This is a genomic window from Sorangium sp. So ce281, assembly GCF_051527395.1.
Lineage (GTDB): Bacteria > Myxococcota_A > Polyangia > Polyangiales > Polyangiaceae > Sorangium > Sorangium cellulosum_B.
In genome coordinates this window covers 3876542-4107227 of sequence record NZ_CP150322.1, presented here as the reverse complement: position 1 = coordinate 4107227, position 230686 = coordinate 3876542, and the positions used below count along the sequence as shown (strand labels likewise).

General features: G+C 72.0%; 150 protein-coding genes and 2 pseudogenes (2 of these 152 cut by a window edge). 63 read left to right on the top strand and 89 right to left on the bottom strand.

All coding sequences use genetic code 11. The annotated features are described in order from the left end of the window. Positions 1–1242, top strand: partial view of a cytochrome P450 gene (locus WMF27_RS15565; RefSeq protein WP_437768096.1) — the 3' portion only. Its footprint begins 93 nt before the window's first position; 1242 of the gene's 1335 nt are visible here — the last part of the coding sequence; its start codon lies off the left edge, out of view; it ends in the stop codon at positions 1240–1242. A gap of 250 nt (positions 1243–1492) precedes the next feature. Continuing rightward, on the top strand, positions 1493–3514 hold the full coding sequence (locus tag WMF27_RS15560) for an alpha-amylase family glycosyl hydrolase (protein WP_437768097.1): 2022 nt from the start codon (positions 1493–1495) through the stop codon (positions 3512–3514). A gap of 874 nt (positions 3515–4388) precedes the next feature. Here WMF27_RS15560 and WMF27_RS15555 read toward each other — a convergent pair. Together WMF27_RS15555 and WMF27_RS15550 are read right to left on the bottom strand one after the other, a co-directional pair. Then, on the bottom strand, positions 4389–12092 hold the full coding sequence (locus WMF27_RS15555; protein WP_437768098.1) for an amino acid adenylation domain-containing protein: 7704 nt from the start codon (positions 12090–12092) through the stop codon (positions 4389–4391). Positions 12093–12177: 85 nt separating this feature from the next. Next, the gene (locus WMF27_RS15550) at positions 12178–12999 is read right to left on the bottom strand and encodes a phytanoyl-CoA dioxygenase family protein (RefSeq protein WP_437944235.1); all 822 of its coding nucleotides are present in this window, start codon (positions 12997–12999) and stop codon (positions 12178–12180) included. A 440-nt stretch (positions 13000–13439) separates the two neighbouring features. On the opposite strand from WMF27_RS15550, the pseudogene WMF27_RS15545 reads away from it, so the two are divergent. Further along, positions 13440–14177, top strand: a pseudogene (locus WMF27_RS15545) (lanthionine synthetase LanC family protein); the annotation flags it as partial. Then, entirely contained in the window at positions 14060–15325 is a 1266-nt protein-coding gene (locus WMF27_RS15540; RefSeq protein ID WP_437944531.1) for a transposase, read from the top strand. The pseudogene WMF27_RS15545 and the gene WMF27_RS15540, both read left to right, overlap by 118 nt. A 1-nt stretch (position 15326) precedes the next feature. Here the strand turns inward: WMF27_RS15540 and WMF27_RS15535 are convergent, their stop codons facing one another. Continuing rightward, positions 15327–16106: an NAD(P)-binding domain-containing protein gene (locus tag WMF27_RS15535; protein WP_437944234.1), complete on the bottom strand. Its 780-nt coding sequence runs from the start codon at positions 16104–16106 to the stop codon at positions 15327–15329. Between WMF27_RS15535 and WMF27_RS15530 the strand changes: the two genes are divergently transcribed. Next, positions 16095–16856 (top strand): hybrid sensor histidine kinase/response regulator, encoded by a 762-nt coding sequence (locus tag WMF27_RS15530; protein ID WP_437944233.1) that lies wholly within the window; start codon positions 16095–16097, stop codon positions 16854–16856. The two genes, WMF27_RS15535 and WMF27_RS15530, sit on opposite strands and share 12 nt — an antisense overlap. A gap of 631 nt (positions 16857–17487) precedes the next feature. Here WMF27_RS15530 and WMF27_RS15525 read toward each other — a convergent pair. The 12 genes from WMF27_RS15525 to WMF27_RS15470 form a co-directional block, all read right to left on the bottom strand. Next, on the bottom strand, positions 17488–18333 hold the full coding sequence (locus WMF27_RS15525) for a carbohydrate ABC transporter permease (RefSeq protein ID WP_437944232.1): 846 nt from the start codon (positions 18331–18333) through the stop codon (positions 17488–17490). Continuing rightward, on the bottom strand, positions 18326–19216 hold the full coding sequence (locus WMF27_RS15520) for a carbohydrate ABC transporter permease (protein ID WP_437944231.1): 891 nt from the start codon (positions 19214–19216) through the stop codon (positions 18326–18328). The genes WMF27_RS15525 and WMF27_RS15520 overlap by 8 nt, the downstream gene beginning before the upstream one ends. Next, complete coding sequence (locus WMF27_RS15515; protein ID WP_437944230.1) at positions 19213–20535, bottom strand: ABC transporter substrate-binding protein; 1323 nt, start codon at positions 20533–20535, stop codon at positions 19213–19215. The genes WMF27_RS15520 and WMF27_RS15515 overlap by 4 nt, the downstream gene beginning before the upstream one ends. A gap of 1 nt (position 20536) precedes the next feature. Further along, positions 20537–21613, bottom strand: a complete 1077-nt coding sequence (locus tag WMF27_RS15510; RefSeq protein ID WP_437944229.1) for an ABC transporter ATP-binding protein — start codon at positions 21611–21613, stop codon at positions 20537–20539. Between the two features lie 219 nt (positions 21614–21832). After that, entirely contained in the window at positions 21833–24016 is a 2184-nt protein-coding gene (locus WMF27_RS15505; RefSeq protein WP_437944228.1) for a family 1 glycosylhydrolase, read from the bottom strand. 2 nt (positions 24017–24018) lie between these two features. Continuing rightward, positions 24019–25143, bottom strand: a complete 1125-nt coding sequence (gene glf, locus WMF27_RS15500) for a UDP-galactopyranose mutase (protein WP_437944227.1) — start codon at positions 25141–25143, stop codon at positions 24019–24021. Further along, a complete protein-coding gene (locus tag WMF27_RS15495) occupies positions 25136–26284 on the bottom strand; it encodes a glycosyltransferase family 1 protein (protein WP_437944226.1) in 1149 nt (382 codons plus the stop codon). Before WMF27_RS15495 ends, glf begins: the two co-directional genes overlap by 8 nt. 285 nt (positions 26285–26569) lie before the next feature. Beyond that, positions 26570–28480: a glycoside hydrolase family 2 protein gene (locus WMF27_RS15490; protein ID WP_437944225.1), complete on the bottom strand. Its 1911-nt coding sequence runs from the start codon at positions 28478–28480 to the stop codon at positions 26570–26572. Between the two features lie 254 nt (positions 28481–28734). After that, positions 28735–28920 carry a hypothetical protein gene (locus WMF27_RS15485; protein ID WP_437944224.1) on the bottom strand — a complete coding sequence of 62 codons (186 nt, stop codon included), beginning with the start codon at positions 28918–28920 and terminating at the stop codon, positions 28735–28737. Between the two features lie 593 nt (positions 28921–29513). Next, entirely contained in the window at positions 29514–29924 is a 411-nt protein-coding gene (locus WMF27_RS15480; protein ID WP_437944223.1) for a VOC family protein, read from the bottom strand. 95 nt (positions 29925–30019) lie between these two features. Then, positions 30020–31888: a c-type cytochrome gene (locus tag WMF27_RS15475; RefSeq protein WP_437944222.1), complete on the bottom strand. Its 1869-nt coding sequence runs from the start codon at positions 31886–31888 to the stop codon at positions 30020–30022. Between the two features lie 326 nt (positions 31889–32214). Beyond that, on the bottom strand, positions 32215–33387 hold the full coding sequence (locus WMF27_RS15470; protein WP_437944221.1) for a ferritin-like domain-containing protein: 1173 nt from the start codon (positions 33385–33387) through the stop codon (positions 32215–32217). Positions 33388–33699: 312 nt separating this feature from the next. On the opposite strand from WMF27_RS15470, the gene WMF27_RS15465 reads away from it, so the two are divergent. Then, positions 33700–35505: a hypothetical protein gene (locus WMF27_RS15465; RefSeq protein ID WP_437944220.1), complete on the top strand. Its 1806-nt coding sequence runs from the start codon at positions 33700–33702 to the stop codon at positions 35503–35505. Further along, complete coding sequence (locus WMF27_RS15460; RefSeq protein ID WP_437944219.1) at positions 35502–37730, top strand: hypothetical protein; 2229 nt, start codon at positions 35502–35504, stop codon at positions 37728–37730. The genes WMF27_RS15465 and WMF27_RS15460 overlap by 4 nt, the downstream gene beginning before the upstream one ends. 57 nt (positions 37731–37787) lie before the next feature. On the opposite strand, the gene WMF27_RS15455 is transcribed toward WMF27_RS15460, so the two are convergent. Together WMF27_RS15455 and WMF27_RS15450 are read right to left on the bottom strand one after the other, a co-directional pair. Continuing rightward, positions 37788–38363, bottom strand: coding sequence for a c-type cytochrome (locus WMF27_RS15455; RefSeq protein ID WP_437944218.1), 576 nt, complete (start codon positions 38361–38363; stop codon positions 37788–37790). An 89-nt stretch (positions 38364–38452) separates the two neighbouring features. Further along, entirely contained in the window at positions 38453–39412 is a 960-nt protein-coding gene (locus WMF27_RS15450; RefSeq protein ID WP_437944217.1) for a TauD/TfdA dioxygenase family protein, read from the bottom strand. A 712-nt stretch (positions 39413–40124) separates the two neighbouring features. On the opposite strand from WMF27_RS15450, the gene WMF27_RS15445 reads away from it, so the two are divergent. Next, positions 40125–41306 carry a hypothetical protein gene (locus WMF27_RS15445; RefSeq protein ID WP_437944216.1) on the top strand — a complete coding sequence of 394 codons (1182 nt, stop codon included), beginning with the start codon at positions 40125–40127 and terminating at the stop codon, positions 41304–41306. Positions 41307–41712: 406 nt separating this feature from the next. On the opposite strand, the gene WMF27_RS15440 is transcribed toward WMF27_RS15445, so the two are convergent. The 7 genes from WMF27_RS15440 to WMF27_RS15410 form a co-directional block, all read right to left on the bottom strand. Continuing rightward, positions 41713–43296, bottom strand: coding sequence for a hypothetical protein (locus WMF27_RS15440; protein WP_437944215.1), 1584 nt, complete (start codon positions 43294–43296; stop codon positions 41713–41715). 269 nt (positions 43297–43565) lie between these two features. After that, on the bottom strand, positions 43566–45614 hold the full coding sequence (locus WMF27_RS15435) for a rhamnogalacturonan lyase (RefSeq protein ID WP_437944214.1): 2049 nt from the start codon (positions 45612–45614) through the stop codon (positions 43566–43568). A 428-nt stretch (positions 45615–46042) separates the two neighbouring features. Continuing rightward, the gene (locus WMF27_RS15430) at positions 46043–47689 is read right to left on the bottom strand and encodes a mechanosensitive ion channel family protein (protein WP_437768119.1); all 1647 of its coding nucleotides are present in this window, start codon (positions 47687–47689) and stop codon (positions 46043–46045) included. 185 nt (positions 47690–47874) lie between these two features. After that, positions 47875–49176, bottom strand: coding sequence for a 3-phosphoshikimate 1-carboxyvinyltransferase (aroA, locus tag WMF27_RS15425; protein WP_437768120.1), 1302 nt, complete (start codon positions 49174–49176; stop codon positions 47875–47877). Between the two features lie 285 nt (positions 49177–49461). Beyond that, positions 49462–50376 (bottom strand): isoaspartyl peptidase/L-asparaginase, encoded by a 915-nt coding sequence (locus tag WMF27_RS15420; protein WP_437944213.1) that lies wholly within the window; start codon positions 50374–50376, stop codon positions 49462–49464. Positions 50377–50429: 53 nt separating this feature from the next. After that, a complete protein-coding gene (locus WMF27_RS15415; protein ID WP_437768122.1) occupies positions 50430–50990 on the bottom strand; it encodes a hypothetical protein in 561 nt (186 codons plus the stop codon). A gap of 1016 nt (positions 50991–52006) precedes the next feature. Continuing rightward, positions 52007–52507, bottom strand: coding sequence for a hypothetical protein (locus tag WMF27_RS15410; protein WP_437768123.1), 501 nt, complete (start codon positions 52505–52507; stop codon positions 52007–52009). Positions 52508–52887: 380 nt separating this feature from the next. Between WMF27_RS15410 and WMF27_RS15405 the strand changes: the two genes are divergently transcribed. The 3 genes from WMF27_RS15405 to WMF27_RS15395 all read left to right on the top strand — a co-directional run bounded on the left by WMF27_RS15405 (position 52888) and on the right by WMF27_RS15395 (position 58516). Then, entirely contained in the window at positions 52888–54708 is a 1821-nt protein-coding gene (locus tag WMF27_RS15405) for a hypothetical protein (protein ID WP_437768124.1), read from the top strand. Between the two features lie 55 nt (positions 54709–54763). Beyond that, positions 54764–56176 (top strand): pyridoxal phosphate-dependent aminotransferase, encoded by a 1413-nt coding sequence (locus tag WMF27_RS15400; protein WP_437769847.1) that lies wholly within the window; start codon positions 54764–54766, stop codon positions 56174–56176. A gap of 90 nt (positions 56177–56266) precedes the next feature. Further along, complete coding sequence (locus tag WMF27_RS15395; RefSeq protein WP_437768125.1) at positions 56267–58516, top strand: protein kinase domain-containing protein; 2250 nt, start codon at positions 56267–56269, stop codon at positions 58514–58516. Between the two features lie 58 nt (positions 58517–58574). Here WMF27_RS15395 and WMF27_RS15390 read toward each other — a convergent pair whose 3' ends face one another. Further along, positions 58575–59006, bottom strand: a complete 432-nt coding sequence (locus WMF27_RS15390) for a response regulator (RefSeq protein WP_437768126.1) — start codon at positions 59004–59006, stop codon at positions 58575–58577. A 343-nt stretch (positions 59007–59349) separates the two neighbouring features. Between WMF27_RS15390 and WMF27_RS15385 the strand changes: the two genes are divergently transcribed. The 3 genes from WMF27_RS15385 to WMF27_RS15375 all read left to right on the top strand — a co-directional run bounded on the left by WMF27_RS15385 (position 59350) and on the right by WMF27_RS15375 (position 62323). Further along, entirely contained in the window at positions 59350–59856 is a 507-nt protein-coding gene (locus tag WMF27_RS15385; protein WP_437768127.1) for a DUF2505 domain-containing protein, read from the top strand. A 225-nt stretch (positions 59857–60081) separates the two neighbouring features. Then, complete coding sequence (locus WMF27_RS15380; protein ID WP_437768128.1) at positions 60082–61446, top strand: NAD(P)/FAD-dependent oxidoreductase; 1365 nt, start codon at positions 60082–60084, stop codon at positions 61444–61446. Positions 61447–61537: 91 nt separating this feature from the next. Continuing rightward, positions 61538–62323 carry a hypothetical protein gene (locus WMF27_RS15375; protein ID WP_437768129.1) on the top strand — a complete coding sequence of 262 codons (786 nt, stop codon included), beginning with the start codon at positions 61538–61540 and terminating at the stop codon, positions 62321–62323. Positions 62324–62347: 24 nt separating this feature from the next. On the opposite strand, the gene WMF27_RS15370 is transcribed toward WMF27_RS15375, so the two are convergent. The 3 genes from WMF27_RS15370 to WMF27_RS15360 all read right to left on the bottom strand — a co-directional run bounded on the left by WMF27_RS15370 (position 62348) and on the right by WMF27_RS15360 (position 66830). After that, a complete protein-coding gene (locus WMF27_RS15370) occupies positions 62348–63838 on the bottom strand; it encodes a tetratricopeptide repeat protein (RefSeq protein ID WP_437768130.1) in 1491 nt (496 codons plus the stop codon). Positions 63839–63924: 86 nt separating this feature from the next. Then, positions 63925–66129, bottom strand: coding sequence for a protein kinase domain-containing protein (locus tag WMF27_RS15365; protein ID WP_437768131.1), 2205 nt, complete (start codon positions 66127–66129; stop codon positions 63925–63927). 44 nt (positions 66130–66173) lie between these two features. Then, positions 66174–66830, bottom strand: coding sequence for a hypothetical protein (locus tag WMF27_RS15360; protein ID WP_437768132.1), 657 nt, complete (start codon positions 66828–66830; stop codon positions 66174–66176). A 148-nt stretch (positions 66831–66978) separates the two neighbouring features. On the opposite strand from WMF27_RS15360, the gene WMF27_RS15355 reads away from it, so the two are divergent. Further along, positions 66979–68169 (top strand): lipin/Ned1/Smp2 family protein, encoded by a 1191-nt coding sequence (locus tag WMF27_RS15355; protein ID WP_437768133.1) that lies wholly within the window; start codon positions 66979–66981, stop codon positions 68167–68169. A gap of 25 nt (positions 68170–68194) precedes the next feature. Here the strand turns inward: WMF27_RS15355 and WMF27_RS15350 are convergent, their stop codons facing one another. Next, complete coding sequence (locus WMF27_RS15350; protein WP_437768134.1) at positions 68195–69013, bottom strand: lysophospholipid acyltransferase family protein; 819 nt, start codon at positions 69011–69013, stop codon at positions 68195–68197. Between the two features lie 112 nt (positions 69014–69125). After that, a complete protein-coding gene (locus WMF27_RS15345) occupies positions 69126–69974 on the bottom strand; it encodes a hypothetical protein (protein WP_437768135.1) in 849 nt (282 codons plus the stop codon). A 390-nt stretch (positions 69975–70364) separates the two neighbouring features. Here WMF27_RS15345 and WMF27_RS15340 point away from each other — a divergent pair, with 390 nt between their 5' ends. Beyond that, positions 70365–70802 carry an acyl-CoA thioesterase gene (locus tag WMF27_RS15340; protein ID WP_437768136.1) on the top strand — a complete coding sequence of 146 codons (438 nt, stop codon included), beginning with the start codon at positions 70365–70367 and terminating at the stop codon, positions 70800–70802. A 38-nt stretch (positions 70803–70840) separates the two neighbouring features. Here the strand turns inward: WMF27_RS15340 and WMF27_RS15335 are convergent, their stop codons facing one another. The 9 genes from WMF27_RS15335 to WMF27_RS15295 form a co-directional block, all read right to left on the bottom strand. Then, positions 70841–72400, bottom strand: coding sequence for an AMP-binding protein (locus WMF27_RS15335; protein WP_437768137.1), 1560 nt, complete (start codon positions 72398–72400; stop codon positions 70841–70843). Then, entirely contained in the window at positions 72388–73461 is a 1074-nt protein-coding gene (locus WMF27_RS15330; protein ID WP_437768138.1) for a mandelate racemase/muconate lactonizing enzyme family protein, read from the bottom strand. The genes WMF27_RS15335 and WMF27_RS15330 overlap by 13 nt, the downstream gene beginning before the upstream one ends. A gap of 5 nt (positions 73462–73466) precedes the next feature. Continuing rightward, positions 73467–74420 (bottom strand): 1,4-dihydroxy-2-naphthoate polyprenyltransferase, encoded by a 954-nt coding sequence (locus WMF27_RS15325; protein WP_437768139.1) that lies wholly within the window; start codon positions 74418–74420, stop codon positions 73467–73469. 186 nt (positions 74421–74606) lie between these two features. Then, complete coding sequence (menD, locus tag WMF27_RS15320; protein ID WP_437768140.1) at positions 74607–76451, bottom strand: 2-succinyl-5-enolpyruvyl-6-hydroxy-3-cyclohexene-1-carboxylic-acid synthase; 1845 nt, start codon at positions 76449–76451, stop codon at positions 74607–74609. Positions 76452–76484: 33 nt separating this feature from the next. Continuing rightward, positions 76485–77216 carry a bifunctional demethylmenaquinone methyltransferase/2-methoxy-6-polyprenyl-1,4-benzoquinol methylase UbiE gene (ubiE, locus tag WMF27_RS15315; RefSeq protein ID WP_437768141.1) on the bottom strand — a complete coding sequence of 244 codons (732 nt, stop codon included), beginning with the start codon at positions 77214–77216 and terminating at the stop codon, positions 76485–76487. Next, on the bottom strand, positions 77213–78487 hold the full coding sequence (locus tag WMF27_RS15310) for a hydroxymethylglutaryl-CoA reductase, degradative (protein WP_437768142.1): 1275 nt from the start codon (positions 78485–78487) through the stop codon (positions 77213–77215). The genes ubiE and WMF27_RS15310 overlap by 4 nt, the downstream gene beginning before the upstream one ends. An 80-nt stretch (positions 78488–78567) precedes the next feature. After that, positions 78568–79644 (bottom strand): polyprenyl synthetase family protein, encoded by a 1077-nt coding sequence (locus WMF27_RS15305; protein WP_437768143.1) that lies wholly within the window; start codon positions 79642–79644, stop codon positions 78568–78570. A gap of 91 nt (positions 79645–79735) precedes the next feature. Then, positions 79736–80293, bottom strand: coding sequence for a GbsR/MarR family transcriptional regulator (locus WMF27_RS15300; protein WP_012235639.1), 558 nt, complete (start codon positions 80291–80293; stop codon positions 79736–79738). A gap of 210 nt (positions 80294–80503) precedes the next feature. After that, positions 80504–82252, bottom strand: coding sequence for a phosphoenolpyruvate carboxykinase (GTP) (locus WMF27_RS15295; RefSeq protein ID WP_437768144.1), 1749 nt, complete (start codon positions 82250–82252; stop codon positions 80504–80506). Positions 82253–82418: 166 nt separating this feature from the next. Here WMF27_RS15295 and WMF27_RS15290 point away from each other — a divergent pair, with 166 nt between their 5' ends. Then, positions 82419–83276, top strand: a complete 858-nt coding sequence (locus tag WMF27_RS15290; protein WP_437768145.1) for a metallophosphoesterase — start codon at positions 82419–82421, stop codon at positions 83274–83276. A gap of 28 nt (positions 83277–83304) precedes the next feature. Here WMF27_RS15290 and WMF27_RS15285 read toward each other — a convergent pair whose 3' ends face one another. Then, positions 83305–84492 (bottom strand): aminotransferase class V-fold PLP-dependent enzyme, encoded by a 1188-nt coding sequence (locus tag WMF27_RS15285; RefSeq protein WP_437768146.1) that lies wholly within the window; start codon positions 84490–84492, stop codon positions 83305–83307. A gap of 78 nt (positions 84493–84570) precedes the next feature. Then, a complete protein-coding gene (locus tag WMF27_RS15280) occupies positions 84571–84759 on the bottom strand; it encodes a hypothetical protein (RefSeq protein WP_437768147.1) in 189 nt (62 codons plus the stop codon). Between the two features lie 232 nt (positions 84760–84991). Here WMF27_RS15280 and WMF27_RS15275 point away from each other — a divergent pair, with 232 nt between their 5' ends. Beyond that, the gene (locus WMF27_RS15275; RefSeq protein WP_437768148.1) at positions 84992–88537 is read left to right on the top strand and encodes a protein kinase domain-containing protein; all 3546 of its coding nucleotides are present in this window, start codon (positions 84992–84994) and stop codon (positions 88535–88537) included. Positions 88538–88755: 218 nt separating this feature from the next. After that, entirely contained in the window at positions 88756–89439 is a 684-nt protein-coding gene (gene mutH / locus WMF27_RS15270) for a DNA mismatch repair endonuclease MutH (RefSeq protein ID WP_437768149.1), read from the top strand. A gap of 39 nt (positions 89440–89478) precedes the next feature. Here the strand turns inward: mutH and WMF27_RS15265 are convergent, their stop codons facing one another. Both WMF27_RS15265 and WMF27_RS15260 read right to left on the bottom strand, forming a co-directional pair. Then, positions 89479–91203, bottom strand: coding sequence for a serine/threonine protein kinase (locus WMF27_RS15265; RefSeq protein WP_437768150.1), 1725 nt, complete (start codon positions 91201–91203; stop codon positions 89479–89481). Between the two features lie 284 nt (positions 91204–91487). Continuing rightward, positions 91488–93605: a hypothetical protein gene (locus tag WMF27_RS15260; RefSeq protein WP_437768151.1), complete on the bottom strand. Its 2118-nt coding sequence runs from the start codon at positions 93603–93605 to the stop codon at positions 91488–91490. Positions 93606–94648: 1043 nt separating this feature from the next. Here WMF27_RS15260 and WMF27_RS15255 point away from each other — a divergent pair. The 3 genes from WMF27_RS15255 to WMF27_RS15245 are packed head-to-tail and all read left to right on the top strand — an operon-like array spanning position 94649 to position 98000. Beyond that, positions 94649–95980, top strand: coding sequence for an HD domain-containing protein (locus WMF27_RS15255; protein ID WP_437768152.1), 1332 nt, complete (start codon positions 94649–94651; stop codon positions 95978–95980). Continuing rightward, positions 95980–96702 (top strand): hypothetical protein, encoded by a 723-nt coding sequence (locus WMF27_RS15250; protein ID WP_437768153.1) that lies wholly within the window; start codon positions 95980–95982, stop codon positions 96700–96702. The genes WMF27_RS15255 and WMF27_RS15250 overlap by 1 nt, the downstream gene beginning before the upstream one ends. Then, on the top strand, positions 96699–98000 hold the full coding sequence (locus tag WMF27_RS15245; RefSeq protein ID WP_437768154.1) for a DUF4147 domain-containing protein: 1302 nt from the start codon (positions 96699–96701) through the stop codon (positions 97998–98000). The genes WMF27_RS15250 and WMF27_RS15245 overlap by 4 nt, the downstream gene beginning before the upstream one ends. 121 nt (positions 98001–98121) lie before the next feature. Here WMF27_RS15245 and WMF27_RS15240 read toward each other — a convergent pair whose 3' ends face one another. The 4 genes from WMF27_RS15240 to WMF27_RS15225 form a co-directional block, all read right to left on the bottom strand. Beyond that, positions 98122–99126, bottom strand: a complete 1005-nt coding sequence (locus tag WMF27_RS15240; RefSeq protein ID WP_437768155.1) for a hypothetical protein — start codon at positions 99124–99126, stop codon at positions 98122–98124. Between the two features lie 190 nt (positions 99127–99316). Next, the gene (locus WMF27_RS15235; RefSeq protein WP_020735583.1) at positions 99317–99898 is read right to left on the bottom strand and encodes an ExbD/TolR family protein; all 582 of its coding nucleotides are present in this window, start codon (positions 99896–99898) and stop codon (positions 99317–99319) included. Between the two features lie 15 nt (positions 99899–99913). Then, on the bottom strand, positions 99914–100483 hold the full coding sequence (locus WMF27_RS15230) for an ExbD/TolR family protein (RefSeq protein WP_437300011.1): 570 nt from the start codon (positions 100481–100483) through the stop codon (positions 99914–99916). Positions 100484–100709: 226 nt separating this feature from the next. Further along, entirely contained in the window at positions 100710–101330 is a 621-nt protein-coding gene (locus tag WMF27_RS15225) for a MotA/TolQ/ExbB proton channel family protein (protein ID WP_231864858.1), read from the bottom strand. 996 nt (positions 101331–102326) lie between these two features. On the opposite strand from WMF27_RS15225, the gene WMF27_RS15220 reads away from it, so the two are divergent. Genes WMF27_RS15220 through WMF27_RS15210 form a run of 3 tightly spaced genes read left to right on the top strand, consistent with a single transcriptional unit; the run spans position 102327 to position 104176 of the window. Beyond that, the gene (locus tag WMF27_RS15220) at positions 102327–103004 is read left to right on the top strand and encodes a MotA/TolQ/ExbB proton channel family protein (RefSeq protein WP_012235624.1); all 678 of its coding nucleotides are present in this window, start codon (positions 102327–102329) and stop codon (positions 103002–103004) included. 3 nt (positions 103005–103007) lie between these two features. After that, positions 103008–103571, top strand: a complete 564-nt coding sequence (locus WMF27_RS15215) for an ExbD/TolR family protein (RefSeq protein ID WP_437768156.1) — start codon at positions 103008–103010, stop codon at positions 103569–103571. Then, positions 103568–104176 (top strand): ExbD/TolR family protein, encoded by a 609-nt coding sequence (locus WMF27_RS15210; RefSeq protein ID WP_437768157.1) that lies wholly within the window; start codon positions 103568–103570, stop codon positions 104174–104176. Before WMF27_RS15215 ends, WMF27_RS15210 begins: the two co-directional genes overlap by 4 nt. A gap of 162 nt (positions 104177–104338) precedes the next feature. On the opposite strand, the gene WMF27_RS15205 is transcribed toward WMF27_RS15210, so the two are convergent. From WMF27_RS15205 to WMF27_RS15195, 3 genes are all read right to left on the bottom strand, one after another. Then, positions 104339–107668, bottom strand: a complete 3330-nt coding sequence (locus WMF27_RS15205) for an SNF2-related protein (protein WP_437768158.1) — start codon at positions 107666–107668, stop codon at positions 104339–104341. A 95-nt stretch (positions 107669–107763) separates the two neighbouring features. Further along, positions 107764–109980 (bottom strand): sodium-translocating pyrophosphatase, encoded by a 2217-nt coding sequence (locus WMF27_RS15200; protein WP_437768159.1) that lies wholly within the window; start codon positions 109978–109980, stop codon positions 107764–107766. Between the two features lie 173 nt (positions 109981–110153). Further along, a complete protein-coding gene (locus WMF27_RS15195; RefSeq protein WP_437944212.1) occupies positions 110154–111719 on the bottom strand; it encodes a TolC family protein in 1566 nt (521 codons plus the stop codon). 437 nt (positions 111720–112156) lie between these two features. Here WMF27_RS15195 and WMF27_RS15190 point away from each other — a divergent pair, with 437 nt between their 5' ends. From WMF27_RS15190 to WMF27_RS15170, 5 genes are all read left to right on the top strand, one after another. After that, positions 112157–113977: a c-type cytochrome gene (locus tag WMF27_RS15190; protein WP_437768161.1), complete on the top strand. Its 1821-nt coding sequence runs from the start codon at positions 112157–112159 to the stop codon at positions 113975–113977. A gap of 98 nt (positions 113978–114075) precedes the next feature. Next, the gene (locus tag WMF27_RS15185) at positions 114076–116319 is read left to right on the top strand and encodes a hypothetical protein (RefSeq protein WP_437768162.1); all 2244 of its coding nucleotides are present in this window, start codon (positions 114076–114078) and stop codon (positions 116317–116319) included. Positions 116320–116419: 100 nt separating this feature from the next. Beyond that, on the top strand, positions 116420–118033 hold the full coding sequence (locus WMF27_RS15180; protein WP_437768163.1) for an aldehyde dehydrogenase family protein: 1614 nt from the start codon (positions 116420–116422) through the stop codon (positions 118031–118033). Between the two features lie 24 nt (positions 118034–118057). Further along, the gene (gene surE, locus WMF27_RS15175) at positions 118058–118834 is read left to right on the top strand and encodes a 5'/3'-nucleotidase SurE (protein WP_437768164.1); all 777 of its coding nucleotides are present in this window, start codon (positions 118058–118060) and stop codon (positions 118832–118834) included. A gap of 41 nt (positions 118835–118875) precedes the next feature. Then, positions 118876–119478: an adenine phosphoribosyltransferase gene (locus WMF27_RS15170; RefSeq protein ID WP_437768165.1), complete on the top strand. Its 603-nt coding sequence runs from the start codon at positions 118876–118878 to the stop codon at positions 119476–119478. 4 nt (positions 119479–119482) lie between these two features. Here WMF27_RS15170 and WMF27_RS15165 read toward each other — a convergent pair whose 3' ends face one another. Then, a complete protein-coding gene (locus tag WMF27_RS15165; protein WP_437768166.1) occupies positions 119483–120697 on the bottom strand; it encodes a hypothetical protein in 1215 nt (404 codons plus the stop codon). A gap of 129 nt (positions 120698–120826) precedes the next feature. Here WMF27_RS15165 and WMF27_RS15160 point away from each other — a divergent pair, with 129 nt between their 5' ends. Together WMF27_RS15160 and WMF27_RS15155 are read left to right on the top strand one after the other, a co-directional pair. Then, entirely contained in the window at positions 120827–122077 is a 1251-nt protein-coding gene (locus tag WMF27_RS15160; RefSeq protein WP_437768167.1) for an esterase/lipase family protein, read from the top strand. Next, positions 122074–122835 carry a uracil-DNA glycosylase gene (locus tag WMF27_RS15155; RefSeq protein ID WP_437768168.1) on the top strand — a complete coding sequence of 254 codons (762 nt, stop codon included), beginning with the start codon at positions 122074–122076 and terminating at the stop codon, positions 122833–122835. Before WMF27_RS15160 ends, WMF27_RS15155 begins: the two co-directional genes overlap by 4 nt. Here the strand turns inward: WMF27_RS15155 and grxD are convergent. Then, positions 122832–123146: a Grx4 family monothiol glutaredoxin gene (grxD, locus tag WMF27_RS15150; RefSeq protein WP_437536647.1), complete on the bottom strand. Its 315-nt coding sequence runs from the start codon at positions 123144–123146 to the stop codon at positions 122832–122834. The genes WMF27_RS15155 and grxD overlap by 4 nt on opposite strands. 671 nt (positions 123147–123817) lie before the next feature. On the opposite strand from grxD, the gene WMF27_RS15145 reads away from it, so the two are divergent. Both WMF27_RS15145 and WMF27_RS15140 read left to right on the top strand, forming a co-directional pair. Then, complete coding sequence (locus WMF27_RS15145; protein ID WP_437768169.1) at positions 123818–124501, top strand: hypothetical protein; 684 nt, start codon at positions 123818–123820, stop codon at positions 124499–124501. A 280-nt stretch (positions 124502–124781) separates the two neighbouring features. Next, positions 124782–126356: a hypothetical protein gene (locus WMF27_RS15140; protein ID WP_437768170.1), complete on the top strand. Its 1575-nt coding sequence runs from the start codon at positions 124782–124784 to the stop codon at positions 126354–126356. A gap of 4 nt (positions 126357–126360) precedes the next feature. Here WMF27_RS15140 and WMF27_RS15135 read toward each other — a convergent pair whose 3' ends face one another. From WMF27_RS15135 to WMF27_RS15115, 5 genes are all read right to left on the bottom strand, one after another. After that, positions 126361–129462: a hypothetical protein gene (locus WMF27_RS15135; protein WP_437768171.1), complete on the bottom strand. Its 3102-nt coding sequence runs from the start codon at positions 129460–129462 to the stop codon at positions 126361–126363. 209 nt (positions 129463–129671) lie between these two features. Beyond that, on the bottom strand, positions 129672–131015 hold the full coding sequence (locus WMF27_RS15130) for a zinc-ribbon domain-containing protein (RefSeq protein ID WP_437768172.1): 1344 nt from the start codon (positions 131013–131015) through the stop codon (positions 129672–129674). A 392-nt stretch (positions 131016–131407) separates the two neighbouring features. After that, the gene (locus tag WMF27_RS15125; protein ID WP_437768173.1) at positions 131408–133141 is read right to left on the bottom strand and encodes a sigma-54-dependent transcriptional regulator; all 1734 of its coding nucleotides are present in this window, start codon (positions 133139–133141) and stop codon (positions 131408–131410) included. Between the two features lie 299 nt (positions 133142–133440). Next, positions 133441–135078 (bottom strand): GMC family oxidoreductase N-terminal domain-containing protein, encoded by a 1638-nt coding sequence (locus WMF27_RS15120; protein WP_437768174.1) that lies wholly within the window; start codon positions 135076–135078, stop codon positions 133441–133443. Further along, entirely contained in the window at positions 135075–135662 is a 588-nt protein-coding gene (locus WMF27_RS15115) for a gluconate 2-dehydrogenase subunit 3 family protein (protein WP_437768175.1), read from the bottom strand. The genes WMF27_RS15120 and WMF27_RS15115 overlap by 4 nt, the downstream gene beginning before the upstream one ends. A gap of 179 nt (positions 135663–135841) precedes the next feature. On the opposite strand from WMF27_RS15115, the gene WMF27_RS15110 reads away from it, so the two are divergent. Continuing rightward, the gene (locus WMF27_RS15110; RefSeq protein WP_437768176.1) at positions 135842–137494 is read left to right on the top strand and encodes a hypothetical protein; all 1653 of its coding nucleotides are present in this window, start codon (positions 135842–135844) and stop codon (positions 137492–137494) included. 82 nt (positions 137495–137576) lie between these two features. On the opposite strand, the gene WMF27_RS15105 is transcribed toward WMF27_RS15110, so the two are convergent. The 4 genes from WMF27_RS15105 to WMF27_RS15090 all read right to left on the bottom strand — a co-directional run bounded on the left by WMF27_RS15105 (position 137577) and on the right by WMF27_RS15090 (position 141249). Beyond that, positions 137577–139670: an ATP-dependent DNA helicase gene (locus WMF27_RS15105; RefSeq protein WP_437768177.1), complete on the bottom strand. Its 2094-nt coding sequence runs from the start codon at positions 139668–139670 to the stop codon at positions 137577–137579. 10 nt (positions 139671–139680) lie between these two features. Next, positions 139681–140106, bottom strand: coding sequence for a hypothetical protein (locus tag WMF27_RS15100; RefSeq protein ID WP_437768178.1), 426 nt, complete (start codon positions 140104–140106; stop codon positions 139681–139683). Between the two features lie 127 nt (positions 140107–140233). Then, a complete protein-coding gene (locus tag WMF27_RS15095) occupies positions 140234–140617 on the bottom strand; it encodes a PilZ domain-containing protein (RefSeq protein ID WP_437768179.1) in 384 nt (127 codons plus the stop codon). A 122-nt stretch (positions 140618–140739) separates the two neighbouring features. Next, complete coding sequence (locus WMF27_RS15090) at positions 140740–141249, bottom strand: hypothetical protein (protein ID WP_437768180.1); 510 nt, start codon at positions 141247–141249, stop codon at positions 140740–140742. 129 nt (positions 141250–141378) lie between these two features. Here WMF27_RS15090 and WMF27_RS15085 point away from each other — a divergent pair, with 129 nt between their 5' ends. The 5 genes from WMF27_RS15085 (at position 141379) to WMF27_RS15065 (ending at position 149222) form a co-directional block, all read left to right on the top strand. Next, positions 141379–143130, top strand: coding sequence for a peptidylprolyl isomerase (locus WMF27_RS15085; RefSeq protein WP_437768181.1), 1752 nt, complete (start codon positions 141379–141381; stop codon positions 143128–143130). After that, on the top strand, positions 143127–144422 hold the full coding sequence (locus WMF27_RS15080; protein ID WP_437768182.1) for a M16 family metallopeptidase: 1296 nt from the start codon (positions 143127–143129) through the stop codon (positions 144420–144422). Before WMF27_RS15085 ends, WMF27_RS15080 begins: the two co-directional genes overlap by 4 nt. Positions 144423–144687: 265 nt before the next feature. After that, complete coding sequence (locus WMF27_RS15075) at positions 144688–145800, top strand: ArsR/SmtB family transcription factor (RefSeq protein WP_437768183.1); 1113 nt, start codon at positions 144688–144690, stop codon at positions 145798–145800. After that, positions 145790–147106 (top strand): adenosylhomocysteinase, encoded by a 1317-nt coding sequence (gene ahcY, locus WMF27_RS15070; RefSeq protein WP_437768184.1) that lies wholly within the window; start codon positions 145790–145792, stop codon positions 147104–147106. Before WMF27_RS15075 ends, ahcY begins: the two co-directional genes overlap by 11 nt. 46 nt (positions 147107–147152) lie before the next feature. After that, positions 147153–149222 (top strand): bifunctional aldolase/short-chain dehydrogenase, encoded by a 2070-nt coding sequence (locus WMF27_RS15065; protein ID WP_437768185.1) that lies wholly within the window; start codon positions 147153–147155, stop codon positions 149220–149222. Between the two features lie 10 nt (positions 149223–149232). Here WMF27_RS15065 and WMF27_RS15060 read toward each other — a convergent pair whose 3' ends face one another. Together WMF27_RS15060 and WMF27_RS15055 are read right to left on the bottom strand one after the other, a co-directional pair. After that, the gene (locus WMF27_RS15060; protein WP_437768186.1) at positions 149233–150750 is read right to left on the bottom strand and encodes an MATE family efflux transporter; all 1518 of its coding nucleotides are present in this window, start codon (positions 150748–150750) and stop codon (positions 149233–149235) included. A gap of 65 nt (positions 150751–150815) precedes the next feature. Further along, positions 150816–153653 carry a protein kinase domain-containing protein gene (locus WMF27_RS15055; protein ID WP_437768187.1) on the bottom strand — a complete coding sequence of 946 codons (2838 nt, stop codon included), beginning with the start codon at positions 153651–153653 and terminating at the stop codon, positions 150816–150818. A 290-nt stretch (positions 153654–153943) separates the two neighbouring features. On the opposite strand from WMF27_RS15055, the gene WMF27_RS15050 reads away from it, so the two are divergent. Both WMF27_RS15050 and WMF27_RS15045 read left to right on the top strand, forming a co-directional pair. Beyond that, a complete protein-coding gene (locus WMF27_RS15050; protein ID WP_437768188.1) occupies positions 153944–154438 on the top strand; it encodes a hypothetical protein in 495 nt (164 codons plus the stop codon). Between the two features lie 411 nt (positions 154439–154849). Further along, entirely contained in the window at positions 154850–156877 is a 2028-nt protein-coding gene (locus tag WMF27_RS15045; protein ID WP_437768189.1) for a DsbA family protein, read from the top strand. Between the two features lie 221 nt (positions 156878–157098). Here WMF27_RS15045 and WMF27_RS15040 read toward each other — a convergent pair whose 3' ends face one another. Together WMF27_RS15040 and WMF27_RS15035 are read right to left on the bottom strand one after the other, a co-directional pair. After that, positions 157099–161148, bottom strand: coding sequence for a HEAT repeat domain-containing protein (locus WMF27_RS15040; RefSeq protein ID WP_437768190.1), 4050 nt, complete (start codon positions 161146–161148; stop codon positions 157099–157101). Between the two features lie 126 nt (positions 161149–161274). Continuing rightward, positions 161275–162096 (bottom strand): sensor histidine kinase, encoded by an 822-nt coding sequence (locus WMF27_RS15035; protein WP_437768191.1) that lies wholly within the window; start codon positions 162094–162096, stop codon positions 161275–161277. Between the two features lie 374 nt (positions 162097–162470). Here WMF27_RS15035 and WMF27_RS15030 point away from each other — a divergent pair, with 374 nt between their 5' ends. The 3 genes from WMF27_RS15030 (at position 162471) to WMF27_RS15020 (ending at position 164793) form a co-directional block, all read left to right on the top strand. Continuing rightward, complete coding sequence (locus WMF27_RS15030) at positions 162471–162935, top strand: response regulator (RefSeq protein WP_437768192.1); 465 nt, start codon at positions 162471–162473, stop codon at positions 162933–162935. Positions 162936–163163: 228 nt separating this feature from the next. Next, positions 163164–163592 carry a response regulator gene (locus WMF27_RS15025; RefSeq protein ID WP_437768193.1) on the top strand — a complete coding sequence of 143 codons (429 nt, stop codon included), beginning with the start codon at positions 163164–163166 and terminating at the stop codon, positions 163590–163592. A 208-nt stretch (positions 163593–163800) separates the two neighbouring features. Continuing rightward, on the top strand, positions 163801–164793 hold the full coding sequence (locus WMF27_RS15020) for a sensor histidine kinase (RefSeq protein WP_437768194.1): 993 nt from the start codon (positions 163801–163803) through the stop codon (positions 164791–164793). A gap of 94 nt (positions 164794–164887) precedes the next feature. Here WMF27_RS15020 and dapE read toward each other — a convergent pair whose 3' ends face one another. The 4 genes from dapE to ndk are packed head-to-tail and all read right to left on the bottom strand — an operon-like array spanning position 164888 to position 168308. Beyond that, complete coding sequence (gene dapE / locus WMF27_RS15015) at positions 164888–165991, bottom strand: succinyl-diaminopimelate desuccinylase (protein ID WP_437768195.1); 1104 nt, start codon at positions 165989–165991, stop codon at positions 164888–164890. Next, positions 165988–166863, bottom strand: a complete 876-nt coding sequence (locus WMF27_RS15010; protein ID WP_437768196.1) for a 2,3,4,5-tetrahydropyridine-2,6-dicarboxylate N-succinyltransferase — start codon at positions 166861–166863, stop codon at positions 165988–165990. The genes dapE and WMF27_RS15010 overlap by 4 nt, the downstream gene beginning before the upstream one ends. A 42-nt stretch (positions 166864–166905) precedes the next feature. Then, a complete protein-coding gene (locus WMF27_RS15005) occupies positions 166906–167874 on the bottom strand; it encodes a hypothetical protein (protein ID WP_437768197.1) in 969 nt (322 codons plus the stop codon). After that, positions 167874–168308, bottom strand: coding sequence for a nucleoside-diphosphate kinase (gene ndk, locus WMF27_RS15000; protein ID WP_012235580.1), 435 nt, complete (start codon positions 168306–168308; stop codon positions 167874–167876). The genes WMF27_RS15005 and ndk overlap by 1 nt, the downstream gene beginning before the upstream one ends. A gap of 325 nt (positions 168309–168633) precedes the next feature. Between ndk and WMF27_RS14995 the strand changes: the two genes are divergently transcribed. From WMF27_RS14995 to phoU, 7 genes and pseudogenes are all read left to right on the top strand, one after another. Continuing rightward, positions 168634–169329 carry a response regulator gene (locus tag WMF27_RS14995; RefSeq protein WP_437768198.1) on the top strand — a complete coding sequence of 232 codons (696 nt, stop codon included), beginning with the start codon at positions 168634–168636 and terminating at the stop codon, positions 169327–169329. A gap of 184 nt (positions 169330–169513) precedes the next feature. Beyond that, positions 169514–169639: pseudogene (locus WMF27_RS14990) on the top strand (ATP-binding protein); the annotation flags it as partial. Between the two features lie 96 nt (positions 169640–169735). Beyond that, a complete protein-coding gene (gene pstS, locus WMF27_RS14985; RefSeq protein WP_437768199.1) occupies positions 169736–170845 on the top strand; it encodes a phosphate ABC transporter substrate-binding protein PstS in 1110 nt (369 codons plus the stop codon). Between the two features lie 80 nt (positions 170846–170925). After that, positions 170926–171909, top strand: coding sequence for a phosphate ABC transporter permease subunit PstC (gene pstC, locus WMF27_RS14980; RefSeq protein WP_437768200.1), 984 nt, complete (start codon positions 170926–170928; stop codon positions 171907–171909). Further along, positions 171906–172817: a phosphate ABC transporter permease PstA gene (gene pstA, locus WMF27_RS14975; protein WP_437768201.1), complete on the top strand. Its 912-nt coding sequence runs from the start codon at positions 171906–171908 to the stop codon at positions 172815–172817. The genes pstC and pstA overlap by 4 nt, the downstream gene beginning before the upstream one ends. Positions 172818–172826: 9 nt before the next feature. After that, positions 172827–173690, top strand: coding sequence for a phosphate ABC transporter ATP-binding protein PstB (gene pstB, locus WMF27_RS14970; protein ID WP_437768202.1), 864 nt, complete (start codon positions 172827–172829; stop codon positions 173688–173690). A 20-nt stretch (positions 173691–173710) separates the two neighbouring features. Beyond that, the gene (gene phoU / locus WMF27_RS14965) at positions 173711–174436 is read left to right on the top strand and encodes a phosphate signaling complex protein PhoU (protein WP_437768203.1); all 726 of its coding nucleotides are present in this window, start codon (positions 173711–173713) and stop codon (positions 174434–174436) included. 29 nt (positions 174437–174465) lie between these two features. On the opposite strand, the gene WMF27_RS14960 is transcribed toward phoU, so the two are convergent. From WMF27_RS14960 to WMF27_RS14945, 4 genes are all read right to left on the bottom strand, one after another. After that, a complete protein-coding gene (locus WMF27_RS14960) occupies positions 174466–174984 on the bottom strand; it encodes a molybdenum cofactor biosynthesis protein MoaE (RefSeq protein WP_437768204.1) in 519 nt (172 codons plus the stop codon). Next, positions 174981–175496, bottom strand: a complete 516-nt coding sequence (moaC, locus tag WMF27_RS14955; RefSeq protein ID WP_437768205.1) for a cyclic pyranopterin monophosphate synthase MoaC — start codon at positions 175494–175496, stop codon at positions 174981–174983. The genes WMF27_RS14960 and moaC overlap by 4 nt, the downstream gene beginning before the upstream one ends. 78 nt (positions 175497–175574) lie before the next feature. Then, positions 175575–176696: a GTP 3',8-cyclase MoaA gene (gene moaA / locus WMF27_RS14950; RefSeq protein WP_437768206.1), complete on the bottom strand. Its 1122-nt coding sequence runs from the start codon at positions 176694–176696 to the stop codon at positions 175575–175577. Positions 176697–176721: 25 nt separating this feature from the next. Continuing rightward, a complete protein-coding gene (locus WMF27_RS14945; RefSeq protein ID WP_044964953.1) occupies positions 176722–176973 on the bottom strand; it encodes a MoaD/ThiS family protein in 252 nt (83 codons plus the stop codon). A 168-nt stretch (positions 176974–177141) separates the two neighbouring features. Between WMF27_RS14945 and WMF27_RS14940 the strand changes: the two genes are divergently transcribed. Then, positions 177142–180687, top strand: a complete 3546-nt coding sequence (locus tag WMF27_RS14940; protein WP_437768207.1) for a protein kinase domain-containing protein — start codon at positions 177142–177144, stop codon at positions 180685–180687. 168 nt (positions 180688–180855) lie between these two features. Here WMF27_RS14940 and WMF27_RS14935 read toward each other — a convergent pair whose 3' ends face one another. Then, complete coding sequence (locus tag WMF27_RS14935) at positions 180856–181548, bottom strand: hypothetical protein (protein ID WP_437768208.1); 693 nt, start codon at positions 181546–181548, stop codon at positions 180856–180858. Positions 181549–181721: 173 nt separating this feature from the next. Here WMF27_RS14935 and WMF27_RS14930 point away from each other — a divergent pair, with 173 nt between their 5' ends. Continuing rightward, entirely contained in the window at positions 181722–181916 is a 195-nt protein-coding gene (locus WMF27_RS14930; protein ID WP_437768209.1) for a hypothetical protein, read from the top strand. A gap of 11 nt (positions 181917–181927) precedes the next feature. Here WMF27_RS14930 and WMF27_RS14925 read toward each other — a convergent pair whose 3' ends face one another. Next, positions 181928–185533, bottom strand: a complete 3606-nt coding sequence (locus tag WMF27_RS14925; protein WP_437768210.1) for a protein kinase domain-containing protein — start codon at positions 185531–185533, stop codon at positions 181928–181930. A gap of 182 nt (positions 185534–185715) precedes the next feature. Between WMF27_RS14925 and WMF27_RS14920 the strand changes: the two genes are divergently transcribed. Then, the gene (locus WMF27_RS14920) at positions 185716–185847 is read left to right on the top strand and encodes a hypothetical protein (RefSeq protein ID WP_437768211.1); all 132 of its coding nucleotides are present in this window, start codon (positions 185716–185718) and stop codon (positions 185845–185847) included. Then, a complete protein-coding gene (locus WMF27_RS14915) occupies positions 185844–186560 on the top strand; it encodes a hypothetical protein (RefSeq protein WP_437768212.1) in 717 nt (238 codons plus the stop codon). Before WMF27_RS14920 ends, WMF27_RS14915 begins: the two co-directional genes overlap by 4 nt. 46 nt (positions 186561–186606) lie before the next feature. Here the strand turns inward: WMF27_RS14915 and WMF27_RS14910 are convergent, their stop codons facing one another. From WMF27_RS14910 to WMF27_RS14900, 3 genes are all read right to left on the bottom strand, one after another. Then, the gene (locus WMF27_RS14910; protein ID WP_437768213.1) at positions 186607–188508 is read right to left on the bottom strand and encodes a L,D-transpeptidase; all 1902 of its coding nucleotides are present in this window, start codon (positions 188506–188508) and stop codon (positions 186607–186609) included. Positions 188509–188572: 64 nt separating this feature from the next. Further along, positions 188573–189937, bottom strand: a complete 1365-nt coding sequence (locus WMF27_RS14905; RefSeq protein WP_437768214.1) for a DUF1552 domain-containing protein — start codon at positions 189935–189937, stop codon at positions 188573–188575. Continuing rightward, entirely contained in the window at positions 189934–191640 is a 1707-nt protein-coding gene (locus WMF27_RS14900) for a DUF1592 domain-containing protein (RefSeq protein ID WP_437768215.1), read from the bottom strand. Before WMF27_RS14900 ends, WMF27_RS14905 begins: the two co-directional genes overlap by 4 nt. Before the next feature lie 343 nt (positions 191641–191983). Between WMF27_RS14900 and WMF27_RS14895 the strand changes: the two genes are divergently transcribed. The 3 genes from WMF27_RS14895 (at position 191984) to WMF27_RS14885 (ending at position 196530) form a co-directional block, all read left to right on the top strand. After that, on the top strand, positions 191984–193342 hold the full coding sequence (locus WMF27_RS14895) for a hypothetical protein (RefSeq protein ID WP_437768216.1): 1359 nt from the start codon (positions 191984–191986) through the stop codon (positions 193340–193342). An 18-nt stretch (positions 193343–193360) separates the two neighbouring features. Next, positions 193361–193978 (top strand): hypothetical protein, encoded by a 618-nt coding sequence (locus tag WMF27_RS14890; protein WP_437768217.1) that lies wholly within the window; start codon positions 193361–193363, stop codon positions 193976–193978. A 107-nt stretch (positions 193979–194085) separates the two neighbouring features. Next, complete coding sequence (locus tag WMF27_RS14885) at positions 194086–196530, top strand: hypothetical protein (protein WP_437768218.1); 2445 nt, start codon at positions 194086–194088, stop codon at positions 196528–196530. Position 196531: 1 nt separating this feature from the next. Here WMF27_RS14885 and WMF27_RS14880 read toward each other — a convergent pair whose 3' ends face one another. Beyond that, on the bottom strand, positions 196532–198094 hold the full coding sequence (locus WMF27_RS14880; RefSeq protein WP_437768219.1) for a tetratricopeptide repeat protein: 1563 nt from the start codon (positions 198092–198094) through the stop codon (positions 196532–196534). A 342-nt stretch (positions 198095–198436) separates the two neighbouring features. On the opposite strand from WMF27_RS14880, the gene WMF27_RS14875 reads away from it, so the two are divergent. Genes WMF27_RS14875 through WMF27_RS14865 form a run of 3 tightly spaced genes read left to right on the top strand, consistent with a single transcriptional unit; the run spans position 198437 to position 201818 of the window. After that, on the top strand, positions 198437–199573 hold the full coding sequence (locus WMF27_RS14875; RefSeq protein WP_437768220.1) for a hypothetical protein: 1137 nt from the start codon (positions 198437–198439) through the stop codon (positions 199571–199573). Next, positions 199570–200547, top strand: a complete 978-nt coding sequence (locus WMF27_RS14870) for an RHS repeat-associated core domain-containing protein (RefSeq protein WP_437768221.1) — start codon at positions 199570–199572, stop codon at positions 200545–200547. Before WMF27_RS14875 ends, WMF27_RS14870 begins: the two co-directional genes overlap by 4 nt. After that, positions 200508–201818: a hypothetical protein gene (locus WMF27_RS14865; protein WP_437768222.1), complete on the top strand. Its 1311-nt coding sequence runs from the start codon at positions 200508–200510 to the stop codon at positions 201816–201818. The genes WMF27_RS14870 and WMF27_RS14865 overlap by 40 nt, the downstream gene beginning before the upstream one ends. Before the next feature lie 203 nt (positions 201819–202021). Here WMF27_RS14865 and WMF27_RS14860 read toward each other — a convergent pair whose 3' ends face one another. From WMF27_RS14860 to WMF27_RS14850, 3 genes are all read right to left on the bottom strand, one after another. Further along, complete coding sequence (locus WMF27_RS14860) at positions 202022–203596, bottom strand: hypothetical protein (RefSeq protein ID WP_437768223.1); 1575 nt, start codon at positions 203594–203596, stop codon at positions 202022–202024. Between the two features lie 199 nt (positions 203597–203795). Next, positions 203796–204704: a hypothetical protein gene (locus WMF27_RS14855; protein WP_437768224.1), complete on the bottom strand. Its 909-nt coding sequence runs from the start codon at positions 204702–204704 to the stop codon at positions 203796–203798. Beyond that, a complete protein-coding gene (locus tag WMF27_RS14850; RefSeq protein ID WP_437768225.1) occupies positions 204701–206236 on the bottom strand; it encodes a hypothetical protein in 1536 nt (511 codons plus the stop codon). Before WMF27_RS14850 ends, WMF27_RS14855 begins: the two co-directional genes overlap by 4 nt. 365 nt (positions 206237–206601) lie before the next feature. Here WMF27_RS14850 and WMF27_RS14845 point away from each other — a divergent pair, with 365 nt between their 5' ends. Continuing rightward, positions 206602–210492 carry a serine/threonine-protein kinase gene (locus WMF27_RS14845; protein WP_437768226.1) on the top strand — a complete coding sequence of 1297 codons (3891 nt, stop codon included), beginning with the start codon at positions 206602–206604 and terminating at the stop codon, positions 210490–210492. A 71-nt stretch (positions 210493–210563) separates the two neighbouring features. On the opposite strand, the gene WMF27_RS14840 is transcribed toward WMF27_RS14845, so the two are convergent. From WMF27_RS14840 to WMF27_RS14810, 7 genes are all read right to left on the bottom strand, one after another. Continuing rightward, entirely contained in the window at positions 210564–212114 is a 1551-nt protein-coding gene (locus WMF27_RS14840; RefSeq protein ID WP_437768227.1) for a protein kinase domain-containing protein, read from the bottom strand. A 267-nt stretch (positions 212115–212381) separates the two neighbouring features. Next, a complete protein-coding gene (locus WMF27_RS14835) occupies positions 212382–223925 on the bottom strand; it encodes a tetratricopeptide repeat protein (protein ID WP_437768228.1) in 11544 nt (3847 codons plus the stop codon). Positions 223926–224001: 76 nt separating this feature from the next. Next, positions 224002–224910 (bottom strand): tetratricopeptide repeat protein, encoded by a 909-nt coding sequence (locus tag WMF27_RS14830; protein WP_437768229.1) that lies wholly within the window; start codon positions 224908–224910, stop codon positions 224002–224004. A 465-nt stretch (positions 224911–225375) separates the two neighbouring features. Then, positions 225376–227421, bottom strand: a complete 2046-nt coding sequence (locus WMF27_RS14825; RefSeq protein WP_437768230.1) for an AgmX/PglI C-terminal domain-containing protein — start codon at positions 227419–227421, stop codon at positions 225376–225378. A 90-nt stretch (positions 227422–227511) separates the two neighbouring features. After that, positions 227512–227751 (bottom strand): hypothetical protein, encoded by a 240-nt coding sequence (locus tag WMF27_RS14820; RefSeq protein WP_157906686.1) that lies wholly within the window; start codon positions 227749–227751, stop codon positions 227512–227514. A 386-nt stretch (positions 227752–228137) separates the two neighbouring features. Then, complete coding sequence (locus WMF27_RS14815) at positions 228138–229619, bottom strand: tetratricopeptide repeat protein (protein WP_437768231.1); 1482 nt, start codon at positions 229617–229619, stop codon at positions 228138–228140. An 11-nt stretch (positions 229620–229630) separates the two neighbouring features. Beyond that, on the bottom strand, positions 229631–230686 hold the end of the coding sequence (locus WMF27_RS14810; RefSeq protein WP_437768232.1) for a tetratricopeptide repeat protein. 2796 nt of this gene lie beyond the right edge of the window; 1056 of the gene's 3852 nt are visible here — the last part of the coding sequence; its start codon lies beyond the right edge, outside the window — the gene reads right to left on this strand; the stop codon is at positions 229631–229633.

The following is a 230686-nucleotide window of genomic DNA, read 5'->3' as shown; positions in this document are numbered from 1 at the left end:
ACCTACGGCGATGTCTTCAACGTCCCCGTGGTCAGCGGCGACGTCGTGATCGCCGGAGGCCCCAGGACGGTGCAGGACGTGTTGACGGCGCCGCCCGAGACCTTCCTTCCCTTCGCCACCAAGGCGATCGCGCCGCTCGTGGGGGAGCACTCGCTGCTCATGCTCTCGGACGAGCGCCACAGGCGCGAGCGGAAGCTGCTGACGCCGCCGTTCCACGGCGATCGCATGCGCGCCTACGCGGCGGCGATGGCGGACACCGCCGCGCGCCGGCTCACCGAGGCGGCGCGCGCGCCCCGCGCCATCGCCCAGGAGCTCACGCAGGCGATCTCGCTCGACGTCATCATCCGCGCCGTCTTCGGCGTGGAGGAGCCGTCTCGAACGAGCGCGTTCGCTCGGGCCGTCGTCGCCATGACCGACGCGCTGACCCCGGCGCTGACCTTCCTGCCGCCCTTGCAGCGGGAGCTCGGCGGCGTCGGCCCCTACGCGCGCTTCCGCCGGCGCGTCGGCGACCTGGAGGCCCTGTTCCGCGGGCAGATCGAGCGGGCGCGCTCGGCGCCGGGCGACGACATCCTGAGCCTCCTGGTCTCGGCCCGTTACGACGACGGATCGCGCATGAGTGATCAGGCCATCTTCGATGAGCTCCGGACGCTGCTGTTCGCCGGGCACGAGACCACGGCGCTCGCCCTCGCGTGGGCCCTCGATCACGTGCACCGCCACCCCGGCGTCCTCGCGCGCCTCCGCGACGAGATCGACGCCCTCGGCCCGGAGCCCGACCCCGAGCGCCTCGCTGCCCTGCCCTACCTGGACGCCGTGTGCAAGGAGGCGCTGCGCGTCTATCCGATCGTCACCGAGTCCCCGCGCCTCCTGGCGCAGCCGTTCCGCCTCGGCGAGCACGAGCTCCCGCCGGGAACAGGGGTGGCGCCCTGCATCCTCCTCGTGCACCACCACCCGGAGCTCTACCCCGAGCCGTCCCGGTTCAGGCCGGAGCGCTTCCTGGAGCGAAAGTTCTCCCCGTTCGAGTACCTGCCGTTCGGCGGCGGACACCGCCGCTGCATCGGCGCGGCCTTCGCGATGTTCGAGATGAAGATCGTGCTCGGCGTGGCGCTGTCGGCATGGGAGTTCCGCCTGCTCGACGAGCGCCCGCCCCGCCCCGTGCGCCGCAATCTGACGCTGAGCCCGTCAGGCGGCGTCCCGCTCGTCATGCGCGCCCGGGGCCGCAGCCGCCTTTACGCCGCCGCCTGATCCTGGCGCGAGGAGGCGCCGGGGAAGCCCCAGCACGGGAATGCGCCGCCGTGGAGGCCACGACACGGCGGACATGGAGGAGAGCGAGAAGATCACGATATAAACCTCCGTGCTCTCAGCGCTTCGGCGATCGTCAGGGGTGGATGTGGAATAGAGGGGCTTCCCCGCTTGCCGCATCGCCCCCATGCTGAGACGCCTCCTCCGCTCGACCGCCGCCTCCTCTCCCTGCGCATCTCCATCTGGACCGGTCGTGCCGATCGGCGCGGCCACGGGCGCCCACCGGCAGCGCGCCCTGGGCCCATCGCGTCACGCGCGGCCGCTCACCCGGCTCGGATGGGCTGCCGCGCTGCTCCTGGCGGCGCCCTCGTGCGAATCGGTCACCCCCTCGGGTTCGCCGCGCCCCTCCGCAGCGGCGCAAGCCCGGCTGGAGCTGCACGCCGGCGACGCCGACGTCTGGGCCTTCAGCGCGCGCGTCCAGGGCGCCCTCGCCGGGGCGGGCACGCTGGAGGGCTGCGCGATCCGGGTGGGCGGCGACGTGTTCCCCGCTGCGATCGAGCAGCAGCGGTTCTTCGCCGACGTCCCGCTGCTCGAGGGCGAGAACGAGATCGTCGCGCGCTGCCGGGAGGCGAGCGCGGGCGACCTGGAGTCTCCGCCCGTCACCTACCGCGTCCGGCTGGAGGACACGCCGCGCGCCCGCGCCCGCGCGGCGCTGGCCGGCGGCAAGCTCGTCCTCGACGCGACGAGCAGCGAGCCCAGCGAGCGCTCCCGCGCCGAGATCGTCGCCTTCGACTGGCTCCGCGTGCGCGGCGGCGCGGCGCCGGAGCCGCTCGGACAGGGCGCTCGCCTCGAGCTGCCGGCGCCCGACGCCGGCGATCAGGCGCTGGTCGAGCTCAGGGTGCGCGACGCGCGCGGCCGAGGCGACGCCGCGCGCGTCGCGCCGCCGCTCGAGGCCGCCTCCGGCAGGGCCGCACCGGCGTGGCTCGACGACGCCGTCCTCTACGGCGTCGTGCCGCCGTTCTTCGGCGACCCGCCGCTCCGGAGCGTCCGCGCCGCCCTCCCCGCGATCGAGCGGCTCGGCGTCACGGCGATCTGGCTATCTCCCCTCTTCGCCGCGCCCGCGGGCGACTTCGGGTATGCCGTCACCGACTACTTCAGCGTGCGCGCCGACTACGGGACGGAGCAAGATCTCCGCGAGCTCGTGGACGACGCGCACCGGCGCGGCCTGCGCGTGCTGCTCGATCTCGTGCCGAACCACACCTCGGCCGAGCACCCGTATTTCCGGGAAGCCGAGCGGCGCATGCGCCGCGCCCACACCTTCGGCTTCTACGATCGCGACGACGGCGGCGAGCCGACGCATTACTTCGACTGGGAGCACCTGCCGAACCTGAACTACGACAGCGCCGAGGTGGCGCGCTGGATGCTCGAGGCGTCGCTGCACTGGGTGCGCCGGTTCGACATCGATGGCTATCGCGTCGACGCCGCGTGGGGCATCAAGCAGCGGCGGGGCGCGCTCTGGTCCCCCTGGGCCGCCGAGCTCCGGCGCGTGAGCCCGCACGTCGCGCTGATCGCCGAGGCCTCGGCGCGCGATCCGTACTACCTGCAGAACGGGTTCGACGCGGCGTATGACTGGACCGAGGAGCTCGGACACTGGGCCTGGAAGGACGTGTTCGGCGCGCCGCGGGGCATCGCGGCCCGGCTCGGCGCGGCGCTCGCCGCCACCGCGGCGCGCGCCGAGCGCCCCGAGCGCACGCTCAGGTTCCTCAACAACAACGACACCGGCGCGCGCTTCGTCACCCGCCACGGGCCGGGGCTGACGCGCGTCGCCGCGGCGGCGCTGCTGACCCTGCCGGGGATCCCGTGCGTCTACACGTTCGACGAGCTCGGCGCCGAGTACGAGCCGTACGGCGGCCTCGCCCCTGTCTCACGGCCCCCGCGCGGCCAGCTGGCGCAGCATTACGAGCGGCTGATCCGGCTCCGGCGCAGCGTCGCGGCGCTCCGGTCGCCGGGGCACCACACGGTGCACGCCGGGGGGCCGGACGACGAGGTCTTCGCCTATGTCAGGCACGGCGACGACGCGTCCCGCTTCGCGCTCGTGGTCCTGAACTTCAGCGAGCGCTCGGTGAGGAAGCGGCTCACCGTCCCGGAGCCGTTCGCCGCCCACGCGCGAGGCGGCCTGCGCGACGCGCTGAGCGGCGCCGGCGCGCACCTCCGGGCCGGCGCCCTCGCGCTGGACCTCGCGCCCTGGGACGTCCGCGTCCTCGTGCCGCGGTAGGACGAGCCGTGGGCAGCAAGGGATACGACGGCCTCGCCATCGCCCTCGTCACCGCTGATCCGTAGCCGTAGCGGCCAAGCGCTCCTCGCGCCCTCCCGCGCCGGTCCACAAAAAAACAGAGCGCCCATTCGACGGCGGGGGGGAAGCCGTCACGGGCGCTCTGACGTGCTCACTTAGCAGGACACGGGCCAGGGCTTCTCCGTAATCATTTCAAGGATTTACCCGTCAGGAAGTCCCTGAAACGTTCGATCCTGAGATGGTCGCTTGCAGACCTGACGGATGCACTCGCGCCGCGGCCCCAGGGCCGTGGGGAGATCCGCGGCGTGCGGTGCGACGGCGATGACCAGCTCTGCCTCGACGGCCAGCGCCTCGTCCCCGTGGGACAGGGGCCGGGAACCATCGAGTACCGGGCGTTCCCAGATGCGTTTGTCAAGGCAGTCGGGCACTACCCTCCAGAGGGCGGCGCCGGGGACGATGCCGACGGTAGCGTCGGCGGCTCGTTGGCATCCTGACCGAGCGCGACCTGCTCGACGTGTCAGCGCGTCCCCTTGAGACATCTCTGCGGGAAGAGTAACGGTCGAGCGAGCGCCGCTTCAGGCTCTGTCTGACGAGCTGCTGCGCGGAGCTGGCGCTCGAGGGAGGCGCAGGGCTGCACGAGCAACGCCGACTGCGAGCGCGGCTTCGAGCGGATGAAGCGCCTCGAGGCCGGCCAGCGATGATCTCGCCGGGATCTGGGCAAGAGGGCTCGAAGATCGCCGCCATGTTGATGCTGTCGCGATTTCTGCCTTCGGGAAGCGAGACATCCAGGCTTGACGACGTCCACGGACCGCCGTCACGACTGCCTCGTCGAGAGCTCAGTCAGCGCGTCGGAGCCTCAAGCCGGACGGCCCGCCGTCGAGGCCGCGGCCTCGAGGCTCGGCGCGAGCAGCTGGGCGACGGCGCGCGCATGGGGCTCGGCGAACATCGTCATGTGATCGCCGGGCACCCAGCGGATATCGACGCCGGCGCAGGCGTGCTTGCCCCAGCCCCAGGCCGGGTCGTCCGCCGCGCGCGCGAAGAGGCCAAGGTCCACGAGAGGGTCGAAGCGGCTCGGCTCGGAGGCTCGCAGGAGCACGATGCGATCCACCGTCACGTGGGCTGGATCGTAGCGGCCGTACGCGAGATCGCTCGCCTTCATGACCTCCGCGATGCCGCGCGCGCGATCGGGTCCCGCGTCCGTGGGCAGGACGCCAGCAGCCCCGAGCCGGCGCGCCAAGAGCTCGAGCTGCGCCTCCGGGCTCCTCGCCCGGAGCTCCTCGTCGAGCGAGCGCAGCGCCTCCGAGGACATCGGCTCGAAGAGAGCGAGGATGGCCGTGAGCCAGCGGGCATGGTCCCACCGGAAGCCGATCCAGTCGCTCTCGGCAACGGGCGCCGGGACATCGAGGATCGCGAGCAGGGCGACCTGCTCGCCTTCGCGCTCGAGCTGCCGGGCCATCTCGAAGGCGATGGCGCCGCCGACGGAGTGGCCACCGAGAGCATAGGGGCCATGAGGCCTGAACGCGCGGATCGCGGCGAGGTGATGAGCGGCGAGCGCCTCGATGGTGGCGAGCGGCTGCGACTGCCCGTCAATGCCGGGGTACTGGAGGCCGTAGAAGGGCTGATCCGCGCCGAGGTGCCGCGCGAGCGCGTGGAAGTAGACGACGTTGCCGCCGGAGCCGGCGACGCAGAAGAAGGGCGGGCGCCCGCCGTTCGGCTGGATGGGGACGAGGGGCGTCCAGGGGCGCGCACGCGCGGGCGCGCGCAGGGCGCTCGCGACGCGCTCGACCGTCGAGCCTCCGAACAGGGCGGCGAGCGGGAAGGCCTGCCCGAACTCCTGCTCGATGCGCGCCGTCAGCAGCGTGGCAAGGAGCGAGTGGCCCCCGAGGTCGAAGAAATCGTCGGTCGCACCGACGGGATTGACGCGGAGGACCTCGGACCAGATGCGCGCGAGGCGGAGCTCGACCTCATCGCGAGGAGCGACCCATGCACGGCCGGTCGGGGCCGCGAGCCCCTCGGGCTCCGGGAGCGCGCGCCGATCGGCCTTCCCGCTCGGCGTCAGCGGAAGCGAGCTCAAAGGGACGATCACCGCAGGGACCATGTAATCAGGGACGGTGGCCCTCATGAACTCGCGCAGATCACCGACATCGCAGCCGTCCCGCGGGACGACGTAACCGACCAGCCGCTTGCCGCCGGTCGCGTCGTCTCTGGCGGCGACGGCCGCAGCCTCGACGCCAGGATGGCGGGCCAGGACGGCCTCGACCTCGTCGAGCTCGACACGAAAGCCGCGGATCTTGACCTGCGCGTCCGTGCGGCCGAGAAACGCGATGTTGCCGTCGGGGAGATACCGCGCAAGGTCGCCGGTGCGGTAGAGGCGAGCGTCGGGAGCGGCGGAGAAGCGATCGACGAGGAACCGCTCCGCCGTGAGCTCTGGCCGGTCGAGATAGCCGCGCGCGAGGGCGGCGCCGCCCACGTAGAGCTCGCCGGGGACGCCGATCGGGACGGGGTGCCCCGCAGGGTCGAGGAGGTAGATCTGGGTGTTGTCGATCGGTCGGCCGATCGACGGCAACTCCGGCCATGCGCTGGCCGGGCCAGAGAGCGTGAGCGCGGTCACGACGTGCGTCTCCGAGGGACCATACTGGTTCTGCAGCACGCAATGGGGGAGCTTCTCGAAGAAGCGGCGCACCGCGGGCGTGATCCGGAGCTGCTCGCCCGCGACATAGAGCTCGCGCAGGCTCTCCGGGGTCGGGGCGCCGTGGTCGACGGCCACCGCCATCTGCTGCAAGGCCACGAAGGGGAGGAATATGCGGGCAACGCGGTGATCCGCGATGACCCCGAGCAGCGCGAGCGGATCTCGGCGCGCCGGCTCCGAGATGAGGACCAGGGTGCCGCCCGTCCAGAAGGTGGCGAACAGCTCGAGGAAGGAAGCGTCGAAGCTGATCGGCGCAAACTGCAGGGTGCGGTCGCCCGAACCGAGCGCGGTCTGGCGGAGCTGCCAGGCGAGGAGGTTGACGAGGGGCCCCTGCGGCATCGCGACGCCCTTGGGAGTCCCCGTGGAGCCCGAGGTGTAGAGGACATAGGCAAGCTGATCCGGTGAGGCCTCGTCGTCCAGGTCGTGATCGGGCTCGGCCGAGAGGAGGTCCTGGGCGGCGTCCATGCACAGCGCCTCGGCGCCGTGGTCCGGCAACAGGTGGAGAAGCCCCGCGCGGGTGACGAGCACGCGGACGCCGGCGTCGGCGCACATGAAGCGCAGTCGCTCCGCAGGATAGCTGAGATCGAGCGGGACATAGGCCGCGCCGGCCTTGAGGATCCCGAGCACGCCGACGATCAGCTCCGGCGTCCGGTCCAGGAGCAGGGCGACGCCGGTATCGCGGCGGACCCCGAGCCGGTGCAGGCGACGCGCGAGCTGGTTGGCGCGGCGGTTCAAGGCGTCATAGGTGAGCTCCTCCGCTCCGAAGACGACGGCGGCGGCGTCCGGGGTCCGGCGCACCTGCGCCTCGAAGGGCGCCACGATGGAGCAGGAGGGGCGCTCGATCGCCGTCGCGTTCCAGTCGTCGAGGAGCTGCCGGCGCTCCCCGGGGGTGAGCATGGGCAGCTCGGATATCCGCCTCGCGGGGTCCTCGGCCATCGCGGCGAGCAGCACCTCCAGGTGGCCGGCCATCCGCCGCACGGTCTCTGCCGCGAGCAGATCGCTGCGGTACTCGATCCGACCGAGGATCCCCTCCGCGCGCTCGTCGATCTCGATCATGAGGTCGAACTTCGCGGTGCCTGTGTGGACGCCGAGGCGGTCGAGCGTCCACCCGAGCGGGCCTGCCGCGAGCGGCGGCTGGGAGATGAACGCCACCTGGAAGAGGGGATTCCGGCCGGCGTGGCGCCGGGGATGGAGCGCCGCGACGAGGGCCTCGAACGGGAGCGCTTGATGCTGGAGGGCCTCGAGGCTGAGGCCGCGGACCCGCCGCAGGAGCTCGCCGATCGTGGGATCGCCGGAGAGGTCGGCGCGGAGGACGAGGGTGTTGTCGCAATAGCCCATCACGCGCTCGAGCTCCGGCCGGCCGCGCTGCGCGATGACCGTGCCGAGCGCGAGATCGCGCTGGCCGGTGTAGCGATGGAGGAGAACGTAGATGGCGGCGGTCACGGTCATGAAGAGCGTGACCCCCTCCCTGCGACCGAGGCGCCTCAGGGCCTCGGTGAGGTCGCTCGAGAGCGCCATGCACGCGCGCTCTCCGCTGCAGCGCGGGGCGCTCGGGCGGGGCCGGTCGAGCGGGAGCTCGAGCTCGGGCAAGCCGCGGAGCCGCTCGATCCACCACGGGAGCTCGACCTTCGCGGCCCGCTCGGCCTCGGCCCGCTGGTAGGCGACGAAGTCCGCGTACTGGGCCGGGAGCTGCGGCCACGGCGGCGCCGTCGCGCCGCGGGAGAGGGCGTCATAGGCCACCTCGAGCTCCGCGAGCAGGACGCGGTACAGGGAGATGCCATCGACGATGAGATGGTGAAGGACGAGGTGGAGCTCCTGTTCGTCGTCGGCGAGGCGCACGAAGGTCGCTCTGAGGAGGGGAGGTGCCCCGAGGTCAAAGGAGAGCCGGGCTTGCTCTTCGGCGAGGCGCTGCGCCGCAGGCGCACGGTCCGCCGGAGGGACCGCCCGCAGGTCGACGACGCGCAAAGAAAAGGAAGGGGTGCGAACGAGCCGCACCGGCCGACCCTCCCTCTCGACGAACGCCGTGCGCAGGATCTCGTGACGGCGGATGAGCTCGACCAAGCACCGCTCGAGGACGCCTTCATCGACGGGGCCGCGCATGCGGATCGCGCAAGGCTCGTTGTAGAGCGGCTCTCCGGCGTGGAGGCGGTGCAGGAACCAGATCTGCTCCTGGCCGGGGGAGAGCGGGAGCTCGTGCTGCGGCGCCGCGAGAGCGGTGGCGTCGTCCGCCGGGCGCGCCGCGAGCTGGCTGCCGGCGTCTTCCTCCCGGAGGGCGTGCTTTGCGTCGACGTGCTCGGCGAGCTCGGCGATGCTCGGCGCGCTGAAGAGCGCATCCACCGAGAGCTCGACGCCGAGCGCGCTCCTGATCCGCGCGGCGGCCTGGATCGCGAGCAGCGAGTTGCCGCCGAGATCGAGGAAGTTGTCGTGAACGCCGACCTCCGCGCCGAGGATCTCCTTCCAGATGGCGGCCAGGGCGCGCTCGGTGGCGGTGCGCGGGAGATCCGCCGGATCGATGCCAGTGTCCCCTGCGGGCGCGAGCTCCGCGGGCAGCGACGCCCGCGAGAGCAACGCCTGGCGATCGAGCTTGCGGCTCACCGTGCGAGGGAGGCAGTCCATCGCGTGGAAGGCCGAAGGGATCATGTAGGCGGGCAGCCGCGACGCGAGGAAGCCGCGCAGCTCCTGCGGAAGGTTCGACGAGGGCGTCCGGGGTACGACGAAGGCGACGAGGCGGCGCGAGCCGTCGGCGTGCTCCGGGGCGACCACCGCGGCGTCGCCCACGAGCGGGTTCTCGGCCAGGATGGCCTCGATCTCCTCCGGCTCGACGCGGAAGCCGCGGATCTTGACCTGATGGTCGGCGCGTCCGACGAACTCGAGGTGTCCATCGGCGCGCCAGCGCACGAGGTCTCCTGTCCGGTAGAGGCGAGCGTGCGCTGCTGGATCGAAGGGGCTCGTGATGAAGCGCTCCGCCGTGAGCTCTGGCCGGCCGTGATAGCCGCGCGCGAGGCCGGCCCCGCCGAGGTAGAGCTCCCCTGCGACCCCTCCGGGAACGGGCTCGCCCGCCGGGCCGAGCACGTGCGCCTCGACGTGCGGCATCGGGCGCCCGATCGGGACCTCGGCGCCGAGCTCGTCGACGGCGGAGAGGTCGCAGGTGATCGCGACGACCGTGGCCTCGGTGGGCCCGTAGGTGTTCACGAGGCGCGGGGACGGCCCGCAATGCGCCTTCCACGCGAGGACCCGCGCGAGCGACGCGCGCTCGCCGCCGATGATCACGAGGCGGACGCAGGGCGGCAGCTTCAGGCCGGACGCGGTGAGCTCGGCCGTGAGCTGGTGCCAGTAGCCGGTCGGCAGATCGAGGACGGTCAACCCGAGCTCCGCGCAAGCCGCGACGAGCGCGGGCGCCGAGCCGATCATCGCCTCGCTGCGCAGCACGAGCGTGCCGCCGGAGGTCAGGCTGGTGTAGATCTCCTCGACGGCAGCGTCGAAGCTGATCGCGGCGAACTGGAGGACGCGATCGCCCGGGCCGATGCCGTACTCGACGCATGCCGAGCGCGTGAAGCGCGACAGCGCGGCATGCTCCACGACGACGCCCTTCGGTTGGCCGGTGGATCCCGACGTGTAGATGACGTACGCGGCCTGGCCGAGGCCCGTGGCGGCGGCCGGCGCGGCGGTGGGACGAGCCTCGATGGCGGTGCGGTCGGCGTCGAGGCACACGACGTGCGCCGCTTGCGACGCCAGCCGGCAGGCGAGCGCTTCCGACGTGAGGACCGTCACCACGCTCGCGTCCTTGAGGATGTAGGCGCGACGAGGCTCCGGCTCGGCGGGGTCGATGGGGACGTACGCACCTCCCGCCTTCAGCACGGCCAGCATCGCGACGATCTGCTCGATCGAGCGCTCCAGGCAGATGCCGACGAGCGCCTCGCGGCCGACGCCGAGCGCGGCCAGGTGGTGCGCGAGCTGGTTGCTGCGGGCGTCGAGCTCGGCGTAGGTGATGGAACGGGCGCCGGAGACGACCGCGATCGCGCTCGGAGCTCTCTCCGCCGCTCGCGCGAACAGGTCGTGGACGCAGGCCGCGTCGTCGGAGGCGCCACGGGGGTGGGCAGCGCCGTTCTCGCCGGTGCGCGCCGGGCGCGCGCCGCCTGGCCAGAGATCCCCTGCGGGCGCGGCGAGCGTGGTCCGTGGCGCCTCCGCGCGACGCGCGCGCGAAGGCGGCGTCCAGTAGGCAAGATCCTCCTCGAACCTGCGGCGCAGGTAGGGATCGAGCGCGTCGCAGGTGCCCGGCAGCCCCTGCTCGACGTCGCCGACCGCGGCGGCGTAGCGGGAGATGCGGAGCGCGAGCGCGTCGCGGCTCACGAGGGCGGCCTCCTCCCGGGCTCCATCGCACGCCGCCGCGAGCGCCGCGTCGAAGCGTCCCCCGAGCCACGCGGCGGCCGGGCGCAGGGCCGACGCATCTCCGCGGCTGCTCTCGACCGCGGCGAGGAGGAGCGCGTCGGTCGTGGCATCCCCGAGGAGCGCGCTGCCCCAGTAGAGGGCGGTCGACCGGTCGTCGAAGGGCGTCGCGGCATTCCCCGCGCGGGCCCGCACCCGTGCGGCTGCTTCCTCGAGGCGGCGGGCGATCGCTGGCGACGCGCACGTCTCGGCGAGGAAGCGGTACAGGCTCCGGTCCGCGTGCAGCGCGCCCGAGCCGAGCACCATGTTCAAGGCCTCGGTCGGGCCCTCGAAGATGCGCCATGGGCGCGCGTCGCGGTACATCTGCGGCACGAGGTTGCTCTCCTCGTAGCCGCGCGCCCCGAGGAACTGGACGAGCTGATCGACGGCCCAGCCTAGGGACTCGGCGCCGGCGTTCTTGCAGGCCATGTACGCCTCGGCGGGGACGCTCCGGCCCGCGTCGCGCAGCTCGGCGATCCGCGTGGCCAGCGCCTCCACCGACGTGATCCGGGCTGCGAGCTCGCTCAGGCGGGCGAGCGTCACGGGGTTGTCGAGGAGGTTGCCTGTCAGGATCTGCCGCCGCTCCGCGTAGCGGAGCATGAGCTGCGCGCAGCGCTTCATCCCGCCGACCGCCATCCCGCCCAAATAGAAGCGGATGAGCATCATCGTGTCCCGGGCTCCCTCCATTCCGCCGCCCGGCGCGCCGAGCATGTCGGCCGTGGTCACGCGGACGCCGTCGAGCACCACCGTGTTCTTGGTGAACCCGCGCAGCCCCAGGGTGAGCGCCTCTGGCCCAATATGGAGCCCGTCCGCGCCCTGGCGGACGATGAAGCCCGTCAGCCCACGAGAGCGGCCGCGCTCGTCGAAGAGCTGGGCATAGACGTGGATGACGCTGGCGGCGGAGCCGGCGCCGACCCAGAGCTTGCTGCCGTGGAGGCGCCACGCGCCCCTACCTTCCGGGACCGCCCTGGTCTCGATGGCGCGGAGGTTGGAGCCCGCCCTGGGCTCGGTCATCGCCACCGCGGCGAAGACTCGGCCGCACGCGACGAGCGGGAGGAACTCGCCGCGCACGGCCTCGGTCGCGTGGTGGCCGATGGTGTGCGCGCCGAGGATGCTGTCCAGAACGACGATCGCGAGCGTGAGATCGATCGCCGAGAGCTGCTCGAGGACGCGGAGGGCGTCGCCGCAGCGGAGGCCGAGCCCGCCATAGCACTCGGGCACCTGCATGCCGAGCAAGCCGCGGTTGCCGAAGTCTAGGATCACGTGCGGCGGGATGCAGCGCCGCTCGTCGATAAGGCGGGAGTTGATCCGCCGCTCGGCGTAATCGCGCACCCACCGGATCAGCTCATCCGCGCGCCGCCGGCTGGTCTCCGGAGAGGCAGCCCAGGGCTCGGGCTGTACGATGTTCGAGTGCTGCTCGACGTGATGGAAGGTGTCGGTGTGCATGTGCAAACTCCCTGCGAAGGCGCGGCGCCTCGTGCGCCGGTCGGAAATGTCTCCTGGTCAGCCGATCCGCTCGTGGGGGAAGTGATCACTCCATGAGGATGCTCTCGGGGCCGGCGATGACCGGGGTGTAGTCACGGCTCGCGAGGAACTCCGGCCGCGGCGTCGCGACCGGGTGAGCTCGATTGAGAACGCTGTTGTACGTGACCAGGATGAGGCACCGGTCGATCGGCGTGATGTTGTTGCTCGACCCATGTACGAGGTTCGGGTGGAACAGAAGCACGGAGCCGGCGGATCCCACCGCGGTCCGTACAGGGTAGCGAGCCGCGAGGTAGCGCACCTGCTCGCGGCTCAGCACGTACTTGAGGTCTGCGGTCAGGTTGTGGATCCACGCCGGTTCGCCCGCGTAGGCCCCGCCTTGGCTCGCGGACTGGCGCACCTCGATGACGCCCTCGCGGTGCGAGCCGGAGAGGAACATGAGCGGGCCGTTCGACTCCGTGTTGTCGTCGACCATGACAGCGACGTTGACCAGCCGGGGCTCGGGCAAGCCGTCCTCTTCACGCCAGAAGATGAAGTCCTGGTGCCAGGGCCAGAGCTCGCCGGCGAACGCCGCCTTGAGGTTGATCTTGAACTGATAGACGAACACCTCATCCGCCAGGATCTGGCGGCACGGCTCGACGAGACGAGGGTGGCGGACCAGCCTGGCGAAGCTCTCGAACGTCTTGTGCTGGCCGTGAACACCGCGCACGGTCTGCCCGTCCCGCTCGAGGACGCGGCGCGGCGATTCCTCGGCGAGCGCGACGCGGGCATCGGCCCGGATGCGCCCGAGCTCGGCGTCGGACAGCACATTCGGGATGATCACGAACCCGTCTCGATTGTAGGCGTCCAGCTGAGTCTTCGTGAGCTTCATGAGGATCTCCTCCAGTGGTCATGGCCGTCATCAAAGCGACGGCGAGCCGCAGATACAGCGTCGTGGAACAATGCGACGCAGCGGTGAGCGCTTGTGCGGTCATCCCCTGGCGCACGGCGATGCTGCTGTACCCGGTAGACAATGCACTTTGCAGGCCAATCGCGTATTCTCGCTCACAGAGCGCCGGCCGTGTCCGGCGCCCGTCGGTTGTCCCGGAGGTGGAGGGCACGGCGGAGCGCGGAAGGCGCCGGGCGCGGAGCGCAGGTCCGCGGAAAGGTTCCGCTTTAGCGCGCCACGCGGCCGGCGAGGGCGCCGCGCCCATGGGGCGCCGTCTCCGTGACATGTCACGGGATCTATCGCGCTGCCGCCGTGACATGTCACGAGGCCTGTCACGCTGCCGCCGTGACATGTCATGAGGCCTGTCACGCTGCCGCCGTGACATGTCATGGGGCCTGTCACGCTGCCGCCGTGACATGTCATGGGCGCCGAGCCTGGGCCGGCGTCCATCTCGAGGCGCACCCTGGGAACCAGGCTTGTCGCGCCGACGCTCGCCCGTGAGCGCCGCGGCACCACCACCAAGCGACCTCCGCATTGCTCGAAGGCGATGTTGCCTCGCAGGAGGTTGCGACCGCGGGTATCCGATCGAGACCGGGATCTACGCCGCTGGCGAGCTCCTCGACGGCCCGTTCTTCGCCGAGCCGCGCTGCCGGGGCCTCAAGGCCCGGCTGAGCATGTTCAGCGACAGCCATCGAGAGGCGCAGGTGCGGATCATCCGGGATACGATGAGGACCTTGAAGAGGTCCGGCCGCGCCGACGCGCAGCCCCGGGAGCTCGACGCCGGCTGCGCGCTCGATCGAGCGGTGGTGCGCGCCGTCGCCGAGCAGCTCCTGGCCCGGCTCGCCGACGGAGCGATCCTCGGCCGGGAGGACTGCACGTGGATCGGCGTCAGCATTCAGGGAGTCCGGGAGGACACGTTCGACTACAAGCCGATGGGCACGGGGCTCTACGACGGCCTCGCCGGGATGGCGACCGTGTTCGCCCACGCAGCCGCCGTGTTCGACTGCGAGCGGTACCTGGATCTCGCGCATCGCTGCGCTGTCCCGGTGATCACGCACGTGCGGGACTCGCGATCGAGATCGCTCCCCGAGAGCGCCGGTGCCTTCAGCGGGCTCGGAGGCCTCGCTCGACGAGGAGCGCTTCCGGATCCGATGCGAGGAGCCCCTGGGCCGCGGAGGTCTCCGGCTTCAACGTGCACGCTGGCGTCACCGTGCGCGCGGGCGACCGCGAGGGGTTCGAGAAGTTGTGCCGCTACGGCGCGCGCCCGCCGTTCAGCCTGGAGCGCCTCGCTCTGCTGCCCGACGGCCGCATCGCCTATCGGCTTCGGAGGCCACGGCGCAACGGCGCCACACACCTCGTGCTCGAGCCCATCGCGTTCATGGCCAGGCTGGCTGCGGTCATCCCTCCACCGCGCTACCCGTTGCTGCGCCTGTCCGGCGTGCTCGCGCCGCACGCGTCGTGGCGCGCCGCAGTGGTGTCGCGTGTGCCAGCGGCGAGCGCGACGAGGTCATCGCCGAAACCTCCGAAGAGCAAGCCGACGATGCCGGGGTCCGGCGCTGCGGTAGCCGTGAGCGTGGAGCGCGACGGCGCGCCGCTCGCGCCCCCCTCGGAGGCGAGCGCCCCGGACGCGCAGAGCGGTCCGCGCACTCGCCTCGGCACCGGCGTCACCAAGCCAGTCGGTGCGCGCATCGACTGGGCGAGGCTGCTCCGTCGGGTGTACCGCGAGGACGTGTTGGCCTGCCCGTGTGGCGGGCGGCGGAGGCGTGCATCGACTGGACGAGCCTGCTCCGTAGGGTGTACCTTGAGGACGTGTTGGCCTGCCCGTGTGGCGGGCGGCGGAGGCTCGTGGCCGACATCTCCGAGCGCGAGGTCATCGTCGCCAGCCTCAAGCATCTCGGGCTCCCGAGCGAGGCGCCTCCCATCGCGCGTGCGCGGAGCCCGAACTGCGAAGCGGCGTGAGCGCCGCAGGCGAAGCCCCCTTTCGCCCGCAACGCCGGCGTCCACGCCGACGTGCGCCGCGGCGCTGCCCGCGCACAGGTTCGCGGCAAACGCGCTCGGTCGCGCAGCGCCGCCGACCCGAGGCGCCCCGACAACCGGCCACTGGGCGGTAGAAGGGGCCTTCGACGTCCTAGCCTCTCGGAGGCCATCTACAGCCCGGCGACCAGGTGAACGCGTCGAGCCGCTCAGAATCGACCGGCTGGCCGCAAAACCATGCAGCACACCTCGCGCGCACGCAAGTGTTGCGTTCAGACGCCACGCACCGAGCTGAGTCACCGCGCACAGCGGCTCGCGAGGCGCTCGCTCGAGAGCGATCGGCGAAGGTCTTTCCGTCCGAAAAATCTACGGTAAGCGTTCAGTGCCCGGACTGTCTGACCCTGAACGCCATACCGGAACATGCTCGCTCCCGCAGGCTGTGGAGTGAAGGCGGCCCCTTCCATGCATGGATAAATCGTTGATATAATGTTATCCGAGCTGAGGTCGACGAGCACTTTGCCGGCCAGCGCGCCGGTGGAACCACCGAGGATGTCGTACATCGCCGGGTAGTCGGTGAGGCTGAGGATGATCAGCTCGCTGGCCACAAGGGCGTCGGCCGGCGTGCGTGCCAGCGTGGCTCCCGCAGTGACGAGCTCATCGGCCCGGCTCGGCGTGCGGTTCCATACCGTCACGGCCTCGGAGCCGACCATCGCCGCGCCGTGCAGGAAGCCGGCGAACATCGCGTACATGCCGGCGAGCATCGCCAAGTCGTGGAGCGAGGCCATGCCGGCGTCGGATCCAAAGTAGGTGCTCTCACCCCACAGGTCGAGCAGCGCCCGGTGTGCGTCGAACGCGGTCTGCGAGCCGCTGTAGAGGATCGCGGAACCCGGGCCGCCAATCATCTCGGGGACGGCCATGATCCCGCCGTCGAGGTAGTCGATGCCATGGGACGCCGACCACGCCGCCAGCTCACGAGCCTGGTTCGGCGTGCTGGTTGTGAGGTTCACGAGGGTGCGCCCGCGCAGGCTCCCTGCGGTCGGGCCGAGCACCTCGTGGACCGAGGCGTGGTCGATCATGCCAAGCCATCATTCGCCGCCAAGTTCACGCCGCCGGGCGGACGGATCGGCATCGAGGTGAGCCGCTCGGAGACCGGAGAGGCCGTCATCCGGATGACGGACACCGGGGTGGGCATCGAGGAAACGATGCAACCGCGCGTGTTCGAGGCGTTCGTGCAGGAGACATCCGATCTCGCGCGCTCCCAGGGCGGGCTGGGCGTTGGCCTCTGGCTGGCGAAGCAGCTTGTCAAGCTGCACAGCGGGCGAATCGACGTCGAGAGCGCGGGGCGGGGCCGGGGGGCCGCGTTCACCGTGACGCTGCCGGCGCTCCCCAGAAGCGCGCGCGAGACGCAGCCGGTTGGCCTGCGCGAGCCGACCGCCGGGAGCCCACTGCGGATCCTCGTCGTCGAGGACAACCTGGACACGGCGGAGCGCCTCAAGATGCTCCTCGAGCTTCATGGCCACGAGGTGTGGATGGAGCACGATGGGCTCGCCGCGATCCATGCGTTCGGCCGCCTCTGCCCCGACATCGCCCTCATCGATCTCGGGCTGCCGCTCCTCGACGGGTTCGAGGTGGCGAGAAGGGCGCGCCGGGAGCAGGGGACGGCGGGCTGCCTGCTCGTGGCGCTCTCCGGCTACGGCCGCGACGAGGACAAGGCCGAGGCGCGGCGCGCCGGCTTCGATCTTCACTTGAGCAAGCCGGCCGACACAGAGGCCATCGCCGAGCTGCTCGCCAAGCGCTGCGCAGCGCGCGGTGGGGGCGCAACGTAAAGAACCGAGAGCTGTCGCGGGGAGCGACCAGGGTGTGAGGGCGCTGCGATCTGCTCGCCGCCGAGCGACGCGTGAGCGCGACGGCGATCCAGACCGCGGGCAGCAAGCGATACGATGGCCACGCCATCGCCCTCGTCACCGCGGATCCGTAGCCGCAGCGGCCCAGCGGGCGCTCCTCGCGCCCTCCCGCGCCAGCCCACAAAAAACAGAGCGCCCATTCGACGGCGGGGGGGAAGCCGTCACGGGCGCTCTGCCGTGGTTACCTAGCAGGACACGGGCCAGGGCCCATCCGTACTTGTTTCAAGGACTTGCCCGTAAGGGAGCCCCTGAAGTTTTCGATCCTGAGATGGTCGCTTGCATACCTGGCGGATGCGCTCGCGCCGCGACCCCAGGGTCGTGCGGCGGCGGTCCAGCGCGATCACCGCTCGTCGTCGTCGCCCGGATCTACGTCTTCCGACGCCTCGGCCTCCGTCTGGCCCTCGTCTGCCGCGCCCTCGCCTTCCACGCCGGCCTCGCCTTCCTCGCCTTCCCCCTCGCGAGCAGCGGGCCGGGCGGCTGGCGGGGAATGCGCAGGACGGGGAGCGTGCCAGAGCTCACCGAAGGGGGTCGGCTTTCCGGGCGAGGTCGTGGGTCAGCGCTTGAGCCCGGTCCGCGCGAGCCCTTCCACGAAGTACCGCTGCGCGAACAGGAAGAGCACCACGAGCGGCAACATCGCGAGGGAGGCGCCCGCCATGAGCACGGCCGGCTCGCCGCCGTAGGCGTTCTGGGTGCCGGCGATCATCTGCTGGATGTTCATCTTCTGCGGAGAGGTGATGTAGACGAGCGGCCCGAAGTAGTCGTTCCAGGCGGCCTTGAGCCCGAGGACCGCGAGCGTCGCGACCGCCGGCCCGGCGAGGGGGAAGACCACCCGCGTGAACGTCTGGAAAGGGTTCGCGCCGTCCAGCGTCGCGGCCTCGATGAGCTCGTCCGGAATGCTCGCGAAGTACTGCCGCATCAGGAAGATCGCGACCGCGCTGCCCGTCGCGCCCGGCACGATGAGCGGATAGTAGGTGTCGATCCAGCCGATCCGGGCGAAGCCCACGAACTGCGGGATCAACGTGACCACGCCGGGCAGCATCATCGTCGACAGGAGCGCGGCGAAGATCGCGTCACGCCCCGGAAAACGGAGCTTCGCGAAGGCGTATCCGGCGAACGAGGCCGTGAGGAGGCCGCCGAGGGTGGAGGGGACGGCGATGAGGAGCGTGTTCCAGGTGCCGCGGAGGATGTCGATCTCGGCGAAGGCTTGCCGGTAGTTGGCGAGCGTCGGGCGGGCCGGGATCCAGCGGATCGGGACCGCGTAGATCTCGTCCGCCGGCTTCACGCTGGTGCTGATCATGAACGCGAAGGGCGCGAGCACGAAGACGGCCACCAGCGCGAGGACCGCATAGGAGAGGAGCCGGAGCGCGCGGCGCTCTCGGGACCTCCGGCTGCTACTCATCGTGCACCCAGCGCCGGGCGAGGCGGAACTGGAGCACGGTCACGATCATCACGAGCGCGCCGAGCACCCAGGCCATCGCCGACGCATAACCCATCTGGAAGTACTGAAAGCCGGTGAGGTAGAGATAGAGCATGAACGTCGCCGAGCGGAACTCCGGGCCGCCGCGCGTCATCACGTAGACCTGATCGAAGCTCTGCAGCCCGCCGATGACGCTGGTGACGGCGATGAAGAACGTCATCGGACTGATGGCCGGCAGGGTCACGTGCCGGAAGCGCTGCCAGGCGTTCGCCCCGTCGAGCTCCGCGGCCTCGAGGAGCGACCGCGGCACGCCCTGGAGCGCGGCCAGGAAGAGGACCATGTTGTAGCCGAGCCCGCTCCAGATCCCCATCACGACGAGCGCGGGCTTGACCAGGTGCGGGCTCGAGAGCCACGCGGGCGGGTCGGCGACGCCGAGGGCGCGGAGGTACGTGTTGATGAGCCCGTAATCCGCGTTGTAGATCCACTTCCAGAGCAGCGCCGCGGCCACGATCGAGCACACCGAGGGGATGAAATAGACGGTGCGGAAGAACCCCTCGAGCCTGAGCTTCTGGTTCAACAGGAGCGCGAGCAAGAGGGAGATGGTGATGCCGACCGGGATGCCGAGGAGGTAAAAGGCCGTGTTGGCGAGCGTCCGCCAGGCGAAGAAATCCCTGGCGAAGAGGCGAGCGTAGTTATCGAGGCCGACCCAGCGCGGCGGCGTGAGCACCTCGAAGCGGGTGAAGCTCAGATAGAGCGACGCCAGCATCGGGCCGAGCGCGAACACGACGAAGCCGAGCACGGGAACCGCCACGAACGCACAACCCCAGCGCGCCTCGGCGCGGGCGCGCGGTATCTGCTTCTTCAACGCGCTGCCTCCGGTCCGGGGTTGTTCTCCCGCATGGTTTGCTCGACGACCGGCGCGAGGGCCGGGAGCAGCTCGCGCGCGGGCCGCTCGCCGCGCCAGACCTCGGGGATGAAGCTCGAAAAGACCTCGTGCCAGAAGGCGTTGGGCAGCTCGGTCTCGGGGCTCGGACGGCTCGTCTCGGCGGCGCGCAGGAAGACCTCGGCGTGGGCCGGCCGCTGCCCGGGCTGGAGGAAGGCGGCGGTCGCGGCGACCGATCGCTGATTGGGCACCTGGAGCCCGGATCGGGCCAGCTCGCCTTGTCCCTCAGGGCCGGCCAGGTACTCGATCAACGTGAACGCCTCGGCGATGCGCCGGCTCGCGGCGCTGACGGCGAGCCCCACGGAGCCCGACCAGCTCACCGAGGTCAAGCCCGGCTCCGGGACCGGCACGGGCGCGACATCCCAGTCGAAGCGCATCCGGCGATAGCGCGGGACCATCCAGCGACCATCGATGTGCATGGCGACGAGCCCGGCCTCGAAGAGCTCGCTCTGCCCGGCGCCGCCGCCGCGGGCGAGGTTGGGCGCCACGTGATGGCGGAGAGCCAGATCCGCGCACCACTGCACCGCGTCCATCGACACGTCGGAGTCCATGAGCCACCGGCGCCGCTCGGCGTCCACGATCTCGCCGCCCGCGGACCACACCGCGGCTTCATAGGGATATCCGGTGATCCCCCAGTGCTGGACATACCCTTCGCGGTACGTGAGCGCGCGAAAGGCAGCGATGGCCTGGTCCCAGGTCATCGGCACCTCGGGATCCGGCGCGGGGACGCCGCGCCGGTGGAGCTCGTCCTTGTTGTAGTAGAGCACCGTGGGGCCAATGTCCTTCGGCAGCGCGTAGAGGCTGCCCTCGTGGAGGACGCGGCCATTCCAGCGATAGCGGTCCAGGGCAGTCGGCCAGATGTCGGCGAGGTCGAGGGTCCGGCTCTCCTGCACGAGACCGTCGATGTCGCGCAGGGCGCCCTGACTGACCATCTCGCCGAACGCGCCGTCGGGCACGTAGAAGACATCGGGCGCGCGCTTCGCCACGATCATCAACCGGAGCTTGTTGAGGTAGTCGTGGCCGACGCCGGGCACCTGCGTGTACTCGACGTGGATCTCCGGGTGGATCCGCTCGAAGGCGGCGAGCGCCGACCGCATGATGGCCCGCTCCTCCGGCATCCCCCAGCCGACGAAGGTGATGGTGGTGCGCGCGACGTGCGCGGGGGGCTCGGCCTTCGGGGCGCACCCGGCGGTCGGGATGGACGCGCACCAAACGGCGAGCCAGAGCGCGCGACGGGCCATCTCAGACCCGCTCCTCCGTGCGCGGATCGAACAGGTGGACGTGCTCCGGCGCGGCGGCCAGCGCCACGCGCGCGCCGACGGCCGGCGTCGTGCCGCGATCCAGCCAGCGGCATACGATCGCGGCGTCGCCGACGCGCAGGTGGACGTACGACTCGAACCCCATCGCTTCGACGACCTCGACATCGCCCTCCACGCCGAGCGAGGCGCCCGCGGGCGCGGGGCCGAGGTGCTCGGGCCGGACGCCGGCGATCACCCGGCCCTCGCGGTGCTCCGGCGTCCTCGGCAGCGCGAGCCGCACGCTCGGCGCCGAGAGCACCGAGGTCGGGCCGTCGAGGCGGAGCTCGGCGGGGATCAGGTTCATCGGGGGGGCGCCGATGAACGTCGCGACGAAGACGCTCGCCGGCCGGTCATAGAGCTGCTGCGGGCTGTCGTGCTGGAGGAGCGCGCCCCCGCGGAGGACGGCGATCCGCTCCCCGAGGGTGAGCGCCTCCGTCTGATCGTGGGTCACGTACACGAGCGTCGTCCCGAGGCGACGGTGCAGGCGGCGGAGCTCGGCGCGCATCGAGCTGCGCAGCGCGGCGTCGAGGTTCGAGAGCGGCTCGTCCATGAGCAGCACGCCCGGCTCGCGCACGATGGCGCGCCCGATGGCGACGCGCTGCTGCTGGCCGCCCGAGAGAGCCCGCGGCTTGCGATCGAGGAGGTGATCGATCGCCAGCGCGCGCGCCGTGGCCTCCACGCGGCGCTTCACCTCGTCGCGCGGCACGCGGCGGAGCGCGAGCGAGAACGCCATGTTCTCGAAGCACGTCATGTGCGGGTAGAGCGCGTAGCTCTGGAAGACCATGGCGACGTCGCGCTGCTTCGGAGGCACGTCGTTGACCACGCGGCCGCCGATGGAGAGCGTCCCGCCGTCGACGTCCTCGAGGCCCGCGATCATCCGGAGCGTGGTCGACTTGCCGCACCCGGAAGGCCCGACGAGCACGAGGAGCTCGCCGTCCTCGATGCGCAGCGACAGGTCCTCCACGATGGGCGCGCTCCCCTGGTAGCGCTTGTACACATGCTCGAACGCGATCGCGGCCACGCTTCCGCCTCCTCGGCGCCGCTGCTCGTGAACCCCGGCGTGGGCGAGATCAAGCTGCCGGGCGAGCGCCGCCTCCGCGTCGCCGGGCGAGCGCCCAGCCGAACGCCGGGCCGGTGCTCTCGGCCAGAGCCGCGACGTCGTCACCGCGCGCGACGAGCTTTTCGGTGATCACGCTGCCAATGTAGCCGGCTCCGCGGGTGACCAGGATGCGCGTCAGCGCTAGCTTTGTGGCCGGGGGTCACGCTCCGCGACGTAGCGCGCGAGCGCGTCGTCGAGCGATGGCAACAGGAGCCCGCGGCCGCTCCCGAGCGCGCTGTACCGCGGGCGCGGCGCGGCCAGGCCGAGCGCGTGGCTCGGGCAGCGCACGAGCCGCGTCGCGGGGACGCGCGCGAGCGCCGCGCTGCGCGAGGCGAGCTCCGCCCAGCTCGTGGCGTCCCGGTTGGCGAGGTGCCAGATGCCGCGCTCGCCGTCGATCAACAGATCGAGGGTCGCGTGCACGAGATCCGGGACGTAGGTCGGCGAGACGATCACGTCGTCGGCCGCGTGGAAGCTCCGGCCCTCGCCGAGGGCGCGCAGCGCGGCGCCGACGAAGTCCGCTTCGTCCCAGGGACAGAAGAACGCGGCGGTGCGCACCACGAGCGCCTCCGGGAGGATCGCCAGGACGTTCCACTCCGCCGTCGCCTTGCTGCGGCCGTAGACGTTGAGCGGCCGCGCGGGATCGGTCTCCACGTACGGCGAGCGCTGCGCGCCGTCGAAGACCAGATCGGCCGAGAAGGTGACGAGCCGCGCGTCACGCCGGCGACACGCGCTCGCGAGCACGGCGGGCCCCAGCGCGTTCTCGCGCTCGCAGCGGTGCGGCTCGCGCTCGGCCTCGTCGACACGCACGAACCCCGCCGTGTTGACGACGGCCCACGGGGCGAACCGATCGAAGGCGCGCTCGACCGACGCGGGATCGGCGATGTCCATCTCGTCGCGCCCGATCGAGCGATGGGGCAGGCCGCGCAGCGCGCACAGGCGCGCGAACGCGCGGCCGAGCGTCCCCTTCGCGCCGGTGATCAGGATGGGCGGGCCGGCGGCGGCGGCCTCGGGCGCGGGCGCGACGGCCGCGACCGGACCGTACGTCAGCCGCTCCGGGCGCCGCCACCAGCCCGGCGAGGCGAGCACGGGATGATCGAAGCGATCGCCGCGCGCGAGCGCGGAGACCAGCCGCGCGAGCGCGGTCGACCGCGGCTCGGGGCCGCGCACATCGAACACGCCCGGCTCGTAGTGCCCGCGCTCCGCGGTGACGAGGCAGCTCCAGTCGAAGCAGCCGAGCAGCGACCACGCGGTGACCGCGCGCACGTCCGCGCCCGCCGCGCGCGCCGCCTCTGCGGCGCGGAACGCCTCGACCAGCCAGCGAAGCTGCTCCTCGCGCGGCCCGCCGAGGTGCACCTCGCTGATCACCACGGGCCGGCGGTAGCGATCCCAGACCTCCTGGAGCCGCGCGCGGTGCCCGTCGATGCCCCCGGCGACCGCGCGCACGGCCTCGACATCGGCATACGCGTGCTCGCCATTTCCGCCGTGCGACCAGGCGGGGTAAGAGCTCAGCCGCTCGTCGAGGAATCGCTCGCTCGTGATGTAGTAGTTGATGCCGAGGACGTCCGGCGGACATGGCTCCTCGACGAACCACGCGAGCTCGGCAGGCGAGGCGCCCCACCTGAGGAGCAGCGGAGACAGCGGGTGATCGCCGTCCACGCGCCCCGTGAGCAGATCGAAGCTGAGCCAGCGCCGGTGATTCTCGTGCTCGGCCTGATAGGCGAGCAGCGGCGTGCTCGTCGTCTTGCCGACGTCCTCCGTCTGGATCAGGCGCGCCCGGGGGATCACCTCCCGGATGGCGCGCATGGCGAGCGCGATCGCGCGGCACTCGACGAGCAGCGCGCGCACGAACGTGCGCGGATCGCGGCCGTGCGGGTACCAATGCCCGTAGAGGCCCGAGAAGCGGGCCGTCGTGAGCGGCTCGTTCACCGGCGTCCAGTCGGTGACCCACGGATAGCGCTCGGCCGCCGCGCGGGCGAAGCGGGCGAGCCCCTCCGGGAAGCCCGGATCGACGAGGCTCGTGTAACGCGGGCCGCTGCCGTGGTGGACGAGCCCGATGATGGGCCGCACGTCGAGCGCCCGAAGCCGCTCGAGCCGCGCGTCGGCCCAGCCGAAGTCCAGGCGCTCCGGCCGATCGGGCGCCGTCCGCTCCCAGAGCACGGGCATGCGCAGCGCCTGGATCCCGAGCGCGGCGAAGAGATCGAGATCATCGAGGCGGCGCGCGTGCCCGCTCCGCTCGAGCTGGTGGTGAACCACGTCGCCGACGCGGTTGACCGTGCACTCCACGCCGCCCCAGATCTCGAGGAGCGCCCTCGCCTCTCCCGCCATGGTCAAGCCGCCTTGGCCGCGGCGAGCTGTCGGTTCGGCACGCCGGCCAGCTTGGCATAGAGGGTGAGCGCCTGCGCCACCACCTGGTCCATGTTGTAGTAGCGATAGGTCCCGAGCCGCCCGGCGAAGTGGACGCCGGGCGTCTCCTTGGCGAGCTCCTCGTACCTGCGGTAGAGGGCCGCGTTCTCCGGCCGCGGCACGGGGTAATACGGATCGCCCTCGCCCTTCGGGATCTCGAAGACGATGGTCGTCTTCGGGTGCGCCTGGCCCGTGAGGTACTTGAACTCGGTGACCCGGGTATAGGGGTTCTCGTTCGGATAGTTGATGACCGGCGCGTCCTGGTATCTCTCTTGATCCTTGGTCTCGAAGTGGAACTCGAGGGATCGATACGGCAGCTTTCCGAAGCGATGGTCGAAGAAGGCGTCGACGGGGCCGGTGAAGATCACCTCGCGATGGGGGATCTCGCTCTGCATCTCGCGAAACGAGGCGTTGAGCAGGATCTTGATGTTCGGGTGATCGACCATCCGCTCGAACATGCGCGTGAAGCCGCGGAGCGGCATGGCCTGGTAGGTATCGGTGAAGTACCGATCGTCGCGATTGCTCCGCACCGGCACCCGCGCGGTCACGGCGGCGTCGAGCTCGGACGGGTCGAGTCCCCACTGCTTCCGGGTGTAGTGCTTGAAGAACTTCTCGTAGAGCTCGACGCCGACCTTGCTGACGATCACGTCCTCGCTGGTACGGATCTGCTCGCGTCGCACGGCCCGGGATGCGAGGAACGCCTCCACCTCGGGCGCGCTCAGGCGCAGGCCGTAGAGCTGGTTGATGGTGTCGAGGTTGATGGGGATGGGGACGAGCTGCCCGTCCACCCAGGCGCGCACGCGGTGCTGGTACGGGCGCCACTCGGTGAACTGCGAGAGGTACTCGAAGACCTCCCGCGAGTTGGTGTGGAAGACGTGGGGGCCGTACCTGTGCACCAGGACGCCGGCGGCGTCGTGGTGATCGTAGGCGTTGCCGCCGATGTGGGGGCGGACATCGCAGAGCACCACCCTCTTGCCCGAGCCGCGCGCGAGCCGCTCGGCGAGCACGCAGCCGGCGAAGCCGGCGCCGACGATGAGATAGTCAAACATCGGCGCCCTGCCGCGCCGCCGGGCGCCGGCCCCCCCTCAGCACGCCGTCGAGGAGCCGCTCGATCTTCGACCATGTCGCGTCCCACGATCCCTGCGCGAGCAGCGCGTCGGCCCGCGAGAGCCGCGCGGCGTGGTCCTCGGCGAGGTATGCCTCGACGGCGGCCACGAAATCGCCCGCGGTGTCCGCGATGCGCGCGAGGCCGAGCTCGCCGTAGGGCCGGACGACATCGCGGATCGACGTGGAGACGACGGGCTTGCCGCCCGCGAGGTACTCCGGCGTCTTGGTGGGGCTGATGAAGCGCGTGGCCTCGTTGCGCGCGAACGGGAGGAGCGCCACGTCCCAGCCCGCGAGGTACGCGGGCAGCTCCTCGTAGGTCTTCTTGCCGAGATAGTGAATGTTGGGCGCGCGCGGCAGGCTCGCCGGATCGATCTTCACGACCGGACCGACGAGGACGAGGTGCCACCCAGGCCGAGCGGCGGCCACGCCGGCGATGAGATCGAGATCCATGCGCTCGTCGATGACGCCGAAGTAACCGAGCCGCGGGCCCGGGATCGTGGCCTGATCGGCGGGCGGCGCGAGCGGCCGGCGCGCCGCCGAGAAGTGGGCGATGTCGACGCTGCTCGGGAGCAGGTGCACGTTCGCGTGCAGCGTCCTCTTGGACTCGTAGAGGCTGCGCCCTCCCGTGAAGACAACGTCGGCGCGGCGGAGCAGCTCGGCCTCGTGATGCTTGAGCGCGGGCGGCGCGCCGGCGAACGCGGAGAGCTCGTCCATGCAGTCGTACACGACCGCGCTGGCCGCGAGGTGCCGCGAGAACAGGAGCGCCATCGGCGTGTAGTACCAGAGCACGTGATCGTCGATGCCGAAGCGATCGAGCATGTGGTCGACGAGATCGCGCTGCAGCGCGTGGATCCGCGCGTCGTCGAGGCCTGGCGGCAGGTGCGGCGTGACGACGCGCACGCCGTGGCGATCGACGGGCGCGGCCGCGATCCGCGGCGGCCCGTCGCTCCACACCGGCTCCTCGAAGAAGAACACGCGTCGCGTGCGCGCGCAGCGCGAGAGGAGGTGCTGCGGGCGCTGGAAGACGAAGCTCCAGCGCAGGTGCGAGAAGCAGACGACGTCCGGCCGCCGTTTCGGGCTCATGCTTGTCCTCCTCGATAGCGGCCGCGGCGCGGCTGATGTGCACGAGCGTGCCGCCCGGGAGGGGCAATACAAGGAGCGTACCTGACAGGAAGTACGTGTCACGAACAGCAGAGCTCGCGAGCGAGTGCTCACGCCATCGGGATGAGCACCCTCGGGGTGAACCCGGATCGAGCGTCGTACGCCCGCGCAACGCGCTCGGCCACGGCGCGACGGATCCGCGCTTCGCGAGGATCACCACCGCGCCGCCGAAGCCTCCGTCCGGTGTGGCGAGGCTCCGTTTGAACATCACTCCTGTCCGGCGATCACCCCATTCGCGAGGATGCCTTCTTGGCGCGGGCCGGCGCGCTCCACGAGCTCCATCGGGTCGGGGTGCACCCGCCCGGCGGCCCGGCCGCGCGTGGCGGCGGCGATGGCGTCGATCGGGAATTTCGGCGTCCGATCGGCGTAGAGCAGCCCGTTGGCCTCCTGGTAGGTATCGGTGAGCTGCGTGTAGCAGAAGCCGGCGAGCAGCGGTGTCGCGCGCACCACGGCGAGGAGGCGCTCGTACGCCCGCTCCAGCGCCGCCGGGCTGTCGGCGGAGGTGTATCCCCACGTGCCGGGACGGCGGAGCGCGATACCGCCCATCTCCGAGAGCACGATCGGGTGCTCCAGCTTGCGCGACTGGCCGTCGAGCACGAGCACGCGGCCGCCCGGGCGCTCGCGCCGGAAGAGCCGCGGGCGAGACTCGCCGCCGTCGTAGCGCTGGGCGATCCGGGCCGGATCTGGATCGTAGTCATGAATACCGATGATGTCGGTGGCCACGGCCTCCCAGCCGTCGTTGCCGATCACCGGGCGCGTCGGGTCGAGCGTCTTGGTGAGGTGATAGAGCGCCTTGACCGCGTGCCGCTCGCGCGCGCTGTCCGGCAGGTTGGGCACGCCCCAGGACTCGTTGAAGGGCACCCAGGCGATGACGCACGGATGGCTGAAATCACGGCTGATCGCCTCCGTCCACTCGCGCGTCAGGCGCTCGATCGAGAGGGGCGTGAAGCGGTAAGCGCTCGGCATCTCCTCCCACACGAGCAAGCCCAGCCGATCGGCCCAGTAGAGATAGCGCGGATCCTCGATCTTCTGGTGCTTGCGTGCGCCGTTGAACCCCATGGCGCGCGTGAGCTCGATGTCGCGCCGGAGCGCGTCGTCGTCGGGCGCGGTCATCCCGGTCTCGGGCCAGTAGCCCTGATCGAGCACCATGCGGAGCACGATGGGCCGCCCGTTGAGCAGCACGCGGTCGCCCTGCACCGCGATGGACCGGAGCGCGGTGTAGCTGTGCACGCGATCGATCGTCTCGCCGTCGCGGGTGACGAGCTCGATCTCGGCGTCGATGAGCGTGGGTGACTCCGGGCTCCAGAGCAGCTGGTTGCGCGAGTCGTCGATGCCCGGATCGGAGAGCGCGATCCGGCGGTGGACCTCGCCGAGCACGACGGCGTAGCTGTCCTCGGCGAGCAGCGCGCCGTTCGCGGTGAGGCGCAGGCGCAGCCGCAGTCCGTCCCGGCGCTCGCCGTCGATCCGGGCGTAGAAATCGAGCTCCCATCGGTCGAGGCTCGACTGCCAGCGGAGCGCCGCGATCGAGCTCGCGGGCACGCGCTCCATCCACACCGTCTGCCAGATGCCGGTCGTGCGCGGGTACCAGATGGAGTGCGGTTCGAGCTGCCAATCCTGCTTGCCGCGCGGCTTGGCGAGGTCGAGCGGGTCGTCCTCTGCGCGCACGACGATCTCGACGGCGCGCGCCGAGCCGACGAGGTCGGTGATGTCGACGCTGAAGGGGGTGTAGCCGCCGGCGTGATGCGCCGCGCGGCTCCCCGCGATCCAGACGGTCGCGTCGTAGTCGACGGCTCCGAAGTGCAGCATCAGCCGCTCTCCACCGCGGAGCTCCGGCACCGCGACGGTGCGCCGGTACCAGACGGCGCGGAAGAGGCCGCGCGCGCATACGCTGCTCCGCGCGGTCTCCGGCGCGAAGGGGACCTCGATGAAGCCCTCCCAGCCGACGTCGGCCGGCCCGCGGAAGCGCGCCTCGGGATCGAGCGCGAAGCTCCACGTACCGTTGAGTGATTCCCACCCGGCGCGCCGGAGCTGCGGTCGCGGGTAGCCATGCGCGCGCCCGCCGGCGAGGGAGAGGTCTGCTCCGGGGGACGGCTCGGCGGCGACGGACGGGTAGCTCATCCTTCGAGGTGCTTCCTTTGCTGTAGGCGGGGCAAACCTTACAGCGCCTCAGGCGTCACGCCATGGTGCCAGCGCGGGTTTTGATCCGCGCGGTGGCGCAGATTTCATCGACGCACGAACACCGGACAATAACCGTCTGTCCATGAATCCGGGAATTCCGGCGCTCCGAGCAGGCCCAGCGGCAAGCGGGCAAGTAGCCTCGATCGGTGGGCTGGATCTGACAGGAAAGCCCCTCGCCGCGAGCTGGTCGAGCCTCACTCGGCGTAGACGGCCACCGTCGCGGTGCACGAGGCGTTGCCGACGCAGCCGGCGCGGAAGGTGTAGTAATCCGAGAGCGCCGCGACGTGCGTCGTCTTCGGCATCTCGGAGCAGCCGATCGTCTCGGCGGAGTCCACCGCGACCTGCACGCCGTTGCGATCGAAGAGGCGGATATACGACATCCCCGAGCGGCTCGCCCCGTAGAGCACCGCCGCGCAGGTGCCGAAGGAGATCGTCTCTCGAGGTTGAAATTGGCCGTGTTCACGGTGGCGTTGTTGGTCGCGCTCCGGCTGAAGGAGAAGACCGATATCGCCTCCTCCGCCTCGCCCACGACCTCGCTCTGCTCCTCTTCGCTGAGCGCCTCGGCCGCGCAACCGGCAGAGAGCGTCATCGTCAGGACCGAAAGGACTCGCTCAAACTAGCCGGTGTTCATGGTCTTCCTTCGCTGCCTTTCTCTGGGGTCGCCGCAGGCGCGTGAGCGGATCTCGCGGGCGCGCGTGCGGGGGCTCGGTCCATTCCTGCGCGGGCGGAGCCCGCGGTCGCGCCAGGCGACACCACCTCGAGAGGTGTCGCGTGGCCTGCGCGGTAGCTCGATCGGATTCAGCGTGCCGCCGAGCACAGCCGTAGCAAAGCCCTTGCCGGGCACGCGGAGAGCCCGTGCACCCCATTTTTGCGCGGCGCTCGACCCATCCTGGGGGGACGCGAGGCGCGCGCTGGCGCTCGGCCCCGCCAGGAGTGGAGGCTCTTCCCTCCACCTCGGCGCCGGGCGGCGCGCTCAGCCGGGCATGGCGATCTCGTCGTAGCCGCGGCCGCTGAACTGAAGAAGGCAGACGCCGTGGCCGAAGGGATCGGCCAGGCGGAGCATGCGCCCCCACGCCGCCACCTCGATCTCGGCTTCGGGGACCGCGCCTGCCTCCTGCGCGCGGCGCGCGGCGGCCTCGAGATCGTCGACCACGAAGTCGAGGTGGACCGGCGTCCAGTGACGCCGGTAGTCGCGCGGGGACGCACCGGCGGCTGGCTCGCTGCCGGCCGGCTTCACCAGGAGGTAGATGGGGGCCGCCGCGCCGAGCAGCTCGACCGCGGAGGCCCCCAAGCGCCGCCCGACGCGCAGGCCGAACGCGCGCGTGTAGAACGCGATGGCAGGATCGAGCGCCGGAACATCGATGTTGACGAGCAGGTCGGACATGCGATGCAGTCTAGCTGCAGGGCACGTCGCCCCCAAGCCAGGGCGCTTCGCTGCTGCTCGAGGGGGGCGCTCGGCGTGAACCGGGAGCGCTCGGGTCAGAGCGTCTCGAGGTACGCGACGAGATCGTCGATCTGGGCCGGCGTGAGCGCCGAGGTGACGCCATGCCGGTCCCCGCCGCCGCACGGGCCAAAGCGGTCGTGGAGCGTCGCGGCGCAGCCGTCGTGCATGTACGGAGCGCGCGCCGCGAGCCCGCGCAGCGAGGGCACCTGGAAGGGCTTGCCCGTGCCCACGTCGACGGTCTCGTTGTTCGTGAGCGTCTCGCCGGAATGGCACGTCGCGCACGCCAGGGTCGGGTCGTTGAAGAGCGCCTCGCCGCGCGCGACGGCGTCCTCGTCCGCCGGCTTCGACCGGGGCAGGGCATTGATCGCGTCGAGCCACGCCGCGAAGGCGTCGCTGTACTCGAGGCTCGGATCCGGACGACCCAGCCGCTTCTCGAAGACTTCCGTCATGAAGGCGCTGAAGTCCGCCAGGTTGCCGTCCCAGTTCAGCGGCGCCGTCGCGAGGACGCCGCCTGCGACGGATTGCGTACGGCGCGGTCCGATGGGATTGAAGTTCCACACGCGTCCATCCTCCTGCCCCTCCGGGTGGCAGGACGCGCAGGCGAGGGACAAGTCTCCAGCGACGCCGCCGTGGAAGAACTTGTGGGCATCGTCGCGCCGGCTCTCACCGGGAAGCTCGAGCGCGCCGAGCCTCTTGCCGCTGAGGGCCGCGAGGCGTACGAAGCGCGGCGGCTCCCGTATCTGCACGATCAGGTTCTTCTCTCCGTCGTAGCCGACCGCAATGGGCTGGCCCACGCCCTCGACAGTGAGGATGCGCTGGTCAGGGGCGAGCGAGCAGGTGTCGAGCGCGTCGTGCTGCTCCAGCGTCTTCAGCGGCGTCTCGACGATCTCGTGGTCGCCCGCCTGTACGATCGCCGCGCTGAGCCCATCCGGCGATACCGCGATATCAACCGGGAGCCGCCCCATTCCGATGCCACCGACGCCAGGTGTGGGCCGCGCAGGGTTCGACGAATGGGCCTCGCTGGGCTGCGGGCGCATGAGGGCCACCGCCGCATGGATCCAGCGCCGGTGGCAATCGTTCGTGACGTAGCCGCCGTGTACCGTGTTGCTGACGGGCGTGACGACGCCGCGCTGGTGCACCATGGCCACGCCGCCCCCGGGCAGCGGGACCGTCCTCCACGCCACCGCCGGCTCGAACTCGCGCTCGACGCCGCTGAACGTGCTCTGGATGTACGCCGGCGGCTTGAACCGCTCGGCCACGGTCCCGTCCTTCGCGACCACCAGGAGCTCGGCGGACCGGAAGCGGCTCACGAGGAGCGAGTCCCCCTCGACGACCACGTCGCGCAGGTCGCGGTCGAGGCGGAGCTCGCGGACCGGCGGGGCAGCGATGTCCGAGGAGAGCGTCACGAGCTCGCCGCCCGCGCACGCCACGTGGAGCAGGTCTGTCGCGGCGTCATAGGCAATCCCGCGGGGCGCGGGGCAAACGGGCCTGCGGTGCATCTCCCCGGTCGCGAGATCGATCGTGACCACCGCGCCCCCGCGGCGGAGTGCCACATGAACGGAGCCAGCCGGCCCCTCGGCCACGCGCCCGGGCTCGTCGTCCTTCTCCAGAGGGAGGATGGTGTCCACCTCGAAGGCGACGAGGTCGACGATGGAGATCCTGTCGCGGTCCGGATCCGCAGCAATGGCGCGCGCCTTGTCGGCGGTCACGAGGAGCGTCCCGCCGCTGATCGGGGGAGGCGGCACCGCGGAGAACTCCGGGCCCATATCTGGCTTCTGGGGCCCCGTGGACGGTGCGTTCTCATCCCAGGGGAGTTCGTTATAGCCGTCGAGCACCCTGCACCCGGCGATAGCCGCAATTATGGCGACGAGCGTGGTGAGCCCCGCTCCGGATAGATTTTTCATTGCGCCTCCTGCGACCGGCGCGGCTGTGCAAGAAGGCTGCCGGGTTCGTGGGTCGAGCCTCTGACGACAACACCTCTCCTCGAAATGAGCGAGATCGCTGCGGGCGTGCCGAGTTCAGGGGGCGCATCCATGCAGCAGGATCCGCAGTCGCCGCCCAGGGCACAGCCTTCCGGCTGCCGGAATCCTGCCGTAAGACGCAAAATGTATACACCGAAAAGGCCGGGGGTTGCCGCCGTTCCACACGCGGCGTTCGGGCTGGCACCTCGTCCTTCATGGCACATAGGGAGCGTATCGCGTGGACAAGGCCACCGGAAGGGCCCCTCCCCTCAAGCCATCATCGCGCTCTGGGCCGCTCCGTCCGGGCGCCCTGCCAGGAGCAACCTCGACGCCGGCCGCACGATCTCCTCGATCGCGCGCGCGGCCGCCTCGCCGCGCGCCGCGGCGCCGAACCGCCCGTGCGCCGCGAGCTGCGCGCCTCCCGCGCTGTCGCCTCCCCCGAGCTCCGCGCGCCCGAGCCCCGCGAACACCTCTTCCACCGCCGCGCGCACCCGCTCGCCGCCCGCGCGGATCGCCCACGCTACCGTGCCCCACGCGAGCTCCGCGTGCCGCGCCTCGTCTGCCGCGATGATCGCGAGCGCGCTCCGCACCGCCGGGTCCTCCGCGGCGCCGAGCTCCTCGGCCGCGACCACCGCCGCGATGGTCTCGCCGATGCAGCCCTCCTTCGCGGCGCGCGCCGCGATCGACGCGAGGTCTGCCTCCACGTCCACCCGCCCGTCGAAGGGAAACGCGCCCGGCGCGATCGCCTCGCCCGCATAGGCGCTCGCGAGGGCGAAGCAGAGGCGCGCGTGGCGGGCCTCGTCGAGCGCCGCGCGGTGCGCCTCCTCCACGAGATCGGCCGGCGCGCCCGCGGCGAGCAGCTCGAGCGCGAAGCGGCCGAACGAGGCCACGGACGCGTGCTCGAAGAGCGCGTCGCGCGTCCACGCCGCGGCCAGCGCCGCCCGCAGATCCGCGCTGAGTTGATCGATCCGCGGCGCGGCGGCCTCCGCCGCGCCCCACCCGGCGCTGCCGCGGGCGCGGACGAAGGGAGCTGTCCGCGCCGCCTCCTCGACGAGGTACGGGCGCCCCTCGCACATCGGGAGGAAGTACGTCTGATAGCAGCACTGGCCGTCCTGCAAGGCTCCATCGCTCTTGACGCTGTGCGATCCGAAGGCGGACTGATTGAGGATCTCCTGCGCCTCCGGCCGCGAAGGGCACGCGACAGGCTCGCCCCCGCCGGCACCTCCGCCGCCCCCGGCTCCCCCTTCGCCGCCGGCACCTCCGAGGCCGCTCGCATCGTCCTGCGGCCACGCGAAACAGGCCACCTTGGACACGGGTTCGGGATCCTCGGGACAGCTGCTCCAGGTGTTGGTGCAGCCGGCGGCGCCGCCCGCGACGGGGAGCGCGAGCAGGGCGAAGAGGCGATGGGCCAGTGTGCGGCGAAAGGCATGTGCGGAATTCATCAGGCACCTCGTGGATGAAGGGCAGGTCCGGACGCGCTTGGACGGACTTGTACGCGCCTGCACGGCGCATGCCTCCCCGAATTCAGGCCGACTTCGAGCTCCCGCGCCGGCAGAGTATGGTCGGGCAGTCATGGGGGTGGCGGGCCCGAAGGCGGGGCCCCTCCTGAAGCAGGCCCCTCCACTCCTGTTCATGCAGCGTCGCCAGACTGGCGGGGAGAGCCGCGGACTCCCGGGCAACCTGGCCAGCTCCCTTCGCCCACGCGACGCTCACGCAGCTTTACGCCCTCTCGCGGATAGGGCACGTCCCTTTCCATGGAGGAGCCTCGAACCCCGACCGACGCGCAGCCCCCCGCCCCCGAGGCCGAACCGCCGGAGTCGCTCGAGGCGCTCGTGCCGAAGCGCAGGCTCTGGCCGGTCTTCGCGGTGCTCGGCCTCGTGATCGCGGCGGCGGGCCTCCTCGCCTTCCGCTCGATGACGGCGACCGATCCGCTGCGCATCCTCGTGGCGATCGATCTCGACGGGACCTGGTGGGAGGGGTCGCAGCCCGCGGCGAGGCTGGCCGACGAGCTCGGCGAGCACCTCGCGGAGCTCGGGTTCGATCCCGTGAAGGGCGGCGACCCGAAGGTGATGAAGGCGCTCGAGAGCGCCAAGGACCCGAAGGAGGCCGCGAAGGCGCTCGGCGCCGGCTTCATCATCGAGGCGCGCCTCGCGCCCGAGATCGTGGAGCACCCCGTCAAGGAGGGTTACTTCGAGCTCCGGGTCGACGCGCCGGTGACGCTCACGTTCCTCGACAAGGGCACGTCGACCGAGCGACGGATCGGCGGCTACTCCGGGGCGACGAAGAAGGACCGCGCGATGGCGCTGCTCGCGAACTCCATGGCCTCCCAGGCGCTCGACGCGGTGATCGCGCAGCTCATGGACCACCCCTCGGTGCGCGAGATCACGGAGGGATCGGACATCAAGCTGCTGGAGCGGCTGGCGTCGGCGCGCAGGTTCGTGAAGGACCGCGCCGCGAACCTCGACCGGGCCGCCGGCGCGTACGCCGCCCGCGCGAAGGAGATCGAGGCCGAGGAGCAGGGGCGCGTGACCTTCCTGTCGCCCCAGGCGGCGGAGGACCTGCTCGTGGGCACGGCCGAGGGCGGCTATTTCGTCAAGACGGCCGATGTCTCGGTGTTCCACTCGGTGAGGTCCAAGGACCTCGCCCGCAGCGAAGCGCTGGAGACGATCGAGTGGCGGCCGCTCGATCGGCCGGCCGTCCCCACGACGGATCCCGGCGCGGTCACGCCGATGTGGAGGGGTTATCACGTGTACTCGTATCCGTCGTCGCAGGGCGACGGCGACCGGGTCGCGCTGGTGGAGGACTTCTTCGGCTGGGCGAAGACGATCACGGTCGTCGACCGATCCGGGCAGAGCAAGCGCGTGCGCGTCGATCCGGAGCACCGCTTCGTCGACCCGAAGCTCGCCCCCGGCGGCAGGTTCGTGGCGGTCTACGATCGCCCGGAGGCGGACGCGCAAGCCGATCTGATGGTGCTCGACACCGACGGCGGCAAGGAGGTGTTCGGCCTCCACACCGAGAATGAGTCGCTCGGCGGGTTCGCGTGGCTCGACGAGACGAGGCTCGCGTTCGTCTACGTGCCCGACGCGTCGGAGGGCGACGCGCCGCACCTCGCGGTGGTCGACGTGGGCAAGCAGCCGCTGTCGATCGAGCGCCCGTTCCGCGCGAAGCCCGGGGAGGACCTGCGCAACCCGGCGGCATCGAGCGACGGGACGAAGATCGTGTGCGTCGTCGACGGCGACGAGCCGGGGATCGCGGTCATCGACACGGCGACGTGGCGCCGGAAGGTGTACGCGGCCCCGGACGGGGCTTCGTGGCCCGCGTTCTCGCCCGACGCCGCGCGCGTCGCGTTCGAGACGCGGGGCGCGGGCGGTACGGACATCGCGGTGCTGGCGCTCTCCACGGGCGAGATCAAGAAGCTGACGGTGGGCTCCGCGACGGAGCGGGTGCCGCGGTTCTCCGCCGATGGGAAGCGCGTGCTGTTCGAGGTGCGGTACCGCGACCCGGTGTTCCCGCAGAAGCGGTCGATCTCGCGCATCGCGAGCGCGGCGGTCGAGCCGTGAGCGCGCCCCTCCTCCCTCCACAGCACGGCGCCGGTGCCCCGCAGAACGCCGGCGCCCCGCCGCCGGACGCCGCCGCTCCTCCCGGCGAGGAGAGCGCCGCGACCGCGATGTTCTACCGCATGTCGGCCGAGCGCCTCCGCGCGCGCTGCCTGTGGAGCGGCCTCGCGCTCGCGCTGTCGGCGCTGGTGCCGTACGAGGTCGCCTACGGCCACGGGATCTTCGTGTGGAGCGTGCTCCCCGAGCTCGCGCCCGCCGCCCAGGTCGCCGCGCTCGCGCCCGCGCTCGCCGGCCTGTGGCTGCTCTTCCTCGGCGCGCGCACCGAGCGGCGCGCGGGCCTGCTCGTCGAGCGGCCGACGTCGCGCGCCATCGCCGTGCTCGCCGCGTTCGTGGCCGTGAACGTCGCCATGTGGATCGGCCGCCGGAGCTCGGCGTGGGACATGCTGCCGCTGCCGGACAGCCTGGTGACGCGGCCGGCCCCGTTCCTCGCGGTCTTCGCGTTCACCGCGGCGGGCGTGGTGCTGCGCTTCCACGCGCGGACGCGCAGGGGCGGAAGCGGGCTGCTCATCGCGTCGCTCGCCGCGGCGCTCGTCTTCTACTTCTGGCCGTCCCGCGGCGAGATCCCCGCGCAGACGATCGCGCGCGCGGCCGTGCTCGTCGCGACGCTGCCCGACGTCCGCTTCCAGCTCGGCTACGGCATGGTCCTGCTCTTCGTGCTCGGCCCGCTCGCGATCGCCCTGCTGGGCCTCGCGTACGCGCGCAGCGTGCCCCGGCGCGAGCACCCGGGCCTCGCCATCGCGGCCGTGTGGGCCATGCCCGGCCTCATGCTGCTCTTCGTGTACCGCGCCTTCCTCTCGGGCGGCTGGGGCGTCGAGGCGGGCACCGTCGCCTTCTTCGCGCTCCTGCTCGCCGCGGTCGTGGCGACGCTCGCCGCCGCGATCGAGGTGCTCGCGCTCGGCGTCATGGTGCCCGAAGCCGAGCTGGAGCCAGGCATCGGGGCCAGCGCGGGCGGCGCCCGGCCGATCGTGGCGGCAGGCGCGGCCGCGGCCTCGGTCGCCGCGCTGCTGGGCGCCCTGCTCGTGCTCGGCCGCCCCGCGCCGAAGGGCGTCGACTGGAGGCTCGGCGCGCCCACGACCGAATGGGACAGGGTGTACGGCGAGCTCTTGCCGAGCTGGGAGCGCGCGCGCATCGCCCGCGACGCGCACGCGCGCAGCGGACGCGCGCAGGGCACGGGCGCGGAGGCGCAGGTGCTGACCAGGGCGCGCAGCCGCGAGATGCTCGCGGTCGCCAGGGCGCAGCCCGACGGCAAGGACGTCGCCGCGGCGCTCGCGACGCTGGCCGCTCAGGTGGACGATCTCGAGCTCTCCGGCCGCGCGTTCGGCCGGCTCGTCGCCGAGGCCAACGACGCGGCGCGACGCGCCGGGCTCGGGTACTACCTCGACGCGGCCGTCAATCTCGGTGTCTCGGCCGACGGCGCCACGCGGCGCTTCTACACCACGCCTTACCGGGTCAAGGAGGTCCACGCCTACCGCGTCGGCGACGAGCGCTTCGCGACGCTCCTCGTGGAGCCGATGACGGACGAGCGCCGTGTCCACCTCGGCTTCTCGCGCGACCAGGATCCCTTCGCGCTCGTCCTCGACTCCGAGGTCCGGTCCTATGCCGAGCGGTTCGACCAGGAGGGCGCGACGTGTTACGCGGCGGCGGACGGCGCGGCCGGCGCTCACGCCGGCGCCCTCGCGCGCTGCGACGCCGCGCTCGCGAAGCTGCGCGAGCGCCTGGGCTCCACGCTCGAGCGGGCCGTGCTCGCCGGCACCGAGCGGCACGAGCTCCAGCACCAGATCGACGGCCCTCACCTGCCCCTCTCGCCCGCGGTGACCGAGCTGCTCGCCGGCTTCTCCGACGAGGCGCAGGACCGCGTGAGCCGCGAGCTCTCCGCGTACATCGCCGAGATGACGGCCGGCGACGCGCCGCCGCAGCTCACGCTCGTGCACCTGTTCCCCTTCGGCGTCGTGGCGCGCGGCGGCGCCGAGCACCGGGCGGCCACGCTCGTCCTCGAGACGCTCTCCGGGAAAAAGCTGCGCTTCGGCGCGCGGGAGGTCGATCCCGAGACGTACGCGCAGGCGTTCGAGGAGCAGGTCAGCCGCGGCGACGACGAGCTGCGCGAGGCCGCGCGGCGGGGCTACCGCGAGCACTTCGGGGTGGATCTGCAGGAGCCCGTGCGGGAGTGACCGCCCCCCTCGCCTGCCAGCGCCGCCGCGGCAGCCAGCCCCGCTCGCCTGCGCGCCTCAGGGCAGGACGCGCGTCTCCCGCGCCGCCGACAGCGCCGCGCCGCCGGCCCACGGCTCCACCCGGTCTCCCAGCGAGGCGCGCACCTTCGCGACCTCGTCGCGCGTGATGGCGGGCGCGCTGTTCCCCCAGCTCGACCGCACGTAGGTGAGCACCAGCGCGACGTCCTCGTCCGACAGCGTGACGCCGAGGTTCGGCATCACGTCGTTGTAGAGCGCGCCGTTCACCTCCATCGGGCCGGCGGCGCCGAGCAGCGTGATCCGGATCGGCGTCTCCTTGTCCTCGAGCAGCCACGACGAGCCGGTGAGGGGCGGATAGCGGCCCGGCTTCCCCTCCCCCCTGGCCTGGTGACAGTTGGCGCACGAGCGATAATAGATCTTGCCGCCCTGGGCGAGGTCCTCGTCCGGGACGCCGGAGGCCGCCACGCCGCCCGTCGGCGCCCGGGCGTCCAGCTTCCGGAGGACCATCCACGGCAGCGCGAGCACGCCGAAGGCCACGATCAGCATGATCACCACGACGTGCGCCGTGCTCTGCGCTCCGTCTCGAGCGTCGTCGCGCTTGCTTGTTGGACCCACGGGGTGCTCCTCCGCCGCAGGTGAAGCGCACACGTCCGCGGCCGTCAAGGATCCCCTGACGCCCGCGGACGCGCCTCGGCTCGGCGCGACTACGCGGTCGCCGCAGCCACGGCGACCCCGGCGCCCTCGCTCCTCGCGGCGGCGGCGCGCGGCGCCCTCTTGCGGGTGACGCTGCGCCGGCCGTCGACGCTGACGGGCGCGTCCCCGTCCACCGTCACGCGGCGCACCACGCGGACCTGATCGCCGTAGTCGTTGATCGCGTAGTGCTGCGTGGCGCGGTTGTCCCAGATCGCCACGTCGCCTGCGGCCCAGCGCCAGCGGACGGTGTTCTCGAGGCGCGTGATGTGCTCCTGGAGCACCTGGAAGAGGTGCGCCGAGTCGTGGGACGAGACGCCGAGCAGCCGCTTGACGAAGTGGCCAAGCACGAGCGACCGCTCCCCGGTCTCCGGGTGGACACGCACGACGGGGTGCTCGGTCTCGTACACGGTCGACGTGAACACCTCCTGGTAGCGCCGCACGTCGTCCGCCGACGAGTTCGGCTTCCGCGCCTGGTAGTCGTACTCGTTGCTATGGACCGCCCACAGCGTGTCCGCGAGCGCCCGCAGCGCGGGCGGCAGATCCTGGTACGCGGCGACCGTGTTGGCCCAGACGGTATCGCCGCCGTACGCCGGGATCACGAGCGCCCGGAGGATCGAGGCCCTCGGGTAGGCGTCCACGAACGTGACGTCGGTGTGCCAGGAGTTCGCGCGCCCGCCCTCCCGCGAGTCGAGCTCATGGATGTAATCGGTGCCGTTGACCACGGGCACCGTCGGGTGCGCGACGGGCTTGGCGCCGAACAGCGTGGTGAGCGCCTCCTGCGAGCCGTCGTCGAGGTGGTGCTGGCCCCTGAAGAAGATGACCTTGTATCGCAGCCAGGCTTTCCGGATCTCGCTCACGGTCGCGGCGTCGAGATCGCCGCTGAGGCGCACGCCGCGCACCTCCGCGCCGATCCGGCCGGCGACGGGGACGATCTCGAGGACGTTGTTGCTCTGGTTCTGTGTAGCGCTCATGCGGAGTTCTCCTCGTGGCAGAGAAAAGCGATAAAGATGCTGGAATGGCGTCGCGGTGCGGTGGTCGACTATCGACCTGTCAGCTCAGTGCGACGCCGGCTTGTGTGCGATGGCGAAGAGCCGCTTCCCCTCGATCCGAAAGGTTGTTCTCGGGCGCGCTCGGCGGGCTGACGGCCCGGGCGGCGCGCCGCCGCGCCCTCGGAGCCAGGTCGCTGCTCCGACGCGCGCCGCCTGTCGCATCGCACGCGCCGTGCCAGGCATTTCCACGCGCTTCCGCCGGACTCCGCGCGCCAGGTGCTGCGTCACGAGCACGCGGTCAGCAGCGCCTGCTGCCGAGGCCGCACCGCGCCCGCCGCGACCGCGCGAGCATGGCGCCGGAGCGGCGCAAGAGCGCGGTGGACAGGCCCTGCCGGGTGTCCAGGCCGTGAACGATCCGGCGCTGGACGCGCGGTGTACAGCAAGAGTGGACCATTCGATAGGTTCACCTTTTCTTCAGAGGGCGCCCTGCCCTCATCGGGCTCTGTCGGCCCCACCGCTTCTGTCCGGCCGATCGTCGATTGATCGACGTTCACATCCCTGCAAAGCAGACGACCGGTGACCGGATGAAGCGCGCGGCGCGCGGGCGATGCGCGACGCGGCATGGCGAAGGCGTGACGCCACGCTCCCAAGCGCTCCTCTCCTGTGGCAGACTGGGCGCATGCTTTTTCATGTCGTGAGGAACGGTTCACTCGCCGGCGCGCTGCTGCTCGCGGCGGGATGCAGCTCGGGCGGCGGGCAGGCGCAGCCCGAGGGCGAAGGGGGGTCGGGCGCCACGGTGGGCAGCGGCGGATCGGGCGCGCAAACGAGCGGCGCGGGGGGCGCGGGGGGCGCGGGGGGCGCGAGCTGCGCAGAGTTCGCGATGCCCGCCGACGTGGACTGCGCTGCGCCGCTCGACGGCGTGCTGCCGGTGGACCTGCGCTGTACGGGGCTCTACGGGGACTTCGATCGGCGCGAGCTCGCGTGCGGTGTGCTCGAGTACAAGCCTGCCGCGGAGCTCTGGAGCGACGGCGCCAGGAAGCGGCGCTTCGTGTCGATCCCGAAGGGGCAGCAGGTGGACACGAGCAATCCGGACGCGTTCATCTACCCCGAGGGGACGCAGTTCTGGAAGGAGTTCAGCGTGACGGGCGCGGGCGGCGCGCAGCGCCTCGCGGAGACTCGCCTCCTGCGCAAGATGGCCGCCGGCTGGGTCTACACGAGCTATGTGTGGTCCGAGGACGAGAAGCAGGCGATCCAGATGCAGAACGACTTCGGCGTGACCGATCTCTACGGCACCGGCCACACGGTGCCGAACCGCGATCAGTGCAAGGAGTGCCACGTCGGACGCGCCGACTACGTCCTCGGCTGGGACGCGCTGATGCTCGGCTCTGGCGCCCAGGGGCTCTCGGCCGAGAAGCTGGTCGAGCTCGGCGTGATCGCGGACGCGAGCAATCTCGCCCTCACGATTCCTGGCAACGAGGTGGAGCGCCAGGCGCTCGGCTACCTGCACGCCAACTGCGGCGTGAGCTGTCACAACGACCTGCCCGAGGCGGCGGCCCACGATACGGGCCTGTACCTGCGGCTCGAGGCGAGCGAGCTCGGCGACGTGATGGCCACGGACGCCGCCCGGACGGCCATCAACAAGCGCCCCGCGGAAAACGCGAAGTACGAGGGGCTCCCGAACCCCGACCCCGCCAACTGGTACGACATCCGGCCGGGGGACCCGTCGCGCAGCTTGCTTGTCGCCCGTCAGGTGCTCCGCGGCTTCGAAGGGCAGATGCCGCGCATCGGGACGCACAAGGTCGACGAGACGGGCGTGGAGGTGGTCTCGCGCTGGATCCAGGAGATGAAGGAAAACTACCCGCCGCCTGGACCCTAGAATAGCGATCACGTTGATCGAGCGAGAAATAAACCGCCAAGCGCGCCAAGGACGCCAAGAACAAACCAGAATCTTGGCGCGCTTGGCGGTTCAAATTCCTGTTCTGCCCCTCCCATTTCCCTGGCTTCTTGGCGCCCTTGGCGCCATGGCGGCTTTCTGCCGATCCGGGGCAACTTCCCGCAGCAATGTTAGGATGTGGGAGAGCGCGGCGCGAAGCGTGGTGAACGCCCATGCCACGAGGCGAGCAACGGGATCGATGTGCGGGGTGCCGGGAGGAGGCGGAGCGCCCCCGGGCATGCTCTGACGCCTCGGGGTGCGGGGCGGAGGCGCTGATAGCGCCCCCCGAGCCCCGAATGTCGTCAGGCCGGCAGCTCCGATTCCCGCCGGCCTCAGGCGTTCGCCAGGATCACGTCGGTCCCGGGGCGCCGTCCGCGATCCATTTACGCAAGATCTCGAGCTGCGCCGGGCTGACGGTCGGCCCCCCCGTGCTGGGCGGCATCACGCCCGAGATGCACTGCGCCGTGGAGGACTGCTGGCAACCCGCGGCTTCCGCCTTGCCGGCGGCCTTGAGGTAGAGCCAGCTGTGGTCGGGGTCGCCCGGGACGACGAGCTTGAACTGACCGCCGTCGCGGGAGGGCACGTTGACCAGACCGTCGACGATCTCCTTGGAGCTGAGGCGGCCACCGAGCGAGAGCCCCGCATTGGGGCCCGACTCGGCGTGGCAGCCGCTGCACAGGTTCGTCGCGCTCTCGAAGATGGGCCTCACCTTCTCGTGGAAGTACCCTGACTCCTCCGGCAAAGGCGCATTGGGATCCCTGACATCCTCGGGGTCCAGGTTCTCCTTGATGATCTTGATCTCGGTATCCATCTCGCGACACTGCGCGACGAGATCGTCCTTCAGCTTCTGATCCGTCGGCAACATCCCCTTGGCGCGCCGGTACTTCTCCCACACGTTGTCGATCCAGCCGTGGAGCTTCCAGAACATGTAGTTGTCGATGTTCGCGCTGGTGTTGTTCACACCGTGCGTCGTGTTGCCCGGCCGCGCCCACTTGGCGTGCAGCACGAAGTGGAGACCCACCCACGGCATGTTGGTCGCCCCCGCCAGCTTCTGCCCCACGTTGCACTGAAGCCAGAAGCCGAGCTCGCCTTCGTCCTTGAACCTCGCGAGGTTCTCGGGCTTGTCGATCTCATCACCGATTTTCCCGGCTTCGAGGGCGGCCGCGTCCCAGTTCTTCCACGCGGAGCGCCACTGGGACGGCACATCTTCCGCCTTCGTCGGGAACTTGGTGAAGCCCGTGAACTGCTCTTTATGATTGGGCCAGAGCTGCTGCAGCGCCTGGATCATGTGGCGGTGAAACACGAGAAACTGATAGCCGTCGCCGGCGGTCTGACAGTTCTGATCCTTCGGGACCAGCTGCTTGAATTTGCAGATGCCCACCTTGCTTCCGGCGCCCCCGAAGTTGCAGGCGCGGATCGCGTGCCACTCGACGTGAGCGTCCTGCCACCTGTTTTCATACATCCAGTCCAGGACCTGGGGCTGCACCGTCGTATCGACGATGTCCGGACTGTTGTTGCCGGGCGGAAAGAACTCCGCCGGGCCATCCTTCATGTTGGGATCCGAGTCGCTCGGGTGGGGCATGTACCCGCTCACGCAGTGGTCGTACGCAGGATGGTCGTCCGGACCGCCGCCGACACCGGCGCCTCCAGAGCCCGAGACCGAGCCCGAATCCGCGCCCGTGCTCGCCTGCGAGCCCGCGCCGGTGCCCGCGCCAGAGCCTGAGTTCACGCTCGACTGCGAGCCCGCGCCGCCCGTCCCGCCCGTCACGTCGGGTCCCCCCGCGCCGCCCTCCGACGCGCCGCTCAACGAGTTGCCATCGTCACCGGCGCACGCGCTGAGCAGCAACGCGGCCAGCGCGGCGAGCGTGGCCAGGCCCCGCCGGGACGTACGGAGGTCGGTTGCAGAACCCTGGTTCAGGTCGATAAATCGCATGTCGCTCTCTCAGGCTCTCAGGCCGTTAGGCTCAGTCCGTCAGGCGCAACCCGCCTCGCCTCGGGCAGGTAACACCACTCTACCAGCGCCACGCGAGCTTCGTCAACGGTGTTAACGAGCATACTGTGCTCGTGGATTTATAAACCTTGTGAACGCTCACAGGCAGTCTGTGCAGTGAGGGCGGCCCTTTCGACGCGTGGTGACTCGGTAGCCAGGCCGTGGGCTTTCAGATGTCGAGTCGAGCGAGGCGACTCGCCAGCGCCGGTGTCTCAGCGGACGTGGATATCCGGCTTCGGCGGCGCAGCCATCCCCTCTCCGATATGGAAGCTCGGGTGAGGCGGCTGGTTGTACGCGCCGTTTTGCCACGAGATGGCAACGCGGTACTGCGGATCGTGCATCAAGGTGTAGATCCGGTTCGTCGCGACCTGGTTCGTGGTGAAGATGCGGATGGAATCGCCGCAGCGGAAGATCACCTCTTCACGCCAGTCGCCCAGGATGTCGGCGCTGAGCGTCGGCGTGCTCTTCGTGCCGTTGTTCGAGGTACACCCGGCGGCCGTGAAGTTCCCCCCCTGGCCGTCGGCCTGGCGGATGCCGTTGCCGTCGAGGAGCTCCCGGCTCAGGTCCGCGTCCCACCAGATGAGGAAGTTGCTCGACGCAGGGCGGCTCCCGACGCCCCCGCCGTCCGAGCCGCGCAGCAGCTCGCTGTTGTTGACCCACGCCTCGCTGCCGGGGCTGCGCGGGTCGACGTCCGCCGCCACACCCCGGCCGGGGCCCTCCTCGCCGCCGTTGCCTGGCCCCTTCCAGATGACCTCGCACGTGCGGGCGTCGCGCATGGCGTAGGCGGGCGACTCGCTGCCCTCGTACGGCTGGAACACCTCGAGGCCAGGGCGCGACGGGACGTGATCCGTGACGTGCAGCGCGTCGCCGTGAGCATAGTAGTTCACCGCGCAGAGGCCCTTGCCGTCGTTGTCGAACGTCGCGCCGCCGTTGATGATCTCCTGCTGCGGGTCGTCGTCCACGTTCGCGACGCTGATGGAGTGGCAGCCCTTGCCGCCGAACGCCTCGTTGGCGCGGCTCGAGCTGGAGTCGAACGTCCAGAGGTTCGAGAGCGCGCCGTCGCGGTAGTTCCAGGCCGAGAGCGTCGTGCGCGCGTAATAGCCGCGCCCGAACACCACGCTCGGGCGCCCCGTGTCGTCGAGGAACGCGATCGTGCCGACGAAGCGGTCGACGCGGTTGCCGTAGCACTCGTTGTTGCCCCAGCTGCACACGTCGCCGCGCCCGACCTTGAACTCGGTGGTGGCGAGCTCCGCGCCGGTGTCGCCGGCGAACACGGTGAGGTACTCCGGGCCGGTGAGGATATAGCCGTCGTTGTTGCGGTAATCCTTGGAGTCGTCATCGCCGGCCGCGGGCCCCTTGCTCAGGTACTCGCCCCTCCCGTCGCGCGTCCCCGGCGCCGTCTTGACGGCCACCTCCGCCTTCCCGTCGCCGTCGAGATCGTACACGAGGAACGGCGAGTAATGCGCTCCGGCCCGGATGTTCACGCCGAGATCGATGCGCCAGAGCCGCTTGCCGTCGAGCGAGTAAGCGTCGAGGTAGGTCTTGCCGGTGCGGCCGGCCTTCGAGTTGTCCTGGAGGTTCGACGGATCCCACTTGAGGATGATCTCGTACCGCCCGTCGCCGTCCACGTCTCCCACGCTGCCATCGCCGCTCGAGTACGTGTAGCCGTCCCCTGCGGGCGGCGGTGTCGTCGGGATGGACAGGGCTCCATCCTTCCACACGGGCGCGGACTCCGACTCACCTTGCTCGACGCCGCCGACGACGGGGCGCACGGTGTAGACCGAGCTCGGAGAGCCGCCGCGGTCCACGAGGTTCGTGGAGTCCGTGAGCGGCGCGGCGTTGACCTTGACGCCGTCGCGGTAGACGTTGAACGCGATGTCGTCGGGGTCGTAGCCGAACAGGCGAAAGCCCACGTACGTGCCGCCGTCCGTGGGCACGGCCACGACACCGCGGTCGAGATCTTCCATCTGCGCGAACCCCGTCGGCCCGCCGGCCCCCGCGCCGCCGCTGCCAGTCGCGGCGCTCGTCCCGGCGCCGCCGCTGCCGGACGCGGCGCTCGTCCCGGCGCCGCCGCTGCCGGACGCGGCGCTGGTCCCGGCGCCGCTGCCGCTGCCGCTGGACGCCGCGCCGGTCGCGCCGCTGCCGGTCCCGGCGCCGTCCCCGCCGGCCCCGTCCGAGCCGGCTCCAGGTTCACCGCTCGATCCGCATGCCAGGTGAGCGGTAGCGAGCGCAAAGCAGATCAAGAAAATAGGTCGTCTCATGCATACCTCGCGCGGCCCCTCATCGTCCGGTCGGCGCCTCGCCTCCCGGCCGTGAGCGGAATGGTGGCCTCGTTTCTCACCCAGGTTGTGAGAGCAGGACGAAGTCAGTCACGAGAATTGCACGGGACGCACGATTTCTCGGGCATTGAAAATTTACCGCCATGCGCCTGAGGACAACGGGCTCGACTGGCCCGAGCCCCTTCCGGGTAGCAGGTGCTCGCGCTCGAACGGCTCGCCGCGAGAACGGTTGTGGTGGGGATGGGGATGGCGCTCGCGGCGCTTCTACAGCGGTCTCGTCGGTGATCTTGATATCGAGGTAGAGGCTGCTCTTGCCCTGTTCGGCGAGCGAGCGGCCACCGACGATCCAGTCCCCGGGATCGACGTATGGAGAGGGCGGTCGCGCGAGGCCCGGGCGGCGCGCCGCCGGCTCACGCCGACGCGATCCCCCCCGTCGGGCCCGTGGCGCCCCGCGGCTCGCCCTCTCCCCCGAGCGCCACGCGCGCCCGCGGGAGGTACCGCCCGCCCTCCAGCGACGTCAGCCGCTTGATGAGCCCCTCGCGCACCGCGCAGCGCAGGTCCCAGAGCTTGCCCGCCTCGGAGGACGAGACCAGCGCGCGGAGCGCGATCGTCTGCGCCGTCGCGTCGACCACGACGAGGCCCGCGACCTTCCCGTCCCAGTTCGCGTCGGCGGCGCACAGCCGCGCGACCTCCGCGCGCATCTCGTCGATCGGGACCGTGTAGTCCGCGTGGATAAAGACCGTGCCGAGCAGATCCGGCGACACCTTCGTCCAGTTCTGGAACGGCTTCTCGAGGAAGTAGGTGATCGGCAACACGAGCCGGCGCAGATCCCAGACCTTCACGACCACGAACGTCAGCGTGATCTCCTCGATCCAGCCCCACTCCCCCTCGACGATCACGGTGTCGCCGATGCGGATCGGCTGCGAAAAGGAGAGCTGCAGGCCGGCGAGCAGCGTGGAGATCGACTTCTGCGCCGCGAAGCCGACGACCACGCCGGCGATGCCGGCGGAGGCGAGCAGCGAGACCCCGACCTTCCGGACCACGTCGAACTGGAGGAGCACCAGCGCGACAGCCACCACGCCCACGAGCACGCTGGCGATGCGCCGCAGCATGGCGACGCGGGTCTTGCTGCCCCGGACGAGCGCCGCGTCCGCGGTGCTCGCGGTCACGCGCTCGGTCACCGTGTCGCCGGCGAAGCGCACGAAGCGCGTCGCGAGCCACGCCGTGGCGGCGATGAGGAGGGTCTGGAGGAGCGTGTCGACGACCTCCTGCGCGGGGGCGGCCAGGCGCAGCGGCCTGACGAGGCCGCTCGCGAGCGCCAGCATCAAGAGCGCGCGCAGCGGCGTCTGGATCCCGTCGAGGAGCCGGTCGTCCCACTGCACCTCCGTCCGCCGCACGAACCTGCTGACGGCGACGGAGACGAGGCGGCCGAGCAGCAGGCCGCCGAGCGACGACGCGGCGATCGCCGTCGCGAGGCCGAGCCACTGCCAGGCGGCGAGCCCCAGGAAGCGCACCCGGGAGAGCACCGCCGGCAGCCGCTCGGCGATCGGCCCCGGACCGAACGCCTCGTGGAGCTCGGGCACGGCCGCGACCGTCGCTCGCGAGACGAGCCAGATCCGCGCGCCGCCCGGGCCGCCCGCGCGGCTCAGGACGATCGGGATCGCGGTATCCCCGAGCGGGATGCGCCCGATCTCGTCGCGGCCGGGCCCGTCGGCCGGATCGCCCTCGGGCTCGTCCGAGAGCTCCTCCCACACGTTCCAGAGCCGCTGATCGAGCACGAACGTGAGCTGCGCGGCGAGCTCGGGCCCGCGCTCCGCCTGCGCGGCGCGCGGGATGGCGGACAGGTCGAGCGCGTACGCCGCGACATCGTGGCGCCCCTCGCGCGAGGCGTCGACGAGGAGCCGCAGGGCGCGCCGGGGCGTCGAGCGGTCCGCGTCCGCAGGCGCCAGCGGCAGGCCGTCCTGCGGCCCCGCGGCGGCGCGCGTCGAGATCATGAGCACGGCGACCAGCAGCGCGAGCAGCGCCGCCGTCGCGATCCCCGTTCGGGTTCGCTTCACTTCGTCAATCTCCGGGAACTGGTACCGAGCGCACGGCGGCGGGACACGTGCTCGTCCCGCGCCGAATCGGCCGGGATGCTTCGCGCAGATTGCTTTGAAGTCAAACAAACTCGAGCGTGGCGCGCGCCGGCGCCGGTCCGCCGGGACGGCGGCTCACGCCGGATGCCGATCTCCGCCGACCGCGGTCACCCCGGCCGCGCGCCGCCGCCGACCGCGCTCCGGCACCGCTCGACGTCTTCCCAGAACGTCGGATACGTCTTCGCCACGCAGGCCGGATCCTCGATGGTGATCCCCGGCCGGCACAGCCCCAGGATCGCGAAGCTCATCGCCATGCGGTGGTCGCTGTAGCTGCGCACGAGCGCGGGCGTCAGCGGCCGAGGCTCGATGCGGAGCCAGTCGTCGCCGTGGGTCACCTCCTGGCCGAGGCGGCGGAGCTCCGCGACCGTGGCGGCGAGGCGGTCCGTCTCCTTGATCCGGATGTTCGCCACGTTCCGGATCGTCGTCGGTCCCTCGAGGAGCGGAGCGATCGCGGCCAGCGTCATCACGGTGTCCGAGATGTGGTGCATGTCGACGTCGATGCCGCGCAGGCGCCCGTCGCTGCGCACGGTGGTGGCATCGGCCTGCCGGCTCACGCGCGCGCCGGCCTGCTCCAGGAGCTCGACGAACCGGTAGTCTCCCTGCAACGCCCCCTCGGCGAGGCCGGGCACGGTGATGGATCCGCCCGCGGCCGCGGCGAGCGCGAACGGATAGCTCGCGGACGACGCGTCGGGCTCGATCGGGTACGCCCGCGGGCGGTACCCCGCGGCGGGATGGACCGTGAACCCGCCCGCGGCCTCGTCGATGCGACCGCCGAAATCCGCGACCATGCGCCGCGTGATCTCGACGTAGGGGCGACTGACCAGCTCGCCGGCCACGCGCAGGTCGATGGCGGCGTCGGCGAAGGGGCCTGCCATCATCACCGCAGAGAAGTACTGGCTGGAGCGATCGCCGCGCATCGTCAGCGTGCCGCCCTTCAGCCGGCCGCCCCGGATCCGGAGCGGCGGACACCCGGTCGCGCACGCCACGTCCGCCCCGAGCTGCCTCAGGCCGTCGACCAGATCGGCGATCGGCCGCTTGGCCATGTGCTCGTCGCCGACCAGCACCACCTCCCCCGGCACGAGGCACGCGAGCGCCGCGAGGAACCGCACCGTGGTGCCGCTGTTCCCGACGAACAGCTCGCGCCCCGGCGCGCGCAGCCGGCCCCGCCCTCCCTTCACCACCAGCGTGTGCGGCCCGGCGTCCTCGATCCCGATCCCCAGCGCTTCCAGGGCGGACCGCATGTGCCGCGTGTCGTCGCTGTGGAGCACCCCCTCCAGCGTGCTCTCACCGTCGGCGAGCGCAGCCAGCACGAGCGCGCGGTTCGTGATGCTCTTCGAGCCAGGGACCCGCCAGATCAGATCCGGCGGCGAGGACAGCGGGGTGATGGGCAGAGGACCGGCAGGGATCATGGGGGCGGCGGACTATAGCGGGGCGCTTCTTCGTGCGCCACGGGCTCACCGCGTCGAACTCCGCCTGATGGTCTGTCTGGACGGCGATCATCAGGCCGCCTCGCCGTGCATGACGCCCCATGATCCGACGCGCGCGACAGCGCCGCGGCTCGGTTGCGAACACCCCAGCTCAGGACGAACGCGGGTTGACAGTGAGGCTCACGAGCGCACACGCGAGAGCGCCCGGGGCGTCACGTGACGAACAGTGACCATGGAATACCTGGGGGGGTCTCTGTCAAAAACAATTCACACACCGCTCTCCTCGCCCCAATCGCCGACCGCTGCCCACGACATGGTCGCGGTCGAGCGCGCCAGCCCGAACCGCCCAGTCCGATCGAGCGCGATGACGCCCCCTGTGGTGTCGAGGCGCTCCGCCAGGTGCGCGATGATCCCGCTCGCCGCGTCGACCGCGCCGACGCCGGCGCGCATCCGCTCCACGGCCGAGTGCGCCACGGCGAGCCGGATCATCCCCTCGCCGTGGCCGGTCGTCGACACGGCCCCGGCCTCGTCGTCAGCGTACGTCCCTGCCCCGATGAGGGGCGAGTCCCCCACCCGCCCGACCCGCTTGTTGACCGTGCCGCCCGTGCTCGTCGCCGCGGCGGTGAGCCCGCCCTCGTCGAGCGCCACCGCGCCGACCGTGTTGCCCGCCCAGGAGGTCGCGCGGATGCCTTGCTGGGCCGCCGCGAGCGCCTCCCGGGCCGCCTGCGTGATGAGCGCCGCCTCGCCCACGGGCGTGAACCCCTTCATCCGCGCGAACCGCGCGGCGCCGTGCGCGGCGTACAGCACGTGCCGGCCGTCCTCCAGCGCCGCGCGCGCGATCGCGATCGGCTCGGCGAACTCCGAGAGCGCGCAGACCGCGCCGGCCCTGAGCCCGCGGCCCTCCATGATCGACGCGTCGAGCTCGACGTGGCCCTCCTCGTTGAGGCACGCGCCCGTGCCCGCGTTGAAGAGCGGATCGTCCTCGAGGACGCGCACCGCGCGCTCGACCGCGTCGAGCGCGCTCCCTCCCTCGGAGAGCACGCGCGCTCCCTCGCGCGCCGCGCGGAGGCACCCCGCCGCATGCAGCGGCCGCCGCTCCGGAGCGACGTTGCCCGCGCCGCCGTGGACCAGGACGGTGCGCCGCCCGCCGCGCCCGCCCAGAGAATGGATGACGTGCTTCACGACCGTGGCACCCTACCGCGGCGCGCGCCGGGAGGTCCACGCCCACCCGACGCTCACTCGGGCGGGAGCGCGCTCCGCTTGGCCTTGAGCTCGTAGGCCATGCCGCACGGCAGCGCCGCGAGCACCGGCGCGACGCTGAGCTCGCCGGCGACGAGGTCCTCGCACCGAGACCCCGCCGTGGGCACGAACTCGAAGGACATCGTCGCCTTGAACCCCGCGACGTCATCCCCTCTGCCGCCGAGCTGCCCGAGCGCCCGGTCGCGGCGCTCGAGGGAGCACGGCGGCCCCGGCGGCGCGTCGCCGGCGCGCATGTCCACCACCACGCGCCCGCCGATCGAGAAGCTCACGTCGTCGTCGTCGATGACGCCTGCGATCACGCTGGCGCCGTTGTTCCAGTACAGGGCGCCGTCGCCGCGCGCGAGCTCGACGTCGAACTCCCACAGGCGCTTCGCGCCGAGCGCCCCCTCCCCGCACGTGTTCGCCGTCTGTGTCCCCACCACGTGGAACGCGCCGAGCGCGGTCCCCCGCTCCGGCGCCTCCCGATCTCCGAAGGCGTCGGCGCACGCTGGAAGCAGGGGCAACGCCGGCAGCATCGCGAGCAGCAGCATCCGCATCGAGCCCGCGTACCAGACGGGCACGGCGCAGGACAAAAAAGCGCTCGCGGGCAATGGAAATAAAAACGGGTCGGGTGCTTCGCTCGCACCCGACCCGTCCCGTGGGCCTCTACCGGAGGCCTTCTGGACCCCGCTTGATCCCGCCTGTGCGGCGCCACCCCTGTCCCATCGCGACGAGCGTTCAGCCCCGGAGCGCCGGTGAGAATCGTTGCCGGAAGACCTGAGTCTTCCTCGATTCCCTCTCTGCCGGCTTCGCGGAGGTCGCGATGGCAGTCAACAGGTTATCGAGCGCCGGACCTGGCCGAGCGCGGTAGCGTTTTGCAAGGCCCCGATGACCCTGCGTCCACGCTCCACGAGGGTCAGCCGTTCCCAGCCTCCGGTATAGAAGAGCCACTGGTACTGTGCATGGTGTCCATCCCTCCTCCGGCTTGCCGGCACCCCGCGCCGGATCGAAAGAGATCGTCCGGCATGGCAAGGGTGTTCGATTGCGGATCAGCGGAGAGCCCGCCGATCTGGTGTCGCCCCCGGCACCGTGGTGCTCCACGGCAGGACCATCCTGGAGCTGATGCTCCGTCCGAGGCCGAGGACCAGCGTATCACCGCTGTTCAGGCGAGCAAGGGGCTCACGCACCGAAACATCGAAAGCGACTCTCTTCCATTCCATCCATGTCCACCCACGGGTCCACCCACGGGCCACGGGTCCACCCACGGTCCGCAGGGCCCCACCGCTCCCACCGCGTCTCGCAGCACAGCCGGGCAGGCGGCGTTCGTCGTTCGACATCATCGCACGCACGTCGCACGTCGCACGCCGCACGCCGCACGCGGCCAGGCAGGCGTCACCGGACGATCAACCAGGCAGGGCGAGGTGCAAGGCGCGTCTCGGCAGGACGAGGCGCAGCGCGCTCCAGCGAGACGACGTGCCGGACGCAAGCGCGTGGCTACCGGAACAGGTCCGGTGGAACAACGTCGAGGACGTCGCGCGGCGGATCAGCGCGCCATGACCGGGCCCCGCGCGCGTCAGACGTGCGCGAACCAGCTCGCCTCCTCGCCCTCCGGCAGCGCCGTGGCGAGGACCGCTAGCATCGCGTCGATCTCTTCCTTCGTGTGGACCCCGCTGCGCAGGATGGCCGCCGGGCCGTCGACCCCGGGCACCACGACCGACTCCACCGCGAGCGCTGTGTCGACTCCATAGCCGTAGGACGCCAGCGTCACGACCGCGGTGGCTTCGCGGTCGTCGAGCAGCCGGCGGATCGTCAGCGTGCGGCGCACGCGCTCGCTGTCCTCGGCCCACGACGCGAGCCACGCGCGCGCCGCCTCGTCGAGGCCGACGAGCACGAGCTGCGCGGGAGGCAGCGCGTCAGGATCGGCCGCGGCGACGGCGGCGCGGTGGAAGCCCCGCACCTCCCGGCACCAGAACGGCGGCGCGCCGTCGACCCGGACGAGAAAACCGTAGGGACCGCGGGCCCCCTCTCGCTCCGAGCCCCCCGAAGAAGCGGAAGAGAAACTGTCGTTCGACACGAAGGGAGACGATACACGAGCTCTGCTCGGCGGAGGAAGCCCGCTCAATTGCGCAGCACGTCGAGACGACACGGCTCCGCCCCGGTCACACCTGTCACACGCACGCCGCCTGGGTACGCTCGCCGATGCCCATGGCGGCAACAACGAGAACGCCACACTCCCGGGATTTCGGCTAAGGTGGCGCCGCCTCCCCCGTGGAGCCCGTCCGGGACGGGGTGCGTCCTGCACCTACGGCGTCGCCCCGACCGACGGGCTCCAGCCCGCAGCGACGGGTCGGGGCGGCAGCAGCGCCCGACGCCGGGCGCGCTGCCGCGGAAGGCCGGCGAAGAGGCCCGCCGGCGCGTCCCGCGTCACCTCGATCCCGATCCGAACCGCAGGCAATGAAGCTCACGTCACAACAAGTCATCGAGATCGTCATCGCGCTCTGCGCCTACTTCGGCGTCGCGTTCGCGCTCAACTGGTTCGCCCCGTCGCGGCTCCGCGTGCTCGCGCGGTACAGCACGGTCGCCGCGGGCGTCGCGCTCTTCTTCTATGGTCTGGACCGGTACATCGACGAGCACGCCCGCGCCGTGGACATGGCGAAGGTGGCGATCGCGATGGGCGCCGCGCTCTGCGTCTTCTACGAGACGCACCGCGAGGGGATGCGCCGGCCGATCGCGGAGCGCTGGAAGCGGTTCGCCGGCGTGGCGCTCGGTATCGCCGCCATCATCGCGTACTTCAACGGCTTCCGCTTCGGCTATGCCAAGTATTACCACCGCTGGGATCAGTTCCATTATTACATGGGGGCCAAGTACTTCCCGGAGATGGGGTACGACGGCCTCTACAAATGCGCGCTGATCGCGCAGGACGAGCTGGGGCTCGTCACGTACACGAACGAGGACACCGGGCGGCAGGTCAAGCTGGACATGGCGAAGGAGGTGCGCCACCCGGACAAGAAGATCCGGAACCTCGGTGGCGACAACCTCCTCATGCCGGCGAGCGAGGTGCTCAGCACGCCCGAGATGTGCAAGGCGCACTTCGCACCGGAGCGCTGGGACGCGTTCAAGGCCGACGTGCAGTTCTTCCGGACAGCCTCGGACAAGGGCTACTGGGAGGACATGCAGAAGGACCACGGCTACAACCCGCCGCCGGTCTGGACGATCATGGGTAAGTTCTGGGCGGACCTCCAGCCGGCCAGCACCCGCTACCTCCAGTTCCTCGCCAGCTTCGATATTTTCTATCTGCTCGGGATGTTCGCCGCCCTCTACTGGGCCTTCGGATGGCGGGTCTTCGCCGTCGCGGCGATCTTCTGGGGCTGCCAGTCGTCGGCGCCTTTCTACTGGACAGGCGGCGCGTTCCTCCGGCAGGACTGGCTCTTCTACCTGGTCCTCTCGGCCTGCCTCATCCGGAAGCGCTACTTCAAGCTCGCGGGCGCGAGCATGGTCTACGCGGGCCTCCTGCGCATCTTCCCGGGCCTGCCCGTGATCGGCTGGCTCACCGTCGCCGGGATTCACCTCGTCCGCCACAAGCGCATGGCGAGGTCGCACGTGCAGGTGCTGATCGGCGGCGTGCTCGCGGCCGCCGTGCTCATTCCGGTGAGCATGAAGGTCTCGGGCACGGACTCGTACCGGCAGTTCTACGAGCACACGCTCAAGGTGCACGACCAGACGCCGCTGACGAACCACATGGGCCTCCGCGTGCTCGTCGGCCACGAGCCCGGTACGGGCGTCGAGTCCGGCCGCATGAAGTACACGAAGGACACGAAGCTCGTCGATCCGTTCGAGGTCTGGAAGCGGATGCGCAACGAGCGCTACGCGAAATACCGCTGGATCGCCTACGGGATCATCGCCGCGAGCCTGGCGGGCTTCGTCTACGTGTGCCGGCGGGTCCGCTCGCTGTGGGTGGCCCAGTGCCTCGCCCAGATCTTCGTCATCCTGCTCTCGCAGCTCACCTGTTATTACTATTCATTCATGATCTTGAGCGCGCCGCTCACCCGGGTGAAGCGCCAGATCGAGGTGCCCCTGTTCGGCCTGGCGGCGCTCAGCCAGTTCATCTGGATCACGTTCAACTACAACGACGACAAGTACACGGTGCTCACCGCTGTCTCACTCGCCTTCTGCTATTACCTGCTCTGGATCTTCTCGGGTAAGACGATGCCGTGGGCGCGGCAGCCCGAACCGGCGAGCGAGGACAGCGGAAAGCCGACGGCCCAGCAGGCCTGAGGCGCTCGCCTCCTGCGGGGCGCCACGGCAGTGCCTTCATGCCTGGAAATAGATGATGATAGAAGCAGAGCGAGAGCATCCCGACGAGCGAAGCGACCTCCAGGAAAGCGAGGCCCGGCCGAGCGATCTTGGGGCGGCGGCCGACCGGGGGAACACGCCGGCCCCGCCGCGCGGCGACGACCGGGCGGTCCACGCTTTCCGGAAGGTCCCGCGGACGGGCGTCATCTATGTGACGACCGAGGCCGCGCGCCTCGGCTTCAACCCGGGTCGGGACGCCGCGTCCGCGGGCGCCGACGAGGGGACGGACGGCTGGTGCAACCTCGGGCAGGGCCAGCCGGAGACGGGCCCGCTCCCGGGCGCGCCCGCGCGCTGCGCGGCGGTGCCGATCTCCGGAGACGACCAGGAATACGCGCCCGTGGCCGGCCTCTGGGAGCTGCGCGAGGCGATCGCGTCGCTCTACAACCGCGCGTACCGGCGGGGCATGCCGTCGCGCTACACGGCCGAGAACGTGGCGGTGTCGGGCGGGGGTCGCATCGCCCTCACCCGCGCCGCGGCGGCGCTCGGGCAGATCAACCTCGGCCACTTCCTCCCCGATTACACCGCGTACGAGGAGCTGCTCGACGTCTTCCGGCTGTTCTCGCCGATCCCGATCCTGCTCGAGGGAGAGCGCGGCTACTCGTTCTCCGTCGGCGACCTGCGCCGCGAGATCCTGGGCCGCGGCCTGAGCGCGATCCTCGCCTCGAACCCCTGCAACCCGACCGGGAAGCACGTGCGCGGCGAGGAGCTCGCCGCCTGGGTCCGCACCGCGAAGGAGCTCGATTGCGCGCTCCTGCTCGACGAGTTCTACTCCCACTACATCTACGGGATGGGCGACGTGGCCCCGATGGAGAGCGCCGCACGCTACGTCGAGGAGGTCGACCGCGATCCGGTCGTGATCTTCGACGGCCTGACCAAGAACTGGCGCTACCCCGGCTGGCGCGTCACGTGGACGCTGGGGCCGCGCGAGGTCATCGAGGCGGTGGCGAGCGCCGGCAGCTTCCTCGACGGCGGCGGCTCCAAGCCGATGCAGCGCGCCGCGGCAGAGCTGCTCACCATCGAGCACACCCGCGCCGAGACGACGGCCATCCACCGGACGTTCTCGCACAAGCGTGGGATCATGCTCGAGGGGCTGCGCAGGATCGGCGTCACGGTCGACGCGGAGCCCGAGGGCACGTTCTACGTGTGGGGCTCGGTCGCGGATCTGCCCCCGGGGCTCTCCGACGGCTACGGCTTCTTCCGGGCGGCCCTCGGGGAGCGGATCATCGTCGTGCCGGGCGAGTTCTTCGACGTCAACCCCGGCAAGCGCCGGGCGGGGCGGCCGTCGCGGTTCCGCCACCACGTCCGCTTTTCTTTCGGCCCGAGCGAGGACGTCCTCGTCCGGGCGCTCGGGCGGCTCGAACGCATGGTAGGCGAGCGTCGCCGGGCCTGACACCGGCGGCGCCGCGCAGGGGAGCGGGAAGACGGGGCCGAGCGCCAGGTCTTGTCGCGCTGCACGTCTTCCGACATGGTGGGGGAGCGCGTGGCCAAAGATCCGTGGAGTGATTGGAACGACGACGACCCCGGTAACTTCCAGCCGGGCGATACGATCGGCCCCTACGAGCTGCTGTTCCCGGCAGCCGTGGGCGGCATGGCCGCCGTGTGGGCTGCGCGGCTCAGGCGGCCCAACGGCTCCGTCCAGATCGTCGCCGTCAAGCTGCTGTCGGACGCGATGCGCGGGGATGACGACGCGCGGGCGATGTTCCTCGACGAGGCGTGCACCGCGTCGCGGATCCTCCACCCGAACGTCGTGCACATCCTCGCGTACGGCGAGGTCCGCGACCGGCCGTACCTCGCGATGGAGTGGATCGACGGCGCCCCGATCGCGAAGATCTTCTCGAACCAGAAGGCGAAGCGCGCGCTCCTGCCGCTCGGCTGGGTGCTCCACGTGATGATCGACGCGTGCGCCGGGCTGCACGCGGCGCACGAGGTCCGCGACGACACGGGCGAGCTCCTCAACCTGATCCACCGCGACGTCACGCCCGAGAACGTGATGGTGACGTTCGACGGCATGGTCAAGGTCGTCGACTTCGGCGTCGCGAAGACGCGGGCGCGCGCGCAGACCAGCCGCGTCGGCGCGATCAAGGGCAAGACCGGGTATTTCTCGCCCGAGCAGGTCATGGGCGGGGCGCTCGACCGCCGCAGCGATCTCTTCTCGATGGGCGTGCTGCTCTACCTGCTGGTGACGGGCCACACGCCGTTCCGCGGCAAGGGCCCGCTGGAGGCGATGCAGCAGATCGCCAACCGCAACCCGCAGCCGCCGCGCGAGATCATGCCCGAGGTCCACCCGGAGCTCGACCGCATCATCATGCGGGCGCTCGCCAAGAACCCGAACGAGCGGTACCAGACGGCCGCCGAGCTGCGCCGCGATCTCGAGCAGGTGAGCGCCGCGGTCCGCGAGAGCTACACCGACAAACAGGTGGGCCAGCTCGTCCGCGATCTGCTCCCCGGGGTCGCCGAGGCGCGCAAGGAGCGGATCGATCAGGCGCTCGACGAGCTCGACCGGATCCTCGCCGAGCGCGCCCACCCTCAGAAGCCGCAGGCCTCGCGCCCCGAGGACGCGACCGAGGTGATGCTGCGGCGCATCTCCATGCTGCCGATCCTGCAGGACGGCCCGGAGGCGACGGAGGGCGGGGGCGCGGCCGACGCGGCGCCGCCCTCGTCCCCGGCAGGCCCCGCGAGCTCGCGCATGTCGGGGCCGGCAAGCTCGCGCATGTCGGGGCCGGCAAGCTCGCGCATGTCGGGGCCGGCAAGCTCGCGCATGTCGGGGCCGGCAAGCTCGCGCATGCCGGCGCCGACGAGCCCGCGCCGCGCGAACGCCGACCCGATGCGCAAGTCGAATCCGGACGCGACGCGCAAATCGACCCCGGATGCGACCCGCAAGTCGAACCCCGACGGCGCAGGCTCGCCGCTCGATTTCCCGGCGGGGCTTTCGCCGCTGCCGCTGCTCCCGCCGCCGCTGCACGTGGGGCCGCCGGTGCCCCCGGGGCCGGCGGCTTACGCCGGTCCGGCGGCGCACGCGAGCGGCCCCACGGGCGCTGTCGCGTCCGCGCCCGAGCGCCGCGCGTCCCCTCCCGCGAAGGGGTCCTTCGTCCGCGTGGCGTTGCTCGCGCTGATCGTCCTGGGCGTGGTCGCGGCCGTTGCGTTCGTGCTGCTCGCGCGTTCCGGCCGCATGCGGCTCGGCGGTGCGGCGGTGCCCTCCGCCAGCCCCAGCGCGTCCGCGCCGACGGTGCAAGCGCCCGATGCCGGCGCCGATGTCGCGGCAAAGCCGGACGCGGCAGCGACGGCGTCGACGGTCGCGGGCGACGCCGTCGCGGACGCCGCGGCCCCGACCGACGCAGCCGCGGCCGAGCTGATCGCCGACGCGGCCGCCCCCGTCGACGCGGCCGCCCCGGCCGACGCGGCCGCGGATGCCGCGGTGCCCGCCGATGCAGCCACCGCTCTCCCGAGCGGGCAGCCGGCGTACGTCCCCGGCGCCGCACCCGCGCCGGGGGCGCCCGCCGCACCCGCGCCGGGGGCGCCGTACCCGGGCTCCTCGGTCACCCCTGCGCCGCGCGTCCCAGGGCCCCTGCCCACGCCGTCCGTCACCGGGTGGCCTCCGCCACGGCCCGCGAGCCAGCCCGGGCTGCCGGCGACTCCGCCCGCCTCCACGCTGCCGCGCGGGCCCGTCCCCGGGCAGGCGCCGCCGCGGCCGCGGCCCGCTGCGCCCCCCCTCGACCTGGCGCCGCGGTAGCGCCTTCGGACCGGGCGCGGCTGCCTCCCCCGCAGCCCGCGCGGCCGGCGCATCGCGCTCAGTCGTCCTTCGGCTCCTCGGGCTGCGCCTCGTCGGGCGGCGGGGGCGGGGTGGCGCGGGCCGCAGCTTTCTTCAGCGACGACTCCGCGAGCGACACCAGCATGGCGAGGTTCACCGGCTTCGAGAGCAGGAAGATCGCGTGCCGTCGCAGCGCGCGGATGCGAGCCTGCTGCGACTCATCGGCCGTCACGACGAAGACGGGCGTGTCCCGGTTCAGCGCTCCCTTGGCCGAGAGCGACTCGAGCACGCTGAAGCCGTCGATCAGCGGCATGTGCAGGTCGAGCACCACGAGATCGAACTTGCGCGCGGAGAGCCGGCGCAGCGCCGGCGCGCCGCCGTTCGCCTCCTCGACGTCGCCCAGCGTGCGGAGCGAACGCGCAAACATGGCTCGGATCGCGGCGTCGTCGTCGATGACGAGGATGCACGTCACAGCGTCATGATCGCACGGAGGCAGAAGCGCTGGAAGCCCGCCGCCGGCCCCCGCATCGCCCGGAGCGCGCGTACGCAACCGTGCGCAGCGCCGGTCTCCAACTCGCGGCGTCGCCTCCAACCCGGCGGCTGCTCCGCGCCCCCGCGTCCGCCTGCGCTCGGCGTGACCGCGCGCGCAACGCGATCGGGGCGACGAGCGCCCGGCGCGCGCAACGCAGACGGACGCGTCGGCAGCGTAGATCCCGTGTTCAGCGGTCCCGGCCGAGACATGGACGCCACGTACGGGCTGCGGTACACGCGGAGCTGGACGTCATCGACCCCGCGCACCGCAAAGGAACGATCCCATGGGCAAGTTCACCCTCACACACGAGATCAACTGCAACCTCGAGACGTTCTGGAAGCTGTTCCTGGACAAGACATTCAACGAGGAGCTCTACAGGAAGGAGCTCGGTTTCCCCGAGTTCACGATCACGGAGCAGGTCGAGACGGCGACGGAGATCATCCGGAGGTCGGCCGGGAAGCCGAAGATGAATTTGCCCGGCCCCGTCGAGAAGCTGCTCGGCTCCGGGTTCCGCTACACCGAAGAGGGCAGGCTGAACAAGGCGACGAACGTGTGGACCTTCAAGCTGACGCCAAGCACCCTGGCCGACAAGATGCGCAACGAGGGCGTGGTGCGCGCCGAGGCCATCGGCGACAACAAGGTGCGTCGGATCGCCGAGATCACGATCGAAGCGAAGGTGTTCGGCGTCGGCGGCATGCTCGAGAACAGCGCCGAGAAGGAGCTGCGGCAAGGGTGGGAGGTCAGCGCGGTCTTCATGAACAAGTGGATCGCCCAGGGCAAAACGGCCTAGCCGGGCGGGCGGCGATCGGCCGTTCCCTGCCGCTCACCCCCCGGGGCGCCTGACGCCGGCGCTGCCCGACGAACGGACGGCGACGCCGACGAGAGCGGGACGACAGGGGGACGAGAGGGGATCGCGAGCGGCCGCCTCGCGGCCTCCATCCCGCGAACGAGCGAGGGCGCGCCCCTGCACGTCCAGGGTCAAAGCGGGAGATCTGCGGCTCCGGCTCTTGCTGCGATGGCGTACGGGAACCAGGGCCACGGCATGGAGCACGTCGTCATCATCGGTGCCGGCTTCGGCGGCCTCTACGCGGCGCGGGCGCTCCGGCGCGAGCCGGTACGGGTGACCGTGATCGACCGGCACAACCATCACACGTTCCAGCCCCTCCTGTATCAGGTCGCGACGGCGGGCCTGAGCGCGAGCGACATCGCCACGCCCATCCGCCACGTGCTGCGCAAGCAGAAGAACACGAGGGTGATCCTCGCCGAGGTGAAGGCGATCGATCCCGTCCACAAGCGGGTGATCTTCGAGGACGGCGAGCTCGGCTACGACAAGGTGATCGTCGCGGCCGGGGCGTCGCACTCGTACTTCGGGAACGACGCGTGGGAGGCCGTCGCGCCCGGGCTCAAGACCGTCGAGGACGCGCTCGAGATTCGCCGGCGCGTCCTCCTCGCCTTCGAGGCGGCCGAGCGCGAGCAGGATCCGGCGCGGCGGAGCGCCTGGATGACGTTCGTGGTGGTGGGCGCGGGCCCGACGGGCGTCGAGCTCGCCGGCGCCCTCTCGGAGCTCGCGAGGCACACGCTCGTACGCGAGTTCCGGCACATCGATCCGAGCAAGGCCCGCATCCTCCTGCTGGAAGGGGCCGGGCAGGTGCTGCCGTCGTACGTGCCGGAGCTCGGCGAGAAGGCGCGACAGCAGCTGGCCGCGCTCAACGTGGAGGTGCGGACGAACTGCCGCGTCACCGACATCGACGAGGAGGGGGTCTCGATCGGCGACAAGCGGATCGAAGCCAGGACCGTGCTCTGGGGGGCCGGCGTGGCGGCGTCCCCCCTCGCCCGCACCCTCGGAGCGCCGCTCGACCGGGCAGGGCGCGTGCTGGTGGCGCCGGACCTGACGGTGCCGGGTCACGAGGACATCTACGTCATCGGCGACCTCGCGTCGCTGAAGCAGGAGGACGGGACGCCCGTGCCCGGCGTGGCGCCCGCGGCGATCCAGGGAGGGCGCCACGCCGCGCGCTGCATCGCGCGCACCCTGCGAGGGCTGCCGCGGCTGCCGTTCCGGTACAACGACCGGGGATCCCTGTCGACGATCGGACGCGCCGCGGCGGTCGCCGACTTCGGCAGGCTGAAGCTCTCCGGGTTCCTGGCGTGGCTCGCGTGGCTGTTCGTGCATATCCTCTTCCTGATCGGCTTCCGTAACCGCTTCCTGGTGCTGTTCTCGTGGGCCCTGTCCTACGTGACCTACGAGCGCGCCTCGCGGTTGATCACGGGCGCGGTCCCGCCGCTCCTGGAGGACCACCGCGCGCCGGAGCTCGAGGCGCGCATGGACGGTGGCGCCGTGAGGAGGCACCAGCCGATGGAGCCCGCGCGCACGCGCGCATAGCCGCCGCCCGAGAACACACACACACGCCGCCCGCCGGCGTACTGCGCTCGTCTGGACCTCGGCGACGGAGCTGCGTTAGCGTCATTGAACCATGACGACCCATCCCGGACAGGGCGCCCCGACGCACCCGTGGCGAGCGCTCCTCGCCAGCGCAGCACCTCTCGCCGCACTCCTGCTCAGCGCCCCCTCCGCCTTCGCGCAGGCGCCTCCTGCTGCGTCCTCGCCGCGCCCAGCCGGCGCCGAGCCGCAGCCCGCGCCCTACGGGGCCCCTGCGCCGTACGGCGCGCCTGCCCAGTATGGGCAGCAGCCCGGCTACTACCCGCCTCCGGGATACGCGCCGCCGCCGGGATACGCGCCGCCGCCGGGATACGCGCCGCCGCCGGGATACGCGCCGCCTCCGGGGTACGCCCCGCCGCCGGGATACGCCTCGCCTTCCGGCTCGTATCCGGTCGGCCCGAGGATCATGAACTACGAGGAAGGGCAGGCCGTCCCGGAGGGTTACCGCGTCGAGGAGAGGGCGCGCCGCGGCCTGGTCATCGGCGGCGCCGTGACGTTCGGCGTCACCTACATCCTCTCGGCGATGGTCGGGCTCGTGGCGGAGAGCGCTGACAGGGCGAGCGGCGGAAGCGGCGAGAGCTACCTCCCGCTCTACATCCCGCTCGCCGGCCCCTTCATCACCGTCGGCACCGCCGACGCGAAGGGCGGCGGCGTCTTCGTCCTCATGGTCGACGGGCTGGCCCAGGTCGCCGGGGCCGCGATGTTCATCGGCGGCCTCGCCGCGCCGGAGAAGAAGCTCGTCCGCAACGACGTCTCCCTGTCGGTGAAGCCGATCGTCACGGGCGACACCGTCGGGCTCGGCGTCTCCGGCTCGCTCTGAGCGCGGGCCGCCCGCGGCCCGGCGTCACGGCACGACGGGCGGCGTCTCATCCATCGTCTTGACGGCGCGCTTGGCCCTGCGGCGCACGTCGACGTGCAGCGACTCGTCGAAGTTGATGGCCGAGAACGCCGCCCGCGCCTCGATGTTCTTGCCGAGCGCGGCGTACGCCTCGGCCTCGTTCCACCGCAGCTTCCAGTCGCGCTTCGCGAGGTCCGAGAGCTTCGCGGCATCGGCGATGATGTCCGGGTACCGCTGCTGCTTCCCGAGCTCGGTCCAGTACTCGGCCCGGAGGTCGTCGTCGCCGGGCGCGAGCGCGACGGCCGCCGCGAAGCCCGCGAGCGCGTCGTCGATCCGACCTGCGACCAGCTCGGCGCGGGCGAGCGAGCGGCGCGCGCCCGCGCTCTCGGGGTGAGCCGCGACGAAGGCGGCGAGCGCGGGGATCGCCTCGTTGACCTTCTGGATGTCCGCGGGATCGCTCGGCCAGAACCGGAGCGAGAGCGCCGCGAGGTCGCCCGGGTCGCTCTCCAGCGCGCGCTCGACCGCGGCGGGCACCTCCGCGCCGCGGCCCGCCTGGGACAGGCACTTGGCGAGCTCGACCCAGGCGCCCGACGAGGACGGCACCGTCGCGACGAAGGCCTCGGCCGCGGCGAGCGCCTCGTCGGTGCGCCCGAGCGATCGGAGCGCGGCGATCCGCGCGAGGTGCGCGCGCTCGCCGCTCGCCCCTTCGCCCGAGGCGGCGACGGCGCGCTCCGCTGCGGCCAGCGCGACGTCGTGGCGGAGCTCGCGCTCGTGGTAGGCGAGCTGCTCGAGATAGAAGGCGCCGTCGCGGGGCGCCGCGTCCCACTGGCCCGCGAGGTACTCGAGCACCGCGTCGGAGCGCACGTAGACGAGCGAGGCAGCGTCGCGCGGGTTCTCGTAGATGGGCAGGAGGACCCCGAGCTGGACCATCGCGTCCAGCGCCGGCTGGCAGTCCGGCTTCGCCTCGAGCGCGAGCACCATCTCGTCGAGGGCAGCGTCCTTCTTCTGCATCGCCAGGTGCACTTGCCCGACCGCCACGTGGTAGTCGGCGTCCCCCTGGAACGTCTTTCGGATCGCCTGGAAGCTCTTCAGCGCCGCGGGGTGATCGCCCATGTTCGCCTGCGCCGAGGCGAGGTTCAGCCGCGCGGCGTGATCGTCGGGATCCATCGTGATGATGCGCTTGAGCGCCGAGATCGCCTTCTCGTAATCGCGCTCGCCGAACGCCTTCTGCGCGCGCTCCCAGACCGGAGCCTTGTCGAGGAACGCCTCGAACTGCGAGACGAGCGTGCTGTTCTGCTTGCGCCAGACGCCGCTCTTGCCGGGCTCGGAGTTCGTGAGGAAGTCTTTGATCCACTTGCGGGCGGCGTCGATGCTGAGCCCCTTGTCCGCCAGCCCTTCGAACTCCCCCCGAGGCACCGGCATGCGCGCGGGGATCCCCTGCCGGCGCGCCGTGGTCTCATCCAGGCCGATCAGCACCCAGTCGCTTTGCTCGCTCATGATCCAAGGACGGTAGCCGCCGTGCCCCGCCGGGATCAAGCGACGTCTCGGCGCGTCGGGCGCGCTCGCGCGCGCGCAGCGGCGCTTCAGGAATAGAACCAGGCCAGCAAGACGAACGCCATGAAGGCCGCCGCCGCGACGGCGAGCGCGAGCGCGCGCGGCACGCCGAGGAGCATCGGCCGGAGGCTGGCCTGAAACGCGACAGCGTCCGCGGCGGTGGACGGACCGATCGCGTCGCCCGCAGCGTCACGCCGGACGGCGAGCGCGGCGGATGGCGCGCCTGGCGCGTCGCTCCTCGCGGGGGCGGCGCCCATGAACGGCTGGGCCGCGCCCGCGTCCCCGGGCGTCGGCGTGAGACGATGCTGGGCCGCGCTCGCGTCGCCGGGCGCCGGCGTGAGCCGATGCGGGGGCGCGCCGAAATCCGAGGGCCGCGACGCGGCCGGTGACGCCAGGTGCTCGAGGCCGAGCTGGGCGAGGATGGCCCGCTGCTCGTTGCCCCACACGGAAGGCAGCACCGTCGTCTCGGACGCGAGCGTGAGCGGCGCGGACATCACCTTGTGCATCGCCCGCTCGAGCGCGAGCGCCTCGTCGAGGCGGTGCGACGCGCGCTCCGGGGCGGCGCTCGCGGAGAGGCGCAGCGCCTCGGTGGCCATCTCGGAGAGGTGAGCAGCCACCTTGGCCAGCGCCAGCTTGCGCTCGGCGTGGGCGACCGCGAAGCGCGCCTCCTCGCGGAGCCGGAGCGCCTCGGTCGTGAGGCGGTCGACCTCCGCGTGCAGCGGCCTCGCCCCTCCCGGCACGCCCTGCGCCGTGAGCGGTGTGTCGGCGTCGTGATCCACGGAGAACGTGGCCACGGGAGAGATCGAGGGCGTCGCCTCGTTCTCGGACGTCGCGCGCAGCGCGTTCCCCGACACCGGCAGCGGCTCGCTGTCCTGATCGGTGAGGGATCCGTACGAGGGCAGGCTGCTGCGGCGCCGTCCTCCGCCCGAGCTGGAAGACCCGGGGTCCGCGCGCCCCCTGCCGTTGCTGCCGACGACGACCGTCGCCTCGTCGGCCGTCTCGGAGGCCATCGGTCCGCGCCGGCCGGAGTCGCCGTCCGCGGCGCCCGCCTCGCGCGGCGTGAGGCCGGTCGGCGACGGGGACAGCGTCGCGCGGCGCGACTCGACGTCGGTCGCGTCGTCGTTCTGAGCGCGCGCGCCCCCGCTGCCGCGGAGCCGACCGGGGGCGTTCGCCCCCCTGCCCCGCGGATCGGCCGAGGGCCGGCGCGGGATCGCCTCGGCTGTCGAGAGCGAGGGGCGCGGCGCCTTGGCGCCCCCGGCGAAGCCGCCGGTGACGGCGCGCTCGAACCAGCGCATCTGTCTCATCGCGTTGCGCCGCACGAAGCGCCCGAGCGCCTCCTCGTTCCCCTCGTGGTACCCGTGGCTGTGCAGCCAGCCCTCCAGCCGAGCGAGGATCTCGTCCGCGCTCTGGAAGCGCGACGGCGGGTCCCTCTCGAGGCAGCGCATCACGATCGACACGAGCTCCTTGTCGATCTTCGGCCGGAGCTCCCGCAGGTCGGCCGCGGGCTGCGTCGACATGCTCTGCAAGAGCTCGTAGTCGCTCGTCGACGGCCACGGGTGCTTGCCGGTGAAGAGCTCGAACAGCACGACGCCGAGCGAGAACAGGTCGGAGCGCCTGTCGGCGGCGCCCCCGCGGGCCTGCTCCGGCGCCATGTACGTCGTCACGCGCCGGCGCGCCCCGACGGCCGTCGTCATCACGCGGAGCGACGATTTGGCGAGCCCGAAATCGGCGATCTTCACCTCGCCCTGGAACCCGACGAGCACGTTGCCCGGCGTCAGATCGCGGTGCACGAGGTTGAGCAGCGCGCCGGCAGGCGAGCGGAGCTCGTGCGCCGCGCTGAGCCCGCGGCAGAGCGTCGCGCCGACGTGGACGACGAGCCGCTCGGAGAACATCTCGCCGGTGTCGAAGACGGTCTTCATGAGCCGCGCGAGGCTCACGCCCTGCACGAGCTCGACGGCGAAGTACCACCCCTGCTCGTCCGTCCCCCAGCCGGCGACCTCGACCACGTTCGGGTGCTTGAGCGCCGCGGTCGTGCGCACCTCGTCGAGGAACCGGGTGGAGACGTTCTGATCCTCGGCGAAGTGCGGGTGCAGCCGCTTGACGGCGAGCAACTCCCCAGGCCGGTGCGGACCTGCCGACCTGCAGAGATCAACGCGGGTGGTGGCCCCGGACGCGATCTCGGCAAGGAACTGGAACGAGAGCGCAACCGGCGCGGGCTCGGGGAGCCGAGACATGCACGGGGAAGTCTAGCGGGCGACGGCCCCCACCGGAAAGAGCCTCAGACGCCCGCGCGCACCGCGGCGATCGCGGCGGCGACCCCGGAGGGGGTGGCCTTGAGGTGCATGTCCAGGTGGTCATCCTTGGTCTTGAGCGCACGGACACCGAGCACCGGCGCGCAGATGCGCAGCGCCCGTACGGCCGTCGGATTCCCGCCGAGGGCCGGGATTTTGAGGAGATCCAGGGTAATCCTGTCCCCCTTGGCGTCGATCAGCGCGGCGGGCCGCTTGGGCATGAAGGAGACGAGATCGCCCGGCTTGTTCAGGTCGATCGCCCCCGAGCCGATCAGCCCGGCGATCGGCGAGGCCTCGTCACCCATGACCTGCAGCTTGAGGTCGGCGATCCGCAGGCCGACCTGGATCGCGTCCGCGCGCACGTCGAGCTCCTCGGCGAAGGCCGTGAACGAGGCCCGGATCGGGGCGCCCATGATCTTCACCGTCAGGGCGAGGCGCAGGCCCGGGGGCGCGGCCTCGATCACGATGTCCTTCGGCGCGCGCTTGCCGCCGCTGAGCTCTCGCGCCAGATAGCGCAGCGCATCGATCGGGACGCCGAACCGCAGGCGGAGCGCGCCGCGGAGCGCCCTCGCGATCTCCTCGGGGTGCGCCTTGAGATAGTCACCTGCGTGGCGAAGCAAGACCTTCGGATCGGGCGTGGGCATCGTTGGGGCGGCTACGATTGCCCGGAGTCGGGCCAGCGCGCAAGGGGCGAGCGGTCCGCCGGGAGGCCCTCGACGACCGGAGGTCGCTGTTCGAACGGGGGCGACTCGGTCACACTCGGTCCCGATGCAGACCAGGATCCTACTTGTCATGGCGACAACAGCGCTCGCGATCGGCTGCGGATCGGCCGACGCGACGCTCGAGTGGACGCCGAACGGAGGCGGGGGCGGTGGCCAGGGAGGCGGTGAGGATGGCCGGGGCAGCGAGGGCGGCGGCCAGAACAGCGGCGGGGGCCAGGATGATGCCGGCGGGGGTAAGGGCAATGGCGGCGTCGGCGGCGCGCCGAGCGGCGAGGACGGCGGTTCGGGCGGCAGCGGGGCGCCGGGAGCCTTCTGCGACCCACCTCCGATGTGCGACGCGGCGCCGCCCGATCCGGGCGAGGAGCTCGCGTGGAATCACCCATCTTCGTACGTCATCACCGGCGCTGGGAGCCCCAACCACCGCGGACGCGACCTCTACCTGACGCCGGACGACCCGCAGTGGATCATCGGAAAGTTCGCCTACGGGATCACGGACAAGGACCTGAAGGACGAGCGGGTCGACATCTATCTGCTCCGCGGCTGCGGCGGCGCGTGGGAGCGCCTCGGCTCGGCGACCACGACGGAAGCGGACTCGGCGCACCGCGCGGTCGAGGGTGTCAGCGATGACGGCGGCCGCGTCTACTTCGAGATCCCCGCGGCGCAGCGGCTCGGTCCGGGCCGGCACCGGGTCCACCTGGTCGTCCGCGGCGACCTCTCGAGCACCGACCTCTTCATCGAGGTCGTCCCGCGGGGCGCGCCGATGTTCGTCAGCGACGTCGATGGGACGCTCACGGGCACGGAGACCGAGGAGTTCACCTCGCTCCTCCTCGGCGAGCTGCCCGACGTGCATGCGCACGCGGCGGCGGCGTTCCACCGGCTCACGTCGAAGGGCTACCGCCCGATGTACCTGACCGCGCGGCCGGAGTGGCTCGTCCAGCGCACACGCGATTTCCTCGAGGCGTACGGCTTCCCGCCTGGCATCGTGCACACCACGCTGAGCCTGGCCGGCGCGACGGGCGACGGCGCCGTGGAGTACAAGACGGCGGAGCTGGAGCGGCTGTTCGACGGAAGGGAGATGCTGCCCGCGTGGGCCTTCGGCAACACGGCGACGGACGCCGAGGCCTACGACAACGGCGGCGTGATGCCGCTCGCGCGGCGCGTGTTCTACCGGTTCGACGATGAGCCGCACGGCGGCCGTCGCATCGACGGCTACGACGAGCTGTTCGCCGAGCTCGACGCGCTCCCCAGCCTCTGCGATTGATCCGCCCCGCCGGCGCGCCGCCCCGTCAGCCGGACGCCTGCTCGGTCCGGGCGTCGCTCGCCGGCGCCTCCGATGCGTCCGGGGCGCCGGCCGGCGCTTCGACGCGACCGCCGATCGAGCGGAGGAGCTCGCTCACCGCGGCGTGGGCGCGCTCGCGCAGCTCGTTGACCCGCGCGCCCTCGCGGCCGTCCGGGCGCACGGCGATCGGCGCGCCGACCCGGACGCGGATGATCCGCAGGGTGCCGTCGCCGGTGTCGAGGGCGCCCTTCTTCATGAGGAGGTGCGTGCCGTCGATGGCGACCGGCACCACGGGGACGCCGGCGCGGACGGCCGCATAGAAGCCGCCGTTCTTGAACTGCCGGAGGATGCCGTCCTCGCTCCGCGTCCCCTCGGGGAAGACGAGCAGCGGCTTGCCGCTCTTGAGCACCTCCTCGAACCGCGAGATCGCCTCGACCGCAGCGCGGGAGCCGACCGTGCGATCGACCGGCACGTGGCCCGCGAGCCGGAGGTGCCAGCCGAGGAATGGGATCTTCATGAGGGAGCGCTTGGCAGCCCACTTGAAATCGCCCGGCAGCACGGCGCCGAGGGCGAGGATATCAAGCAAGCTCTGGTGGTTGGAGCAGTAGACGAACACCCCGGGAGGGACGTTCTCGAGCCCGCTCGCCTGGATCTCGATATCGAGCCCTCGCGCGCTGGCCTGACACCATCGTCGCATCGCCCACAGGCTCGCCGAGCGCTGCGGCGTGAGGGGGCCCAGCGTCAGAGACACGGTGCCGTACGCCATGGTCCTGAGGGTGAAAGGAACCCACTGGCGCGTCGCCAGCCATGCGCTCCTGAGATCCATACTACAGCGCTTACCACTCTCCATATCGGGCGAAAACGCGTAGCGTCTTGCGCAGCGGCGCTGCGTGCAAGCGGCGTTGCTCGGCTCCGGATCGCCGCTTCGCGGCGCGGGGCTACGGCGCGAGCGGCGGCGTGAGCAGCCCCCAGCCGACCGTGGCCGGCCGCCCGGCGCGCTCGAACTTGACCGTGTACAGGCCTGTCTCCTCGGCGCTCTGCACGACGGCGGGGCGCAGCGCGCCGACCCATTCGGCCCAGACGCTCGCCCCGACCTTGAGCCGCGGCTTGACGGGGAGCGGACGGAGCGCCGACTCGTCGGCGAGCAGCGCGGCGCCACCATAACCGAGGGCAAACCACCGCGCGGAGCTGCTGGAGTGCGACGTCAGGACGGCGCCTGGCTCGGCCGGGGGACCGCCGAGCCGCGACACGAGCAGCACGTGGCGCCACGTCTCGCCGTCCTTCCATGCGGCGAAGTTGCCGGGGGCGAGCCCCGCCGTCTGCACGACGAAGCGAACGCCCTTGAGCTGCGCGAGCGGGGTCCGCGGGTCCATGTCGGTGTAGCGGACCTCGATCTTGTCCTTCACGAAGCGGGTAAGGACGGCGTGCTTCATGACGCCGTTCCACTCCGTGAGCAGCGGGTCGTGGGGCCGGAGGCGGGGCGCGTCGGGCACGGGGATGACGTAGCCCGGGTGAACCTTGTACGACGGTCCGCCCCTCCCCTCGACGATGAGGTCGTCGCCGTCGAAGCCGACCACCGTCGCCGCGTACAGCACGAGCGTGGACCCGAGCTTGGCCCCGGCGAGCATCCGGTCCGAGAAGGTGAACACGCGGCGGCCTGGCTCGAGCTTGATCGGGTACGGGGGGAGGCCGAGCGGGTTCGACGCGTGCGCCGCGCCGGTCGGCGTCGAGGTCTCCGCGAACGCAGGCCGCGGCAGCGCAGCGACGGGCGGGCTCTGAGAGGGCATCGGCGTCGGGGTCGACGCCGGCGCCGACTCGCACGCGGCCGCGAAGCTCGCTGCCAGGAGGCAAGCGAGCGCCGCGAGCGCGCCGCGGGAGCGCGGCGCTCGGGGCCCGAGGCATCGCATCGCGCGGCGATCGCGATCCTTCGCGGTGGCGCGACGCAGCCTGCGGGACCCAGCCCCGAGGCCGCCGGGACGTCGGTCAGCCATCGCGGGCGAGCATGGACCGCGAGACGGACGACGGCGAGCAGAAAGGGACAGCAGAATGACCCGGCGAAGCGTCGGCGGTCAGGCCTGACCGCCCGCGTCAGGGCCGAGCAAGGAGGGCGCCGCGGTGCGGCGGAGCACCGCGCTCCTCGCGACGTGCTCGGCCCCTCTGCGCTACCCTGCGGCGCGATGAAGCGCGCGTTCAGCGTCGATGAGCTCAAGCAGACCGCGCCGCGCCTCGCCGTGGAGCGCCGCGCCGTGCGCTTCCAGGACGTCGACGCGGCCGGGATCGTCTTCTATCCGCGGGTCCTCGAGTATTTCAGCGACGCGTACATGATCGCGCTGAAGGAGCGAGGCATCGACCTTCCTGCGATGATCGCGGGCGGCACGATCAAGCTGCCGCTCGTCCACGCCGAGGCGGATTACCTCCTGCCGCTCCGGTTCGGTGACACCGTCGAGGTCGAGGTGCTCGCGCCGAAGCTCGGCGACACGTCGTTCACGGTGGGCTACCGCGTGACGACGGCGGGCCGGGTCGCCGCCATCGGGCAGACCGTGCACGTGTGCATCGACGGCGCGCGCTTCACGCCGTGCCCGCTCCCGGACGATCTGCGCAGCGCGCTCGCCTAGCCGCGCCGAGCGGCGGCCGCCGGACGGCGCGCCGGGCGCTAGCGTGGTGGGAACGGGGCGAGCGCGGCCGCGAGCTGCGCCGCCGCGCCGGCGCGATCGAGCTTGCCGGCCGCGGTGAGCGGCAGCGCCGCGACGGCGCAGAGGCGCCGCGGGCGCTTGTGCGGGGCGAGCCGCGACGCGACGGCGGCCGCGAAATCGCCGAGCCATGCGGGGGAGAGTGCGGCGCCGCCGGCCGGGCCGGGCGCGGCCTGGTCGGGGACGATCGCCGCGGCGACGACCTGGCCCCAGCGCTCGTCAGGCACGCCGAACACCACCGCGCCGGCGACGCCCTCGCAGGACGCGAGGACCTGCTCCACCTCGGCGGGGTAGACGTTCTCGCCGCCGGTCACGATGAGATCGCTGCGGCGCGCCGCGACGTGCAGCCGCCCTCCGGCGTCGAGCGCGCCGAGATCGCCGGTGCCGAACCACCCGGCGCCGTCGACCGAGAGCTCCGGCGCGCGGTCGGGGCCGCGGTAGTAGCCGCGGAACAGCACCGGGCCGCGGATCTCGATGCGGCCCACGCCGTCGCTGCCGGCGCCCTCGATGCGAAGCTCGACGCCGGCGATCGGGGAGCCGGAGCCCGGCTCTCTCGCGCGCGGATCGCGCGGGCGCTGCACGGTGACCTGCGAGCACGCCTCGGTGAGGCCGTACGTGGTGAGCGCGGGGACCCCGCGGCGCGCGCACTCGTCGAGCGCCCGCGCCGGAGCGCCCGCGCCGCCGACGAGCACCGCGCGGAGCCGGGCGAGGACGTTGTCGCGATCGGCCTCCAGCAGCGCGAGCAGCATCGTCGGCACCACGGAGAGCAGCGTCGCGCGGTCGCGGACGATCGAGGCGAGCACCGAGGCGGGCTCGAAGCGAGGCGCGAGGATGACAGCGCGGCGCGCGAGCAAGCAGCGGGTCACGATCGAGAGGCCACCGACGTGGCAGAGCGGAAGGCAGAGCAGCCAGCGATCGTCGTCGCGCACGCCGAGGTTGGCCGCGCTCCCCTCGGCGGCGGCGAGGAACGCGCGGCGCGAGAGCACCGCGCCCTTGGGACGCCCGGTGGTGCCCGAGGTGTAGACGATCGCCAGATCGCCGGAAGCGTCCGGCGGCGGGACGCGCGCGGCCTCGGCGGCGCGCGCCCCGCGCTCGCAGAGCGCGCTTATCTCCGGCGCGGCGTCGTCGAGCAGGGCGGCGAGCGCAGGCTCGCGCAGCACGAGGTCGGGGCGCGCGTCGTCGATCAGGAGGCCCGCCTCGCCGGCCGTGAGCCGGGGATGGATCGGGACGAGGACGGCGCCGAGCGCGAGCAGCGCGTGGATGACGACCACGGTCCCGAGCGCGTTCGGGGCGACGAGCGCCACGCGGGCTCCCTGCCCTATCCCCGCGCGGGCGAGCCGGACAGATACGGCCGCGACCGCGGGCGCCAGCTCGCCGAAGCGGAGGGCGCCGCCGGAGCCGACGCCGAGGGCGGGGACGTCGATCGCGCGCGGCGCGCCGTCCTCGACGCCGCCGAGGACGATCGCTGTCCGGGCGGCGATCGCGGGATCGCGCGCGGCATCGAGGAGGCTCAGCCCGTCCATGGCCGGACGCCGAGGCCGGGCTGATCGCTGGCCGCGACCAGGCCGCCCTCGCGGAGCTGCGGGATCCGGATCGCGGGCCACGCCTCCAGGCCGGCGTGCGCGTCGAGGCCGCACGCGAGCGGCGCGCGCGGCAAGGCGAGCGCGAGCTCACACGAGGCGGCGAGCGCGATGGGCCCGTCGAAGAGGTGCGTCACCACGGCGTCGATGCCGCGCGCCTGCGCCCTGCAGCCGAGCGCGTGCGCGCGCAGCAGGCCGAGCATCGCGGGCTTCAGGATGAACGCGGCGCAGCCCTCCGCTTCGAGCAGGCGCTCCGGCATGCCCTCGACCGCGAGCGACTCGTCGGCCGCCCACGGGACCTCGCGCGCGCCGAGGTGGTGGAGGAGCTCCGGCGCGACCGGCTGCTCGACGAAGCGCGGGCCGAGCGGCGCGAGGAGCGCGAGCCGGCGGGGCGCCTCGTCGAGCGACCATGCCGCGTTGGCGTCGAGCCGGAGCTCGACGCCCGGGTGCTCCCGCCGCAGCGCGCGCAGCGCCTCGAGGTCGCGCGCGAAGCCGTCGTCCCCGCGCGAGCGGAGCTTCACCTTGATCGCGCGGACGCCGCGCGCGGCGAGCACGCGAGCGCGATCGAGCATCTCCGGCAGCGCCACCGCGGTCGTGAGCAGCCCGTTGACCTGGACCTCCGCGTAGCGCCCGCGTCCGCCGAGGCACGCCGACATCGAGAGGCCGAGGCGCTGGCTCAGCAGATCGAGCAACGCCGTCTCCAGGGCGAAGCGCGCCGCCGGGAGATCGCAGAGCCGCGATGACAGCGGCGCGAGCGCGCGCAGGATCGCGGACGCCGTCGCCGTCGGCGGAGCGCCCTCGGCCGGCACGTCGATCGCGCCGAGCGCCCCCGGCAGCTCGGCGAGCGCGCGCTGGTCCTCGTCCGCCGTGTCGGGTGAGAAGCCGGGGAGCGGCGTGGCCTCACCCAGGCCGACGCGCCCCTCGTCGTCGGTGAGCGACAGCACGAGGCCCCGGCGCGCGCCATCAAGGACCCGGGACGCGAGACGGGCATCGACGACGCGCATGATCCCTACAGCTGGGCCGCGAGGCCGAGCGAGAAGAGCAGCGCGTACGCGAGCAGCAGCTTCGCCGTCCCGGCGAGGCAGTCGTTGAGCGGCCGGCCGTCGGTCGTCGCCAGCACCCGGAGCAGGCGCACCGCGCGAGGGAACGTCGCGAGCACGAGGAGCGTCCACCGCCGGCCCTCGCCGGCGGCGAGCGCGACCGGCACCGCGTAGGCGGCGGCGAAGAGCATCGCGTACTCGATGACGCCCGCGCGGCGCCCGAGCCGGACGGCGAGCGTGCGCTTGCCGGCGACGACGTCCGTCTCGCGATCGCGGACGTTGTTGACGACGAGCACGGCGGTGGCGATGGCGCCGATCGGCACCGCCGCCGCCCACGCGAGCGGCGGGACCGAGCCGAGCTGGACGAACGCCGTACCGCAGACGGCGACGAGGCCGAAGAACACGAACACGAAGAGGTCGCCGAGGCCGTGATAGCCGAGCGGGTACGGCCCACCGGTGTACGCGACGCCGGCGAGGATCGAGACGACGCCGATCACCACGATGGGCCACCCGCCCACGAACGCCAGGTACACCCCGAACGGCAGCGTGAGCGCGATCGTGACGAGCAGCCCGGCGCGCACCTGGCGCGGGGTGAGCAGCCCCGCCTGCACGGCGCGCGTGGGGCCGAGCCGCTCGTGCGTGTCGGCGCCCTTCTCGTGATCGAAGACGTCGTTCGCGAAGTTCGTCGCGATCTGGATGAGCATCGCGCCGGCGAGCGCCGCGAGCGCCGGGCCGAGCCGCATCCCGCCGAGCGCGTAGGCGACGGCCGTCCCGACCATCACCGGCGCGAGCGCCGCGGTGAGCGTCGCCGGCCGGGACGCGAGGAGCCACGCCCGGAGCGAGCCGGGGCGCACGCCCCCCGGGGCCGCTGCGCCCGCCGCGCCCGTCGCGCCCGCCGCCTGAGGCGCCGCCGCGGCGCTCACGATCCTCTCCCCGGCTCACGGGGCCCGCGCGCCCTCGCGGCGGCGCGAGCGCTCCCGCGCTGCGCGGCGCCCTCGCCGGACGCGCCTCGCGCGACGTCGTCGGGTGCGGGACTCGTGTTCGCGTTGACCTGGCTCATGATCGTGGATCCCTCTCGGCAAGCTCGGGGTTCTCGGCGCGCGCGCCGCTCATGGAGACTGCAGATCGGCCGCCGCGCCGTCCGCGGCCGGCGCGCTGACCAGGGCTGCGACGTCGCGACGAACGTCGGACCAGAGCCGCGCAACGCGGGCGGCGCCGTCGTGGGGCGGCACCACCGCCTCGATCAGCGTCGCGCCCGTCCGCTGGTACGCCGCGGCGAGCGCGCGGGCGAGATCCCCGGCGGTGCCGGCGCGCTCGTAGGCGAGCCCGAACATCGCCGCCGCCGGCGCGAAATCGAGGTGCTGCGGCATCGTGAAGCACCGCTCGAGCAGCTCGGCGCCGCGCCTGGCGATGGGGAGGTGCTCGAAGATGCGGCCGCCGTCGTTCTGGACCACCACGATGACGAGCGGCGCCCGGCCGTCGCCCGCTGCCTTCGCGGCGAGGAGCAGCCCGGTCAGATCGTGCAGCAGGCTGAGATCGCCGAGCAGCAACGTGACCGGCGCGGCGGCCGCGGCGCGCGCGCCGGCCGCCGCCGACACGAGGCCGTCGATCCCGCTCGCCCCGCGCTGGTGCAGCACGCGCAACCCGCGCGCCGACGGCGGGCAGTACGTGTCGAGGTCGCGCACCGGCATGCTGTTGCCGATCGCGAGCAGCGAGCCCGCGGGGCACGCGCTGGCCACCATCCGGGCGATGGCGCCCTCCGTCAGCTCGTCCCCGGCGCAGGCCCGCGCGGCGTGCGCCGCCGCGATTTCGCCGGCGCGCGCGAACGTCGCGGCCCAGTCCCGCCGCCCGCGCCCCAGGCTCAGCGCCGCCCCGGCGAGTCGCGCCGCCAGCGCCTCGCACACCTCCACGGGCTCACCCATGACGAGGGCAGCCGCGGCGCTCGTCGGATCGTTCCAGCCGTGCGAGGAGACGACGACGCGGCGGGCGCTCGTGTGCTCGGCGATGTAGGTCGCGTAACCGGCCGATGTCGGCGGGGCGCCGAGCTCGAGGATGACGTCGGGCGCGTTCGCCGCGCGGAACTCGGGCGCGCGGAGGAAAGAATCGAACGACGCCGGCATCACGACGCCCTCGGCGAGGCCGCCGAAGCAGATCTGGCTCGTGCCCTCGGCGAGCACCGGGAAGCCTGTGGCGCGCGAGAGCGCGAGCACCGCGCGGCGCGCGCGCGCGTCGTCCTCCCGGCTCTGGGCGGGGCCGCACACGATGAGCCCCCGCTCCGCGCGCGCGCAGCGCGCGGCGAGCTCCTCGATCGCGCGCCCATCGACCCCGGCGCGGGCCGGCACGACCCGCGTGCCGGCGCGGCGCATCAGCGCCTCCCACTCTCCCTGCCACGGCTCGGGCCCGGCCGCGTCGACCGGCTCGAGCGGCTTGCGGAAGCGCGCGTTGATGTGGACCGGGCCCGGCGTCGGCGACAGCGCGCGCGTGACCGCCTGGGCCGCGATGCGCGTCACCGCGCGCATCGCGAGGGGCGACGGATCCGGCAGCCCGAGCTCGGCGAAGTGACGGACGTGGTCGCCGAAGAGCTTGGTCTGATCGATGGTCTGCGCGGCCGCGGCGTCGGCGAGCTCCCACGGGCGGTCGGCCGTGATCGCGATGAGCGGGGTGAAGCTCAGGTGCGCCTCGATGATCGCCGGGAGCGCGTGCGCGCCGGCGGTGCCCGAGGTGCAGACGAAGACGCTGGGCCGGCCAGTGACGCGCGCCTGCCCCAGCGCGAAGAACGCGGCGGCGCGCTCGTCGACGACGCTCTCGCAGCGCACCTCCTCGCTCTCCATCGCCGCGATCGCGAGCGGCGTGGAGCGCGAGCCGGGGCAGAGGACCAGGTCGCGCACCCCGGCCTGCGCGAGCGCGCGAACGAACAGCTGCGCCCAGGCAGAGTGGAGGTTCGACCCGCCCATCACCGCCCCCCGAGGCCCTCTCTGGCGCGCACCTCAGGCCCCCTCGGGCGTCGCGACGAAGAGGCACACGACGCCCATCGTGAGCGGCTCCACGCGGAGCACGCGCAGCCCCGCGCCGCGCATCAGCTCCGCGAACTCGTCCGGAGGCGGGAACCTCGCGATCGAGTCCTGCAGGTACCGGTACTCGTCCTTGCCGGAGATCGCGCCCCCCACGTACGGGACGACCGTGTGGATGTGGAAGCGCGCGAGCTTGCCCATGAGCCCGCTGCGCGGCTCGCTGAGCTCGAGGATCGCGATGCGCCCCCCGGGCCGCGTGACGCGCGCCATCTCGCGGAGCGCCCGCGCGCGATCCGGGACGTTGCGGATCCCGAACGCCATCGAGATGGCGTCGACGCTCGCGTCGCCGAGCTGGAGCTGCTGCGCGTCGCCGACCTCGAGCTCGATCCGCCCGGCGAGCCCCGCGGCCTCCACCTTCCGGCGGCCGACGCCGAGCATCCCCTGCGACGGATCGACCCCGATGACCTTCACCTCGTGCGCACGCGCGATCGCGATCGCGAGATCGGCGGTGCCGGTCGCGAGATCGAGCACCGTCGCGCCGGGCGAGAGCTCGAGCGAGCGCAACGCGCGCCGCCGCCAGCCCTGATCGAGCCCCAGCGAGATGACCCGGTTCAGGAGGTCGTACCGCTCCGCGATGCCGTCGAACATCTCGCCCGTGCCGAAGCGGCGCCCGCCGCGCGGCGCCTGATCCTGGCTCGCCTCGCTCATGTCCCGCTCCCCGCCTGGTGCGCCGCGCGCGGCGCCTCGGCTCGCTCTACGGAGAACCGCTTGCCTTCGCTGGACGCCGGCCCGGCGGCCTCCCCGCCCGCTGTGGACGAGACGCCGGGCGCGCGCTTCCGCTCGTGGAGCCGCATGTGACCTCGCTGGATGCCCTCGCTCGCGAGCGCGCGCAGCGCGGCCAGGTTGGACGCCAGCCCGACGGACGCCAGCACCACCGCGAGCTCGCGCGCGCTCTTCGCGCCCACGAGCTGCAGCGCGGCGCGCACGCCCGCGTGCACCTCGGTCGCGCCGCCCACCGTGCCGACGGCGAGCGGCAGCTCCGCCCGCCCCACGAGCCCGCCGGGGATGCGCTCCCACGTGCTGAGCGGCCGGTACCGGCCGCCGATCGCCGCGTACGCGTGCGCGCCCGCCTCGATGGCGCGGAAGTCCTGCCCGAGCGCCACCGCGGCCGCGTCGAGCCCGTTCATGAAGCCCTTGTTGTGGGTCGTCGCCCTGTACGGATCGAGCTCCGCGAAGCGGCTCGCCCGCGCGACGCCGCTCGCCACGTCCGCGCCCCCGAGCGCGTCGTCCGTCACGGTGGCCGTCACCCGGACGAGGCGGCGGACGGTCAGGTTGGAGAGGATCCGCAGGCCCAGCGTCCCGCCGGCGATGCGCTGCACGAGCGGCGCCACCGCCTCTGCCACGGTGTCGACCAGGTTCGCGCCCATGGCGTCGCCGACCTCGACGTAGAGGTGCACAACGAGCACGCCGAGCTCCGCCGAGAGGACGCGCACCTCGAGATCGCGGCAGCCGCCGCCGCGCGCCACCATCCTGGGGATGGCCGCGTCCCCGGCCGCGAGCAGGCTCGCGCGGGCCGCCTCCAGCCGGCCCGCGGCCGCCTCCGCGTCCGGCACGTCGTCGAGCTGGACCTGGGCGGTCATGATCGGCGGGTCCGCCTCGCCGGAGAAGCCGCCCGACCGCCGGACCATGCGCGCCGCGTTCGACGCGGCGGCGATGACGCTCGGCTCCTCCACCGCCATCGGCACCAGCACGTCGCGCTGGTTCACGCGGAAGTTCAGCGCCAGGCCGAGCGGGAGCGCGTGCGTCGCGATGACGTTCTCGCACATCCGATCGGCCACCGCCGTCGGCAGCCCTCCCCCGCTGGCGAGGTGCGCGAGCGCCTCCTCGTCGAGCAGACCGAGCGCCTGGATCGCGCGGAGCCGCTCCTCGAGGCACCGCTTGTAGAAGCCGCTGATCCGGCTGGACACGTGTTGGCTCATCGGGTGTCTCCGCGCGCCGCGCGCGCTCGCGAGCGGCGCGCGCGCTCCGCGCACTGCATCGAGGGGTTCGTCATCGCCGCTCACCGCTTCCGCCGGGGCGTCGACATCGCGACCCCCTCCAGCGCCGCCTTCGCCGGGCTCTCCGGGAGCGGCTCGATGCTCCGCACCGCGTCCCCGCAGAGCCGGGACGCGAGCTCCAGGCAGTCGTCCACGACGCGCTCCTCGACCATGATCTGCGCGATGCGCCGGCCGAGCTCCGGCTCGACGGCCGTGTCCTCCGACGCGCAGTGCGCCTCGAGGGCGGGCGTGAGCTCGCGGTCGCGCTCCATGGCGAGGAGCAGCGGGTACGTCATCTTGCCTTCGCGCAGGTCCGTGAGCAGCGCCTTGCCGGTCGCCTCCGGGTCGCCGGCGAAGTCGAGGACGTCGTCGACGAGCTGGAACGCGACCCCGAGGCTCGTCCCGAAGCTCTCGAGCGCCTTGCAGAGCGGCTCGCTCACGCCGCCCGCGCGCGCCCCCGCGAACATCGCCCAGCGGAACAGCGACGCCGTCTTGCCGTCGACGATCTGGAAGTACTCGCTCGAGTTCGTGCGCACGCGGCCCCGCGACGCGAGCTGGAGCGCCTCGGCCACGACCATCTCCTTGATCACGAGGAGCACCCGCTCGAGCACGTCGGCCATGCCGACCGCCTGGATCTTGGAGAGCGCGTCGAGCAGGAGGTAGTCGCCGCCGAAGATCGAGGCGGCGTTGCCGTAGATGACCCGCGCCGCGTCCGCGCCGCGCCGGCGGTCGCCGAGATCGACGACGTCGTCGTGCAGCAGCGTCGCGTTGTGGACGAGCTCGACCGCGACCGCGAACGTCCGCGCGGCGTCGTTGAAGCCGCCTCCGATGTGGGAGGCCAGCGCGACGCAGATGGGCCGCAGCCGCTTGCCATTCAGGCCGAGCAAGTGCCGGGCGCTCCTGTGCGCCGGCGTCTCCCCGTCCAGCCCGACCTTCGCGATCTCGCGCTCGATGTCGCCGAGGTCCCCGTCGAGCAGGCGCCTCAGCTCCGCGAGGCGCGCAGCGAGCGCGTCGAGCCCTCGCCCAGCGCACATGCCTCCGAGGCTCGAGACGACATCGCTCCGCTGGACCGCCCCAGTAAACGTTGTAGTCGCAGTCATCCCATCTCCACCTGGAAGCACGAGCGCACGCTGCGCCCCGCACCGCGCGGGGCCCCCCGTGACGATCGAGCTCTCCGAAATCACGGTCCCGCTAGGCGCCTCGCCGGGAACGCACGGCGCGGATGGGGAACCGGACCAGATCCCCGAACCGCGAGAAATCCACGGTCCTGCTCTTGATGAACCCGTCGAGCGCCGCCTGCGCGACGATCACGAACGAGAGGAGCCGCTCCACCCGATCGAGGCTGAACCGGGCGGCGTCGGTGGGGGGCAGGCCCTCGAGCAGCGCCGAAGCCCGCTCGAGGCGCTCCCTCACGGAGTCGGCGATCAGCCGCTCGCGCTCGGCGAACACTTTGGAAATCATCTTCCAGAAGTCCGTCTCGGCCTCGAAGAACTCCTTCCGCTCGCCCGGTTTCCATACTCTTCGTACTACACCCCACCTTTGCAATTCTGTCAGCGACATACTCATTGCGCCGGAAGAAACCTGCAGCCGCTCGCCGATCTCGGCGGCGGAGAGGGCTCCGCCTTCGATGAACAGGACGGTCCAGATCCGCCCGAGCACCCGGCGAAAGCCCCAGTGCTCGATGACGTCGCCGATCGCGTCCGCCGCGAGCAGCTCCGCCTGGCGATGGATGTCGCTTGCGTGGCTCATGAAAGTTTCAAAATTCTTTGAAAGAACTGTGTGGGTCTACTTGCGTCGGCGTCAAGACATTCCCGACCGTTCTCGCCACGCAGCGCGGACGAGCGGGTCGGTTCTCGGTTCGTGGGCTGGCGCGGGCTCGTGGGCTGGCGCGGGCGCGCGGGTCACTTCCTGGGCCGCGCGCGCCCGCGCGGCCTGTCGAGCGCTCTCGACGGCGCTAGCTCACGCCCGGATCCGGGCCATGAGATCCTGGTTTTGCCGGAGCAGCGCCTCGGGCATGCGCGAGCCGAACGACTCCAGGAACGCCTCGCGATCGCGCGCCTCCTCCGCCCACGCGTCGCGATCGATGGCGAAGAGCTCGCGCATTGCCTCGTCGTTCACGCCGAGGCCGCTCGTGTCGAGCTCGCCGTCGGTGGGCATGATCCCGACGGCGGTGTCGTGTCCCTTCGCCTCGCCGCGCACGCGCGCGACGATCCAGCGGAGGACGCGGAGGTTCTCGCCGAAGCCTGGCCAGAGGAGCGCGCCCGCCTCGCTCTGGCGGAACCAGTTCACGTGGAAGATCTTCGGGAACGCCGCGCGGTTCTCGCCGAGCTCGATCCAGTGCCGGAAGTAATCGCCCATGTTGTATCCGCAGAAGGGGCGCATCGCCATCGGGTCGCGGCGGACGACCCCGACCTTCCCGGTGGCCGCCGCGGTCGTCTCCGAGGCCATCGTGGCGCCCAGATAGACGCCGTGGGCCCAGCCGCGCGCCTCGCAGACGAGCGGCGCGAGCCGCGCGCGCCGTCCGCCGAAGACGATGGCCGAGATGGGCACGCCCGCTGCGGCGTCGAACTCCGTCGAGATGGACGGGCACTGGCGGGCCGGCGCGGTGAACCGGCTGTTCGGATGCGCCGCGGGCTCCCCGCTGTCGGGCGTCCACCGGCGTCCTTTCCAGTCGGTGAGCACCGGCGGCACCGGACCGTCGAAGCCTTCCCACCACGGCGTCCCCTCCGGCGTGAGCGCCACGTTCGTGAAGATCGAGTTCCGGGCCAGCGTCGCCAGGGCGTTCGGGTTCGTCTTCGAGCTCGTCCCCGGCGCCACGCCGAAGAAGCCGGCCTCGGGGTTGATCGCCCAGAGCCGGCCATCCCGGCCGATCCGCAGCCAGGCGATGTCGTCGCCGACGGTCCACACCTTCCACCCCTTCTGGGACGCCGGCGGCACCAGCATGGCGAGGTTCGTCTTCCCGCAGGCGCTCGGGAACGCCGCGCAGACGTACGTCACCCGCCCTCCCGGGTCCTCCAGGCCGAGGATGAGCATGTGCTCCGCGAACCACCCTTCGTCGCGCGCCATCGTGCTCGCGATGCGCAGCGCGAAACACTTCTTCCCGAGCAGCGCGTTGCCCCCATACCCGGAGCCGACGCTCCAGATGAGCCGCTCCGCCGGGAAATGGCAGACGAAGCGGCGCTCGGGGCTCAGGTCCCCGAGCGAGTGCAGCCCCCTGCAGAAATCATCCGAGCTGCCCAGCGCATCGAGCGCGACCTGGCCCATACGGGTCATGATCCGCATGCTCGCCACGACATAAGGGCTGTCGGTGATCTCGATTCCGACCTTCGACGAGGGCGATCCCACTGGCCCCATCAGGTACGGGACGACGAACATCGTCCGCCCCTTCATCGCCCCGTCAAACAGCCGTCCGACCCGCTGCGAGGCCTCGTCCGGCGACATCCAGTTGTTCGTCGGGCCCGCGTCTTCCTTATCGCGAGTGCAGATGAACGTGAGGTGCTCAGTCCGGGCGACGTCGGTCGGGTCGCTCCGGTGAAGATAGCAGTTGGGGTACCTCTCCCCGTCGAGCGCGAGGAGCGTACCGTCGCTCAGCATCCCCTGGATCAGCGTTCGGTTCTCCGCCTCGGAGCCGTCACAGAAAACGACCCGATCGGGCCGCGTCTGATGGGCGACCTCGTCCACCCACGCTGAAAGTTTCCGGTTTTGCATACGGCTGCGAGCCTAGCCTGAGCGAGAACCTCCGCCAAGCGACAGTACTATTGTAGTATTTCGTCAAATCTGGACGATCTGGCAGGGGGCGTGGCGTGGCAGCCGGCCGGCGTTCACGCTCAGTTCACGCGAGGCGAACGCAGGGACGTTCGGCTATGCTGGAGACGTGCAGCGTGTCGTCGACCTCCCTGATCGGGGCAGACTGATCGTCGCCACCGACTTTCAGGGCAATCTCGCGGATTTCGAGCGAATCGCCGAGATCTTCGAGCAGGCGGCGACCGGCCGTGACGGCGCGGTCCTCGTGATCACGGGCGACCTGATCCACGGGCCCGAGCTCGACGAGGGTGAATGGCCCGACTACCTGGGCTCGTTCTACCGGGGCGATTCCGTGACCTTGCTGAAAAAGGCGAGGAGTCTCGCGGAACGCCACCCCGGCCGGGTTCACTACCTGCTCGGAAACCACGAGCACGCGCACGTGGGAGGTCCGGTGGTGGCGAAATTCTTCCCGGACGAGGCGCTGCGGCTCGAAGATCTCCTCGGCCCGGAGGACACGCTGGCGATGCGAAGCTGGTTCCGCGGGTGGCCGTTCGTGGCGACCGCGCGCGCGGCCCGGCTGGTCATGCTCCACGCGGCGCCGCACGCCCGCATTCAGAGCCGGCAAGATCTCGATCGGCTCCCGCTCGACGGGTTCCTCGACGTACAGCTCTCGGAGATGAGCCTGCACGGGACGCTCGGCGCGCTGCTCTGGGCGCGGAGCACATCGAGCGACCGCGCCCATGCCTTCCTCCGCGCGATCGACCCGGACGCTCGCGTGGCGATCTACGGGCACGACGTCGCGCGCGAGGGGTATGCCACCGAGCGCGAGCCGCTGCTCTGCCTGTCGACGAGCTTCGGTTGCTACGACGGCGACAAGCTCTACCTGGAGTGGGATCTCGCCGAGCCCGCGGAGAGCGCGGCCGACGTCGCCTGGCGCGGGCTCCGGTCGCTGTACCCCGACGCGCCGCGCGTCCACAGCGACCCCTGATCGTCCCGACGAGAACGTCGCCAGGGCGCTAGCGACCGAGCTCCTCGACGAGGGCCGCGACGCCCTGGTCGATCTCGGCGTCGGTGAGGTAAGGCGCGGGGCCGATGCGGAGCACGTCGCGCCGGGCGTCGACGAGCACGCGCCGGGCGCGGAGGCGCTCCACGACGTCGCCTGCTCGCGCTAAGCGCACGCCGACGAAGCCGCCCCGGCGCTCGGGCTCGCGGGGCGAGACGACGTCGCCGCCGCGGCCCGCGGCGTCGAGGAGGTCGAGGACGCGCCCGGTCTGCCGGAGCGATATCGCGCGCAGCCGGGGGACGGTGAGTCCGAAGCGGTCCCAGTGCTCGATCACCGCGGCGGCGCGGTAGAGCGCGGAGGGGTCGAACGTGGAGCCCGCGAATCGCGCGCCCCCGGGCGCGTACGCGACGCCGCCGCTGCTGCCCGCGAGCGAGCCGAAGTCGGCGAACCAGCCGGTGAAGACCGGGCGCAGCCCGCAGCCGTGCGGGACGCGCATCCAGCAGATCCCCTCGCCCATCGCCGCGTACTTGTAGCCCCCCGCGACCGCGAAGACGTGAGGCGCCGCGCTGCCCCACGCGAGCGGGACGACGTTGAACGCGTGGTAGGCGTCCACGAGCGGGACGGCGCCGATCTCGGCCGCGCGCGCGACGATCTCGTCGAGCCGCGGCACCACCGTCGCGCTCTCGAAGAGCACGGCCGAGATCGCGAGCATCGAGGTGCCCGGCCGGAGCGCGGCGAGCAGCCGGTCGGCGAGCGCGTGGCGCGGCTCGACGCTCACCCAGTCGATCTCGACGCCCTCCTCGGCGAGGCGGGCGAGCTGGCGCCTGAGCGAGTGGAACTCGCCCTGCGTTGTGACGATCCGGAGCCGCTCGCGCCGAGGGAGCGACGTGATCAGGCGGTAGACGAGCTCGTGCGTGTTCTGGCCGAAGGCGATGGCGTCGCCGCGCTCGAAGCCCATCCGCTCCAGGATCGCCGCGCCGACCGCCGCGAGCCTCGGCAACACCGCGGCGTCCCACTTGCCGTCGACGAGCCGCGCGGCGTCGTCGAAGCATGCGGCGAGCGCGTCGCGCGCCACATCCGGCCAGGCCTGGTGCGAGTGCCCCGTGAGCAGGACGCGCGGCGCCGCGCCCCCCGCCGGCGCGAGGAAGCGCGAGTACGCCGCGCGAAACGCGTCGAGGTCGAGAGAGAAGCCCTGTTCCACGTCTCCTTGCATTCCAGCTCTTCGGTCGCGGCGTCGCGGCGAACACGCAGGGCGACGAGGCCCCGCACGCGCTGCCGCTTAACCCACTTCGATGCCCACTTCCACCCAGTCGGTCCGTGGGGTGCGGTGCGTTGCGCAGGATGCGTGGATTGCGTCCTCGACGCGCGTGGCGCGGCTGGAGCGCTCTGCCACCTGCCCCACACGCGCGCCGACAGCCCAGGCGGCCGGACGCGAGAGGACCCGCTTCTGCACGAGATCGAGCATCAACAGGGCAGGCTCCTCGCCCCGTCATGACGTGCTCGCCGGGGCGAGGCGGCGGCGCGCGCGACGGGGGCGCGCCTCCGGCCGGTCCGATCATCGTAGGGGGAGGTAGCTCTCTCGGAGCCATGTGGAGCGGCACGCGCTCCGGATCGAGGTGGGAGGTTCCATGACCGGCGAGGATTGCTGCGGCGCGGGAGGGGGGCCGGCGCGTCAGCGCGCTAGACTGCGCAACCTGCCGATGCGACCACGCGCGGAATACCTCGAAGGGCTCGTCGACCTCACGTCCCACGACGACCCGAACGTCCGGCGCGCACTCTTCCGGCAGACGATCGCCTCGCTGGCGCTCGTCGATGCGCTCGATGGATCGACCCCGCTCGACTCCCTCAGCCCGGATGGCCTGCTCCGGAGCGTCCAGACCGCCATGGCCGACGGGCTGCTCGACGATCTGAGCTGGCTCGCGCCGGCCGCGGCGAGCGTGGCGCTCTACGAGATCGCCGGGGCGCTCCCGCTCGGGCCGGAGCGGCGCGAGCTGGGCAGGCGCGTCCTGGGACAGCTCTACGCCGGCAACGCAGCGACGTTCGTCGCGCTCGCGACGCGCATGGCGGCCGGCTCGGCCCGCGGCCTGTCCGGGGCAGGGATCCGCGCCCGCGTGATGCTCTCGCTCTGGCTCCCCGCCGGCACCGACGTCCCGGTCGAACCGCTCGCGCTCCTGCTCGCCTCGCGGCGCGAGCTGTCGCGCGACTGGATCGCCGCGCCATCGACCGGCTCGCTCCCGGAGCGGCGCCTCGCCGCGCGCCTGCTCGAGCGCGCTGCCCGCGAGGCGACCCGCCGGGCCATGCAGGGCGACGACCTCCCGCTCCGGCTGTTCCGCAACGTCGGCGACGGGCGCCGGCGCGACCTCGACCGCAGCGCCGACGGGATCGCGCTCGCATGGCAGACGCTCCTCGCCGATCGCGAGCCGCTCGTGTGGCGCCACGTCGCCTCGGCGCGAGGGCTGCTCGCCGGGGTGCTGCCCGACTTCGCCGAGGAGGTGCGCGCGCTGCTCGCCCAGGATCTCTCCCCCACCGAGTGGCGGCGCGGCGCGGCGTCGCTGGCCGCGAGCATCGCCGTGGATCCGGACGGCGCGCTCGGACGCGCGATCGAGCTCCTCCGGGGCCCGCTGCTCGCCGCGGACCCGGGCATCGCCACGGCGATGGCCTGGGGGCTCCCCGTCGCGGCCGACGCGGAGCCCGAGGCCGCCGACGCGCTGCTCGACGAGATCGCGCGCACGTCCCCGATGGCGACGGCCGAGGCGATCGTCGAGCTCCGGCGCGAGCTGCGCGGCGTGATGAGCCGCGGCGAGCCGTTCGGCGCCCGCGCCGCGGCGCGCTGCGCCCGCGCGCTCGAGGACGCGCTCGAGGCCCCGCCCAGCGCGCACGTCCGCGATGACGGGCTCGCGGCGCTGGCGCGCGTCATCCACCGCGACCTCTCGATGGACGGCGCCGGGGTGGCGCTGCTGCGGGGCGCGCTCGACGGCGCCGTCGCGGCGTTCGTCGAGACCGGCCCGCGCGACGCGCGCGGCCGCGCGCTCGAGGCCTACGCCCTGGCGACCGAGGTGGTGGGCGCGCTCGAGGAGATCGAGCTCTGCGAGCACGACGACGCGCAGAGCACCGCGGCGCGCAGGGCCGCGGTGGGGCTCGTGCGCGAGCTGGACGCCGAGCTGCTCGGCTCCGGCCTGCTGAAGAGCCTCCTGCTCCTGAACCGGCGGCCGAGCGAGGACGCGACCGGGGTCGCGTCCCTGGACGATCTCGACGAGCGGCTCGCTCGCTGGCTGCTCCGCGCCGAGGGGTCCGCCGCCCGGGCGGGCACCTCCCCGCCCCTGCACGTCACCGTGCACCAGCGCAACCTGCGCGCGCTCATCCACCTGATCGACGGCGAGAGCACCGACTTCGGCAGCGAGCCAGAGCTCAAGGCGCGGGTGCTCGCCCGCTGGACGGGCGCCATCGGCGTGCTGCTCGACCGGCTGCGCGCCGAGCGCGGCTCGTCGCTCCGCCGCGCCATCGCCGCCTCGGTCGCCCGCGGCCTCGACGCGCTCGTGCGCGAAGGCGCCGCCGACGCGGCCGACATCTTCTTGCACGCGGCGATGCGCGGCGGCGACCCCGACGACCTCGACGTGCTCGGTCAGGCGAGCATGCACCCGGACGTCGCCCAGCTGCTGCGCGCCTACGCGCGGTTCGCGCGCGGCGGGCGCGACGGCGGCGCGCGCGCGCCGGAGGGCGACGCCGCGGCGTCGCGCCGGTCGCCCCGACAAGCCGGCGTCGACGCGGAGCTCGCCGAGGCCGAGCGCGCGCGCGTGGCGCTCGAGCGCATCGCCGCCCTCGAGGCGCTCGTCACGGCGCTCCCTGCGGGCGCGTCGCAGCGCACGGAGATCGTGCGGGGCGCGCTCGCCCGCCTCGCGCGCGCGCTCGGAGCGATGAACGCGGCCCGCGCGCTCAGCGCGCTGACCGGCGCGGGTGACGGCGACGCGGACGCCTCGCCGCTCGCCGCCCTGGAGGAGGCCCTGACGCGCCTCGCGCAGCTGACCGCGGGCGCGCGCCGGCGCTGCGGGGAGCACCCTGCCTCCGCGCCCTCCGGCGCGACCGAGCCGCTGCGCCTCGCCATCGAGGTCGCGCTGCAGGAGGAAGGCGACGCGGAGCCGAGCGTCGCCGCGCCGATCGAGGCGCTCGTCTCGGCCGCGCGCGCGAGCGTCCCGAGCGCGCTCGCCGATGTGGTCGCCCTCGTCGTGCCACGCGTCCTGCTGCTCCCCGTCCGGCGGCAGAGCGCGCCGAGCGGGGTCGCCCTGCCCGAGCAGCCGCTGCCCGCGTGGCTGCCGAGCCGGCGCACGCTCGGCGGCTTCTACGTGCACCGCCAGCTCGGCGGCGGCTCGCTGGGGACGGTGTTCGTCGTCACCCGCACCGAGGAGCGACACGATCCGTCGGCGGAGCGCTTCGCCCTCAAGGTGCCGGAGTACGATCACACGGCGGCCAGGAGCGTCTCGGAAGCCGACTTCCTCCGCCTCTTTCGAGAGGAGGCGGGCGCGCTGCTCTCCCTGCCCGATCACCCGAACATCGCCCGCTTCGTCACGTTCGACGCGGGCGCCCGCCCCAAGCCGATCCTCGTGATGGAGCTCATCGAGGGCATCCGCTGCGACAAGCTGCTCGACGCTCGAGGCCTCACCTCGCGGAGCGCGGTGGCGCTGCTCGACGGCATCCTCGCCGGGCTGGAAGCCATGCACGCCGTCGGCGTCGGGCACCTCGACATCAAGCCGACGAACGTGATCCTGCGCGGGGGACGCGAGCCCGTGCTCGTCGATTTCGGCCTCGCCGGCCGCCACATCCGCCCCGGCTGCGCCACCGGTTGCTACGGCGCCCCGGAGATCTGGGGCGTCGTCCCCGCCGGGGTCACGCCCACCCCGCTCACGGCCGACGTCTACAGCTTCGGCTGCCTCGCCTACGAGATCCTCACCGGCAAGACGCTGTTCGACGCGCCCACCGAGGTCGCGCTCATCACGGCGCACGTCACGCACGACGGGCTCCCTGCGCCGATCAAGCGCATCGCCGACGATCCGAGGACCGCAGACATCGCGGCGTTCATGTATGCCTGTTTACGACACAACCCGAACGATCGCGCGAACGCTTCCTCGCTGAGGGAAATGCTGCTGCGGATCACCGGCCAGCTCGCTGACCTGAGATGGCCCCTCGACGACGAGCGGGCTGCCAGGCCCAACGCTGGTGGGCACCGGAAAGTCCATGCAGGAAATTCCTGATGCTCTTTTCCTCTGAATCCTGTCGGCTCAAAGAAGGATTTAAGCAGTAGGTTGTCTCTCGGCGGCGCGTTCGGGGGGGCCGCGTATCAGGCCGCCATGGCCCCCGGGTCAGCGCTGCTCGATCCCCATCGACGTCCCGGCGCACCCCGGCGGCCAATCTTTCTCGATCGCGGCTGAGCGCTGGAGTCGCGCCTCGCGATGCTCTAAGGGCGGCGTCGTTGATCTCCGCGCTGAAACCGCCTCGCGACGAAGCCGAGCTCCGGTGCCGGGCGGCCGCGCTCGCCGGCCTGACGCTCGCCGATCTCGCACGCGCGCTCGGTTGCGCCGTGCCCCGCGGCGGTGTGCGCACGAAGGGCGCCGCCGGCGCGCTCGTCGAGCGCGCGCTCGGCGCGACGGCCGGCTCGACGTCGAGGCCCGATTTTCCCCACCTCGGGATCGAGCTCAAGACGATCCCCGTCGAGGTCACCGGGGCGCCGCAGGAGTCGACGTTCGTCTGCTCGATCTCGCTGTCGGACGCCGATCGTGCGGAGTGGGAGACGTCGCGCGCTCGCGCGAAGCTCGCCTGTGTGCTCTGGGTCCCGATCATCGCGGCTCCGGGCCTGCCGAGCGAGGAGCGACGGCTGGGCGCCCCGCGGCTCTGGCGGCCGACGGACGCGCAGGAGCGCGTCCTGCGCGCCGATTTCGAGGACCTGATGGGGCTCATCGGCATCGGCGCCGTCGAGGCGCTCACCGCGCACGCGGGGCGCTGGCTCCAGGTGCGGCCGAAGGCCGCGAGCGGGCGCTCGCGGACGCTCGCGTTCGGACGCGACGGGGAGATGATCGCCGCGCTGCCGCGCGGCTTCTACCTCCGCCCCAGCTTCACCGGCGCGATCCTCAGCGATCCGGCCGCGATCCCGGCGTGACCGGAGAGCCCCCGCCGCGAACGGGCGGCCCGGCGCGCGTCACTTGCAGGGGACGACCTTCTTGGAGCCGTCCGGCATCGTGGCGGTGCATGTCTCCAGCGAGAGATCGTCGTTCACGGTCGGCGTGACGGTGCGCGGCGGCGCCGGCGCATCCACGGCAACCCCCCCAGTTTCTGTGGGGCGCGTGCGCCCTCGCCCGCCCGCGCCGGCGCGCGGCGGCTTGCCAGCGCTGGCGCTCGGCGACGTCGTCCCCGCTGCGGACGGCCCGCTCCCCGCGTCCGCCGCTGCCTCGGTCGAGCCGACGCCCGCATCCGATGCGCCTGCGTCCACCTCGCTCGCGCTCGCCGCGCTCGCGCCCGCGTCAGCGGCCGATGCGGCGGCCGCAGGGACAGCGACCGTCGGGATCGCGGCGGCCGTGTCTGGCGCCTGAGGCGCCGTCGCCGTCGGCGCGCCGGGGGCCGCGGTGGCGCCTGACGAGGGCGCGTCCGCCGGAGCGGTCGCCTCGCTCCCTCCCACGGCGAAGCGGCTGCGCTGGAACTGGAGCGCGCCCCACGCGCCGACGAGGACGGCGACGGCCCCGACCCCCACGTAGAGCAGCGTGCGCCCGCGGCGCGGGGCCTCTTCCTCCACCGGAGGCGCAGAGCTGCCCGTGCGCGCGCCCCTGTCGCTCACCGACGGCCCGCCGCTGCTCGCGCGCGAGGCGCGCGAGGTCCGCGTCATGGCCGCTCGCGAGGCCGGCGGAGGCAGATCGAGCTCCACGGCGTGCTGGCGAAGGATCCCGCCGATGGTCGTGCGCGTGCCCGGAGCGGCGAACGGCGCGAGCGCCTGAACGAACTCCGCGATCGACTGGTAGCGATCCTCCGGCTCGCGCGCGATCGATTTCTCGATCACCTCGACGAGGCCCTCCGGCACCTCGGGGCGGAGATCCTGGAGCGCCTCGGGGGGCGACGTGTAGATCTTCGCGCACAGCTCGGGGAAGCTGTCGGCCACGTACGGCGGCCTGCCGCCGATGATCTCGAAGAGGCACACGCCGAGCGCGTAAATGTCGGTGCGAGGATCGACGCTCTTCGAGGAGCGCATCTGCTCGGGGGACATGTAGAGCGCGGACCCGAGGATCGTGGTCGTCTGCGTGAGCGAGACGTTGCCCGTGTCGCCGGTGAGGATCTTCGAGACGCCGAAGTCGAGCACCTTGATGAGCGGGGCGCCGTCCGGGCGCTTCGTCAGGAACAGGTTCGCCGGCTTCAGATCGCGGTGGACGATCCCGAGCGCGTGCGCCTCCGCGAGCGCCTCGCACGCCTGGACGATGTGATCGATGCACTCGCCGATCGCGAGCGTGCCCGCCTCGGCGGCGTGGCCCGCGAGGTCCATGCCGTCGAGCAGCTCCATCACCATGTACGGCTCGCCGCTGTCGAGGGCGGCCACGTCGAGCACGCGCACGACGTGGTGCGTCTGCAGCTTGGCGACCGTGCGCGCCTCGCGCATGAACCGCTCCGACGCCTCGGTGTACGACATGAACTCCGGGAGCAGGAACTTGATGGCGACACGCGTATCGAGATCGAGGTGCAGCGCCTCGACCACGAGGCCCATGCCTCCACGGCCGATCGTGCGCTCGACGCGGTACTTGCGCGCAATGACGGTGCCAGGCGCAATCGTGTAGACGTTGTCAGCCTTCGGTTCCCCCGGGCCGAGCGGAAACGCAGCCGTCTCCGGGCCGACCGAGACTTCTCCTTCGGTCGAGTCCGGCTCACCAGAGGAGGGCGCCATCGAGCTAAGGTATACACGTCGCGCTTCTCCGAAGCGATTCCCCTCACGCCGCAGGAATGCAAAGAGCTGCGAAAAACCGCCTCCCAGGTGGGACGCGGGCGCGGCACAGGCGGAATCAAGCGCAGCCCAGGGCCAGCCTGCGCGCCTCACGCATCGCCGCACCGCGGACGACGCGCTCCTTGGGTCCGAGATTGTGAGCGCCGATGACCGCCAGGCCGTTCCTTCAGGTTCGGCTCAGCGGTCGGCCCGCGCTCGTGGCCTCTCGATGCCGGTTGACAGCGAGCTCAACGGGTGCGCGCCGGCGGAGTCCGGGATCGGCGCATGTTCGCCGTCGAGGAGGTCCGGTGCGGTCCCTCGGTGCCGTGCGCCGGGGTTTGCCGCGTCGCCTTGAGGTTGCCGAGATCGGCCTCGATCTCGACGCCGAGCGCGCGGCAGCGACGGATGAGCCGCTCCAGATCGACCCCCGCCTCGATCAGCAAGCCCGACGGGGGCGACGGATCGACGAACATCTCGGCCGCCGGCCTCCGCGTGCGGAGCAGCTCGCGGATCTCGGGATCCTCGATCCAGAGGAAGCCGGAGGCGCCGACGAAGCTCGCCTTGCCGATGACGACGCTCGCCTGGATGAGCATGCGCGAGATGGTGTCCGGCAGCGGCGCGACCGCCTCGATGCGAGAGCGCAGGGCGTCGCTGTCGAGGCCCACCGACAGCGCGCGCGCGATCGACGGCGGCGTGAGCAGGAGATCGACCTGATCGCCGACGCGGCCGATCTCGGCGAACGACGAGAGCCCGAGCACGGCAGCGACCTTGGCGCTCAGGCCGACGCGCAGCGCGTGCGCCTCGACGAACTTGCTCTTGCTGTTGTCCGAGCTCGGCGCGGCGCCCGCGAGGAGCGCCCGCCCGCGCGGCGTCAGCCGGAGCGCCAGCTCCGCGCTGGCCACGTCCTCGGCCCCGCCGAGATCGATGATCCCGAGCGCCGGCAGCGACTCCAGCGCGATCCGCCGCGTGATGTCGGGGACCTCCGGCGCCTCGACCGAGGCGCGCTCGGCCCAGCGACGGACCAGCCGCTCGACCCCGGCGATGCGCTCGTCCGCCGCCAGGTAGCCCTGCAGCGACTGCCAGGGGACCCAGCGGCCCTCGCCGAGGTCGTGCAGCGCGTCGAGCACCATCTCGCGGAGCGCGCCGATGGGGCTCGCGTCGCGGTTGTCCGAAGCGACCCGGAGCACCTCCCGCTCGGCGCGCGCTTCATCCCACGCGCCGCCGCGGCGCCACGTCGTGAACAGGAGCGGCGTCAGCTCCTGCACCTGGAGCGAGCCGGGCGGCGTCGCCGGCGACGCGGCCGATGCGTCCCAGAGCCCGACGGCGCGCGACAGCGCTGCGACGAGCGCGACGCCCTCGACGTCCCGCCCGAAGCGCTGCGCGAGCCGGACGAGCAGCGACCGCGGCGTCCCGACGCCGGGGCGCACGTCGCTGCCGGGCTCGCGCACGCAGTACGCGAGCGCCAGCGCGAGCATCCCGGGATCCGAGGCGAAGCGAGCGCGCCGCGGGGCGTGATCCTCCTCCAGGACGAACGACCGGATCTGCTCGCGCCGCTTCTCGCGCATCCGGCGGCGATCCGCGCCGACGATGGCGGCCACCTCGGTCGGCACGACGTGCCGGTTCGGATGGATCGGGATGAGGAAGGCGCGGCGCTCGAGCGCGAAGCCCGCGCCGCGGCGGCTCGCCGTCACCCCGCTCGCGCTGCGCAGGCGCATCGGCTCCCGCTCCAGATCGAGCAGCTCCTGCGTGTCCACCTCGCCGCCGACGGCCTCGATGGACTCGAGCAGGCGGCGCTCGACGGGCGCGAGGCGATCGATCTCCTCGCGGAGCCGCTCCGGAGCGCTCAGCGTCTCCCACGCGTTCTCGAGGGACAGCGCGATGGGAGGCGTGGCCGGGCGGCCGAGGTAGTGCGTCGCGATCGCGCTCATCGTCTCGAAGGGCGCCTGCGCGAGCAGCGCCCGGATCGCCCGGGGGTCCTCGCTCTCCCAGCTCTTCAGCTGGACGAGGAACGCCGCCGGGAGCACGAGCTCGATGCCCTCGTCGGTCTTGCGCGCGTAGACGACGCCACGGGCGATGAGCGGCTCGAGCCCGGCCGGGAGCGAGGGGACGACGAGCACGCCGCCCGCCTCGGCGATGCGATGGAGCAGCTCGCGGCTGGCGGTCGGGAGCCGCGACGGGTCGCGCACGTCGGGGAGGCCGACCAGCGCCCGCGCCGCCTGAGAAGGCGCGTCGATGCGCTTCGCGGCGTCGATGCGGATCCCCATGCGTGTGATGAGGCCCTTGAGCTCCGACTCTGGGAGGGCGCGGAGGATGGCGTCGAGCCGCCTCGGCGACTCGTCGAGCTCAGCCTCATCACTGCTCGCCATGCCTCCCGATTCGCGTGTCACCCGACCTTGCTCCTCATCTGCAGGATGCCCCCGCCCCGACTGTCGTCCGTTGGTCGTGGTCATGCGCTCGACTTGATCTCCCGGATACCCGATGACCCGCGTTAACCAACGGAATAGTCAGCCTCCTACCGTACACCAGGATGCTCGTCCAGCTTCAAGAAATCGAGCACTTTCCTCCTCCGAACACAATTTTCTCCCATCGCAATTTCGCTCGCTGGCATCGCGGCGCCTCCTTTTCGTCTGTTCTTTGTGTGCTCGCGTCTGTTCACCCCGCTGTGGTTCGCGTCGTCCTCGCACGTTCCTCGCGTCGTCCTCGCACGTTCCTCGCGTCGTCCTCGCACGTTCCTCGCGTCGTCCTCGCACGTTCCTCGCGTCGTCCTCGCACGTTCCTCGCACGCTCACCCGCTGTTCGCCCGATTCACCTCAGGCACATCTCAGCCGCGCATCTCGCGCGCTCGTCTCGTGTACCGCGACCGCACGAAACCGCACGCAATCACACGCGCTCGTACGCAATCGCATGCGGCCGCGGGACAGCGCTCGCCGTGCCGTGGTGCGCCACACGCGCCTTCGCCTCACGCGACGCTCCCCACGATTTGCCCCTCGCTCGACGTTGGCGACGTCCGCGACGTCGGCCGCACGACGCCCGCCGCGCGACGCCCGCCGCGCGATTCCGCCTCGGCGTGGCTGGCCCCGTCGCGTGGATTCCGTCGCACGCCACGCTCATGACGCCCCGATGCCGCGCGCCTGCCGTCCTCGTCAGGCGGAGCCGACCGGCTCGCTGGATCGCTCACGAGGAAGGCTCGGCGACGAGCCGCGCTTGCCTTCCCGCGGGCCCACGTGGGAACGTCGCATACCTCCTTGATTTCCTGCCCCTGTTCGAGGCGCACCATGCTGTGCTCCACACCGCACGCCCGAAGCAACGAGCCCTCCCCCCCGCGCGCACGCCCGCAGATCGACGCCATCAGGCGACTCCTGAGTGACTCGGCGCCGTTTGCGCCCATGGCGTCGAGTGGAGACCCATCTTGATTCTGCGCGACCCAGTCCACGGCTTGATCGAGTTCGAGAGCGGTGAAGCGGCCATCGTTCCGCGCTTGCTCGGCGCTCGGGAGGTGCAGCGGCTGCGGCGCATCCGTCAGCTCGGGCTGACGTCGCTCGCCTTCCCAGGCGCCGAGCACACCCGCTTCTCGCACGCGCTCGGGGCCGCCCACGTGATGCGCCTCCTGATCGCGAGGCTCCGTCAAATCGATCGCGACCTTCCGTTCTGGCAGAGAGTGACCAGCGACCGCGCGCGCGACGCGATCGCCGCAGCGTTCCTGCACGATCTCGGCCACGGCCCGCTGTCGCACCTCTTCGAGGAGGCCATGCCGGGGGCGCTCCACCACGAGCGCTGGACCGAGCGCATCCTGCTCGACCCGTCCTCGGACGTGCACCAGGTGCTCGTGCGCCAGGATCCCTACCTCCCGCGGCGGGTCGCCGACCTCATCGGCGGACGGCACGAGCTGCCGTACCTCGCCAAGGCGGTGAGCGGCACATTTGACGTCGATCGCTGCGACTACCTGCTCCGCGACGCGCATGCGACGGGCGTCAGGTACGGCGAGTACGACCTGCCATGGCTGCTCCGCAGCCTCAGGTTCAGCGACGTCCAGGTGGAGATGCCCGGCGGCGGCGCCGCGTCTGCCCCGCCAGCGCCCGCGCTCGCCATCGACGGGACGAAGGGGATGAGCGCGATAGAGTCGTTCCTGCTCGCCCGCTTCTTCATGTTTCAGCAGGTCTATTTCCACAAGACGACGCGCAGCGCGGAGTGGATGATCGGCGCCATCCTGCGGCGCGTCGTCACCCGCCTCGCCGCCGGGGACCGGATCCCCGAGGTCCCCACGGCCGTCGCCGCGATGGCCGTCGGCGAGATGCCCACCCTGGAGCAGTACCTCGAGCTCGACGATCAGGTCCTGCTCGGGGCCATCCATGCCTGGGAAGCGGCGCCCGATCCCGTGCTGTCCGATCTCGCCCGCCGCCTGCGCGTGCGCTCGCTCTTCAAGTCGGTCGAGCTGTTCCCGGAGCCCGGCGAGTCGCCGGCCGAGCACGACGCCCGGCGCGCGGCGGCGCTCGAGACCGTGCGCGAGATCGCGCAGAGCGCCGGGCTCGACCCGGAGGTGTACGTCGGCGTCGACGTCGCCGAGGACACGCCCTACGCCGAGGACGCGTCGCTCATGGTCGTCTACGCCAAAGGGCGCCCGCGGCGCCCCGCCGAGGTGTCCTTCTTGCTGGATCGGCTGCGCAACGAGACGATGACACGCACCCGGCTCCTCTTCGCGCCCGAGCTGCGGGATACGGTGCGGGAGGCGCTGATACGCTGATGACCACCAGGAACAAGGCAGCCCGTGGATCGTCCGAGCCCACGCGCCGCGCCCTCACCGGAGCGGTCGCCGGCGTCGCAGCGCTCGCGGTGCTCGCGGGGGCGTCCACGGCGCATGCGGAAGGCGACGGCGCGTACGGCCGGCTGGACGGAGACCTCGATCTGCGCGCGGGCGCGGGCGCCTCGTTCGCGGACGGCGGTCCGGCGCTCTGCGCGCGCGGCGCCGCGGTGTACCTCTCGACCGCCGGCGTGTACGCGCACTACACCGACGCGCTCGGCGCAGAGGGAGCGCTCGTCGCGCGCTCGATCGCGAGCGGCGTCTTCATCCAGCCGCTCTTCCTCGCCCGCTATGCGAGCGATCTCGAGCGCAGCGCCCCCTGGCTCGACCTCTTCATCGATTCGGTGGCGCTCGGCGTGGGCTCGTTCTGGGAAGCGCCGCCCGGAGCCGGGCTCGCCGCGGAGCCCGGGCTGGAGCTCTCGCTGTCGCTCGACGTGCCGCTCCTGGGAGACGCCACGGGCCCGTTCCTCGGCCTGCGGGGTGCGCTCCGCTTTCGCGGGCCGGAGCTCTCGGGCGACGACGGCCCGCGCGACGCGCAGCGGGCGCTCCTCTCGGTCACGCTCGGCTGGCATCACGTCCTCCGCGCGCACCTCGTCGACGCAGGCGACCGCGCCCCCGCCCAGGGGGCGGCGCAGCGCGGCGTGGTCGGCGCGAGGACCCGTTGAGCGCCGCGCTCGGCGAGCTGCGCGCGGCGCTGGTGGCCGCGTTCCGCGCCGGGCTGACAGAGCTCGACCCAGCTGGGCTCGTCGAGCGCGCGCTCGACGTCGAGGCCGGAGCGCACCACGGCCGCGTGTTCGTGATCGCGGCGGGGAAGGCGGCGCCCGGGATGGCCCTGGGGGCGCTCCGCCGCTGGGGTGACAGGATCGCCGGAGGGCTCGTCATCACCGTCGCGGCCCCGGCGCTCGCCGCGCGCGATGAGACGACATCGCTGGCCGACCCCGGGGAGGCCGCGCTGCGCCCGCTGCGCGTGATGCGGGCGGCGCACCCCATCCCCGACGCGCGCAGCGTGGACGCGGCCGAAGCGGCCCTCGCCGTCGCGGCCGCGCTCGGGCCCGAGGATCTGTTGGTCGCCCTCCTCTCCGGAGGCGCCTCGGCGCTGCTCGCCGCGCCGCCTCCGGGCGTGTCCCTCGCGGACAAGCAGGCCGTCGTCGCAGAGCTCCTGGAAGCAGGCGCGCCGATCCAGGACGTCAACCTCGTTCGCCGCCACCTGTCGCGGATCAAGGGTGGGCGGCTCGCGGCGGCGGCGGCCCCGGCGCGCGTGCTGACGCTGCTCATGAGCGACGTCGTGGGTGGACTCCCGCACGACGTCGGCTCTGGCCCCACCGTCCCGGACCCGACGCGCGTCGAGGAGGCGCTCGCCGCGCTCGCTCGCTGGGCCCCTCGGTTCGCGCGGCTCACGCCCGCCTTCAGCGAGTCGCTGAAGCCAGCGGACGCGCGGCGCCTGGAAGCGCGCGTGCTCGCCGATCCGGACACGCTCGCGGAGCGCGTGGCGGCGGCCCTCGCCGTCAGGGCAGGGCTCCGCGCCACCGCCGCCCCCGCCGAGGACGGCGACGCGCGCGCGATCGTGGAGCGTCGCCTCGCGCTCGCGCGCGCCCTCGCTCCCGGCGAAGCGGCCGTGATCCCGTGCGAACCGACGCTGGCGCTGTCGGCCCACCGCGGGGCCGGCGGCCGCGCAGGATGGATCGCGCTCGCTGCCCTGCGCGGCTTGCCACCGGACGTCGCGCTCCTCTGCGCGGCCTCCGACGGCGTCGACGGCAGCTCCGGCGCCGCGGGAGCGGCCGTTGCCCGCGCGGCAGCCGCCGCGATGGACGACCGCACGATCGACTCCGCGCTCGCGCGCTTCGACGACGCCGTCGTTCACCGCGCGCTCGGCACGCGTGTCGAGACGGGCCCGACAGGTCACAACCTCACGGACTTGCACATCGTCGCGCGAGACTTCCTCCGAGGCGCGCGCGTGCGCTGACGCGGCAGCGCGCGCTGCGGCGCGGCAGCGCGCGTGAGCCCACGCGGCGACGCGGGCTACGAGGCGAGCTCACGCGCGCAGGCGCGATGAGCGGCACGCGCGCCTCGGGGGCGGCGCGCCCTCACTGCGGCTCGGTGACCGCGGCCGTGGTGTCGCCCATCGCTTCGCGCACGGCGAGCGCGAGCGCGCAGCTGTTCGCCTGCCGCTGCCGCGCATCGAGCACGCTCCCCTCGACCGAGGGCGTCCCGCCGATGAGATTGCCGCTCGCTTCGCGGCGCACCCGCAGGATGGGCTTGCCGTCCGACAGCCGCCACACCCCGACCCGCGCCATGTGCGGCACCCCGAGCAACGCCTCGGTGCTCGCCGCTCCCTCGGCCGGCTCGTCGAGGACGAGGAGGTAATACTGCGCCCGCGTGAGGAGCTCCGCCGCGAGCGGAACATCGTCGCGCATCGTGTCCTCGAAGCTGGACTCCAGCAGCCGCAAGCGGAGCTCGCTCGAGGCATCCTGTGCGTCACGCACCCACTCGTTCGAGAGGACGTGCATCGTCCTGTAGGCGACGCGCAGGTTGAAGGGCTGCGCGGGCCTGGAGCAGCGCTCCGCCTCGTTGCAGTACTCGCCCGCCGGGCAGTCCCGCGTGCGCTTGCACTCCGCGCCGGCCAGCGGGTTCGGGTTCGGCACACGCAAGAGACACGCAGTGAACGCGTCGCGGAGCGACTGCTGCGCGTTCTTCCGGACGGCGTCGACGCCCGTGGCCTCGTCCACCCGGAGGCGCAGGTAAATACCCGCAAGCTCACGGAAATTCCACGTCTTGAGCGCCTCCCGATCCACGAGATCGGCGCCGGCGCTCCGCGCCAGATCGAGGGTCCAGCCCTCCACGCGCTCGCGCATGGGGAACCAGCGCGGGCCGAGCTCGACGGCGACCGCGCGCTGGCGCGCCATCAGCTTCTGGCGCGCGCTCTCCATCTGCCCCTGGGACCACTTCCAGTGGAGGATCGCCGAGACCGCCAGGACGAGGGCCGTGTAACCCCAGAACTTCGCCGGGGGCCAGCGCATCTTGGAGCGCGCCTCGCGCGCCTTGTAGACCGACGGCAGGCCGCGCTCGCGGGGCGGCTGTTCAGAGGACATAGCAGAGGCTCCACGCAGGAGGCCCCAGCCCGATCACCCGAGCAAGGCAGCCTCCTCCACACGAGCCGCGTAGAGGGGAAGACCGCGCCGAGCGCGCCGCTGGAGCCACCACGTTCCATGGTGACCGAGGCCGCCGGGAGTCGCCCGGCGTGCCCCATCCTTCTGTGCTCGATAGGTCAAGAAGCGGGGATCACTGCGACTTCGGGAGCTTGCTGACCATGAAGCTGACGTTCGGGTAACCGGCGAACGCCGCCGTCTGGAACACGCTCTTCACGACCAGCGCGGGCACGTTCTGATCGACCTGGAGGATGCACACGCCGGGGAACGGCTTGTTCGGCTGCACCTGCTTCCACAGCTCGCGCTTGTTCTTGAGCAGGTTGAAGAGCTCGTCGATCTTCTGAAGCCGCCCGAGCTCCTCGATCGCGCGGGTCGACCCGGCCAGGGCGCCGTCGACGAGGATCTGGTTGCCGTTCACGGCGACCATCGGCGCGTCGATGACGTCCTCGACGTTCTCTGCCTTCGGGAGCTTGACGTTCTTGTCGACGGCGATCTCGCCTGACGCCGAGAAGGACATCAGGAGGAAGATCACTGTCACGACGAGGAAGTCGATGAAGCTCACGAGGTTGAGCCCCGCGTTCGGGCTGCGAGCGCCGTGTCCGGACACCTTGTTCCACACGAACCGGAGCGGCACGCCCTTCATCAGCCGGCGGCCCGGCTGGTGGATCACGTGGGCGTGGGGGTTCTTGTGGTGCTTCGGATTGAACCTATCCATGTGCGCGCTCCTGCCTCAGCGGACCGAGAACGTCATGTTGAACACGGGGACCTGCTTGTTCCCATCGGGCAGCCGCATCTCGCGCTTGGGCGCGTAGAGCGCGTCGAGCACCGCGACGATCTCCTTGAAGGGCGTCCGGTTGTCGGTGTGGAGGATGGCCTGGTCGAGCTTCTTGTCGCTCGGATCCCGGTGGCCGCCGTGGGTCTTCCACTCCTCCTCGATCCGCTTCGCCAGCTCGGGGTAGCGGACGATCTTCGAGCTCGCGTCGCCGATCTCGACGGGCGACTTGTTCACCTTGACCTCGTTGACCACCGTCGCGCCCTGCTTCCACACGAGCCCGAACTCGCTCTCGCCGATGTGGAGGTTCAGCACCTTCTCCGGCGTCTGCGGGGTGAGCTCCTTGTTCGGGTCCGGAGGGCCAGGGACCTGGGCGTCCGCGTTCATGCGCGAGTTGGTGACCCAGACCGCCGTGATCAACAGGAATGCAATCGTGACCATCAGCAGGTCGATGAACGGGATCATGTTGATATCGCTGTTCGTCGACCGCTTCTTGCCACCACCGTCGCCGACGTCTACGCCGCCCATATTGCCTTCCCAACGTGAGCCAGAGCTCACCTATCCAAGTTGTTCCGGGGAACGCCCTGCCCGCAGCTCGCGGTGGGGCACCATGCTGGGTCTGACTTCGTCGCTCTTCCGAAGTTCCCGGGGCCCCGGCGGCGGAAGCCGCCGTCCGGGGCTTCGAGGCGCGAGAGCGGGCCCAGGCGACATCGCGCGCGGAGGGCGCTCGACGACCCGGGCCCGCCGAGGACCATCAGGCAGCCGCCTGACCCACTGCTGCGACATTCACCTTCTGACGGTTCGCGACGACGAGGTTGAGGATCTGCACCGACGCCTCGTTGATGTCGTCCTCGATGTGCTGCGTCTTGCCGTTCAGCACGGCGAAGCCGATGAGGCCGATGATGGCCACGCCGAGGCCGAAGGCGGTGCAGTTCATGGCCTCGGAGATCCCGAGCGCGAGCACGCGGGCCTTCTGGCTGGGGTCGACCGACTCGCCGGCGACGGAGCCGAACGACTTGATGAGGCCCGTCACGGTCCCGAGGAGGCCGGAGAGCATCGCGAGGTTCGCGAGCAGCGCGAGGTACGAGGTGCGCGCCGAGATCTTCGGCAGCTCGCGGAGAGCCGCCTCGTCCATCGCCGCCTGGACCTCCTCGTCGGGACGGTTCACCTTGACAAGGCCGGCCTGGACGATGCGGGCGAGCGGGGCGTTCGCCGCCGAACACATCTTCACGGCCTTGGCAACGTCACCCGCCAGGATGCACTTCTGCATGGTGGCGAGAAAGACGTCCTTGTTGATGGACGAGCCGAACAGGTAGAGGGCGCGTTCGACGATGATGCCGATCGTGAGGATCGACCAGAACAGGATGGGCCACATACCCCACCCACCCTCTTTGAAAGCTTCATACGCTCCGTGCATTGCTTCTGTCCTCCAGTTCGCCTCGCGTCCCCGGGATGAGGTTTCGCGCAACTCGATCGGTTCCCTTTGTCAGACTCGTGTTGCCGAGGGGCGGCAGTCTTTCACTCACACGTAAAGACGGATGAGAGGCCTATTTTGCTTGGCGGCGCTGGCCGTGGACGGCGTGCTGCTGTCGCTCTCTGGCGAGATGCCCACGGGACGCTAGCCGAGCGGCGCTGACCTCTGCAAGAGTCCTGATCGTCTCTTCTGGTGCCGGCGCGCGGCGCCGTCCCAGCTCTCCCACCTGTCGTCCAAGACTGACTTCGCGTCGTCGCGCCAGGGGCCCTTTCATGGCTCTGGGCGCGGCTCCCCGTTCACCGCAGAGCGTGCCGCCTTGTGGCCGAGCTACGCCGACGCGCCCGGGGGACTCGCGCATCTTCGCGATTGAGACCCGGCGCCGTCAAGAGAGATTTGGCCACACGTGAGCGCTCTGATACGGGCAAAACTTTACAACAATCGCGGGGTTATGTCATGATCGGCCGGGAGCGATGGGGGCCGACCAGCGGCAGATGCCGCGAATTTCAGGGGGCGCAGCGCCCGCATGACCACCGCCGGCCCGACCGCGCGCCGCGGCAGTGCGCGCCGCGTCACCCGGGAGCGAGCGCAGCGGCTCATCCGCCCGGACGACGCGGCGGTGGCAGAGCACGGTAGCCCGCTCAGGCGCCGGCAGCCGGAGCGACTCAGGGGTCTCCGGACTTACCTGTCCGGCCTCGGCGCGGACGGCGCCCCTCCGCGCGGCCGGGGCGAGCTCGCCGTGAGACACGCTGGTTCTTGCGGCGATTTTCGGCGATCTCGGCCTCGCGGCGCGGGGCGCGCCGGCATCGCCGAGCTTGCACACGGGATCGGGCGGCAGTTATAGTCGCCGCGCCTGGAGATTGTCGGGCTTCTGACGACGCTGAGAAAGGGACTTCGAGGATGCGTCATCTGCTGATGTTGGCGGCCGAGGGTGGTGGCGAAGGTGGGATGTGGGAGGCCATCAAGCACAATCCGACCTTCCTGATCGCGAACCTGGTCGTCTCCGCGGTCGTGGTGACCATCATCATCGAACGAACCGCGTTCCAGCTGGGACGCTACCGCGTGAACTCCAAGGAGTTCTTCGCGCAGGTCAAGAAGCTGGTGGCGGCCGGCAACATCGACCGCGCGATCAAGCTCTGCGACGCGAGCGACTACCCGATCCTGCAGCTCGTCAAGGCCGGCCTGACCCACGCGAACAAGGGGGCCGACGAGATCGACGCCGCCCTCAGCGAGAAGCTGTCCGAGCTGAAGCCGGCCGTGGAGAAGCGCATCGGCGCCCTGTGGTCGCTCGCGAACATCGCGACGCTGATCGGCCTCATCGGGACGGTCTCCGGCCTGATCAACACGTTCGCCTCCATCGCCGCCCAGGGCCTCTCGCAGGCCGACAAGCAGCGGATGCTCTCGAACGGCATCGCGGAGGCCATGTACAACACGGCGTTCGGCCTCGCCATCGCGGTCGTGTGCATGATCGCGCACGTGCTGCTCCACACCCGCTCCAAGAACATCCAGCACGATCTCGAGTCGACGACCGAGCGCGTCTTCAACCTGCTCACGATCAGCAGCAAGCCTGGCTACTAGCCCATGGCGGACCCGCAAGACGTCCCGCTCAGCTCGGCGCAGCGATCGAAGATCCGGCGCCTATCGCAGCCCAAGGAGCCCGATGCCGGGGAGGAGGCCGGCGAGCTCAACGTCGTTCCGTACCTCGACATCATCACGAACATCCTCATCTTCGTGCTCGCCAGCGTGTCGGTGACATTCGTGTCGTCGATCGACACGACCCCGCCATCCATCGGCGGCGGCAAGGTGCGCAGCGAGCTCTCGAGCAAGGCGTTGAACCTCTCCGCGTTCATCACCAGCCAGGGGATCTCGCTGAAGACGTCGAGCGGCAACATCGCGACCGGCTGCCAGGACGTGGGCGGCGGGGTCACGGTGCCGAAGGCGAACGACAGCTATGACTACCCCGCGCTCACGGCGTGCGCGAAGCGCCTCAAGAACGCCCGCCCCGAGTTCAAAGAGGAGACGCAGGTGACGATCACGGCGAACCCGGGCATCGACTACAAGACGATCATCGACGTCATGGATGCGCTGAGGAGCGACGACGGGGAGGTGCTGTTCCCGGAGGTCCACTTCGGGGTGGCCCGATGAGCGCCGAGCAGCGACCTGCCCCGCGGCCGAGCGCGAGCGTCGTCCGCTACAAAGCGGCCCTCCGGAAGGCGATCCGAAGGAACCGGCGGGAGCCCGAGATCGACTTCCTGAACATCACGGCGATGCTCGACCTGATGACGATCATCCTCGTCTTCTTGCTGAAGAGCGTGGGATCGTCGGCGGCATCCATCCCGCAGTCGAAGGACCTCACCCTGCCGAAGTCGGTGATGCAGGCCGAGCCCTCCCAGGAGGGTGTCGTCGTCATCGTCTCGAAGTCGCAGATCCTGGTCGGCGAGGATCCGACCCCGATCGTCGTGCTGCCCAACCGCGAGCAGCTCGCGCAGTCGGGCGTCGACGCCAAATACAAGCGCAGCGGCCCGAACGATCTCTACATCGTGCCGCTGGCGAACGCGCTGTCCCACGCGCGCGAGACGGACAAGGCCATTCGCGCAGCGAAAGGGCTCGATCCGTCGTCGTCGGAGGCGATCATCGTCGCCGACGCAACCACGCCGTACCGCCTCCTGATCGAGGTCCTGTTCACCCTGGGGCAGAGCGAGTTCGGCAAGTACCACCTGATGGTCCTGAGCGGCGGCCGCAAGCCGTAGCCCCCTCCCCCGCCCTGCGGTGCCGGAAGGCCCCGCGAGGGCCACGCCGAGCGCCGCCATGGATCCACCCGTGCCCCCATTGAGGGCGCGCTCCCCTGCGCGCCCTCATGAATCGGCCGGTGCTCCCCGACCGGCGCGCTCCCCCAGCGCGCCGTCGTCCTTTCAGTCCACCGCGAACAGCTCTTCCAGGTCGGCCTTGGTGAGCTTCTTCGCGCCGCCCGCGTCCTCGCTGAGGACGGAGGCGACGAGCTGGCGCTTCTTGTCCTTGAGCAGCAGGATCTTCTCCTCGATCGTCCCCTCGGCGATGAGCCGATAGGCCGTCACCACCTTCGTCTGCCCGATGCGGTGGGCGCGGTCGGTGGCCTGCTGCTCGACCGCCGGGTTCCACCACGGATCGAAGTGGATGACCGTGTCGGCCGCAGTGAGGTTCAGGCCCGTGCCGCCCGCCTTGAGGCTGATGAGGAAGACCGGCACGCTCGGATCGCTCTGGAAGCGCTCGACGCGCTCCGCCCGGTCCTTCGTGGAGCCGTCGAGGTACTCGTAGGCGACACCATCCTCCTTCATCGCCTTCTCGATGAGCCTCAGCATCATCACGAACTGGCTGAAGACGAGGACCTTGTGCCCGCCCTCGACGGCGTTCGAGATGAGCTCCCGGACCGCGACGAGCTTGCCCGAGTCGTCGTCGCCGAACTCCCGCGGCAAGCCGAGCAGCCGCGGGTCGCAGGCCGCCTGCCGGAGGCGGGTGAGGCCGGCGAGGATCTGCAGCTGGCTCTTCGCGAGGCCGACGCGCTCGACCTCGCCGAGGACCTGCGCCCGCACCTCGCGCGCGACCTGCATGTAGAGCGCCCGCTGCTCGCCGGTGAGATCGCAGATCTGATCCATCTCGATCTTCTCGGGAAGATCCTTGGCGACCTCCTGCTTCGTGCGGCGCAGGATGAACGGGTGGATGGCGGCGCGGAGCCGCTGCGCGGTCTTGTAGTCGCCCGCCTCGATCGGGCGCGAGAAGCGGGCCTCGAACTTGTCGAGCGAGCCGAGCAGGCCCGGCGAGACGAAGTCGAAGATCGACCAGATCTCCGAGAGCCGGTTCTCGATGGGCGTGCCCGTCAGCGCGAGCCGGCGCTTCGCGCGGAGCCGCTTGGCCGCCGCGGCGGTGGCGCTCATCGGGTTCTTGATGTGCTGCGCCTCGTCGAGGATGGCGTAGCTCAGGTCGAGCTGCGCGAGGAAATCCTCGTCGCGACGGAGGAGCGCATAGCTCGTGATCACCACCTCCGCGGCCTTCACCTCGTCGATCTGATCCTTGCGATCGGCGCCGTGCCAGAGGGCGACCGACAGCGAGGGCGAGAACCGGGCGAGCTCGCGCTCCCAGTTCGTGACGACGCTCGTCGGGGCGACGATCAGCGCGCGCATGTGCTTCTCCTCCTGCTTGACGGCGAGCAGGAGGGCGAGCGTCTGGACCGTCTTGCCGAGGCCCATGTCGTCGGCGAGCACGCCGCCCGAGCCGATGTCATGGATGAACTTGAGCCACGAGAGGCCCGCCTCCTGGTAGGGACGGAGCGTCGCCTTCAGGTTCCTGGGCCGCTTGGTGCTGCCGATCTCGTCGATGTTGCTGAGCTTCTGGAACAGCTCGCGCGCGGAGGCGGTCACGTTCGATCCGCTCGCGTGCTGGAGGAGCTCGTGCACCCGCCCGGCCTGCGCGAGCGGCAGCCGGCCGTTCTTGCCGGCCGCCATCATCAGCTCGACCTCGCGATCGAGCATCGCGCGCACGGCGTCGGGGTCGAACGCGGCGAACGACCCGTCCTCGAGGCGGACGTAGCGCTTGCCCTCGGCGAGACAGCGGCGCAGCTCGTCGCGATCGACGCCGACGCCCTCGCTCTCGAAGCTGAGCTTGACGTTCAGCCAGTCCATCCCCGAGGTGACCTTGGCGAAGACGCCGATCGGCCTGCCGCGCACCTGCGTGTCGACGAGATCCTCGGGGACGAAGAGGTCCCAGTCGTCGGGGAGCTCGGCGAGCCCCTCGGTCCAGAAGGTGAGCGCCTGGTCGCCGTTCGCGATGAAGCCCTGGCCCGTCTCGTCCGGCTTGAGCCCGAGGGCGAGCAGCTTGCTCGCCGCCTCCTGCTGCGCGGCGATGTCCACGCGGATGCAGCGGGCGCGCTTCATCCCCTCCTCGGGCGGCTGCACGAGCACCGGGGGCGACATGCCGTCGGCGCGCACCGCGACCTCGGCGTCGCCGTAGGCGGCGGTCAGCGTGACGCGCGCCTCGATGAGCGAGCCGCCCGCGCGCATGCGGAACGTGGGCACGAGATCGACGACCTCGGCGATCTGGTTCAGGTCGGGCAGCTCCGCGCCGACCTCGAGCGCGATCTTGGGCAGCCCCTGCATGATGATGCGGGCCAGCTCGCTCATCGGCTCGCCGATGGTCGGCGAGCGGAGCAGGCGGCGCATCGCGGCGGGGGAGACGCGCTTGTCGATGCGGCGCGCGAGCCCCTCCTGCGTGTCGATGTGCCAGCCCGGCCAGCCCTCGAACCACCCGCCCTGCAGCAGCGAGAAGCGGCGCTTGTCGTTCCCCCGCTCGAAGCTCGTCTTCACGATGATGGTGTCGCCGCCGACGGTCTCGAGATCGAAGCGCGGCCGCAGGCTGTCGTCGCCGAAGCGGAGCTGCATCAGGGCCGGCTCGAGCAGCACGCGCTGGCCCTCGAGCAGCGGGAGCAGCTCGGCCACGTCCTCGCCGCGGATGTCGACGGCCGGGTGGCGCGGGTTGCCGCTCTCGAACCGGGCGAGCAGCCGGAGCGCGTCGCGATCCGGCGTCGGATAGAGCGCCTGCCAGGCGAGCGCCGCGGAGGGCAGCACCGGGACGCGCGCCTCGGCGTCGAGGACGGTGACGGTCAGCGCCCCTTGCCGCACGTGGAGGCGGAACTCCACGCGCCGCGCCCCGGTGACGCCCTCGGGCGGAAGCCAGGCGCCGATCCCGGTCTGCTTGGCCGTCGCGTCCAGGATCGGCGCCGCGAGGGCGACGGGTGAGCCCGGCGGCCCGTGGGAGCCGACGACGGTCGGGACGGGCGCCGCCGGCGTGATCGCCAGGCGCCCGCGGCGGTCGCGGCGGCGCACGCGCTTCAGGGCGTCACCGCCGGCGTGGGCGGTCTGCGGGACGAGCGCCGGGATCGGCGGCTCGCGCCGCGGCTGCGCGCCGCGCGCCTGGTCGCGGATGCTGATGAGCAGCGCCGCGACGTGCTTGCAGTGCTGCCCGGCCTTCTGGAACGCCGGACAGGAACATTGCGACTGGATGCCATCGGGCGATAGCTCGACCTTGACCGGATACGGCTCTGAGTCGGCGGCGCGGACGGTGCCGCTCGCCATCGTCTCGTTGATGGAGATGTCCTCGACGACACGGCGGCGGAAGTACTCCAGCCCGCGGAGGAAGGTGCGGGCGCCAAGCAGCCTTCGCAGGCCACGATCGCTGAGGGTGGAGAGTGCGTCGGAGATCGGAGGCGGCACGTCGTGGGCTCGGGATACGGGTGCGGCGGCAATTCGCCGGGATGGGTCGGGTGAACGGGATCTCTTGGCAAATCCCGCTGGGTGAAGAACCGGCATCAGATGAAGAACGGCAAGAACACGATGATCACGGCGGGGAGCATCTTGATGAGCACGTGGATCGCGGGGCCGGCCACGTCCTTGAGCGGATCGCCGATCGTGTCGCCGACGACGGCGGCACCATAGGTGGGGTTGTCCGCCCGCGCCCCCGTCTCGTCGACAAGGTAGCGCCCACCGTGCGCGCCGGTCGCGATGTACTGCCTCGCATTGTCCCAGATCGCCCCGGTATTCCCCAAGAAGAGCGACCCGAGGACGCCTGCGACCGTCCCGGCCATGATCAAGGCCGCGACTGAATCGGCCGCGACCAGAGGATTATCTTCCGTCCTTGCAAAGCGCAAGGCAAGTCCCACGACGACGGGCACCACCGCGGAGACGAGGGCTGGCGCGATCATGTGGCGCAGCGCTGCCCGAGAGACCATCTCGACGCAGGGCTCGTGGTCGCCGACGAAACCCGGCGGGCGGGCGCGGGCCTGGCGCCTCACCTCGTCGAGGACGCGTCGGCCAGCCTGGAGGACGTTGCGGATGCAGCGGCCGGCCAGCCAGAAGACAAGGAGGATCCCGACCAGGGCGCCGAGATAGACCTCGGGCCGGTCGAGGCGCAGGACCATCGCGGTCGTCTCGCCGCGGATCGGCGCGCTCGACGTCAGCGCGCGGCGCCGGGACTCATCGAGGTAGCCAGCCACGAGCAGCAGCGAGGCGAGCGCGGCCACGCCGGCCGTGTACGCCTTCGTGAGCGCCTTGGTCGTGTTGCCGACGGCATCGAGCACGAGGGTGCGGCCACGCACGTCCGGCCGCTCGCGGGCGACGGTCACGGCGACGATGCCGCCCGCGTTGTCCACGATGGGGCCGAACGCATCCATGGCGAGGACGTACCCCGAGGTGCCCAGCATCCCCATCGTCGCGACCGCGGTGCCGAACAGGCCGCCCCCGGCGAGCCCGGAGCGCGCGCCGAGCAGGTAGGAGCCGAAGGTGGCGCCGACGACGACCAGGAGCGGGAGCACCGAGCTCTCGAGACCGATGGCGAGCCCGCGCAGCACCACCATCGCGGAGCCGCTGCGGGCCGCCTCGGCGAGCTCGCGCACCGGGCGGTGCCGCTGCTCGGTGTAGTACTGCGTGACGTGCAGCACGCCGATGCCGGTGACGATGCCGATGACGCCGCAGGCGAAGAAGATGACCCAGTGGGCGCCGAGCAGCCACTTGGCGGCCCCGGCGATGCCGACTGCGTGGAGGGTGGCCGTGACGTAGAGCCCTCGCACGAGGGCGTTGAAGGCGTCCTCGCGGTCGTCGGTCTTGACGACCATCACGCCGAAGAGCGTCGCGATGAGGCCGAACGCGCGGCTGACGAGCGGGAAGAGCACGACGGCGAGGGCGCTCGGGAGCCCGACGTTGTTGCGGAAGAGCATCGCGCCGACCACCATGGCGCCCGCGTTCTCGGTGACGGTGGAGGCGAAGACGCCGGCCGCGCGCCCGGCGCAGTCGCCGACGGTATCGCCTGCCAGGTCGACGATCGTGGCCGGGTTCTGGAGGTCGTCCTCGTCGAGCCCGACCTCCGCGCCGGCGAGGTCCGCGCCGAGGTCGGCCGCCTTGGAGAAGGTGCCGCCGCCGAGCTGCGCCATCAGGGCGGCGAAGGAGGCGCCGAGCGGGTAACCGGCGATGACCCAGGGGATGGTCGGGGCGAGCGCGAGCGCCTCGGCCGGCTCGGCGCCGAGGCCGCCACGGAACGCGAGGACCGCAGCGAACAGGCCGCCGAGGCCGAGCAGGCTCATGCTCGCGACGAAGAGCCCCGACACGGCGCCGCCGCGGAGGGCGATCTGCAGGGCGAGATCGAGCGAGCGGCGGGCGCCGCTCGCGGCGCGTACGCTGGTGCGGGGCGCGATCCAGGTGGCGACGCGGCCGGTCGCGACCGCGCTGGCGGCCCCGACAGCGAACGAGAGCGTGAGCCAGACACCGAGCTCCAGCGCCGGCACCGGGTTGTTCTCCCCGGCGCGCCGGAGGAGGCCGTAAGCGAGGAAGATGGCGCCTCCGAGCATCGCGGAGACCGCGCCGATCACGCTGCTCTGGCGGCGAAAGTACGCCTCCGCGACCCCCTGAATGATCGCGGCGACGCGCTGCATCTCGGGCTCGACCGCGGGGCGCGCGATGACCCAGCGAGCGAGGTAAGCCGCAAAGGCGAGCCCGAGCAGGCCGCCGCTGAGGATGAGCGCAAGCTCCGTCATGACGGGCGGACCGGGCGCGCAACGTGGACGCGCTGCCTCGGCCGGTGAGGAACGATGCGGGTGATTGCCGCGGTGTCGACAAGGGCGCCGCAGGAACCCGCGCTGCAGCGGCGCACGCCTTCCCTACTCCGGCCAGGAGGGCCGCGCAAGCGAAGAAGACGCGCGCGGCCAGGTCATTTCAGGTCCTTCGCGTCGCGTCCGACCACGTGGTCCAGCCGGGTCTTCGCGACGAGCGCGCCGACACGCGCGTTGATCTGCTGGAGCCGCGCGCGCGTCACCTCGCCCTCGGCGTCGACCACGTCGACGCTCGTGGCCCGCCCTGCGCGGAACAGCTCGGATCGGACGCGCATCGACTCCGCGGCCGCCGCGAGCTGGCGCTCTGCAGACTCGATGCTGCTCGTGGCCTTGCTCAGCTCGGAATACGCCGAGACCACCTCGAGGCGGAGGGCGTCGCGCAGCGCGGCCTTCTGCTCCGCGATCTGCGTGGTGCGGGCGTTCGCCTCGGCGGAGGCGGCCGCGGTGGCGAAGATGTCGTTGACGACCCACGTGGCGCGGACGCCGGCGGCCCACGTCAGATCGAACCTCTCCTGCGTCGGAATAATGCGCTGGTTGGGGTTCGCGTAGGTGAGATCGGCGAACGCGTCCACGCGCGGGAAGTAGCCGGTCCTCGTGACCGCCTCGACCTTCTCGAGCGAGTACTGCGTCTCGTCGAGCGCGCGGATCTCGAGGCGCTTCTGAAGCGCCTCCTGGACCAGCGCCGGGAGCGCCTCGGCGGGCGGCTTCGGAGGCGCGCTGCCCATCACATCGATCCCCAGCGTGAGCGGCCTGTCCTGCGCGGCGCCGAGCGCGATCCGGATCTGGTCGTCCGCGACCAGGAGCGCGGCGTGCGCCTCGTTGAGCACCTGCTCCGCGCCGGCCACCTGGGCCTCGAGCCGGAGCACGTCGGCGCGCGAGAGCAGACCCACCTCGAAGGTGCGGCGCGCGTCCTCGACGTGCGCCTTCGCCTGAGACACCGCCTCACCAGCGACGACGACCTGCCCCTTCACGCGGACCCAGTTGAAGAATGCGACCTTCGCGTCGGCCGCGGCCTGCAGCGTCTCCGCCTGGAGCTCGAGCTTCTTCGCGCTCTCCGCGTGGGACGCAGCGGCGTATCCCTGCGAGAGGCGGAACACGTAATCCGAGATGGGGACGGCGAGGTTCGCCGTGAGCGAGTAGCTGTTGGGCGGCGGTGGCGCCATGAACTGCCCGAGCGCGTCCATGATGGCCTGTTGCTCGGGGGGCAGAGCCGTCCCCGGGGGCTCTCTCTCGATCTCTGACAGCCGGGTGTAGGTGGCCGTCACCGTGAGCCGCGGAAAGAAATTGACCATCGCCTGGTCGACCTTCGCGGCCGCCGCGCGGAGCTCGGCCTGCTTGGCGCGGAGCGACGCGCGCGTCCGCAGCGCAGCCTTCGCGACGTCGTCCGGCGTCAGCCCTCCCGGCTGCGGCGCAAGCGCCGTGGCGAGCGGATCGGCCTTCGGCGCGGCCGGCTGGGCCGCAGCGATGGAAGCGCCCGGGGGCTGCGGTTGGCCCGCGGCAGGAGGCGCCGGCGCGAGCGGCGGGGTGGCCGGCTGCGGAGCCGCCGGTCGGGGAGCGGCCGGCTGCCCCGCGGCCGGTGAGGCGATGAGCCCGAGGGCGAGCAGCCCGGCGAGCGTCGAAGCCAGCGAGATGCTGCGTCGAGACGAGGGTGCGGTGCTTGTCATGACCGGTCGGTCACTTATGGGCGGCGAGAGCACCCGTCAAGTCACAGGCGATCCCGCGCATCGCGTCTCGGCGATGGCTCGCCTCGCCGTCTGCGAAGGTGACCGGGCAGCCCGCGCTCCCGGCCCACGGGATGCTTGCGCCCCAAGGCCCGCGTCATGGGCTGGCCGCGCCGGACACCGTCCGGGACCACGCCGGACCCGATGGTCTGGTGCGCTCGTCATGCCGTGCCGCAGTGGGCCACGACAGCAGGGACGTCGTCACCGATGCGCATCACGGGACCCGCGCCAGACGCGCCACCCAACCCCGCTCACGCGCGTTGTGGACGGCAGGAATACGTCGCTCTCTCCGCGGCAACACATATTGCCGCGCGCGATCGGATGGAAGAACATCGAATGAAGTGGCCGCCATCTTGCTTGGCGGCGGACCGGAGGCCCTCATGCATAGACTGCTTGCGTCGCGCCGCAGCTTCTCCCCGTTCCTCGCCATCCTTGTGATCGCATCACCCTTTGCCGCCTGCGCTCCGTGGGAGCTCGGTGAGGACGACACCCCCGACATCGACGATCCTGGGAGCGTCGCGGTCGCGGCGGAGCCGCCGCCCGCCATCAGCGGCGGAACGCTCGCCGTGAGCAAGAGCGCCCTCCGGGCGGTGGCCGCGGATCCGGATCGCGACCGGGTCTGGATCGTCGATCTCCAGGCGCAGAAGCTGACCGCGGAGATCGCCCTTCAGAAGGGCGACGAGCCGGGCAGGGTCGTCGAGGACGACGCGGGTCGCTTCCACGTCGCGCTCCGCCGCGGCGGCGCGATCGTGACCGTCGACGCCGACAGCGGGACGGTCGTCGACCGGCGCGACGTATGCCCGGCCCCGCGGGGGGTCGCCTACGATGCGCAGACCGACGCGCTCCATGTCGCGTGCCTCGGCGGCGAGCTCGTCACGCTCCCGGCCGGTCCCGGCGCGGCGACGCGCCGCCTGAAGCTCGATCGCGACCTGCGCGACGTGGTCGTGGACGGGGACCGGCTCCTGGTCAGCAAGTTCCGGTCTGCCGAGCTGCTCACCATCGGGGCGGACGGCATCGTGATGGAGCAAAAGAAGCTCCCGAAGTTCAACCTGTTCGGGCAGGAGTTCGCGCCGACCGTCGCCTGGCGGACGATCAAGCTGCCGACAGGCGGTATCGCGATGGTCCACCAGCGCGCCTTGATCGCGCCCGTCGAGATCGTGGAGGGGGGCTACAGCTCCGGCGGATGCGATGGGAGCGTCGTCCACGGCACGGTCTCGGAGGTCGGGACACCCGACTCCGACGGCCAGCCGAACCTGGCCGCTGCCCTCCCCTCCGCGACCCTGCCGGTGGATGTCGCGGTGTCCGATGACGGTCTCTCGTATGCGGTCGTCGCGGCCGGCAGGAGCGAGATCCTCATGACCAGCCGCGCGAACTTGAACATGACGATGGATGCCCCCGAAGGAACCTGCGTCGAGGCGGATCAGCGCGTGGTCGTGGAAGGCGAGCCCACGGCCGTCGCGTTCGCCGGCGGCTCCGTGGTGGTGCAGACCCGCGAGCCGGCGGGCATCCAGGTCCTCGGGGCTCCCAACACCGCCGGCAACCGCGTCGCCAAGGTCATCACGCTCCCCGGGGAGAGCCGCAGGGACACCGGCCACGAGATGTTCCACCGGAACGCTGCCGGCCCGATGGCGTGTGCGTCGTGCCATCCGGAGGGAGGCGAGGACAGCCATACCTGGCACTTCAACCCCATCGGACCGCGGCGCACCCAGTTCGTCAGCGGCGGGATCCTCAACACCGCCCCGTTCCACTGGGACGGCGATATGTCGGGGATCGAAGCCATCATGGACGAGGTCTTCGAGCGGCGCATGGGCGGCATGCACCAGGGACCGCGCCGGGTGAAGGTCCTCGCCCGGTGGATCGACAGCCTCCCCGCCCCGCCGGTGTCGTCGGCGCCCGACGCAGAGGCCGTCGCGCGCGGCGAGGCCCTCTTCCACGACAAGGCCGTCGACTGCGCGACCTGCCACGCGGGCGCTCAGCTCACGACCAACGACTCGTTCGACGTCGGTACGGGCAAGCCCTTCCAGGTGCCGTCGCTGGTCCGCATCGGCGTGCGCGCGCCGTTCATGCACGACGGATGCGCGCCGACGCTGAAGGACCGGTTCACCAACCCCGCCTGCGGCGGCGGCGACCGGCACGGCAAGACGTCCCAGCTCTCGGACGCCCAGATCGACGATCTGGTCGCCTACCTCGAGACCCTCTGACCCCTTCCGGCGGGATTTTCCGCCGATGAGCCCGCCCGATCGCGCTCCTTCACCGCGAATGATGTAACGAGCGCCGAGCCGCGATATGCTGGCGCGGCGTGAACGTCGCCGAAAAAGTCGCCACCCTCGAAGCGCTCCTCCACCGGGTGCAGCGGAACGCCGCTGCGCCTCGCACCCGGGCGCAGCTCGCGGCCTCCGCCGAGCTCGTCCCGCATCGCGGCGAGGCGCCCGGCGCCATCGCCAACGACACGGCGGGCGCGGCCTCGCCCGGCCCCAGGTTCAGCTCGACGGAAACGTCGCCGACGAACGAAGCACGGCCGGCAGCGGCGGCCAGCGCGGTCGCCGCGAGTGGACCGTCCGCGCCGCGCGCCATCGAGCCCGTCCTGGACGACGTCGGTGGCATCGACGCCTTCAGCCCGGCGGCCGCGAAGGCATCGCAGGCCGCGGCGGCGAGCGCCGCGAAGCAGCCCGCAGCGGCCGCGAAGGCACCGCAGCAATCTCCGGCGAAGACGCCGCAACAGCCGCCGGTGAAGGCGGCAGCGGCGGCCACGCCCGCAGCGAGCGGGGCCAAGGCCGCGGCCTTCAAGCCGGCCACGGCGACGCCGGCGCGCACCCCTGCGCCGCCTCCCAGCTCACCCGGGAAGCCGGTCGCGAGGCCCGCCGCCTCGTTCGATCTCCCGCGGGCTGACGCCGGCCCCCCCGCCGGTGCTCAGGAGACCTTCCGCCCTCCCGCGGAGGCGGCCGAGCCGAAGCCGAGAGAGGCAGCCAGGACCGCGGCCAAGGTCACGGCGCCTGCGGCCAGGTCAGCTGCCCTGGGCAAGGACGCGCCCGCTGCAGGCCCGGCGGTGCCCCCGGCCCGAGGCTCCAGCCCGCGCGCAGAGACGAAGCCGTTCTTCCCTCACGAGGACGTCGCTGCGCGGCCGAAGGTGGCGGAGAGCGACAGCGAGCTCTCGTTCGCTGGGCTCCTCCCCGACGAGCCGGAACCCGGCCAGAAGCCCGCTGCAGCGCTGAAGCTCCCGGCCGAGCGCAGGGCGGCGCCGGATGCCGAGGCGCGCGCGGAGCGCAGATCCCGGCCCGACCGCGCGGAGGTGCACGCCACGACCGCGTCGGCCGCCGCGGACGACGCCTCCACGCTCGAGGCGGCCACCGCCCGTGGGCCGTCCTCTTCTGGTGAGCCGGTCACCCCCAAGGCGCCGGATCCGATCGCCGTCGCCACGCGGCGCGCGATGGGGGAGCCTGCCACCGAGCGAGAGTTCAGCCGCGAGATGGTCGACGACGAGCCGACCGTGATCCGCGGCATGCTCGAGGACGAGCCCACCGTCATTCGTTCTCGCCCCGAGGGCCTCGAAGACGAGGAGACGGCGGTCCGCTCCGCGCGGTCCGAAGCCCAGGCCATCGCGCGATCGGTCGCGGAAGAGGCCGGCGATGCGTCGCCTGGAACGCTGCCCAGAGACGCGAGCGACGAAGCGGATCGCAGGTCCAGGCCGAAGGCGGCCGACCGTGACCTTCTCCCGAAGGTCATCACCAAGGACCCGCCCCTCCCGGCCGACAAGGACGTGAAGCCTTCCGACCACGTCACGGCGCGGCCCGCCGCGGACGCCGGAATCACCGTGCGACCGCCGCCGCGCCCGCGCTCCCGCGTGGGCATCGTGATCGCCGCCGTGGCGCTCCTCGTGGGCGGCGCAGCGGTCGCGTACCGGCTCAGCGTGTCTGACCCCGAGCCCGCGCCCCTCCCCAACGTCGACACGTCTCCGGGAGCGACCCAGGGCGCGACCGCGCAGCCGCCGGCCACCGCGCCGACGCCGACCGCCGCGCCCACCGAGACGGCGCCCGCTGCACCGTCCGCGGCCGAGACCGCGACGCCGGCAGCGAGCGCTGCGCCCGAAGCGAGCGCTGCGCCTGAAGCGAGCGCTGCACCCGAGGCGAGCGCTGCGCCCGAGGCGAGCGCTGCGCCGGCCGCAGGCAAGGCCGAGGATCTGCCGCCAAGCCGGGGCCACCTGATGGTCAATTCGCCCCAGCGCGCGTCGGTGTATGTGAACGGCTCGCTCGCCGGAAGCACCGGAGAGGCGCTCGACGTGCCTTGCGGGACGCGTTACGTGCGGCTCGGCAAGCTGACGACGGAGAAGACGTCGAACCCCGCGTGGCTCTCCGCCGGCCAGGCGGTCATCGTCGGTTGCCGCAAGCAAACGGTCGTGTCGATCACGCCCTCCGCGGCGAGCCCGACGCCCAACCGCCCCACGAAGCGGAAAGGCAGCCCCGCCGGCACCGCCACCCCGGACGGTGAGGGCGCTGCGCCCGCGCCCGCTGAAGAGACCGCGCCTGCGCCTGATCCCGCTCCGTAGAAACCCGCGCCCCCGGCCGGTCCGGTCGGGGCCTGCTCCCTAGGGGTCGCGACATGCCCCATGCAGAGGGGCAGGAGCGCGGTGATAGGCTCCGCGCCCGATGGCTTCCGAGACGACTCCCCTTCCCCACGAGGCCGGCGCCGCAGCTGGCGACGCGGCGTCGTCGGCGTCCGTCAGGGTAGCGAGCTCCGGTCCCTTCCCGCTGCGCAGCCCGGCAGGGGGAGCGCCCCTCGACGACGTGGCGGAGACAGAGCTCAGCGCCCTCGCGACGATCGTCGCCAGCGCGCGGGCGGCGCAGATCGCCTGGGCGGAGGTCCCGATCAGGGAGCGCGCCGAGCTCATCGCGCGCGTCAAGAAGCGCCTGCTCGCGCGGGCCGAGGAGATCGCGACGCTCGTGCACCGCGAGTGCGGCAAGCCGATCGAGGAGGCCGCGCTCGCTGAAGTGCTCCCGAACGCGGATCTCATCGACTACTGGACCCGGTCCATCGAGGAGCTCCTCGACGACTCCCCCGTCGCGCTCGACCCGCTCGCCTACCCCGGCAAGGTCGGGCGCATCCAGAGGGATCCGCGCGGCGTCGTCGCGCTCATCACGCCCTGGAACTACCCTGTCGCGATCCCGCTGCGCACGATCGTGCCGGCGCTGCTCGCGGGCAACGCCGTCGTCTTCAAGCCGAGCGAGGTCACGCCGCGCTCCGGCGCGCTCGTCACTTCGCTGTTCGACGGGCTGCTCCCGGACGGCGTCCTCGCCGTCGCGCAGGGCGGCAGCGACGTCGGCGCCGCGCTCGTCGGGGCCGGCGTCGATCTCGTCGTCTTCACCGGCAGCGTCGCCACCGGCAAGAAGATCGCCGTCGCGTGCGCCGAGCGCCTCATCCCGACGTCCCTGGAGCTCGGCGGGAAGGACAGCGCCATTGTCCTCGGCGACTGCGATCTGGAGCGCGCCGCGCGCGGCGTCCTCTGGGGCGCCTTCACGAACGCCGGACAGAGCTGCGCCTCCATCGAGCGCGTCTACGTCGAGCAGGCGATCGCGGACCGCTTCATCGCGCGCGTCATCGCGCTCACGGGGCAGCTCCGAGCCGGCATCGACGTCGGCGTGATGACGACGGCGCGGCAGGCGGAGATCGTGCGGCATCAGCTCGAGGCGGCCGTCGAGGGCGGGGCGGAGATCCTCGCCGGCGGCGCGCCGAAAGAGGGCTCGCTCGCCTTCCCACCGACGGTCCTCAAGGTGGAGCGCGAGGACACGCCGCTGCTCCGGGAGGAGACCTTCGGCCCCGTTCTTCCCATCCTCGTGGTGAAGGACGCCGAGGAGGCGATCGCGCGCACCAACGCGTCCCGCTTCGCGCTCACGACCAGCCTCTGGACCCGCGGCTACGAGCGGGCCCACGCGCTCGCGCGACGGCTGCGCTCCGGCGTGGTGACGATCAACAACCACGGCTTCACGGGCGCGCTCCCGGCCGCGCCGTGGACGGGGGCGGGAGACAGCGGCTACGGCGTCACGAGCAGCCCACACGCGCTCGCGGAGCTCACGCGGCCGCGCTTCTTGCTCGAGGACCGCAGCAGGACGAAGAGCGAGCTGTGGTGGTACCCTTATACGCCCGCGCTCCGGACGGTCGCCTTCGCGATGGCGCGGGCGCGCGGTGGAGCCGGATGGTTCGGCCGCGTCAGCGCCCTCGTCGAGCTCGTCGCCGCGCTCGCGAGGCGCCTGCTCGGTCGCTGATCCAGAGACCCATCGAGCGAACGCATGCGCCCTCTGATCCTCCTCTCCAACGATGACGGCTACTCCGCGCCGGGTCTGACCGCGGTGCGGGACGAGCTCGCCCGGCACGCCGACGTGGTGGTGTGCGCCCCCGCGGTCAACCAGAGCGCGACGAGCCACTCCCTGAGCCTGCACCGCGTCCTCCGGCTGCTGGAGGCTGCGCCCGGCGTGTTCGCGGTCGACGGGACGCCCGCCGACTGCATCTACGTCGCCCTTCACGCCGGCACGCGCGTGCTACCGCGGCGCCCCGATCTGGTCGTGTCGGGCATGAACCACGGGCTCAACCTGGGCGCCGACATCTTCTACTCGGGCACCGTGGCCGCCGCGCGCGAAGGAGCGCTCCGCGGCGTCCCCTCGATCGCGCTCTCCGCCGATGCAGGAGCGTCGCTCCCTGCCGCAGCGGCGCTCGGCGTCAAGCTCGCCCTCGCCCTCCACCGCGCCGCCGGGAAGGAGGGACGCCGGCCAGCGCCGCTGCTCAATGTCAACATCCCTGCGGGCAGCAGCTGGCCCGTGCGGGCCACGCGCATGGGCGCGCGCTTGTACACCGAAGAGGTGATCTTTCGCCGGGATCCGCGCGGGCACGAGTACCTCTGGATCGGCGGCGCGGGCGTACGCCACGACCTCGTCCCCGGCTCGGACACCGAGGCCTACGACGCAGGGGCCGTCAGCGTCACGCCGCTGACCCTCGACCTCTTCGCCGCGCAGCACGAGGGCATCGCAGGCCTCCTCGCCGCAGAGCTCAACGACGGCCACATCACCTGACGTAGCTCGCGTCGCGACGCGTGGAGCGCTTTCCGGCTCGAATGCGCTCGCCTACGCTCGGCGTCATGTTCAATCACGACGCCCTGCCCTCCGAGCACGCGCTCCGTTATCTCAAGGCGCACCTCCGGAACGTCCCGGATTTTCCGAAGCCCGGGATCCTTTTCAAGGACATCACGCCGCTCCTCGCGGATCCGCGGGCGCTCCACATCACGCTGGATCTCCTGGCCCAGCGCTTCGTCGGCGAGCACGTCGACGTCGTGGTCGGCGTCGAGTCCCGGGGCTTCATCTTCGGCGGCGCGCTGTCGGCCCGGCTCAACGCCAGCTTCGTGCCCGTGCGCAAGCCAGGCAAGCTCCCCGCCGCGACCGATCGCGTGGCGTACGCGCTCGAATACGGCAAGGCAGAGCTCGAGATGCACAAGGGCTCGATCAGGCCGGGGGCCAGGGTCCTCATCGTGGACGACCTGCTCGCGACCGGCGGCACGGCCTCGGCCGCGGCCGAGCTCGCGCGCAAGCAGGGCGGCGAGGTCGCCGGCTTCGCCTTCGTCGTCGAGCTCGATTTCCTCGGCGGTCGTGCGCTCCTCGCGGAGCGCGCCGGCGACGCGGCGCCGGTCTTCTCGATCGTGCACTTCGCCGCGGGCGAGTGAGCGTTCACTCCTGGCCCACGCCGACCTGCAGCTTGCGCGCGACGGTGCGGCTCGCGGTCGTCGCCCGGGTCGGCCCGCCGACGGGGAACGTGATGACGACCGCCCCTGTCCCGCCCTTGGTGATGCCCCCGCCGTGCGCGCCCACCAGCTTCCCCAGGCTCGCCGCGTCGAGCGAGGCGCCCGCGCCACGCAAGGCGTCGATCGGCCCCACCCCTGGCAGCGCGGCGAGCGCCCCTCGATCGACCGCCGACATCTCGGCGAAGAGGCCGGACGTATAGACGAGCGCCGTCGCCGCCGCGGCCGGATCCGAGCCGCGGAACCAGGCGCCGGCGTCGTGGTAGGGCAGGTGCGCGCAGCGCGCGTACAGGGCGCCCAGCGCCGCGGCGGCCGCGTCGGCCATGCGGTCGCCGAGCGCGACGAAGCGCGCCCGGTGCGCGGGATCGAAGTATGCCCGCGCGTATCCGCCGGAGAAGCGCGCGGTGATCGCGCGCCACGACGGAGAGCGCCTCGCCTCCTCCGCATCGAACCCGGGGACGATCTCCACGACCCCGTCGGTGATCGCGGCGAGCTCGGCGTCGGCGCCCGACGTCAGCTTGCCCTGCGCGATGAGCGCGCCGAGCCCCACGGACTCCGCGGTCAGAGCGGCCGGTTCCCCTGCGCCGGCGGCGACCTCCGCTGCAGCGGCGCCGCGCGGCATCGCCAGCCAGAGCTCGGCGACCCAGCCCGCGAGCTCGAAGGGCCCCATGGAAGCACCGGCGTAGATCCGCTTGCGCGCGGCCTCGCAGGTGCGCGCATTCCGCGCCGCGTCCTCGCCGGCGGTCGTCTCCGGCTCTGTGGGCGAGGCGGCCGGGGCCTCCCGCGATCGGAGCATGCGCGACGCGAAGAGCGCGCCGACGACCACCAGCGCGAGCGCGCCGACGGGGATCACGAGGTGCCGCGCTGGCCGGACCCGGGCGGCCGGCGCAGGCGGCGCGAGCGAGCTCACCGCGCGGTGCGCCAGAGCGAGCCGCCGCGCGATGTCGGACGCCTTACGCGTGCGCAGCTCTTGTGGCAGGAGCGGCCATTGCTCGACCAGCTGCTCCAGATCGATGGCCACGGGAGCGCCGCGCCCACGCAGCGCGATCTGGCGTCCCTGCACGCTCACCGAGCCCGATGTTCCAAACAGGCCCAGGGCCTCCTGTACAGCCGCCTCGATCTCCCGCGCGCTGGGGTCGTCCACGATCGCAGGGTAGCCGGATTTGCCGCCGGCATGCCGCCGCTTCTTCACGCCGCCCGGCCGTCACGGTCGCAGGCGCGGGCGGCGATGGAAATACCGCGGAGGGCCGGCGGACATGGCACATTCCCGCGCGTGCAGAAGACGCGCGTCTACCTGTCGCCGGGCATGTTCGGCTTCGCGACCCTCGCCTCCCTCGAGTATTTCGAGCACTTCATCCGCGCGATCGAGGAGCGGTTCCGCGATCGCGGCCGTATCGTCGAGATCCACGTCTGCGAGGTCCACCCGACGGCCTCCATCCTCCGCCGGGCGGCGAAGCTCGCCCGCCTCGTGGACGAGAGCGCCGGGGACGACGACGGCCCCATCCACATCGTAGGCCACTCGACCGGAGGCCTGGACGCTCGCCTCGTCGCTTCGCCGACGGCGCGGCTCCCCGGGAACGCTCACCGCCGGCTCGGCTGGACGAGCCGGCTGCGGTCCGTCACCACCATCAACACACCTCATTTCGGCACCCCGCTCGCCGCCTTCTTCGCCACGGTGAGCGGCCAGCGCCTGCTCTACGCCGTCACCGCGCTGACGGTGGCCGGCCTCAAGCTCGGCGCGCCGCCGCTCGCGGCCGCGTCGGCGCTGGTCGCCGCGTTCGGCCGGGCGCAGCTCGGCTTCTTCGAGATCGAGCTCATCGATCGCGCGGTCGAGAGCTTCATCCGCGTGCTCGACGACGCCTCGAGCCGCGAGCTGCGCGCCTGGCTAAAGCTCTTGCGCGACGACCAGGGCGCCATCGTCCAGCTCATGCCCGAGGCGATGGATCTGCTCCACGCCGGCCTCGAGGACCGCGCGGGCTTGCGGTACCAGAGCGTCGCGACGTACGCGCCGCGCAACGCCGTCCGGGACTGGGTATCGGCGCTCCGGTCGCCGTGGGGAGCGATGTCGGCCGCCATCTTCACCGCGCTGTCGAACATCACCGCCCGCCTGAACGAGCACTACCCTTGTCGCTCCCATGACGGCTCGATCGAGCAGAAGCTCGCGCGCGTGCTCGGGGAGCTGCCGCCGCTGGACGCCAACGACGGCGTGGTCCCGCTGGCCTCGCAGGTCTGGGGGGAGCTCATCTGGGCCGGCAAGGCCGACCACCTGGACATCGTCGGCCATTTTCCGGGCAAGGGCGGGCACATCGACTGGCTGGCGAGCGGAGCCCGCTTCAATCGCCTGCGCTTCGACGCGGTGCTCGACCGCATCGTGACCGGGATGGTGGCCGGCGAGCAGGGCGGCCTGACAGAGCGCGCGGCGGCGCCGCCGCGCCCGCTCGCGGAGGCGCGCGCATCGGAGCGCGGCGCGGACGTGGGGCCGAGCGGCGCTTCGACGAGCTCGGGCGGCGAGCCCGCCGCGTGAGCCGCGGCGGCGCGGCGCGCGCGCTCGATCGGATCACGGCGGAGCTCGTCGAGTGCCGGCGCTGCCCGCGGCTCGTGGCGTGGCGCGAGGACGTCGCGCGAGAGAAGCGGCGCGCTTACCGGGACCAGACGTACTGGGGCCGCCCTGTGCCGAGCTTCGGCGATCCGGACGCGCCGCTCGTGATCGTCGGGCTCGCCCCGGCGGCGCACGGCGGGAACCGCACCGGCCGCATGTTCACGGGCGATCGTTCGGGTGACTTCCTCTACGCGGCGCTCTATCGAGCGGGGCTCGCCTCGCAGCCGACGAGCACCGCGCGCGACGATGGGCTCTCGCTCCGGGGCGTGTTCATCACCGCCCCCTGCCATTGCGCTCCCCCGGACAACAAGCCCACGATCGCCGAGCTCGCGGCGTGCCGCGGGTGGATCGACCGAGAGCTCGCGGCGCTGCATCGGGCGCGCGTCTACCTCGCGCTCGGCAAGATCGGCTATGACGCCGTCGGCGCGCTCGTCCGCTCGCGCGGCGCGTCCGCGGGGGATCGCGCGGAAGCTCACCCACGCCTCCCACCGTTCGCGCACGGCGTGGAGGCGGCGATCCCCGATCCGCGCGGCGGCGCCGGAGCGGCGCTGCTCTTCGGCAGCTACCACGTCAGCCAGCAGAACACCCAGACGGGGCGGCTCACCGGCGACATGTTCGACGAGGTCCTGCGCCGCGCCGCCAGCGCGGCGGGGCTTCGCGCCCCCGAGCGATCTGGACGTTAGTCCTGCTTCGACAGGAGCTTCTGCAGATCGCCCGACTGGAACATCTCCGTCAGGATGTCGGAGCCGCCGATGAACTTCCCGTCCACGTAGACCTGCGGGATCGTCGGCCACTGCGAGTAGTCCTTGATCCCTTGGCGCAGCGAGGGATCGGACAGCACGTTGACGTCCTTGAAGTCCACGCCGCACTTTTTCAGGATGTCGACGGCACGCGCCGAGAACCCGCATTGCGGGAAGGTCTTGGTGCCCTTCATGAAGAGGACGACGCGGTTGCTCTCGACGGTATCCTTGATCGCCTGGTGGATGTCGCTCATGGCTCGTTCCTGATCTCCCGCCGCGAGCGGGATCGCCCATTGTTCAATCTACACAGAAGCGGCGCGCGGCTGCCGGGCCGCACGCCGTGGCGTGCCGGCGGGGCTCGCGACGGGACCGCGCTGGGCTCGCCAAGCGGACCACGGACCGCCCCGCCCCGCGCGCGGTTGTGAACGGGGTTTCTGGTGTCGCCCTCCGCCCGCGTCAACTGGGCTGGAGCGCCGCAGGGGTCCCATGGAGGGCTGCGGGGACCAGTGTATGTATCCTCGGGCGGGTGCGCCGACGGCTTGGTGCGTCTCCGCGCGGGAATTGGGGCGGTAGGCAGCGCCGGCCAGGCTCAGCGCATCCATCGGGGGCTCGACGGCCGCGGCGATGCGGGGACACGGCGGGCGATCGACACCGCGCGCCCGCCCGCGAACACGGAGACGTCGAACGCTGGTCGACAACGTGCTCCAGGACCTGTGACCGCAGGCTGCGGCGACGCCGCGTTCCGCTCGCTGGACGCGCCTCGCGCCATCTGCACCGCAGCGTCTGGCCTCGCGCCGCCAAGTCGTTGTAGAACACGCCCCCACCTCGGCCGTCTTACCGACCGTGACGCGGCGGTGAGCCGCCGCGGGTGCGGCGAGCGTCCCACTGTCGCGGCCTCACCCGCACAACCCTGAAGGAGCCTCGTATGCGCTTGCACGTCCTCATCCCCGCGGCCCTGCTCGGCCTCGCGCCCCTCGCCTGCGGCGGCAGCGACCCGGAGCCGAACAACCCGTCGCAGATGCAGAACCAGTACGGGGCGTCAACCCAGTACCCCCCCGGACAATACCCGCCCGGACAGTACGGCCAACCCACCCAGCCGGGCCAGTACGGCCAACCCACCCAGCCGGGCCAGTACCCGCCGCCGGCCACCACGACCCCCGCCCCGACGCAGACGACGCCGACCGCCACGGGCACGAGCACCGGCCAGGCGACCCCGATCGCGCCTGCCGCGGTCAGCGCAGCGACCCCGATCCTCACCGCCATGGCGGCCTCCGAGGTCCAGGGCATGCAGCCGGAGGGCGGCGCATTCGCCGGGCAGTTCCAGGACGGCCAGACGCTCGAGCAGCCGTTCAATATCCAGCCGGGCAAGTGTTACTCGGTGATCGGCGTGGGCCTCGGCGTCCAGGAGCTCAACCTGCAGATCGTCGCGCAGCCCGCGCCGATGCTGCCGCCCGTGGTGCTCTCCCAGGACAACACGACGGGACCGAACGCCACGCTCGGTGGCAAAGGCTCTTGCTTCAAGAATCCGCTCCCCGTGGGCGGCCCCGCGAAGGCCATCATGACGGTCCGGGGCAGCGGCCTCGCCGTCGCCCAGATCTACGTGAAGTAGCCGCGTCCCTGCGGGCCGGCGCCGTCTGCCTCACGCATCGAGGCGCGGCGCCACCGCGCGCGCCTCGGGACGTCCGCTGTCCTGCGATCGTCCGCTGCCGCCACGCGGCCCTGGCACCACCGCCTCGCGGCACAGCCCGCGACGACGCTCCTGTGTGACCCCGCTCACCCCGAGCTCTGCTCGGCAGCGTCGGTGGCCGACGGACCGGGCTCACCCGGAATGCCGTCGTACGTTTGCCCCTCCACTGTTCGCCGGGGGAGATGCAAGGTACACTCCAAGGGTGAGCTTGCCTTGGAAGTACTCGGCTCCCTGGATCGCCATCGTCGGACTAGCGTCCTGCTCTTTTCGTATGGCCGATGAGTCGGCGGACAGCCCCGGGTTGCCCGGGGACGCCGCTCACCCCGCCGTCTTGGCGTTCGAGGAGGAAGGGACGCTGCAGCTCGTGCCAGGGGAGCTGCGGACGGTCTGGGTCATGGGACAACCGCCGGCGCCCTACGAGGTGAGCTTCACCCTCCTCGGCGAAGCTGCAGGTGCATGGGTCGACCGCACGACGGCCGTCACGGACGAAAATGGCAGGGCCTCGGTTCAGCTCCATGCGTCGACCCTGGGAAGCACGTTTCGGCTCCGTGCCGCGACGAAGGGCGGGCCGTCCGCGGAGCTCGGTGTTTCGGTGAGCGCGGAGGGCTTCGGCACGCTCCGCGTCATCCCGGTCTACGAGGGGACGCGCGTCGCGAAGGACTGGACGGCGAGCGTCGTCGCGGAGGCCACCTGCGAGGAGATCGCAGCCGCTGCGCCCGAAGCCCCCGTGGGCGCGCTCGTGGCGCACGGCGGTCCAGACGAACCGGTGGTCGTCGAGGGCGCGCCTGTGGGGCCGAGCCTTACCGTCGCTCTGCACAGCGGTCGAATCATGTGGGGTTGCGTGAGCGAACGAGAGCTGCAGGCCGGCTCCGCGCGCGACGTCCGGGTCCCGATCAAGGACCTGCCGATCGATATGGCGGCGACGCGCCTCGACACGAAGCTGACCCTCGTGACGGCGGAGGGGCTGACCGCGATGCTCGAAGCAGCGACCGAGCAGCTGCTCGACGCATTCTTGCCTGCCGGCGCGGAAGCCGCGTCCCTGCTCGACGCCATGCAGCGCGCGGCGCCGCCGGACCAGGCGCCCACGTTTGCCGCGCAGCGGATCGAGCGTGACTGGGACGCTGCAGCACAGGCGCACCTCGCCGCGCTCCCGCTCCCCCTGCGCGACATGTGTCGTGGATGGGCGCGTACCGGGCTCGCGGGGACGCCGCTCGCGCTCGACGGCCAGCTGAGCGGCGTGGCAGACATGCAGGGACGCGCGCTCTTCGAGGCGAGCTGGCTCGGCAGCGTGACCTCTGACAACGCGGGCGTACCACCGGCACATTTCATGTCGTGGACGGCGGATCCCGGCGACGTGCTCCGGCTCGCGGGGACGCTGACGTGGTCACCGACCCGAACCATCGGCGGAGTGACCGGGCTCGGGGTCGCAGCGGAGACGGACGCGGAGTCCGTCCCCGCGGCGCTCGCCGCTGCCGCTGAGTGCCAAACGCTCGGCGAGCTGCTCGGCGGCTACTCCGACTGCACAGGCGACTGCGTGGCGATGCTGTGCGCTGGCGGGCTCAAGCTCCTGTGGCGCGCTGGCACCGAGGCATCGGAGACGGCCGGGATGGTCGGCGAGATCGTCGTGAACGCTTCAGGCCCTGCGCAGCTCGACAGCTCCGCCGCGCCGATCGCATGGACGGGCGACTGGCTCGGGACCATCCGCTACGGAGAAGGCGAGGAGGTCGGCGTCGAGGGACGGGTGAACGCCGTTTCGCCGGAGGCCATTACCCACTAGCGGATCATCTGGCGGCGTCCTTCGGCTCGCAACGCAACCGCCACCTCCGGCCCGTTGCGCGCTCGGTCGCGGCGAGCGGGATCGCGCTGGCGCCGACGTCGCTCTGCTTCTCGGGTGCCTTCGAGAAGGCGCCCTGCAGCCTCACCGCCATCGCCTCGACGCACGCGCTGCCTGGATCCAGGCGAAGCCGGAACTCGGCGCCGTCGACGGAGGGAGAGCCTCCGCCGACATCGAAGCTCGACGAGCCCTCCAGGCTCGTGTCGAGGAGCCAGCCGTCCTGACCCGGCGCGCAGCGCTCGATCCGTGTATCCGCGAGGTCCTTGCGGCCGAGCGGTACGGCCTCGCCGAGCGCGCCGGTCTCGCGATCGATCGGGAGCACGTGCCAGGAGCCGGCGCGCACGCCAGGGTCGGGAGCCGCCGAGATGAGCAGGCCGACGCCGCCGCCCAGCGCACGCCGGACCAGGCGCGGAGGATCCACGCCGTAGCCCGTGCGGCCAGGGCGATAGTAGGTCGCCAGCTGCCGCGCGATCCCGAGGTCGGCGCGCCACAGCGCCACGACGTCATACGAGCCGCCGGGCGTCACGAAGAACCACGTCTCGCCGAGCCGCACGGCGCCGCTCGGAAACGGCCGGAGGAAATTGCCGGCGCGGCCTGCGCTGTCGCGCAACGGAAGGATCGGCAGCCCTTCAGAGGCTGCGAACAGGCTGCATCCGGCGCCCCGACACACGTGGGTCAGCGCGGCCCGTCCGCCAGGATCGAGGTACGCGCCCCAGGACGCCGCCCCCTGAGCCACCACCCCGAGCGCCTCAGCGGCCGACGCCTCATCCGACCAAGGCGAGGCGCTCACGCCGCTGGAACGCACCCCGCCATCCGGGTCGAAGCGATCGTCGAAGCGGAGGAGCCAGCGCCCGGCGCGCGCCCAGTCTGCGCCTCGCTTGCCCCATGCGTAGGCGCGCATCGTCACGATGTCGTACGGAGCCCCGTTGTCGAGGCCGATCTCGTCGGCCCCGCGCTTGGGCGGCGGCGTGTTGCGGAAAGGAGCCCACGGCGACGTCGGTGTCTCCGTCGACGCCGAGCGCGTGACCGACGAGGCCGGGCGCGCTCGCTCGGCGCGCGCAGAAGGCGCGGCGGGAGGCTTGTCCGACAGCGGTGGCGTCGAGGAGCCGAGGGCCTCGCAGCGCATCGCGATCGGGCTCCCCGCGCGGAGCGGCGTCTGGAGCACCGGCGGCGGCTTCGCCTCGGCGAGATCGTCCGGCAGCGCCGTCTTGCCCCAGCCGACCCGGATCCAGCCCCTGAAGACGCAGCCGACGGGGCCGCACGCGCGCGTCCTCGACATCGAGGTGTCGTCGTCCCGCTCCGGCAGATCGAGCGAGCGCCAGGTCATGCCGCCGTCCGTCGACTCGGCGGCGCGCTCGCCTTCTCCGAGGGAGAACGCGAACCGCCCAGACAGCAGCGCGCCCGTGCCGTCCTGGCGCGGCGCCCCCGCGGTCACCTTCCCGCTCTTCGCGTCGATCCGAACGCCCACGATCGGGCCGCCTGCCTCCACCCAGCCGCCGATGACGCCGGGCTCACGCTCCTCGAACCCTTCGATCCACATGCCGCGCTGCAGATCGCGCGCGGTGCTGCGCGGCTTGGGCGGGAGGATCAGCGGGACGGTCGTCACGTCGCTCCCCTTGAGCAGCGTGAGCTGCCCCGACGCGTCCAGGCGAGGCGGCGAGAGGACGGCGATGCGGCCGTCGGACAGCGCGACGACGCGCTCGATGCCGACGTCTCGCGCGGGCGCGCGGACGTGGATCTCGCGGGCGCGCCCGTCGGCGGCGACGACGCAGTACGCACGCCCGGCGCGCACCACGCTGTCCTCGCTGCAGGAGCCGCGGATCACCAGCGCGCCGTTGCCGCTCGCGACCACGAAGCGGGGCTCGTCGAAGCGCATCAGCCGGCGCATGCCGAGCGGCGGCTGGAAAGCGTACAGGGTCGTCGGCCCCTCGCGCTCGCCGCACACGAACCCGAACGACGCCCCCGCGCGGATCGCATGGCAGGCCGCCTCTCGCTCCGGATAGGCGTCGGGCGCGACGTCGATGATCGCCCCGTCGCGCAGCGAGACGCGCGCCAGGGCGCCGCCGCGAGCCACCACCGCGGTCGTGCTCGAGTCGGGCCACCCGTCCTCGACCGCGGCGCGGAGCGGGCGCCTCCCGAGAGGCCCCTGGGCGCGCGCCGGCGGCTCCTGCACGTCGTCGGAGGCCTCCAGCGTGCGGTACGTCACGCCGCCGCGCGCATCGACGGCGTAGAGCCCGCTCGCGGTCATGACGGCAGGATCGCCGCCGACGACGGCGACAGAGGTCGGCCGCGCGTCGATCTCGACCTCACGCCAGGTGGCCCCGGCGTCGAACGTGACGAGCAGGCCGCGCAGATCGGCCTCGACCAGGGCGCGCCATCCGTCGGCGAACGCGATCTGGCCGTACGTGCTCGCCGGTGGGAGCGGGCCGAGCGGCATCGCCGCGCCCGTCTGCGCGTCGATCGCGAGGAGCCGGTGGCTGTGCGAGAGCCGCGCGTAGAGGCGATCGAACCCCGCGAGGATCTCGTTCGCCTCCGACGGCAGCTGGACGAGCGGCTCGAGCGGGGCGAGCCACGCCTGGGCCCGCCAGAGCTGCGCGCTGCCGCGGTTCGAGGCGTGGAACAGGTACCCGCCGCCCAGGCGCGTCGGCAGCTTGAGCGAGGTGACCTGACCTGACGGCAACAGGTCGGCGGCGCGCTCGAGCGATCCATCGTCGTGCGCGATGACGCGCATGCGATCGATGAGCACCCGCCTGGCCCCCGCCTCGCTGGCCACCACGCCGCGCTCTCCGACGAGATCCGGGAGCAGCCGCGATGGAGTGACCATGGTCACGAGCGCCCCCTGCGAGGATCGCCCGCCCGGAGCCGGGCGAGACGCTTGCCCGGAAGCGCTGCGATCGCTCGACGCCGGTCCTCCGGAGGGCGCCATCGCCGCCTGTCCACCGCACCCTGCCGCGCTCGCGCAAAGGAGCAGCGCCATCGCGGAGCGCCGCGCCGCGCCCGGCATCCGCCGAAGAACCGGCGCGCGCAGCCGCCCGTCGGGCTCACTCATGACGGACGATGCTAGCGCGGCGATCCAGGCGCCGCACCGTCCTTGCGGGCGCCCACGCCAAGGTTCAGCCGCGGCTCGCGCCGTGCGTGTCTGCAGCGGCTGGCTCACGCCGATCGCGCATCGCACGCCCAGCGCCGGAGCAGCCGCTGCACGCGCGGCTCCGGCGGCGAGGATCTCCGCTCACCGATCGGACGACGGCCGACGCGCGTTCACTTGCCCTTTGCGGAGCACTGCATCGCGCACATCAGATCGCCGACCGCGCACCCGCAGCCGCCGCGCTTCGCGGGGGCCGGAGCGGCCGGCGCCGGGGCGGCCGCAGCAGGCGCCTGCTTGCCTGCGGTGCTGCCACCGGTGCTCGGTCGCGTCGAGGGCCTCGTGCTCGGACGCGCCCCTGCTGCCGTCGGCGCGGCGCTCGGCGCGGCGCTCGCGACCGGCTCTGCCGTCGCGGACGCCGACGCCGTCGCCGACGCGGTGGGCTCGGGCGCCGGCGCCGTGTCGAGGGGCGCCGGCGTCGCGGGCGCGGCGGCCGTGGTCGGCGCGGTCTCGACCGCGGTGGGAACCGGCGCGCTGCCGCCGCCCTTCATCAGGAAGAAGACACCTGCGATCGCGATGCCCGCGATCGCGATGCCCGCGGCGATGATCAACGGGGCGCGGTTCTTGGAAGGGGCCTCGCCGACGTTCGGCGGCGCGACCGACGGCGCTCGCGCCGTGGTCACGATCGGCGCGCTGAGCTGGAACAGGCCGCCATCGTTGGCGACGATGCTCGCGACGGGCGACGGCGCTCGGACGCCAGCGCCCGACGCGAGGGCCTTCAGGTCGATGAGGCCGGAGTCGTCCGAAGCGCTGACGGCCGCCCGCGCCGGGGCCGGAGCGGCGGCCTTCGCCGTGAGGGCGCTCAGCGAGAACAGCATCGAGTTCTCGTCGCGCTGGCCAGGCGCGGCGCCGCTCTTGAAGAGCGGAGCGCTCGTGGCCACGTCGTCGGAGCTGGGCCGGTGCGCCTCGACGCCCGGGCTCGCGCCGAAGAGATCCTGCGTCGGACGCGCCGGATCGCGACGCACCGCCGCTGCTCGCGGAGCGGCCGCCGCGACCGACTCGACGCCCGGGGAGGTCTGCCCGAGGGCCGCTCCCCCGCTGGGCACGGACGTCGACGGCACCGGCGCCGCCTCCTGCGCGGCCACGGAGGCAGGAGCGCTGCCTGCATGCAGGGCCGCGACGATCATGTCGATCTGGCCGAGCGGCTGCCAGTCGGCCATGCCGTCCGCCCAGACGTACGTCTCGGCGTTGATCACCCCCGACTGGTAGCTCGTGACGATCTCGGCCAGCGCCATCGAGCGCTGATCGCCGTCCGCCACGTTGACCAGGTACGTCGTCCCGTCATTCGGAACGCTCGTGCCGGAGACCGGATCGGCGACCCCGCCGTTGGTCGTCACGCCCGAGCTGTTCACGAGGATCGTCGCGCCGCATTTGCGGCACTTGATCTTGACGGTTCTGCCTTGGACCTTCTCGTCCGAGACGGTGTATTTCGACTGACAGGACTGGCAGGTGATCTTCATTGGGGGCTGGCCCGCTGGGGTGTAGTGCCGGCGAGGCGTCGCGTAGAGTTTACCTTGATGCCGCGCCGGTGGCCCGCTCTCTGACGTGCCAGTCGCGCGTCTGATCTCGCAGCTCCGCTTTACGATAGCCGAGGTCGTCGTCCCTTCGTAAAGCACAAAGGGACGGACCGCCGACGGGACCGTTGTCGGGGCGCGGCGCAGCAGCGCGCAGGTCGGGCTCCGGAGTGCGACCAGCCCCCTGGCGGCGCGGCTCAGGCGCCCATCCGCGCTGGGAGGCGCCTCACACTCGACCCGCCCGCGCGACCCGTAATTGCTGCGGTACTGCGAACCTGCCGTGTGGCGGTGTGAGCTCGCGGCGCGGCCTCGCGGCGCAGAGCGGCAAGGAGGCTCCGTCAGGCGTCGCCGCGCGCGGAACCGAGCTCTTCCAGGACGGGCTCGTCGGTGACGACCGGCACCTCGTCGACCGGGTCTTGCGGCTCGGCGCTCTCGCTGTGCCCCTGGGCCTCGTGGCTCCCCACGTGCTCCCCGTACGCCTGCAGCTTCGAGTACAGGCCGCGGCGGCTGATCCCGAGCACGCGGGCGGCGCGCTGTTTGTTGCCGCGCACCGCCTCGAGGGTCAGCAGGATGAGCTTGCGCTCCGCGTCCGCCAGGCGCGTTCCGACCGGAAGGCGCAGCACGAGCGGGTGCTCGGCCGCTTCGCCGGTGTCCCGCGACGGCTCGGCCTCGTGCGTGCCCGCCTCCCCAGGCCTCCGCGGCATCGAGGCTGGGCTGATGGAGGACGGCACAGGCTGCGCGCCGACGTGCGACGGCACGGGCTCGGAGGGGACCACCAGGTCGGCGGCATGAACGATCGGCACCGAGAGCGGCTCGGCCGGCTCGGCAGGGACGACCGGCGCCGCCACCCTCGCCGACGGGATGCTGTCATAGGAACGCCGGCCCGAGCGCCGCTCGATCCGGCCCTGGCCGAGCTGGACGTCGTTGGCCGAGACCAGCTCGTTCGAGGCGAAGAGCGCCGTCTGCTCGATGACGTTGCGCAGCTCGCGGACGTTGCCCGGCCAGTCGTGCTCGGTCAGCCGCTCGACGGCGGCGTCCGAGAGGCGGCGGGCCGGGGTGCCGTAGCGCTTGGCGAACTTCAGCAGGAAGCGCTCGGCGATGGGCAGGATGTCCTCCCTGCGCTCGCGCAGCGGGGGCAGCGTCACCGTGAACACGTTGAGCCGGTAGTAGAGGTCCTCGCGGAAGACGCAGTCGTCGACGAGGTCGAGCAGATCCTTGTTCGTGGCGGCGACGACGCGGACGTCGGCCTCGATCTCCTTGCGGCCGCCGACGCGCGTGAACCGGTACGTCTCGAGCACGCGGAGGAGGCTGACCTGCACGGCGGCGTCCATCGTGCCCACCTCGTCGAGGAAGACGGTGCCGCCCGCCGCCGCCTCGAACTTGCCCTCCGCGGCGGCGAACGCGCCGGTGAACGAGCCCTTCTCGTGGCCGAAGAGCTCGCTGCCGATGAGCTCGCGCGGGATCGCGCCCGTGTGGACCGGCACGAACGGACCCCCGCGGCGGCGGCTCCGGTTGTGGATGGCGCGCGCGACGAGCTCCTTGCCCGTGCCGCTCTCGCCGACGATGAGCACGGGGGCCATCGTCGCGGCGACGCGATCGATGCGGGTGAAGACCTCCCGCATCCGCGGCGAGCCGCCGATCATCCCCTCGAACACGAGCTGCCCATGGAGGGGATCGTCGTCGTCGAACTCGGTCGGCGGCGACGAGAGGAGCTCGCGCACGAGCAGCACGAGGCGCGCCGGATCGAGCGGCTTCTGGAGGTAGTCGGCCGCTCCCAGCTTGAGCGCGTCGACGGCGCTCGTGATCGACGCCGCGCCGGTGACCATGACCACGTGGGGCGGCGGCGCCTTCGGCTCGGGCCCCTCGAGCTCGCCGGGCGAGAGCCGGCGCATCAGATCGACCCCCGTCATGCCTGGCAGGTTGAGATCCGTGACGAGCACGTCAGCCGGCGTCCGCTGGTGGATCTCGAGCGCTTGCTCGCCGCTCGACGCAACGACGACGTCGAGCCCTTCGTGGCGCAGCACCGCCTCGAGGATGGCCGCCTGGTCGGGCTCGTCCTCGACGAGGAGCACACGGCCGTGATGGCTGTGGCTCCGATGCGGCGAGCGCGCTTGTCCGCGCGGAATTGCAGCTGAAACTGCGTTCGGTCCCAAAGCTTCCCTCCCAGCTCGGCGGACGGACGGCTCGGCCCCGTGCGAGTTGAAACGTGCCGTTAAACTTGTACCTCGCGGGGGCCTCGTATCAACTCGGGAGTTGCCTCCTTCTCGGGTGCAAAGTCCCCCTCACATACCGTCTGCGACATGCCGTGCCTGCCCGACGGATGTGGCGCCCCTGGCTCACTGACGCCTGTGGTGACACGCCGCCGCGCGCCTCACCAGCGCTCGATGATGCCGCATGCGATGCGATCGGCCAGCGCCATGCACGTAAGCATCGGATTCACTGCGGGACTTCCAGGAAAGATGCTCGTGTCAGCGACGTACACATTGTCCAGATCGTGGCAGCGCCCCTCCTCATCGACCACCCCGTCCCGCGGGCGCCTCGACATCCGCGCCGTACCGAAGGCGTGATTCGCCGCGGTGATCGTGTCGCGCCCGTCGAGCCGTTTGCTCTTCAGGATCTCGGCTTCTTTCGGCGACGTCAGCTCGTCCGGCACGCCGTGCAGCCCGGGCAGTATCGACGAGGCCCCCGCCGCCCAGCAGATGTCGGACAAGATGCCGAGACCGCGCTGGATCTTCTCGACGTCGCGCGGCGCGTAGTCGAATCGCACATCAGGGTCCCAGCTGCCGCGCTTCGGACGCACCGTCCCCCGCGACTGCTCGGCTGCGATGATGACGTCGAACGGCGCCATCCGGTTGTATGTCCGGAGGTGGCGCTGGTAGTCGTGCCCGAGGCCGGGAAACCGCGCGGCGAGCACGGCCGGAGGCGACCAGAGGACCTCCAGCTTGATCCCTTGCTCGATGAAGTGGAGCGAGTGATAGCCCTGGGTCGCGCCCTCCCATGGATCGATGGGCTCCGGGAACACCGCCATGATGGCGAGCCCCGGGTGGAGCTGCAGCTCGTTGCCCACGTAGCCGCTCGAGCCGGCGGCGCCGCTGCGGAGCAGGATGAGCGGGGTCGCCATGCAGCCGGCCGCGAGCACGACGAGCTCCGCCCGTATCTCGACGGGCGCCCCCTCGCGCCAGGTGAAGGGCTCGATCGTGCGCCCGCGCATTCCGGCGGCGCGCCTGCCGGAGAGCAGCAGGCGCTCGGCGCGCACGCTGGTGAAGACGCGCGCGCCCGCCCGGATCGCGGCGGGGACGTACGAGACGTCGGTCGACATCTTTGCGCGGTTGCGACACCCCGTGAAGCATTCGCCCGAGCCGCGGCAGCCGCGCACGTTGCGGTGGGTCGGCTCGCTCGACAGCCCCAGCGCGTCGCAGCCGCGCTTGAAGCGCAGGTTGCGCTCGCCCTGCACCTCCATCGGCGTGGGCGAGACGCCGAGCAGGCGCTCGACGCGATCGTAGTGGGGCAGCAGCGCGTCCAGGGTGAGCGAGGACGCGCCGGTCCGCTCTGCCCACTTGTCGAACACCCAGGCGGGCGAGCGCGCGCAGATGGCCGAGTTGACGACCGAGCCACCCCCGAGCGCGATCGCCTGCATGGTCGGGATGAGCATGCGCCCGCGGGCGGCGCGCATCCCGCCCTCGCGCAGCGTGCGCGCGAGCGACTCGCCAGCCTCCTGGCGGAAATCCTCCACCCCGAACGGCGGCCCCTCCTCGACGAGGATCACGTCGCGCCCCGCCTCGGCGAGCTCCTTGGCGACGACCGCGCCGCCCGGACCCGAGCCGACGACGAGCACCTCGCACGACGCCCGCACCTCGCCCTCGTAGTCGGCGAACACCTTCACCTGCGAGCGTGGCTCGCCGGGCGCGAGCGGCTCCACCGCGCCCCTCGCTCGGAGCGTCGCCTCGGAGAGCGAGCGCCGCTCGCGGCCCGCGGCGCGAGGCGGCTCCGGGAAGACGGGGAGCTTCACGCCGTCACCCCCGGCGCGAGCGACGGGGGCGCGGCGGCGGCGGGCTCACCCGCCGCTCTCCCGGCGGCGCGGCGCTCGAAGGGCGTGGCGCAGCAGGCGACGCCGATCGCGCCGGCGACCTTCTCGTTCGCGAGATACCCCATCGAGAGCATCGTCCGCAGCGAGAGGAACGTCACCCGCCGGAGGTAGATGCAGCTCTGCGCCATCGACGTGAGCACCGCGATGCGATCGGCCTGCGGGAGGCGCGTGAAGCGCGCGCGGCGCGGCCCGAAGACCCAGGGCGAGAGCTCGACGAAGTGGAACAGCAGCCGCAGGTAGGGCCGGAGAGGCCGCGGTGTGCGCGCGACGTAGCGGTCCACGTACTCGACCAGCCCGGCCTCCGTGCCAGAGACCGGGATCGGGCCCCCGGCCGGGAACAGGGCGTCAGCGCAGGCCGCCACGATGGCCCGCTCCTTCACGGACAGCGCGGAAGGGGGCGCACCGGGGGCCGACGCCCTGCGCACGAGGAAGACGGCGGCGAGGGCGAGCGCCGCCAGGAGAACGACGGGACCGATCACGGGCAGGTGCGCAACGAGCTCGCTCATCACTCGACTCCCTCCTTGTCAGCACGGGAAGCCGTCGCCGTGGCTGCCTCGACAGCGTAGCCCTACAGTCAGAGTGCGCAATTTCGTTCGCACTGCGTCCGGGTGTTCGCACACCATCCTGTCCCGATTTACGCAGCTCGACGTTGTGGCTGTGACAATCGGGGTATGGTCGGCGCCCGATGAGCGGCGACCCCGTGACGGCAGTGGAGAGGAGCGAGGAGGTGGGGCACGACGAGCCCCTCGAAGGCGACGAGCTGTCGGGAGCCGAGCGCCACAGCACGCCGGCGCGCGATCTTGGAACCTGGCTCGCTGGCGCTCCCCTCCCCGCCGCGCTGGAGCTCACGCTCGGGCTGCTCGCGCCGATGGTGATCACGATCGCGGCTGCGCTCCGCGTCGCGAGCTTCACGATCGACGACGCGTACATCTCGTTCCGGTACGCGGAGAACCTCGCGAACGGAAACGGGCTCGTTTACAACGTGGGCGAGCGCGTCGAGGGCTACACGAACTTCCTCTGGACGGTGCTCCTCGCCGCGGCGGTGAAGCTCGGCGCGGCGCCGGCGGTGGCGTCGAAGGTGCTCGGCGCCGCGTGCGCCGCAGGTGCGCTCGTCCCGACCTACCTCCTCTCCCGGCGGTTGCGTCCGTTCTCGAACGTGCCCTGCCTCGCGACGTGGCTGCTCGCGATGAGCGTCCTCTTCTCCGGCTACGCGGTGTTCGGGCTGGAGACGCCGCTGTTCCTCCTGCTCACGCTCGCCGGGACCGAGCTCTTCTTCCGCGAAGAGGACGCCGCCAGCGACGACAGCGGCGCTCGACCCGCGCGCGTCTTCTCCTGGTTCCCCGGGTTCCCCTGGTCCGGCGCGGTGTTCGCGCTCGCCGCGCTCACCCGCCCGGAGGCGCCGCTGTTCCTCGGGGTGCTCGTCGTCTGGCACTCGGAGCAGGCGCTCTCGCGCCGGAGCGTGCTGCGCCTGGTCGCGTTCGCGCTCCCGGTCGCCGCGCACCTCGCGTGGCGGCACAGCTACTACGGCGCGTGGCTCCCGAACACGCTCGCCGCGAAGACGGGCGACTTCGCGCAGCAGATCCAGGGCGGGGGCGACTACGTCCGCAAGTACGCGCAGCACGCCGGCGCCTTCCTGTGGCTCGGGATCCTCTCGGTCGCCTCATCCATCGTCCACCGGCGCCGGAGCGGCCTCGCGATCGCGTCGATCGCGCTGCTGTTCGGCGTGTACGTCGTCGCGGTGGGCGGCGACTGGATGCCTTACTTCCGGTTCCTCGCGCCCGCGGAGCCGTTCGCGTTCCTGCTCGCCGACGACGCGGTCCGCGCGATCGCCGCGCGCCGCGAGCGCGTCGCGTCGCTCGCGATCGCGGCGTTCGGCGCGATCACGATCGCGACCCGCGCCGGCGAGCTCGTGCGGGCCCAGCGGAACCTCCTCGTCAACGACAAGGGCTTCTGGGACGACGCCGCAGGGCGCTCCGCGGAGTGGCTCGTCAAGAACGCGGAGCCTGGCCCCATCGCGCTCGCCGACATCGGCTACGTCGGTTACCGCACCGGCTTCCCGGTCGTGGACATGCTCGGGCTGCTCAGCCCCGAGGTCTCCCGCCTGCCGGGCGCGTACACGCACAAGGTCGGGGCCGGCTACACCGACGCGATCTTCGCGAAGAACCCGCGTTACTTCTTGCTCATCTCCTCCGGGATCGACTGCAAGACCCCGACGGTGCCCTCCTCCCGCGCCTCGTACGACGACCCCAGGTTCAAGGCGGACTACAGGCTCCGCCAGGTCATCGCGCTCCGGAAGGGCGGCGCCTGGTGCATCTACGGGAAGACGTCGTATCCCTGACGATCGCGCCGACGAAGCGCGCGCATCGCCGGAGCGCGCGCCTCATCTCGCGCTCCGCCTCGCGGCCCCTTCGCGCCGCGCCTCACGTCCGCGCCGGCGCTCCTCCTCGCTCCGCTTCCGCGTCGGCCGCGCGGGCCGCCCAGAAGGCGCGCACGTCCTCGATGCGGTCGGTCCGGCGTGCGTCGGGCAAGCTGTCGAGCAGCACGCGGCCGTAGCCGCGCGTGCGGATCCTCCGGTCCAGGATCGCGACGATGCCGCGATCGGTGCGCGCGCGGATCAGCCGGCCGAAGCCCTGCTTCAAGGTGATCGCGGCCTGAGGCACGCTGTACGCGATGAACGGGTTGCCGCCGCCCTGCTCGATCGCCGTGCACCGGGCCGCGACGACCGGATCGGTCGGCACCGCGAACGGGAGCTTCTCGATGATCACGAGGCGCAGGGCCTCGCCCGGGACGTCCACCCCTTCCCAGAAGCTCATCGTCGCGACGAGCACCGCGTGCCGCTCCGCGCGGAAGCGGCGGAGCAGCGCGCCCTTCGGCGCGTCCCCCTGCACGAGCAGCGGAACCTGCCGCCCCGGAGCGCCGCCGTCCGCCCGGGCCACCGCCGCGGCGCGCCCGAGCCGGACGCGGAGGGCCGCGGCGAGCGCGTTCATGGCGCGGATCGACGTGCAGAGGAGGAACGCGCCGCCGCCCGTGATGCCGATGAGCTCGGCCGCGCGATCGGCGGCCCGCTCGACGAACGCCGCGTCGGTCGCCTCGGGGAGGTCGCGCGGCGTGTAGAGCAGCGCGGCGGTCGGGTAGTCGAAGGGCGAAGGGACCTCGAGCTCGTCGACAGGGACCGACACGTCCTCGTCGAGGCCCATCCGCGAGCGGAGGAAGCGGAACCCCGCCCCGGCGGAGCCGCCCGTCGTCAGCGTGGCGCTCGTCAGCACCACGGCGCCGATCCGCTCGAAGACGTGCTCGCGCAGCATGTCCCCGAGATCGACCGGCGACGCGCCGAACGAGACGGCGCGGCCGCGCACCTCGACCCACGTGACCTGGTTCGTCGCGGGGTCGACGATCCGCGCCGCGTCGTCCCGCAGCTGCGCGGCGCGGTTGCCGACGAGCTGCACCGCCTCGCTGATCGCGTTCGCGCTCGCGTACGCCGCGAGCGCCTCGAGGTGGTCGTCGAGGCGGTGGTACGCGTCGAGCAGCTCGCCGGACCAGGCGTCCCTCGCGAGCGGGCTCCGGGCTTCGCCGCGATCCCCGCTCCCGGCGGCGCCGCCCAGCGAGGCGAGCCGATCGAAGAGCGCGTCCGCGGACTCGCGCACCACGGCCGTGATCGCCGTCCCCTCGCCCCGCCCGAGGATGCGATCGGCGAGGCCCGACGCGATGAAGGCCCGGTCGGCGTCGCGCAGCATCGAGTCGACCCGCGCGCGAGAGACGCGGACGCCGAAGAAGCCCGTCGCGATGTCCTCGAGCTGGTGCGCCTCGTCGAAGATGACCGCGTCGTACGGCGGGAGCGCGCCGGCGCCGGCGAAGCCGCGGCGCGCTCCGGCGATCTTCAGCGCGAGATCCGCGAAGAAGAGGTGGTGGTTGACGACGAGGAGGCGCGCCGCCTCGCTGTCGCGCTTCATCCGCGTGACGAAGCACCTCTCGAAGTACTCGCACGAGGCGCCGAGGCGCGTCTCGCTGGACGACGCGACCTCTCGCCAGAGCGGATCCCCCTCGGCGAGGTGGGCGAGCTCCGCGACGTCGCCCATCTCGGTCTCCTGCGCCCACGCCTCGATCAGCGGCAGCGAGCGCCCCGCGATCCCGGCGCCCGCGCCAGGGCTGGTCCGGAGCTCGCTGAAGCGCCGCAGGCACAGGTAGTTGCCGAGCCCCTTCACCAGCGCCGCGCGCGGATCCAGCCGGAGGTGCTCGGCCACGAGCGGCAGGTCCTTCGTGTAGATCTGGTCCTCGAGCGCCTTCGTCGCGGTCGAGACGACGACCTTGCGACCGCTCAGGATCGCGGGCACCAGGTAGGCGAGCGTCTTGCCCGTCCCGGTGCCCGCCTCGCAGAGGAGGATGCGGTCCTCCGCGAGCGCCCGCTCGACGGCGCTCGCCATCGCCACCTGCCCCTGTCGGTCCTCGTACCCGTCCAGGCCGCGCGCGAACGGGCCCGACGGCCCGAGCAGGCTCGCGGCGCGGTCGAAGGGCATCGCGTACCGCTCAGCGCGGCAGAGCAGCCTTCTCCAGCGAGAGGGCGAACCCCACCTCGCTGACGGCGAGCTCGAGCGACGCCACGCGCTTCTCGAAGTGGACCTCGCACCACGTATCGAGCGTCCGCTCGGCGTCGCCGGGGTCGCGGACGTGGCGGAGGGCGGCCTCGACCTCGGTGTAGCCACGCGCCACGGCAGGCTCGGCCATCCCGCGCGCCCGCTCGAAGAGCTGCTCGTCCGCCACCCCCGGGAAGTCGTTGCGCTGGGCGCGCACGACGAACCCGACCCGCAGCGGCTCGGCGCCCACGACGATCCCCGAGTCCATGAGGAGGTTCTCCCGCACCCGCTCCGCGACCTGCACGGCGTCGCCCCGGGTGCGGTAGACCTCGAATCCGGCCTGGAGCAGGGCCTTCTTTATCTCCGCGGGTGTCGGCATCTTCCGCTGGTTTCCGGCTACCCCCAGCTATCAGCAGGAACATCCATCGCAAAATTGCGGGTGCCTCGTCAAGCCGACAGCGCCGACCACGTGTGGCGCTCTGGCGCGCCGGCGCGCCCCTGTGGGCTCAGGAGCTCGATCGCGGCGACCCCGAGGGGCCTCCTTCCAGGCCCCCCAGGCCGTTGATGCCCTTCCGATCCTCCAGACCATCGAGGAAACACACCCCGACGATCGATCCATCGGGCTCGTCTTGGACCCACATTATCCTACCCAAACGTGGGCTTCTACCGTCGAGCCAGACCGTTAGCTCGGTACCGGGATCGAGTGAATTTTCTATCACCACCCTGAGCCCGCCGACGCTCACGTTCAGCGTCCAGCCGGCGACGGCGCGCGCGCCGGTCTCCAGGCGTACCCGTTCGCTCAGCTCGCGGCGCGGGCTCCTGCGACGGTTGGCCAGGAGCTCAGGTGGAATCTGGAGTGACGGGGGTGTGAGGGCTCTGCGTCGAATCACGAAAGAAAATTACAAGCACACGCCGTGCCCGGGGACAGAAATGTGGGCTCCGGTCGATATTCAGCATGGACGGGAGCTGCGTCCTGCGCGGTGCACGAGGATGCGCCCCTTACGGCGGCCGCTCAGTGCGCCTCGGCGTGATCGGGCTGGTGGCCGGAGCCGTCGCTCGGCTCCTCGAAGACGGAGACGGGCTCGAGCAGGGACAGCTGCTCGCGCTTGATGCCTACGCCCTTGTCGGAGAAGAAGAGGTCGTTCTCCTGAAGCCGCGAACGCACACGGGCGATGAACAGGATAGGCATGCCCGCCTGCGTGTAACCGAGCTGCACGAGCGTGCCCTTCGGCCAGTTGCCGCCGTCGAACGCGAGCTCCTTGCGAAGCGTGTAGAACCCTTCGGCGGGGAGGCGCTGCAGGGAGTCCGCCCACGTCGTGCCCCGGAACGCGACGGCAGGGCCGTGGAAGTGCCAGCGGTTGTGAACGTTGTGGTCGGGCGTCGTGACCGTCGGCAGACCGTTGTCCGAGTGGTTGTGGAAGGAGACGATGGTGCCAGCAGGCACCTTGTCCTCGTGTCCGGGGAGCGGCTTTGTCGTCAGGTAGAGGCCGCAATCGGGGAGGTGTGACTTCGAGCTTGCCATGGCATCTGCCCCTAGCCTCGCTCCCGACCGCCGTAAAGACACGCCGTCGACGCCGTGCTATGCCGCGCCAGGCCAAGGCGGGAGGCCGCTCGAAGAGCGAGCGGCGCACGCCCCGGGAGCGAGCCCTTCGTGAACAGACTGAGCCAAATCTTCGGCGCCGCCATCGTCATCGCGATCGCCGTCGTCTTCATCGTCCAGTTCCGCCCGAGCACGGGCCCCGTGCAGTCGACCGGGAACACCTGTGCGGTCGAGGTCCGAGGCAGCTGCATCTCCTCGATCGACTTCAACGCGTCGAAGAACCTGCTCGCGATGCGGAGCGCCGACGAAAACCGCCTCCGGGCGATGGGTTACCGGCGGCTCACGGCGGAGGGGCTCTACGAGCGGTGGCTCCTCAACGAGGACGCGAAGCGCCTCGGGATCACCGTCTCGGACGACGAGCTCACGAACGAGCTCGTGGCTGGCAGGGTGCGTGTCTCGCTCCCGGCAGACAAGATCCGCCAGGTCGGTTACGCCCTCAGCCTCCGGGAAGACCTCATTCGCTACCTGGACGTCCGCAACCGGCAAACGAAGAAATTCGACAACAAGCAGTACGAGAAGCAAATCCGGAACATCACGAAGATGAGCCCCACGGACTTCCGCGAATACCAGCGGAAGGAGCTCATCGCCGCCCGGATGCGCGAGCTCATCCGGGCGCGGGTCCGGGTCGGCGAGAATGAGGCGTTCGAGCAGTTCTCGCGCGAGAAATCCACGAGGTCGCTCGCCTACGTGCGCTTCGACCGGCGCTTCTACAGCGACCTCATCGTGGACACGTCGGAGAAGGCGATCCAGGCCTGGGCCGACAACAACAAAGAAGAGCTCGACAAGGCCTGGGAGGGGCGGAAGGCGCAGTATCAGCCCGAGTGCCGTGTCGCTCGAGTCCTCGCGGTCGAGGTGAAGCCCGAGGAGGCCGAGCAGGGGCCGGAGGCGGGCAAGGCCGCCGCGAAGGCGCGGATCGAGGGCGCGGTCCAGCGCCTCAAGAAGGGCGAGAGCTTCGCCGACGTGGCCCGCAGCGCGAGCGACGATCCGAGCGCGGCGCACGGCGGCGTGCTCGGATGCGTGGCCAAGGGGCGCCTGAGCAAGCCTGTCGAGGACAAGCTCTTCGAGATGAAGGCGGGCGATGTGTCGGACCTCATCGAGACCGAGGACGGCTTCCACGTGATCAAGCTCGAGCAGATCGCGAAGGACGCCGAGGCCGAGAAGATCGGCCGGCAAGAGACGGCGCGCGACCTCTACATCGCCCACGAGTCGGAGCGGCTCGCGGCCGAGGCCGCGAAGCAGGTGCTCGCCGCCGCCGCGGGCGGCAAGTCGCTGGAGGACGCGCTCGCCGCGTACATGGCCCAGCTCACGCCGGCGAATGCGAAGGAGAAGGAGAAGGCGAGCGCGAAGGAGGGTGGCCAGGCCGAGGCCGGGGAGGCGCGAGCTCCTTACACGATCGCGACGCACCCGAACCGGCCCACCGTCGAGACGAGCCTGCCGTTCAACGTCTCCGGCTCGCCCATCGCCGACGCGAGGGACAGCACCGAGGCCGCGCGCATCGCCTTCCAGCTCGACAAGCCGGGCGACCTGCCCAAGGACGTCGTGGCGCTGGCGAACGGTTATGCGGTGGTCCAGCTCAAGGAGAAGACCTCTGCGAGCCAGGAGCAGTGGGACAAGGATCGCGAGTTCTACACGTCGGCCATGCGCGCCGCGAAGCAGAACGACGCGCTCATCGGGTACATTCGCCGGCTGAAGTCGACGATCGGCAGCGAGGTGAAGTACGACCAGTACCTCCTCAAGGAGTCCAAGCCAGCCGAGGACGGCTCCGGCGAGCCGCCGCTGCCGCTCGAAGACGAGGGGGAATGACGTCGCTCCCGCTGCGTGACGCGCGCGACGTCGTCCTCTCGAACGGCCTCAAGGTCGTCCTCGTCCCGCAACCGCACGTCCACCGGGCGGTCGCCTCGCTCTACCTGCGCGTCGGCTCGCGGTTCGAGAGCCAGCAGAACAACGGGATCTCCCACTTCCTGGAGCACATGGTGTTCCGGGGGACGCCGACGCTGCCGACCGCGCACGCGCAGGCGCTCGCCTTCGAGCGCCTCGGGGGGACGCTCTACGCGGCGACCCACGTCGACCACGGCGTGATGAGCATCTCCGTGCCGCCGACGAACCTGGAGCCGGTGCTCGCCCTGCTCGGCGAGGTGACCACGTCGCCCCGCTTCACCGCGATCGAGGTCGAGCGCGGCATCGTGCGCGAGGAGATCCTCGAGGACCTCGACGACGAGGGGCGCGACATCGACGCGGACAACAACGCGCGCGCGCTCATGTACGAGCGACACCCGCTCGGGTTCACCATCACGGGCGACATCGAGGCGCTCGATCGCTTCGACGAGCCGATGCTGCGCGCCCACCACGCCCGGCACTACACGACGGCGAACGCGGTGCTGTGCCTTGCGGGGCGGCTCGATCCCGAGGCGTGCGCGCGGGCCGTCGAGCGGTACTTCGGCGCCATGCCGCGCGGCGAGCAGGTGCCCGCCGCGCCGCCGCCCAACGGGCAGAAGAAGCCGAGGTTCCGCTTCATCGAGAACCAGTCGAGCCAGACCGATCTGCGGATCGCGTTCCGTGGCGTGAGCGAGCGCGATCCGCGCGAGCCCGCCGTGGAGATGCTGCTCCGCGTCCTCGACGACGGCATGTCGACGCGGCTGTACGAGCGGATCTGCGATCGGCTGGGCCTCTGCTACGACGTGTCGGGGATGTTCGAGGCCTACGAGGACGACGGGGTCGTCGACATCGCCGCGGGCGTCCAGCACGACCGCGCGACCGTGGTGGTCCGGGAGATCTTCGCGTTGCTCCGCGAGCTCGCCGAGGTCGGCCCGCGCGAGGACGAGCTCGCCAAGGCGCGCGACCGCCACCTCTGGTCGGTGGAGGCGATGCTCGACGACGCCGAGGCGACCGCCGGCTTCCATGGGCTCGCCGCGCTCGCCGACATCACGCGCACCCCGGAGGCGCGGCACGAGGAGCTCGTCCGCGTCAGCGTCGCCGACGTGCGCGACGCCGCGCGCGCGCTGTTCCGGCCGGAGCGCCTCACCGTGGTGGCCGTGGGCCTGCTCCGCTCCTCGGAAGAGGCGAAGCTGGAGAAGGCCGTCCGCGCGTTCGGCTGACCCAGCGCGAGCCAGGCGCCGCGGCGCACCACGACAGCGGCGATCGCAGAAGAAGCGGAAGGAGCCCCGGAAGGAGGCGGCCGTTGACGGGCGCCCCCGGCGCGCAGGACGGGCCACGGCCGCCCGCTGCACGAGGGCCTGCCCCGCCGCGCGCGCCGGATGTGCCCTGGCACACATGTCAGCCGGCCTTCGCGGCGAGCCGGGCGCGTCCAGGGCCTTGTTCAAACTATTTGCATCTATGTGCATCAACACATATATATGAGCCATGGTCTCGATCGCAGAGACGCCGGCTCAACCGGAGGAGGCGGTCGCGCGGTGCGAGCTGTACCGGCTGCTGGCGGATCCGGTGCGGGTGCGGCTCCTCGGCCTGGCCGCGGCGGAGGAGCTCGCCGTCGGAGAGCTGGCCGAGCTGCTCCGCGAGGGCCAGCCGAAGATCTCGCGCCACGCGGCCGCGCTCCGCGAGGCGGGGATCCTGCTCGCCAGGCGCCAGGGGACGTGGACGCTGCTCCGCCTGGATCCGCGCGCGACGACCGATCCCGTGGTCGACGACGCGGTGCGCGCGGGCCAGCGCGCGTGCGCGGCGGACGGGACGCTCGCGCGCATCGAGGAGGTGCTGGCCGCGCGCGACGCCGAGACACGCGAGTTCTTCGCGCGTGGCGGGCGGCCGTTGCGCCCGGGGCCGCCGGCCGAGCTCGCCGCCTACCTCGCGGCGCTCGCGCCGCTCCTGCCCCATCGGCGGCTGGCGGTCGACGCGGGCACCGGCGACGGGGCGCTGCTCGAGGTGCTGTCGCCCGTCTTCGATCGCGTCGTCGCGCTCGATCGCGCGAGCGCGCAGCTGCAGCTCGCCGGGGAGCGCCTGCGGCGGCGCAGCCTCGAGAACGTCGAGCTGGTGTGCGGCGAGATCGACGGGCCCGAGGTGATCCGGGCCGTGGCGCGCGCGCTCGGCGGCGATCCTCCGGAGGCCGGCGAGGCCCTCTCCGGGGGCGCCGACGTGGTCTTCGCGGCGCGCGTTCTGCACCACGCGCCTCAGCCGGCGAAGGCGATGCGCGCGCTCGTCGAGCTCGCCCGCCCGGCCGCGCCCGGCCGCGGCGACGGCGCTCACGCCCGCGGGGGCGCGGTGTGCGTGCTCGATTACGAGGCGCACCACGATCAGGCCCTCCGGGAGCAGGAGGCGGACATCTGGCTCGGCTTCTCGCCGGGCGACCTCCGAGGCCTCGCCGAGGAGGCCGGGCTCTCCGGCGTCGAGCTCCGGCGGCTGCCGTCCGCGTGGCAGGGCGAAGGCCCGGATCGACACCTGGTTTGGCAGCTGCTCGTCGGCTGGCGCGGCGCGCGCACAAGCGCATTCACCGAAAAGGCAAAGGGACACCATGACTGCTGAGAAGAAGCTCTCGTACAAGGTCGCCGACATCACGCTCGCGGACTGGGGTCGCAAGGAGATCCGCATCGCCGAGAAGGAGATGCCCGGGCTGATGGCGCTCAGGGCGGAGTACGGCCCGACGCAGCCGCTCAAGGGCGCGCGCGTCGCCGGCTGCCTCCACATGACGATCCAGACCGCGGTGCTGATCGAGACGCTGGTGGCCCTCGGCGCGGAGGTCACCTGGACGAGCTGCAACATCTACTCGACGCAGGACCACGCGGCGGCGGCGATCGCGGCGGCCGGCATCCCGGTCTTCGCGTGGAAGGGCGAGACCCTCGAGGAGTACGACTGGTGCATCGAGCAGCAGCTCTACGCCTTCAAGGGCGGCAAGGGGCCCAACATGATCCTCGACGACGGCGGCGATCTCACGATCGTCGCGCACGAGAAGCACCCGGAGCTCTTCACCGGCGCCGACCCGATCCGCGGGCTCTCCGAGGAGACGACGACCGGCGTGCACCGGCTGTACGAGATGCACCGCGCGGGCAAGCTGAAGGTGCCCGCGATCAACGTCAACGACTCGGTGACCAAGAGCAAGTTCGACAACCTCTACGGTTGCCGCGAGTCGCTGGGCGACGGGATCAAGCGGGCCACCGACGTGATGTTCGCCGGCAAGGTCGCCGTCGTGTGCGGCTACGGCGACGTCGGCAAGGGGTGCGCGCAGTCGCTGCGCGGCCTGGGGGCGCGCGTGATCATCACCGAGATCGACCCGATCTGCGCGCTGCAGGCGGCGATGGAGGGCTACGAGGTGAAGCGCCTCGAGACCGTCGCCCCGGTCGGCGACATCTTCGTCACGGCGACCGGCTGCGCCGACGTCGTCCGGGCGGAGCACATGATCGCGATGAAGGACGAGGCGATCCTCTGCAACATCGGGCACTTCGACTCGGAGATCCAGATCGCGTGGCTCGAGAAGAACCCCGAGATCAAGGAGGAGAACATCAAGCCGCAGGTCGATCACTTCGTCTTCCCGGACGGCAAGCGGCTGATCGTCCTCGCGCGCGGCCGGCTCGTGAACCTCGGGTGCGCCACCGGCCACCCGTCGTTCGTGATGTCGACCTCGTTCTCCAACCAGGTCCTCGCGCAGATCGCCCTGTGGACCGAGAAGCATGCGATCGGCGTCCACCTGCTGCCGAAGAAGCTCGACGAGAAGGTCGCGGCGCTGCACCTGCCGAAGCTCGGGGTCGAGCTGACCCAGCTCACGACGGAGCAGGCGAAGTACCTGGGCGTCCCCGCCGAGGGCCCCTTCAAGGCCGAGAACTACCGCTACTGAGCGTCGGGCTTTCGGCGCCTCCGCCGCTGGGGTAGGCGGCCGATCGATGGATCCTCGCCACAGCAAGGACGAAGCCCAGCGCACCCTCGACACCTACGCCTCGACCTGGGGCGAGGATCTCGCCCTCCGCGTCTACACATCGCGCCTGCTCGGCGCCGATCCGTCGCTCGTCCTCCACGGCGGCGGGAACACGAGCGTCAAGAGCACGGCGGTCGACCTGCTCGGCGATCGCGTCGACGTGCTCTTCATCAAGGGCAGCGGGTGGGACCTCGCGACCATCGAGCCGCGCGGCTTCCCGGCGTGCCGCCTCGCGCCGCTCCAGCGCGCGTGCGCGCTCGAGGCGATGACCGACGAGCAGATGGTCGCGCTGCTGCGCGGCCAGATGCTGGATCCGGCGAGCCCGACGCCGTCGGTCGAGGCGCTGCTGCACGCGATCATCCCCGCGAAGTTCGTCGATCACACGCACGCGGACGCGGTGCTCGCGGTCATCGATCAGCCCGGCTCGGCCGAGGTCGTCCGGGCGATCTACGGGGACGGCGCGCTCTTCGTGCCGTACGTCATGCCGGGCTTCGCGCTCGCCCGCCGCGTCGCCGAGCTCGTCCGGGAGCGCCTCGCGCAAGGGGCGCTCCCGTCGCTGATGATCCTCGACAAGCACGGCGTCTTCACGTGGGGAGACACCGCCGAGGAGAGCTACACGCGCATGATCGACGCCGTGACGCGCGCCGAGCGCTACATCGCCGAGCGCAGCGTGATCGTCTCGCACCCCACGGTCGTGGCGGATCCGGACCTCCGGGCCGCCATCGGGCCGGTCGTCCGCGGAGCGCTCGCCCGCGCGTCGGGGCGCCCCTGGGTCTGCACGCTCCGCACCGGCCTGGAGCTGCTCGCGTTCTGCGCGCGCGACGATCTGGCCAGGGTGTCGCAGATCGGCTGCGCCACGCCGGATCACGTCATCCGCACCAAGGCGCGGCCGCTCGTCATCCACGGCCACGACATCACCGACACGGCGCGCTTCCGCGCGACCGTCGAGCAGGCCATCGCGAGGTACGTGGACGAGTACCACGAGTACTTCCGCCGCTCCTGCGCGGCGCGGGGCGTCGTCCGCGACGAGCTCGACCCGTTCCCTCGGGTGCTGCTGTTCCCCGGGGCGGGCGCGCTGTGCGTGGGCGGCTCCCGCGCCGAGGCGGAGATCGTCGCGGACGTCTACGCCCACACCGTCTCCGTGATCGAGGCCGCCGAGGCGCTCGGCGGGTACCAGCCGGTCCCGGAGCTCGACCTCTTCGACATGGAGTACTGGAGCCTCGAGCAGGCGAAGCTGAAGCTCGGCGCAGGCCAGCGGGGCCCGCTCGATCGGCGGATCGCGCTGATCACGGGCGCCGCCTCGGGGATCGGTCACGCGACCGCGGCGGCGTTCCTCGCCGCGGGGGCGCACGTGGTGCTGGCCGATCGCGACGAGGAGTCGCTCGAGAGGGCCGCCGCCGAGCTCGGGGGCCGCTACCGCGGCCGCTGCATGAAGGTTGCCTGCGACGTGCGCAGCGAGGCCAGCGTGCACCGCGCGTTCGCGCAGAGCGCGGCGCACCTCGGCGGCGTCGACATCGTCGTCTCGAACGCAGGCCGCGCGTTCTCGGGCTCCCTCCACACGTCCGAGGGGCACGAGGCCCTGTGCGCGTCGCTCGAGCTGAACCTGCTCGGCCACCAGAACGTCGCCCGCGCGGCGGCGCGGGTGCTGCTCGCGCAGGGCTCAGGCGGCGCGATCCTGTTCAACGCGTCGAAGAGCGCGTTCAACCAGGGGCCCGATTTCGGCCCCTACGGCGTCGCCAAGGCGGCGCTCGTCTCGCTGATGCGCCAGTACGCCGTGGACCTCGGACCTCAGGGCATCCGGGCCAACGCCGTGAACGCCGACCGGATCCGCACCGCGCTCTTCGGCGCCGGCTTGCTGGAGGCGCGCGCCCGCGCCCGCAACGTCTCGGTCGACGACTACTTCCGCGACAACCTGCTCCGGCGCGAGACCACCGCGGCGGACGTGGCGCAGGCGTTCCTTTACCTCGCGACCGCCGAGGCCACGACGGGCTGCGTCGTGACCGTCGACGGCGGGAACGCCGCCGCTTTCCCCCGCTGAGCCGGTCGGCTCAGCGCCCCTGCGCGCTCGCCCCGCCGCCGCCGCCCTCGCCGAGCGCGGCCCCGTCGAGGGGCTTCTGGGCGTCGAGCCGGATCTTCTTCCAGTCCCCCGAGCGGAACTTCCACACCATGGTCGCGGCGAGGAGGACCACGTACACGACGCCGGCGCCCCAGATGCCCATCAGGCCGAAGCCGAGCGTGATGCCGAGCAGCCACGCCAGCGGGACGAGGCAGGTGAAGTGCAGGATGAGCTCCACGACCATGACGAACAGCGTGTTGCCCGCGCCGAAGAGCGCCTGCGTGAGGATCATGCCGACCGCGACGAGCGGCGTGCAGATGCCCATGATCTGGAGCGGCCGGAGCGCCGCGGCCTGGACGAGCTCGCTGCTGCTGGCGAACGCGAGGATCTGCGGCGCGAAGATCGCCTCGAGCAGGCCGACGACGCCGAAGATCGCGAGCCCCAGCCGGACGCTGGCCCAGCCGAAGCGCGCGGCCTTGTCGCCGTCCTTCTCGCCGAGCGACTGCGCGACCAGCGTCGCCGTCGACGTGCCGAAGGCGAGGCAGGCGGTGAACGTGAGCTTCAGGATCCCGACGATCACCGTGGTCGCGGCACCGTACACCGGCTCCGCGCGGCCGCCGGGGCAGAGCGGCGAGACGACGCCCGCCGGCGTGACCTGGTCGAGCTTGCTGGCGATCGCGTAGAAGAGCGCGAAGCCCGTCATGATCGCGACGGTCGCGACGGCGCTCGGGATCGACAGCCTGAGGATGGACCAGACGAGCGGGGCCGAGAGCTTGCTCGTGGCGAACGGGCGGTAGCGGCGCCGGTACTCCGGCAGGAGCGCGTACGCGAGCATGATCGCGAGGCCGACGTAGGTCGAGATGAAGCCGGCCATGCCGGCGCCGGCGATGCCGTACTTCGGGATGCCGAGCGAGGCGTTGCCGAAGATGAGCAGGAGGCAGAGCACGATGTTCAGCCCGTTCATCGCGAGGGCCGAGACCAGGTGGATGTGCGTCTTGCCGATCCCGTCGAAGAACGCCTTCAGCGCGAACGTCGCCGCCATCGACGTCACGCCGAGCAGGCGCCAGCCGAGGTAATCGAGCGCCGCCTGCCGCGCGTCGGGCACCTTGATGATGACGGACAGGATGTACGGCATCGTCAGGTACCCGATCGCGGAGAACACGACGCCGGCGACGATCGCGAAGAACAGGGCGTTCGCGAGGACCGCGCCAGCGTCCCCGGGGCGATTCTCGGCGAAGCGGCGCGCCGTGAACGCCTGCGTGCCGACCGAGATCGCGCTGAGCGAGCCCCCGAACAGCCACAGGACGATCAGCGACGGCAAGAGCGCCGCGTGCGCGTTCGAGGACTCGGGGCACGGCAGGTGCGCGAAGAAGACGATGTCGACCTCGTTGACGATGCTCTGGGTGAGCATCGCCGCCACGGTCGGCAGCGCGAGCCGCAGGATGGCGCGATGGGGTGGGCCCGAAGTTACGGCGTTCGAGCCCGGCGCGGACGGGGCGATCTGAGCCATCGCAGGCTGCGCGGTATACAACGCCGCGGCCCATGCGCGAGCGAAATGCGCCGCGCGACGCGCGGCTACTCCGCTTTCGCGACCCGGGACCGGCGCTTGTGACGGCGCCGCTTCGCTTCGCTGCGATCCTCGTGCGCTCCTTTCGAGGCCGTGTCAGCCTCGCCACGCGCGGGTGTCGGCGCGGCCGACGCGCGCGCCGCAGACGAGGACGATCGCTCGCGCGCCTTGGGCTCGCGCTTCGCGACCTCGCGGGAGGCGCGATCCGCCGCGCCGCGCGCCGCAGGTTTGTCGGCCTTCGGCGCCGGCGCGCGCGCGGTCCTCGCCGAGGCGCGCCGGGCGACCTCGTCCCTCGCGGGCGGCTTCGCCGCGTCGCTCTTCGCGACGGCGGCCTGCGCAGGCGACACGACCGCCGCAGGCTGCGCGGCTCCCTCTCGGGGCGCGGCGGCATCGGGGCCGTCGGCGGGCACAGCCGCGAGGGCCGAAGGCGTGGCGCTCCCCTCTGCCGCGCCAGGCCCTGCCGCGCTGGCCGCTGCGAGGGCTGCCGCGACCGACGCCGGCGCGTAGGAAGCTGCCGCGAGCGCCGGCGCCTCCGCGGCTGCCGCCGGCGCCTCCGCGGCTGCCGCCGACGCCTCCGCGGCTGCCGCCGACGCCTCCGCGGCGATCGCCGGCGCGGCGGGCTGCGCCGCGTCGCCCGACGTCGCGGCCGCCTCGCCCGCAGCGCCGACGAGCGCAGCGACCGCGGGGACACGGGCCACCAGCTCGCGCCCCTTGCCGACGACCAGCACGCCCGCGAGCGTCATCGCGGCGGCGACCGCGGCGAACCCCAGCGCGCGGCGGCGGGTGCGCGCGCGAGCAGGTCGCCCCAGCGCCTCCAGGATGGCCTTTCGCATCTCGGCGGCGCTCTGGAAGCGGACGCTCGGGTGACGGGCCAGCGCGCGCATCACCAGATCGTCGACGAAGGTCGGGATCTGCCGCGTCGGCGCGCGCTCGCGGAGGCGCTCGGGGCTGCCCTTGATCTTCGCGTCGATCAGCGCGACGAGGCTCTGCTCGACGAACGGCAGGCGCCCCGTGAGCATCTCGTAGAGGACGCAGCCGAGCGCGTAGAGATCGGCGCGCCCGTCGATGCGCCCCGACGCGGCCTGCTCGGGGGCCATGTACTCGGGCGTCCCGACGATCGCGACCGCGGCCCGGGCCGGCCCTTCGCCGGCGCCCGTCTCGTCCGCGACGCCATAGGCCTCGCCGCGATCCTCGGAGAGGCGCTTCGCGAGCCCGAAATCGAGCAGCTTCAGGCCGGCGTCCGCGAGCGAGAGCGCCCCCTCGGCGCCGCGCGGGCGCGTCATGAAGAGGTTCTCGGGCTTGATGTCCCGGTGAACGAGCCCCTCGGCGTGCGCGAGCTCGAGCGCGCTCAGCACCTTGACGGCCATCGCGAGCGCGTCCCTCCAGTCGATCGCGTCGCCGCGGACGAGCAGGGCGTCGAGCGTCTCGCCCTCCAGGAGGTCCATGGCGCAGAACAGCCGACCGTCCGCGGCCATGCCGAAATCGTGGACCTTCACGAGGTGCTCGTGGGAGAGGCGCGAGAGGACGCGGGCCTCACGGCGGAAGCGGCTCGCGATCACGTCGGTCGCCGAGTGCTCCGCGGAGACGACCTTGAGCGCCACGCGGCGCCCCAGATCGACGTGCTCCGCCTCGTGGACGGTGCTGCTCGCGCCCGTCCCGATCTCGCGCAGCAGCCGGTAGCGCGTCCCGGGCAGCGCGCCGTCGTCCACGCGCTCGGCGGAGGCCATGGCCTCGGCGCGCGGGCTCACCGGCGTCACGGCCGTGGCGCGACGGGCCTTGGCGGCGGCGACGAGGGCCGCGAACTCGCCGCGCGAGCGCCCCGGCTCGCCAGGGAACAGGCGCTGCATCAGGTGCGCGGCCCGCGCGCGCACGCCGCGCTCGCCGCCGGGCAGGGCCACCGCCGCCCCGAGGAGCGCGGCGAGGTCGCGCGCGGCGGCGCGGCTCGACGGGTACCGGGCCTCGCGGTCGAAGGCCGTGAGCCGCCCGATGGCGGCGTCGAGCGCCGACGGGGCCCCGAGCGACAGCGCGATCGGCGGCGGGTCGTTCTGGTTGCGCGCGACCGCGGCCATGTGCGTCTGCGCGTCGCCCTGGAGGAACCGGCGCCCCGCGCACAGCTCCCAGAGCATGATCCCGAGCGCGTAGAGATCGACCCGCGCGTCGCCCGGGTCGCCGTTGGCGACCTCCGGCGCGACGTAGCCCGGCTTCGCGAAGACGACGCCCGCGACCGTGTGGCAGCGCCGGTTCTGCCCGCGCGCGGTGCCGAAATCGATGATCTTCACGTCGCCGGCGAAGCCGAGCATCACGTTCTGCGGCGACAGATCGCGGTGGACGATGGCGAGCGCGGCGCCCGACGGGTCCCTGCGCTCGTGCACGTGGGCGAGCGCCTCGGCGATCATCGTCGCGATCGCGACCGCCTCCGCCCAGTCGAAGCGGTGCCCGAGCTGCACCGCGCGGGCCCGGACCTCGCCGAGGCTCCGGCCCTCGACGTGCTCGACCACCGCGTAAGGCTCCCCCGTCGCGGGGTCGACGTCCGCCTCGATGACCTGCGCGACGCCGGAGTGCTGGAGCTGCGCCTGCACCCGCGCTTCGTCCAGGAAGCGGGCGATGTAGCTCGGGTCGGACGCGTGCTCGCGGCGGATGATCTTCACGACGACGGGGCGCTCGGCGCCTTCCAGCCCGGTCGTGGAGGCGAGGAACACCTCCCCCATGCCTCCCCGAGCGATGCGCCGCAGGAGCACGTAACGGCCGAGCGGCCGGGGAACATCGTCCGCAGCGAAGCCGCTCCTGGTGGGCTCGTGCGAGGGCGGAGGAACCGGGCGAGGCACGGTCGCGGAGGAGTTCGCCATGGAGCGAACCTACCGGATGTAGGACAAGGTGGGCCAAGTTCGCGCGAACCGCTGCGCGACGCGGAAACCTGCCGTGCTCCTGCTGACGCGGGCCGCTCGAACCACCGTTTCGACACAGGGGATCTCCAACTTATCCACAGGGGTATCCACACCCCGTCGACAAGTGGCGTCCTCCGGGCGGTACCCTGGAGAAGCATCGGGATCCGTCCAGGAAGACCCCGAAGTGTCGCATTCCTGCGGGGATCCCGGCCATTGCTCTCCCTGCATGCCTCGGCTAATCCTTGCGAGGGATGTCGCGACACGCTGTCCAGCGCCTGATGACCGTGCTGACGTTCGCGTTGGCGCTGGTCCTGCCGCTGACAGCGCGCGCTGCGATCGTCCCGGTGTGCGAGGACGACCGGATGACGATCGTCGCCCCGCCGGACGAGCCGTCGTGCACCGTCCTGACCAGCGTCGACGATGCGACGGGCGAGACGAGGGACGCGCCGATCTGCGATCCCCGCGGAGCTTCCTCGGTCGCTCCGCCCCGCACCCTCCCGATCACCGACGCGCGGATCGACGCGGCGCCAGGCTGCGCCAGGAGCGATGGCGGGCCGATGGTCGGGCCGAACTCGCGGCACCCCGGCCCTGTGAGCGAGCTCTCCAGCGCCCCGCAGCAGGCGTTGCTCCTTCCTGACCTCGTCCTCCCTGCCCCGTGCGCGCCGCTCTCGCGCTTCTCGTTCGCGGCGGTCTCCGGAGGACCGCGTCCAGGCATCGCGCAGGGCGTTTACCACCCGCCTCGATGAGGCGAGCTCGCCGGCAGCCCGCACGCGATCGCGCCGCGTGGTCTCTCGCAGACCCCAGCTCTTGGCGCGAGGGCGGCGCTGCCGCGAGCTCCGGAGCGCTTGCCGGTCTGACCCGAGCCTCCTAGGCGCTGGTCCGGTCCCACGTCGCGCAGGCTCGCCCTCCCGAGGGCGACGTGCCAGCCGCGCTCGAGGCCGGTCGCAGGCGCCGGCGTGAGGGTCGAGAGTGGCCCTGGCGCTCCGCCGGGGGCTGCGCCGCGCGCACGCGGCGGCGGCTCCCTCGGCCCGGGGTGGCTCGCCGCCCCGGGAGGTCACGATTGGCGATCTTGTCGCGGGCGCTGCACCCGGTGCCGCGCCCGCGTTGAAGGAGGGGCCCGCCTGGCGGAGCCCCACCACGTTGAGAGAGGAAATATCATGAACAAGGGAACAGCCATCGTCGGCTTTCTTCTCTGCTTCATCGCAGGGATGGGGCTGATGTGGAGCATCGATCGGAGCGCCGGCTCGCGCGGGCATGAGATCTCGGCGGCCTTCGAGGACGGTCAGCCGTGGACCGACGAGGACGCGGCGGTCCCGGTGTCGTCGAAGGACCCCATGTGGGGCACGCGGGCGGCGCCGGTGACGATGGTCGTCTTCAGCGACTTCGAGTGTCCGTTCTGCAGCAAGGTCGAGACGACGATCAACCAGCTCAAGGACAAGTACGGTCCTGAGAAGCTGCGCATCCTCTGGAAGAACAACCCGCTCCCCTTCCACAAGAACGCGCGCCCGGCGGCGCTCGCGGCCGAGACCGTGTTCCGCCTCGGCGGCTCGAAGGCGTTCTGGAAGTTCCACGAGCTCGCCTTCCAGAATCAGAGGAGCCTCACGTCCGAGAACTTCGAGAAGTGGGCCGGCGACGCCGGCGTCGACAGGGCGAAGTTCAAGGCGGCGTTCGATCGGCAGGAGTACATGGCCAAGATCGACGCCGACATGGCGGTCGGCAAGAGTTCGGGCGTCACCGGCACGCCCGCCTCGATCATCAACGGCGTGTTCCTGAGCGGCGCTCAGCCGATCGACAAGTTCACGTCCGTCATCGACGAGCAGCTCAAGGCCGCGCAGGCGGCGGTCGCCGCCGGGACCAAGCCCGAGAAGGTGTACGCGAAGCTCGCCGGGGAGAACAAGGCGAAGGCGCCGCCCCAGAAGGACCGCGAGCGCCCGCAGGAGGACGACAAGACCGTCTGGAAGGTGCCCGTCGGCGACGCGCCGGCGAAGGGCCCGGCCACCGCGCTGGTCACCATCGTCGAGTGGTCCGACTTCCAGTGCCCGTTCTGCAGCAAGGTCGTCCCGACCCTCGACGAGATCATCAAGACCTACGGGGACAAGGTCCGGCTCGTCTGGAAGAACAACCCGCTCCCGTTCCACCAGCGCGCCGAGCCCGCGGCTGAGCTCGCCATGGAGGCCCGCGCGCAGAAGGGCGAGAAGGGCTTCTGGGACGCGTACTACCTGCTCTGGAAGAACCAGCAGAAGCTCAGCGACGACGACCTGCTCGGCTACGCCAAGGAGCTCGGGCTCGACGTCGAGAAGGTGAAGGCCGCGATCGCCACCAAGAAGTTCGGCGCGTCCATCGCCGCCGATCAGGAGCTCGCGGACGACCTGCAGGCGTCCGGGACCCCGCACTTCTTCATCAACGGCCGCCGGCTCGTCGGCGCGCAGCCGATCGACAAGTTCAAGACGATCATCGACGAGGAGATCAAGAAGTCGGAGGCGCTGCTCGCCAAGGGCGTCGCCGCCAAGGACCTCTACGCCGAGATCATCAAGAACGGCAAGGAGCCGCCCCCGCCCGAGCGCAAGGAGGTCTCCGCGCCGGCGCCGAACAGCCCGTGGAAGGGCGGCGAGAGGGCCAAGGTCGTGATGCAGGTCTTCTCGGACTTCGAGTGCCCGTTCTGCAAGCGCGTCGAGGACACGGTCTCCCAGATCTCGAAGACCTACGGCGACAAGCTGAAGATCGTGTGGCGCCACCGGCCGCTGCCGATGCACAAGAACGCGCCGCTCGCGTCCGAGGCCGCGCAGGAGGCCTACACGCAGAAGGGCAACGCCGGGTTCTGGGCGTACCACGAGGTGCTCTTCAAGAATCAGGGGCAGCCGGACGCCTTCTCGCGCGCCTCGCTCGAGAAGTACGCCGAGGAGCAGGGCCTCGACATGACGAAGTTCAAGAAGGCGCTCGACGCGAACACCCACAAGGCGTTCGTGGACTCCGAGAACTCCGTGGCGGACAAGGCGGGCATCAGCGGGACGCCGGCGTTCGTCGTGAACGGCTACTTCATCAGCGGCGCGCAGCCGTTCTCGAAGTTCAAGAAGCTCATCGACAAGGCCATGAAGGAGGCCGGCGAGACCGCGCCCGCCGGGCTGCCCGTCAAGAGGCTGGCGCCCGCCACGCAGCCGGCCGCGGCCCCCGCCGCGCCGAAGTGAACCGCCGCTGCGCGGTTCGCTCTCTCCCCTTCCCCTGACCCTCCCTGAAGCCCACCCGACGGGCGGCTCCCGCTGAGCGGCTGAGCCGCCCGCCTCCCCGCGCGCGCGGGCTCAGCCTCCTTCTGCGCGCGTCGCCCGTGGGGCGCCGGCGCGCCGCTCCCGCGGGAGGCGGCGCCGCGGGCCGCCCGCCAGCCGCCGCCGCCCGCTCCATGGTTGCGGCGTCAGCCGGTGGTGCGGAACCGCGAGCGTCCCTCGGAGATCCACCACGCGCGGTAGCGCTCCTGGGCGGCCTCCCGCTCCTGCCGCGGCAGGTCCTCGTAGTAGCCGAAGTACTCCTTGGTGACGCCCTTCAGCTCGTCGATCGCCGCGCGGCGGATGGCAGGCTTCTCGTGCGTGAGCGCGTCGATGATCCACTCGATGCGATGGCGCTCGCCGTTCCTCGACCACCACGACAGCCACCTGCGCGCGTCCCGGCCGAGATCGTCCCGCGTGACGACGACCAGCGCCCGCGCCGCCGCCTCGACGATCGCCTCGTGAGGATCGGTGAGCGCGCTGATGAGCGCCGGCACGCTGGCCCCCGAGCGGATCTCGGTCATCGTCTCGATGGCCGCGAGCCGCCGCGCGGACGCCTCCTCGCGGTCGCGCGCGATGTGGTCGAGCCCCTGCAGGATCGGGCCGCCCGCAGGCGGCGCCGCGATCAGCGAGGCGGCCGACTGGATCGCGATCCGCCGCACGGCGATGCTGTCGTCGAAGAGCCGTGGGAGCAGCGCGTTGGCGGCCTCCGGGTACCGCAGCTCGCCGAGCACGTGCGTGGCCCAGAGGCGCACCTCGGGGTCGGGCGAGGAGCTCCGCACGGTCATGAAGGGCAGCGCCGGGCGCCGGATCGCGACGATGAGCTCGAGCAGCGGCCCGCACTGGGAGGCGGGGGGCGCGGTGGCGACGATCGCGGCGCCCTCCGGGCCGGCGAGCTGCTCACGGAAGCGCTGACGATCGATCCGGAGCGGACCGGGAAACCGCGCGGCGACGACCGAGATCGCCGTGTCGCCGTTGCGCACGAGCTCGGCGAACGCCCTCGCGCCGGCCTCGCCGCCCGCGAGCACGTGTTGAAGGAGCGAGGTGTATTCCGCGCGCAAGTCGCCGGCCGGCGACGGCGAGACCGCGGCGCGCCGCTCGGACGGGGGCCTCGCGTACGCCGTGGCGGTATCGACGGCGACAGGCGTACGGCGGCGCCACGAGGGCCGCCCCGCGGCCGGCGACGGGCCGAGCTCCCGGTGCTCTTCTGCGCCCGGCGTGATCGAGCTGTCGAGCATCCACGGAGGCCGTGAGTACCGCTTCGTCCGCGCCTCTTCCGGCTCGCCGAGATCGAGGTCCTCCGACGCCGAAGGGACCGGCGCCGCGGGGATCTCGAGGTCGGGGATCTCGTCGATGATCGCCGGCGACGACGACGCCGCGGCGCGCGGCGCGGGAAGCGGCGTGACCGCCGGCATCATCGGCGCCGTGACCGCCGGCATCATCGGCGCCGTGACGGCCGTGCCGGACACGACGGCCGCGTCCACATCGAGGCCCGACCGGAACTGCGGCTCGGAGCCCATGCGCTGCGCGTGCGGCGTCGGGGCCGGCGGGATCGTCGAGCTGAAGGCCATCGCGTGCCCGACACCGTCGTCCGGCCGCACGGGCTCGGTCTCCACGCCGGTGCCGCGAAGGCCGAAGGCCCGCGCGACGGCGTCGATCCCGGAAGCGCCGTCCTCCGTGGTCCAGCCGCCCTGCGGCCGCACGGCTTGCGGCGCGACGTCGGAGGGGTCGGCGGGCGGGGGCTCCCCCGCGTCGCGGTCTGCGTCCGCCGCAGGCAGCTGCGCGCCCGCGGCGGCGACGTGCGAGCCGTGCGCGTCCGCGCGGACCATGCTGCTCAGCTCCATGAGCGCGGCGCGGGTGCGCAGGGAGAGCGGTCCCTCCGTTGCCTGCTCGTCCATCGGCGCAGCGTCGCCCTCCGGAGGCGCGGCGGCGTCCTCCAGAGGTGCGGGCGCAGGAGGCTGCGGCGCGGGCGCGGGATGCTTCGGCGCGGCGGCCTCGTGGGGCGCCGGGCCGTCGCTTTGCTGGGCTCCGCCGCTGCGGTTCTGCTTCTTCCGCAGGATGAGCCGCTCCAGCACGGTCGCCGCGATGCCGGCGAGCGCGATGAGGTCTCCGATGCTCGAGAGCTCGACCGAGGTGGCGCCGTCGTCGCCGTAGACGAGCGCGACGACGCGGCCGCGCACGACGATCGGGACGACCGCCACGGCGGCCGCGTGGACCTTCCTGCCGAGCTCGCGCTGGAGCTCGGCGTCAGGCGCGCTGCCCGCGACGGCGGTGACGACCGGCGCGCGGAGCGCGCGCGCCCTGGCGAGGGCGCTCGGACGTTCGAAGGGCACGGTGATCTTCGTGACGCGCTCGCGCTCGGCGCCTGGACCTGAAGCGTTGCGGCCTTCAGCGCGCTCTCCGTGCACCGTGAACAGGACCGTGTACTCGAAGTACTGTTGAGCGAAGTCGAAGAGGACCCCGAGCACCTCTTCGCTCGATCCGACGGCGGCGAGCGCCTGCTCGGCCATGGCCAGCGTGAAGGGGCCCTTCCGCCTCTGCGCAGCGGGCGCAGACCGTCCCGCCTCGCGCATGGAGGCCTTCGCCGCCGGTGCGCTCGAGGAGAGCTCGCGTCGCTCCGCCGGAGCTGCCGCAGGTGCCGACACCGCGGGTGCCGGCGCCGCAGGTGCCGGCGCCGCAGGCGCTGACGGCACGGGTACCGGCGCCTCAGGTGTCGATACAGCGAGTACCGATGCCGCCGTTGCCGACGCCGTGGATGCGGATCCGTGGGGCTGCTGCTGGAGCGCCGCAGCGGCTCGCGGCAGCGGCTCTTGCTGAGGCCGGTGTGCAGCAGAGGCCCGCTTCAGCCAGCCCGTCAGGAGCTGAGTGCCTGGCGCTGGCGAACGCACGCCCGACAGCGCCGACGCCGGCGAGGCCGCTGCTTTCGGGGCCGGCTCCGGGATTTCGACGGGCGGCCCCGGGGCTTCCACGGGCGGCGACGTGCGCACGGCCTCCGATGGCCCCAGCGGCGAAAGGTGCGGCGCGAGCTGCTCGGAGCGCGGCGTCGGCACTGCCGGCTCGATCGCCGGCTCTTCCCGCAACGCGGCCGCCTGGCCGGTATGCGCAGCCGCCTCGCCAGCAGCTGGCGTGGCGCGCGGTGAAGCGACCGCCTCGACCCGAGGCATGTGCGCCTCGGGATAGCGGAGCAAGGAGAGATCGAGCGGATACGCAGCGACGACCGTCGGCTCGTCATCCATCTCGTGGAGCGGCGGCTTCCTCGGCGTGGGCACCGCCTCGTTGAGCGCGACGTCCGCGACGACCGTGTCCTCGTCGTAGATCGAGGTCAGCGATTCGACCGTCGGCGCATCCTCGATGCTGGGTCGCTTTTGCTGGGTCTCAGCGGCATCCTCAAGCTCATCGACGCTGGCCGGCGAAGCCGCCTCGACTCCTGGAGGTGACGTGGGGCGGACGCCTGCCGGTGAATCCGCATCCGCGCCAGGGGGCGAGGCGGCAGCGAGCTCGGCCGATGGATCCGCGACGACCTCGTCAGGCGAACTCGTGTCGATCTGCGCGGACGCGCTGGCGTCGACCGCCGCGTGTGGAGCCGCGTCGGCGCCCGCAGGTGAGGCGGGCGCCGGCGCCGGCGGGACCGCAGCCGCGACCGGAGGGCCAGGCTCGTTCGCCGGGTTCGACTCGCTCGGGCTCGGCTCGGCGCGCGCGTCGAGTTGCTTCACCAGCCGCGACAACCGCCGCTCCAGGACCACGCCGTAGTACTCGGCGAGCGCCTGGCGGATGCGCACCAGCGGCGCGGCGAGCTGCCGCAGGCTGACCCCCAGCGCGAAAGTCAGCTCCTCCGCCACGGGCAACGCGAGGGGCTCTGCCGTGGCGATGACGAGCGTCGCCTCGCGCTGCGGGGCTCCCGTCGCTGCCACGTCGAGGCCCGCGCGTACGTCGAGGGGGAACACGCGGTGCTGGACCGCAAGATCGACGGGGATCGTCCGGAGCACCTCGGGCGACGCGGGCCGCAGCCGGCCCACGGCCGGCGGGAGCCCGAGGCTCTCCGCGAGCAGCGCCGTGAGCTCTCGCTCACGCACCGCACCCAGCTCCAGCACATTCGTGGCGAGATCGCCGCCGTGGAGCACTTGGCGGGCGATCGCCTCCTCGACCACCCGCATCGAGGTAACCCCATGCTGCACGAGGAGAGAGCTCAGCGTCGGCATCGAGGCGCATTCATCGGTGGGCAGTGGAAGTTGGAGCACGCTCGCGACGTGCGACCCCGTCCATCCTAGACGAAGTCTTCATCGGACACGATCCGCGCGTTGCGAGCCCAGGTAGGATCTCATCCGTCATCGCCCATCGCCGCTGGCGCTCGCCGCACGGCCGCGACCCGTCGTTTCGGGCGAACCGGGGGGAGAGCCCCGCCGAACGTCGCCGAGAGAGCACGTGAATCGCAGCCCCGTCGCGGAGAGCCCCGAGGCCGGCTCCGTCGAGCCGCCGTCCGCGCGCTCGGACGACGGCTCGACGATCAGCCCGCCCCCGTGCGCACCGAGGATGCCACGCGCGATCGCGAGCCCGAGGCCCAGCCGCTCTCGACGGCGCGGCGCGACAGGGTCGGCGGGGATCGCCGCCCGCTCGCCGAACGGATCGAGCAGCCGGGCGAGCGGCTCGGGCGCGACGGGGCCGGCCTCGTCGATGACGGTCACCACCGCCTCACCGCCGGAGATCGAGACACGCATCTGCACGGGGCGATCGCGCGAGCGCAGGATGGCGAAGCCGAGCACGTACTCGATCGCCACGCGGAGCAGCTCCGGATCCCCCTCCACGGGCGCGCCCTCGTCGGGCTCGGGATCGAAGGAGATGCGCACGCCACGCGCCGTGGCCGCCGCCTCGAGATGCCCCGCCGCGCGGCGGGCGAGCTCGCCAGCATCGCACGAGGCGATCGCCATGGGACGGCTCGCGTCCGCGCGGAGCCAGATGGAGTTGTCGAACTCGTCGAGCAGCCGCTTCAGCCGCTCGCCCGCGCCGCGCACGCGCTCCAGCATGTCCCGCGGCGCCGCCCCGAGATCCTTCTGGTAACGCAGGAGATAGTGGACCCCCGCCAGCATGGTCGCCAGCTCGCCCCGAAGATCGTGGCCCACACGCGCGAAGAACTCGTCATCCATCCACATAAACGCCTGCTCCGAATATGCAGCAGCGCGGACCGCGAGCATCAGACGAGCAAGCCAACTGTCGTCGGGGCTGCCCCGAAACGGCGGTCGCCGGAGGCTGGGGGTGAGCCGCGCAGAGACCCCCATCTGCGCTGGACAGTTGATGGTTGCGGATAAGCGACCTGGGCACAAGGTGTACCTGGGGTTCGGGTTCCGCCTCCACCAGCGCGGGGGGGCCTTTCCAGAAACGCCGGCGGGAGGTCGTTGCTCTTCGCTGCTCTCCTTCCATGTTCCATGTTCCATGTTCCATGAGTCCATGGTCATGCTTCCGCGCATCGCGCATTGAAGCCCGAGCACCTGGGGAGCGCTGTCAGCCGAGCCGCGAGCGGGGGAGCATGTCCGAGGCAGAGCGCAGAGAGTTCACCGAGCATCACGACGAGCAGGGAGACGAGGATACCCTGGTGCTCGAGCGGCGGCGCCGGGTCCTCATCGTCGATGATGATCCCGATTTCCTCGTCATGGCGGAGGCGGCGCTCGCTGCGCACGGCTTCCTGGTGGAGCGGGCAGCCGGCGGGTTGCGCGGCGTGTTCCTCGCGACGCAGGACGTGCCGGATGTGATCCTGTGTGACCTGAGGATGCCCGGCATCGACGGCTTCGTCGTCGCCGAGGCGCTGCGCGCCGATCCGGCGACCCAGCACGTCGCCATCTTCGCGTGCACTGGCCGGCGCGATCTCGAGGCCCGCGCCGCCCTCAACGCCTCGGCGTTCGACGGCGTGCTCGTGAAGCCGGTCGACTGGGACAGCGCCGCTCGCTTGCTCCACGAGATCGTCGGCGTCCGCCGACCCTACGGACCTACCTAGGCCCCATCAGGAGCGGCCTGAAACCCCTTCAGGGCAAATGCAGGATAACCCCTGCGCGGGAGGGGAAATGCCCGGCATTGTGCCCTCAATCAGGTATACAAACATGACGTGACCCGAGCGGATCGCCCCCCTACATGACCCTGCGTGAGAGGTCGGCCGAGCGATGCCGGAGCCCCTCACGATCGATCGGGCGGCGCGGCGCGCCGAGGAATGGAAAGGTTCACTGGGATGGAAGTGAAGTCTGATGACAACGCGGTCTCGCCGCTCGTCCTGGTCGTGGACGACTTCCAGGACAACCGGGAGATGTTCGCGGAGTACTTGTCCTTCTCCGGGTTCCGCGTGGCCGAGGCGGCGACGGGGCGCGAGGCGCTCGATCGCGCCTTCGAGCTGATCCCGGACCTCATCCTGATGGACCTCTCGCTCCCCGAGATCGACGGCTGGGAGGCGACGCGCCACCTCAAGAACGATCCTCGCACCATGAGGATCCCCATCGTCGCCCTCACGGGTCACACGCTCGCGGGGCACTCGCGCGAGGCGAAGGACGCGGGGTGCGACGCCTTCCTGACGAAGCCGTGTATGCCGGACACGCTCGTGCTCGAGATTCGCCGCCTCCTGTCGCGCGGCAGCGCGTCATCGCAGCCGGAAAGCGCGCCCTGACGCGCCGCGACCGCCCTCTCCACGGAACCGGCGAAACCTGCACAGCGCGCATGAGCTCGCGAGATCCGCGAGGCGCGTGCCCCCCGCGAGACCGCGAATCGCGCACCTGCGCTCCCGCGCTGCCAGGACTGGACTGCGGCACCACCTGACTATTCTCGGTGCGGTCTTTCTGGCTAACTGAGAGCTTGAGAGGCACGAGGGGACAAGAATGGCGGGGGTGACCAGAAAAAAAGCCGGAAAAAACGCGACGGACGGCGCGGACGCAGCGCACGGCCGCACGCTCCGCGGGCGCACCACGGCGGCGCCCCTGCGCGCTCCGAAGCGGGGCTCGACGTCCGCTGCGGCGAGCGGGCCTCGATCCGCGGGACCGGCGACCCTGCGCGCCAGGGCGCCCAGGCGATCGAAGGCGGACGCGGAGCGGCTCGCCCCACGGGGCGACGCGGCCAAGCGCGAGCGGCTCGTCGAGGAGCAGGGCCAGCCCCTCGAGCGCCGCGCGGAGGCGGCGGAGCGCATCCTGCGCGAGACCGTATCCACCATCTCTCACGACCTCAGGAACTCGCTGAGCGTGATCGTCGTGAGCGCCCGCATGCTGATGCGATCCGTCCCTCAGGAGGGCCCGGGCAGGCGGCAGATCGAGGCGATCACCCGCGCAGCGGACGAGATCAACCAGCTCGCGCAGGACCTGGTCGACGCCATGAGCATCGAGAACGGCTCGCTGAAGGTGGGCAAAGGCGCGCACGAGGTCGAGCCGATCCTCGACAAGGCGATCGAGCTCGTGGCGCCCACGGTCGCGCTGAAGCCGCTCGAGATCGCGAAGGAGCTGCCGCACGAGCTGCCGCCCATCGCGTGCGATCGGGAGCGCATCGTCCAGGTCATCGCCACCCTGCTCGGCAACGCCATGCGCTTCACGCCGAAGGGCGGACGCATCACGGTGCGCGCCGAGCCGTCGGGCACCGACGCGCGATTCTCGATCTCCGATACCGGACCTGGCATCTCCCCGGAGCAACAACCGCTGCTCTTCGCTCGCCACGCGCCCCCTCGAAGGCCCATGGGACAAGGGATGGGGCTCGCGGCGTTCGTCACCAAGGGCATCGTGGAGGCCCACGGCGGTACGATCTGGGTCGAGAGCTCGCCCGGCCAGGGCAGCACGTTCTTCTTCACCATCCCCGCCGCCGGGCTCTCGGTGCGCACAGCCACCTGAAGGGCACGAGGGTCACCGGGGCGCGCCCCGAACGCTGCGCGCGATCAGGCGGGCTCCCCGTGACACGGAGCGCGCGCAGCGGGCGCGCGCGGCGTCAGGCCGGTCCGAGCGCCGAGAGCCAGCGGCGGAGGATCGCGCGACCCTCGGACAGCTTTCGAAGCGACGACCACTCGTTGCGCTGGTGCGCCTGGGCGTTCTCGCCGGGGCCGAAGTTGACCGCGGGCACCCCGAGCTCCGCGAAGCGGGCCACGTCGGTCCACGCCTGCTTCGGCTCGACCGCGGCGACGCCCGCCTCGCGCAGCGCGACGACGAGCGGGTGCGACGCGTGCGGCGGCGCCGACGGGCTGAGGTCGCGCCAGGCGATCTCGGCGCGGCCGTCCACGAGCGCCTCGATGGTCCGCTGCGCCTCCTGGATCGACGTGCCAGGCGGGAAGCGGTGGTTCAGGTTCATCGTGAACTCGTCCGGAACGACGTTCCGCCCGCGCCCGCCCTGCGCCATCGTCGCCGTCGTCACGGCGCGGTAGACGAACCCGTCGATCTCGACCTCGCGCGGCGCGAGCGCGGCGAGCTCGCACAGGAGCGGGCCCGCCTTGTAGATGGCGTTCTCCCCTTGCCACGGCCGCGCGCTGTGCGCCGTCCGCCCGCGGAACGTCAGCCCCGCGTGGAGCGACCCGCTCGCGCCGAGGCTCAGCCGGTTGTCGCTCGGCTCGAGGCACACCGCGAGATCGAGCGCGCGGAGGCCCGGCTCGCGCTCGATGACCAGCGCGAGCTCGTTCTCCAGGTACGGGCCCTCCTCCCGCGCGTAGAACACGAGCGTCAGATCCACGCCCGCGATCGCCTCCCGCTCGCCCTCGACGAGGTCGAGCATCAGCGCGAGCCCCGACTTCATGTCGCTCGCGCCGGGGCCGTAGAGGCGATCCCCCTCGATCCGCGGCGGCCCGTCGTGCGAGGTGCGCACCACGTCGAGGTGCCCGGCCAGCGCGATCTTCGGGCCGCCCGTGCCCTGCGTCACCTGCACGACGAGCGAGTCGCCGTGGCGGCGCACCGGCGCGGCGAGCCGAGCCCGACCGAGCCGCTCCGCCACCGCGCAGCACAGCTCCTGCTCTTCGCCCGTGGGCGACGGGACGGAGCAGAGCCAGAGCAGCGTGTCCGCGAGATCGGCCGCGGCCGCCGCGTCCGCGTCGGCGCGCGCGCTCACACCGGCACCGCGAAATCTCGCAGCGCCGCGTTCAGCGACACCTTGCGGTCCGTCGCCTCGCTCCGCTTGCCGATGATCAGCGCGCAGGGGATCGAGAACTCCCCTGCGGGGAAGCGCTTCGGCCGCGTTCCCGGGATCACCACGCTGCGCGCGGGCACCCGGCCGCGGTGCTCGACGACCTCCGGCCCCGTGACGTCGAGGATCGCCGTCGACGCGGTGAGCACCACGCCGGCGCCGAGCACCGCCTCCTCCTCGACCACGACGCCCTCCACCACGATCACGCGGGAGCCCACGAAGACGCCGTCCTCGATGATCACCGGCCGCGCCCCCGGCGGCTCGAGCACCCCGCCGATGCCGACGCCCCCGGCGAGGTGCACCCCTCGCCCGATCTGCGCGCAGCTGCCGACCGTCGCCCAGGTGTCGACCATCGACCCCGAGCCGACCCACGCGCCGATGTTCACATAGCCGGGCATCACGATCGCGCCCTGCTCGAGGAACGCGCCGTAGCGCACCGTCCCCGGCGGGACGACGCGCACGCCCGCCTTGTCGAGGCCGCGCTTGAGCGGGATCTTGTCGTGGAACTCGAAGGGGCCGACATCCATCACGCTCATGCCGCGGAGCGAGAAGTAGAGCAGGATCGCCTCCTTGATCCACGCGTGCGTCACCCACCTGTGCGGGGCGCCCTCGTCGGTGGACGCCGCGCCTTCGCCGCCCGCCTGCGCGGTCTTGTCGGGCTCGGCGACGCGGAGCAGGCCTTGATCGAGGCACTCGATCGTGCGGAGGATCGCGGCCTCGTGCGCGGGCGAGCGGAGGAGCTCGCGATCGCGGAACGCCGCCTCAACGAGGGACTTCATGGATTCTTCGGTGGCCATGGCGCCGCCTTTAGCACGGCCGAGCCAGCACCGGCACCGGGGTCAGAACGTCATGGTGACGACGCGCCCGCCCGTCCCCTCGACGAGCTCGATGCGCGCGCGGCGCGCGACGACGCGGGCCACGGCGGCCGCCCGCTCGCCGCCGTCGCGCAGCACCACGTCGAGGGCGACCGCCGGCGCCCCCTCGCGCGGGCCGCGCTCGGCGATGCGCACCATCGAGCGCCCGTCCGAGAGGCGGGACACGGTGAGGTGCGGGCTCGCCACGCCCGCGGCGCTGACCATGCCGACCGCGAGCTCCATGAGCCCGCTCACGGCGCGCACGTCACCCTCCACCTCGTTGGCGCGGCCATCGGAGGAGGCGATCGAGATGCCGACCACAGGCCGCCCCTCGGCCGGGGCGGCGCTCCAGTTGCGGAGCACGTCGATGAGATCGAGCGGCGTCGGGCGCAGCTCGAGGGTCGCGATCACGAGCTCGGACAGGCGAAGCGCGCCGCTCAGCTCCCGGGCCGTCCTGCGCACCGACGCCTCGAGCCCGAGGCGCTGCCGCGCGTCGATGCCGCGCTCGGAGCCGCCGCGATCCGCGCGGCCGCGGCCAGAGCCGCGCGCCGGCGAGGCGCCCGCCGCGGCGCGGGACAGCTCGTCCGTGAGGCGCGCGACCTCGACCCCCGCGTGGCCGAGCACCGCGCAGGCAGCGTCGGCCGCCGCGGCGTCGGCCGCCGCGGCGTCAGCCGCCGCGGCGTCAGCCGCCGCGGCGTCAGCCGCCGCGGCGTCAGCCGCCGCGGCGTCAGCCGCCGCGGCGGAGTCTGTGTCGACGAAGCCGTCGCGGACCGCCGCGGACAGGCTGTCGAGGGCAACGACGAGCGCCGCGCACCCCTCGCACACCTCCGGCAGCGCGAGCGCGACCCCACGCGGCCCGACGCGGCGCGAGCCGAGCAGGTGCGCGAAGCTCTCGATGCCTGCCGCGCCGTCCCGCGCCGCGCCGAGCGCAGCGGCGAGCCGCTCGCCGAGCATCAGGCCGTCGCGCTCGGGGCGACCTCGTAACCCGCGAAGAAGTAGGCGATCTCCCGCGCGGCGGTCGCCGGCTTGTCGGACCCGTGGACCGCGTTCTCGCCCACGTTCGCCCCGTAGAGCTTGCGGATCGTCCCCGCCGCCGCCTTGGCCGGGTCCGTCGCGCCGATGACCTCGCGGTACTTCGCCACCGCGTCCTCGCGCTCGAGCGCCATCACCAGGATGGGGCTGCGCGACATGAACGTCACGAGCTCGTCGAAGAAGCCGCGCCCCCGGTGCTCCGCGTAGAAGCCCTCGGCCTCCGCGCGGGTAAGGTGGATGCGCTTCATCGCTTTGACCGTGAAGCCCTCCTGCTCGAGGCGGGCGACGATCGCGCCGGCCGTGTTCTTTTCCATCGCATCAGGCTTGATGATTGAGAGAGTTCGCTCGAGGGCCATGGGCGGCCCAGTTAGGCGAAAACGCCGAGCATTGCAAGCGCCACGCATTCCGTCCTGGGAGTCCGTCGCCCGCCTCGCTGCACGATCCGCCGCCCGGCCGCGCTTCCGTCATCGCTGTCCATCCCGCCGCGCCGCTCCAGGCTGCTCTCCCGGCCGCGCCCCAGGTTGCGGCTCGGCCGCGTCCGATCCGCCCGACGTCTGTCTCGCCTCTCCGCGCTCTCCTCGCGCTCGCGCTCCACCTCGTCCTTGTCGCAATTCCGTCTCGCGAGGGCGACGCGCGCGATCGCCATCAAGCTGTCACAATGCGCTGCTACATACGTCCGCCATGCCGAGCCATGTGCTCATCGTGGAGGACGAGCGCGACCTCCAGCGCGTTCTCACTTACAATTTCCGTCAGGCCGGGTTCGATGTGGTGTCCGCCGGGAGCGGGGAGACAGCGCTCCGCGCGGTCAAGGAGGAGCGGTTCGATCTCGTCCTGCTCGACCTGATGCTCCCGGACATGTCGGGCACGGAGATCTGCCGCCGCCTCAAGCAGAACCCGCAGACCTCGGCGGTGCCCGTCATCATGGTCACGGCCAAGGGCGAGGAGATCGACCGGATCGTCGGCTTCGAGCTCGGGGCCGACGACTACGTCGTCAAGCCGTTCAGCGTGCGCGAGCTCATCCTGCGCGCGCGGGCGATCCTCAAGCGCTCGGAGAGCCCGGCGTCGGCGCCGGAGAAGTTCGACTTCGGCGTCTTGCGGGTCGACCGCGCCGCGCACCGGGCCTGGGTGCAGGAGGCCGAGATCGCGCTGACCGCGCTCGAGTTCCGCCTGCTCATGATGCTCTACGATCGCCGCGGGCGCGTGCTGTCGCGCGATCTCCTGCTCGACGAGGTGTGGGGCTCGCACGTCGACGTCACCGCGCGCAACGTCGACACCCACGTGAAGCGCGTCCGCGAGAAGCTCGGGGCGGCGGGCGATTACATCGAGACCGTGCGCGGCGTCGGCTACCGGTTCCGCGCCGAGCCCGAGATCGCCTAGAGGGCCCGTGCGCTTGCCGAGGGGGCTGGCCGTCGGCGCGATGCTCGCGGCGGGGACGGCGCTCGCCCTCCTCGTCGCTGGCGTCCCGATCGAGCGCCTCGCCGCGCGCGACATGGAAGCGGCGCTGCTCGCGGAGCACAGCCCGCGCGCCGCCGTCGACGTCATCGATCGGCACGCGAAGCGCTGCGGCACCGGTCTCGGCCTCGCCATCGTGAAGCACCTGGTCGAGCTGATGAGCGGCTCGATCGAGGTCGAGAGCGCCGTCGGCCGCGGCACCCAGCTCACCGTCCGCCTGGCGCGCACCGGGTGAACCGCGCGAACCACGCAAAGCCAGGAAAGCGCGGTACTCGCTGTTCCACCTTGCCGTCACGGAGCTGTCACAAACCTCGATTACGCCTTGCTCTGCATGGCTCGAATTCTGCTCACCCTGGCGATGTTCCTCCTGACCGCGGCGTGCGGTCGCTCTGATGCCCCTCAAGAAACCGGCTCTCTCCCCGGCGCGAAGAAGGACACCGCGCCGCAGCCGACCGCTGACGGGGACATCACCTTGACGGGCGCGGGCGCGACGTTCCCGTACCCGCTTTACACAAAGTGGATCGCTGAGTTCCAGAAGGCCAACTCCAAGGTCAAGATCAACTACCAGTCCATCGGCTCCGGGGGTGGGATCCGGCAGATCACCGAGCGGACCGTCGACTTCGGCGCCTCCGATGCGCCGATGAACGAGGAGCAGCTCGGGAAGGCCGCCGGCCTGCTTCACCTGCCGACCTGCCTGGGCGCGGTCGTGCTGACCTACAACGTCGAGGGTGTCCCGTCTGGCCTGAAGCTCACCCCGGAGGCGGCCGCGCACATCTTCCTGGGCAAGATCAAGAAGTGGAACGACCCGGCCCTCCAGAAGGAGAACCCGGACGTGAAGCTCCCCGACAAGGAGATCGCGACGGTCCACCGCTCGGACGGCAGCGGAACGACCAAGATCTTCGTCGACTACCTGAGCGCGGTCAGCCCGGAGTGGAAGAGCGGACCTGGGACCGGGACGAGCGTCAACTGGCCTGGCGGCCTCGGCGCCAAGGGCAACGACGGCGTCTCCGCCCTCATCACGAGCACGCCCGCCTCGATCGGCTACATCGAGCTCGCGTACGCGATGCAGAACAAGCTCACGTTCGCCTCGCTCAAGAACAAGAGCGGGAAGTTCGTCGCCCCGTCGCTGGAGAGCACGACCGCCGCCGGCGCCGGCGCCGCCGCCAAGATGCCGGACGACCTCCGGATCTCGCTCGTGGACGCCGAGGGCGAGGACGCATACCCCATCGCCGGCTTCACGTACCTCCTCGTGTACCAGGAGCAGAAGGACCTCGCGAAGGGCAAGGTGCTCTCCAACTTCATCAAGTGGGCGATGCAAGACGGCCAGAAGTTCACGAACGACCTCCATTACGCCCCGCTGCCCGCGGCCGTCGTCGAGAAGGTCAACAAGAAGCTCGCCGCGTTGGTCGGCCCTGACGGCAAGCCCCTGCTCGCCCCATGACCCCAGGAATGCGCGTCAGCCGCGCGAACGGCGCCCCGCCGCGCGCGGCTGGCGTGCGCGCAGGAGCGCAGGATACGTCCATGAGCACCGTAGAAGTCCCGATGCAACAAGCCGCCTCGTCCGGGCCACAGAGCGATGCGCCCCACGGCACGCGCGGAGCAGATCGAGCGTTCCGCGCCATCCTGACGATGTTCGGCCTCACGGTGCTCGCGGTGCCAGCGCTGATGGTGCTGGAGCTCATCCGATCGTCGCGGCTCGCCATCGACAAGTTCGGGCTGGGGTTCCTCACCGGGCGCGTGTGGGACCCGGCGCGCGAGGAGTTCGGCGCGCTCCCGTTCGTGTACGGCACGGTCGTCACCTCGCTGATCGCCATCGTGATCGCCGTCCCCGTCTCGCTGGGTCTCGCGATCTTCCTGTCGGATCTGGCCCCCCACCGGATCCGCAAGCCGCTCGGGTTCATGGTCGAGCTCCTCGCGGCGATCCCGAGCGTCGTCTACGGCTTCTGGGGCATCGCCGTGCTCCGCCCCTGGCTCCGGGACACCGTCGAGCCGGTCATCATCAAGTACTTCGGCTACATCCCGCTCTTCGAGGGCCCGCCGCTCGGCTTCGGCATGTTCGCCGCGGGCGTCATCCTCGCCATCATGATCGTCCCCACGATCACGTCGGTGTCGCGCGAGGTGATGCAGGCGGTGCCCCAGCTGCACCGCGAGGCGGCGGTCGGCCTCGGCGCGTCCGCGTGGGACACGATCCGCTACGCCGTCCTCCCGTCGGCGCGCTCGGGCATCATCGGGGCCATCATCCTCGGGCTGAACCGGGCGCTCGGCGAGACGATGGCCGTCACGATGATGATCGGCAATGTCCCGAAGGTGAGCGCGTCGATCTTCCACCCCGGCTATTCGATGGCGAGCGTGATCGCCAACGAGTTCGTCGAGGCGACCAGCGACATGTACGTGTCGGCGCTGTCCAAGATCGCGCTGCTCCTCTTCGGGGTTGCCCTCCTCCTCAACCTCTTCGCCCGGTGGCTCGTGAGCTCGACCAAGAGCCAGCTGGAGAAGCACGCATGAACAGCGACACCCCTGTCCCCGTGGCGAGCCCCACGAGCTCCCCGCGGCGCACGCTGCTCGAGCCCGCGCCCGGCGAGACGCTGCGCCGCGTACGCAGCTACTTCTTCGAAGGGCTCTGCGTCTCGAGCGCCGTCGTCGTGCTGGTCCCGCTGTTCCTGATCTTCATCTACGTCGTCAGCAAGGGCCTCGGCGGGCTGTCCCTCGACTTCTTCACCCAGCTGCCGAAGCCCGTCGGCGACGAGCGGAGCGGCATGGGCAACGCGGTCGTCGGCACGCTCATCCTCGTCGCCATCGGCTGCGGCATCGGGTTGCCGACGGGCATCCTCGCCGGCATCTACCTGGCCGAGATCGGGCGCGGCAAGCTCGCGGCCGCCATCCGGTTCATCGCCGACGTGCTCGGCGGCGTCCCCTCGATCACCATCGGGGTGTTCGTCTACGCCCTCGTGGTGGTCACGATGAAGCGCTTCTCGGCGCTCGCCGGCGGCATCGCGCTCGCCATCGTGATGCTCCCGACGGTGACCCGCACGACGGAGGAGCTGCTCAAGCTGGTGCCCGCCCACCTCCGCGAGGCGTCGCTCGCCCTCGGCGTGCCGGAGTGGCGCACGAGCCTCCTCGTCGTGCTCCGGACGGCCTCGCCCGGGATCGGTACCGGCGTGATGCTCGCCGTGGCCCGCATCGCCGGGGAGACCGCGCCGGTGCTCCTCACCGCGCTCGGCTCATCGTACTGGAGCTTCGCCATCGACCGCCCCATCGCCTCGCTGCCGGTGCAGATCTGGCGGAACGCTACCTCGCCCTACCCGAAGTGGCAGCAGGAGGCGTGGACCGGCGCCCTCGTGCTGATCGTCATCGTCTTCCTCCTCAACCTGCTCGCGCGCATCGCCACGTCGCGGAGCGTCAAGGCGCGCTAAAGGCACTCGATGAGCTCGTTTGGCTCACTGCACGACAAAATACGTTCCGGGGAGCGCCGCAGCGGGCTCGACCCCGATGGCATCGACAGCCGCTCCAGGGGGCCAGAGGACGAGGCGCCGCCACCCAAGATCAGCGTCACCCGGCTCAACGCCTATTTTCATAAGTTCCACGCAATCCACGACATCACGCTGGACATCCCCGACGGCCAGGTCACCGCGGTCATCGGCCCGTCCGGGTGCGGGAAGTCGACGTTCCTGCGCTGTCTCAACCGGATGCACGAGCAGGTGCCCGGGGCCTCGGCGAAGGGCTCCGTCATGATCGACGGCGTGAACATCTATGACAAAGCCGTCGACCCGGTGCGGCTGCGGCGCCGCGTCGGCATGGTGTTCCAGAAACCCAACCCGTTTCCAACCATGTCCATCCGCGAGAACGTCCTCGCCGGGCACAAGCTGAACGGCGTCTCCGTCAAGGATCCCACGGGCCTCGTCGAGAAGTGCCTGCGCCAGGTGGCGCTCTGGGACGAGGTGAAGGACAAGCTCGATCAGTCCGGGCTATCCCTCTCGGGCGGCCAGCAGCAGCGGCTCTGCATCGCCCGCGTCCTCGCGGTCGAGCCCGAGGTGATCCTGCTCGACGAGCCGTGCTCGGCGCTCGATCCCATCGCGACCGCGCGCGTCGAGGAGCTCATCGACGAGCTGAAAGAGCGATATACTTGCGTGCTCGTAACACACAACATGCAGCAGGCCGCGCGGTGCTCTGACTATACCGCCTTCTTCTACATGGGGGATTTGGTGGAGTTCGACAGGACCCAGACCATCTTCACCAACCCCAAGGAGAGCAAGACGGAAGACTACGTCACCGGGAAGTTCGGCTGATGGAAGCGGGGGATAGGGTCATGCCGACGTCGCACACGAGCAAGGTCTACGAGCACGAGCTACGCACGCTTCGCGAGAAGCTGCTGCTCATGGGCAGCCTCGTCGAGGAGATGATCCAGAAAGGCTCGACCGCGCTCGCGACGCGCGACACGGGCCTCGCCAAGGCGACGATCCGGCTCGATCGCCGGATCAACCGCCTCGAGTGCGAGGTCGACGAGCTCTGTATGAGGATCCTCGCGACGCGCCAGCCCGTCGCGTCCGACCTGCGCTTCGTCACCACGGCGCTCAAGATCGTCACCGATCTGGAGCGGGTCGGCGACCTCATGGTGAACGTCTGCGAGCGCGTGCAGGAGCTCAACGAGGAGCCGTCGCTCGCGCCGGTGGCGGATCTGCAAGGCCTCGCGGGTGAGGCGATCGAGGTGGTGCACGAGGCGCTGGACGCGCTGGTCGCCCGCGACTGCGAGCGAGCGAACCAGCTGCTCACGCGCGATGACGTGATCGACGAGCACTACGCCCGCATCTTCCAGGAGGTGCTCCTCGTCATGAGCCGCGACCCGAGCACGGTGTACAGGGCCACACGCATCCAGTCGATCGCCAAGTACCTGGAGCGCATCGCCGATCACGCGATGAACATCGCCGAATCGGTCGTCTTCCTCGTCAAGGGGACGGACATCCGGCACCACAACCGCCTGAAGGAGAACGACCCGCTCTCCTCGCCTTCGCCGGCCGGGCTTCGCGTGCGCTAGGCGCCAGCGCCGCCCGGCCGGCGCTTGCGCTAGGCGCCAGCGCTGGCCGGAGGCGCCGTCCCGCCGTGGCCGTCGGGCTCCTCGTCGCCGTGCGTGTGCCCGTGGGGCGCCTCGTGCCCGTGCTCGCCGGCGCAGCGGGCGTCCTCCCATCCGACCCAGTAGGGGCCGTCCGGCCCGTGCTCACGCTTCCAGATCGGCAGGCGCTCCTTGATGCGGTCGATGAGCAGGCGGCACCCGCGGAACGCCTCTCCCCGGTGCGGCGCGCTCGCGGCGCAGGCGACGGCGACATCGCCGACGTGGAGCGCGCCCACCCGGTGCGTCGCGGCGACGCGCACGCCAGGGAGCTCTGCGGCGATCTCCGACAGGATCCGCTGGAGCTCGGCCTCGGCCATCGTCCCGTAGGCCTCGTACTCCAGCAGCGTGACCGAGCGGCCCTCGTTGACGTCGCGCACCACGCCCAGGAACGTGGCGATGCCGCCCGCGCCAGGGTGAGACACCGCGGCGATGAGCTCGTCGAGGCCGAGCGGCTCGGCGCGGATCCGGCTCACGGCGCGCTCCGCTGGAAATGGCCGGAGCGGCCCCCGCTCTTCTCGAGGAGCTTGATGTCCGAGATCACCATCTCGCGATCGATCCCCTTGAGCATGTCGTAGATCGTCAAGCACGCGGCGCTCACCGCGACCATGGCCTCCATCTCGACGCCCGTGCGATCCACCGCCTCCGCGGCGGCGGTCACCCGGATCGTCGCGGAGGGCTCGTCCACGTCGAGCGAGACCGAGACGTGCGTGAGCGCGATGCCGTGGCAGAGCGGGATGAGCTCCGGCGTGCGCTTCGCCGCCATGATCCCGGCGATCCGCGCCGCGGCCAGCACGTCGCCCTTCGGGGCGCCGTCGCGCGCGACCCGGGCGATCGTCTCGGGGCGCATCATGACGGCGCCGGACGCGACCGCGCGGCGGTGCGTGACGGGCTTGCCTTCGACAGGCACCATGCGGGCCTCGCCGCTCGGAGAGAGGTGAGTCGAGAGCGCTTCGCCCTCGCCGGGTCGATCAGGGGTTCGCGGCATCGCCCCGGAATCTGACACGGCAGCCGTGAGGACCGGAAGCCGAACGTGATCCGGCCCCGCGCGGATCCGCCCGCTCCGTCAGCCGCCGATCGCGCGGATCGACACCGCGGAGGCCGTCTCTTCGGTGCAGCCCTTCCAGACCTTGCCGTCCGGCTTGAGGCGCCACGCCTCGTCCAGGCGCAGGCGGATCGCCGCCCGATCGCCGATCTTCGCCTCGCGCGAGGCGTCGACGCCATCGTCGGTGGCGAGGCACGGCCGGAGCACGCCCGTCGAGGAGACGCGCAGCCGATCACAGCTCTCGCAGAACGTGTCGCTCGTGCCCGTGATGAAGCCCACGCGGAGCGACGGGTCGCGGCGAGCGCGGACGTACCTGGCCGGGCCGAGGCCGGGCTCGGCGGCCGCCTCCTCCGGGAGGAGGTGGTCGGCGAGGCGCGCCCTCATCTCGGCCGCGGTGACGAGGTGCTTGCCGACGAGCCGAGCGCCCTCGGCGATCGGCATCACCTCGAGGAAGCGCGGCACCATCCGGCGCTCCCAGGCCCACAGCGCGAGCCGCTCGATCTCGTCGTCGTTCACGCCGCGGAGGACCACCGTGTTCAGCTTGATCGGCGAGAAGCCCGCGGCGATCGCGGCGTCGATGCCGTCGAGCACCCGGGCGAGCTCGCCGCCCCGGGTCATCTCGCCGAAGCGCCCAGGATCGAGGGTGTCGATCGAGACGTTCAGCCGGTGCAGCCCGGCGGCGCGCAGCGCCCCGGCGAGCCGCGCGAGCTGCGACGCGTTCGTCGTGAGGGCCAGATCCTCGAAGCCGAGCGCGGCGAGGCACCCGACGATCGACACGATCTCGGGGTGGAGCAGCGGCTCGCCGCCGGTCAGGCGCACCCGCCGGACGCCGGCGTCGCGCAGCGCCTCGAACATGGTGCGCCAGGCGGACGTCATGAGCTTGCCGTCGGCATAGCCGTCGTGCCGCGACGGGCGGCAGTAGGTGCACGCGAAGTCGCACCGATCCGTGACCGAGATGCGCGCGCTCCGCGGCGCGGGCCCCGCGTGCTCGCCAGCTGCCCCGCGGGCGCCGTCGCGGTACGGGATCACGGCGGCGCGTCGGCCAGCGTCTCCGCCGCCGACGAGCGGCAGCGATCGCCGCCGCTGAGCCGACGCGTCGCCCGTAGTGCGCGCAGGATCGAGGCCGCCGGTAGAAAAAGGCATGGCGCGTCCCTCTCGGGTCCTCTCGCTAGCCACCCGCGACCGGCGGGATCAGCGCGACCTCGTCACCGAAACCTACAGGATCGCTCGGCGTCGCATAGACGCCGTTCACCGCCACCCGGATGGAGCCCTTGTAGGGGCCGAGCCCCGGATAACGAGCACAGACGTGCTCCAGGAGCTCCGCTGCGGTGCAGGGGCCAGCCAGCGGCAGCGCCACTTCTCCGGCACCCAGCACATCCCTCGCGCCAGCGAATGCAAGCACGCGTACCGCTGCATCCATCACCGCAACCTAGCATCGCTCCGCGGACCCGACACGACGAACTGCCACCGAGCGACCTCGGGCCGCCCAGGCGCCTGGCTCCTAAGCGGGCGCCCGGCTCCTAGCGCCTGGCGAGATTCGAGTCTACCGAGCCCGGTCGGCACGGCTATCATCGGGCGGCTCACCGTCATGTCGGAAGAAGGCTTTTTACCGGGCACGATCCTGGCCGGTCGCTATCAGGTCCGCCGAGAGCTGGGCCGCGGCGGCATGGGGGTCGTCTATCTCTGCCGCGATCTCGTGATCGACGAGCGCGTGGCCGTGAAGCTGCTCGACCGGCCAGGCGCGGCGGCCCGCCCCGAGGACGCCTGGTGGTTCCAGGAGGAAGCCCGGGCGCTCGCCGGGCTCTCCCATCCGGCGCTCGTCAAGGCCCGCGACTTCGGGGCGCTCACCAACGGGACGCCGTACCTCGTCATGGACGCCGTCCCAGGTCGATCGCTCCACGAGTGGCTCTACCTCGCGCGGCTCGAGGACCCGCTGCCCTGGCCGATCATCTGGAGCGTCATCGACCAGGTGCTCGGCGCGCTGGCGCACGCGCACGCGCGCGGCGTGATCCACGGGGACCTGAAGCCGTCCAACGTCCTCGTCGATCTGCAGCACGGGGGCGAGCCGCCGCTCGTGCACGTGCTCGACCTCGGGCTGGCCTGGCTCATCCAGGACCGGGTCGATCACCGGCTCGACGGCTCCAGGGAGAGCGAGCCCACGGTGCGCTGGGGCGCGGGCACCCCGGGCTGGATGGCGCCCGAGCAGATCCGCTTCGCGGCGCCCCACGTCGGACCGCCGACGGACCTCTACGCGCTCGGCTGCATCCTCTACGCCCTGCTCGCCGGCGGCGAGGTCTACGACGGCAACAACGACGAGCTCCTCCAGCAGCACCGGAGCGCGTCGATCCCGGACCTGCCGCTCCCATCGGCGGTGCCGGGCGACGTCGCGAAGTTCGCGAAGCGGCTGCTCGCGAAGCGGCCCTGGCACCGCTTCGACTTCGCGGGCGACGCGCGGCGGGTGTGGAAGCGGTTCGAGCCGCACAACAACGCGAACGCGACGGCGACGCCGCTGCCGATCGCCCTCTTGACGAGCGGCCGTCTTCCCCCGAGCCGCAAGGAGCTGCTCACGCCCGAGCTCATCGAGCCCCCAGACGACGACCCGCCGCCGTCCGTGACGACCACCGGGCTGCTCGCGCTCCGGCCGAGCCCGTTCGTCGCGCGGACCGGGGAGCGGGGGCGGCTCATGGAGGTCGTGGCCGAGATGGTCGACGCGCCGAAGGCGATGCACCGGTTCGTCCTGCTCGCGGGCGAGGCCGGCGTCGGCAAGAGCCGGCTGGCCGAGTGGCTCTGCGAGGAGGTCCACGAGCGGGCGCTCATGGTGCCGCTCCGCGCGCGCTACCGGCGCATCGCGGCGCCGCTCGACGGCGTGCTCGGCGCGGTGACCCAGCACTACCGGCTGGAGCGGGCCGAGCGCGAGATCGTCGAGAAGGTGCTGATGAACCTCTGGGAGGTCCCGCCGGAGGACGAGGTCGGCAAGACGTGGGTCGCGGCGACCGCCGAGTGGATCAAGCCGTCGCCCCCGGGGAGCGAGGCGGTCGGCCCGACGGGGAAGCGCTTCCGCCTGGATCGCCCCGAGCTCCGCTGGCTGATCATCCGCAAGACGCTGGAGAGGATCGGCCGGGACAGGCCGGTGCTGCTCTGGCTCGACGACCTGCACTACGCCTCGTCGACCACGTTCGAGGGGCTCCTCACGCTCCACCGCGACGCGCCGAACCTGGGCCTCCTCGTCGTGGCGACCGTCAGGAGCGAGGCGGTCGAGTGCGATCCGGTGGCGGCGAGGCGGATCGAGGGGGCGCTCGCGGCCTACGTCGGGGAGCGGCTCGACGTCGCCCCGCTGAACCCCACGCAGACGCACGCGCTGCTCCGGGAGACGCTCCCGCTCGACGACGCGGCGGCCGAGGCGGCGACGGCCCGCAGCAAGGGGAACCCGCTCTTCGCGCTGCAGCTGCTGCACGCGTGGGCGGGCGGCGGGCACCTCCAGCTCCGCGCGGGCAAGTACTTCGTGCCGAGGGCGTCGATGGCCGTGCAGGCGGCGACGACCGCCGACCTCTGGGAAGAGCGCCTCGCGGCGCTGCCCGAGGAGCTCCGCACCGGCGCGCGCGCCGCCGCCGCGCTCGGCGGCGACATCCGGCGCGAGATCCTGCGCGCGCTGCTCACCTCGCTCGATATCTCGGCGGACCGGGCGATCGCGTCCATGCAGCGCGCCCAGATCCTCCTCGCCGTGGGCGATCGCCTGCGCTGGCCGCACGCGCTGCTCCAGGAGCACCTCCTCTCGCAGCTCTTCCTCGAGCCGGACGCGGCCCGCGTGTTCCGCGCCGCCGCCGACGCCCTCGGGGCGCACCCGGCCGCGTCGAGCCGCCGCATCCTCCGGCACCGGGTGGTCAGCCTCCTGCGCGCCGGCGACACCGACGAGGCCGCGGCGCTCATGCACGCGCACGTGGCGGCGCACTGGCAGAGCTCGCGCGACATCGCGGCGACGCTCCGCGATCTCGCCGTGCTCGACGGCAAGCTGCCCGGGGGGAGCGACTCGCGCCCGGGCCTCCGGGGCGGGGTGGACGCGCGGCCCGTGCTGACGGGGACGCGCCTCGGGACGCAGCTCCGCTTCCGCGCCGAGGCGCTGCGGCTGGCGGGGAGGCTCGACGAGGCGCGGCGCGACGCGGAGGACGCGCGGCGCATCTTCGAGCAAGCCGGCGACCGCGAGAACCAGGCGCACTGCCTGCGCCTGCTCGGGCACATCGCGTCGGACCTCGGCGCGGAGGCGCAGGGCCGGCGGCTCGTGGCGCGGGCGCACGCGATCTTCGACGAGATCGGCCACGGCCACGGGCAGGCGCAGTGCGAGGTGCTGCTCGGCGAGATCGACTACCTGCTCGGCGAGCACGCGCGGGCGCGGGCGGTGCTCGCGTCCGGGGCGTCGCGGTTCACGGAGGTCGGCGATCGGCTCGGCCGGGCGCAGTGCCTGCTGCTGCAGAGCATGGTCGAGCAGGCCGGGGCGACCTCGGAGGCGGCGCGCGCGCTGCTCACGACCGCGCACGCCGACTTCGACGCCATCGGCTACCGGCTCGGGCTCGCGCAGTGCGACCTCGCGCTGTCGCACTCGGACCACCGCGCCGGCAACTTCGAGGCGGCGCGCTCGGGCGCGCTCGCGGCGCGGCAGAGCTTCCGCGACGTCGCGAACCCGCGCGGCGAGGCCGGGTGCGAGCGCCTCCTCTCGATGGTTGCGCTCGACGCGGGCGCGCCGGAGCTCGCCGAGGAGCACGCGCTCGCCGCCGGCAGGCTCTTCGAGCGGCTCGGGGATCCGTGGGGCCTGGTGGAGGCGCGGCTGCTCTTCGCGCAGATCGCGCTCCACCGCGGGGAGGCGGAGCTCGCTCGCGAGCACCTGATGGCGTGCGAGGCGGTGGCGCTCGCGGAGGCGGAGCCCCGGCAGCACCGGCACCTGACGCTCGCCTGGCTCGCGTACCACGAGGGGCGCTTCCACGAGGCGGCGCGCGAGCTCGACGCGGCGCGCGCGGCCTTCAAGGACAGCCGCACCGGCGACCACACGCCGCAGCTCCTCGAGCGCTTCGCGCGGATGGGCTGGCCCAAGCCGGCGGGGACGCGGATCAGCGGCTGGATGCGCACCCTCGAGAACACCTGAGGCGAGAGGCCGTCGATAGCTGACGCTCTCACCGGATGCGTCGCCGAGCGGGGCTCACCCGCACAGGAGACGGGTCCAGATCGGCGTTTTCGGCGCGCAGGCGCACTCCCGTGCGCTGAGCACCGAAAACGCCGAGATGGGCCCGTATCCGAAGCGGGTGAGCCCCGCTCAAAGAGGGAGCCAGAAGTCGGGGCCGAAGAGTCGGCGCGCGTCCTCGATGGTGCGGAGGGCGCGCGGCAGATCGAGCCTCGCCTGGTGCTCGGCCAGCTGCACGACGTAGGGGATCCAGAGCGGCCTGCAGACGACGAGCGCGGCGAGGTGGAACTCCGCCGCCTCGGTCTGGCCGAGATCCATCGCCACGCGCGCCAGGAGGCTGTGCACCGGGACGGGCGACCCGAGCGGCGCGATGGCCGTGGCGCAGCGCCGCACGCTCTCCGCGGCCTCCTCGCTGGGGTGCCGCCGGAACTCCTGGAACGTCTCCTCGAGCTCGTGCTCGTCGCTCACCTGCTCCGGCAAGTGCTGCGCGACGAGCGCCTTCCAGTGATCGACGAACGGCAGACCGGCGAGGGCGCTCGAGCTGTCGGCGTGGGCAAGGAGCATATCGGCCTCCTTCCAGTCGCCAGCCTCTCGGGCGAACTCGAGCCCCGAGACGACCCGAGCCTCCTCGTGGAGCCCAGGCTCCTTCGTCAGGAGCCAGCGCTGCCAGTAGAGCGCGCCCCGGAAGGCCACGCGCGCGAGCGGCTCTTTGTCGTCCGCACGCATCTGCAGCGCCATGTCCAGGAGCGCCCCCTTGTGCCGCTGCACGTCGTCGACAACGAGGCTCGCTGGCCAAGCGCAGAGCCCGCACGCCTCCGAGATCATCGCACCCCCCTCGCACCGCCCGAGAGCTGCCTGCCGACAGGCAGCGCAGAAGGACCCCCCCGCGATACAGACCAACGCTACCACGGCGCCCGCAGCATGCGAGAGGTCGCCGCCAGCGGGTGGCAGGCAGACAACATCGACGAAGGCGACGGCGCTCGAATGCCGACTGGAGGGTGGCCCGGGCCGCGAGCCTGCTCGGCAGCCGCTGCCTCGTCTCCGGCATCTCCCCCGGGGTCGCGCAGGCCATCGTGACGCTCGGCAGCGACGCGCGGACGCTCGAGACCTTCGGCGCGCTGGAGGACGCCCTGCGCCACGCGCTGGCCATGTCCGGCGCCCGGCTGCCGAGCGCGCGCCGCAAGGCGCGGTAGCGGCGGCCTCCCTACGCGTCGTCGGCCGCGAGCTCGTCGTGGAGCTCCCGGGCGCGCGCCGCGTGGCGCGCCGCCGCGGCGCCCTCGCCCATCGCGGCGGCGTGCGCCGCGGCGCGGTCGTGCGCCGCCGCGGCCGCCCGCAGATCGCCGCCCCGCTCGTAGTGGTGGGCGAGGAGGGCGGCCCCCTCGTCGCGCGCCTCCACGCTCGCCGCGCGGTGCTCGATCCAGTCGGCGACGAGCAGGTGGATCCGCCGGCGGATCTTGAGGCTCAGCATCTCGTAGGCGACCTCGCACGTGGCCTGCTCCACGAACACGTACTCGCGCTCGCCGGGGAACGACGCGGGGGAGCGGAGCCGGATCAGCTGGCGCTCGCAGAGGCGCGCGAGCAGCTCGGCAGTGGACGCGCTCCCCCCGTGGCGCACCGAGAACGGCGGATCGAGATCCTGGAGCTCCGCGAGGATGCGCTCGCTCGACATCGGCGAGCGCGCCTGCGGGGCGTCGTTCCGGAGCCGCTCGACCGCGCCCTCCCAGAAGGTCCGACCGACGACCGCGGCCTGCGCGAGGAGGCCGCGCGCGCCTTCGTCCAGGCGGTCGAGGCGCGCCTGGACCACGCCGTGCACCGCCGGCGGCAGGCTCAGCGCGCCGAGCGCGTCGTCACGGACGTGCCACGCGCCGTCCTGGGCCTCGATGACGCCGGCGTCCACGAGGAGGTGGAGGGTCTCCTCCACGGTTCGCGGGTTGCCCTCGGAGCGCTCGGCGATCGCGCGCACGAGCTCGTGGTCGAGCGCGGCGGCGCCGCGGAGCCGATCCCGGATCATCTCCTCCGCGTGCCGCCGCGCGAGCGGCGACGCGTCGACGCGGACGTACGCTTCCTTCCCGACGCCCCAGTCCGGGCGGCGCTCGTAGAGCTCGGGGCGCGCGGTGCACACCATGCAGAGCGGCAGCCCCTCGGCGTTCGCCACGAGCTCCTCGACGAGGTCGAGCGTCGCGTCGTCGGCCCACTGCAGGTCGTCGCACACGATCACCATCGGCGTCCGCTCGAGCGCGAAGGCGACGAGCAGCGCGAGCGCGGAGGCGATCCGGCGCCTCGCCAGCACGCTGCCGCGCGCCGCGGCCTCGAGGAGCCCGGCGGGCGCAGGCCGCGCGCCCAGGATGGCCGCCAGCCGGGCGAGGATCTCCTCGAGGTCGCTCCCCCCGCTCGGCCTCGACAGCGAGGGGGACGGATCGAGCTCGTCGTCGTCCTCGTACCGCGCCGCCCCGGCTCCCCTGCGCCCGCTGACGGTCGAGCTGATCGGCCCTCGGAGCGGGACGGACGACGCGCGGGTCACGATGGGCGACGCGCCCCCGAGCGCGGCGGCCCTGGCCCCCGCGCCGGCGGCCTCCCGCTCGGCGCGGACGCGGGCGCGCGCGGCGCGCAGCCGGATCCAGCGCAGGCCGCGGCGCAGCTTGCGCAGGATGACCTGGGCCGGATCGGCCTCGTGGATCCCGAACCAGCGGCGGAGCAGCGCGCCGGCCAGGCCATAGCTCGCGTCCTGCGCGAGCGCCGAGCACTGCGCCGACAGGACGAGCAGCCCCCCGGGCGGCGCGAGCGCGTACCCGCGCTCCGAGGAGGGCGCGCCGCCCCCGGCGCCGCCGTCGCGGAGGCCCGCGAAGAGCTCTGCGAGCATCCGCGTCCGTCCCACGCCGGGCGCGCCGACCAGCGTGATGAGGCGCGGCCGCCGCTCGTGGAAGGCGGTCTCGACGAGATCACACAGGCGCTGCATCTCCGCGCCGCGCCCGACGAGGCGCGTCGAGAGCCCATGGAAATCGGGCGGCACGAGCGCGTGGTGGAGCGGCGCCTCGCCGAGCACGCGGTAGATCGGCGGCGCCGCGCCGTGCGCGGTCGGCGCCGGCGACGCTGGCGACGCCGGCGGCGCCCGGACCGCGCCGGCGCTCGCGGCCGCGTCGAGCGGCTCGACGTGGAAGCGCCCGAGGACGAGGCGGTGGGTGTCGCGGCCGATCACGATCGCGCCGCGCGGCGCGAGCTGCTGCAGGTGCCCCGCGCCGTCGACCGCGTCGCCGATGACGGCGAGATCTTGCCGCGCCGAGCCCCCGACGCCGACGAAGGCCCGCCCCGTCGCGATCCCGAACCGCACCGAGAGGCGGACCGACCGCGCAGCGCGCGGCAGCGTGAGGCGCGGGATCGCGGCCTGCGCGCCGAGCGCCGCGACGATCGCTCGCTCGGCGTCGCTGTCGGTCGAGCGAGGGACGCCGAAGACCGCCATGACGCGCCCGCCGATCGGCCGCTCGACGATCCCGTGCACCTGCTCGACCTGCTCCGCGAGCACCTGATAGCAGCGGTCGACGACGTCCTTGACGTCCTCGGGATCGAGCCGCGACGAGAGCGCGGTCGCCTCGGACAGATCGGCGAACAGGACGGTGCAGACCCGGTGCTCACCGCCCTCGAACGGCAGCGCGGCACGGGTCCGCGGCGAGCCGCGATCGGAGCTCACGCTCCCCCTCATCCCGCTGCTGTCCGGCGCCCGCCACGGCGTCGACGACGGCGGCAGCGACGGCGGCGGGACGGACAGCGCCGGCGGCGGCGGCAGCGGCGGCAGGTGGACGGCGGCGAGGTCGAGCAGCCCGTCATCCGCGTCGTCGTCCGCGTCGCTCGAGCCGAAGGCGGGCGCGCGCAGGGTGTCGCGCGCCACGACGACGACGCTGGAGCGGTGGGCGGCCTCCAGGGCGGCCCACATCTCGCCGAGGTTGTGGAACCGCTGCGCGGGGTTGATCGCGAGCGCGCGGCCGAGCACCGCCTCGACGTCGGCGTTCGCGTTCACCCCGCGGGCGCGGAAGCTCGGCCGGATCGCCTCGTCGCTCGAGGCGACGAAGAGCTGGATGACGTCGCCGCCCGAGAGGGCGGGCTGACCGCTCGCGACCTCGACGAGGATGAGGGCCATCGCATAGACGTCGGTCCACGGCCCCGTCGCGCCGAACCGCGGGCTGAACTGCTCCGGCGCGCCGTACTGCGGCGTGAAGGCGCGGAACGTTCGTCCCGTCTGGACGAGCGCCTCTGCGAACGTCGGCGTCTCGGAGAAGACCTTGGCGAGCCCGAAGTCGAGCACCTTCATGCGATCGCCGAGCAGGAACAGATTGGCCGGCTTGACGTCGCGGTGAGACACGTTCTCGTCGTGGGCGACGGCGAGGGCGGAGGCGACGGGCGCGAGGAGCCGGATCGCGTCGCCGAGGCTCCTCGGCGGGAGCTTCTCGGCGCTGCGGCGCTTGAGATCCTGCTCGAGCGTCTCGCCCTCCAGCCACTCCATGACGATGTACGGCGTCCATGGCCCCTGCGGGGCGGCGGCGGCGCCGATGTCGAGCGCCTGGACGATGCCCATCGTCCGGCGGGAGAGCTGGTGGAGCAGGCGCGCCTCCTCGCGAAACTTGGCGAGGAAGCCGTCCTGCTGGTCAGGGCTTAGACCCGCGGGGATCTTGAGACATTTGACCGCGACCGGCGAATCGAAGCCGAGGTGCCGGGCCCGATAGACGACGCCGAACGCTCCCTCGCCCGCCAGCGCCTCGACGGCGAACTGGCCGTCGATGATCGACCCCACCCAGCCGAACGGGTCGCTGGCCTGCATCGTTGCCTAGGCTACCTGTTGCGCCGAACCCCGAGCAAGAGAAGCAGCGGCCGCGGGCGAGGGGATGTGTGAGGCGGGGCGCGCGTGGGGCCCCGCCGAACGCGCGGCTCCAAGGGCCATGACGGCCGCGGCGGGCGACTGGCATGGATCCCTCTCCGCTGGCCGGGTAGCGGAGGCAGGAGATGCGAGCTCGACAGCACCGCTCCCCCTACATGCGCGCCATGGAGATGAGCAGCCGCCCCGCGCTGCCGGGCGCGCGCCGCATCGGTTCACCGTCGACCGCCGCGGACGGCGGCGCCATCCTGAACGCATGAACTTCCTGCTTCATCGCCACCTCGCCACGCGCGATCTCGGCTCGGCCGCCGCGGGCGCGGCGGCGATGCTCCCGGACCTCTGGCGCATGGCCGACCGGCGCGTCAGGCCCTCCCGCGCGCCCGATCGCCCCGCCGCCCCGCCGCCCCGCCTCGCCGAGGTGCTGGCCGGCATCGACCACCACGTCGCCGCCGACCGCTGGTTCCACGCAGCCCCCGTCTTCGTCGAGGGCGAACGCCGCCTCGCCGCCGCGTTGCGCGCCGCCTCGCTCGGCGCGCCGCGGCTCGCGCTCTTCGCCCACGTGCTCTGGGAGATGTGCCTCGACGGCGCGCTCGTCCGCAGGACCGGCCTCGCGCCCCTCCTCGACGACCTCCGCGCCGGCCTCGACGCCATCGACGGCGCCCCGACCGAGACCGCGGCCTCGATCCACCACTTCCAGCAGCGCGCCCCCTCTCCTGCCGGCGCCCTCGCCGATCGCGCCGCCTTCGAGTCGCGGCTCCGTCGCATCTGCGACGAGCTCATCCGCGGCCCCTGGATCGCCGGCTACCAGGACGGCGCCGGCCTCGTGCTTCGCCTCGCAGGCGTGCGCGCGCGCTTCGGCATGCCCCCCTTCACCCCGGACCAGCACGCCCGCCTGGCCGCGCTCCTCGACGCCCTCGCCGCCTCGGCAGACGAGGCGCTGACCGACCTCCTCCACACCGCGCCGAAGCACTGAAGCGCCCGCCGCTCCCCTTCATCCAGACGGCGATCGCCTCCCCTATTTATTCATGCACGATGATCGTCGTGCCCTCGCCCAGCTCCTCGCCTGTGTTGATCGCGTGCCATCCGGGCGGCACCGGGGGATCGGTCCACAGGAACACCCGGTGGGCGTCGATGGGCGACAGGTTGATGCAGCCGTGGCTGCGCGGCGTGCCGAAGACGTCGTGCCAGTACGCGGTGTGGAGCGCGTAGCCGCTCGCGAAATACTGGATGTACGGCACGTCCCGGAGGGCGTAGGTCCCCTCGCCGCGGCGCCGCGTCACGCCGTACTCCCCGTCACCCCTCCGCGGGGCCACCTTCTCGCCCGCCGCGGGCTTCGCCGCCGCGCTCGCGCCGGGCTTCTTCGGGGAGCGCTCCTTCGAGGTGCCGCCCTTCTCCGGCTTCGCGCCGCGCGAGGCCGACGGCACGTCGGCGGTCGTCTCCGCGCGGCCGCCGACGCTCGACGACTCGTTCGAGTCCATCGTCGCCGTGATGTGCTTGTTGCGGATGCGGAAGACGCCGCGCACCGTCGCGGTCGTGGTCTTGGGATCGGCCACCCCGGCCTGACCGGTCGAGACCAGCGTGGCGTAGATCGGGCGCTTGCCCTCCCAGAGGACGAGCGTCTGGTGCGTGATCGACACCTCGATCCACTTCTCGCCCTTCTCGGCGACCTGCGGCCACGCGGACGGCGCGACCGCGAGCCCGACGTCCAGCTGGCTCACGTACCGCTGATCCCGGGTGCGGTAGTACTTCACGCCCTCGATCCGGCGCATCCTGCCGGTCAGCGGGACGATGTCCCGGAACGGCAGCTCCTTGCCCGGCGTCGCCTTGCCGCCCTGGATCTGGACGTCGCGAGCGCCCCGCGCGCGGACGAAGGCGAGCGGCAGCGTGAGCGCGTCGGTCAGCTCGACCCCGTGCCAGGGAGAGCCGGTGTCGGGCTTGATCTTCGTCGCAGGCGCGAGCCGCAGATCCGTCGTGATCGCGAACCGCCGGCTCAGCGACTCCGGTCCGGTCGCGAACGATCCGATCAGCGACAGCCCGGTGAAGCGCCGCGCGCGATCGGCGAAGACCGCGTAGTCCGGGACCTTGAAGTCGCTGATGTTGCGGATGAGGCGCTTGCCGCCCTCGAGCCAGAACGGGATCGGGTCGCCGTCCCCTTCCCCGCCGAGCAGCGCGCCCTCGCCGAGCTCGAGCGAGTTCTTCCCCAGGCCGAGCTCGCCGAGCTGCTTGCCAGGAAGCGGCACGCCGCGCGCGTCGATCGCCACGTCGTTCGCGCCGAGGATGACCCGCTGCACGGTCGCCTTGTTCTCCTCGAACCACGACAGGTGCTCGTCGAGCTTGAACTCCGATTTGCGCTGCTCCTCGGCGGTGGGGACGCGCAGGTAGAGCGGCAGCACCGCGCGGACGAAGGCGTACCGGTACGGGAGCGCGGTCCTCAGGTTCGGCCCGGGGCCGGCGGCCTTGAGGATCGGGTCGTTCAGGTCGAGCGTCGCGTCCTCGCCCACGCAGAGATAGCCGTGGGGCTCGATCGCATACCAGCCGCCCGGACAGCCCGCGGTGCCGGCGGGCTCGGCGGAGCGGGGCACCCTGGAGCCGACGCGCAGGTACCCGAGCTTCTTCGACGTGTCGCGCGGCTCCTTGTAGACGGTCGCCACGAAGGCCGTCACGCCGAGCAGCGGCTTGTCGCTCGGCGGCCACGCGGGCGCCGAGGGCTCCGCGGGCGCGGCCTGCCCGTCGGTCGCCGCGAGCGCCGCGGGGGCCGCGTCGGCGCCCGCGTCGTCGGCCGGGCCCGCCGCCCCCACGTCCGCGGGCTTGCGACAGCCGCACGCCGCCGCCGTGAGCGCCGCGAGGTGAGCGAGACAGAGAGCGAGGCGCGCCGCGCGCCGCGCACCGTGAGGCTTCCCGGAGGACAGCAGGGCGCCCATGCGGGCGTACTTGCCAAAATCGGCGCGCGACGAAAAGCCCAAAACACGCGGGGGGCGCGCGCAACTAGGCCAGGAGGCCCGGCAGCGCCCCCGTGCAGTAGGCGGGGTTGCCGAACGTCGACACGTCCACGCCCATCGCGTTGCACAGCGCGACGAGCAGGTTGTTGTGGGGATCTCCGGCATAGCGCAAAAATCTGCCGGTCCTGAGCGCCCCGCCGGCGCCCCCCGCGATCACGTACGGCATGTCGCGCCGCGAGTGGCTCTGCCCCTCCGAGATGTCCGTGCACCAGAGGACGAGCGTGTTGTCGAGGAGCGTGCCCGTGCCCTCCTGGACGGCGTCGAGCTTCTCGAGCAGGTACGCGAGCTGCTCCGCCTGCCAGCGCCCGATGTCGACGAGCTGCCGCTGCTTTTCCGCGTCGCCGATGTTCGAGTGCGAGAGCGCGTGGTGCGTCTCCGACTGGCCGAGCCACGTGAACACCTTGCCCGCCTGGGTCGCGCTCCACTGGATGGACGCGACCCGCGTGAGATCGCAGGCGAGCGCCATCGCGAGCAGGTCGGTCTGCAGCCGCCCGATCGCGGGGAAGTTGTCGTTCGCGTAGACGTCGAGCGGCTCGCCCAGCGCCGGCAGGGCGCACGCGCCGCCGAGGAGCGCCGGCACGTCGAGCCGCTGCTCGATGTCGTTCAGCGCGTCGAGGTGCTGCTCCAGCTTCCGCCGGTCCTCGCCCCCCAGCTCGCGCGCGAGGGCGCCGTAGTCCTCCATGACGCCGCCGAGCACCCGGCGGCGCAGGACGCGCCGCCGCGCGAGCTCCGCCGGATCGGCGCTGAGGTCCAGGAACAGGCGGTCGAACGCCGCGCGCGGATCGTCCTCGGGCGGGACCGGCTGGCCCGGGCCGAGGTACGAGAGGCGCGACGAGACGTTGGCGTACTGGACCTGGACGCCGAGCTCGAGCGACGAGAGCTTCGTGCGATCCCCGAGCCTCGCGGCGAGGAACTGGTCGACCGAGACGCCCCCGCCCCAGCCGACCCGCGCGGCCGGGTTGCAGGCGTACGGGAAGAGGGTCCCCTCCTGGAGCTCCGTCCCCGTGAGCGCCTGGCCGATGCCCTGCTGGTGAGAGTCGCCCGGCCCGTGGTGGGCGGACTCCATGTCGATGCCCTCGACGACGAGCAGCTTGTCCCGGTAGGGAGAGAGCGGCGCGAGGATCTCTCCGAGCTCGAACGACGTCTCGGTCCCGGCCGGCTGCCAGGCCTCCTTCACCGTACCGAGGCCGGTGAAGAAGACGACGAAGCGCTTCGGGAAATCGACGGCGCTCGCCGAGCCGGCCATGGCGTCGAGGAAGGGGAGCGCGAGGGCGAGCCCGCCGGCCCCGCGCAGGAAGGCGCGACGATCGAGGCGCCCCCTCGACGCCCGGCGCTGCGCGGCGCCGCTCACGGCGCACCCCCTGCGTCCGGCGCCGCGCGGCGGTAGCGGAACGCGTCCGTCTGGGTCAGCGCCACGAGCAGCGCCTTGATGTTGTACCCGCTCTCGGCGAACGCCGCCTGGATCTGGCGCATGCTGCACTCGTCCTCCGCCTGCTCGGCGCGGCCGTAGCCGAAGCGGAACCACTGCGTCGCGACGCACTGGCGCACCTCGTCGCTCTCCGCGAGGCGGTGCGCGAGCTCCACCGCCCCGTCGAAGGGTCCATCGACATCCCGGCTCCCCACGATCTCGCCGCTCGCGTCCACCGGCACGCCCTGGTCGACCTCGCGGTAGAGGCCGATCCCGTCGTAGCGCTCGAACCCGAAGCCGATCGGATCCATGAGCCGGTGGCAACCGGCGCAGCCCGGGTCCTCCGCGTGCCGCTCGAACTGCCGGCGGGTCGGGATCCCTTCCCGCACCGGCGGCGGCTGGATGTCCACGTCGGGCGGCGGCGGCGGCAGGATCTGGCAGAGCAGCCGCTCCCGGACGAACTTGCCGCGGTGGACGGGCGAGGACTGATCCGGCTTCGCGAGCACCGCGAGCACGCTGGCGTGGGTGAGGAAGCCGGCGCGCTGCGCTGGGTCGAGCGGCACGACCGAGAGCTCGCCGGGCGCCCCCGCGCCGCCCGCCGCTCCCAGCCCGTAGAACGCGCGGAGCTCGGCGTTCATCAGCGAGTAGGGCGCCGTCAGCAGGGTCGCCACGTCGCCGGCGCCGTCCTCGAACACGACGTGATCGAGGAACGCCTCGGTCTCCGCCCGGAGGAGCGCCGGGAGCCCGGCGTGGAAGCCGGGGTAGACCGCCGGGTCCTTGGTGAGGGTGTCGATGTTCGACAGCTGCAGCCACTGCGCGTGGAAGTTCGCGACGGCGGCGCGGGCGCGCGGATCCTCGAGCATGCGGCGGGCCTGCGCGGCGATCTGCGCCGCGGAGCGGAGCTCCCCCGCGTCGGCGGCTGCGAACAGCGCGTCGTCGGGCATCGAGCTCCAGAGCAGGTACGAGAGCCGCGAGGCGATCTCGTGATCCGAGAGCGCCACCACGCCCTCGCCGGCCGGATCCGGCATGCCGTGCTCGACGCGGTAAAGGAAGTGCGGCGACTGGAGCATCGCCTGGATCACGAGCTCGACGCCGGTCGAGAAGCCGTGCTCGTCGTTCCCGAAGGCGAAGAGCCGCGCGAGCCGCTCGCTCTCCGCGGGCGCGAGGGGACGGCGGAACGCGCGCTTGCCGAGGCGCTCGATGAGCTCCGCGGCGCACGCGTCGGGCCCCTGCACCGCCGGGTCGCACCCCGGAAGGAGCTTCCCGAGATCCTTCGCGGCCCGCGCCGCGATCGCCTCGGAGGCCTTCATGAGCTGCTCGGCGAGGAGCTGCGTGACCCCGAGCGCCGCCGCCTGGTTGTTGAACCCGAGCGCCTCCTCCTCGACCACGAAGGCGTCGGCCGGCGCGCTGTCGTCGCCGAGGAGATCGCGGATCGTGTTATTGTACTCGAAGCGCGTCATCCGCCGGAGCGGCGACGCGCCCGGCCGGATCTCCGCGCAGCGCGGCGCCTCGCCTTCCGCTCCCCCCGCGGCCCCGCCGCCGCGCCCGCCGGAGCACGCGGCGGCCGCCGCCACGACGATCGCGAGCCCGAGAGAGCCGCCGGGGCCGCGCGCCGCGCGGCGGTGCCGTCCTCTTGACCGATCCATCTGCCCTCTCCCCTGGGGGACGCGCTGGCCTGCGATGCGGTGCGCCGCGGCGTCGCGGCGCCGCGGCGCCGCGCACGAGCAACGACATGCCTCACATCGCGAGGGCCCGTCAAGGCGCCAAGGACAAGGAAGACGAGGCTCGTCGAGCCCCGCGAGTCCGATCGTAGCGGAGTCTCGTAGCTACACTGCGCGTCATCGGAAATGTCGCTCAGTCCCCTCGAAAGACGCTGGATCCAGCCGCGACATCGCTTGTAGGCTCGCGCGCGTGCAAGCTTCGTTTGACGCCGCTGCCGGCAAAAGGCCCGCGCGGAAGCCGACCAGATTCACAACGCTGTCCCTCTCTTTGAGCCTCTGCGGGAGGATCCTCCTCGGGCTCTCCGCCGCGACGGTCACGACGTTCGCGCTCTCGCCCATCGCGCTCGCCGCCCCCAAGGGGTCGAAGTCGATCGCGATCCGCATCGAGGGGCCGAACGCAGACGACATCCGCGAAGACATCGTGTCCCTCGTCCCGGAGACGCTGACGGTCGTGGACGACGACGCGTTCTCGAAGTCGCTGCGCAGCGCCGGCCAGACCAAGCCGGTGGGCAACGCGCTGGTGATGAAGGCCCAGCGGAAGAAGGCCATCGACCGCATCCGCAAGGCGGGCAAGGCCGCGAAGGCGGAGGGGGTGATCTACGGCGTCTCGCGGACGAACAAGAAGAAGAAGAAAGAGGTCTACCTCGTCTACGTCGACGAGAACGCCGGCGACCTCGCGGTGGACAGCGCGGTGCCGCTGAGCGGCTCGCGGGACGACCGCAGGAAGGCGCTGGAAGAGCTGCTCGGCCCGACGCTCTCGCAGATCGCGCCGGCGGCCACGGTCGACGAGGACAAGCCGAAGGACGGCGACGACGGCGGCGACGGCGAGAAGGACGGCGACGGCGACGAGAAGAGCAGCGACGACGGCGACAAGGACGGCGACGACGGCGACAAGGGCGGGAAGCGCAAGCCCCACGACCCCCGCTCGGCGCTCTTCTCGATCGAGGCCGGCGTCGAGTTTGCCGGCCGCTGGTTCGACTACTCCGATCCGGTCACGCAGAACCTCCGGCCCTACGACGTCTTCGGTCAGCCCGCGCTGTCGATCTCCGGCGAGGTGTACCCGCTCGCGTCGACGGACATCCCGGTGCTCAAGGGCCTCGGCATCACCGCGGGGTACATGATGGCGCTCGGCCTCAACTCGGCGGTGGGCGACGGCGACCCGCTCGGCACGACCTACCAGCGCATCAACCTGGGGCTGCGGGAGCGGCTGTCGATCGGCGAGTCGTCCGTGCTCGGCATCTCCGCCGGGCTCCGGCTCCTGACCTTCGAGGTCGACGCGGCGGAGGCCCTGGCCAGTACGGTGCCGAACGTCTCCTACACGCTGATCCGGGCCGGCCTCGACGCGCGGGTGCCGGTCGGCCCGGTCGCGCTGGCGCTCGGCGCCGACTACCTCTTCCCGCTCTCGTCAGGCCAGGTCTACGAACGGTTCGAGGGGGCGAGCGTGCAGGGTATCGGCGCGATGGCCGGGGTGCTCGTGCCCGTCACGACCGGCGTCGAGGCGCGGCTCCTGCTGGAGTACGCGCGGTTCTTCTCGTCGTTCGAACCCGCGATCGGCGACCCGTACGTGGCCGGCGGGGCGATCGACCAGTACCTTGGGGTGCGGCTCGCCGGAGCCTACGTTTACTGAGCGAGAGAGAGGTAGCACGTGACGTACATCGCTTTTCTTGGCGGGCGCACCGCGCTCGCCGCCGCCGTGATGAGCGGCGCCGCGTTGATCATCAGCTGCGCGGGAACCCTCGAGGACAAGGACCAGTACCTGGCCGGCGGCGACGGGCCTGGCGGTGGGAGCGGCCAGGGCAACGGCGCGGCGACCACCGGCAGCGGCGGCGACGCTGCGGCCACCAGCGGCGGCGACGCTGCGACCACCAGCGGCGGCGACGCTGCGGCCACCAGCGGCGGCGACGCTGCGGCCACCAGCGGCGGCGACGCTGCGACCACCAGCGCGAGCAGCGGCGGTGGGACCGGATGCGCGGAAGCGCAGGCGCTCGTGATGGCGAAGTGCGCCACCGCGGGCTGCCACGATGGGCGAGCGAACCTGGGGGGCCTCGATCTGTCGACGGGCTGGGAGACCAGGGTCGCGGGCCAGGCGTCAGACTGCGGCGGCAACGGCACGGTGATCGTGCCGGGCGATCCGGACGCCAGCTTGCTCTACATGAAGCTCTCGGACCCCCCGCCGTGCGACAGCCGGATGCCGCTCGGCCCGGAGCTCAGCGCCGACGAGAAGAAGTGTCTCTACGACTACATCGCGGCGCTTTCGCCCTGAGGTAGCGAAGGAGCGTCTGGCCGCGGCAGCGGCGCGGGCGGCGCGGTCGTCACCTCGATGAGACCGCCTCGTTGGCGCCCCCGTGGCCAGACGCTACGCTCGCCGCGATGCTGCGCCGGCGCTCGTTCTGGATCGCCGCGGCCGCCGTCGCCTACACCGCCTTCGCCGCGCTCCGGGCGTCCGGCGGCCACGGGCCCGCGTGGCTCGCCCTGCTCGGGCTGCCGGCGTTGCTCGCGCTCGGCCTCCGCTGGGTAGAGCGGCCGCCGCGGGGAGAGGACCGGATCGAGCCGGCGGCCCGCGGCGCGGCCGCCGTCTGCCTCACCGGCGCCGCGATGCTCGCCGCCGCGCGGAGCGGCCCCGCCGGGCTCGCGCTGATCGCGCTCGGCAACCTCGGCGCCGCGGCCGCGGCGATGGCCGCCCTGGTCGGGCTCGCGCGCATCGCGGGCCTCGGCGGCCTGCTCGAGCCTCCGCCGAGCACGCGGCGCCTCGACGCGGCGGCGTTCGCGTCGCTCTTCTGGACCGTGGCGGTCGCCCTGCCCGCCGTCTCCGCGGTGGCGCCCGAGCGCGCGGCGGATCTCGATCCGCTGCTCATCCACTACGCCACCTCCGCCGCGTCGCTCGGCTCGCTCACGGTGACGCTCGTGGCGATCGCGCGCGTCCGCATCGCGCGGCGGCTCGAGCTCGGCGTGGCCGACAGGGTCGAGGCCGCGCTGCTGCTCACGGCGACCGCGCTGGCGGTCGGCCTCGCGGCGGCCTTCGTCGGCGTCGCGCCCCCCGAGTCGATCCTGCCGGTCACGAGCGCCGCCGCGGCGGTCTGCGTCGCGTTCTGCACCGTGGCCGCGGACGCGGCGCAGGTCTCGCGCGCGCTCCGCGGCACGCTCGCCGTCGCGACGCTCGCGACCCCGCCGGCGCTGCTCGCGGTCTACGCCGTGCACCAGGCGCCGCGCGGCGATCTCGGGCTCCGCGGCGCGCCGCAGTCCTCCGTCGGCGTCGCCGTGTTCGGCGCGTGCGCGCTCTGCGCGCTCGCGGGGCTCGCGGCGCCGGCGCTCGCGCGCCGGTTCGCGCCGGAGGGGGCGCGCTGGCTCGGGGCCTTCGACGCCGCGACGCGCGCGGCGATGAACCCGGAGCCGGAGGCGGCGCTCGAGGCGGCCCTCTCCGCGCTGCGCGAGGCGTCGGACGCCGGCGTCGCGGGGCAGGCCCCGCCGGCGCTCTACCTGCTCTCGCCGCCGGAGCAGGTGACCGTCGATCGCGCCGGTTACAAGCACACCGAGCCGGCGGAGGTGCCGGCGCGCCTCATCGAGCTCGCCCAGCTCGAGCCGGAGCGCGTCCTGCGCGTCGAGGCCGCCGAGGCCGTCGAGGTCCGGCGGCCGGAGGTGCGCCCGCTGCTCGCCTGGCTCGCGGAGCGCGACGTCGGCGTGGTCGCCCTGGTGAACGACGCGGAGGGCCCGATCGGGGCCCTCGCCATCCCGCGGGCCCGGCGCGCGTCGCCGATGACGCTGGAGGAGGTGAGCGGCCTGCGCGCGGTCGCCGACCGGCTCGGGGCGGTGATCGCGGTCTCGGCGACGCTGTCGGGGTCGCGCGGCCGCGAGGTCGCCGCCCGCCGCGAGGCGGAGGAGCGCGCGCGCGAGGTGAGCCGGCTCGAGCGCGCCGTGGCGCAGGGCGCGGGGCGGTTCCGCGCGATCGCGGCGCTGCTCGCGCGGCCGGCGCGGGCCGCCGCCTACAGCCCCGCCGCCCGCTCGGCGCTCGAGCAGCTCGAGCGGCTCGGCGTGGCCGGCGGCCCGGTCACGCTGCTGACGGCCCCCGGGATCGACGCGGTGGCGTGGGGCGCGGTCGTCCACCTGACCTCGCCGCGCGCGGGCGGCCCGCTGGCGATCGTCGACGGCGCGGCGCCCGTCCCCGAGGGGTTCGCGCAGGCGTTCGCGCAGGCGCGGGCCGCTGCGCCGGCGCGCGACGAGGCGGCTGCGATCGAGGGCTCCGCGGGGACGCCGAGCGCGCTCGCGCTGTGGCGCGATCCGGACAGCTCGCCCATCGAGGCGGCGCGGGGGGGCACGCTGCTCGTGCTCGACGCCCAGGCCTTGCCGTCCGAGGTGCAGAGCTACCTCGGCGCGGCGCTGCCGGACGACGTGGGGCTCGTCGTGGCGGTGCCCCAGACCGTGGACGCGCTCGCGGCGACCGGTCAGCTGAGCGAGCGGCTCGCGGACCGGCTCGGCGACCGGGCCGTCGCGCTGCCCTCGCTGTCGTCGCGCGCCGAGGATCTCCGTGCGCTCGCGCTCGATCACCTCGCGCGCATCGGCGTCCGCCTGCGGGGCCGGCCGTTCGGCCTGGATCTGCGCGCGCTGCAGGCGGTGCTCGACCACCCGTGGCCCGGCAACGACGCCGAGATGGGCGCGGTCCTGCTCCGCGCGGCGCTCGTGGCCAAGGGCGACGTCATCGGCGAGAAGGATCTCGCGGCGATCGGCTTCGCCCCGCCGCCCGGGCCCGCCAGCGGGGCGGACAGCGTCCGCGGCGAGGCGCGCCGCGCCCGGCGGCGGCGCGCGGACCCGAGGGGGTAGGCTACGCCTCGGGCGGGGCCCGCCGCGCTGCCCTGGGCGGCACGCCGGGGCGGAGCTGCGCGGGCTGCAGCATGCCCTTCCGGAGGAAGTGATCGAGCATGTGCTGGCAGCTGGGACAGGGGTCCACGGGATCGCCGGCGTCGAAGTACCTGGACGCCGCCGCCTGGATCGCGACGCCGGCGTCGTGGATCTCGCGCAGCGCCCGTCGCGTCCCTGCTTCGTCCAGGGAGCCGGGCCGGAGCGCGTGCTGCCGCTCCCATGAAGCAAGGTAATCGCTGAGCGCCGCGGGCGCCGAGCACCGTCCTGGCTCGACGGGGATCCGCGCCGGCTCTCCCCTGGAGAGCGCGTCGATCCATCCGCGGTACCACGCGGTGAAGCTGTCGTGAGTCGGGACGACGCCGAGGCCTGCCGCGCGCAGATCCGCCCAGACGCTGCCGGCGCGCGGGCCGCGGATCACGAGCACGGAGAAGTAGCCGCAGCCCATGTGCGCGAGCGCGACGGTCCCGCGGACGACCTCGTCGGACTGGAGCGCGGCGCGCTGCGGGGCGGTCAGCGTGCGTGGATCGGGCCGGTACGCCCTCGTGTGGGGGAATTCGCCGGTGAGGCTCTCGATCTGTCCAGGGCCGTCGAGCGGCAGGAGCCCGTGGTACGGGCCGGCGCCGGAGCTGCCGACGCGGGTCAGGAAGGCGGCGTAGTCGGCGGGGATGCGTGCGCCGCACGACGCCTCGATGCGCTCGATGTCTCGCCGGGTGAGCGGCGGGTGGAGCCGGTATCCGTGCGCGCGGGCGCCGAAGCGGTTGAGCCACGGATCGTGATCGCGGTGGAGGTGGTCGAGCGCCTCGGCGGCGCCCGCGATGAAGCCCTCGACGACCGCGACGGGAGCGGGATGGTGGAGCCCCTCGGCGCGCAGGCGCTCGAGCGACCACGCCGCGGCGGCGCTCTCCGGGTGCGCCCTGGCGTAGGCCGCGAGCTTGTCATATGCGGAGGCGTCGCCGTCGCGCGCGGCGCGGTGGTAGGCGTGGATCGGGAAGGCGGTCGGGTGCGCCGGCTGCGCCTCGAGGACGGCCTCGAGGTGGCGCAGGCCCTCGTCGGTGCGGCCGGCCTCGCAGAGCATGGCGCCGAGGTCGCAGCGGGCCGAGACGTCCTCGGGATCGAGGCGAGCTGCGGCCTCGAACGCGCCCTGGGCCGCGTCGATCTCGCCGCGCTCGCGGAGGGTGTAGGCGAGGCTCACGGCGGTCGCGAACGTCGGATCGAGCTCGAACGCCCGGCGGGCGAGCTGCACGGCGTCGTCGAGGCGGCCGAGCTTGCGGAGGATCATCCCGGAGACCCAGGCGACCTGCGGGTGGTCCGGGTGGCTCGCGCGGAGCGCGTCGAGGACGGGCAGCGTCTTTTCCAGGGCGCCGCGGGCCTTCGTGTCGGGGTGCTCGTCCGGGTAGCGGCTCAGGAGCTTGACGAGGCGGTAGACCGCGGCGTCGACCTCCATGCGCGCCACGTTCTTCGGCGTGAGCTCCGGGGCGCCCTTTCGCGGCGTGGGTTTCTGCTTGCGCCGCCCGGTCCTGGACATGCCGAGACGGTAGTCTGCCGACGCGGGGGCACCAAGGAGCGGCGGAGGCCTGCGGCGCATCGCGCGCGCCGGGAGAGGTCTGCCGTCGATGCCTCTGGAAACGCGGTCCGCTCGGGCGAGCTCTCGCGGATCCCGGAGGCGGCCGTCGGCGACGCGGCCTGGGGGCCGGCGCCGCGTGGGGGGACGCCCGCCGGCGTGCACCGCCGCGTGGGGGGACGCCCGCCGGCATGCACCGCCGCGTGGGGGGACGCCCGCCGGCGTGCACCGCCGCGTGGGGGGACGCGCCTAGGGGAGCCGCCGCCGCGTCGCTTCGCCTACGACGCCTGCGGGAGGCTCGCGGCCGTGTTCGGGCCGGGCGGCGCGGTGACGCGCTACGACTTCGACGCCGACGGCAACCTGGCGAGGATCAGCGACGCCGACGGGCGCACGACCACGCTGCGCTGGGGCGGCTTCCACGTCGTCACCGAGCTCGTGAGGCCCGACGGGAGCACGGTGCGGTACCGCTACGACCGCGAGCAGGACCTGGTGCGCATCGTCAACGAGGCCGGAGAGGAGCACCGGATCGAGCGCGACGCCGAGGGGCGCATCACCGGCGAGCGGACCTTCGACGGGCGGGAGATCCGGTACAAGCTCGATCTGCTGGGCAGGATCGTCCGGAGGGAGTGCGGTCTCGAACGCGTCGACCTGGAGTACGATCCGCTCGGCAGGCTCGTGAAGCGGAGCACCTCCGACGGGCGCGAGGACGTGTTCGAGTACGATCCGCTCGGCCGGATCGAGCGCGCGGTCAGCGGCGACATCGAGTGCGAGTACACCTACGACCGGCGGGGGCGGGTAATGACCGAGGTGACGCGGCGGGGCGCCGACGTGCTCGCGGCGTTCGCGTGGACCTACGACGCCATGGGCAAGGCCACCTCCGTGCGCGGGCCGGGGGGCGAGATTGGCGTGCAGCGCGACGTCAGGGGGCGGCCTGTGGCCGTACAGATCGGCGGGGAGAGCGCACCGCTGCGCCTCGCCTACGATGCGCGCGGCTTCGAGGTCGAGCGGCTTTTGCCAGGCGGCGGCACGATCGCGACCGACGTCAGCGCAGAGGGGTTGATGGAGCGGCAGCGCGTGCTCGGCAGACCCACGGCGCCGCGCGTCCGTCCGGGTGAGCCCGCGTGGGTCGGACCGCTGCCGTCGCGCGAGATGTGGCGTAAGACATATGCGTGGTCGCCCGCGGGGCTGCTCCGCGCCGACGAGGATCTCGGCGGTGAGATGGGAGAGTTGCTGCGCGATGCGAACGGCCGCGTCGTAGAGCGGCGCAAGGACGGCAAGGTCGCGGAGCGCTTCCGCTTCACCGCGACGGGAGAGGTGGAGCCAGCTGGCGAGCGGCGAACGTACGCGCCTGGGGGGAAGTTGACGGCGCGCGCGACGGAGCAAGACACCGTACGGTACGACTACAAAAGCGCGTGGCGCGGCTCGGACAGGTCGAGAGCGTGACCCGGTACGCCTTTCGCAGCGACGTGATGGTGCATGAGCGCACGCAGCGTGCGCGCGACGGGGAGTCCCCCGTCGTGGAAGAGCGGAGCTACGTCACGCTTCCGGACAGCGTGCTGCCGCTCGCGCAGCGGGAGGGCGCGGCAGGAGCGCTCAGGTACTTCGTGCATGGCGTGAACGGGTTTCCGGAGGCGCTGTTCGAGGGAGACGGCAGCGTCGCGGCGGAGATCGAGGCAGGACTCTACGGCGATGTGCCGGCGGAGCTGGCGGGGATCACGCCGCTCAGGCTTCCAGGGCAGTACGCGGACGAGGAGACCGGGCTCCACTACAACGGGCACCGGTACTACGACCCGGAGACCGGGGAGTACCTCAGCCCGGAGCCGATCGGGATCGAGGGGAGCCTCAATCCGTATGCGTATGTCGACAACTACCCGATGGATTGGGTGGATGTCGACGGGCGCCTTCGCTGTGTCCTCACCCGCCGCAACGGCACACAGGTCGTGAGGAGCAGCGGAGGCAGCGAGGAATCAATTCACCCTGCGGTCGCAGCGGCCTTACCGAGGACGAACGCTCGACAGCCAGGTGATCCAAGACCGCCGGAAGGGTGCGCCGAGCCGCAAGCCCTCCCTGAACACCTCAGAGACTGGGAACGCCGGACCGGCCGCTCGTGCGCCCCTGGAGATCCCAACTGGCAGAGGAATCTCAACAGCGCGCTCCGCGAGGTCGACACCATCCGCTCGGAAACCGGATCGAACGACGCTGTGCCGGCGTGCCCGAACTGCTCTCAGCTCATTCCCCGACTCTGGACGATGGCCGGGCGACCACCACCGAGCGAACGCGTGATTGGTGGAGGCACAAACGCGAGCCAAGGCTATGCGTCCCATCCGACCAGCCACCTCAGCCGTCCAAACGCACACGGTGCCATGAATCTGGGAATTTGGAACGTAGACAACGGCCAGTTTTCGAGGCGACGATGACCTCCCGCAAGGCGTTCCACCGTGGCTTCGACACCATCAAGCTGCCGGCGAGCCTCGTGCTGCGGCTTGACCGCCGCGACGAACACATCGAGTTGCGCATCGACGGCGTCCGCGTCACGGAGCGCCCGGTCGGGCGGGGTAGCCGGGTGTCGTTCGATCGGAGCTTTTCCAGGGCGCACATCGCTGAAGTCGTATTCGAGCACCGCCTCGCCAAGCTCCGCGCCGAGGGGTTCGCCGCTGGCGGTCAATCCATCACGAGTGCGTCCCCCCAGGAAGACATGCTCGCCGCAGCTCAGCTGATCGGCGCACAGCTCGAGCGGCGCGGCGACCCGACGGGTACGCTGATCGCGTTCCAGGTCGAGCGGCTTCGTCATGATGGGGACGATGCGCGTGCCATGGCTTGCGAGCTCCTCGAGTCGACGAAGGAGATGACCTTCGGCCCGATCCCCGACTTCCGCGAACCACTGACGTGCGTCGACGATGGTCACGATGGCCTCGTCGGGTGGGTCTACGACGACGACGCCACCATCGACGAGGAGCTCCGGCCGGAGCTCGAGCAAATCGGCCGCGACTCGCTCGGCTTCTCGCCGGACGACCGCGGCATCTCGCTCGGCGTCGCCGGTCTGCACCGCTTACGTCGGCTCCTGGCGAGCCCCGCCGGACGCTCGCTCCGGTCTCTTCGCCTCATGACCTTCGGCACGCTCGGTCCGTTTCTCGACGTGCTCAACACGTACGGGTGCGCATCGGCGGTCGCATCGCTCGTCGCCCGCGGGGCCAGCGCGGCCATCGGCGCCGCGCTGGCCGACCTTCGGGGGCTGGGCGCGCCGGAGCGGATGGTCGGGGCGTTGCTCGCTCAGCCTGCGCCGGCTCTGCGTTACCTGACGGTATTTCGTGGCGACGATGACGTGCGGGGAGCCCTCGCGCCGCTCGGTCCAGGAAAGCTCCCGGCGCTCGAGCACCTCGGGCTCTGGTATCGCCCCACGCGCCCTGACGGGCTCCGTGTACTCGCAGCACATCCTCTGATCCAAAGACTTCAGTCGCTTGAGATCTGGTCGACGGATGACGCCAGGAGGTTCCCGTTCGAGGATCTCCTCGCCCTGCGCCCATCCCTCTCTCACCTCGCGCGGCTCCTCCTCGGAGGACACCTCGTCCCCTCACACGTTCGGGAGAGATTCGCCGATTGGCCCGCCGTCGAATTTGTGAGCCACGACCGCCGTGAGGTCATCGCGCTCGACATCGCCGCCCTCGGCTGGGCACGGGCGATCCGATGATTCCACGCTGAGCTTGAGGGGCGGGCCAGCCCGGCCATAAGCTCGCCCGAGGAGCGGGCCGCGCGCAGGCGCGGAGCGCCGAGCACGGACCGGGGGTGGGCATCCACTGCCGCCCTCTCTCGCGCGGCTCCCTCATCGGGCACCGGAGCTCCCGGTACCCTCAGCCGGACGTCCGGCGGGAGCGCGACGGGTCGCGGGGCCGCTCAGTAGAAGCGGTAGCCGAGGCTCGCCGGCGCCGCGAAGACCCAGCCGTCGAGGCCCTTCATGACCGTCGGCGAGACGCTCAGCAGGAGCGCGCCCGACGTCCAGCCCGCGCTCGGAAGGTCCGCGAGCACCAGCGACACGTCGACGCTCCCGCCGAACGCGAGCGTCTCCACGAGCGCGCTCTCGGGGAGGCTGCCCTCGCGCGCGTTCACGGCGACCTCGCTCCGACCGTAGTTGAGGTGGACCACCTCGGAGGGGATCTCCCCCTTGATCCCGGTGACCTTCGCCTCCTGCCCCACCGGGCCCACGAGCCCTGAAAGGCCGAGCCAGAGACGCCCGAGGCGCATCGAGACGGAGGGGCCGCCGACAACGAGATAACCGCCGCCGAACCGGTAGCCGCCCAGCACACGCGCGCCAAGGTGCAGATCCTCGGAGAGCGCAACCCCGATGAACGCCTCCCCGCCGGCAAACGGACCGAGCGCCGGATCGAAGCTGGCATGGCAGACCTCGTCGTCGCAGGGCGCGATGAGCTCACCCTCCGGGATGTTGTAGCTGTACGAGTACGCGCTCAGATCGCCGAAGCTGCCGGCGTCCATCAGGCCGAGCAACGCGCCGCCGGCCACACCGGCCTCGATCACGAAGCGCCCGGTGTGCCTCGGCGAAGATCCAGCGCTCGGCTCCGGCTCCTCGGCTGCGGGAGGTGCCGCGGGCGGCGCATCGGTCTCCGGCCCCGCGGCAGCCTTCCCCGGCCCCGCAGCGCGCTTCCCAGCCTCCGCCGCAGCCGCGCCCTTCCCCGGCCCCGCGGCGCCCTTCCCGGGCGCCGCAGCGCCCTTCCCCGGCCCCGCGGCGCCGTCCCCGGCCCCCGCGCTCCCCTTCGCCGGCGCCGCCACCGGCGGCGCCGGCGCGGGCGCTTCCGCCGCGGGCGCAGGCTGCGCAGCGGCCGAGGCGTCCCTGGCGAGCGCCGGCACAGCGACGGTCTTCCGCTCGCCCCGCTTGATCGAGACCGACTTCTCCCACGGCTTTCTGCCAGGTGCGCTCGCGCTCACCTTGTGCTGGCCAGGATCGATCGGCCTCGCCTGGCCCCAGAGCGCGCCGTCGAGCGGCGCCCCATCCAGCATCACCTCGAGCCCCTCGATCGCGGCCGCCCGCGGCACGCTCAGCGTCAGCCGCGGGAGCGACAGCTCCAGCCTCGCTCCCCTCGCCTTCGCGTCGGCCTCCAGGCGCTTGTTGCCCTCCTTGCGGGCCGCCGCGCCGAGATCGATGTACTCGGACCACGCCGTCGCGATCTTGCCCTGCTTCTCGTGGCACATCGCCAGCGCGAGGAGCGTCGCCGACCTCGGGCTCAGCCTGTAGCTCTCCTCGAGCTTCGGGCAGGCCTCCGCGACCTTGCCCTTCTTCATCAGGCTCTTGCCCTCGTCGAGCAGCGCCTCCGCCTGCGCGAACGCGACGCCCGGGCTCACCGCGAGCGCGAGCGCGAACGCGACGCCGGCAAGGCGCGCGCAGGCGCGCCCGGCGCGCGGCACCGCATCGAGGCAGGAGCCGCGGCGCCGCGCGCGCCAGGGGGAAGCAAGCAACTTGTCGGAAGTCTCAGCGTCTTGCCGGTTCAAACGGTTCGTCGCTCCCAGGGCGATGCCCGTGAGGTGATGTCGAAGGCGCGAGCGCGTGGCAGGCGCGCCTCTCCAAGGAGGACGGAGCGTACCACGCCCCGTTCGAGCCGAGCAAAGCCGCGCGCGGGGTGCCGCGATGACAGGACGGGCGCGTGGCAGGCGCGGGTCAGCCGGCCGCAGAGCGCTCGTCGAGCAGCTTGATGCCGGCGGCGACCTCGCTGGCGAACGACTCGGCGAGCGCCCGGGCCTGGCCGAACCGCGGCGGGACCTCCCGGGCGGCGCGGGCGAGCGCCGCGACGGCGAGGTCGTGGGGCTGGCGCAGGAGGACGCGGTACGCGAGGCTCCGGCCAGGAGGCGTGGCGACGACCGCGAGCGTCGAGGCCGACCACGCGAACGGCGGATCCTTCCGCGCGGCGGTCGCGAGATCCGTGAGCGGCGTGCGCGTCATCCAGAGGGAGAGCGCCTCGGCGAAGTCCGGCGGGGCGAGCCCCGGGACGCCGTGGCCCATGTCCGCGAGGCCGACGCGCCGGGTCTCGACCTGGACGCCGCGCAGCTGCCGCCACCGGAGCAGCCGCGGGGGCGGGCGCTGGCCGCGGAAGCTCGCGCGGCCCGTCCACCAGGCGACGAGCGCGTCCGTGCGAAAGCAGTCGAGCACCCGCGCGAACGTCGCGTGCCGCGAGAGCGCGGACCCGACGTCCGCCGGCGCGGGCACGAGCTCGCAGAGGTCGCGCACGCTCGCGAGCAGGCGAGGATAGCGGCTGCGCGTGAGCACGCTGGCGAGCTCGTGGTTCGTGAGCTGGAGCAGGTCGTTCAGCGCGGCCAGGAGCGCCCACTCGGCCGCGCCGAGCTCCGGGAGCACGTCGATCGGGGCGATGAGGCGGGCGACGCGGACGCGGACCAGATCGATGCGCGAGCCGAGGTCGCGATCGATCGCCGGCGCGCCGTCGCCGAGGAGGAGCGCGAGCCGGACGCCGAAGGGGCGCACCAGGCGCAGCGGACCGCCGAGGACGAGCGGGGCGAGCACGTTCGCCTGGAGCTCGGAGAGCCGCTCGGCGATCGCTTCAGGCTGGGTCATTGGGGCGTCCGGCCAGGGCCCGGCGGCAGCGCCCTCGGCTCGGCCAGCGCCTCGGACGGGGCGAGGTCGCGCAGCGGCCGGATGCCGACGCCGCCGAGCACGACCTCGGGCAGCTCGGTGGCCAGCGCCGCCGTGAGGCCCGCGGACGACACGGCCACCGCCGACCATTGCTGGGCCTCGAGCAGCGCCGTCTCGAGGGGGACGAACGCCTCCTCCGGCACGCCGATCGCCCCCCCGTCGCGCCCGATGAACAGCGCCTGCCCGGCGGGGGCGCCCAGCGCGCGGAACAGCACGCCGGGCGCGACCGCAGGGACCGCGTCGTACCCGGCGGGGATGTAGAGGCCCGGATGGACCTCCCGGAAGAACTCGCCGACCGGGATCCCCTCGATGCCCGTGGGGTGCCGGAGGAACGCGCCTGCCGCGGTGAAGGCGATGCGGGCGCGGCGCAGGGTCTCGGGGCCGAGCGCGTAGGCGACGTGCCGCAGGAGCGGCATCTCCTGCGGCTGGATCCACGAGGCCGTGACCGACCGCCACGGCTCGGAGCTCGGGACGAGGCGGAGCGAGAGCACGACCGACGCGGGGCGCAGCGCGTCGCCCTCCGCCACCTTCGCCGCGACGGGCTCGCGGCCGAGCTCCACCCGGGCGAACGCCGCGACGTCGCCCATCGCCGGAAGCTTCGCGATCTCCAGCGCCTCGCGGCCCCCGCCCCGGAAGAGCACGAGGCCCGCCTCGCCGAACACCGGGCAGGCGCGGAGGTTGACCGGGTGCCGGAACCCCACCTCCACCGCCGCGCCCGGCGCGACCGGGACGAAATACCCGAGCCCCGGCGTGCTCGTGAGCAACGGGACCATCCGGGCAGGGATGGCCGGCACGCGGAAGAGGTACCGGAGCACCGGGGCGTCATCGAAGCTCGACTCCGGCGGCCACTCGCACAGGCCGACCTCGGCCTCGACGCTGCTCCGGGAGAAGTAGCGGATCAGCGCCGGGCCGAGCCCCGACTCCGCGAGCAGCCAGCGCGGGCCCGGGTCCCGCCCGGCGGACGGATCGAGGTGCGGCTCGAGCCGGAGCAGCAGCGTGCGCACGTCGACGCGCCGCTCGACCTCGTACGTCTGCGAGAAGGCGTTGTGGTAGAGCGAGAGCGCCGCGTCGCTGGGCAGGATCTGCGGGACGTCGTACCCGAACGGCGCGGCCGCGTCGCGGTACTGGACGAAGTGCCGGCTCGTGCCGGTGAAGCTGTAGCCGCCCGCGAGCCGCGCGATCTCGGCGACACGGTCGAGCCGATCGCTGCTCTCGGCCGCGAACAGGAGGGTGACCTCCCGCGCCCCCAGCTTCGAGCGCACGATCTCGACGACGAGCGAGCGGAGGATGTCCGCGAGCGAGCCCTGCCGCGTGTAGAGCGCCAGGAAGGCGACGAGCCGATCGAGCGACGGCAGGAGGACGAGCCCCTTGGCGCCGAGCGCGACCCCCTTGGCGTCGAGCCCGAGGCCGGGCGTGCGCAGCCGGGTCTGGTGAACGGCGACGCGATCGAGCATCGAAATGGCTCCCGCCGCTCGAGCCTGACGTAACTGACGTGACTGACGTGACTGACGTGACTGACGTAACTGACGTGACGTCGAAGGAGCAGCGGAGCCGACGACCGTAGGAGGAGCCGCCGGATCCGTCAAGAGAGGCCCGCCGCGCGCGCCACGACGTCTCCGGCCGGATCGCCGCGTCCGCGACGCTGCCGGGTCCCCGTGACCGCGAGACTGGAACTGCCATGAGCGACGGCGTAGTCTCTTTCGCGAATGCGCCCCGTCGGAACACCGCAGGCCCACGCGGCCCGGCGCCATGAGATCGCCTCTCCGCTGCGCCGGAGCCCCCCCTCGGCGCTCATCCCACGGACCACGTCGGCCAGCGCATGAGCTCCGCGCGCATCGAGTCCGCACGGCCGCTCGTCGCAGGCCGGTTCCACATCGAGCACGAGGTCGGCCGCGGCGGGATCGGCACCGTGCACCGCGCCTTCGACGTGCAGACAGAGCGGTACGTCGCGCTGAAGATCATCACGGCGGTCGGCGTCGACGCCGAGGGCCAAGCCCGGCTCTCCCGCGAGGGGCAGATCCTCTCCGAGCTCGATCACCCGGGGATCGTGAGGGTCGTTGCGTTCGGGACGCTCGAAGCGAGCGCGGTCGACGCGGAGGGGCGGCGGATCGAGGAGGGCGCGACCTTCATCGCGATGGAGTGGCTCGACGGCGAGGACCTGGCGGCGCGCCAGAAGCGCTCCCCGCTCTCGCTGCGCGATGGGATCGAGGTCGGGCGGCAGGTCGCGAGCGCGCTCGCGGCCGCGCACGCCGCGGGCGTCGTCCACCGCGACATCAAGCCGTCCAACATCCTCCTCCTGCGCGGCTCGCCGGGCGCCCCGCTCCGCACCAAGCTCGTGGACTTCGGCGTGGCGGCGTCGAAGGAGCTCGTGCTCACGACGGACGCGGGCGGCCTCGTCGGCACGCCGGCGTACATCTCGCCGGAGCAGGCGCGCGGCGACGCGACGGTGGACGCGCGCAGCGATCTCTACTCGCTCGGCGCGACGCTGTTCGAGCTGGTCGCCGGCCGGCCCCCGCACATGGGGCCGACCTCGATCGCGACCCTCGTCCGCCTGGCGACGACGCCCGCGCCGCGCCTCTCGGAGTTCCTGCTCGACGTGGTCCCGGCGCTCGACGACCTGATCCACGCGCTCCTGCTCGCCGACCGGGAGCTCCGGCCGAGCTCGGCGCGCGAGGTGGCGGACAGGCTCGCGGCGCTCGCCGACGAGCCGTACCTGCCCACCCCGTCGCCGCTGCGCGTGAGCGACAACCCGCCGGGCGCGATGGGGACGCGCCTCGTGACCACGATCGTGGCGCTGCACGTGGCGACCGGCGAGGAGCGCCAGCGGGAGCTCGAAGCGCTGCGCCGCCGCGGGGCCGACGCGCTGCCGCTCGGCACGGACTCGATCGCCGCCCACCTCGGCGTGCGGGAGGCCCACGGCGACGAGGCGTCCCGCGCCCTCGAGCTCGGGCTCGCGCTCGGCGGCCGCGGCGGCCGCGTCGGCGTCGCCTCCGGCCGCATGCGCGTCGACAGGACGCGCGCGGCCGGCGAGGTCGTCGACCGCGCGGTCGCGCTCGCGCGCGAGGCGGGCCCCGGCAGGGTCCTCGCGGACGCCACCACGGTGGAGCTGTCCCGCGGGCGCTTCACGGGCGAGCCGCTGGAGAGCGGCGCCGTGCGGGTGCTCGCGCGCGCGCCGAAGCGGCCCGACGCGCAGACGCCGTTCGTGGGGCGGGACGCCGAGCTCATCACGACCGTCGCGGCGTTCGAGCGCTGCGTGGAGGACGGGACGCCGGTCGTGATGAGCATCTCGGGGCCGCCGGGGATCGGCAAGAGCCGGCTCGCGCGCGAGTTCGTCGCCCGCATCGTGGATCGACCGGATCCGCCGCGGCTCATCCAGCTGCGCTGCGAGTCGTTCGGCCGCGCGCAGGCGCTCGGCGTCGCCACGGACGCGCTGCGGGTCCTCATGGGCCTGCCGAAGGGCGCGTCGCTGGAGCAGGCCGAGGACGCGGTGCGCGCGCGGCGGCCGCTCCACGGCGACGGCGGGCTCCTCGCGCGCCTGCTGGCGAACCAGCCGTTCCCCGACGGCGTCGACCTGCGCGGCGCGCGCGACGCGCTCTACCTCTCGATGACCGACATCGCCGTCGACGCGGCGTCGAGCGAGCCGTGCGCGCTGCTCGTCGAGGACGCGCAGTGGGCCGACCCGGAGAGCGTCGCGTGGCTCGATCACCTCCTCGGGCGGGCGACCGGGAGGGCGCTGTTCATCCTGCTCATGGTGCGCCCCGCGTTCTGGCGCGACCAGGGCCAGCGCTTCGCCGGCCGCGACCACGTGCGCGTGGAGCTGCGCCCCATCGCGCGCCGGGCCACGCGCGAGATCGCGCGGGCGGTCTTCAGCGCGGCCCCGGCCGCGCGGCCGTTCGAGGACGCGACGCTCGACCGCGTCGCGCAGCAGGCGGCCGGCTCGCCGCTCTTCGCCGAGGAGCTCGCGCGGGTCATCGCCTCAGGCAAGGACGCCGCCACGGCGCCGACCATCGAGGCGGCCATCCAGGTGAGCCTCGACGCGCTCGACGAGCCCACCCGGGAGGCGGTGGTGCGCATGAGCGTCTTCGGCCTGTCGGTGTGGGACGTGGGCCTCGCCGAGGTCGGGGTGGCAGAGCCCGCGACGGCGCTGAAGAAGCTCATCGCCGCGGAGCTCCTCGTCGCGCAGCCCGCGTCGCGCTTCCCGGCCGCGCGCGAGTTCCTGTTCAAGCACGCGCTCGTCCGCGACGTCGCGTACGCCTCCGTCGGCGACGAGCTCCGCAAGCGGCTGCACGCCGCGGCGGCGCGCTGGCTCGATCGGCTCGGCGAGGACAGCGCGACGGTGGCGCAGCACTTCGACCTCGGCGGCGAGCACGAGGAGGCCGCGATCCGCTGGGAGGCCGCCGCGCGACGCGCCCTGGCGACGAACTCGCTCCGCGACGCGGTCACCATGGCCGATCGCGCGCTCGTGTTCTCCCCCGACAAGCCGACGGCGTTCGCGCGCGCGGTCCTCCTCGAGGAGGCGTACTCGCGGCTCGACGCGCGCTCGCCCGAGCGCGACTCGGCGATCCGGGCGATGTGGGAGAACGTCTTCGACGAGGCGAGCGAGCTGCGCACGCTGACGGCCCGCGCGCGCTACGACCACGCGTGCGGCTCCGGGATCGACCTGGAGGAGCGGCTGACGGCGCTGCGCGACCGCGCCCGGTCGATCGATCTCGTCGAGGAGGAGGCGCAGTGCTCGGCGACGCTGGCGCAGGTCCACGCGTTCGCCGGGCAGCTGGCGATGGCCGAGCAGGAGGCCGCGCACCTGCTCGACCTGGCGGCGCGGCGGAACCTCGTCTGGGCGGCGGTCGACGCGTGGCAGACGCGCGCGGTCGCCCACCAGACGCGCGGCGAGCCGGCCGCCGCGCTGGGGGCGCGCCGGAACGCGGCGCGGGCCGCGCGCCGCGCCGGGCTGCAGGAGCGCGAGGCGATGCTGACGATGAACGTCGGCTTCGCGCTGACGACCATCGGCGCCCGGGAAGAGGCGCTCCAGGAGATCGAGGGGGGCATCGCCAGGGCGCAGGCGATCGGCAGCTCCGGGGCGGCGCGGCACGGGCAGATGATCCTGCTCTGCTGGGCGGCGACGTTCGGCCCCGAGCCCCGGCTCGACGCCGTGCTCGCGGAGCCGCGCGCGAGCGCGGACGAGGCCGCGGGGAGCATGTGGGTCGTGCGCGACCGCGTGACGCTGGGCATCCTGTTCTACCGGGGCTGCGAGCTCTTGCGCCTCGAGTCGTCGGGCCTCGCGCGGGCGCGCTCGCTGCTGAAGAAGGCCACCGACGCGTACCGCGTCACCGACAACCGCGACGTCCTGCCCGTGGCGCTCGGGTTCTGCGCCGAGGCCGAGCGCCGCTTCGGCAACGCCGAGCAGGCCCGCGAGATCGCGCGGGAGGCGGCGGCCCTGGTCGAGGCGGGCGCGCCGAGCCTGCTCAACGAGGCGCCGATCTACCTCGCGCTCCACGACGCCTGCGTGGACATGGGCGATCTGGAGGGCGCGCGGGCCGCGATGGAGCGCGCGATGCCCCCGCTCCTGCGCCGGCTGAAGGGCCTCGAGGGGACGCCCTACGCCAGCTCGTTCCTGCTCAACCTGCCGCAGAACTCGGCGCTGCTCGCGGCCGCCGAGGCCTACGGCTGCGTGTCGCCGGAGCTCGAGGTGATGCTGAGCGGCCGGCCGTAACGCCCCGCGCGGCGCTCCGGCGCCCCCTCGCGCGGCCTCCGGCGGTCAGGCCGAGCCCGCGGCGCTGCCGGTCACTTCCGCGGCGCGGCGCCGCCGCCCGCCTTGGGGGACATCGGCACCTGGCGGAGGTTGATGGTCAGCACCTCGTCGCGCGTGAACACCACGAAGCGCGCCTCCGGGGTGTACCCGTCGGCCGTGACCCGGACGCGGTGCCCGGTGCCATCCCGGCTGAACCTCGCGAAGAACGGGTTGCTGGGGAGCTCCACGTCGTCGAGGTAGATCTTCGCGTCCAGCGGCGTGGCGATGATCCGGAGCTCGACGAGGTTGGCGACCGGGGGCGCGTAGGTCGGAGGAGAACTCGCGGGCTCGTCCCTGGCCTCCGTCCGAGCATCGCTCTCCACCTCGGTCGCCGTGGGTCGGAGCGTGAGGACCGCCCACGCGCCGCCGATCAGCAGCACCGAGAGCACGGCGATCCCCGCGCTCCAGAGCGCCTTTCGTCGGGTCGACTTGGTGTTGGCGACCATGATCGTGGGGATCGTCTGGCGGTTCGAGATGCTGTCCTCGCGCGACGGGTCGTCGCCCAGCATCTGGTCCCCGCCCGGCGTGGAGAACTGCTGGGACATCTGCGAGAGCGGCATGCGCTGAGACCACGGCACGGCGCCGCGCTCCTCGAGCACGGGCAGGATCTCGAACTCCTCCCCGCCCTCGGCCGCCCCGGCGTGGAGCCGCCCCAGCTGGTCGCTGATCGCGGACCTCACCTCGGCGCGGCGGTGCGCGAAGGTCTCACCGATGAGGCGACCGATCTCGGCCGAGGAGGGGCGGCGGCCCATCGTCGCCAAGTACGCCTCGACGTCGTCACGCATCTGGGCCGCCGTCGCGTACCGCTCCTCGGGCGCCATCGCGAGCGCGCGCGAGCAGATCCGCTCGAGGGCGTCAGGCGCCGCGGGCCACCGCTCGCGCAGCTTCGGGATCTCGCCGAACGTGAGCCGCTGGAGGATCTGCACGTCGGAGAGATCCCCCCAGAAGCGCTCGCCCACGACGAGCTCCCAGAAGATGAGGCCCATCGAGAAGATGTCCGCGCGGCGGTCGACCATCGTCGCGAGGGCCTGCTCCGGCGCCATGTACCGGATCTTCCCCTTCACGACGCCGGTGCTGGTGTCCGCGTCCCGCGTCGCCCACTTCGCGATGCCGAAGTCGACGACCTTCGCCTGCCCGTCGTAGGTGACGAAGATGTTGTGCGGGCTGATGTCGCGGTGGACCACCTGGAGCGGCTGGCCGTTGAAATCCATGAGGTCGTGCGCGTAGTGAAGCCCGGCGAGCGCGTCGGCGAGGATCGCCAGGTAGACCGCGCGGTGACGCGACGGGTCGATCTTCCTGCAGATCCGATCGAGGGAGTGCCCTTCCAGGTACTCCATCACGATGTAGTACTGCTCGTCGATCTGGCCGCACTCGTACGTCTGCACGACGTTCGGGTGGTTCAGCCGCGCGGCGAGCCTCGCCTCGTCGAGGAACATCGCGTTGACCTCGGGCTCGGTCGCGATCCCCGGCTTGAGCCGCTTGATCACGACCAGCTTCTCGAACCCGAGCGGGCCGCGATGCGCAGCGAGGAAGACCTCGGCCATCCCTCCCTGCCCAAGCTTTGCGATCAGCCTGTATCTCCCGAAGCCTCTCGCGGACTGCACGGGGAGCCGGACGATCATCGATGACGAGGTCACAGCACCTGATCGTTCGTAAGGATTGCTGACTCGTCAAGCAGACTCATGGAGATGTGCATCCCTCCGGCACAGCGGAGCCCCGGGGCGAGGAGCGCGCGCGCGCTCCCCTGAATGCCCCGGGTGCTCCGGTTATTGGGGTGAATTCCGCTACTTAGGCCCTGCTGCCGCGCGGGATCACCCCTCGCCGATGGCGATCCCGAGCGCCTGACGCAGCGCGAAATACTGATCGCTCGTCGAGAAGACGATCAGCTCCTTGAGCCTGTCCTGGGGCGGGAGATCCCCGGGCTGCTGCGGCTCGGCGGCGATGATCTTCTTCGCGATCTCGAGATCGCCCGAGAGGAGCAGGCCGGTGCGCGCCGCGGTGATGTCGACGCACTGGACCCACCGCTTGATGTTGGCCTTCGCGCCCTCCGCAAGGAACTTCTTGACCACCATGCGGAGCCCCTCGAGCTGCATCGGCTGCATGAACCCGCGGAGCGTCTGCGCGGTCGCCGTGATCTGCTTCTCGATGTCCGGCGGGACCGACGTGTCGGGCGCGACGAGCTTGATCCCGGCGAAGAGGAGCACCGTCAGCTCGGTGACCGTCGGGAACAGCGTCTTGATGTAGTGCTCGCCGCGGTACATCGCGAGGTGCTTGCCGACGATGAACGTGAGCTCCTGCGGCGAGAACCCGGTCAGCACGGTCTGCCCTGCGACGGACGCCGGCTGCTCGTTCGCCACCGCGACGAGCGCGCCGGGCACGTCGCTCCGCACGTAGAGCCGCGGCGCCGGCAGGCCGAGGACGTTGGCCGCCCACCCGAAGGTCCGGGCGAACGTCACCGTCGAGGTCGCCGGATCCTGCAGGAAGCGCTGATCGAGGACCGGCAGCTCACGGCGCTGCTTCAGCGTCTCGATCTTCGCCCTGAGCGCGGCCCCCGCGATCATCTCGAAGATCTTGCCGACGTAGAGGTTCTCCTCCTCGTGGAACAGGTTCCTGATCCACTGCTCGTTGTCGAGCCGGCTCTTCGCCTGGATGAGCCCCTGCGGGCGGTAGTCCTCGAAGTACTGCTGCTCGTCGGGATCGGCCTTGCGGAGAAACGACAGCGCCGCCGCGACGCACCAGGCCTGGTCGTAGCGCTTGCTGTCCACGTACAGGCGGTAGAGCCGCTTGTACGGGTCGATCTTCATCGGATCGATCTTGACCATCGCCTGGAACTCGCCGGTCGCCAGATCGAACTGCTCCGACTGCTCGTAGAGCTCCGCGAGGATCAGGTGCTCCGTCGCGTCCTCGGGCTTGAGCCGCGACGCCATGCGGAACGTCTCGAGGGCGGCCGTCCTGTCGCCGAGCCGATCGCGGTAGATGAGCCCGAGCGCGTGCCAGAGGCTGTACTCGAGGTCCGTGTTCCCCTTGCCGGCGACCCTGTGCAGCATCTTGCGGTACGCCCGCTCGAGCTGCTTCCACTCCTTCTGCGCCGTGAGGATCTTGTTGATGCGCTCGAAGGCCTCGAGGGAGTGCGGGTTCAGGTCCAGCGTGTCGTTGAACAGCTCCACCGCGCGCGCCGGGTCGTCCAGCTTGTCGCGGTAGATCTGCGCCATCGTGTAGAGGTAACGGCTCTTCCGATCCGGCTGCGGCTCCAGCTCCGCGATGCGCTGGAGGCAGTCCACCATCCGCTCCCACTGCCCCGTGCGCTGGTAGAGCTGGAGCAGCTTGTGGAGCAGCACGTGGTTCTGCGGCTCCAGGTCGAGCGCCTCCTCCAGGGCCTCCACGCCCTTCGGGATGTTGTTCTCCCTGTCGACCCAGATGTCGCCGATGTCGTTCAACATCTTGAACCGCTCGGCGCCGTCCATGATGTTGTCGAGGATCAGCCGCTTGTAGTGGCAGACCTGCTTCCAGTCCTTGAGCGCCTCGTAGACGGCGACCATCGCCTCGAGCGTCGGCCGGTGCGCGGGATCGGCCCCGAGCGCCTTCTCGAAGTTGTTGACCGCCTGCTTCGACTGCCCCTGCGCCTGCTTGATGCAGCCGAGCTTGTAGTAGACGGTCGCGCGCTCCTCGGTCTCGGCCTCGTCGAGGCTGGTGAGCACCTTCTGGTAGTTCGTCAGCGCGCTCGCCCAGTCGCCGAGCTTGAAGCTGACGTCCGCCAGGCCCCGGATCGTCTCCTGGTCGGTCAGATCGAGGTTGTGCGCGGCCGTGTACGCCTTGAGCGAGGCGTCGTCCTTGCCGAGCCGATCGAGGACCCGCCCGAAGGTCCGCTGCAGCCGGTGCTGCTCTGACCTATCGCGCTTGCCGCTCTTCCTGACGAGCATCTCCGCGAGCGGCTCGGCCTGGGCCCACCGCTCCGTGGAGACGTACTCGTTGAGCAGCGGCATCGCGGCGTCCTCGTTGTCGGGGTCGCTCTGGAGCGCCATCTCGTACGCCTGCACCGCGAGCGCGTGCTCGCCGAGCATGTCGTCCCGGAGCTTGCCGAGCTCGACGAGCAGCCGCGCCTTGGCGCGGGGCGCGTCGGTGTTCATCTGCTCCTGATCGAGGTAACGCGCCGCCCGGTCCCAGTCGGCCGCGTCGATCGCGATCACCCGCAGCGCAGCCAGCGTCGGCACGTGCGACGGATCGAGATCGAGCGCCATCTCGAAGCGCTCCTGGGCCTGGACCCGCTCCCCGAGCTTCTCGTCGAGCTGCCTGCCGATCCGGAAGTACATCTCGACGCGCTGCTTGCCGTCGACCGTCAGGTCGGCGACGCGCGTCATGTACTCGATGGCCTTCGCCGTGTTGTCCTGCTTCTCGTAGAGCTTCGCCAGCGCCTCCAGGGCCGGGATGTGCGTGTCCTGGATGTCGACGATGTTCAGGTACGCGTCGATGGCGCGGTCGAGGTCCTCGATCTCCTCTGCGTAGACCTTGGCCGTGTGGGACCAGAGCTCGATCTTCTTCTGCCGGTCCTCCGCCGCGTTGATGTGGCGATCGTAGGTGCTGATGAGATCGTGCCACTGGCGCAGCCGGCGATAGCAGCGCTCCAGGGCCTCGAGCGCGGGCTCGTGGCTCGGGTCGATCTCGACCACCTGCTCGAGGCGCGCGGCCGACAGATCGGGCTTCAGGAACTGCTCCTCCTGGAGGGTCGCGATCTTCATCAGCACGTCGATGCGCTCGCGCTCCGTGGTGACCACGTCGAGCTGCATCTCGAGGACGCGCACGAGATCGGGCCACTGGTGCGTCGCCGTGTAGACGCGCTCGAGCCCCCGCATCGCGAGGAGGTTCGAGGCGTCGATGTCCAGCACCTCGCGGTAGACGGCGCCGGCCTTCTCGATCAGGCCGAGCTTGGACTCGTAGAGGCCGGCGGTGCGCAGCTTCACGGCCGCGACGACGTCGGACTCGTTCACGGCCCGCGCCTTGCGGAGCAGGACGTCGACGAGATCGTTCGGCTGATCGCGATCCGTGTAGATGCGCTCCAGCGCCTCGAGGGCCGGCAGGTGCAGCGGATCCACGTCGAGGGCGCGCCGGTAGAAGCTGAGCCCCTGCTCGACCTCGCCCATGTGCCTCTCGAGGACCTCGCCGAGCTCGGTCAGGACCTCCTTCCGATCGACGTCGGTCACCGCGACGTTGAGGGCGCTCGTCAGCATCTGCCCCTGCTGCTGCCACTGGCCGGTCTTCTTGAAGAAGTTCGCCATCTGGCGCAGCACGGCGACGTTGTTCGGGTCGTGCGCGAGGATCTGCTGGTAGTACGGCTGGGCGTACTCGGGGTGGCCGAGGTCCTCCGCGTACCACTTGGCGAGGCGCAGGCAGAGCGTGATCTTCTGGAGCGGGGCCGTCTGCTGCTGCAGCCACCCGTTCACCGTCTGCACGAGCTCGGGCCAGCGGTTCGTCGCCTGCGCCATGCGCTCGAGGTAGCGGACCGTGTCCATGTCGGAGAAGTCCATCTCGAACGCCGTGAGCAGCGCGTCGAAGGCCTGCGGCTTGTCCTCGAGCTGCTCCTCGAAGACCCGGGCCACCTTGCGGAGGATGTCGGTCTTGTCGGAGACCTCCTCGCGCGACTCGAGCCGCGCGAGGTAGAGCTCGATGAGCGGCTCGCTCCGCCGGGCCGCGTCGTGCAGCTCCTCGAGCGCCGCGAAGGCCTGGTCGTGCGTCGGCTCGAGCTCCAGGACCTTCTCGTACGCGAGCGTGCCCCGGTCCTTCTCCTCGACCTGGTGCTCCCAGATCTGCGCCACCTCGAGGTACTCGCGCACCTTGTCCGCGGGTGACTCGTAGGCCGCCGCCCGGCCCATCTTCACGTCGATGACCTCGACCCAGCGCCCCTCGGCCCGGAGCAGGTTCTCCAGGGCGGCCATCGCCTCGAAGTCCTTCGGGTCGACCTCGAGCAGCTTCCTCCAGGCGTCGATGGCGTCGTACGCCTGCCCGAGGACGTGCTGGTAGGTCGTCCCGAGCTCGCGGTACAGCGCGATCACGTTCTCGGCCGGCAGCACGTCCCGCGCCCGATCCACCGTCTGGTGGAGCGAGCTCACGATCTGCTCGGGCTCGTTGCGCAGCCGCCAGATCGCCGCGATGGCGTAAAGCGCCTCGAGGTTCGCGTAGTCGATGTCGAGGACGCGCTGGTAGTCGTCGAGCGACGAGTCGTCGCGGCCGAGCTGCTCGTGGAACAGCTTGGCGCGGCGGAGCAGCACGGCGACGCGCGACTCATCGTCGATCGCGATGTCGTAGTGCCGCTCGAGGACGTCGCAGAGCTCGGACCACTGCCCCACCCGCTCGTAGAGGTTGGACAGCGCCCCGAGCGCCTCCGGATCCTCGCCCCGGAGGTCGAGGACGCGCTTCCAGGTCTCGACCGCGCCCTGGACGTCGTTCAGCCGATCGGCGAGCAGGTGCGCCATCTTGGCGCGGATGTCGGCCTCCTGGCTGTCGCCCATCGCGTTCTCGAGCTCCCGCTCCAGCACGACCTTGAGCTGGGTCCAGGCGCCCTTGGCCGTGTAGATGCGCTCGAGGGCGCTGATCGCCTGCTCGTTCGTCGTCTCGAGCTCGTCGAAGATGCGCCGGAACGCGCGGATGGCGTCGTCGAGCTGACCGAGCCGCTCCTCGTAGGTCTGCCCGAGCCGGAGGTACAGGTCGACGAGCTCCGGGCGATCCTCGGTCGCGCGCACCCGCTGCTCGAGCACGCTCGCGAGCTCCGGGTACTGCTCGAGCTGCGTGTAGATCCGATCGAGGTTCGAGAGCGCCTCGGCCTCGAGCGGCTCGATGCCGAGCACGTACCGGTACGTCTCCTCGGCCTTGGCGACGTCGCTGAGGTCGGTCTCGAAGACCCGCGCGAGCCGCTTGCCGATGCCGGTCTGGACGTCCTTGTCGCTGTGGATGCCCAGCACGTCGGCGTACGCGTTGGCGAGCATCTCCCAGCCGCCGTCCACCGAGCCGGCGAGCCGCTCGACCTCCTCGAGCGTCTTCTCGTCGCCCGGGTACTCCTTCAACGCCCGCATGAAGACGGCGAGGGCGCCGTCCGGCGAGATGAGGCGCTCCTCCTGGAGCTCCCCCAGCCGGTAGTACATCGCCTGCCGCTCCTGCGCCTCGGTGAGGTGGGTGAGCTCCGCCTCGAGCACGCCGCCGAGCTTCTCCCACTCCGCCGCCGCCTGGTAGAGCGGCTCCAGGATGGCGCCGATCTCGATCTGCTTGATCCCGGCCGCGAAGAGCCCCTCGAGGGCCTCGAGCGTGGGCGAGTGCTCGGGCGCCGCCGTGAGCACCTCGCGGTACGCCCCGATGGCCGCCGGCAGGTCGTTGAGGCGCGTTTGATAGACCACGCCGAGCCGGTACTTGAACTCGAGGATCTCGTCCGGCGACTGCGCGATCTCCGACTCGCGCGACAGGATGGTGACGAGATCGCCCCACCGCTCGGTCGCGGTGAACAGGCGATCGAGCGACGCGATCGCGGTCTGGTTCTCCGGCTCGACCTCGAGCACGCGCCGGTAGCGCGCGACGGCGCTGTCGATGTCGTCGAGCTGCGTCTCGAAGATCTGCGCGAGCCGGAGCCCGAGCTCCACGAAGCGCGCCGGCTCCTCGCCGAGCCGGCCGAGCTCCGTGTCGTACAGCGCGGCGACCTGCGGCCAGCGGTTCACCATCATCGCGAGCCGCTCCAGGTTCGAGAGCGACTCCTCGTTGCCGATGTCGCACGTCACCGCCCGCGCGTACGTCTCGAACGCGGTGACGTGGTCGCTCAGCATCTCCTCCGAGAGGCGCGCGACGCGGTGGAGCAGATCCACCTTCTCGTACGGGTCCTCGGCGACCTTGACCCGGACCTCGAGCACGCTGATCAGCTTCTGCCACTCGCCGGAGGCGTCGTAGATCGGCTCGAGCACCAGCGCGGCGCCGAGCGGCTCGCGGCTGCCGTCCTTGATCTGCTCGAGCGCCTGCAGCGTCGGCTCGTGATCGGGCATCTGCTGCAAGAGATCGCGGTAGAGCTCGATCGCGCGGGACACGTCGTCGAGGTGCTTCTCGTAGAGCTCCGCGATCCGGTACTGGTAGCTGATGCCCTCCGCCGGGTCCGCGGTGATCTCCGCCTCGTGCTGGAGCACGCTGAGCAGCTCGAGCCAGTTCTGCGACGTCTGGTAGAGCACGTCGAGCCGCCCGAGCGCCTGGAGGTCGTCCGGATCGATCTCGAGCACGCGCTGGTACGTGTCGATCGCGCTCGCGACGTTGCCGAGCTCGCGCTCGTACACCGCGCCGATCTGGTAGTAGATGCGCTTCTTCTCGTTCGAATCGAGGACGAGATCGGCCTTCTTCGCGTAGACCGAGAGGAGCTCCTGCCAGCGCGAGAGGCTGAGGTAGAGCTTCGTCAGCGCGTCGATCGCCCGCAGATCCTCGGCGTCGAGCTCGAGCACCTTGCCGTAGACGGCGATGGCCTGATCGTGCCGCTCGAGCACCTCCTCCTCGAGGCTCGCGGCCTGGAAGAGGGCGAGCTTCTTCTCGCTCAGGTCGTCGAGGATGTCCGCCTTCTGCTGGAGGATCTGCGACAGCTCGTTGTAGCGCTCCGAGGTCCTGAACAGCCGCTCGAGCGACTCGGCCGCGTGCAGGTTGCGCGGATCGATCTCGAGCACGCGCCGGTAGTGCCCGACGGCGCTGTCCATGTCGCCGAGGTCTCCCTCGTAGATCCGCGCGCTCATCGTGTAGAGCGAGCTCGCGAGCTCCGCGTCGGTCTGCTGCGCCGCCAGCGTCTCGAACACGCGCGCCAGGTCGGCGAAGCGGCCGGTCGCGCGCGCGAGCCGGTCGAGCCCCTCCTGCGTCGACTCCGACGCCGGATCCTGGCTCAGCGCCCGCGCGTAGGTGTCGAAGGCCGAGCTGAGGTCGCCGCCCGCGTCCTCGTAGAGCACGGCGATCTGGTGGAGCAGCTCGACCCGACGGGTCACGTCGTCGCTGCGCCGCACCTGCACCTCGTGCACCCCGATGAGCTTCTGGAAGTCGCCCGACTGGCGGTACAGCGGCTCGAGGATCTCCGCGATCGCGAGCTCGTGCTCGGCGACCTTCCCGAGGCGCTCGAGCGCCCCGAGCGCCTCGACGTTGGTCGGCTCGCGCTCGAGCACCTGCCGGTAGATGTCGATCGCCGAGTCGACGAGCCGCATCCGCGACTCCCGCAGCGCGGCGAGCCGGAGCATCAGCCGGATCTGCGCCTCCTCCTCGACCGCGATGCCGAGCTGCGCCTCGAGGTTGTCCGCCAGCTCTTCCCACATGCCCTGGCGGCTGAAGAGCCCGTCCAGCGCCGCCAGCGCCACCATGCTCGTGTTGTCGATGGAGAGGACCTCGCGGTAGGCGGCGATCGCCTCCTCCGGCTGCCCGAGCCGCTGCTCGTAGACCTCGGCCATCTGCGCATAGAGGCCCTCGCGCTCGGTCGGCTCGTGCACGAGCTCGATGCGGCGCCGGTAGACGCCGATGAGGTCGCCCCAGCGCTCGGTGCGCCGGTAGAGCTCGTCCATCGCCTCCAGCGCCTCCGAGTCGGCGGGATCGATCGAGAGCACGCGGAGGTAGCCGTTCGCCGCCTCCTCGACCTTGCCGAGCCGCTCGTGGATGCTCCCGAGGCGCATCCAGTACTCGCGGCTCAGCCGCGCGTCGCTCAGCGAATCGGCGATCTCGCTGAAGATGACGTCGAGCCTGTCCCAGGCGCCCGCCTGCGCGGCGAGCGACTCGAGCTCCGCCCGCGTCTCGGCGTGCGACGGGTCGTCCTTGAGCGCCCGCGACTGCGCGTCGAACGCGCGGCCCAGGTCGCTCAGGCTCTCGGCCGCCGTGCGCGCCACCTTCCGGAGCAGCGCCACGCGCGTCGCCGTGTCGCCCTCGGCCGCGGCGAGGATCTCGAGCGCCTGGATCAGCCTCTCCCAGTCGCCGCGCCCCTCGTAGATCTCCTGCAGGATGGCCGCCGCCTCGGCCCGCAGGGACTCGTTCGAGAGCAGCGCCTCGAGCGCGAGGCGCGCCTCGTCGTTGCCCGGATCGAGGATCAGGATTTCCTTGTAGTTCTCGAGCGCTCCGGCCGCATCGTTCAGGTGCTTCTCGAGGGTGCTCCCGAGCCGGAACTTGAGGTCGATGAGCGCCTGCTCGTCGAGCGGAGAGTCGATCCGCTTGCGGAGCACGTCGACGTAGGACTCCCAGTCCTGCTGCTCGCGGTAGAGCTTGTCGAGCGCCGCGAGCGCCTGCGGGTCCGTCGGCTCGTCGTCGAGCACCTGGCGGTACGTCCCGATCGCCTGCGCCGCGTCGCGCAGCTCCCCTTCGTAGAGCTCCGCGATCGCATAGAGGATCTGCTTGCGCTCCTCCGGCTCGGTGACGATGCCGAGCTTCTTCTCGTAGATGCCGAGCAGCTCGCCGAACCGGCCCGTCTCGCGGTAGAGCCGCTCCAGCGCGCCGATCGCGGCCTGGTTCTCGCCGTCCGCCTCGTACACGGCGCGGAACTGCGAGAGCGCCTCGTCGATGCGCTTCACCTCGTCGAGCAAGACCCGCCCGAGCCGGAGCCGGAGATCGACCCCGAGCGCGATGTCCCCCTCGCCCTCGGCGCGCTCGATCGCCGACGAGTAGGACTGGATCAGGGCGTCCCACCCCTCCGTCGAGCGCGCGGCGCGCTCGACGTCATCGATGCACTGCTCGTCCTGCGGGGCGATCTGGAAGGCCGAGAGGTAACGCTCGAACGCCCGCTGCGGCTCCTTGAGGCGCGTCTCGTAGAGCGCCGCGACCTGCCTGTAGAGGTCGAGCCGGGAGACGTCGTCCTGGTCGTGCGAGAGCTTCACCTCGATGGCGCCGGCGAGCCCCTTCGAGTTGTTCGCCTGCGTGTAGATCGGGATGAGCGCCTCGGCCGCGGCGAGGTGCGAGCCGTCGATCGAGAGCACCTTCTCGTAGGCGCGCGCCGCGCGATCCGCCTTCTGCTTCTGGACCATCCAGAGCTCGGCGATCTTGACCAGCAGGCTGATCTTGGCCGCGTCGTCGGTCTCCTTGGCCTCCTGCGACTCGAGGACCCGGATGAACTCGTCCCACTTGCCGCTCTCGGCGTAGAACACCTCGAGGTCGTCCCAGCGCTGCAGCTGGAGGTACGCCTTCTTGAGCGCCTCCTGGGCCTTGCGGTCCTGGGGGTTCAGCGCGATCACCTCTTGCCATGCCTTGACGGCCGCCTCGTCGTCCTTGAGGCGCTCGCCGTAGAGCTGCGCGAGCTTGCTGAGGAGCGCGAGCTTCTGGGTGCTGTCGAAGGTCGTGTCGACCTGCTTCTGCAGCACCCTCGCGAACGCCTGGTAGTCCTTGTTCTTCTCGTAGAGCCCGGCCAGCGCGTTCAGCGCCTCGGGGTTCTCCGGGTCGTTCGCGAGGACCTCGTCCCAGAGCTCGATGCAGAAGTCGACCTTCTTCACCCGCTCCGACGCGAGCTTCGCGATCTCGAGGTACTTCGCGGCGCGATCGCCGCCCTCCGGGAGCGCCGCGGCCTCGCGGCGGAGCAGCCCGATGAGCTTCTCCCAGTCGCGCCGCTTCTCGTAGCTCTGGCGGAGGAAGTCGATCGCCTGCGCGTGCTCGCCGTCGATCGCGAGGATCGCCTCGTAGCACTTCACCGCCTCGGCCGCGTTCGAGAACTTGCCCGAGTAGAGCTCCGCCGCCTTCGCGTAGTTGTCGATCTTCTCGGCAGGATCCGAGACCGCCTCGGCGATCTCGATCAGCGTCTTGACGTACTCGTTGTACCGCTTGGCCTGCTCCTGCTTCTGGGCCTTGGCCTTGAGCTCCTCGACGCGGCCCGCGACCTCCGCCCCGGGAGGCGGCGGCGCTGTCGGCCGCCGGCCGACCTCCGAATCCGCAGGCCTGCTCTCGGCGGGAGCCCGCGCGGGAGGCGGCGGCTCGATGTCGGCCACCGAGGACCTCGCGGAGGACCTCGCGTCGCGCTCGTCCACCGACGAGTCGCCCACAGGACCGCTCGCGGGCGCGCTCGCCCTGCCGCTCACCGGGGCCGGCGCGCTGACGGGCGCAGGCCCGCTGACGGGCGCAGGCGCGCTCGTGGGGAGCGGCGTGGCGTCCGCGGGCGCGACGGCCACGGGCGCAGGCGCGACCGGCGCGACGACGACAGGCGCAGGCGCAACGACGACGGGCGCAGGCGCGACGACGACGGGCGCAGGCGCGGCAGCGGACGGCGGAGGCGCGGACGGCGCGACAGGAGCGGCCGTGAGGCGCTCGCCGATCTGCGCTTCGAACGCGCTCACGCTCGGGTGCGTCGGGGCGACCGCCGAGAGCCTCTCGAACCAGCTCCTGGCCCGGATGAGGTTGCCGAGCTGGCGCCAGGCGATGCCGCCCGCCTGCGCGATCATGTACGGGGAGCTGCCGTTCTGGTTGGCAGCGCTCTCCGCCAGCAACGCGACGCGCTCCCAGTTGCCCTCCTTCGTCCCCCAGAGCTCGCGCAGGTACGCGAACGCAGCCTCGTTCGAGGGATCGAACCGGAGCGATTCCTCGAGGAGCTTCGATCCGATCTCGACGTTCTGGTGCCGCGTGGCCCAGCGGACGCCGAACTTGAACGCCGCCTCGCCGCGCGCCACGCCGGCGCGCCCGTCGAGGATGCGTCGCTGCGTCTCCACGATCGCCTGCGGCCGCTCCGCCTCGACGAGGAGCCCCTCGAACATCGCCGCGGCCTGCTTGTCGGAAGGCGCCGTCTCGTACGCCCTCCGGAGCAGGTCCTCGAGCTGACCACGATCGAAGCGCTTCGCGAGGCGCGCCGCGCGGAGCAGCAGCCGCTTGCGCTCGTCGGCGCTCGCGACCGCGTCGGCCGCGTCCACCAGCTCCGCCATGCGCGCCGACCACGACGACTGATCGACCTGCATGTCGAAGAGGCAGGCCCGCGCCTCCTCGCTCGTCCCGCCGGACGCGGCGAGCCCTTTCGCGTACATCTCCGTCGCGCGCTCGAAATCGCCCGCGTCGCAGAGCACGTCGCCGAGCTCCACGCGGAGCTCGGCGGCCGTGGTCCCCTCGGGGGCGTTCCTCAGCTCGAGCTCCAGGAGCTTCTGGACCATGTTGGTCTTGCCGAGGTCCCAGTAGATGGAACGAGCCGATTCCAGCGCCTCGAGCAGCGCTGGATTCAGCTTGTATGCGTCCTGGAAGTGCTTCAGCGCCTTGACGGCCTGAAGGAACTTCTCCTCGAGCAGCCGCCCGAGCTTCAGGTGATATGCCGCCTTCCGGGTCGCGTCCCCTTCGGCCGCAATCCCCTTCTCGAGCTCCTCGACGAGCCCTTGCCAGTCATGAACCGACTCGAGATGATTGAGACGCTGCGCAAGATCCATTGATTATCGACCCTCGGCCCCGACCTTCGAACGAATTGAAACGCTTAGGTGCCCCGTGCCGCGCGCGGCATCACGGCTATTGACCGCCGAGCCGCGCGACGAGCGTGTTCGCCGTCTCGCACTCGGTCTTGAAGCTCGCCGCCTTCGACCCCTTGCAGGCGCGCGTGGTGAACCCCTTGAGCATCTGGATTGCCTCCTGCTTGCGCGGCGGATCCAGGGTCGCGTAGGTGCTCCCGAGACTCCAGAGAATCTGTACCGACTCGGGACCATCCGTGGGCGCCACCGCCTTGGCGGCCTCGAGCTCGGACACCATCTCCGCCGTGGACCCCCGGTCCTGGTAGACCGACGCGAGCAGGCTGTGGACGCCGAAGAGGTACTTGTCCCCCGGCTTCGCGAACGACTTCGCCTCCTTGAGCACCTGCTCGGCCTCCTTCGTGTACCCGAGACGGGTGTACAGGTCGGCGAGCACCGCGTAGTAGCGGATTTCGCCCGGATTGTGCTCGATCGCCTTGGTGAGGTTCTCGAGCGCCTTCTGCTCGTCGTCCGTCCAGAGGTAGACGTTCCCGAGCTGGGAGTAGCAATCCGCGAAGTTGGGGTCGTTCTCGATACACTTCTGGTACGGCTCTTTGGCCTCTTCGTACGAGATCGTCTTCTTCTTCGCCTGCTGCTCGAGCGCCCAGCCCCGTTCGAACCAGTAGTTGGCGAACTTCGGGGCGATCTGCGTGGCGCGAGCCAGCGTCGATGCGACCTTGTCCCACGACTCCGACTTCTTGTGTGCCATCGCCAGCTTGAAGAAGATGCGGTGGTTGTTCGGGTCGAGCTTGGTCGCCTGCTCGTACTTGTTGGCCGCACCGTCGGGGTTGACGGCGACCTCCTTGTCGGCCTGATTCGCCAGGATGACGGCCTCCTGGCGATGGCGGCTGCAGCCCAGGCCTGCCGCGCTCGCCGCGACCAGGCCAACCATCAAGAATGCCCCAAGCTTCATCTCGCTCACCTTTCGAATGGCCCCGGCATCGCCGGCCTCTGAGTGACCTGGGCGTCGCGTCGCCCCTCTTCAAAACGTCCCGGAGTCGGCTGCGCCGCTCCTTCCAGCGTCCCGGAGTCGGCTGCGCCGCTCCGTCAGCAATCTGGGAGACGGGCTGCCCCGCTCCGTGTGGCACCGTCACAAGCGTCCCGAGGTGGCGCGCGTCGAACCTCGCGCGGCGACGCGAGAATAGGCGGAGGCAACCGCGGAAGTCCAGGGCTTCAGACCCCGCGCATGCGCCTCGCTGCAGCGCCTCCACGCGGGGCCCCCGCCCTCCCCCGCGCGGCGGGCGCCGAGCTGGCCACCCCACGGCGCTCGCCGCAGGCCGCTGCCCACGCCCGGCGCCGGCCGCAGCCAGCGCTGAAACGAAAAACGCCCCGCACTTGGCGTGCGGGGCGTTCGCTCGAACCGAGCTGCGAGGCGGGCTCAGCCGCCGGGGCTGAGCATGATCGGGTAGACGACGGTGACGATACCGCCCTCGGGCTGCGGGAACGACAGGCCGTAGAACGCCCGAACGACGCAGGAAACCACGCCGTTGTCGGGCAGATCCGAACCGCCGTTACCCACGTTGGAGACCGCGCCGTCGCGACCGATGACGAAGCGCACCGCGACACGGCCCTGCAGATTCGGGTTGTTCCTGAGCCCGTTCTCGTAGCAGAGCCGGAATCGACCGAAGTTCTGGCGGACGATACGCTGGATGACCTCGGGGGGCAGACGGCCGCTCACGCTGGTCGCACCCATACGCACCTGCGGCGGCTTGGTGCGATGCGACCCGCCGAGGCGGCCATGGCCGGAGCCGAAGCCCTGGCCGGTGCCGGTGCCGGCGCCGTGCCCGATGGTGCCGATCGAGCCGAGGCCGATGCCCTCGCCGCGCCCGCCGCCGCCCTCGCCGATGCCGGAGAGGCCGAGGCCGCCAGCGCCGAACGAGTCGCCGATCTGATCACCCCACATGTTGCCGCGGGCGCTCAGCGGATCGTTCCCGAGCGAATCGTCGCGTCCCCACGGCGCGGTCGGCGCGTTCGGATCGCCGCCGGCGCCGGCGTTCAGCAGCCCGATCATGCCGAACTCCGCGGCGTCGCGGAGCGCAGCCTGGCGGGCGATGTGCGGATCCGGGTTGTCGGCGGGCCCCTGGACGCCGTAGCGGTTGCCGGTGGCCTTGGTGTTCGGGTTACCCATCGAACCCTCCTCACCCTTGGCGCGTGTACCGGTGCCGCCCTCCTTGTTGTCCGCCGCGTTGTCGGCGATCTGCTCGGTCTCCTTCTCCTCCATCTCCTTCTCGGCGGCCGCCGCGAGGTACTGCTGGATGAGGAACTGCTGGTCAGCGGAGATCCCGTCCTCGCCCGTATCGCCGAGGGGCGGCATGAAGAAGGCCATCGCCGCGAGCAGCCCGAGGTGAACCGCCATCGAGAGGCCCGTGTACAGCAGGCTCTGCGTGTCCAGCTGGAGGTGGCCGGCCACGACCTTGCCTGCGTTCACGGCGGACACCTGGAAGATGATGCCGTCGAGCTCGACCTTCGCCTTCCCGCCCGACGGAAGCGCCATCTGATAGGCGCCAGAGAGCTCGGAGCACGGCTGCGTGAGGCCCTGATCGATCGCCTGCTGCACCGTCATCTTCGGCCTACCCGGGATCTCGATGGTCCCGGTCGCGCGGGGCAGGAGCACCACGGAGACCGAGCCGGAGCGATCCGCGAGGAGGATGGGCGCCCGCGTCGTGCCGAGCTTCTCCGAGGGGATGAAGTAGTCGCACTTGAAGTTCTTCCCCGCCTCCTCACCCACGTAGAAGGAGCGCGGCGGCGTGAGGTGCTCGACGTGGAGCACCGCGGCATCCCACAGAATCATGACCTCGACCGAGGCCGCCGGGACCTCGGTCTCGTCGCTCGGCACGTCCGGCCCGTTCTTCACGAGCGTGTACGTGTAGGAGCCCTCGGGCGCGTCCGGGGGCACCTCGTCGACGGCCGGCGCCGACTGCGCGAACGGGTTGTTGTAGGAGAACGGGTCCGCCCCGCCAGCGGAGGCCGCGGCGAACGGGTTCCCAGGCGGCGCGGCCGCGAACGGATTCCCGGGCGCCGCAGCGCCGAACGGGTTCCCACCAGGCGCCGCCGCAAACGGGTTGGCGGGAACCGGCTTCGCAGGGCCCGCGGCCGCGGCGACCGCCACCGGCTCCGCGCGCTCTAGCATGATCTTCGTGCCGCCGATCTGGAGCTGGTCGCCTGGGCTGATCTTGCACTTGTTGACGCGCGCCCCGTTCACCATCGTGCCCGGCTCGTTGCCGAGATCGATGAGCGTGATGTCCTGCGGGGAGGCGACCTCGATGACCGCGTGCATGCGCGAGGCAAGCTCGTCATCGACACGCAGATGGCTCTTCGCGTCCTTGCCTACCTTGACGATATCCTGGGTGATCGTCTCCCGGCGGACGAGCGCCTCGTTTTGGTAGAGCGCAAATGTGAGAGCGACCCTTTGCTTGCCTTCCATCTCCGCCAGCCTTCCCTATGCGCCGCGCGGCGCACGCCCCCAGCACCGGGGGGTAAATCGATAGGGCAGGTGCCAAACCTGCCCGTCACATCAGAGGTTCTCGACCGACTTGAGCATCTCCGGAACGAACGAGGTGCGGGGCCTGATCAGCGTCGTCCGGACAGGGCCGGGCCGCACGCGGATGGTGGCGTCGTTGGGGCCGAACCCGCCGGCGTTCAGCGGATCGTCCGAGAACTCGTACCCGTACCCCTCGTCCTTCTTCCCACCGCCAGGAGCCGCTCCCTGCGCGAACGCCGATGAGGCGACCACGCTCGTAAGAACGGCAGCCACGACTCCCGCACCCAATCGGGTCAACCCTCTCATTCCAGCCTCCTCACAATGTTTCGACTCGGTTACAGTGCCATTGTACCGCCTTCCGCGGCGGCCGGTCAACCAGCTTCGCATGCTATCGAGGCGTCGGAGAGAACGACCCACACACGCCTCGACAACCGATTCCACCCAAGGTTCCCAGAACGCGGCGACGAAGACGAAAAGAGCGAGCCCCCTTCTCCTTGATGCAGCTTCGTGCAGCGAGAGAAGAGGGCTCCAGGTGCCGCTGTCTGTCGCACCATCACGCAGTCCGACCCGCCCGTCGAGCTCGCCCGGAATACTACCGTATCCCTCGCTCCCCCTCCTTGCGACCCGGACCGCTCGAGACGTCCGCTGGCGAGGCTCCGCTACTGGGCAGGAGCCGGGGCCGGGGTCGTCGCATCGCCCCCTTCGCCCTCGCTCCCGGCAGCTGCCTCCTGCTCGGCTTCCTTCGTCTTCATGTCGGCCTCGGCCGCCTTCCGCTCGGCCTCGGTCTGCTTGTTGAAGGCGATGATCTGGTCGATCTCGCTCATACGCTCCTTCGACCGCTTCACCGCGTCGGCGAACTCGGCGCTGGCGCCCGCCTTCTGGATGAACTGACCGAACAGCCCCTTCGCCGACATGAGGGCGCCCTCGGCCCCCTTGCCGCCCGACTTCGCCTTGTACTCCTGGGTCAGGATCGCCTCGTTGTAGTAGGTCTCGGCGCGCTCGGGGGCGACCTTCTTGGCGGCTTCGAGCTCAGCGCTGGCGGCGGCCACCATGCTGTCGAAGTTCGCGTCATCGATCTGACCGCGCAGGGCGAGCGCGAGGCCCAGATGAGCGTCGTAGTCGTTCGGACGCATCTTCAGGGCCGCGCGGTACGCCTCGTCCGCCTGCTGGAACCCGCGGAACTGGAGGTTCACCGCCGCGTAGTTCATCTGCGCCTCGTAGAAGCTCGGATCGAGCCTCCTCGCGAGGTTGAACTCCTGGACGGCGCCGTTCAGGTTCGCGAGCTCGACCTGGATCATCCCCGCGGTGTTGTGGATCGGCGCGTAGTTGGGGTTCTTGCGGATGGCCTGGGAGCAGACCAGCGCCGCGAGCTCCAGCGCCTGGGTGTCGACCTTCTTCTGCTTGCTGACGTTGGTCGCGACCGCCTTGCCCGTCTTCCTGCCCGCCTTCTGCTTCGCCGTCTCCAGGTAGTAGATCGCGAGCTGGTTGAACGCGGGCATGAAGGCATCATCGACGGCCAGCGCGCTCTGGATGTACCGCTTCGCGCGCTGGAAGTCGTTGGGGCCATCGTTGTCCGCGACCTGGTTGCCGCGCTTCATGTACAGGAGCGCGAGGTGCACGAGCGCCTCGACGTTCTTGTACTGAGCATCGACGACGGCGGCCTGGCGCATCTCGCTGATCGCCGCGTCGAGGTTCCTCTCGCCCGACTCCGCCAGGTTGTAGAGCGCCACCTGGACCCGCGCGGGGTGGAACTTCGGGTTCTTCTGAAGCGCTTGCGTGAAGTGCTTCTTCGCCTCCGAGTCCTTCTTGCAACGCTGGTACGAGAGCCCCGCGTTGTAGATGGCCTCGGCGAACGTCGCGTCCCCTTGCTGGTCCGCCGCGTCCAGGAACAGCTGGGCCGTCGAGCTGCAAGTCGCCTCGGACCAATCCCCAGCCTTGTCGTGCTGGACCATGGCGTCCATGGCGGTCTTGAACTTGTTGGCCGCCTCGACCGACACGGCCTGGCCCTTGCTGTCCGTGATCGTCTTGCCCGTCGTCGGGTCCTTCGCCCCCTGGGCCGTACCGCCGGTGCTGCCGCCGCCACAACCCGTCGCGGCCAGAAGGAGCATCGCAACCGCTGTCAATGAGGTGATGCTTCTCATGTTTCGCTCCATCACTTCCTGGGTCGGGTCGTGGCCCGATCGAGCGCCGAGCCTTCCTTGGACGCGCCAGCCGCCTTCTTATCCTCGCCCGCCTTCTTGTCCTCGCCCTCTTCCTTGTCCTTGCTCGCAGCCGGCTTGTCGGTTGCGGTCAGCGCTTCTCGGAAGGGGGTCCCGTCGAGGTTCAGCGGCGCAGGGCGTTCGCTCATGCCGGAGTTGACCCGCGACGGCGAGCCACGGAATTCGTCGATGAGGTGGTACTCGGCGCCGTAGTTCTTCGACAGCCACACCTCGCAGGTACGCGAGTAGTCGTCGAAGTACTGGTACTTCACGGACAGGTCGAGGCAGGTCTTGAACGCGCCCTTCGCCATCTGCTTCTGCGGCTCGCTCGCCTCGTCGAGGCGCGAGTAGTACTCACCCCGGATCTCGTCGTACGAGACGTCGGTGCCCGGGACCATGCCGTGCCCCTTCCATTCCTTCGGGATGGGCGCGGCACGGAACTCGGCGACGAACTTGCCCCACATCTGACCGACGCGCGCGCCGGCCGCGATGACCCACCTCGGCGGAGGCGTCGGCTCCAGCTTGAGGATCTTCTGGTACTCGACGTCAGCCGCCTCGATCGCCGGGCGCTTCTTCTTCACCCAGTCGGCAACCTTGGTGTTGATGTGCTTGAGGACGTCCTCGCGGTTCCCGGAGCCCTTGTACTCGGGGAACTTGATCTTATCGACGTCCTTCCGCTTCTGCTCGGCGAAGTGGAAGTAGGCCTCGCCGACCGCGGTCAGCACCTTGCCGAGCCGGCGCAGCTTCTCCGGCTCCTCGCCGCCGATCGCGTCGAGCTTCTTGAGCGCGGCCGCCGGGTCCTTCCAGTAGCCGCGGACCTTGTTGTACTCGCCGTTCGCCGGGGTCACGCTCTTCGTCCGCAGCAGGACGCGCGCGTACATCGCGTGCGCCTGCACCTGGACGTCGAACGTCGCGTTGCGGTCGATCTGCGGCATCGCCGTCGACAGCCGCCGGCGCGCCTGATCCCAGTCCTCGCGATCGATGTAGTGCGCGCCGATCGCGAACGCGAT

What these genes read in the sequence shown, in the direction of transcription:
- WMF27_RS15555 (WP_437768098.1), bottom strand. Translation starts at nt 12,092, where the DNA reads ATGCACACCGACACCTTCCATCACGTCGAGCAGCACTCGAACATCGTA.
- WMF27_RS15550 (WP_437944235.1), bottom strand. Translation starts at nt 12,999, where the DNA reads ATGAAGCTCACGAAGACTCAGCTGGACGCCTACAATCGAGACGGGTTC.
- WMF27_RS15535 (WP_437944234.1), bottom strand. Translation starts at nt 16,106, where the DNA reads ATGATCGACCACGCCTCGGTCCACGAGGTGCTCGGCCCGACCGCAGGG.
- WMF27_RS15525 (WP_437944232.1), bottom strand. Translation starts at nt 18,333, where the DNA reads ATGAGTAGCAGCCGGAGGTCCCGAGAGCGCCGCGCGCTCCGGCTCCTC.
- WMF27_RS15515 (WP_437944230.1), bottom strand. Translation starts at nt 20,535, where the DNA reads ATGGCCCGTCGCGCGCTCTGGCTCGCCGTTTGGTGCGCGTCCATCCCG.
- WMF27_RS15505 (WP_437944228.1), bottom strand. Translation starts at nt 24,016, where the DNA reads ATGGCGGGAGAGGCGAGGGCGCTCCTCGAGATCTGGGGCGGCGTGGAG.
- glf (WP_437944227.1), bottom strand. Translation starts at nt 25,143, where the DNA reads ATGTTTGACTATCTCATCGTCGGCGCCGGCTTCGCCGGCTGCGTGCTC.
- WMF27_RS15495 (WP_437944226.1), bottom strand. Translation starts at nt 26,284, where the DNA reads ATGAGCCCGAAACGGCGGCCGGACGTCGTCTGCTTCTCGCACCTGCGC.
- WMF27_RS15490 (WP_437944225.1), bottom strand. Translation starts at nt 28,480, where the DNA reads ATGAGCTACCCGTCCGTCGCCGCCGAGCCGTCCCCCGGAGCAGACCTC.
- WMF27_RS15485 (WP_437944224.1), bottom strand. Translation starts at nt 28,920, where the DNA reads ATGTCGTATATCCGCCTCTTCGATCGCAACGGCGTGCAGGTCGCGGTG.
- WMF27_RS15480 (WP_437944223.1), bottom strand. Translation starts at nt 29,924, where the DNA reads ATGTCCGACCTGCTCGTCAACATCGATGTTCCGGCGCTCGATCCTGCC.
- WMF27_RS15475 (WP_437944222.1), bottom strand. Translation starts at nt 31,888, where the DNA reads ATGAAAAATCTATCCGGAGCGGGGCTCACCACGCTCGTCGCCATAATT.
- WMF27_RS15470 (WP_437944221.1), bottom strand. Translation starts at nt 33,387, where the DNA reads ATGAATTCCGCACATGCCTTTCGCCGCACACTGGCCCATCGCCTCTTC.
- WMF27_RS15465 (WP_437944220.1), top strand. Translation starts at nt 33,700, where the DNA reads ATGGAGGAGCCTCGAACCCCGACCGACGCGCAGCCCCCCGCCCCCGAG.
- WMF27_RS15450 (WP_437944217.1), bottom strand. Translation starts at nt 39,412, where the DNA reads ATGAGCGCTACACAGAACCAGAGCAACAACGTCCTCGAGATCGTCCCC.
- WMF27_RS15440 (WP_437944215.1), bottom strand. Translation starts at nt 43,296, where the DNA reads ATGCGATTTATCGACCTGAACCAGGGTTCTGCAACCGACCTCCGTACG.
- WMF27_RS15435 (WP_437944214.1), bottom strand. Translation starts at nt 45,614, where the DNA reads ATGAGACGACCTATTTTCTTGATCTGCTTTGCGCTCGCTACCGCTCAC.
- aroA (WP_437768120.1), bottom strand. Translation starts at nt 49,176, where the DNA reads ATGATCCCTGCCGGTCCTCTGCCCATCACCCCGCTGTCCTCGCCGCCG.
- WMF27_RS15415 (WP_437768122.1), bottom strand. Translation starts at nt 50,990, where the DNA reads ATGCGGATGCTGCTGCTCGCGATGCTGCCGGCGTTGCCCCTGCTTCCA.
- WMF27_RS15405 (WP_437768124.1), top strand. Translation starts at nt 52,888, where the DNA reads ATGAAGCTCACGTCACAACAAGTCATCGAGATCGTCATCGCGCTCTGC.
- WMF27_RS15400 (WP_437769847.1), top strand. Translation starts at nt 54,764, where the DNA reads ATGATAGAAGCAGAGCGAGAGCATCCCGACGAGCGAAGCGACCTCCAG.
- WMF27_RS15385 (WP_437768127.1), top strand. Translation starts at nt 59,350, where the DNA reads ATGGGCAAGTTCACCCTCACACACGAGATCAACTGCAACCTCGAGACG.
- WMF27_RS15380 (WP_437768128.1), top strand. Translation starts at nt 60,082, where the DNA reads ATGGCGTACGGGAACCAGGGCCACGGCATGGAGCACGTCGTCATCATC.
- WMF27_RS15375 (WP_437768129.1), top strand. Translation starts at nt 61,538, where the DNA reads ATGACGACCCATCCCGGACAGGGCGCCCCGACGCACCCGTGGCGAGCG.
- WMF27_RS15370 (WP_437768130.1), bottom strand. Translation starts at nt 63,838, where the DNA reads ATGAGCGAGCAAAGCGACTGGGTGCTGATCGGCCTGGATGAGACCACG.
- WMF27_RS15365 (WP_437768131.1), bottom strand. Translation starts at nt 66,129, where the DNA reads ATGTCTCGGCTCCCCGAGCCCGCGCCGGTTGCGCTCTCGTTCCAGTTC.
- WMF27_RS15360 (WP_437768132.1), bottom strand. Translation starts at nt 66,830, where the DNA reads ATGCCCACGCCCGATCCGAAGGTCTTGCTTCGCCACGCAGGTGACTAT.
- WMF27_RS15355 (WP_437768133.1), top strand. Translation starts at nt 66,979, where the DNA reads ATGGCGACAACAGCGCTCGCGATCGGCTGCGGATCGGCCGACGCGACG.
- WMF27_RS15350 (WP_437768134.1), bottom strand. Translation starts at nt 69,013, where the DNA reads ATGGATCTCAGGAGCGCATGGCTGGCGACGCGCCAGTGGGTTCCTTTC.
- WMF27_RS15345 (WP_437768135.1), bottom strand. Translation starts at nt 69,974, where the DNA reads ATGCCCTCTCAGAGCCCGCCCGTCGCTGCGCTGCCGCGGCCTGCGTTC.
- WMF27_RS15340 (WP_437768136.1), top strand. Translation starts at nt 70,365, where the DNA reads ATGAAGCGCGCGTTCAGCGTCGATGAGCTCAAGCAGACCGCGCCGCGC.
- WMF27_RS15335 (WP_437768137.1), bottom strand. Translation starts at nt 72,400, where the DNA reads ATGGACGGGCTGAGCCTCCTCGATGCCGCGCGCGATCCCGCGATCGCC.
- WMF27_RS15330 (WP_437768138.1), bottom strand. Translation starts at nt 73,461, where the DNA reads ATGCGCGTCGTCGATGCCCGTCTCGCGTCCCGGGTCCTTGATGGCGCG.
- menD (WP_437768140.1), bottom strand. Translation starts at nt 76,451, where the DNA reads ATGGGCGGGTCGAACCTCCACTCTGCCTGGGCGCAGCTGTTCGTTCGC.
- ubiE (WP_437768141.1), bottom strand. Translation starts at nt 77,216, where the DNA reads ATGAGCGAGGCGAGCCAGGATCAGGCGCCGCGCGGCGGGCGCCGCTTC.
- WMF27_RS15310 (WP_437768142.1), bottom strand. Translation starts at nt 78,487, where the DNA reads ATGAGCCAACACGTGTCCAGCCGGATCAGCGGCTTCTACAAGCGGTGC.
- WMF27_RS15305 (WP_437768143.1), bottom strand. Translation starts at nt 79,644, where the DNA reads ATGACTGCGACTACAACGTTTACTGGGGCGGTCCAGCGGAGCGATGTC.
- WMF27_RS15300 (WP_012235639.1), bottom strand. Translation starts at nt 80,293, where the DNA reads ATGAGCCACGCAAGCGACATCCATCGCCAGGCGGAGCTGCTCGCGGCG.
- WMF27_RS15295 (WP_437768144.1), bottom strand. Translation starts at nt 82,252, where the DNA reads ATGCAAAACCGGAAACTTTCAGCGTGGGTGGACGAGGTCGCCCATCAG.
- WMF27_RS15275 (WP_437768148.1), top strand. Translation starts at nt 84,992, where the DNA reads ATGCGACCACGCGCGGAATACCTCGAAGGGCTCGTCGACCTCACGTCC.
- WMF27_RS15265 (WP_437768150.1), bottom strand. Translation starts at nt 91,203, where the DNA reads ATGGCGCCCTCCTCTGGTGAGCCGGACTCGACCGAAGGAGAAGTCTCG.
- WMF27_RS15260 (WP_437768151.1), bottom strand. Translation starts at nt 93,605, where the DNA reads ATGGCGAGCAGTGATGAGGCTGAGCTCGACGAGTCGCCGAGGCGGCTC.
- WMF27_RS15250 (WP_437768153.1), top strand. Translation starts at nt 95,980, where the DNA reads ATGACCACCAGGAACAAGGCAGCCCGTGGATCGTCCGAGCCCACGCGC.
- WMF27_RS15240 (WP_437768155.1), bottom strand. Translation starts at nt 99,126, where the DNA reads ATGTCCTCTGAACAGCCGCCCCGCGAGCGCGGCCTGCCGTCGGTCTAC.
- WMF27_RS15235 (WP_020735583.1), bottom strand. Translation starts at nt 99,898, where the DNA reads ATGGATAGGTTCAATCCGAAGCACCACAAGAACCCCCACGCCCACGTG.
- WMF27_RS15230 (WP_437300011.1), bottom strand. Translation starts at nt 100,483, where the DNA reads ATGGGCGGCGTAGACGTCGGCGACGGTGGTGGCAAGAAGCGGTCGACG.
- WMF27_RS15225 (WP_231864858.1), bottom strand. Translation starts at nt 101,330, where the DNA reads ATGTGGCCCATCCTGTTCTGGTCGATCCTCACGATCGGCATCATCGTC.
- WMF27_RS15220 (WP_012235624.1), top strand. Translation starts at nt 102,327, where the DNA reads ATGCGTCATCTGCTGATGTTGGCGGCCGAGGGTGGTGGCGAAGGTGGG.
- WMF27_RS15215 (WP_437768156.1), top strand. Translation starts at nt 103,008, where the DNA reads ATGGCGGACCCGCAAGACGTCCCGCTCAGCTCGGCGCAGCGATCGAAG.
- WMF27_RS15210 (WP_437768157.1), top strand. Translation starts at nt 103,568, where the DNA reads ATGAGCGCCGAGCAGCGACCTGCCCCGCGGCCGAGCGCGAGCGTCGTC.
- WMF27_RS15200 (WP_437768159.1), bottom strand. Translation starts at nt 109,980, where the DNA reads ATGACGGAGCTTGCGCTCATCCTCAGCGGCGGCCTGCTCGGGCTCGCC.
- WMF27_RS15195 (WP_437944212.1), bottom strand. Translation starts at nt 111,719, where the DNA reads ATGACAAGCACCGCACCCTCGTCTCGACGCAGCATCTCGCTGGCTTCG.
- WMF27_RS15190 (WP_437768161.1), top strand. Translation starts at nt 112,157, where the DNA reads ATGCATAGACTGCTTGCGTCGCGCCGCAGCTTCTCCCCGTTCCTCGCC.
- WMF27_RS15180 (WP_437768163.1), top strand. Translation starts at nt 116,420, where the DNA reads ATGGCTTCCGAGACGACTCCCCTTCCCCACGAGGCCGGCGCCGCAGCT.
- surE (WP_437768164.1), top strand. Translation starts at nt 118,058, where the DNA reads ATGCGCCCTCTGATCCTCCTCTCCAACGATGACGGCTACTCCGCGCCG.
- WMF27_RS15170 (WP_437768165.1), top strand. Translation starts at nt 118,876, where the DNA reads ATGCGCTCGCCTACGCTCGGCGTCATGTTCAATCACGACGCCCTGCCC.
- grxD (WP_437536647.1), bottom strand. Translation starts at nt 123,146, where the DNA reads ATGAGCGACATCCACCAGGCGATCAAGGATACCGTCGAGAGCAACCGC.
- WMF27_RS15145 (WP_437768169.1), top strand. Translation starts at nt 123,818, where the DNA reads ATGCGCTTGCACGTCCTCATCCCCGCGGCCCTGCTCGGCCTCGCGCCC.
- WMF27_RS15135 (WP_437768171.1), bottom strand. Translation starts at nt 129,462, where the DNA reads ATGAGTGAGCCCGACGGGCGGCTGCGCGCGCCGGTTCTTCGGCGGATG.
- WMF27_RS15130 (WP_437768172.1), bottom strand. Translation starts at nt 131,015, where the DNA reads ATGAAGATCACCTGCCAGTCCTGTCAGTCGAAATACACCGTCTCGGAC.
- WMF27_RS15115 (WP_437768175.1), bottom strand. Translation starts at nt 135,662, where the DNA reads ATGAGCGAGCTCGTTGCGCACCTGCCCGTGATCGGTCCCGTCGTTCTC.
- WMF27_RS15110 (WP_437768176.1), top strand. Translation starts at nt 135,842, where the DNA reads ATGAGCGGCGACCCCGTGACGGCAGTGGAGAGGAGCGAGGAGGTGGGG.
- WMF27_RS15105 (WP_437768177.1), bottom strand. Translation starts at nt 139,670, where the DNA reads ATGCCCTTCGACCGCGCCGCGAGCCTGCTCGGGCCGTCGGGCCCGTTC.
- WMF27_RS15100 (WP_437768178.1), bottom strand. Translation starts at nt 140,106, where the DNA reads ATGCCGACACCCGCGGAGATAAAGAAGGCCCTGCTCCAGGCCGGATTC.
- WMF27_RS15090 (WP_437768180.1), bottom strand. Translation starts at nt 141,249, where the DNA reads ATGGCAAGCTCGAAGTCACACCTCCCCGATTGCGGCCTCTACCTGACG.
- WMF27_RS15080 (WP_437768182.1), top strand. Translation starts at nt 143,127, where the DNA reads ATGACGTCGCTCCCGCTGCGTGACGCGCGCGACGTCGTCCTCTCGAAC.
- WMF27_RS15075 (WP_437768183.1), top strand. Translation starts at nt 144,688, where the DNA reads ATGGTCTCGATCGCAGAGACGCCGGCTCAACCGGAGGAGGCGGTCGCG.
- ahcY (WP_437768184.1), top strand. Translation starts at nt 145,790, where the DNA reads ATGACTGCTGAGAAGAAGCTCTCGTACAAGGTCGCCGACATCACGCTC.
- WMF27_RS15065 (WP_437768185.1), top strand. Translation starts at nt 147,153, where the DNA reads ATGGATCCTCGCCACAGCAAGGACGAAGCCCAGCGCACCCTCGACACC.
- WMF27_RS15060 (WP_437768186.1), bottom strand. Translation starts at nt 150,750, where the DNA reads ATGGCTCAGATCGCCCCGTCCGCGCCGGGCTCGAACGCCGTAACTTCG.
- WMF27_RS15055 (WP_437768187.1), bottom strand. Translation starts at nt 153,653, where the DNA reads ATGGCGAACTCCTCCGCGACCGTGCCTCGCCCGGTTCCTCCGCCCTCG.
- WMF27_RS15050 (WP_437768188.1), top strand. Translation starts at nt 153,944, where the DNA reads ATGTCGCGACACGCTGTCCAGCGCCTGATGACCGTGCTGACGTTCGCG.
- WMF27_RS15045 (WP_437768189.1), top strand. Translation starts at nt 154,850, where the DNA reads ATGAACAAGGGAACAGCCATCGTCGGCTTTCTTCTCTGCTTCATCGCA.
- WMF27_RS15040 (WP_437768190.1), bottom strand. Translation starts at nt 161,148, where the DNA reads ATGCCGACGCTGAGCTCTCTCCTCGTGCAGCATGGGGTTACCTCGATG.
- WMF27_RS15035 (WP_437768191.1), bottom strand. Translation starts at nt 162,096, where the DNA reads ATGTGGATGGATGACGAGTTCTTCGCGCGTGTGGGCCACGATCTTCGG.
- WMF27_RS15030 (WP_437768192.1), top strand. Translation starts at nt 162,471, where the DNA reads ATGTCCGAGGCAGAGCGCAGAGAGTTCACCGAGCATCACGACGAGCAG.
- WMF27_RS15025 (WP_437768193.1), top strand. Translation starts at nt 163,164, where the DNA reads ATGGAAGTGAAGTCTGATGACAACGCGGTCTCGCCGCTCGTCCTGGTC.
- WMF27_RS15020 (WP_437768194.1), top strand. Translation starts at nt 163,801, where the DNA reads ATGGCGGGGGTGACCAGAAAAAAAGCCGGAAAAAACGCGACGGACGGC.
- WMF27_RS15010 (WP_437768196.1), bottom strand. Translation starts at nt 166,863, where the DNA reads ATGGCCACCGAAGAATCCATGAAGTCCCTCGTTGAGGCGGCGTTCCGC.
- WMF27_RS15005 (WP_437768197.1), bottom strand. Translation starts at nt 167,874, where the DNA reads ATGCTCGGCGAGCGGCTCGCCGCTGCGCTCGGCGCGGCGCGGGACGGC.
- ndk (WP_012235580.1), bottom strand. Translation starts at nt 168,308, where the DNA reads ATGGCCCTCGAGCGAACTCTCTCAATCATCAAGCCTGATGCGATGGAA.
- WMF27_RS14995 (WP_437768198.1), top strand. Translation starts at nt 168,634, where the DNA reads ATGCCGAGCCATGTGCTCATCGTGGAGGACGAGCGCGACCTCCAGCGC.
- pstS (WP_437768199.1), top strand. Translation starts at nt 169,736, where the DNA reads ATGGCTCGAATTCTGCTCACCCTGGCGATGTTCCTCCTGACCGCGGCG.
- pstC (WP_437768200.1), top strand. Translation starts at nt 170,926, where the DNA reads ATGAGCACCGTAGAAGTCCCGATGCAACAAGCCGCCTCGTCCGGGCCA.
- pstA (WP_437768201.1), top strand. Translation starts at nt 171,906, where the DNA reads ATGAACAGCGACACCCCTGTCCCCGTGGCGAGCCCCACGAGCTCCCCG.
- pstB (WP_437768202.1), top strand. Translation starts at nt 172,827, where the DNA reads ATGAGCTCGTTTGGCTCACTGCACGACAAAATACGTTCCGGGGAGCGC.
- phoU (WP_437768203.1), top strand. Translation starts at nt 173,711, where the DNA reads ATGCCGACGTCGCACACGAGCAAGGTCTACGAGCACGAGCTACGCACG.
- moaC (WP_437768205.1), bottom strand. Translation starts at nt 175,496, where the DNA reads ATGCCGCGAACCCCTGATCGACCCGGCGAGGGCGAAGCGCTCTCGACT.
- moaA (WP_437768206.1), bottom strand. Translation starts at nt 176,696, where the DNA reads ATGCCTTTTTCTACCGGCGGCCTCGATCCTGCGCGCACTACGGGCGAC.
- WMF27_RS14945 (WP_044964953.1), bottom strand. Translation starts at nt 176,973, where the DNA reads ATGGATGCAGCGGTACGCGTGCTTGCATTCGCTGGCGCGAGGGATGTG.
- WMF27_RS14940 (WP_437768207.1), top strand. Translation starts at nt 177,142, where the DNA reads ATGTCGGAAGAAGGCTTTTTACCGGGCACGATCCTGGCCGGTCGCTAT.
- WMF27_RS14935 (WP_437768208.1), bottom strand. Translation starts at nt 181,548, where the DNA reads ATGATCTCGGAGGCGTGCGGGCTCTGCGCTTGGCCAGCGAGCCTCGTT.
- WMF27_RS14925 (WP_437768210.1), bottom strand. Translation starts at nt 185,533, where the DNA reads ATGCAGGCCAGCGACCCGTTCGGCTGGGTGGGGTCGATCATCGACGGC.
- WMF27_RS14920 (WP_437768211.1), top strand. Translation starts at nt 185,716, where the DNA reads ATGCGAGCTCGACAGCACCGCTCCCCCTACATGCGCGCCATGGAGATG.
- WMF27_RS14915 (WP_437768212.1), top strand. Translation starts at nt 185,844, where the DNA reads ATGAACTTCCTGCTTCATCGCCACCTCGCCACGCGCGATCTCGGCTCG.
- WMF27_RS14910 (WP_437768213.1), bottom strand. Translation starts at nt 188,508, where the DNA reads ATGGGCGCCCTGCTGTCCTCCGGGAAGCCTCACGGTGCGCGGCGCGCG.
- WMF27_RS14900 (WP_437768215.1), bottom strand. Translation starts at nt 191,640, where the DNA reads ATGGATCGGTCAAGAGGACGGCACCGCCGCGCGGCGCGCGGCCCCGGC.
- WMF27_RS14885 (WP_437768218.1), top strand. Translation starts at nt 194,086, where the DNA reads ATGCTGCGCCGGCGCTCGTTCTGGATCGCCGCGGCCGCCGTCGCCTAC.
- WMF27_RS14880 (WP_437768219.1), bottom strand. Translation starts at nt 198,094, where the DNA reads ATGTCCAGGACCGGGCGGCGCAAGCAGAAACCCACGCCGCGAAAGGGC.
- WMF27_RS14855 (WP_437768224.1), bottom strand. Translation starts at nt 204,704, where the DNA reads ATGACCCAGCCTGAAGCGATCGCCGAGCGGCTCTCCGAGCTCCAGGCG.
- WMF27_RS14850 (WP_437768225.1), bottom strand. Translation starts at nt 206,236, where the DNA reads ATGCTCGATCGCGTCGCCGTTCACCAGACCCGGCTGCGCACGCCCGGC.
- WMF27_RS14845 (WP_437768226.1), top strand. Translation starts at nt 206,602, where the DNA reads ATGAGCTCCGCGCGCATCGAGTCCGCACGGCCGCTCGTCGCAGGCCGG.
- WMF27_RS14840 (WP_437768227.1), bottom strand. Translation starts at nt 212,114, where the DNA reads ATGGCCGAGGTCTTCCTCGCTGCGCATCGCGGCCCGCTCGGGTTCGAG.
- WMF27_RS14835 (WP_437768228.1), bottom strand. Translation starts at nt 223,925, where the DNA reads ATGGATCTTGCGCAGCGTCTCAATCATCTCGAGTCGGTTCATGACTGG.
- WMF27_RS14830 (WP_437768229.1), bottom strand. Translation starts at nt 224,910, where the DNA reads ATGAAGCTTGGGGCATTCTTGATGGTTGGCCTGGTCGCGGCGAGCGCG.
- WMF27_RS14825 (WP_437768230.1), bottom strand. Translation starts at nt 227,421, where the DNA reads ATGGAAGGCAAGCAAAGGGTCGCTCTCACATTTGCGCTCTACCAAAAC.
- WMF27_RS14815 (WP_437768231.1), bottom strand. Translation starts at nt 229,619, where the DNA reads ATGAGAAGCATCACCTCATTGACAGCGGTTGCGATGCTCCTTCTGGCC.